The 230,686-nt window shown below is 39.5% G+C and carries 195 protein-coding genes and 5 pseudogenes (2 of these 200 only partly in view); 90 read left to right on the top strand and 110 right to left on the bottom strand.

What is annotated here, in order from left to right; genetic code table 11:
- Position 1 (bottom strand): annotated as a pseudogene (locus tag DBK98_RS14870) (phage integrase SAM-like domain-containing protein) (its annotated part extends 362 nt beyond the left edge of the window); the annotation flags it as partial.
- A gap of 543 nt (positions 2-544) precedes the next feature.
- Between DBK98_RS14870 and DBK98_RS14865 the strand changes: the two are divergent.
- Together DBK98_RS14865 and DBK98_RS14860 are read left to right on the top strand one after the other, a co-directional pair.
- On the top strand, positions 545-1,672 hold the full coding sequence (locus tag DBK98_RS14865; RefSeq protein ID WP_032537145.1) for a GyrI-like domain-containing protein: 1,128 nt from the start codon (positions 545-547) through the stop codon (positions 1,670-1,672).
- Entirely contained in the window at positions 1,669-2,370 is a 702-nt protein-coding gene (locus DBK98_RS14860; protein WP_022012790.1) for an epoxyqueuosine reductase, read from the top strand. Before DBK98_RS14865 ends, DBK98_RS14860 begins: the two co-directional genes overlap by 4 nt.
- A 105-nt stretch (positions 2,371-2,475) precedes the next feature.
- Here the strand turns inward: DBK98_RS14860 and DBK98_RS14855 are convergent, their stop codons facing one another.
- The 3 genes from DBK98_RS14855 to DBK98_RS14845 are packed head-to-tail and all read right to left on the bottom strand — an operon-like array spanning position 2,476 to position 4,116.
- On the bottom strand, positions 2,476-2,997 hold the full coding sequence (locus DBK98_RS14855) for a DapH/DapD/GlmU-related protein (protein WP_005805932.1): 522 nt from the start codon (positions 2,995-2,997) through the stop codon (positions 2,476-2,478).
- 15 nt (positions 2,998-3,012) lie between these two features.
- On the bottom strand, positions 3,013-3,573 hold the full coding sequence (locus DBK98_RS14850) for a flavin reductase family protein (RefSeq protein ID WP_032529950.1): 561 nt from the start codon (positions 3,571-3,573) through the stop codon (positions 3,013-3,015).
- 6 nt (positions 3,574-3,579) lie between these two features.
- The gene (locus DBK98_RS14845) at positions 3,580-4,116 is read right to left on the bottom strand and encodes a flavodoxin (RefSeq protein WP_032537151.1); all 537 of its coding nucleotides are present in this window, start codon (positions 4,114-4,116) and stop codon (positions 3,580-3,582) included.
- Between the two features lie 947 nt (positions 4,117-5,063).
- Here DBK98_RS14845 and DBK98_RS14840 point away from each other — a divergent pair.
- Entirely contained in the window at positions 5,064-5,867 is an 804-nt protein-coding gene (locus DBK98_RS14840) for a phage integrase SAM-like domain and Arm DNA-binding domain-containing protein (protein ID WP_032536691.1), read from the top strand.
- A gap of 528 nt (positions 5,868-6,395) precedes the next feature.
- On the opposite strand, the gene DBK98_RS14835 is transcribed toward DBK98_RS14840, so the two are convergent.
- From DBK98_RS14835 to DBK98_RS14825, 3 genes are read right to left on the bottom strand one after another with little or no spacing between them, the layout of a single operon-like run.
- The gene (locus DBK98_RS14835; protein ID WP_032536681.1) at positions 6,396-8,816 is read right to left on the bottom strand and encodes a TonB-dependent receptor domain-containing protein; all 2,421 of its coding nucleotides are present in this window, start codon (positions 8,814-8,816) and stop codon (positions 6,396-6,398) included.
- A gap of 12 nt (positions 8,817-8,828) precedes the next feature.
- Positions 8,829-9,785 carry a FecR family protein gene (locus DBK98_RS14830; RefSeq protein WP_005807019.1) on the bottom strand — a complete coding sequence of 319 codons (957 nt, stop codon included), beginning with the start codon at positions 9,783-9,785 and terminating at the stop codon, positions 8,829-8,831.
- Positions 9,786-9,791: 6 nt separating this feature from the next.
- Positions 9,792-10,346, bottom strand: a complete 555-nt coding sequence (locus DBK98_RS14825) for an RNA polymerase sigma-70 factor (RefSeq protein ID WP_032536682.1) — start codon at positions 10,344-10,346, stop codon at positions 9,792-9,794.
- A 282-nt stretch (positions 10,347-10,628) separates the two neighbouring features.
- Here DBK98_RS14825 and DBK98_RS14820 point away from each other — a divergent pair, with 282 nt between their 5' ends.
- From DBK98_RS14820 to DBK98_RS14800, 5 genes are all read left to right on the top strand, one after another.
- A complete protein-coding gene (locus DBK98_RS14820) occupies positions 10,629-11,537 on the top strand; it encodes a DUF4249 family protein (protein WP_005807024.1) in 909 nt (302 codons plus the stop codon).
- Complete coding sequence (locus tag DBK98_RS14815) at positions 11,534-13,849, top strand: TonB-dependent receptor (RefSeq protein ID WP_032536683.1); 2,316 nt, start codon at positions 11,534-11,536, stop codon at positions 13,847-13,849. Before DBK98_RS14820 ends, DBK98_RS14815 begins: the two co-directional genes overlap by 4 nt.
- A 24-nt stretch (positions 13,850-13,873) precedes the next feature.
- Complete coding sequence (locus tag DBK98_RS14810; protein ID WP_032536684.1) at positions 13,874-14,536, top strand: hypothetical protein; 663 nt, start codon at positions 13,874-13,876, stop codon at positions 14,534-14,536.
- A 265-nt stretch (positions 14,537-14,801) separates the two neighbouring features.
- Entirely contained in the window at positions 14,802-15,317 is a 516-nt protein-coding gene (locus DBK98_RS14805) for a peroxiredoxin (protein WP_032536685.1), read from the top strand.
- The gene (locus tag DBK98_RS14800) at positions 15,318-17,516 is read left to right on the top strand and encodes a peptidase domain-containing ABC transporter (protein ID WP_032536686.1); all 2,199 of its coding nucleotides are present in this window, start codon (positions 15,318-15,320) and stop codon (positions 17,514-17,516) included.
- Between the two features lie 20 nt (positions 17,517-17,536).
- Here DBK98_RS14800 and DBK98_RS14795 read toward each other — a convergent pair whose 3' ends face one another.
- Entirely contained in the window at positions 17,537-18,175 is a 639-nt protein-coding gene (locus DBK98_RS14795; protein ID WP_032536688.1) for a DUF4858 domain-containing protein, read from the bottom strand.
- 1,292 nt (positions 18,176-19,467) lie between these two features.
- Between DBK98_RS14795 and DBK98_RS14790 the strand changes: the two genes are divergently transcribed.
- The 7 genes from DBK98_RS14790 to DBK98_RS14765 all read left to right on the top strand — a co-directional run bounded on the left by DBK98_RS14790 (position 19,468) and on the right by DBK98_RS14765 (position 27,072).
- The gene (locus DBK98_RS14790) at positions 19,468-19,866 is read left to right on the top strand and encodes a hypothetical protein (RefSeq protein WP_128900061.1); all 399 of its coding nucleotides are present in this window, start codon (positions 19,468-19,470) and stop codon (positions 19,864-19,866) included.
- A gap of 387 nt (positions 19,867-20,253) precedes the next feature.
- Complete coding sequence (locus DBK98_RS14785; RefSeq protein WP_187143814.1) at positions 20,254-23,022, top strand: TrlF family AAA-like ATPase; 2,769 nt, start codon at positions 20,254-20,256, stop codon at positions 23,020-23,022.
- Between the two features lie 180 nt (positions 23,023-23,202).
- Complete coding sequence (locus tag DBK98_RS23320; RefSeq protein ID WP_255504372.1) at positions 23,203-23,538, top strand: SMEK domain-containing protein; 336 nt, start codon at positions 23,203-23,205, stop codon at positions 23,536-23,538.
- Positions 23,539-23,682: 144 nt separating this feature from the next.
- Positions 23,683-24,594 (top strand): hypothetical protein, encoded by a 912-nt coding sequence (locus tag DBK98_RS14780; protein ID WP_255504371.1) that lies wholly within the window; start codon positions 23,683-23,685, stop codon positions 24,592-24,594.
- Positions 24,584-25,993, top strand: coding sequence for a hypothetical protein (locus DBK98_RS14775; RefSeq protein ID WP_033572516.1), 1,410 nt, complete (start codon positions 24,584-24,586; stop codon positions 25,991-25,993). Before DBK98_RS14780 ends, DBK98_RS14775 begins: the two co-directional genes overlap by 11 nt.
- A gap of 568 nt (positions 25,994-26,561) precedes the next feature.
- Positions 26,562-26,765, top strand: coding sequence for a helix-turn-helix domain-containing protein (locus tag DBK98_RS14770; RefSeq protein WP_005807241.1), 204 nt, complete (start codon positions 26,562-26,564; stop codon positions 26,763-26,765).
- A 13-nt stretch (positions 26,766-26,778) separates the two neighbouring features.
- The gene (locus DBK98_RS14765; protein WP_032536649.1) at positions 26,779-27,072 is read left to right on the top strand and encodes a helix-turn-helix domain-containing protein; all 294 of its coding nucleotides are present in this window, start codon (positions 26,779-26,781) and stop codon (positions 27,070-27,072) included.
- A gap of 65 nt (positions 27,073-27,137) precedes the next feature.
- On the opposite strand, the gene DBK98_RS14760 is transcribed toward DBK98_RS14765, so the two are convergent.
- Together DBK98_RS14760 and DBK98_RS14755 are read right to left on the bottom strand one after the other, a co-directional pair.
- Complete coding sequence (locus DBK98_RS14760) at positions 27,138-28,490, bottom strand: site-specific integrase (protein WP_032536648.1); 1,353 nt, start codon at positions 28,488-28,490, stop codon at positions 27,138-27,140.
- A gap of 8 nt (positions 28,491-28,498) precedes the next feature.
- Entirely contained in the window at positions 28,499-29,839 is a 1,341-nt protein-coding gene (locus DBK98_RS14755) for a site-specific integrase (protein WP_032536652.1), read from the bottom strand.
- Between the two features lie 311 nt (positions 29,840-30,150).
- Between DBK98_RS14755 and DBK98_RS14750 the strand changes: the two genes are divergently transcribed.
- Entirely contained in the window at positions 30,151-30,585 is a 435-nt protein-coding gene (locus DBK98_RS14750; RefSeq protein ID WP_050503215.1) for a site-specific integrase, read from the top strand.
- Between the two features lie 228 nt (positions 30,586-30,813).
- On the opposite strand, the gene DBK98_RS14745 is transcribed toward DBK98_RS14750, so the two are convergent.
- The 4 genes from DBK98_RS14745 to DBK98_RS14730 form a co-directional block, all read right to left on the bottom strand.
- The gene (locus DBK98_RS14745) at positions 30,814-34,068 is read right to left on the bottom strand and encodes a CHAT domain-containing protein (RefSeq protein ID WP_032536647.1); all 3,255 of its coding nucleotides are present in this window, start codon (positions 34,066-34,068) and stop codon (positions 30,814-30,816) included.
- On the bottom strand, positions 34,046-34,465 hold the full coding sequence (locus DBK98_RS14740; RefSeq protein ID WP_005805922.1) for a hypothetical protein: 420 nt from the start codon (positions 34,463-34,465) through the stop codon (positions 34,046-34,048). Before DBK98_RS14740 ends, DBK98_RS14745 begins: the two co-directional genes overlap by 23 nt.
- A 124-nt stretch (positions 34,466-34,589) precedes the next feature.
- Positions 34,590-34,871 (bottom strand): helix-turn-helix domain-containing protein, encoded by a 282-nt coding sequence (locus tag DBK98_RS14735; RefSeq protein ID WP_005805920.1) that lies wholly within the window; start codon positions 34,869-34,871, stop codon positions 34,590-34,592.
- Entirely contained in the window at positions 34,855-35,148 is a 294-nt protein-coding gene (locus tag DBK98_RS14730; protein ID WP_005805918.1) for a helix-turn-helix domain-containing protein, read from the bottom strand. The genes DBK98_RS14735 and DBK98_RS14730 overlap by 17 nt, the downstream gene beginning before the upstream one ends.
- Before the next feature lie 357 nt (positions 35,149-35,505).
- Here DBK98_RS14730 and DBK98_RS14725 point away from each other — a divergent pair, with 357 nt between their 5' ends.
- Positions 35,506-36,198 (top strand): hypothetical protein, encoded by a 693-nt coding sequence (locus tag DBK98_RS14725; RefSeq protein WP_005805916.1) that lies wholly within the window; start codon positions 35,506-35,508, stop codon positions 36,196-36,198.
- Positions 36,199-36,542: 344 nt separating this feature from the next.
- Here the strand turns inward: DBK98_RS14725 and DBK98_RS14720 are convergent, their stop codons facing one another.
- Complete coding sequence (locus tag DBK98_RS14720; protein WP_239650949.1) at positions 36,543-38,348, bottom strand: IS1182 family transposase; 1,806 nt, start codon at positions 38,346-38,348, stop codon at positions 36,543-36,545.
- 42 nt (positions 38,349-38,390) lie between these two features.
- Between DBK98_RS14720 and DBK98_RS14715 the strand changes: the two genes are divergently transcribed.
- Positions 38,391-39,449, top strand: coding sequence for a site-specific integrase (locus DBK98_RS14715; RefSeq protein ID WP_032535365.1), 1,059 nt, complete (start codon positions 38,391-38,393; stop codon positions 39,447-39,449).
- A 13-nt stretch (positions 39,450-39,462) separates the two neighbouring features.
- Positions 39,463-40,779, top strand: coding sequence for a site-specific integrase (locus DBK98_RS14710; protein WP_005805912.1), 1,317 nt, complete (start codon positions 39,463-39,465; stop codon positions 40,777-40,779).
- Positions 40,780-40,818: 39 nt separating this feature from the next.
- Here DBK98_RS14710 and DBK98_RS14705 read toward each other — a convergent pair whose 3' ends face one another.
- From DBK98_RS14705 to DBK98_RS14675, 8 genes are all read right to left on the bottom strand, one after another.
- Positions 40,819-41,970, bottom strand: coding sequence for a hypothetical protein (locus tag DBK98_RS14705; protein WP_005805910.1), 1,152 nt, complete (start codon positions 41,968-41,970; stop codon positions 40,819-40,821).
- 332 nt (positions 41,971-42,302) lie between these two features.
- Entirely contained in the window at positions 42,303-42,704 is a 402-nt protein-coding gene (locus DBK98_RS14700; RefSeq protein ID WP_032535364.1) for a hypothetical protein, read from the bottom strand.
- Entirely contained in the window at positions 42,701-43,621 is a 921-nt protein-coding gene (locus tag DBK98_RS14695) for a DUF5712 family protein (RefSeq protein WP_005805905.1), read from the bottom strand. The genes DBK98_RS14700 and DBK98_RS14695 overlap by 4 nt, the downstream gene beginning before the upstream one ends.
- A 4-nt stretch (positions 43,622-43,625) precedes the next feature.
- The gene (locus tag DBK98_RS14690; protein ID WP_005805904.1) at positions 43,626-44,210 is read right to left on the bottom strand and encodes a BfmA/BtgA family mobilization protein; all 585 of its coding nucleotides are present in this window, start codon (positions 44,208-44,210) and stop codon (positions 43,626-43,628) included.
- 254 nt (positions 44,211-44,464) lie between these two features.
- Complete coding sequence (locus DBK98_RS14685) at positions 44,465-44,815, bottom strand: helix-turn-helix domain-containing protein (protein ID WP_005805902.1); 351 nt, start codon at positions 44,813-44,815, stop codon at positions 44,465-44,467.
- A 129-nt stretch (positions 44,816-44,944) separates the two neighbouring features.
- Positions 44,945-45,355 carry an RteC domain-containing protein gene (locus DBK98_RS14680; RefSeq protein WP_232307379.1) on the bottom strand — a complete coding sequence of 137 codons (411 nt, stop codon included), beginning with the start codon at positions 45,353-45,355 and terminating at the stop codon, positions 44,945-44,947.
- A complete protein-coding gene (locus tag DBK98_RS23315) occupies positions 45,318-45,563 on the bottom strand; it encodes a hypothetical protein (RefSeq protein ID WP_005805897.1) in 246 nt (81 codons plus the stop codon). Before DBK98_RS23315 ends, DBK98_RS14680 begins: the two co-directional genes overlap by 38 nt.
- 64 nt (positions 45,564-45,627) lie before the next feature.
- Positions 45,628-46,713 carry an alpha/beta fold hydrolase gene (locus DBK98_RS14675; RefSeq protein ID WP_005805895.1) on the bottom strand — a complete coding sequence of 362 codons (1,086 nt, stop codon included), beginning with the start codon at positions 46,711-46,713 and terminating at the stop codon, positions 45,628-45,630.
- Positions 46,714-46,821: 108 nt separating this feature from the next.
- Here DBK98_RS14675 and DBK98_RS14670 point away from each other — a divergent pair, with 108 nt between their 5' ends.
- Positions 46,822-47,538, top strand: a complete 717-nt coding sequence (locus DBK98_RS14670) for a LuxR C-terminal-related transcriptional regulator (RefSeq protein WP_005805893.1) — start codon at positions 46,822-46,824, stop codon at positions 47,536-47,538.
- A gap of 568 nt (positions 47,539-48,106) precedes the next feature.
- On the opposite strand, the gene DBK98_RS14665 is transcribed toward DBK98_RS14670, so the two are convergent.
- Positions 48,107-51,694 (bottom strand): P-loop NTPase fold protein, encoded by a 3,588-nt coding sequence (locus DBK98_RS14665; RefSeq protein WP_005805888.1) that lies wholly within the window; start codon positions 51,692-51,694, stop codon positions 48,107-48,109.
- Positions 51,695-52,132: 438 nt separating this feature from the next.
- Here DBK98_RS14665 and DBK98_RS14660 point away from each other — a divergent pair, with 438 nt between their 5' ends.
- On the top strand, positions 52,133-53,047 hold the full coding sequence (locus DBK98_RS14660; RefSeq protein ID WP_050503217.1) for a hypothetical protein: 915 nt from the start codon (positions 52,133-52,135) through the stop codon (positions 53,045-53,047).
- 17 nt (positions 53,048-53,064) lie between these two features.
- Here DBK98_RS14660 and DBK98_RS14655 read toward each other — a convergent pair whose 3' ends face one another.
- Entirely contained in the window at positions 53,065-54,276 is a 1,212-nt protein-coding gene (locus tag DBK98_RS14655) for a hypothetical protein (protein ID WP_005805884.1), read from the bottom strand.
- A gap of 404 nt (positions 54,277-54,680) precedes the next feature.
- Here DBK98_RS14655 and DBK98_RS14650 point away from each other — a divergent pair, with 404 nt between their 5' ends.
- The 6 genes from DBK98_RS14650 (at position 54,681) to DBK98_RS14625 (ending at position 57,798) form a co-directional block, all read left to right on the top strand.
- The gene (locus tag DBK98_RS14650; RefSeq protein WP_005805881.1) at positions 54,681-54,902 is read left to right on the top strand and encodes a hypothetical protein; all 222 of its coding nucleotides are present in this window, start codon (positions 54,681-54,683) and stop codon (positions 54,900-54,902) included.
- A gap of 26 nt (positions 54,903-54,928) precedes the next feature.
- Positions 54,929-55,561 carry a hypothetical protein gene (locus tag DBK98_RS14645; RefSeq protein WP_005805879.1) on the top strand — a complete coding sequence of 211 codons (633 nt, stop codon included), beginning with the start codon at positions 54,929-54,931 and terminating at the stop codon, positions 55,559-55,561.
- 67 nt (positions 55,562-55,628) lie between these two features.
- The gene (locus tag DBK98_RS14640) at positions 55,629-55,895 is read left to right on the top strand and encodes an LPD11 domain-containing protein (RefSeq protein ID WP_005805876.1); all 267 of its coding nucleotides are present in this window, start codon (positions 55,629-55,631) and stop codon (positions 55,893-55,895) included.
- A 378-nt stretch (positions 55,896-56,273) separates the two neighbouring features.
- Complete coding sequence (locus DBK98_RS14635) at positions 56,274-56,564, top strand: hypothetical protein (protein ID WP_005805872.1); 291 nt, start codon at positions 56,274-56,276, stop codon at positions 56,562-56,564.
- A gap of 546 nt (positions 56,565-57,110) precedes the next feature.
- Positions 57,111-57,371, top strand: a complete 261-nt coding sequence (locus DBK98_RS14630; RefSeq protein WP_005805868.1) for a hypothetical protein — start codon at positions 57,111-57,113, stop codon at positions 57,369-57,371.
- A 10-nt stretch (positions 57,372-57,381) separates the two neighbouring features.
- The gene (locus DBK98_RS14625; RefSeq protein ID WP_005805866.1) at positions 57,382-57,798 is read left to right on the top strand and encodes a hypothetical protein; all 417 of its coding nucleotides are present in this window, start codon (positions 57,382-57,384) and stop codon (positions 57,796-57,798) included.
- Between the two features lie 141 nt (positions 57,799-57,939).
- Here DBK98_RS14625 and DBK98_RS14620 read toward each other — a convergent pair whose 3' ends face one another.
- Entirely contained in the window at positions 57,940-58,635 is a 696-nt protein-coding gene (locus DBK98_RS14620; RefSeq protein WP_005805864.1) for a hypothetical protein, read from the bottom strand.
- 760 nt (positions 58,636-59,395) lie between these two features.
- Between DBK98_RS14620 and DBK98_RS14615 the strand changes: the two genes are divergently transcribed.
- Complete coding sequence (locus DBK98_RS14615) at positions 59,396-60,013, top strand: GGDEF domain-containing protein (protein WP_157173556.1); 618 nt, start codon at positions 59,396-59,398, stop codon at positions 60,011-60,013.
- 23 nt (positions 60,014-60,036) lie between these two features.
- Positions 60,037-61,176: a radical SAM protein gene (locus DBK98_RS14610; protein WP_032536676.1), complete on the top strand. Its 1,140-nt coding sequence runs from the start codon at positions 60,037-60,039 to the stop codon at positions 61,174-61,176.
- Positions 61,177-61,766: 590 nt separating this feature from the next.
- Here the strand turns inward: DBK98_RS14610 and DBK98_RS14605 are convergent.
- The 6 genes and pseudogenes from DBK98_RS14605 to DBK98_RS14580 form a co-directional block, all read right to left on the bottom strand.
- Positions 61,767-62,135 carry a hypothetical protein gene (locus DBK98_RS14605; RefSeq protein WP_005805856.1) on the bottom strand — a complete coding sequence of 123 codons (369 nt, stop codon included), beginning with the start codon at positions 62,133-62,135 and terminating at the stop codon, positions 61,767-61,769.
- Between the two features lie 114 nt (positions 62,136-62,249).
- Positions 62,250-63,243 (bottom strand): annotated as a pseudogene (locus DBK98_RS14600) (transposase).
- Positions 63,209-63,592 (bottom strand): hypothetical protein, encoded by a 384-nt coding sequence (locus DBK98_RS14595; RefSeq protein WP_005805853.1) that lies wholly within the window; start codon positions 63,590-63,592, stop codon positions 63,209-63,211. The pseudogene DBK98_RS14600 and the gene DBK98_RS14595 overlap by 35 nt, the downstream one beginning before the upstream one ends.
- 100 nt (positions 63,593-63,692) lie before the next feature.
- Entirely contained in the window at positions 63,693-64,289 is a 597-nt protein-coding gene (locus tag DBK98_RS14590) for a hypothetical protein (protein WP_005805851.1), read from the bottom strand.
- A 15-nt stretch (positions 64,290-64,304) separates the two neighbouring features.
- On the bottom strand, positions 64,305-64,883 hold the full coding sequence (locus tag DBK98_RS14585; protein ID WP_005805849.1) for a hypothetical protein: 579 nt from the start codon (positions 64,881-64,883) through the stop codon (positions 64,305-64,307).
- Between the two features lie 3 nt (positions 64,884-64,886).
- Positions 64,887-71,534: a hypothetical protein gene (locus tag DBK98_RS14580; RefSeq protein ID WP_033572486.1), complete on the bottom strand. Its 6,648-nt coding sequence runs from the start codon at positions 71,532-71,534 to the stop codon at positions 64,887-64,889.
- A gap of 1,221 nt (positions 71,535-72,755) precedes the next feature.
- Here DBK98_RS14580 and DBK98_RS14575 point away from each other — a divergent pair.
- From DBK98_RS14575 to DBK98_RS14540, 8 genes are all read left to right on the top strand, one after another.
- The gene (locus DBK98_RS14575) at positions 72,756-72,950 is read left to right on the top strand and encodes a hypothetical protein (RefSeq protein ID WP_005805844.1); all 195 of its coding nucleotides are present in this window, start codon (positions 72,756-72,758) and stop codon (positions 72,948-72,950) included.
- Between the two features lie 62 nt (positions 72,951-73,012).
- Positions 73,013-73,234, top strand: a complete 222-nt coding sequence (locus tag DBK98_RS14570) for a hypothetical protein (protein ID WP_005805842.1) — start codon at positions 73,013-73,015, stop codon at positions 73,232-73,234.
- 8 nt (positions 73,235-73,242) lie between these two features.
- On the top strand, positions 73,243-75,006 hold the full coding sequence (locus tag DBK98_RS14565; protein ID WP_005805840.1) for a ParB/RepB/Spo0J family partition protein: 1,764 nt from the start codon (positions 73,243-73,245) through the stop codon (positions 75,004-75,006).
- 491 nt (positions 75,007-75,497) lie between these two features.
- The gene (locus DBK98_RS14560; RefSeq protein ID WP_005805838.1) at positions 75,498-76,355 is read left to right on the top strand and encodes an RteC domain-containing protein; all 858 of its coding nucleotides are present in this window, start codon (positions 75,498-75,500) and stop codon (positions 76,353-76,355) included.
- Between the two features lie 334 nt (positions 76,356-76,689).
- On the top strand, positions 76,690-77,229 hold the full coding sequence (locus DBK98_RS14555; protein WP_005805836.1) for a dihydrofolate reductase family protein: 540 nt from the start codon (positions 76,690-76,692) through the stop codon (positions 77,227-77,229).
- A gap of 325 nt (positions 77,230-77,554) precedes the next feature.
- Positions 77,555-77,914, top strand: a complete 360-nt coding sequence (locus DBK98_RS14550) for a helix-turn-helix domain-containing protein (RefSeq protein WP_005805834.1) — start codon at positions 77,555-77,557, stop codon at positions 77,912-77,914.
- Positions 77,877-79,949 carry a bifunctional DNA primase/helicase gene (locus DBK98_RS14545; protein ID WP_032536063.1) on the top strand — a complete coding sequence of 691 codons (2,073 nt, stop codon included), beginning with the start codon at positions 77,877-77,879 and terminating at the stop codon, positions 79,947-79,949. The genes DBK98_RS14550 and DBK98_RS14545 overlap by 38 nt, the downstream gene beginning before the upstream one ends.
- A gap of 17 nt (positions 79,950-79,966) precedes the next feature.
- Entirely contained in the window at positions 79,967-80,305 is a 339-nt protein-coding gene (locus tag DBK98_RS14540) for a helix-turn-helix domain-containing protein (protein WP_005805829.1), read from the top strand.
- A 111-nt stretch (positions 80,306-80,416) separates the two neighbouring features.
- Here the strand turns inward: DBK98_RS14540 and DBK98_RS14535 are convergent, their stop codons facing one another.
- The 6 genes from DBK98_RS14535 to DBK98_RS14510 all read right to left on the bottom strand — a co-directional run bounded on the left by DBK98_RS14535 (position 80,417) and on the right by DBK98_RS14510 (position 90,128).
- A complete protein-coding gene (locus tag DBK98_RS14535) occupies positions 80,417-80,968 on the bottom strand; it encodes a hypothetical protein (protein WP_032536077.1) in 552 nt (183 codons plus the stop codon).
- Positions 80,961-81,998, bottom strand: coding sequence for an ATP/GTP-binding protein (locus tag DBK98_RS14530; protein WP_005805825.1), 1,038 nt, complete (start codon positions 81,996-81,998; stop codon positions 80,961-80,963). Before DBK98_RS14530 ends, DBK98_RS14535 begins: the two co-directional genes overlap by 8 nt.
- A 270-nt stretch (positions 81,999-82,268) precedes the next feature.
- Complete coding sequence (locus tag DBK98_RS14525) at positions 82,269-82,811, bottom strand: hypothetical protein (RefSeq protein WP_005805823.1); 543 nt, start codon at positions 82,809-82,811, stop codon at positions 82,269-82,271.
- 59 nt (positions 82,812-82,870) lie between these two features.
- Positions 82,871-83,797 (bottom strand): hypothetical protein, encoded by a 927-nt coding sequence (locus tag DBK98_RS14520; protein ID WP_005805821.1) that lies wholly within the window; start codon positions 83,795-83,797, stop codon positions 82,871-82,873.
- A 24-nt stretch (positions 83,798-83,821) separates the two neighbouring features.
- Entirely contained in the window at positions 83,822-90,001 is a 6,180-nt protein-coding gene (locus DBK98_RS14515; RefSeq protein WP_005805819.1) for an N-6 DNA methylase, read from the bottom strand.
- Positions 89,988-90,128: a hypothetical protein gene (locus tag DBK98_RS14510; RefSeq protein ID WP_005805817.1), complete on the bottom strand. Its 141-nt coding sequence runs from the start codon at positions 90,126-90,128 to the stop codon at positions 89,988-89,990. Before DBK98_RS14510 ends, DBK98_RS14515 begins: the two co-directional genes overlap by 14 nt.
- 444 nt (positions 90,129-90,572) lie before the next feature.
- On the opposite strand from DBK98_RS14510, the gene DBK98_RS14505 reads away from it, so the two are divergent.
- From DBK98_RS14505 to DBK98_RS14495, 3 genes are read left to right on the top strand one after another with little or no spacing between them, the layout of a single operon-like run.
- Positions 90,573-91,328 (top strand): hypothetical protein, encoded by a 756-nt coding sequence (locus tag DBK98_RS14505; RefSeq protein ID WP_005805814.1) that lies wholly within the window; start codon positions 90,573-90,575, stop codon positions 91,326-91,328.
- A complete protein-coding gene (locus DBK98_RS14500) occupies positions 91,318-91,944 on the top strand; it encodes a nucleotidyl transferase AbiEii/AbiGii toxin family protein (RefSeq protein WP_005805811.1) in 627 nt (208 codons plus the stop codon). The genes DBK98_RS14505 and DBK98_RS14500 overlap by 11 nt, the downstream gene beginning before the upstream one ends.
- Entirely contained in the window at positions 91,941-92,309 is a 369-nt protein-coding gene (locus DBK98_RS14495; RefSeq protein WP_005805809.1) for a hypothetical protein, read from the top strand. Before DBK98_RS14500 ends, DBK98_RS14495 begins: the two co-directional genes overlap by 4 nt.
- 137 nt (positions 92,310-92,446) lie before the next feature.
- On the opposite strand, the gene DBK98_RS14490 is transcribed toward DBK98_RS14495, so the two are convergent.
- Both DBK98_RS14490 and DBK98_RS14485 read right to left on the bottom strand, forming a co-directional pair.
- The gene (locus DBK98_RS14490; protein ID WP_005805808.1) at positions 92,447-92,899 is read right to left on the bottom strand and encodes a DUF1896 family protein; all 453 of its coding nucleotides are present in this window, start codon (positions 92,897-92,899) and stop codon (positions 92,447-92,449) included.
- A gap of 261 nt (positions 92,900-93,160) precedes the next feature.
- Positions 93,161-93,895, bottom strand: a complete 735-nt coding sequence (locus tag DBK98_RS14485) for a DUF6088 family protein (RefSeq protein WP_032536075.1) — start codon at positions 93,893-93,895, stop codon at positions 93,161-93,163.
- Between the two features lie 611 nt (positions 93,896-94,506).
- Between DBK98_RS14485 and DBK98_RS14480 the strand changes: the two genes are divergently transcribed.
- Positions 94,507-95,208: a helix-turn-helix transcriptional regulator gene (locus DBK98_RS14480; RefSeq protein WP_005805804.1), complete on the top strand. Its 702-nt coding sequence runs from the start codon at positions 94,507-94,509 to the stop codon at positions 95,206-95,208.
- Positions 95,209-95,234: 26 nt separating this feature from the next.
- On the top strand, positions 95,235-95,651 hold the full coding sequence (locus tag DBK98_RS14475) for a hypothetical protein (protein ID WP_005805800.1): 417 nt from the start codon (positions 95,235-95,237) through the stop codon (positions 95,649-95,651).
- Positions 95,652-95,786: 135 nt separating this feature from the next.
- Here DBK98_RS14475 and DBK98_RS14470 read toward each other — a convergent pair whose 3' ends face one another.
- From DBK98_RS14470 to DBK98_RS14460, 3 genes are read right to left on the bottom strand one after another with little or no spacing between them, the layout of a single operon-like run.
- Positions 95,787-97,880 (bottom strand): type IA DNA topoisomerase, encoded by a 2,094-nt coding sequence (locus DBK98_RS14470; protein WP_032536062.1) that lies wholly within the window; start codon positions 97,878-97,880, stop codon positions 95,787-95,789.
- Between the two features lie 23 nt (positions 97,881-97,903).
- Entirely contained in the window at positions 97,904-98,488 is a 585-nt protein-coding gene (locus tag DBK98_RS14465; RefSeq protein ID WP_005805796.1) for a hypothetical protein, read from the bottom strand.
- 5 nt (positions 98,489-98,493) lie between these two features.
- The gene (locus DBK98_RS14460) at positions 98,494-100,842 is read right to left on the bottom strand and encodes a DUF3945 domain-containing protein (RefSeq protein WP_050503188.1); all 2,349 of its coding nucleotides are present in this window, start codon (positions 100,840-100,842) and stop codon (positions 98,494-98,496) included.
- 880 nt (positions 100,843-101,722) lie between these two features.
- Between DBK98_RS14460 and DBK98_RS14455 the strand changes: the two genes are divergently transcribed.
- The 8 genes from DBK98_RS14455 to DBK98_RS14420 all read left to right on the top strand — a co-directional run bounded on the left by DBK98_RS14455 (position 101,723) and on the right by DBK98_RS14420 (position 109,581).
- Positions 101,723-102,076, top strand: coding sequence for a hypothetical protein (locus DBK98_RS14455; RefSeq protein WP_005805791.1), 354 nt, complete (start codon positions 101,723-101,725; stop codon positions 102,074-102,076).
- A 14-nt stretch (positions 102,077-102,090) separates the two neighbouring features.
- Positions 102,091-102,705 (top strand): hypothetical protein, encoded by a 615-nt coding sequence (locus DBK98_RS14450; protein ID WP_005805788.1) that lies wholly within the window; start codon positions 102,091-102,093, stop codon positions 102,703-102,705.
- A gap of 28 nt (positions 102,706-102,733) precedes the next feature.
- Positions 102,734-103,036, top strand: a complete 303-nt coding sequence (locus DBK98_RS14445; RefSeq protein ID WP_005805782.1) for a hypothetical protein — start codon at positions 102,734-102,736, stop codon at positions 103,034-103,036.
- 437 nt (positions 103,037-103,473) lie between these two features.
- A complete protein-coding gene (locus DBK98_RS14440) occupies positions 103,474-103,788 on the top strand; it encodes a hypothetical protein (protein ID WP_032536059.1) in 315 nt (104 codons plus the stop codon).
- A 45-nt stretch (positions 103,789-103,833) separates the two neighbouring features.
- The gene (locus DBK98_RS14435; RefSeq protein ID WP_005805778.1) at positions 103,834-104,109 is read left to right on the top strand and encodes a hypothetical protein; all 276 of its coding nucleotides are present in this window, start codon (positions 103,834-103,836) and stop codon (positions 104,107-104,109) included.
- Positions 104,110-104,533: 424 nt separating this feature from the next.
- Positions 104,534-105,268: a bacteriophage abortive infection AbiH family protein gene (locus DBK98_RS14430; RefSeq protein ID WP_005805776.1), complete on the top strand. Its 735-nt coding sequence runs from the start codon at positions 104,534-104,536 to the stop codon at positions 105,266-105,268.
- Positions 105,269-106,238: 970 nt separating this feature from the next.
- On the top strand, positions 106,239-108,404 hold the full coding sequence (locus DBK98_RS14425) for an SIR2 family protein (protein ID WP_005805773.1): 2,166 nt from the start codon (positions 106,239-106,241) through the stop codon (positions 108,402-108,404).
- 22 nt (positions 108,405-108,426) lie between these two features.
- Entirely contained in the window at positions 108,427-109,581 is a 1,155-nt protein-coding gene (locus tag DBK98_RS14420) for an FRG domain-containing protein (protein ID WP_005805770.1), read from the top strand.
- A 104-nt stretch (positions 109,582-109,685) separates the two neighbouring features.
- Here the strand turns inward: DBK98_RS14420 and DBK98_RS14415 are convergent, their stop codons facing one another.
- Positions 109,686-110,954, bottom strand: a complete 1,269-nt coding sequence (locus tag DBK98_RS14415; protein WP_005805768.1) for a Y-family DNA polymerase — start codon at positions 110,952-110,954, stop codon at positions 109,686-109,688.
- The gene (locus DBK98_RS14410) at positions 110,938-111,741 is read right to left on the bottom strand and encodes a S24 family peptidase (protein WP_050503187.1); all 804 of its coding nucleotides are present in this window, start codon (positions 111,739-111,741) and stop codon (positions 110,938-110,940) included. The genes DBK98_RS14415 and DBK98_RS14410 overlap by 17 nt, the downstream gene beginning before the upstream one ends.
- A gap of 1,021 nt (positions 111,742-112,762) precedes the next feature.
- Here DBK98_RS14410 and DBK98_RS14405 point away from each other — a divergent pair.
- The 6 genes and pseudogenes from DBK98_RS14405 to DBK98_RS14380 all read left to right on the top strand — a co-directional run bounded on the left by DBK98_RS14405 (position 112,763) and on the right by DBK98_RS14380 (position 116,888).
- A complete protein-coding gene (locus tag DBK98_RS14405) occupies positions 112,763-114,340 on the top strand; it encodes a cell wall metabolism sensor histidine kinase WalK (RefSeq protein ID WP_005805763.1) in 1,578 nt (525 codons plus the stop codon).
- A complete protein-coding gene (locus DBK98_RS14400; RefSeq protein ID WP_005805762.1) occupies positions 114,337-115,032 on the top strand; it encodes a response regulator transcription factor in 696 nt (231 codons plus the stop codon). Before DBK98_RS14405 ends, DBK98_RS14400 begins: the two co-directional genes overlap by 4 nt.
- Positions 115,033-115,041: 9 nt before the next feature.
- Positions 115,042-115,203, top strand: a complete 162-nt coding sequence (locus DBK98_RS14395) for a hypothetical protein (RefSeq protein WP_175413774.1) — start codon at positions 115,042-115,044, stop codon at positions 115,201-115,203.
- Positions 115,172-115,399 (top strand): annotated as a pseudogene (locus DBK98_RS14390) (hypothetical protein); the annotation flags it as partial. The gene DBK98_RS14395 and the pseudogene DBK98_RS14390, both read left to right, overlap by 32 nt.
- Positions 115,400-115,461: 62 nt before the next feature.
- On the top strand, positions 115,462-115,983 hold the full coding sequence (locus DBK98_RS14385) for a hypothetical protein (protein WP_005805756.1): 522 nt from the start codon (positions 115,462-115,464) through the stop codon (positions 115,981-115,983).
- Positions 115,984-115,994: 11 nt separating this feature from the next.
- The gene (locus tag DBK98_RS14380) at positions 115,995-116,888 is read left to right on the top strand and encodes an SDR family oxidoreductase (RefSeq protein WP_032536057.1); all 894 of its coding nucleotides are present in this window, start codon (positions 115,995-115,997) and stop codon (positions 116,886-116,888) included.
- Positions 116,889-117,014: 126 nt separating this feature from the next.
- On the opposite strand, the gene DBK98_RS14375 is transcribed toward DBK98_RS14380, so the two are convergent.
- From DBK98_RS14375 to DBK98_RS14365, 3 genes are read right to left on the bottom strand one after another with little or no spacing between them, the layout of a single operon-like run.
- A complete protein-coding gene (locus DBK98_RS14375) occupies positions 117,015-118,019 on the bottom strand; it encodes an ABC transporter ATP-binding protein (protein WP_032536069.1) in 1,005 nt (334 codons plus the stop codon).
- Positions 118,020-118,023: 4 nt separating this feature from the next.
- The gene (locus DBK98_RS14370) at positions 118,024-119,061 is read right to left on the bottom strand and encodes an iron ABC transporter permease (RefSeq protein ID WP_022012794.1); all 1,038 of its coding nucleotides are present in this window, start codon (positions 119,059-119,061) and stop codon (positions 118,024-118,026) included.
- Positions 119,062-119,069: 8 nt separating this feature from the next.
- Positions 119,070-120,218, bottom strand: coding sequence for an ABC transporter substrate-binding protein (locus DBK98_RS14365; protein ID WP_032529944.1), 1,149 nt, complete (start codon positions 120,216-120,218; stop codon positions 119,070-119,072).
- A 113-nt stretch (positions 120,219-120,331) separates the two neighbouring features.
- Here DBK98_RS14365 and DBK98_RS14360 point away from each other — a divergent pair, with 113 nt between their 5' ends.
- Both DBK98_RS14360 and DBK98_RS14355 read left to right on the top strand, forming a co-directional pair.
- Positions 120,332-121,036, top strand: coding sequence for a precorrin-2 C(20)-methyltransferase (locus DBK98_RS14360; protein WP_005777562.1), 705 nt, complete (start codon positions 120,332-120,334; stop codon positions 121,034-121,036).
- 742 nt (positions 121,037-121,778) lie between these two features.
- On the top strand, positions 121,779-123,524 hold the full coding sequence (locus DBK98_RS14355) for an SGNH/GDSL hydrolase family protein (RefSeq protein ID WP_032536068.1): 1,746 nt from the start codon (positions 121,779-121,781) through the stop codon (positions 123,522-123,524).
- Between the two features lie 43 nt (positions 123,525-123,567).
- Here DBK98_RS14355 and DBK98_RS14350 read toward each other — a convergent pair whose 3' ends face one another.
- From DBK98_RS14350 to DBK98_RS14325, 6 genes are all read right to left on the bottom strand, one after another.
- Complete coding sequence (locus DBK98_RS14350; RefSeq protein ID WP_005805743.1) at positions 123,568-124,242, bottom strand: MarC family protein; 675 nt, start codon at positions 124,240-124,242, stop codon at positions 123,568-123,570.
- Between the two features lie 181 nt (positions 124,243-124,423).
- Positions 124,424-125,761: a HAMP domain-containing sensor histidine kinase gene (locus DBK98_RS14345; protein ID WP_032536056.1), complete on the bottom strand. Its 1,338-nt coding sequence runs from the start codon at positions 125,759-125,761 to the stop codon at positions 124,424-124,426.
- A 17-nt stretch (positions 125,762-125,778) separates the two neighbouring features.
- The gene (locus DBK98_RS14340) at positions 125,779-126,453 is read right to left on the bottom strand and encodes a response regulator transcription factor (RefSeq protein ID WP_005777552.1); all 675 of its coding nucleotides are present in this window, start codon (positions 126,451-126,453) and stop codon (positions 125,779-125,781) included.
- Between the two features lie 33 nt (positions 126,454-126,486).
- Complete coding sequence (locus DBK98_RS14335) at positions 126,487-129,612, bottom strand: efflux RND transporter permease subunit (protein ID WP_032536055.1); 3,126 nt, start codon at positions 129,610-129,612, stop codon at positions 126,487-126,489.
- Between the two features lie 14 nt (positions 129,613-129,626).
- A complete protein-coding gene (locus DBK98_RS14330; protein ID WP_005805737.1) occupies positions 129,627-130,715 on the bottom strand; it encodes an efflux RND transporter periplasmic adaptor subunit in 1,089 nt (362 codons plus the stop codon).
- Between the two features lie 13 nt (positions 130,716-130,728).
- The gene (locus DBK98_RS14325; protein ID WP_005805735.1) at positions 130,729-131,991 is read right to left on the bottom strand and encodes a TolC family protein; all 1,263 of its coding nucleotides are present in this window, start codon (positions 131,989-131,991) and stop codon (positions 130,729-130,731) included.
- A 231-nt stretch (positions 131,992-132,222) separates the two neighbouring features.
- Between DBK98_RS14325 and DBK98_RS14320 the strand changes: the two genes are divergently transcribed.
- On the top strand, positions 132,223-132,579 hold the full coding sequence (locus tag DBK98_RS14320; RefSeq protein ID WP_005777545.1) for a co-chaperone YbbN: 357 nt from the start codon (positions 132,223-132,225) through the stop codon (positions 132,577-132,579).
- A 68-nt stretch (positions 132,580-132,647) separates the two neighbouring features.
- On the opposite strand, the gene DBK98_RS14315 is transcribed toward DBK98_RS14320, so the two are convergent.
- The 11 genes from DBK98_RS14315 to purT all read right to left on the bottom strand — a co-directional run bounded on the left by DBK98_RS14315 (position 132,648) and on the right by purT (position 144,305).
- The gene (locus DBK98_RS14315; protein ID WP_005805732.1) at positions 132,648-135,188 is read right to left on the bottom strand and encodes a helix-turn-helix domain-containing protein; all 2,541 of its coding nucleotides are present in this window, start codon (positions 135,186-135,188) and stop codon (positions 132,648-132,650) included.
- A gap of 159 nt (positions 135,189-135,347) precedes the next feature.
- Positions 135,348-136,220 (bottom strand): F0F1 ATP synthase subunit gamma, encoded by an 873-nt coding sequence (locus DBK98_RS14310; RefSeq protein WP_005805730.1) that lies wholly within the window; start codon positions 136,218-136,220, stop codon positions 135,348-135,350.
- Between the two features lie 18 nt (positions 136,221-136,238).
- Complete coding sequence (gene atpA, locus DBK98_RS14305) at positions 136,239-137,822, bottom strand: F0F1 ATP synthase subunit alpha (RefSeq protein ID WP_005777536.1); 1,584 nt, start codon at positions 137,820-137,822, stop codon at positions 136,239-136,241.
- Between the two features lie 13 nt (positions 137,823-137,835).
- The gene (locus tag DBK98_RS14300; RefSeq protein WP_032536054.1) at positions 137,836-138,396 is read right to left on the bottom strand and encodes a F0F1 ATP synthase subunit delta; all 561 of its coding nucleotides are present in this window, start codon (positions 138,394-138,396) and stop codon (positions 137,836-137,838) included.
- Between the two features lie 6 nt (positions 138,397-138,402).
- Positions 138,403-138,900 (bottom strand): F0F1 ATP synthase subunit B, encoded by a 498-nt coding sequence (atpF, locus tag DBK98_RS14295; RefSeq protein WP_005777532.1) that lies wholly within the window; start codon positions 138,898-138,900, stop codon positions 138,403-138,405.
- A 15-nt stretch (positions 138,901-138,915) separates the two neighbouring features.
- Positions 138,916-139,173, bottom strand: a complete 258-nt coding sequence (gene atpE, locus DBK98_RS14290) for an ATP synthase F0 subunit C (protein ID WP_005777530.1) — start codon at positions 139,171-139,173, stop codon at positions 138,916-138,918.
- Between the two features lie 26 nt (positions 139,174-139,199).
- Complete coding sequence (gene atpB, locus DBK98_RS14285; RefSeq protein ID WP_005805725.1) at positions 139,200-140,351, bottom strand: F0F1 ATP synthase subunit A; 1,152 nt, start codon at positions 140,349-140,351, stop codon at positions 139,200-139,202.
- Positions 140,335-140,763, bottom strand: a complete 429-nt coding sequence (locus DBK98_RS14280) for a hypothetical protein (RefSeq protein ID WP_005777520.1) — start codon at positions 140,761-140,763, stop codon at positions 140,335-140,337. The genes atpB and DBK98_RS14280 overlap by 17 nt, the downstream gene beginning before the upstream one ends.
- A gap of 30 nt (positions 140,764-140,793) precedes the next feature.
- Entirely contained in the window at positions 140,794-141,039 is a 246-nt protein-coding gene (gene atpC, locus DBK98_RS14275; RefSeq protein ID WP_005805723.1) for an ATP synthase F1 subunit epsilon, read from the bottom strand.
- 11 nt (positions 141,040-141,050) lie between these two features.
- The gene (atpD, locus tag DBK98_RS14270; protein WP_005777517.1) at positions 141,051-142,568 is read right to left on the bottom strand and encodes a F0F1 ATP synthase subunit beta; all 1,518 of its coding nucleotides are present in this window, start codon (positions 142,566-142,568) and stop codon (positions 141,051-141,053) included.
- Between the two features lie 570 nt (positions 142,569-143,138).
- Complete coding sequence (gene purT, locus DBK98_RS14265) at positions 143,139-144,305, bottom strand: formate-dependent phosphoribosylglycinamide formyltransferase (RefSeq protein ID WP_032536066.1); 1,167 nt, start codon at positions 144,303-144,305, stop codon at positions 143,139-143,141.
- A gap of 646 nt (positions 144,306-144,951) precedes the next feature.
- On the opposite strand from purT, the gene DBK98_RS14260 reads away from it, so the two are divergent.
- Together DBK98_RS14260 and DBK98_RS14255 are read left to right on the top strand one after the other, a co-directional pair.
- The gene (locus DBK98_RS14260) at positions 144,952-145,197 is read left to right on the top strand and encodes an RNA-binding protein (RefSeq protein WP_005805721.1); all 246 of its coding nucleotides are present in this window, start codon (positions 144,952-144,954) and stop codon (positions 145,195-145,197) included.
- A 124-nt stretch (positions 145,198-145,321) separates the two neighbouring features.
- Positions 145,322-146,899: pseudogene (locus tag DBK98_RS14255) on the top strand (IS1182 family transposase); the annotation flags it as partial.
- A 108-nt stretch (positions 146,900-147,007) separates the two neighbouring features.
- On the opposite strand, the gene DBK98_RS14250 reads toward DBK98_RS14255, so the two are convergent.
- The gene (locus tag DBK98_RS14250; RefSeq protein ID WP_005777505.1) at positions 147,008-148,525 is read right to left on the bottom strand and encodes a DUF4301 family protein; all 1,518 of its coding nucleotides are present in this window, start codon (positions 148,523-148,525) and stop codon (positions 147,008-147,010) included.
- A 107-nt stretch (positions 148,526-148,632) separates the two neighbouring features.
- Between DBK98_RS14250 and DBK98_RS14245 the strand changes: the two genes are divergently transcribed.
- A complete protein-coding gene (locus DBK98_RS14245) occupies positions 148,633-150,846 on the top strand; it encodes a bifunctional (p)ppGpp synthetase/guanosine-3',5'-bis(diphosphate) 3'-pyrophosphohydrolase (protein WP_005805717.1) in 2,214 nt (737 codons plus the stop codon).
- 2 nt (positions 150,847-150,848) lie between these two features.
- Entirely contained in the window at positions 150,849-151,235 is a 387-nt protein-coding gene (locus DBK98_RS14240) for a diacylglycerol kinase family protein (RefSeq protein WP_005820113.1), read from the top strand.
- An 80-nt stretch (positions 151,236-151,315) separates the two neighbouring features.
- Here DBK98_RS14240 and DBK98_RS14235 read toward each other — a convergent pair whose 3' ends face one another.
- From DBK98_RS14235 to DBK98_RS14220, 4 genes are all read right to left on the bottom strand, one after another.
- Positions 151,316-152,482: an MFS transporter gene (locus DBK98_RS14235; protein ID WP_005777500.1), complete on the bottom strand. Its 1,167-nt coding sequence runs from the start codon at positions 152,480-152,482 to the stop codon at positions 151,316-151,318.
- Positions 152,483-152,489: 7 nt separating this feature from the next.
- Complete coding sequence (panB, locus tag DBK98_RS14230; RefSeq protein WP_005777498.1) at positions 152,490-153,311, bottom strand: 3-methyl-2-oxobutanoate hydroxymethyltransferase; 822 nt, start codon at positions 153,309-153,311, stop codon at positions 152,490-152,492.
- 91 nt (positions 153,312-153,402) lie between these two features.
- Positions 153,403-154,131 carry an alpha/beta hydrolase gene (locus DBK98_RS14225; RefSeq protein ID WP_032536053.1) on the bottom strand — a complete coding sequence of 243 codons (729 nt, stop codon included), beginning with the start codon at positions 154,129-154,131 and terminating at the stop codon, positions 153,403-153,405.
- A gap of 14 nt (positions 154,132-154,145) precedes the next feature.
- A complete protein-coding gene (locus DBK98_RS14220; protein ID WP_022011729.1) occupies positions 154,146-155,141 on the bottom strand; it encodes a quinone-dependent dihydroorotate dehydrogenase in 996 nt (331 codons plus the stop codon).
- A gap of 145 nt (positions 155,142-155,286) precedes the next feature.
- Between DBK98_RS14220 and DBK98_RS14215 the strand changes: the two genes are divergently transcribed.
- Both DBK98_RS14215 and DBK98_RS23310 read left to right on the top strand, forming a co-directional pair.
- The gene (locus DBK98_RS14215) at positions 155,287-156,573 is read left to right on the top strand and encodes an IS1380-like element IS613 family transposase (protein ID WP_005805709.1); all 1,287 of its coding nucleotides are present in this window, start codon (positions 155,287-155,289) and stop codon (positions 156,571-156,573) included.
- 12 nt (positions 156,574-156,585) lie between these two features.
- Positions 156,586-156,777, top strand: a complete 192-nt coding sequence (locus DBK98_RS23310) for a hypothetical protein (RefSeq protein ID WP_005805706.1) — start codon at positions 156,586-156,588, stop codon at positions 156,775-156,777.
- A gap of 36 nt (positions 156,778-156,813) precedes the next feature.
- Here DBK98_RS23310 and DBK98_RS14210 read toward each other — a convergent pair whose 3' ends face one another.
- Entirely contained in the window at positions 156,814-157,476 is a 663-nt protein-coding gene (locus DBK98_RS14210; protein WP_080546188.1) for an HAD family phosphatase, read from the bottom strand.
- A 107-nt stretch (positions 157,477-157,583) separates the two neighbouring features.
- On the opposite strand from DBK98_RS14210, the gene DBK98_RS14205 reads away from it, so the two are divergent.
- Entirely contained in the window at positions 157,584-158,948 is a 1,365-nt protein-coding gene (locus tag DBK98_RS14205) for an MATE family efflux transporter (RefSeq protein ID WP_022011727.1), read from the top strand.
- 83 nt (positions 158,949-159,031) lie between these two features.
- Here DBK98_RS14205 and DBK98_RS14200 read toward each other — a convergent pair whose 3' ends face one another.
- From DBK98_RS14200 to DBK98_RS14175, 6 genes are read right to left on the bottom strand one after another with little or no spacing between them, the layout of a single operon-like run.
- Positions 159,032-161,341, bottom strand: coding sequence for an FtsX-like permease family protein (locus tag DBK98_RS14200; RefSeq protein WP_032529937.1), 2,310 nt, complete (start codon positions 161,339-161,341; stop codon positions 159,032-159,034).
- Between the two features lie 11 nt (positions 161,342-161,352).
- Positions 161,353-162,027 carry an ABC transporter ATP-binding protein gene (locus DBK98_RS14195; RefSeq protein WP_032536052.1) on the bottom strand — a complete coding sequence of 225 codons (675 nt, stop codon included), beginning with the start codon at positions 162,025-162,027 and terminating at the stop codon, positions 161,353-161,355.
- Between the two features lie 15 nt (positions 162,028-162,042).
- Complete coding sequence (locus tag DBK98_RS14190) at positions 162,043-164,337, bottom strand: ABC transporter permease (protein ID WP_022011724.1); 2,295 nt, start codon at positions 164,335-164,337, stop codon at positions 162,043-162,045.
- A gap of 23 nt (positions 164,338-164,360) precedes the next feature.
- Positions 164,361-166,670 carry an ABC transporter permease gene (locus tag DBK98_RS14185; RefSeq protein WP_032536051.1) on the bottom strand — a complete coding sequence of 770 codons (2,310 nt, stop codon included), beginning with the start codon at positions 166,668-166,670 and terminating at the stop codon, positions 164,361-164,363.
- 13 nt (positions 166,671-166,683) lie between these two features.
- Positions 166,684-167,358, bottom strand: coding sequence for an ABC transporter ATP-binding protein (locus tag DBK98_RS14180; RefSeq protein ID WP_032536050.1), 675 nt, complete (start codon positions 167,356-167,358; stop codon positions 166,684-166,686).
- Between the two features lie 32 nt (positions 167,359-167,390).
- On the bottom strand, positions 167,391-169,685 hold the full coding sequence (locus tag DBK98_RS14175) for an ABC transporter permease (RefSeq protein WP_032536049.1): 2,295 nt from the start codon (positions 169,683-169,685) through the stop codon (positions 167,391-167,393).
- Positions 169,686-169,936: 251 nt separating this feature from the next.
- Between DBK98_RS14175 and DBK98_RS14170 the strand changes: the two genes are divergently transcribed.
- The 6 genes from DBK98_RS14170 (at position 169,937) to hcp (ending at position 176,748) form a co-directional block, all read left to right on the top strand.
- Positions 169,937-170,746, top strand: a complete 810-nt coding sequence (locus tag DBK98_RS14170; protein ID WP_005805687.1) for a metallophosphoesterase — start codon at positions 169,937-169,939, stop codon at positions 170,744-170,746.
- Positions 170,721-171,431, top strand: a complete 711-nt coding sequence (locus DBK98_RS14165) for a hypothetical protein (RefSeq protein WP_005805685.1) — start codon at positions 170,721-170,723, stop codon at positions 171,429-171,431. The genes DBK98_RS14170 and DBK98_RS14165 overlap by 26 nt, the downstream gene beginning before the upstream one ends.
- Positions 171,432-171,584: 153 nt before the next feature.
- Positions 171,585-172,916 (top strand): sigma-54 dependent transcriptional regulator, encoded by a 1,332-nt coding sequence (locus DBK98_RS14160; protein WP_032536048.1) that lies wholly within the window; start codon positions 171,585-171,587, stop codon positions 172,914-172,916.
- Complete coding sequence (locus DBK98_RS14155; protein WP_032536047.1) at positions 172,913-174,226, top strand: PAS domain-containing sensor histidine kinase; 1,314 nt, start codon at positions 172,913-172,915, stop codon at positions 174,224-174,226. The genes DBK98_RS14160 and DBK98_RS14155 overlap by 4 nt, the downstream gene beginning before the upstream one ends.
- A gap of 118 nt (positions 174,227-174,344) precedes the next feature.
- The gene (locus tag DBK98_RS14150) at positions 174,345-175,010 is read left to right on the top strand and encodes a Crp/Fnr family transcriptional regulator (RefSeq protein ID WP_005805678.1); all 666 of its coding nucleotides are present in this window, start codon (positions 174,345-174,347) and stop codon (positions 175,008-175,010) included.
- 106 nt (positions 175,011-175,116) lie between these two features.
- On the top strand, positions 175,117-176,748 hold the full coding sequence (hcp, locus tag DBK98_RS14145; RefSeq protein WP_032536046.1) for a hydroxylamine reductase: 1,632 nt from the start codon (positions 175,117-175,119) through the stop codon (positions 176,746-176,748).
- Positions 176,749-176,838: 90 nt separating this feature from the next.
- On the opposite strand, the gene DBK98_RS14140 is transcribed toward hcp, so the two are convergent.
- Positions 176,839-178,023, bottom strand: a complete 1,185-nt coding sequence (locus DBK98_RS14140; protein WP_005777463.1) for a uracil-xanthine permease family protein — start codon at positions 178,021-178,023, stop codon at positions 176,839-176,841.
- A gap of 172 nt (positions 178,024-178,195) precedes the next feature.
- Here DBK98_RS14140 and DBK98_RS14135 point away from each other — a divergent pair, with 172 nt between their 5' ends.
- Positions 178,196-179,662, top strand: coding sequence for a potassium/proton antiporter (locus DBK98_RS14135; protein WP_005805674.1), 1,467 nt, complete (start codon positions 178,196-178,198; stop codon positions 179,660-179,662).
- 213 nt (positions 179,663-179,875) lie between these two features.
- Positions 179,876-181,540, top strand: a complete 1,665-nt coding sequence (locus tag DBK98_RS14130) for a long-chain fatty acid--CoA ligase (protein ID WP_005777459.1) — start codon at positions 179,876-179,878, stop codon at positions 181,538-181,540.
- A 5-nt stretch (positions 181,541-181,545) separates the two neighbouring features.
- On the opposite strand, the gene DBK98_RS14125 is transcribed toward DBK98_RS14130, so the two are convergent.
- Both DBK98_RS14125 and DBK98_RS14120 read right to left on the bottom strand, forming a co-directional pair.
- Positions 181,546-181,929, bottom strand: coding sequence for a DUF3037 domain-containing protein (locus DBK98_RS14125; protein WP_005777457.1), 384 nt, complete (start codon positions 181,927-181,929; stop codon positions 181,546-181,548).
- On the bottom strand, positions 181,907-182,689 hold the full coding sequence (locus DBK98_RS14120; RefSeq protein ID WP_005777455.1) for a HipA family kinase: 783 nt from the start codon (positions 182,687-182,689) through the stop codon (positions 181,907-181,909). Before DBK98_RS14120 ends, DBK98_RS14125 begins: the two co-directional genes overlap by 23 nt.
- A gap of 185 nt (positions 182,690-182,874) precedes the next feature.
- On the opposite strand from DBK98_RS14120, the gene DBK98_RS14115 reads away from it, so the two are divergent.
- Positions 182,875-184,449, top strand: a complete 1,575-nt coding sequence (locus DBK98_RS14115; protein WP_032529956.1) for an AAA family ATPase — start codon at positions 182,875-182,877, stop codon at positions 184,447-184,449.
- Positions 184,424-185,794 carry a VWA domain-containing protein gene (locus DBK98_RS14110; RefSeq protein ID WP_032536045.1) on the top strand — a complete coding sequence of 457 codons (1,371 nt, stop codon included), beginning with the start codon at positions 184,424-184,426 and terminating at the stop codon, positions 185,792-185,794. Before DBK98_RS14115 ends, DBK98_RS14110 begins: the two co-directional genes overlap by 26 nt.
- Positions 185,795-186,097: 303 nt before the next feature.
- On the opposite strand, the gene DBK98_RS14105 is transcribed toward DBK98_RS14110, so the two are convergent.
- Positions 186,098-186,949 (bottom strand): AraC family transcriptional regulator, encoded by an 852-nt coding sequence (locus DBK98_RS14105; protein WP_032536044.1) that lies wholly within the window; start codon positions 186,947-186,949, stop codon positions 186,098-186,100.
- Positions 186,950-187,378: 429 nt separating this feature from the next.
- Between DBK98_RS14105 and DBK98_RS23305 the strand changes: the two genes are divergently transcribed.
- Genes DBK98_RS23305 through DBK98_RS14095 form a run of 3 tightly spaced genes read left to right on the top strand, consistent with a single transcriptional unit; the run spans position 187,379 to position 188,500 of the window.
- Complete coding sequence (locus DBK98_RS23305; RefSeq protein WP_234058220.1) at positions 187,379-187,687, top strand: hypothetical protein; 309 nt, start codon at positions 187,379-187,381, stop codon at positions 187,685-187,687.
- A gap of 35 nt (positions 187,688-187,722) precedes the next feature.
- A complete protein-coding gene (locus DBK98_RS23300) occupies positions 187,723-187,932 on the top strand; it encodes a hypothetical protein (protein ID WP_234058219.1) in 210 nt (69 codons plus the stop codon).
- 22 nt (positions 187,933-187,954) lie between these two features.
- Positions 187,955-188,500 (top strand): hypothetical protein, encoded by a 546-nt coding sequence (locus DBK98_RS14095; protein ID WP_032536043.1) that lies wholly within the window; start codon positions 187,955-187,957, stop codon positions 188,498-188,500.
- Here the strand turns inward: DBK98_RS14095 and DBK98_RS14090 are convergent.
- The 3 genes from DBK98_RS14090 to DBK98_RS14080 are packed head-to-tail and all read right to left on the bottom strand — an operon-like array spanning position 188,483 to position 190,059.
- On the bottom strand, positions 188,483-188,971 hold the full coding sequence (locus DBK98_RS14090) for a hypothetical protein (RefSeq protein ID WP_032536042.1): 489 nt from the start codon (positions 188,969-188,971) through the stop codon (positions 188,483-188,485). The genes DBK98_RS14095 and DBK98_RS14090 overlap by 18 nt on opposite strands.
- 6 nt (positions 188,972-188,977) lie before the next feature.
- Positions 188,978-189,511, bottom strand: a complete 534-nt coding sequence (locus DBK98_RS14085) for a hypothetical protein (protein ID WP_032536041.1) — start codon at positions 189,509-189,511, stop codon at positions 188,978-188,980.
- A gap of 35 nt (positions 189,512-189,546) precedes the next feature.
- Complete coding sequence (locus DBK98_RS14080) at positions 189,547-190,059, bottom strand: hypothetical protein (protein ID WP_032529924.1); 513 nt, start codon at positions 190,057-190,059, stop codon at positions 189,547-189,549.
- Positions 190,060-190,236: 177 nt separating this feature from the next.
- On the opposite strand from DBK98_RS14080, the gene DBK98_RS14075 reads away from it, so the two are divergent.
- Positions 190,237-190,458, top strand: a complete 222-nt coding sequence (locus DBK98_RS14075) for a hypothetical protein (protein WP_032529923.1) — start codon at positions 190,237-190,239, stop codon at positions 190,456-190,458.
- Positions 190,459-190,638: 180 nt separating this feature from the next.
- Here the strand turns inward: DBK98_RS14075 and DBK98_RS14070 are convergent, their stop codons facing one another.
- From DBK98_RS14070 to DBK98_RS14010, 13 genes are all read right to left on the bottom strand, one after another.
- On the bottom strand, positions 190,639-191,070 hold the full coding sequence (locus DBK98_RS14070) for a hypothetical protein (protein WP_032536040.1): 432 nt from the start codon (positions 191,068-191,070) through the stop codon (positions 190,639-190,641).
- A 66-nt stretch (positions 191,071-191,136) separates the two neighbouring features.
- Positions 191,137-191,604, bottom strand: a complete 468-nt coding sequence (locus DBK98_RS14065) for a macro domain-containing protein (protein ID WP_032530570.1) — start codon at positions 191,602-191,604, stop codon at positions 191,137-191,139.
- Between the two features lie 82 nt (positions 191,605-191,686).
- Positions 191,687-192,451 carry a DUF4274 domain-containing protein gene (locus tag DBK98_RS14060; protein ID WP_032530568.1) on the bottom strand — a complete coding sequence of 255 codons (765 nt, stop codon included), beginning with the start codon at positions 192,449-192,451 and terminating at the stop codon, positions 191,687-191,689.
- Between the two features lie 80 nt (positions 192,452-192,531).
- Positions 192,532-192,876 carry a hypothetical protein gene (locus DBK98_RS14055; protein WP_032536038.1) on the bottom strand — a complete coding sequence of 115 codons (345 nt, stop codon included), beginning with the start codon at positions 192,874-192,876 and terminating at the stop codon, positions 192,532-192,534.
- A 45-nt stretch (positions 192,877-192,921) separates the two neighbouring features.
- On the bottom strand, positions 192,922-193,479 hold the full coding sequence (locus DBK98_RS14050) for a hypothetical protein (RefSeq protein ID WP_032536037.1): 558 nt from the start codon (positions 193,477-193,479) through the stop codon (positions 192,922-192,924).
- Positions 193,480-193,528: 49 nt separating this feature from the next.
- On the bottom strand, positions 193,529-193,897 hold the full coding sequence (locus DBK98_RS14045; protein ID WP_032532083.1) for a hypothetical protein: 369 nt from the start codon (positions 193,895-193,897) through the stop codon (positions 193,529-193,531).
- 78 nt (positions 193,898-193,975) lie between these two features.
- Positions 193,976-194,329: a hypothetical protein gene (locus DBK98_RS14040; protein WP_032536036.1), complete on the bottom strand. Its 354-nt coding sequence runs from the start codon at positions 194,327-194,329 to the stop codon at positions 193,976-193,978.
- 76 nt (positions 194,330-194,405) lie between these two features.
- Complete coding sequence (locus DBK98_RS14035) at positions 194,406-194,705, bottom strand: hypothetical protein (protein ID WP_032536035.1); 300 nt, start codon at positions 194,703-194,705, stop codon at positions 194,406-194,408.
- A gap of 73 nt (positions 194,706-194,778) precedes the next feature.
- Entirely contained in the window at positions 194,779-195,363 is a 585-nt protein-coding gene (locus DBK98_RS14030) for a hypothetical protein (protein WP_032536034.1), read from the bottom strand.
- Between the two features lie 93 nt (positions 195,364-195,456).
- Positions 195,457-196,596 carry a tyrosine-type recombinase/integrase gene (locus DBK98_RS14025; protein ID WP_234058211.1) on the bottom strand — a complete coding sequence of 380 codons (1,140 nt, stop codon included), beginning with the start codon at positions 196,594-196,596 and terminating at the stop codon, positions 195,457-195,459.
- Positions 196,597-197,221: 625 nt separating this feature from the next.
- Positions 197,222-198,553 carry a RagB/SusD family nutrient uptake outer membrane protein gene (locus DBK98_RS14020; RefSeq protein ID WP_032530208.1) on the bottom strand — a complete coding sequence of 444 codons (1,332 nt, stop codon included), beginning with the start codon at positions 198,551-198,553 and terminating at the stop codon, positions 197,222-197,224.
- Positions 198,554-198,574: 21 nt separating this feature from the next.
- Complete coding sequence (locus DBK98_RS14015; RefSeq protein WP_032530207.1) at positions 198,575-201,880, bottom strand: SusC/RagA family TonB-linked outer membrane protein; 3,306 nt, start codon at positions 201,878-201,880, stop codon at positions 198,575-198,577.
- Positions 201,881-202,010: 130 nt separating this feature from the next.
- On the bottom strand, positions 202,011-204,650 hold the full coding sequence (locus DBK98_RS14010; RefSeq protein WP_032536033.1) for a zinc-dependent metalloprotease: 2,640 nt from the start codon (positions 204,648-204,650) through the stop codon (positions 202,011-202,013).
- A gap of 257 nt (positions 204,651-204,907) precedes the next feature.
- Between DBK98_RS14010 and DBK98_RS14005 the strand changes: the two genes are divergently transcribed.
- Genes DBK98_RS14005 through DBK98_RS13995 form a run of 3 tightly spaced genes read left to right on the top strand, consistent with a single transcriptional unit; the run spans position 204,908 to position 212,552 of the window.
- Positions 204,908-206,485 (top strand): beta-N-acetylhexosaminidase, encoded by a 1,578-nt coding sequence (locus DBK98_RS14005; protein WP_005805604.1) that lies wholly within the window; start codon positions 204,908-204,910, stop codon positions 206,483-206,485.
- Positions 206,486-206,508: 23 nt separating this feature from the next.
- A complete protein-coding gene (locus DBK98_RS14000; RefSeq protein WP_032536031.1) occupies positions 206,509-209,682 on the top strand; it encodes an exodeoxyribonuclease V subunit beta in 3,174 nt (1,057 codons plus the stop codon).
- Entirely contained in the window at positions 209,679-212,552 is a 2,874-nt protein-coding gene (locus DBK98_RS13995) for a PD-(D/E)XK nuclease family protein (protein WP_032536030.1), read from the top strand. Before DBK98_RS14000 ends, DBK98_RS13995 begins: the two co-directional genes overlap by 4 nt.
- A gap of 140 nt (positions 212,553-212,692) precedes the next feature.
- Here the strand turns inward: DBK98_RS13995 and DBK98_RS13990 are convergent, their stop codons facing one another.
- From DBK98_RS13990 to DBK98_RS13980, 3 genes are all read right to left on the bottom strand, one after another.
- Positions 212,693-213,820: a response regulator gene (locus DBK98_RS13990; RefSeq protein ID WP_032536028.1), complete on the bottom strand. Its 1,128-nt coding sequence runs from the start codon at positions 213,818-213,820 to the stop codon at positions 212,693-212,695.
- Between the two features lie 34 nt (positions 213,821-213,854).
- A complete protein-coding gene (locus tag DBK98_RS13985; protein ID WP_005777113.1) occupies positions 213,855-214,793 on the bottom strand; it encodes a UDP-glucuronic acid decarboxylase family protein in 939 nt (312 codons plus the stop codon).
- A 139-nt stretch (positions 214,794-214,932) separates the two neighbouring features.
- Positions 214,933-215,250, bottom strand: coding sequence for a hypothetical protein (locus DBK98_RS13980; protein WP_005805595.1), 318 nt, complete (start codon positions 215,248-215,250; stop codon positions 214,933-214,935).
- A 243-nt stretch (positions 215,251-215,493) separates the two neighbouring features.
- Here DBK98_RS13980 and DBK98_RS13975 point away from each other — a divergent pair, with 243 nt between their 5' ends.
- Both DBK98_RS13975 and DBK98_RS13970 read left to right on the top strand, forming a co-directional pair.
- Positions 215,494-216,453, top strand: coding sequence for a hypothetical protein (locus DBK98_RS13975; RefSeq protein WP_032530215.1), 960 nt, complete (start codon positions 215,494-215,496; stop codon positions 216,451-216,453).
- 248 nt (positions 216,454-216,701) lie between these two features.
- Positions 216,702-217,661, top strand: coding sequence for a hypothetical protein (locus DBK98_RS13970; RefSeq protein WP_032530214.1), 960 nt, complete (start codon positions 216,702-216,704; stop codon positions 217,659-217,661).
- A 114-nt stretch (positions 217,662-217,775) separates the two neighbouring features.
- Here the strand turns inward: DBK98_RS13970 and DBK98_RS13965 are convergent, their stop codons facing one another.
- The 7 genes from DBK98_RS13965 to DBK98_RS13935 all read right to left on the bottom strand — a co-directional run bounded on the left by DBK98_RS13965 (position 217,776) and on the right by DBK98_RS13935 (position 225,008).
- Entirely contained in the window at positions 217,776-218,756 is a 981-nt protein-coding gene (locus DBK98_RS13965) for a FimB/Mfa2 family fimbrial subunit (protein ID WP_005777106.1), read from the bottom strand.
- 33 nt (positions 218,757-218,789) lie between these two features.
- Complete coding sequence (locus DBK98_RS13960) at positions 218,790-220,349, bottom strand: Mfa1 family fimbria major subunit (RefSeq protein WP_005805588.1); 1,560 nt, start codon at positions 220,347-220,349, stop codon at positions 218,790-218,792.
- Between the two features lie 38 nt (positions 220,350-220,387).
- Positions 220,388-221,839, bottom strand: a complete 1,452-nt coding sequence (locus DBK98_RS13955; protein WP_005805586.1) for a DUF3868 domain-containing protein — start codon at positions 221,837-221,839, stop codon at positions 220,388-220,390.
- A 25-nt stretch (positions 221,840-221,864) separates the two neighbouring features.
- Positions 221,865-222,431, bottom strand: a complete 567-nt coding sequence (locus DBK98_RS13950) for a DUF3575 domain-containing protein (protein ID WP_005805584.1) — start codon at positions 222,429-222,431, stop codon at positions 221,865-221,867.
- Positions 222,432-222,769: 338 nt separating this feature from the next.
- Complete coding sequence (locus DBK98_RS13945; RefSeq protein WP_005777096.1) at positions 222,770-223,315, bottom strand: ParB/RepB/Spo0J family partition protein; 546 nt, start codon at positions 223,313-223,315, stop codon at positions 222,770-222,772.
- On the bottom strand, positions 223,312-224,616 hold the full coding sequence (locus DBK98_RS13940) for a DUF3440 domain-containing protein (RefSeq protein WP_022012889.1): 1,305 nt from the start codon (positions 224,614-224,616) through the stop codon (positions 223,312-223,314). Before DBK98_RS13940 ends, DBK98_RS13945 begins: the two co-directional genes overlap by 4 nt.
- Positions 224,613-225,008 (bottom strand): hypothetical protein, encoded by a 396-nt coding sequence (locus DBK98_RS13935; RefSeq protein ID WP_022012888.1) that lies wholly within the window; start codon positions 225,006-225,008, stop codon positions 224,613-224,615. The genes DBK98_RS13940 and DBK98_RS13935 overlap by 4 nt, the downstream gene beginning before the upstream one ends.
- Positions 225,009-225,208: 200 nt before the next feature.
- Here DBK98_RS13935 and DBK98_RS13930 point away from each other — a divergent pair, with 200 nt between their 5' ends.
- Both DBK98_RS13930 and DBK98_RS13925 read left to right on the top strand, forming a co-directional pair.
- Complete coding sequence (locus DBK98_RS13930) at positions 225,209-226,057, top strand: helix-turn-helix transcriptional regulator (protein WP_005805577.1); 849 nt, start codon at positions 225,209-225,211, stop codon at positions 226,055-226,057.
- Positions 226,058-226,075: 18 nt separating this feature from the next.
- Entirely contained in the window at positions 226,076-226,399 is a 324-nt protein-coding gene (locus tag DBK98_RS13925; RefSeq protein WP_005777089.1) for a hypothetical protein, read from the top strand.
- A gap of 107 nt (positions 226,400-226,506) precedes the next feature.
- Here the strand turns inward: DBK98_RS13925 and DBK98_RS13920 are convergent, their stop codons facing one another.
- Positions 226,507-226,974 carry an Lrp/AsnC family transcriptional regulator gene (locus DBK98_RS13920; protein WP_005777087.1) on the bottom strand — a complete coding sequence of 156 codons (468 nt, stop codon included), beginning with the start codon at positions 226,972-226,974 and terminating at the stop codon, positions 226,507-226,509.
- Between the two features lie 156 nt (positions 226,975-227,130).
- Here DBK98_RS13920 and DBK98_RS13915 point away from each other — a divergent pair, with 156 nt between their 5' ends.
- From DBK98_RS13915 to lepB, 3 genes and pseudogenes are all read left to right on the top strand, one after another.
- Entirely contained in the window at positions 227,131-227,568 is a 438-nt protein-coding gene (locus DBK98_RS13915; protein ID WP_005805572.1) for a DUF2000 domain-containing protein, read from the top strand.
- A gap of 1 nt (position 227,569) precedes the next feature.
- Positions 227,570-227,863 (top strand): annotated as a pseudogene (locus DBK98_RS23635) (hypothetical protein); the annotation flags it as partial.
- Positions 227,864-228,151: 288 nt separating this feature from the next.
- Entirely contained in the window at positions 228,152-228,685 is a 534-nt protein-coding gene (gene lepB / locus DBK98_RS13910) for a signal peptidase I (protein WP_032530200.1), read from the top strand.
- Positions 228,686-228,995: 310 nt separating this feature from the next.
- On the opposite strand, the gene DBK98_RS13905 is transcribed toward lepB, so the two are convergent.
- Together DBK98_RS13905 and DBK98_RS13900 are read right to left on the bottom strand one after the other, a co-directional pair.
- On the bottom strand, positions 228,996-230,570 hold the full coding sequence (locus tag DBK98_RS13905; RefSeq protein WP_032536704.1) for an arylsulfatase: 1,575 nt from the start codon (positions 230,568-230,570) through the stop codon (positions 228,996-228,998).
- A gap of 62 nt (positions 230,571-230,632) precedes the next feature.
- Positions 230,633-230,686, bottom strand: partial view of a glycoside hydrolase family 2 TIM barrel-domain containing protein gene (locus DBK98_RS13900; protein ID WP_032536705.1) — the 3' end only. Its footprint extends 2,634 nt past the window's final position; the window shows 54 of its 2,688 coding nt (coding positions 2,635-2,688); its start codon lies off the right edge, out of view; the stop codon is at positions 230,633-230,635.

Below are 230,686 nucleotides of genomic sequence, written 5' to 3'. Positions count from 1 at the left end.
TAATACTCTGATTTTTAGTTCCGCATCGCGCGTATGTCCTGAAACAGGCACGACGACGGGAAAGTTTTGGGATGCAAAGTAAAGAATGTGAGGGAGTGATAAAGAACACAAAAGGGGAAATAAAAGAACCCGGCAAATATTCAATTTCAGGCGTAGGCTGTATAATTTATCTATTCCGGATGTCCAGGTTGGACACCGAAATAACCACCAACTTTATCCGCCGCTGTTCTTTCACTTATCACGATAAAACGATCTGTTTTTGCTTCTTCTCCTAACACAGAGATAAGAGCAAGTTTGGTTAAGTGATGCAAGGGAAAATCAATAATGCTAATTTATAGTTAAGGGGTACCCTCAAATTATTAAATAGAATCCTAACAGAAAGAAATTTTACACTAATGAAAATATAATCACCCATTTCTATATGTAAAGTATTGAATCTATAATTATATTAAGGCATTCCCTATTTTCTTTTAAAAGAAGACTACTTATGGTAACCTTTAGCACAATCTATTGATTAACTTTGCACCCAAAGAACAAGAAATATATGAAAATCAATGCTGAAACAAAATATTGCCAAACGTGTGGAATCCCATTAGACATAGATTATACCAATCTTAAGGCAAACCAAAATGTGGAGTATTGCGACTATTGTTTGCACAACGGGGTTAAACTCTATGATTTCTCAATGGATTATCTCATTTATCTTTGGGGGCTTTTCCCCGAAGAATATTATAAAGAGACAGGAGTCAATCTCACTTCGGAAGAATTGAGAGCGGAAATGTCCAAACGGCTTCCGAATATCAAGAGGTGGAAACAAAAGATCAATATGGCTCATGTGCAATATGATTTGATTATAAGAGTTCAGGAGTATATCAACCGCCATTTGTTTGACGACCTTGATTCCGACAAGCTATCGCATGTTGCAGGTATCTCCAAATATTATTTTCGCAGGCTTTTCAAAGCAGTTTGTGACGAAAATATGGGAATGTACATTCAACGACTGAGATTAGAGTACATTGCATTTAAGTTAATAACAACTGATATAAGTGTCCCGAAACTTCTCGGGCAAATCAATTATCAGAACAAGCATACACTTTCGAGGGCATTCAAGAGTTATTTCAATTGTTCCATTCCGGAATTTCGCAAAAAGCATTCAAACGTCAATCCTGAAAGAAAGAATCCGATACGAATTGAACCAAGTATTGAAAAAATATCTGGTATCCGAATCGCATACTTGAAATTGGAAAGAACAAATAATGTCATCCATAGCTTCTCTGTTTTGTGGAAGCAGTTGCTACAATTTTCCGAAAAATATGAATTGTCTTCAAAAGGATGTAAATACATAAGTTTGACTCTCGATTATCCGTATATCACGCCAGAAGAACAAAGCCGTTTTATGATTGGGGTAATATTGCCCAAATCATTTGAAACGCCGAAAGGCTTTGGCGTTTATGAGATTCATGCGGGAGAATATGCAATCTTTCGTTTCAAAGGGTTTTATCATGAACTGAATAAGGTGTACCGCCATATTTACCTTGACTGGTTGCCGACAAGCGATTATACCCTGCGAGAACAGCTCACCTTTGAGACTTACATCAACACTCCCGAAAAAACTCCGGCTTCGGAGCTTATAACAGATATTTATATCCCTATTACAAAAAAAGAAACATGAAATACTTAAACCAAGAGATAGAAAACGAATTAAAAAATCAAGGAGCAGAACTGATTCGCTTTGTCGGCATATCACATTTGGATGAAAAGCAAAACAGACAACTCCCGACCGCCATCGTTTTTGCACTTCCGCTAACCGCAGAATATGCTAAAATGGTATTTAATATTCCCGACTACGTACAAGCACGGATAGCGGATAATTACAATTTCGATGATGATGAATATTCGCAAACCGAACATAAGGCGGGAGAAATAGCAGACGAATTAGCCAAGTTCATTACCGGGAAGGGCTATAAAGCCATATCGCAATCCGATACAGGATTAGTGGCTGATGGCGTATTCAATTTTGAAACAAAAGAATCAATATTGCCCCATAAAACCGTTGCACTACTTGGCGGATTAGGGTGGATTGGAAAAAACAACCTGCTAATTACCCCTGAATATGGCGCAGCACAATGTCTCGGCACGGTTTTGACTGATACTCCACTGGAAACGGTATTGCATGAACCCTTATCTCCAAAATGCGGAAATTGCATTACTTGCGTCAATATCTGCGAGAAAAAGGTCCTTAAAGGTAAAGTTTGGAGTAGATCTGTTTCAAGAGATGAAATCGTTAACATACATGGATGTAGTACCTGTTTGAAATGCCTTGTGCATTGTCCCAGAACACAAACATATATAAAGAGGAAGATTGTCTGAATCTCCACAAGTAACAAACGAGAGTTCACAAGAATAAAAACGGAAGAGAAATCAATCCCTTCCGTTTTCATTCTTATATTTTTCCATAACCAATAATCGAAAAATCTAAATCCTTCGAATTACCCTGGCGGGGTTACCTGCCACAATCGTGTTCGGTTCTACATCACTGGTCACAACACTGCCCGCTCCTACAACACTATTCTCACCGATTGTAACTCCCGGAAGGATCGTAGCCCCTGCTCCTATCCATGCCCTGCTACAAATATGTACCGGTCTACAAGTAATAATCGAGCGATTGTCAAGATCATGATTATTCGATATCAGTTGTACGTTGGCAGCTATCTGAGCATCATCGTCAATCGTAATACCACCGGCAGACATCATCAGGCAACCATTCATAATAATGACATGGCGGCCAATCTTCACCTCATGGGGACGAACGACAGTAAGCGGAGTATTCACACGACTGCCTTCCCCCATATCCGGAAAAAGACGATGAAGCAGCTCATCATATTCGTCCGTCATCGGCATAGTATGGTTCAGGCGGAATACCAATTGTGCCTGTTCTTTCGCCAAAGCAAGTTCCGCCTCACTCTGGTGTGCGCAGTCTATTCTTATTTCTTTCATATATAATGCTACTCCTTATTTCAATCTCTTCCCATCCGAAAAGGCGTTACCTACCTTTTTACCCACTTCCAGGTAATCGTTATTGAACGGATCGAATATAATAGGAGACACTTTGGATACATCCACCTTACCATTTTCGTCGAGAACACGTTCATCTACACTTACGTTTATTATCTCACCACGCAAAATGCAGGTTTCAGGATTATAATCCTTCAACTTACATTCCAGCACTACGGATAATTCGTCGATCAACGGTGCATCTACAAACTTCGAACGAGTAGCATGGAAACCTGCACGAGCAAATTTATCCGAAACCTTATTACCGGAAACAATACCCACGTAATCACAGGCAACCACCTGTCCGACCTCCGCCATACTCACGGTAAAAGCCTTACGCTTCAGTATATTGGCAGTCGTTTTATGTCCCTCACTAATACAAATACTAATTTCATGCATCTCGCTGATACCACCCCAAGCCGCATTCATAGCATTGGGAGTACCATTTTCATCATAAGCAGCGATAATAAACACCGGCTGCGGATAAGTAAAGGGCTTTGCCCCAAAATTCTTTCTCATAACAATTTATTTTTTAGTCCATTTCTTAATATCTTCTTTCGTCGCACCATTCAGAAGTTGACCCTTCTGCCATTTCATATCAGGATAGGTTTCCTGCAACTCTTTTTCCGCATTAGAAATACTACTGCTACCCGATGTAGCAAACGGAATAATCATTTTACCTGCAAAATCACCGCTTTCAATAAAAGTATTGATGATTCTCGGAACTGAATTCCACCAAATAGGGAAACCAATATAAATGATATCGTAATCTGCAAGATTCTCCGGTTTAGATTTTAATGCAGGGCGTGATTTAGCATTTGACATCTCCACACTGCTACGTGAAGACTTGTCATGCCAATCCAAATCAGCAGTGACATATTCCTTTTCAGGTTGTATCTCGTAGAGCGTACCACCTGTAACTTCTACAATCAACTTCGCTGCTTTTTCCGTCGTTCCTGTTGCCGAAAAATAAGCCACCAATGTTTTATTACTCTGTTCCTGTGCATTTATAGTGATACATAACATCATGATCACTGCCATAATCATACTTTTAATCTTCATTGCCATTTATAGTTTTAGTCTCTATTATCATGGTACAAAATTACAAAATAGTACCCATCATAAAGGTATATAAATCACTGATTATCTAACCAAAATCACTGATAAAAGAAAAAACGAAGGACGAGCTTAAATCTATATCTGGGTTACCGGTAACTTCAATGATGCGAAAAGTCTTTTAGATTTAGAAATAGTATGTGTAAGAGGCTATGTCGAAACTCTTTTCACCACAGAGTATCACAGAGTTTTTTACTAATAATCAGTAACTTAAAAACACCTCTGTGTTACTCTGTGTCCTCTGTGGTGAGTGATGACACCCTCTTACACATAAGTTATACATTCATTATCAATACATTAAGAAATCGACATATTAGCTATCTTTTGAAACTCAGTATATATGCAGACAAAAACAGACAAATTCTCAATTTTATATATTTCCAATCCAAGTTATCGAAGTAACAAACAAATATTTTATCTTTGCCTGAAAGAGAGTTCTTTGAAGATTGATGCAGAATAATGAAATTGACCTCAAAAATCAACCGTTACCTAATTCACTATTCATTTTTCTTTGACTTCACGAATATCCTGCTAATCAGGCTATTTCGTCACTGTAGTTTTTGACTTTAGTGTTATTTAGTCTTATCGCCCGCTACCATACAAAACAAAGAAAAACAAGGTAATAATACCGATAACAGATTGAATAACAACATCATGTGTCAATTGTTGGATTTTTAGGGAGATAGGCTTTACAGGTCAAAAACAAGCCTTTTGAAGACAAGTTAGAGTTACCAATTCGTTACCTATTCCCAAATAAATCGTTACCGGTAACTATTCAATAATAAATTGTGTATCAATCATTTACAAGGGCAACATTTCATAGTACTGCTTCATTTTTCATAGAGATCATCTGAAAAGAAAGCATTAATTTTATCACCTAAAAAGATGTTCTTATGGAAGAGAAAAAATCGACATTCAAAGTGCTATTCTATTTAAAGAAGAATGCACCTAAAAAAGACGGAACAGTACCCATTATGATTCGTATTACTGTTAATGGAGTAGACAAAACAAGAAGCGCAAAGATAAGCGTACATCCCGATCGTTGGGATAAGGTAAAGATGAGAGTAACAGGGAGAGATGCCTACGCTACGAAAATCAACAGTACGTTAGATCTTTGGGAACGTAATATTGGAGCTAAATACGATACGCTGTTCCATTATGAAGGATATGTTACCGCAGAGAAAGTGGATAATGCAGTTATGGGAACGGATATTAAGAAGATGACCCTCTTAACATTGTTCAAACAACACAATGATGAATTTAAGTTGAAAGTCGGAAAGACCAGAGCCGAAAGTACCCATCGCATGTATTGTGATGTGTACAATCATGTCTCTAACTTTCTGAAACTGAAATATAACATATCAGATATTCCGCTAGTTGAATTAAAAGAAAGCTTTATTAAAAACTTCGACTTTTATTTACGCTGTGAAAAGAATTTCAGAGCCAACACTGTACGTCTCTATATGGTTCCACTGAAAAGAATTTCAGCAATGGCACATGACTACAATATCATAGCCATTGATCCATTCAAGCACTTTGTAGCAGAAAAAGAAAGTGTGGATATAGGATATCTAACAATGGATGAAGTTGAAGCAATGATTTCGGTAGAATTACCGACTAATTTATTAGAAATTATCAGAGATATGTTTATTTTCTGCTGTTTTACATTTGTTGCACTAATAAATATTACTCTGTAAATCAAAAACTTACTCTTTGTTTTTTGATTAATAGGTAACGGTTTAGAAACCACCCTTCTGCATCGTTCTGCCTTGTTTTCAGTCTATCAAATAGCTCATTAGGTTGATGCAAAGGTATAAAACATTCTCTGAAATACAAGTAATTAAACTGTTTTAAGTAATTTAGACTATTCGTTAACTTGAAAAATAGAATAAATCTTTTAATTTGTAAAAAGATTTGTATGGCTATTTGATAAAAAGGCAGTTACATACTTTCCACTAACAAAAACACCTATCATTATCTAGGCGTTTCCTACTTTCTATTCAATTAACCAAAAGTTACTGATTACTATTGTATTGATCTGCATTGGATAGAGAACGTTATAATATTTTTTTGCAATACATCATGCAATAATAACCCATAAATTCCAAACTCAGGTCTATTTAGTTATTAAAGAAACAAATATCAGACCCAAGTAGAGAGAACTGAAACATTCTTAATTAAAACCCTTACTGGAACAGAGTGTTTTCAGTATTAATGTAAGATGTTTAAAAAGACAATATGATTCCACCATAAGGAATGCAATCTTGTCCTAAATTTACTTTATAAAAATTAGAAATCTCCTCTTTAATAGGATTACCCAATATATTATGAATTCCCAAACGAAGTGTTAACTTGTTTCCGGAACGAGGAAAATATTTGACATAGGTATAACCTATATCAAATTTGTAACTGAATGGATATCTTTTTGTATACAATTCATCCATCGAGGCCAAAGGCTCTTTGGGAATATTCACAATTACACGTCCGCTATGTAATTGTGTGCCAATCGAGAAAGCAGAAGCCTCTGTCAATCTATAAGATATGGTAGAGTTAAAGACATGGGGAATATCATATAATGATGGTATGTTGTGTCCTTTCCTAAAACCAGTATATGACTCAAGACTTTTGGACCATGTATAGGCTGCCTGCACTGATATCTTCTCCCAGCCTTTGAAAAAAGATAGTTTCAGGCCATAGCTTTCACCTCTACCTTCCAAAAGAAAGTTTTTCCAGTTCTCACTTGAATAATATGCTTCAGGATTTACAAATAGGATTTTATCCCGTTGTTTGTAATATATGGATGCATTTGTATATCCTCCATTTAAATAGTGCTTCCACCCCAGCTCTGTATGCACAGAAGTTTGGGGTTTAAATTGATTGATGCTTGGCATACGAAGATCCGTCGGAAAATCCATACCGTAAAATCGAAAATAATGATAAAATTGTGCCATCCGTGATATGTCCAGACTAACTACATCTCTTCCCCAATTATACGCCATGGAAAATCTTGGCTGGAGATTCGAATAATGCTTACCACCTTTGGGCATGTATATAACTGTATTTATTCCTATTTGAATATTCCATTTAGAAGACAGACTGAATTTATTTTCATAATATGCGGATATTTGATTTATATCTGATTTTTCAGTTCGCTGGTCATCATTAATATTACTAAAAACAGAATGAGTTCCCTTAATCCCATAAGCCATCAAAACTTTATTATTGAAGTGGCAATTAAAAGAGGAGTTGAAAGAAACTTCTTTTATACCTGCAGTAACATAAGGATCTGCCTCAAAACCGAGAATATCTGCATGCGCTTTATTGGTATAATGAGTGTAAGCCACTTGGGTTGTATTAAAAAGCTTCTCTCCTAACTGACAAGATAACTTTAAAGCATACATTCCATTAGCCCAATGGATTATTTTATCTTTCTTTCCTTCCGGAATAGGAGAATAATATTCATCAATGGTATGATAGGTGCTGATTTGCATGGAAGTTTTTGCAGATATATCCCAATGCAATTTGGTATAGATATCGTAAAAAGTATAATTTGCACGCTTACTGGCAGGAATAGCTTTGTCCAGGAACTCCATCCAACTACGACGCCCACTAACCATATATGAAGCTTTTTCCTTTTTAATAGGACCTTCAAGCATTGCGGCTACTGAAGGAATGTCGAGAGACAAGCTTCTCGAATGTTTCTTTTTATTGCCTTCTTTTATTTTGATATCCAGTATTGAGGATAGTTTGCCTTCATATCGGGCGGGAAAGTAACTGCTATATAAGTTTACATTCTTTATTACACTACCATTGAAAACCGGAAGCATATAATTTATATGGCTGTTATGGTAAATGGGCACACCATCTAACAAAATTAAATTTTCCTCACTGCCTCCTCCATTAACATTGATATCAGCACCAGAACGAGACATGATAACTCCGGGGAAGACCTTCATTTCAGACAAAACATCTAAATTACTATAAGATAACATATTCGGTGGTGAAGATGTACTGAGTTCATTGGCAGAACTCCGTTGAGGTGAAATGACCACCTCGCCCAATTCAAGCATCATAGGTTTTAAAAAGATGTCTATTCTTTGATTACAGATTAGAGTCACTATCTTCACTGATTTTAAATACCCCAAATAGTTTGTTTCAATATTATAGGTCCCTTCGGGAAGAGCAGTAGAGAAAAAACCGGAATCATTAGTGATACAACTCGAAACAATAATGCCATTTTTCTTAAAGAACAATACAGCCCCGTATAATTTTTCCAAAGTCTCTGTCTCTCTAACCACTCCGTTGAGCTGATAGATATTTTTTCGGTCTACGGTGATAATTATCTTACGAGGATTTGCAACTACAATAGTTGTTTTGTAATCAGACAGGATATTAGTCAGTAACTCTTTTATTTTAATGTTTTTCTGGCTGAAATAGCAAATCTTATTTATATCTATCATTCCCTCATTGTAAGACAGGATTATGTCTTTTTTTTTAATCAATGAGAAACATGCTGAGATCGTAGCAGAGGAAAATGGAAGACTAATAACCTCTTCCATTATACTTCCTTTATCTTTATCCTGTGCCATGACATTAAAACAAAAGATCCAGAAAAACAATATGTAGGCTACAGCTTTTGCTTTCATTAAACTTGTTACTTATCTTTCAGTATAAAACACAAAATGCCGGTCTGAAACCTTATTATATTTCAAATGGCACAAAGAAGACAACTCGTTCAGAACTTCATCTATGCTATTTTCAAAGAATGCTGTAGTTATCATATTCCCTTCAGGAATATCCCTCAATTCGATAGTAACATTATAAGATTTTTCTATCTCTTTAATTACTTCCTTTAAAGGTGTTCTATTAAAACTAAGACTTATTACAGGATGCCCCAACTCGAAAATAGCGATATTCAATATGGTATCTCTGCATAGAGTATTGTTCTTTGTTAGAAATGCTTTTTGATTGCGCTTTAAGATTTCGTCCTGATCATAAGCACTAACTTTAACAACCCCATCTTTTACAAAAACAGCAGACTGGTCAGAAATGGTAGCGTCAATCAGAAAAGATGTTCCCAGTACCTCTACACTAACATCCGGAATTTGCACCAAAAAAGGATGAAGCGTGTCCCTTTTTACCTGAAAGAAAGCTTTGCCAACAAGCACAACATCCCTCGTGTTTTTCTTAAAACAGTATTCTAAAGTAGATTTTGGGAAAAGATTCACTGAAGACCCATCAGGTAAAATCACATCTACGACTTGCGTATCACTACCTTTATATCTAATAACTTCTTCTTTCTGTAGGAACCAAAAAGATAACCCTAATAGTAGCAAAAAAGAAGCTGCAACCATAGTTATTTTAACAACCATAGCCTTAAACGCAGACTTTGGATGTGATTCCAGTTTTGCATCTATCCGCTGCCAGGCCATAGAAGTGTTGACATTAATGATCGGTTCTGAGCTATCAAACTGTTTAATTAACCCAGCTAGCTTACTATACTCAGCATTATTCTCTTTTTTCCATTCTTGAAACTGCTCTTTCTCCAAAGAAGTCATTTCCTCTCCTGCAAAAAACTTCGCTATAAGTTCATTTATGTTTTCCGGGGTTTTCATAAGCGTCTAATTAAGAATAATATCAGATAAAACTAAAAATAAAATTAGTGTATATGGATGTGAAGCAACATAATCACGCAATAACCGGATAGCTTTCCCCATTTGGTTTTCAACTGTTTTTTCAGAAATATTAAGTTCCTCTGCTATTTCCCGATATTTCATCCCATGCAACTTATTCATCCTGAATACAAGCGAGCACTTAGTAGGCAAGACACCCAAAAGATGTTCTATTTTCTCAGAACTTGCCACCCCTTCTTCTTCACATTCCTCAGTCAATGAACATACTTTTTGGGAAACCGGTTCATCGGCTATCGAAAGTACTTCAAAAGTCTGTTTCCTCAAAAATGAAATACAATTGTTTCTGATAGAAACTTTAAGATATGGAACTAATTCACTCTCAGGTAATAAATCCTTCTTATTCTGCCAGACACTTAACATGGTATCCTGAACAATGTCTTCGCTCGTTTCCTTATCTAACAGGTATCTATATGCGATATTACATAACACAGGATAATATTTTTCAAAACTTCTTTTAAACTCTTCCTTTCTTTTGTCTACCATATATCATTGTATTATAACATCTTATAGCACTTCTTCTGAATGTTTTTTAGCTATTAACCATAGGCATAGAGACTTTTATGATTTGCAAAAGTACATAGATTTTAATGGCTTGCTAGATATTATCTACACACTTAAAGTTTAATAACGATCCTTCGTTTTTTTTAGGCCGCCCTCAAAAGTAATTTGCCAAAATCACTAACAGAGTCACCGCTTTAACACTTATTAATAGGGGATTCGAATTATAAGTGCGTTCTAATAACAAACGACTAATTAAATAGCAGAATGAAAAAGGCATTATCAGAAGCAACACATTTTCTATTACTTTGTTTGTTAGTAAGTGCATGCACGATTGATTATGACGTAGATATTCCTTCGTCATCAATTAATAAATTAGTGCTAAGTGCCTGTCTGGAAACAGAAAGTCCAATAATCTGCAAGTTCTATACATGTAAATCAAACGATAAATATGATCCTGCAAAAGAGGTAAATGTAACTCTTAAAGAAGACGGGCAAATTATTTATCAGGGAATAATCAATCAAGGAGAATTAAAGTTGGATTATCTGCCTAAAGCTGGAAAGAAATATACTATTTTAGCTCAAAGTGATGGGTTTATGGAAATTTCCGCTGAAACAAAAATTCCACCTCTTCTTACATGTAAACCTGGGTTCGATCAGGAGAAATCGATGGTGACATTATCAGACTTTTCTGAGAAGCATAATGGCAATAGTTTGTGGATTACGGCTTCTTCATTACATGAACAAGACATAACTGTTCAATATCAAGAGTTATATAGCTATAACAGGTTAATTGACAATGTGAATAGAGAAGAAGGTAGCTATGTAAACAACAATATCGCAATTACTGGATTTTACAAAAGCTTCATAAGAATAAAAAAAACGAATGTTCCTTTGTTGGATGAACTACAGTTCGTGCCATTTTATGAACAAAAAGTATCGGAAAAAATGACTGGGATTGAAATCGATATCATCAATGCTAGTAACGAATACGATCAATATTGTCGTACTTATTATCAGGCGTTGTCAATCCCAAGCAGCGGAGACTTATCAGGTATGTTTTTTCAACCTTCTACAGTCTATAGTAATGTAAATAATGGATTGGGAATCTTTGCAGGTAGATCTGTGACGAAATACCTGTTTTCAATTACTAATCAATCAGACAATAAACAATGAAAACTAAATATTTAAATTTACTTTGCTTGCTAATAATTAACGTGTCTGTCTTAGCACAGACTCGGAAACAAACGATTAATGGAATTATCAAGGATAGCCAAAATGGAGAAAGTATACCTTACGCAACAATCATATCCGGAGAATATTTTACAACTTCAAATAGTGAAGGTTATTTCTCTATACCCACTAAAATACAATTCCCATTTAAGCTTGAAATATCTTACATTGGGTATGAAACCTGTCATGTCATGATAGAGGCATCCAAGCAAGATAGCACAATCGTTATTGAATTACAACCAGACATCATAAATTTGCCAGAGGTAATAATTCGTCAAAAAGAACAGTTACTCAAGCAGAAAAGTCTTGGTAATGTCCAATTGGATATGGGAAAACTAAATCAAAGTCCCTTATTTCTCGGAATTAATGATCCAATTAAACTAATACAATTTTTGCCAGGTGTATCCGGAGGTATGGAAGGAAGTTCACAACTGAATATCCGGGGAGGTAATAGTGACCAGACGTTATTCTTAATGGACGGCTTGCCTATTTATAATCAGAATCATGCATATGGTTTCATCTCTTTTATTAATCCGGATGCAGTTAAAAGCATAGAGCTATATAAAAGCGGAGTCCCAAGTATGTATGGAGATAAACTATCCGGTTTTGTAAATCTCATGCTAAAAGATGGTAATGTAAAACAACATCACCAATCATTATCTATAGGTCCTATTATGGGAAGTTTTACTTTAGAAGGTCCTATAAAAAAGAATAAAGTCAGCTACTTACTTACAGCCAGACGATCGTTGATAGATTTGCTTTATTTAGGAGCATCTGCAATAGGTGGAGTAAACGCTTCAGGAGTTCCAGTTGCTTCTTTCTATGACATAAATGGAAAAATAGCATGGAATATGACCAATAACAGCAAACTTTCATTACAAGTATATAATGGATATGACGATATGTTCAATAAAACTAAAGAAGAAAGTTTCACCCAAGACAAACTCAATAACAAATATGGACAAGGCTGGGGAACATTTAGCTCTTCTTTGAAATATGCTGTATCGCTTCGCTCGAAACTTTATTTGTCAACGTCCTTATATTATACGAACCTGAATAAGTTTGATTATTCCAATCAAAAGATAACATTTAATAACCAAAAAGCCATACATAAATTCAAGAACTACTCTAAAATGTACGAATTTGGTTTACGTACTAATTTAGAACAATATATTACCACGAACAATACATTACAGTATGGTATAAACTTATCATCGCAAGAGTATCAACCGGAGCAATACAGTATTAAAAGCGCAGATACAAATTTAAAATACGGTGCAGGCTCATATAGGTTATGGACCGCTTCTGTCTACGTTTACAATGAATTTAAAAAGAATGGTTGGATACTTGGAACAGGATTACGTTCTTCACTATACAATAACACAGATAGAAGTGTATTTACGCTTGAGCCGCGAATTAATCTGACTAAATTCTTAGGAAGGGCAGATAAATTGATGTTAGCATATGACAGGACATCTCAACCCACTCATTCCATTTACGAAACGAACTATAATATGCAAAGTGACTTTTGGGTACCATTTAAAGAAAAAAATGTGCCAACTGCTGATCAACTATCTTTGGGATGGAAAAATTTTGCTTTGACAAACTGGGAGCTCTCAATAGAAGCGTATTACAGAAAAATGAAAAATTTAATCCGGATAAACAATTTAGAAAACTATTTGGATGCCGGTATTGATTACAGTAAAGGAACGGGAGATGCCTATGGAATGGAATTCATGGTGCAATATAACAAAAATCGTTTTTCTGGTTGGTTTTCATACACTATATCTAAATCAGAGCGCAAATTTGAAGGTAAAAAATATCCTTTTAAATATGATTCCCCCAACCAGATTAATTTATTTCTTAGCCTGACGACCAAAAAGACAGCAACTAAAACACAGCGCTTGTCAATGAATTTACAGTATAAGACTGGGTATCCTTATGCTGTATCCAATGTGTCATACCCCAGCATAGGTTTGCCTATGTTCCCTAATGGATATCCGGATATAAATACGTCAATTGTGAAATATATCCCACAAGAGCCCAATACTCGCCTTAAAGACTATTTCAGAATAGACCTCAACTATACCATGGAAAAGAAGTTGAAACATGGTTCTCGAATTTGGCAATTTTCCCTATTAAATGTAACCGGGCATAAAAACCCATATAGCATTTATCGAAACAATAGTGGACAGTATAAGGCATTTGTACTTATACCATTTATGCCGTCATTCTCTTATACAAGATATTTTTAATAAACATATAACCAAATAAAACTTATGAAATATATAACATTTAATAGGTATATCAATACAAAATTATGGATTCTATTCATAATCAATATCGCAATCTATATCATATCATTAACTCTTGAATTAAAGTTTATTTATTCAGATAGCTTCTATTATCAGGAATTAGGCCACAAACTGGGCAGTGAAGAAGCATTTTTAAAAGAAATGAGTGTGCAAAGAGGAATGGACATATATAATTATTTGTGGATACCAGTGCATATTTTAATATCATGTAGTCTGATTGCTCTATGTTTATTTATTGGCTTTAACATAGCAAATATTAGATTGAATATTAAAAACTGTATCAGGTTTTCTTTAGCTGGAATCATTGTGTTTTCAATTAATTATTTAATATCCGTCATCCTGAAAATATTTGGTATTGTTCAATATAACTATAATACAGTTGATGATATATACTCCTACCAGTCTGTCAATGTATTGTTTATCGGGAAAAAATTACCGGCATGGGCATTTAAGCTGTTGGGACAAATAAATATAACGGAAGTTGTATTCGTTTTATTTCTATCACTCCTCATCAGCCGGTATTTTAAGTTTAAGTACCCAGCCATCTTGTTAAAAACGAGTTTAATATATGGAGGAGGGTTAATTATATATGGAATATTGTCCGCTTTTGCAGACATTATATTATAATCAATTTACTAATTTAATTTTTTTATTATGAAAAAGATTTCAAATGAAACATTATCACAGGTTACAGGTGGTAAATTTTGGGGCTCAAGAGTAGAATGCCGTGTGCAGGCAAATGGTCATTGCATGTGTCGCAAAGTCTATTACCGCTTTGGAATTAGAAGTTACGGCGGATGGTGGCCGGCAAATCCCAGCCAGTGTTAACAATGTAAATTAACCTAAAGAGGTCAGCTCTAAGAACTGGCCTCTTTTCTAAAAAGCTATTTCTATGATTATGCGCACAATCTGTACTTTCGTATGTTTAGTGATGTTAATAATCACAGGCATATCTTTCATATTTATAATTAACCCGAAAAGGACCAAACAAATACAATCCAGTTTTGATTTAGAGCAACCTATCAAGGATATCAACGGACAGAATATACAGGAGAATTTGAATCTTCAAAAAAACACGATAGTGCTCTTTTTAAATTCTGATTGCGATTTTTGCAAACAGGAGATTGACTTTATAGATAAAAATATAGATATCTTTAAATCAAAATATAATTTACTGATTGTGTCTTTCGAGAATCGAGATAAATTGAAAATATTTGAGAATCTGACAAAAATAGATAACAACTCCCCCTTTATTATTATTTCTGATCCGGATTTTGATCTGATTAATAAATATGAAATAACCGAGTTCCCTAGCCTTTTTTTGTTTACCCCTGACGGAAAAGAAAGGTTATCACACAGAGGGATAGCCCTCGATACATTAGAAGAACTTTTAAAACAGACATTTTAAATGAAATATAATTTTAAGAAAATCCAAGACGCATTTGTTTTTCAGAAGACACAAAACTCCTGTGGTATTGCCTGCCTATGCTCAATAATGAATTACTTTCAAAAGGATATAGACGAGGTACATCTCACTTATTTAAGTGGTACAACGCAAAATGGAGCTACACTTTTAGGACTGAAAGAAGCAGCAAATCAGATCGGATTAGCATCCGAAGGCTATGAGGGGAATTTATGCGACCTCAAATCCTGTGAATTACCGGCAATTCTACATGTTGTCAATGAATATGGTTTCACACATTTCGTCGTTTGTTATGGGTTTGACTACACATCAGGTCATTTCATTATCAGTGACCCGGCAATCGGAATAAAGCAATATACAGAGGAAGAATTGGATGATATATGGAAGTCTAAAATCTTACTTACTGTTGGAACATTAGATATTGATACGCTATCTACTAAAAATTTAAAGAAGAACAACCTCAAAACCTATTTGCTTCCTTTAATAAAATCAGATGCTAGAATTTTGCTCCTTAGTCTCATTCTAAGTTGTATGACAGCATTGATTAGTTTGGCTACTGCTGTTTTTGTACAAGCCCTTGTCGATACGATATTGCCACAAAAGAATATAAAGCTTTTAATGCTTTATATATTGATATATGGCATGGTCGTCTTACTCTCACAACTTGCATCATATGCAAACTCCCGTTTTATCATCACGCAAAATATTTTATTTAACGTACGAATCATTAGGATGCTGTTGAAAAAGATTTTCCAATTACCTAAATCATTCTTTTCGATGATTAAAACCGGAGAAATTATCTCCAGAATAAATGACACAGAAAAAATTCAGGGCTCCATTATACTACTGGTTAATTCGATATTTATAGAACTGCTAATTATGTCTTTCTCCATCTTAATCTTATTCTATTATGATTGGAGTATCGCTTTGACAACAGCATTCAGTATTCCTTTCCTGGCTGTTTTTTCATATCTGTATAGTAAGAAAATCAATCTCCACCAAAAAAAACTCATGAATGAATATGCAGCCTTAGAAACCTATTCTATAGACATGATCTCTGGAATGACATGCATAAAATCATATCAGAAAGAACATGTGTTTTTTAGAAGGTTACTATTTTTCTATAAGAATACACAAAAAAGAGGCAGAGACCTAAAGGTAGCCAACGCTAATTTTGACTTGTATATTGGTACATTGAGTAGCATATTTTCAATCATGGCAATTATGTTGAGCTCGTATTATGTAACCATAGGCCGGATTCAACTGGGAGTTTTATTTGCTATAGTAACAATATCAACCATGATCATTCAAGCATCAATAAAAATCTCTTCCTACATAGTAGATATACAGGAAGCCAGGGTTGCATTTGAACGTTCTGCCTTTATTTTGAATACCATAACAGAGAAGGAGCTTATAAAAGAAGGAAACACTGCTGTACATATGTGTTCTCAAAATGAACTTGAATGTCGCAATGTATCATTCAGATATCCTGGACAAATGACATTATTAGAAAATCTGAATATAAAGGTAGGAACAGGGAATTTCATTTCTATTTTTGGTAGTGTCGGTTCGGGGAAGACAACCCTCACCGACTTATTACAAAGAAATTATGTACCTTATTCGGGAGAAATCTTGTTTCAGGGAACAGATATTAAAAACTACCAGTTATCACAATGGCGTTCATACCTTGGAGTCGTATCGCAATACACTAAAATATTTATAGGGACTGTGGCGGATAATATCACAATGTTTAAATCGGTTTCTATTGAGGATGTTTCAATATTTTGTAAAGAATTAGGGTTAGAGCAATTTTTGCAAGACGATAATCTAAACCTGTATAACATGTTGGATGAAAACGGGAATAATCTCTCAGGAGGACAAAGACAATTAATTGGCATTGCCAGAGCGTTATATAAATCACCGGAAATTCTAATAATAGACGAACCGACAGCTTCTATGGACAAAGTAAATGAAATGCAAGTTTTAAGCCTCCTGCAAAGACTGAAAAATAGAATGGCCATATTAATGATTACCCATAAGCCGGAAATTGCCCGAATGACAGATTGCATATACGTTCTGGACAAAAACACTTTCTTGCAACACGGAGATCATCATACCTTAATGCAATCTACTAATTTGTATAGTAGAGCATATGAAGCGTTGTTTTATGGAACAACACAGTAATAGGGAGAAATTTAGTACCATTAAAAACTAAAACGTATGCCAGAATTCCAGACCCATTCCCAGCGTTTATAAATAATGTTATACTGATATTCAATTCCGGTTTTTAACTGTAACTTTCTATTAATATTATAAGAAAAGCCTGTGCCGATATAATATTGAGTAGCCGTAGTCGGCAATACTACAGTCCGTTTTTTATCAATGGTATAACCGCTATAAATATGATACTCTAAGCGATTTGTAAGCCCTACGTGGGTATCAGTATGTCGTTTTATCAATACCCGGGAATCTCCTGTATCCAACTGAGAGTTTATAAATAACTGCTTATTGCTAAACAGATGGATTTTCATTGAGAGTGAATCTTGCCATATATTTAATCCATTAATTTTAAAAGTCGATTTGGGATATTTCCCTGTAAAAATATCAGGTTTGTACATTTGAAAATCTTCAATAGGCAAAATTGCAGAGTGAGAATTTAGCAGACGCTTTTCAGGAAGGAACGCTTTGCCAAGTTCATTTAATGCCTCTTTGTTTATTTGGATTTCAGTTTTTCCTTCCAACATTTTCTTTAATTTCAAAGAATCATTTGGTGTCCACACATCTTGTCCCTGCATAACCAAAGGCAGAAATAAAAGAGATATGACGAGTAATATGAGTTTCATTAAATCCTATCAAAAGCTGAAATCTATTAATAATCCGTTATATTTCTTATCCTTTACACTATGAGTGGATAAGTTTCTCTAAAACGTTATAATTATAACGTGAACATTCAATATATCCCCTACATACTTTCTTGATATTTAATATAAATAAACCCAAATTCACAAGAGTTTACCGTTAAAACCATTCAAAACATGTAGTAAACTTATCAATCCTATAGGCATCTACTCATCATACCCACTCCACTCTTCGTCAATAGGTATATGTTTTTCTCCCTTTTTTAAACTCATCCATATATAGCCTGCTTTACATTAGAATTTCAAAGTCTAGAATTCCTCCGTTTTTGAAAAGTCCTATTATTTTCCAAACCATTAAGGGATTAGGTCTTTATGCGAATAAACTTCTATTTTAGCCTTTTTCTATCTGAAGTAATGATATTACTGGATATAGTTTTTTGTACAACGAAAAAAAATAATTGACCAAATCGATCTCTTTTGAGAAATCTGTTGCCACTGAAGAAACAGTTCGGCTTATTGGGAACCCGCCTTTTATTTGCAAATCGTTTTTCAAAAATAGTCTTTAAATTTTCTTTACGTGAGAAAATAGGTATCTGCCATGGCGATTTCTTGATATCGAACAGCAACATATCGTTGGAATAACCACCCACGGTTCAATACTGGGAACCTCTATTTTTAGAGTATTTATTGTTTTCTGATAATGTAGATATAATTTATCTGTAAAATTAACCTATCTAGGCTTTTTCTCCAATACCGACAATAAGGTATTTTTGTTCAGGTATACGCTCCTTCTTTTATTTCATGCCGACTCCGGAGTTCTATATCTTGGAACGGTTGGCAGCGGAATATGCCGTTAAACCATTCCGTTTTCGTTAAACGAAAACACAACTTGCTGTCCCCTCTACGGGGACAACGTTTTTAAGTAGAACTGTAGACTGCTCCACTTGGTGCTTTCTTTTCAAGGTTTTTCTGATGTGTGTCCGTACTTTTCAATAGATGGTGCAGTTTTGTCGAGAGCTTGATGCCGAAAATAGACTGAAATAGCTGGAAATAATTCTGATTCTGTAGATAATAAGCTGTAATCTAACTGATATTTGGATAATTATGTAATTAGATAAACAGATATTTGTGTATTCAGGTATTTGGATTATTGTGTAATTGGATAAATAGATATTTGTGTATTTAGATATTTGGATAATTGTGTAATTGGATTTATTAATGGACAGTTCATTTTAGTAAACTACTATGATGGGCAACTTTGTTTTACTACTGATGGAATGAATTGGACTACAAAAAAGCCGATATCAAGTTCATATTTTTATGATATTGCTTATGGAAATGGGAAATATGTAGTAGTCGGTTATCAAAGTTATATCGCTGTTTTAACGAATGATTTCAAAGTTGAATCATACAAATGGATTAAAGATACTATTGATGACTGCTGGAAAAGTATAATATTGGGCAACGGAAAATTTGCGGTTGTCGGTGATAGATACGGTAGAACTAGTTCATCGGCTGATGGTATAAACTGGACACCAGTAAAACAAGAAAGTGGTATTGGAGTCACATATGGCAATGGAAAATATGTTTCAGTTGGTAATGGAAGTATTTCAGTATCAGCTGATGGAGAATATTGGAAGCGCGCAACGATACAAAATGGTAGTAGTTATAATTGAACTTCTGTTACTTATAAGAACGGGAAGTTTATAGTGGTAGGTCATGAATATGTTAGTTATAACAATTACATGGGTTATACTATAATATCTGCGGATGGTGAGAATTGGAAAATGCTGGAACAACTAAAAGATGAATCGGGCAAAGTAGTTACAGCAAATCTCAATGGCGTTTGCGCTATGCCATAATTCAAAAGATATATCAAAACTTTAGTAGGGCATGCAGGGAAACTGGCATACCCTATATTGGTTTAATGAGATGTTGGCTATTATAAATTGCAATTCTGAAGGTGAAAAATAAATTATCATTTCTCATTGTATTTCATAGAATGGAGCGATATTTTATTTAATTTTGTAAATTGAAGAATTGTAATTAAAAATATAATAGAGATGAATACACGAGGCTCCGAATGGAGAAAATGGGATTTGCATGTGCATACTCCTGCATCATTATGTTCTGAATATGGAGGAGATAACGACGAAATATGGGAACAATTTATTCAAAGAATAGAAAATCTGCCATCTGATATTAAAGTATTAGGTATTAATGATTACCTGTTTTTAGATGGGTATGAGAAAGTACTTAAATATAAAAAAGATGGACGAATTCCTAACATAGAATTACTATTACCTGTTATAGAATTTAGGCTTAAGGAATTTGTAGGAAGTAAGGAACTTGGTCGAATTAATTATCACATTATATTTGCTGATGAAAGCTTGTTAAGCCCACAAGATATACAATACCATTTTTTACAAGGACTTCGTAGTAAAGCAAATCTTTCAGCTGACATTCCAAATGGATGTACATGGGGAGGTATAATTACGAGAGATACATTAATAGATTTAGGCAAACATATTAGTGCTTCCATACCTAAAGAAAAAAGAAAAGGAGATCTTAGTCCATTAGAAATAGGTTTTAATAACTTAAATTTCGAGTTGTCAAAGATAGAAAACCTATTAGGCGAAGGAAGTGACCCCAACAAATATCTAGAAGGCAAATATTTTAAAGCAATAGGAAAAGCTGAATGGGAGGATTTCCGTTGGGATGGTTCTATATCAGATAAAAAGACAATTATAAATAATGCGCATTTTGTTTTTACAGCTTCTCCGACTGTAGAACAAGCTAATAAAGGAAAAGACTCACTAATAACGCAAAATGTAAATGGGAGATTATTACATTGTAGTGATGCTCATAAATTTGCCCAAGACACAAATAAAACATCTCCTAAGGAGTTGGGGCACTGTTATACTTGGATAAAATCAGATACAACTTTTGAAGGATTAAAACAAACTATATTTGAGCCAGAACGTATAAAAATACATAGTAGTAAGCCTGAAGATAAGGAAAAATACCGAGTAATAGATTCTATAAAATTATCGTCTGACACTTTTTGGAATCAAACAATTCATTTGAATCCTAATTTAAATGTAATTATAGGAGGACGCTCAACTGGTAAATCGACATTGCTAAAAAGTATTGCTTTGGTAACTAATCCTAATAATACAGAATTGGATTCGCTAGAATGTGACTTTGTGAAAGAACATTTAGATAACGTTGAAGTTTTATGGGCTGACGGTGCAAATACACCTCGTGATATAGACTTCTTCCGTCAAAACTATATGCATGAGATTGCAAAAGATAAAGAACAAACTGATAATTTGATACTACGTATTTTAAAAGATAAATCCATTTACTCTATTTGGCAAGATTATCAAATATTCTGTTCAAATAATAAAGCTGAAATACAATCTTTAATAAATAAGGTTTTTGATACAAAAAAACAGATAAATAATAAGTTAATAAATTTGAATGAAAAAGGCGATAAAGAAGGTATTAGTAAAGAAATCAATGATTTAAATCAAAAAATATCAAGTATAAAATCGCAACTCGATATTTCACCAGAAGAGATGAAATTGTATGAGGATATTATGAAACTTATTACAGATAATGCGAATAAGATAAAAACTGTAAATTGTTATATGGAGGAATTGAATAAGCTAAAAGTTTTCCCTTTTATAAACTCTTCATTTGATACTCAATTAGTTTCTTTATCATCTTATCTAAAAGTGGCTCTTAAGATAAAAATTCAAGATTGCCAACATGACTGTCTTGAAAATATAAAAAGTGAGATAGATAAATACATTAAAGAGTTATTACAAGATGTGTACAGTTTAAACTCTTCTATTGAAAAGGCAAAGCAGAATTCGCTATTTGTCAAAGGTCAAGATGTGAGTTCAAAAAACAAAGAATATAAAGAACTGATACAAAAAGTTGAGAAGGAGCAGGTTAAGCTCCAGACTATAACCAATGAATTGGTTATTATAGATAATCTAAATACTGTTTTAGAACTATTGAAATGCGATTTATTAGTAAAACATATTTCATATAAAAATAAAGGGATTGAAGTTGTTGCTATATTAAAGATAAAACATGAAGGTATTGAAATAAAATCAAATCTTATTTATGATAATAAACGTTTGCAACTTTTTCTTGAAAACCGATTGAATTTAAGAGGATGGGAACGTCAGTCGTATATCCAAAATATGTGGCAAAATTACTCGAAAGATACAAGTAATATATCTATGATTTTTTTAAATGATGTTCTATCTGATAATATTGACTACAAGGCATCAAATCGAGATGAGAATGTTCTATCTGAATTTCTTTCTGAAAATTGGTTTAATATCTCTTTTGATTTAATATACGAGGGGGATTCATTTGTGAGTATGTCACAAGGTAAACAAGCTTTTGTTATATTGAAATTGTTATTGGAATTTAGCGATAAAACATGCCCAATATTAATAGACCAACCAGAAGATAGTTTAGATAATAGAGCTATATATAAAGATTTAGTCAAATATTTAAGAAAAAAGAAGATTGAACGACAAATAATCATTGTTACTCATAATCCAAATGTCGTTGTTGGAGCTGATTCCGAATTGATAATTATAGCAAATCAACATGGTAAAGATTCTCCCAATCAAAATCATATAAAGTTCCAATATAAATCAGGAAGTCTTGAAAATACGGCTGCTCTAATAGATACTAAAGAGTGTATTCTAGATAAACAAGGCATAAGAGAACATGTTTGTGAAATTTTAGAAGGTGGAAAAGAAGCTTTTGAGAAAAGAGAACGCAAGTATGGATTTGTCATTTAAGTTATACATTGCCATAACAATCTTCACATTAAAGATTGTTATGGTTTAAATCAACTATTCATTATACTCAATCGTTGGTACAATAAAGTATATAGTTGCGTGATTCAATTTTCAAAGAGAAATAATTCATCTAATCAAAGTTTTGCTTAACTTTGGATGTATCAAATAATGACTCATTATATGCGTAAGAAAGAAGAAATAGAAAAAATTGCAGAATTATTTGCGAGATTTCGAGCAGAAGTAGAAAATCTAAATAGTTTAAATCTGTATGACATTAATATCCATGCGGAGAATGTAATCATTCCCATTCTAAACATTGTATATGGATTAAATCTAGTCAATATAAATAATGAAGTGAAAAATTCTTCTGCAATAGATTTAGTTGATACGGACAATAGAATAGCAATTCAAGTTACATCTACTGCTACTGGAGAGAAAATAAAGCATACAATAGATGAATTTATAAAAAAGGAAGGCGTTTTGAAGAATACGATAATTTGCTTATATATATTATAACCGAGAAGCAGAAAAAAATATTCAGATAGTACTTTCGCTATAGCTCATAATAATGAATTAGAATTCTCAGAGAAACATATTTTAGATTATAGTGATATTCTTAAGGAAGTAAACTCTTGGATTAATATTAGCAAAATAGATTCTTTGTTACAATTGTTAAAAGAAGAGTTTTGCGAAGAAGAAATGAATAGGAGAAAGTATTTGTTAGAAAATAAGGAAACCATAAAAACAGACATATTATTTCCTAACATCCTTCAAATAGTATTACCTCAAAAGATTTATATGGGCATCACAGGAATAGATCGTGATGAAATAATCACGCAATCCTGGAGTACTCCATATAAACTTAAAAAGAAAGCTCCCATGGGGAAAGTACTCAGTAAAGCATTTGAATTATTAAAAATCCCATATAGCAGGGATTGGTTTACTTTTGAAGATAAAATCATATCTTTTAAACCTTTAGATAACAGAGATGAGCCATTAAATAAATTAATAGAAATAGGTACTGTTGAAGAATATTCAATAAATGAATTTGCAGATATTAGTTTAAAATATGAAGAAGCACTACTTCATTTGATCAATCGGTCTATAGAAGAGTTGGCTTCTTACAAAAACATACAGTGGGTAGGCAAAGACAGGTTCTTTAGATTCAAACCTATAGGGGTGCCAAGAGAACGGAAAATAACTTGGAAAAATAAGAAAACTGCAACACGAACTGTAGTTGCAGAGATATGGAATAACGAAAAAAAACAAATTCTATATTTTAGACAGCTTTCATTTAGAATCCAATCTTTTAGATCTGATGAAAAGTGGTTTATTAGCATAACACCTGGATGGTCTTTCACCTATGATGGTTATTCGAGCTGTAAGCAAGAAAGTCAATTAATTGCTCAGAAAAAGAACTTGGAAACAAATTCTGCTGTATATCAACATTTTATGTTTATATCATTTTGTCTTTCCAATAAATTAGAAGATAATGAATCTGAATATAAATACATATCATTCTCTTCACCTTTTGATTTAAAACTTAATTATACCCCTCAACATGGATATTAAATTATTAGAAGAGCCTTTATTGCAATTCGGTAAAGGAGAGTATATCTGCCCACGAACAGGTATATATAAGTATAATGTATCTGACATTAACGACATAAGACCAGATAAAATAGTTATCGGATTTATTGGACTTAGTGAAAGCATAAACATTGCTATTAGTTGGATAAAAAAGTGCCGTAATCATATTGAGTCAAAAAAAAGCAAACAACCCAATCTTTTTACAAACTTACCAGGTTTTAATGAAACTATTGCTTTTAGAAGTGAAGTAGTTTATGATGAATCGTATATACGTAAAATCAACAACTCTGCACTTGACCAAATAAAGAGAGAAGCCAATGATATTGATCAGCTAATTATTAAAACAGTGGATCTTTATTTGGCAGAAATACATTTTCTAGCAAATAATAAAAAACCAGATGTTATTTTATGTGTATTAGATGAATCTCTAACTAAAATAATATATGGAACTAAAACAATTGAAATTGATGATGATTTTAATGAAGAAGATCCAGTAGAAATTGAGGTAAATTTCAGAAGATTACTTAAAGCTAAAGCTATGGAATATAACATTCCAATTCAAATATTTAGGGATAGAATCGCCAAGCCTTCTTCAGAAATGCAAGATGAAGCGAGCATAGCATGGAACTTTTATACTGCATTATACTACAAAGCAGGTGGCATCCCTTGGTCTTTGAAAAAAGAAAGTAGTAATATAACCTGTTTTGCTGGAATAAGTTTCTACCGTACACGAGATAAGAAAACTATTCAGACAAGTGTAGCTCAAATTTTCAATGAGCACGGTAACGGAGTTATATTAAGAGGTACACCTGTAAAAGAAGATAAAAAAGATAGACAGCCACATTTAACAGAGGTACAAGCATATAATCTTTTAAAAGAATCTTTAAGTGAATATTATAATGCGATTAAAATTTTTCCTCAACGGCTTGTTATCCACAAAAGTTCTAACTATTCAGAGGAAGAAATCGATGGATTTAAGCGAGTCGCTTCTGATATGAATATCAATTCTATAGACTTAGTAACGATCATGCCTACTAACTTCAGGTTATATAGAGATAATGACTATCCACCACTAAGGGGGACTATGTTCAGCCTTGATAAATGTCGTCATTTTTTGTATACTAGAGGATATGTTGAGTATTATGGGACGTATCCTGGTAAGTACATTCCTAATCCAATAGAAGTAAGACTATTTTCTTTTGATGAGTCCCCAGAACAGATATGCAAAGAAATATTATCTCTCACAAAAATGAATTGGAACAATACACAATTTGATAGAAAATTCCCAATCACAATTGAGTGCAGCCGGAATGTTGGAGAAATATTAAAATATGTACCCACAGACCTGAAGCCACAAATTAAATATAGCTTTTACATGTGATTCTTTTCTTTATAAAGTAACCTTTTATGATTTATTAAAAAGCATGAATAAAAAGAAATTTATCAGTAAATAATTGGGGATATCTAATTGATTAAATCGACAATATTTTCTGTAAAGATATTATTATTAATTATACAGAATTTCTCTTCGACATAATATAGGTATAATAAACAGAAATATAGGGAGTCGTGTTTCCCGACTCCTTATATTTCTGAGAAAGATAATTGAAAAGAAAAAGATAGATACTGAATAAAACGACTTAGGATCTGATAAGACGTCATAATTAATTAGAAATCCATAATATATTACTTCCTATATTATCTAAAAATTGACTTGACATGACTATTCATGACTATTATGGACAAAAGAATGGATTACTTGTATTATCCATGTTTCTCTTTTATTTTTGTTCAAGATTCATATATAATTTGATAAAAAGTAGAAAAACATGGAAGTATATTACATTGAAGCCGAGATCTTTGAAAACATCATGGACCGGATTGAGAATTTATCCACTCATGTGGATCACCTTTGTAAGAAGACAGAAGAGAAAAAGCTCGGTGAATGAATGGATAACCAGGATGTCTGCCTACGTCTTAACATCTCCCCACGAACTTTACAGACTCTCCGGGATACCGGAAAGTTGGCATACTCGCAAATCCAGCATAAAATCTACTACAAAGCGGAGGATGTAGAGAAACTGGTGACTTATGTCGGCCTAAAACGCAAGGAGAAAATATTGAGAGAAAAAAGAAAAACGGTTAACTTATAAAATCAGACAGACAATGGACGACATTATAACCAAAAGCAATGAACGTGTAGCCGGTTTCTTCCGCACACTGAACGAGATGCAGGTGAAAATAGAAAAAATAATAGACAACAGTCGTCCTCCACTTGGAGGAGAAAAGTTTCTAACTGACAAGGAGCTTTCCGGGTTGTTGAAAATCAGTCGCAGATGCCTACAGGATTATCGCAATCAGGGACGTATACCTTATATTCAGTTAGGTGGTAAAATCTTGTATAAAGCATCGGATATTGAAAAGCTATTGGAAGATAATTATCATAAGGCTTTGGAATAACAGAACGGGGACAGCCTTCACTGGTTGTCCCCCGTTTTTTGTCCTGTCTCTTTCTTCTTTCATGGCTACATCGCCTTGCCGGATGTCCGGTTATCATCTTTGTCTTCTTCCTCTTTCCAGCCGTTGTAACGTCCGCATTGGTAAACTCTCGGCGTCATTTTATCATCAGGCAGACTGTATTGATTCTTTGTCGTATCCGCAAGTCTGAGCAGATCCCGGTTGACCTTCTGGTTGGTTATTTCGGCATAGATTTGTGTTGTACGAATAGAGGAATGCCCCATCATCCTGCTGATGGTTTCAATGGGTACACCATTACCGAGGCAAATGAGCGTGGCAAAACTATGCCTGGCCATGTAGAAGGTCAGATGACATCCCAGTTTGCATTGTTCTTCTATCATCTTCAGGCTGCGGCACAAACTGCTGGTTGCCGGTACGAAGAAAAGTTTTCCGTCCTTTCCCTCTCCCTTGTATTTGTCGATAATGCGACTTGGAATATCGAGTAACTTGATATGGCATTCCGCCTTCGTTTTCTGACGTTCTATGTGAATCCATCTCGAACCGTCCGGTTCCGTGACGATATTCTCGGAAGTGAGGTTGGCAAGGTCAGCCCTGCCAAGTCCGGTAAACGTCGAGAACACGAACAGGTCACGTGCATGGCATAGCCGGTAAGTAGGTAACTCCACACCCGTCAGTTTGGCAAACTGTTCTCCGGTGAGATAACGATGGTTCACCGGAACGGATTCCAGCTTGTAACCGGCGAACGGATCACGCTTAATGGTTCGTTGCTTTACCGCACGACGGGCGATTTTGTGCAGGAAAATTAAGTAGTCGTTCAGTGAGACGGTTTTTAACCGGAGTACCGTGGAGAGGTAGAACTTGAAATCCTCGATCAGCTGCATGTCAAGCTGACGGAGCGGAATATCCTCTATTCCATATTTATATTGTAGGAAATTGGCGAGGTGCTTACGCCCGGTGAGATACCTTACATAAGAATGATGCGTCCGGTCCGTGTCCACCCGTCTGGCATACTCTTCATTGTGCTCATCAAACAGGGCAAGCAGGGTTTCTTTTGTCTGCGCCTTGCCGGTAAGGACATTCTTGATAAGCTCTGCGGATACGTATCCTATTTCTTCCACCTTTTCGTTATAGGCTTTCTTTGCCTTCTCTTCCAGTCCGTCCAGATGAATATTCAGTTTCCTTACCTCGTCCTTTGCTTCGGGAGGAAGGTTCTCCAGCCGTTTACCTCCCGACATGGCTCTGCCGGTTTCAGGATTCCACAAGTCCGGTTCGATCTCCAGTCCGGTGGTGTACTGGGTCATCTTCCCGTCAATGGTCACTCTTCCCATGATGGGGCATCTGCCGTTCTTCTTTGTTTTCTGGCGGTTGATGTAAAATAACAGTTTGAATGTACTACGCATAGGTCATATTATTTATCGGTTATTATTGTTCTTTTTTCACTCTTGGTCATTGGCCTTTTACTCGGGCGGTATTTCCGTCTGCTCACGTCTTTCAGAATGTGGGAGGGTTCGGAGTCGATTCCCTGCAAGGTGAATTTGTCCTCTATATTAAAACTTAATGCGGTCACGTCACGGTCTATCTTTTCCTGCGTGATTTTCGCATACCGCTGTGTCGTGGAAATATTGCGATGTCCCATTATCTTGCTGACCGTTTCAATAGGCACTCCCTGGGAGATACAGACCACGCTGGCAAATGTGTGCCGGGCCTGATGGAAGCAAAGGTTGCGGTCTATGCCGCATTGTTTGGCGATTTTCTTCAGGTGGGGATTGAAGCTCGTGTTATGCAACATCGGGAACAGTTTCCCATCCGGTGCCATTCCTTTATACTTTTCTATAATAGTGATGGCAATATCCAGCAGACGCACATTTTCGGGCGTACCTGTTTTCTGGCGTTTCGTTTCGATCCACAGACTGCCGTCATCGGCCTTGACTATATTAGATTCTCGCAGGTTGCACATGTCGCAGTAGCAGATTCCGGTGAACGCTGAAAAAAGAAACATATCACGGGTAAAGTTCCGGTTGGGCGTGTCGAATGTGGTCGTCATTAACTTTTCCAGTTCTTCACGGGTGAGGTAAAGTTGCTTCTGTTTCGGTTTCAGGGGAGTGAATTCCTTGAAAGGATTAAAAGAAAGGATGCCACGATATACCGCTGTCTGTACGATGTGCTTCAGACGTTGTACATGTCCGATGGAACTGCCGGTCTGCATCCCCTTGTCAATACGGAGGTAAAGCTCGAACGATTCGATAAACGATCCGTCCAGTGCTTTTACCGGAATATCGGACACTTTGTATTTGTCCGTAATGTATCCGGCGACATGGTGATAGGTGTTCTTGTATTGGTAGAAACTGTTTTCTTTCCGGTTCACGCCCACACGCAAGGCATATTCCTCATTGTGCTCCCGGAATAATCCCAGCAGGGTGGCTTGTGCCGTAGCGATTCCTTGAAATGTGTTTTTAATTTCCTCAGCGGTGATGTCGGCCTTCATATCCAACAGCTCGTTATACCGTTGGCGTAGAAGGAGCAGCATCTTCTCAATCTCACGGTTGGTGTAGACCGCTACTTTACTCTTGCCGGTGCAACGCTGTGAGGTGGCATTCCATAGGTTTGGATTCACTTTGAACTTGCATGCGAATTGTGCGACGGAGTTCGTTTTTCCTTTGACGGTGATACGCCCCATCAGGGGGCATAACCCTTCCGCATCCTGCCCGTTTCGTTTCAGGTAGAGCAGCACCTTGAATTCTGTTTTCATACTCTTCATTTTAGTTGCAATAATACTCCTAATTGGCTTTTGACCGGATATGAAAACTTGGGCGAAACGTTGCAACGGAACCCGGGCAAGTCGGAACCGCTGTTCCTGTCTGTCTTTCGGGCTATGTTTCTTCATTCTTCCGCAGTCTGTTAAGCATTGATATTCAGCGTTTATCCTCGTCTAAAATAGGTAACGACTTGGTAGCTGAACCGCTTCTATATTTTGCCTTTTTCCCTCTTTCGCTAAAGATGCGATATTGAGCAAATCTATTATAATTCAACGGTTTACGTTTCACTTGCTGCGGTTGTTACTTGGATGCGATTGGGGTGGTTTGTTGTTTTACAGGCGTTTCGCATACTGATTTAAAAATCCTCACTAAGCAAAATATACAAGATTTTTTTGATGGAAATAGTTGGCTAATATATAGGCGAAGAAAGACCCATATAAAATCAAGTATACCATTATTAGAGATCCCGAAGAAACTACTGGAAAAATATCGTGATTATCAAATTGGAGATCGTATTTTTCCTGTTCCTGAATATGATCCGTGTAATAATCTTATAAAAATCATCGCAGGGTTTGCTCGTATAAATAAACACCTGACGTTCCACATGAGTCGTCATACATTTGCCACGATGATGTTATCAAAAGGTGTTCCTATAGAAACAGTCAGTCATATGTTAGGGCATTCCAACATTACTACAACACAAATATACGCAAGGGTCACCAATCAAAAAAATAGGTGATGACATGTATAAGCTATCCGGGATATTGCACGATTTTGAGAAATCGTTAGTCGATAAAATCTAAAAATGAAGTCCGTTAGAGAATCATCTTTCTAACGGACTTTTTTAATGACAAGGCATTAATCCAATGCACTCTCCTACTCCTTATATAATTTCCTCTCAAATAAATGATTCTTTGTAAATGCCTTGCCAAATGGCTGAATATGTGGCAAAATTGCAGCTACAAAATTAGAATGCAGAGCCTTGAAGTATAAATGCAGCCCAAAGACTTGTTTGTTTCTTTATATTTCTAACATCGATCATCGCTTGTTGAAGAGCAGTAATCTTATTGCTGCCAGTTTTAAGATATTGGTAAAAATGAACAAAGAAAATCTCTGTTGCTTCGTCATCAACAGGCCACAAGCTTGAAATGACACTTCTGGCGCCAGCCATTAGCAAAGCGCTGGATAGTCCTAACTGTTCCTCTCCTGAATAGACTTTATATTTACCTGTTTCACATGCACTTAAAATGGCAAGCTCTATGTTTAATTTCAAATCAATAATATCTTTTGCCCTGATCACCATTCCTTGACTTAGCTTAAGTGCAGATTGGAAACCATTATCTTCTCTATAGTAGCCATGACCTGTAAAATGAAACATCGAAGCTGACACAAGTTTTTCAATAAACATTTCCTTTGAAACATTTCCAGTCAGAGCCTCTACATGAAACATTTCAGCTAGTTTTTTAGCTTCCTGGTCAGCAAAATGTAAATCTCCTGTAGGATTTCCAATGATATTGACTTTTGAAAACATATATTTTTCATTACCATCACTATTCTTTCTGAACTGTATGTAGTCCCAACTTTGTATGCTTGAATTATAAAAAACCGGATTACGCATAATCAAGGGTTCTCCCTCTAATATTAAAGCATGGAGAGGCAAATTATGAATAATACCATGAGGAATAAAGCAAATAATATCATTAGGCATAGTATAGCTGGCCAATGGCTCAATAAGTACACTACTCTTTACGAAGAATTCTTCATCTGCTTCAGATATGTTCCTGAACCCCTCCAATTCTTTTTTCAGGGAATTTGCAGATAAAGGGATTATCGTTCTAAATGGACGTTCCCATATAGATGATACAGCAAGTAGATGAATAGAATCACATACTACAAAGTAATATATAAAAAACAACTTCTGATTACTATTGAGCCTATTCTCCTCATTAACTATTTTTCTTTGTAATGTTACATAGTCAGGTAGTATTTTCAATTTGCTTTGGGCATATTTTCTTAATTTGGGAATGCCCAACATTTCCTTGTACAAAGAATTGAGTTGCCTTTGTATTTCTCTGGACTTGACAATAGAGATGTGGCTTCCGGATATCTCCTTTATTTCATTTTCCTCCCTAATAAGCGGATGCATGGAAGAAGGCAACGACATATTGTTTGATAGGATAGAACTCAGAGATCTTGAATAGGATTTCTCAATCCATAAGATACATTCTTCCCATTTTTGCTCAATATAGTAAAAATTGAAACCCTGCTCCAACAACTGCCTGGCATCTCTATACAACGATATAGAAGCTACAATCCATTCACTATTTTCTTTTGGGCGGATTTTTGTAAACAGGAGTGTATAGCTTTCCAGTGTTTCGTTCAATAAATTCTCCGTTTTTATGGCAAACTCCTTTTGTGCATCTGGGTCAACTAAATTATACTTTAGGATCTCACTATGACAAACAAACAAAAGAAAATTAAGTCTCCAGACAAAATCGAACAATTCACTATCAGATAAGATTCGAATACCTTTTTCCAGGATATAGATCGCTTCATTATAAAATTGAATGTCCCTGTTTTGCCTTGCTATAGTTATGAGTAATCCACTCAAATAGTGCATATTCTGGGCATACAGACGCAGACAGCCTGCATTCATAAAATACTCTTCTGCCTTCTTGTAACAATTATAAGTCTCCGCTATATTATGATTCAGGCATGCTAAACCATAGTATTGGTAGTATTGCCCTTTCAATATATTCCGGTTTGGCAAGAAAACGATGCTATCTAATTGGGATTGGATGATTTGGAAATTATCAACGATTACAGGATCAGACAACAAATTCACTGACGGGTCTTTAACCTTTTGAATATCTTCAGTCAAGAAGTAAAGCCGACACTGCAATTCATCCTCTAAATAGCCTGTTGCATGATATAGTTCAATAGCCATTAACCAATGTTGGTTTCGGGGAGTATTCTCTGCCAATGCTTTGAATTTATAATATTGAGCTAACAGGACACTCTTTTTTAATGGGTATAGCCTCTCTATCTCCGCCTCTATCAGATTAAGCAGTCTCCTACTCACCCCCAGTTTGATACCGCTATTCATCATCATACATATAATTCCGGCCCTTGTATTCTCACATATAGAACCTTCCAGATATTCGCTTGCCAACGTCATTGCCTGCTCGTAGTCCCCACTGGCATAAATTTTATGGAGAGTCTCTAATAGTTCTGTTTCTTTTTTATAAGGAAAATCTAAAAAATCAACATCTATTTTATTTGCCTGCTTGAATTCATACAGCAGAGTTGTCTGGGAATTATTTTCCAGACATGCGATTGCTTGTTTATAAAGTGAATCAGCCTGTTTGTAATATCCCAAATGAATAAACTCTTTTATCGAACTGGTAATCCATGTAATACCTTCCATGCTTTCCAATTCAAGCAGGTGAGAGCCATATTTGCTCTCAATAAAGGCTTTACCAGCCACATATCCAGCTTTGGAGCAGAACTCCAGCACTTCCTTCAGTTCGACTGGTAATTGGTTCTTCGGCAACATTGATGTTTCTGGATATTGAACTCTCAATAAAGGTATGATACTTGCCAAATAGACCGGAATAATATCTAAAAGGGAATCCGGCGTATCTATCCAATGTTGATAGCTTTTCACCAATTCACACGCCTTGATAGCATCCGGACAAGGATAGTTATAACTATCGTTCACTAACGCAGCCAGAAAATCAAAAGAATGCTCTTTATCTATTACAAAGAACTTTTCCAAAAGCTGTTTCCCGATTTCTATGTGTTCTTTTTTATCTTCGGCATTCAATATACCCCACGTAAGCATCGCGCTACGGATTTTGTACTTGACTTCATCAGCAAAACACATAAATTCATCATTCGGAAAATCCTTCTGGGCATTATCACAAAGCTCAATAATGCGATTAGCCTTCTCTATAGAATATCCACATAGTAAAAAGTCTATCTCATTCTCGATGAGCGTGGCTTTAGCCGAATAGATAGGAGAACCAGAATTTCGCAACTTCTGCAAGCTCTTTTCCGCTTCTTTCCAATTCCCCATAGTACAAAAGGCATGTACGGATAATAAACTGATTTCGGGAGTTATATCCTGATCGGATAAAGATTTATAGTAATCAGAATATCCGCTTAAGTCACCCTTACGGTATAAATTCCGTAATGAATCAAATATCAAACTCATCATCATCGTCTTTATCGCTCAATAAAGAGATTTGTTTGATGATTGAGGATTTCCCCAGTGAATCGACCCATTTCTGCATATCCTTTGCAGAACCCTCCCCGTCGATCTTGATAGTACTGGTATCTGTTTTTATAGTGATGGTACCTTTTAGTTTGTTTATTTTACTGATACTGACGAAAGCTTTAATCAAGGCTACAATAACAGCAGATGAAGCAGAAATAATAGCTATTATAATAGCCGGATCATCCAATACTCCCCGCTTGTTTTCTTTCTCATCAACTTTGACTTTTTCTATAGCAATTTCTTGCTTCAGGCTTTCACAAATTTCCTGAATTTCAGTAAAGGACAGGAGTTCACTGGCTATTTGAACCTTCTGAATAAGGGCCTTATCACTTGTTTCCATGCTTTATATATTAGGTTTAATCAAAAGTAATAAAAAAATCTGTATCTACTATTTTTTTACACACCAAATTCCTTACCGCTTCTATATTTTAAGACTTCAGCATCACCCCTCAGATTTTTCCACTTTATCCATTATAGTTATCTTCCAGTACCCGCATAATATCAGACTCCTTATATATGATTTTTCCAGGTAACTGTATAAATGGAATAAATCCATCATCCCGGTACTGCTGCAATGTCCTTCTTGATATATGCAGCACCTTGCAAACCTCTTCATGGTCCATATATATTTCTCCGTTCATCGTTGGCCTACAAGTCTGGGAGATGCTCTCTATTCCTTTTTTCAACCGCTGGATAACCGAGAATAACTGTTGCACGACCTCATGGTCTTTAGTCATTAATTCCATCTTTGTTTTTTGTTAAGTTTTTCAATAATAACTCCACATCACTCAATTTGAAATAACTTTTCCTGTTAATACGGGAATGCGGTAAGATTCCCTGGTCCTTATAGTTTTGCAGTGTTCGTTTGCTGATATTCAGCATCAAACATACATTCTCATGATCCAGCCACTGAGCATGTTCCGGTTTAAACTTTCGCAATAAATCTTCAGACATTAAGATCACGTTATCAACTTCCTGCTGAAGATCATCAAATGTATTTTTCTCTATTGTTACGACTTCCATAATACGATTATTTTTGTTTCCGGAGTAAATGTATGCAGATATATAATTCTATCCATCAATCCTTTACCATCCCTGTTTGTATTTGCCTACATTTGCGTTTATATGCTTGGTCAGGTTCTAAATAGTAATACGACAATACTGTTCCAGTTACTTTCGACCTTATGGTGATTTATAATAATACAGTTTTTGGATATATTCAATTCTACAAAATGGAAATGTATAACTTGTCCACCCTTCATTTTACACTGTTTACTATTTGGCTGAATTTGTCTCATTCCCGTCCGGTTTTGTCTGTATCGGAATTATGCAGTTTCGGGAGAACAACCTTAACTTTGTATCCGACAAAATCTATCAAATATGAATGGTGATTTAAGAGTTTCGTTCAAGTCTGTTCCGGCTACAAAAGACCGGCATAGTGTTTACGTTCGCATGACGGCTAGTGTTAACGGCACGCGCTTTCGTATGGCTATTCCATCTGGTTTCAAGGAAAAACTGTCCTTGTCATCCACCTTGTTTCGTATTTATAAAGAGGCACTATTACAGAACAAACTTATCACGGCCCAAGAACTAAAAAAGCAGTTCATGGCTGCACCCCCTTCGTTATTATATGACACCATACACCGATCCAACGCTTCCGTTCTTCTCAATATTGGTAAAACAATATCTTATGAACAATATCAATTCCAGCTAAGAACTATAAAATCTATCCCCATATTCTGCCAGCTAACCTATGGAATACCGGAAATATCTATATCAGCACTACCTGATACATTTTTAGACCAGTTAGAAGAATTCTTCTCTAATCATTCGACAGAGAAGCACCGAAGCCGAGGACAAGTACAGTTGATCCGTACCATCTTATTGAAAGAGCACCGAAAAGGCAAAATCAGACTATCCGAACCTTTAAAGCAGCAACTGATTCTACATAACACTTCGGAAGAACTCACACCGAAAGATGTGCTTCGCCTCCAGGAGATCCATCTTCCTTACCACTATGCAGCCATAAGGGATATTTTCTTATTTAGTTGTTACACCGACTTATTACAGTAGAAGCAAGAAAGAGAGAATTAGGGTAATTGATTGAATGATAGAAATGTACGTCTTTTAGTGTCTTTGGGTGTCCGATAGTGAAATTGCAGGAAAAAGCAGATTTATGCAAACTTTCCATTTCTAAATCGTTACCCATTGTAATGAGAGAAAAGCACAGCAAACCAATGACCTTGAACGTCTGGTTACAGCACTGTTTGTCTGCTTGTTACATTGTTCAAATAACTCACAGAGAAAGTAATTTTACGAACTTAAAATGTGAGCGTTATGAACAACGAACTGAAAGTGTCCTTTTACCTCAAACGGGAAGGAAGTACAGAAAGAACAGAAGTAAACCCCGATACTGTTTATCCGGTTATCGGAAAAATCATTATTGGCAACTCTATCGCCCAATTCAGTGCCAAACTGAAAATCGAAGAACGGCTTTGGAGTGTTAAATCTGGTCGGGCTACCGGAAAAAGTCGTGTAGCCATTGAACTCAACAGAGGGTGTCCGAAAAGGGTACCCTCTAACTTTTTTCTTTTTTTGTGATTTATCCAACAACTTATAAAAATGCCCCTCATGAAACTCAATTTTCTCCCTTTATCAGTCTTATAATCCTTTCCATCCCTCCCTTTCTTAGCCTTTTTCTGCTTGCAGATCATTTTTCCGATGTTAAATGCAATAGCCAATATTCCAAAGTCCATGACAATCTTCTCCAAGCCTTTATGCCTGAACCTCTTGTACTCTTTATTCCATTTTATTTGCCCGAAGACCGCTTCCACCTCCACCGGTCTTTTGCTCCTATGTTCAAGCCCTTTTGATGAAGTGAGTTTCTCACGTGCCAGTTGCTTGTACCGCCTTAATTTATGATTCACCTTGATCTCCCTGTTTCCTCTCCCTTTGTGACATTTATTTTGTAGGGGACATCCCTGACAGTTCTTAGCACGGTAAACACTTATTTCACTTTCATATCCATTATCATTGACAGCCTTTATCGTGTAGGCAAATTTCATATACTGTCCCATCGGACATACAAAGTAATCTTCCGGTTCGTTATAATACAAATTATCTTGTTTGGAGATGTCACATTTCCATTTTTTTGTTTGTTCCATATGAAAATAATTATATTTCACATAAGCGCTTATACCGAAGCGTTCCATAAACTCATAATTTTCCTCACTTCCATATCCGGCATCCGCACAAACCTCTTTCATGAACCGGCAGTATCTCATCCGGCCATACAATAGAAATGAAATCAACGTCAACGTATCACCCGGATTGTGATAGAAAGCATAGTTTGTTATGAACTGGTTTTCCGTGGATATCTGTAGATTATATCCCGGTTTAAGCTGACCGTTCCTCATGTGGTCTTCTTTCATGCGCATAAAAGTCGCATCAGGATCTGTTTTGGAATAGCTGTTTCTTTCCCCCATTATTTCCAAGTGTTTCTCATATTCCTGCAGCTTAGGTAAGTACTCCTCATTAAGCTTTTTAATCTGACGAAGTTCACGTTTATTGCGGTTCTCCAGATTAATGGCATCTATTTTTTCTTTCAGAGCATGGCTGTCAATAGGAAGAGTTGATTCTCCAGGAGCGGTGTTGTCACCGAGAATACCCTCATCAATTTGAGAAAGTATACATTGAATCTTATTTTCCAGACGATCCTTATACTTTTCCACACTTTTGCGCCAGACGAAAGTATAACGGTTGGCTGCCGACTCCATCTTGGTCCCGTCGATATATTGTTTTTCCAGGCTGATATATCCCAACTCAACAAGCATGAGCACAATCTGAGTGAACAAACTGTGGATACAACTCTTCAAACGCTTGCTGCGGAAATCATTGATGGTACGGAAGTCGGGAGTGGACTTGCCCGAAAGCCACATGTAAAGGATGTTCTCCTGAAGTAGACGTGCTATCTTACGACAAGAGTACACATTGTTCAGGTAGGCGAAGAACAACACTTTCAAAAGCATGCGGGGATAATAAGCAGGACAACCACCACCCTTATAAGTAGATAACAACGGACTGATGTCAAGCTTATCAACAATCTGGTTGACAAGCCGGACCGGAGCATCCGAAGAAATATTTTCATCAAGACGGCAAGGAAATAAGGAATCCATACCTTGAGAATACTCCTTAAATTGTATATTTGCACTATCGATTAACATGCTCTAAGATAAACATTTTAGAGCAAATTAAAAAGTCCGAGCTTGGGAAAGTTCGGACTTTTACATAAAAAAAGAGGGTACCCTTTTCGGACACCCTCCATACACACGCATTACAAGGTTATTTTAGAGCGTACCGGAACAGTTACAGCCCAAGAAGTTAAGAACGCATTTCAAGGGATTGCAACCGCACAGAAAACACTGCTCGTTCTCTTTGGCGAAATGATGCAGGACTTCCAAACACGTATCGGAATAGACCGTTCCCAAGCCACCTATCACAAATATGTTACCATCAGAAAACAAGTCAAACGTTTTCTGAAAGTCAAGTATAATGTTCAGGATATACCCCTGAACCAGTTAGACCTGACCTTTATCGAAGCGTTCGATTTTCATTTGAGAGTGGAAAGGAAAATGACGGATGAAACAGTTTCGGGTACTATGTTGGTGCTTTTCAAAGTCGTACGTATCGCCCTGCATCGGAAATTGATTATCAATCCTCCTTTCTTTGGCTATAAGTTAAAGAAGCCCGATTTCAAGATACGTTCGCTCACAAAAGAAGAGTTTCAAAGGCTTATATCTACTCCGATAGAATCCAAAAGCCAATGCTTTATTCGTGATATGTTCGTATTCGCGGCTTTTACGGGACTTCCTTACATTGACCTAAAGCAACTTACGTGGAAAGAGATTATTACCGAAGAAGATGGTAGTCTGTGGATTTCCACTGACAGACAGAAAACCGGAACACCGTTTAATGTTAAGTTGTTGGATATACCCGTACTGATTATAGAGAAATACAAAGGACTGGCAAAAGGAGAAAACGTATTTCCCATGTTAGGACCGGGACGTATTAATTTTGCGCTGAAAATTATCGCTAAACTCTGCAATATCACAACCAAACTAAGCTTCCATGTCGGGCGGCATGTTTTCGCTTCCGAATTATGCCTTTCGCAAGGCGTACCCATTGAAAGTGTCAGCCGGATGATGGGGCACAAGAATATTCAGACTACCCAACGTTACGCACGTGTCAATAATGAGAAGATAGGCAATGATATGAAATTGCTATCTCTCCGTATCTCTGATAAATATACTTATGTCGAACAATAAATTCCATATAACAATGAAAACAAATAGAAGCACTTTCGCTATATTATTCTACCCGAACACCAGTAAAACCAAGAAATCAGGAGCTTGCCCGATAGTCGGGCGTATCACTGTGGATGGAAAGAACACCACATTCAGCACCGGATTGGAAATAATGCCCGACAATTGGGATAATCAAACAGGGGCAGCAAAGGGACAATCTAAGGAATTAATATCTATCAATAAGCAAATAGAAAAGCTTCACAAAGAAATATCTTCCCATTATAACAATATGGTGAATAACAATGGTTACGTTACTGCCGAAGCTCTCAAAAATGCGTTACGTGGTATCGGTATAAACCGTAATACCTTGATGCAGGAGTTTGCCGAACTGTTGGATGAAAAACGGAAAAGTATCGGAATACGGATAACCGAAAGTACATTTCCTGTATATATCAATGCCTACCGCCACATGAAAGAGTTTCTTCAAGAAAGACATAATCTTTCCGATTTGCCTTTTGGAAAGATTGATACTCCATTTGTAGAGAGCTATTTCCATTATCTGAAAATTGATTTGAAAATGACACCCCGAACAGTTAAAACTAATATGAATCCATTTCGTCAAGTTGTTGTAAGGGCTTGTAATAAAGGAGTATTACATCAGAACCCATTCTTTGATTTTGTCCCTGAACGGGTAATTCCTAAACGTCCGTGGCTCTCTAATGATGAGATACAACGAATGATGGAAGCCAAGCTCAAACTTGCCACATGGCGTTTTACCCGTGATATGTTTATTTTTTCGACCTTCACAGGAATTGCAATCATTGATTTACGAAATCTGAAACATTCCAATATTCAGGAAATGGAAGACGGTAGCCAATGGATAATTCTCGACAGGCAAAAGACCGGAACAACTTCGTATATCCCACTGCTGGATATTCCTAAACGTATTCTTGAACGATACAGAAGTACGGATTTTGCTGGAATAGGTGGGAAAGTTTTTAAATTTCAAACCCATGTGAATATGAATTGGCAACTGAAACGTATTGCCAAAGCTGCCGATATAGATAAACGGCTGACATTCCACATGTCAAGATTTACTTTCGCTACAACGGTCTGCTTGACACAAGGTGTTCCTATTGAGAGCCTTAGCCAAATGATGGGACACCTCTCGATAAAGACTACTCAAATTTATGCGGAAGTTACCCGTACCAAAATCAATGAGGATATGACCAACCTTGCGGAACGGATTGAGGGTAAATATGAATTATCTGAAAATGATAGTAAAATCTACAAACAGGGTAGACGAAACAGAAGGTTTCCTGAAAGGGAAATCAATGAGAACAATTTCTAAATGATTATCGGGAAAGTAAAATGCTTTTCCGATAATCATTTAGATTAGCCAATCTTTAGAAATTTCAAGTATATTACCTATATCATCGCCTGTATTGTCGATTATTTTCCCTTTATTTACATAGTTGAATTTCAATCCTATTTTATTGAAATCCATTTTATTCTCGGAAAGGGGATGTTCATAGAGCCAATAATTAGCAACAGGAACATTATGTGGATATACTTTGGATACCAAAACGCCAGTAAGATTTTTAAGTCGAGCACCTTTCTCATCACAAAACACTCCATCTAATTGTCGTATCCATTTTTCGTCTTTGCTTTCCGGATTTGTCGACCATGATAATGCTAATGTCCCCCAAATAGCATTATCAACGTCTATTTTTCCCGATGTTCTAATGTCTAACGAATTTAAGCATATAATAAATGGTTTATCCAACTTTCCGTACCTTTTAGCCTTTTTCTCAATAGAATTCTTGAGAGATTCTTCGCCTCCTCCCCAAAACGCTTCTGCTGGATATATACCTATCGGAAGCACCTTTTCCTCTCTTGCCGAAAGACTTACAGGGATAGGGCTTACTATAATATGAACATCCCTATTCTTATATTCTATCTTCGGGAAATTTTCAATGCCATTTTTTTCTAATTCTTCACTTAATATGTCAGGGTCTATTCTCTTTAATTCTTCCTCTATATATTTTATCATCCTTTTTGTACTTGGTTGTTTCTGAGTGAGAAAACAAAGGTGTTCAATATTTAAAAGGAAATCTTTTGTGTTTAACTTATTTAGATTATCATATAGCTCATTTCTTTTTCGCTCAAAAGCTTCCTGTTCCATAGTTTTGCTCTTAACAACCTTTGCTTCAACATAGAATTCTAAATTATTTTTAGATATTAGAAAATCTGGTTTCTTGGGCGAAGAAGCTAAATCGGGATGAATGGTAATATTATATCCTAATTTACAAAATAGTTCATATAAGAATAATTCATAAAATGAAGAATCAAAATCTTTTTTAAATCGACTCTTTAGCTCTTTTTTTTCTTCTTCAGGATAATTATAGAACCATCTCTCTAAAGTATCTCTCACTTTTGACATATCAGCTCGTGCGCTGTTATTATAATACTCGTAAGTATTATAATTGTGTTTTGCAAATTCGAGACATGTTCTTTCAAATGAATCAAATAAACTATTCATATATTTTTCTTTTTTGGAGTAAAGATATAAATTTCAATGTTTTTTCAAGCAAAAGGAAATGATTTTTTAGTTGGTTTCAAAAGATGGAGTATAACGAATGGGAATGGGTGTATCTGATGCAAACACTCAATCATAAAATATATTTTTTCCTTTTTTTCTCTGATACACATTCATTATATGGAAAGAATAAATAAGTCAACACTTTTTAGAAATTTACTCTTTTTCGGGACGAAAAAGGAAGAAATTTCTAAAAACCCGTAGGGCTCGGTGTTGCCGTTTTATTCTTGGAATATACCTTTGTGTTCAGAGAAATAAAGGATTAATTAAGATTATTACATTGAAAAATAAGATATTAGATTGGCTACGGATATTGCATAACTCTCGCCATCGATGGAGTAAAAGCCTAACTTCTTGGCAAATGTACTGCTTTTGATGTTGGCACACTCAATGCCGATATAATTGAAACTATATTTCCGGGCTACTCCGGTCAAAAACCAAAGAAAGTGTGTTCCGTGTCCTATCCGCTCTTTACTGAAACCTAATCGGGCAATAATCAGGCAATCAGGCGGAAATTGGCTTTCAATTCGCCTGATACGCAAATACAAATCTACTCGAGTATTCCTACGGGTGGTGGTGATGTTATCCACTGTTAGCCGTACAAGCGATTTCCGATATTTGAAACGCTCCATCAGGTAGCAATCTATATCGGCTCTTAGTTCCTCGTATTCAATCATCGTCTTATCCCTTTCTTCTTTTTCTTTTTACGTTTCTGTGCCTGTAAATCTTCTGCCTGTGTAGCATCGTAATTGTTGCCATCTCCCAATGAAAAGATAGACAGCAGAGAATCACTGCTACTATTATTTTCTTGATTATGAGAATGTTTGTTATCTGCTTTGCTATCAAGATTGCAAGAAATCATGTTTTCTTTTTCACCGGATTGGAATGTTTCTTTTTTATTTTCGCCAGTAAAGTTTTGTTCTTGCAATTCAAGTTGTTCAGATATAGAAGCGTTCTTCATCGTATTGCGGTAATCAAATGATTCGGATTGTTGGCGGTTGTAGCCGAATAACTTATCAAAGCCCTGTTCTGCCTGTTGGAATAGGTTTACACGGTCAAAACCACCCATTACCGTCCCCTTCTTGGTGTTCTTGTGGTTGGTAAGCGGTGATAGCTTCTTTTTGTTGGATTGGTCTTTACGGCTGATAATCAAATGGCAGTGCATATTTAGCTCGTTGTCGGAACGGTTGCGGTCGAAATGGATTTTACCATAAAACTTTATATCCGCTTCGGATAATCCTTTGTTGAAGTTCTTGGCATACTCAGGAATAAACACTTCCCGAATATACCGCTTCATGGCTTCCGCTTTCTCCTGCTCAGTGTTTCCCATTGCTTGAAGCTCACTTTCCGATGGGCTGACATGGATAGCGAAAAACTTAGCATCTGTTTTCAGCAATTGCCCGATATTGGTATCTATATCCTTAATCACCTTTGATTTGTAGATATTATCATCCGATAGGTTGAAAAAGCCATCGGTATAGATACCCTTTTCCATACGTTCTAAATCTTCATGCTCACAATAATTTGCTAATTGTCGACTACTCCCTGCATTGTTGTATGTTCCTTTTGATGGTGAGGCAAAATCTATGTGCATGGCTCTATGTGTTTATCAGATTGGTAATTTCTGCTTTTAGGCTCTCTTTCCGTTTACTATCCATTACACCGCAAGCGGACAGTTCCGAATAAAGTTGTATAAGTTGAAGTAACTTCTTATAGTCCCGTTGGTGTATCTGATACAAGGCGGTGAGTTGTTTCCCCTGCTGATTGATTACATCAGCGTGTTTCCCGAACTGCTCACTAACTTTTTGTAAGACTGCTGTTTGCTTCTCCCTACTGGATTCCAGTTGTGAGAGGATAAGCGTTTCTAATGTTTTGCCAATGGTATCAAAACGAACTGCAATAGAATTGGCGGTTCGCATCATCGGATTGAGTTGTTCTTCCTCGTAGTGTCGGATGAAGCGGATTATATCGTCCTGCCGTTTGTTTAACTTCGCCAGTTCCGATTTTACGGATTCCGGTGCTTCGGACGGGTTGATACACGCTTTATCAATATAGACAAATGCCAGCCTGACTATTTCCCCTTTTTTCAGCGAATAGCGTTTGCAGAGTTTATCTATCAACTTACCCGTCTGTCGGTCTATCCCGATGGTGGTAAGTGTGGATATATTATTAGTCTTATCCATGATTATAACTTTTTTATAAAGAAAGTAAGATTCATTCAGTTGATTATGAGTGATATACGTTTTTGGTTAATAATCACTGTTATAAACGGTTACGAATGTAACCTCTTAAAGCCGAAGGCTTTACCCCGCAGGGCAAGAGGGAAGAACAGGACTTGTCCAGTTCCCTCTTGCTTCATTTAGCGAAGTGAGCAGAGCCACAGGGCGAGGCAATTTCTGCTAAATGGGGAGCGGTGGCTTTTCTTCAGGCGGTGATATTAGCCACCTTGTTTTGCTTCGGTTTGCTTATCGAGTTGGTTCTCCTTTTTGAATCGCTCGTAGGTCTTACAATCGGCATTTTCCTGTACAAATGCATGAATGTCAGCAGCGCGATAATAGGTCTTATGGCTTATCGTAAAATAAGGAAGTTTGCCACTTGCCCGATACCGTTGAAGGGTTCGGAAAGATACTTTCAGCAGGAAAGCTAAATCCTGATTATCCAATATCTTGTCGTTGGGGTCTAATACCTTGTCAGTATTGATTAGTGATTTCAGGTCTTGCCCGATTTCGGAGAGTTTCTTTGATAGTCGTTCCATCCACTTGTCGAAGTTTTCATTGTCTATATACATTTTGCTTCATTTTTTAGTTCAACATTATTGTTTTCAATCGATTGATGAAGCAAAGGTCGGCAAATGGGTGCAAATAAGTTAGGGGAATACCACTGGTACTCCCCTATAAATAGTTGGTAAGTTGTTGATTTACATATATCCTTTATTCTTACTTTCTTCGGCAATGGCTTTGCGAAGTATATCTAAAAACCCGGTTACTTTGGATGGCTTACGCTTAATAACACTCTCATGCTTCTTGTGAATGTCACCCAGTTTGATATTAAAGAGGTACTCAAACGCTCGACCGATTTCTGTAAGTGGTGATTCTGTTCCGTTGTGGGTAACTACTCGTTTAGATAAGAACAGTCCGCTCACCATCTCCATAATTTCAATAAGGTAGGTTTCGTCTGTGAGATAAAGCGGTGAGAGTGGAAATTTAGTCTTCCGGTTTTGGAACTGAACCGGATATTTGATTCGCATATTAAGTATGCGAATTTCTGTATTTACAAGTTCTATTGCTTCGTCAATAAGCAATAACAAGGCATTTTTCCCCCTGCCCAAATTGCACACGATGCGATTTGAGCCTGTTAAGTCCAAAGGAGAAATAGCGTAGTAACACGCTATAATTCTGTTCGTTCATACTAAAATTAGCTAAATGATTAGCTAATTCTTCCATAGCTTCTGCCAATTCTGATACAGAAACTTTACGCTGCGAGCATTCCAATAATAATCGGAAAAATCTCTGTTTGAGCAAATTATCCGTAAGCATAAAATTTTAAAGGTAAATATGATATGTTTTTATTATAGCGTACCTATGAATGAAAAGCATTTCATTATTTGGTCTGTTCTAATATTTTTAGCATTGTGAGTGAAAATTTTACTATTTCATCTATATTGGGAGAGTGTGCCGAGTTCTCAAATGAAATAAATTCTTTGTGTGGAGCATTGACAATTTCGAAATACTCTTGGGCTAACGCATGTGATACCGTTTGGTCATACTTGCCATGTAGAAAATAGACAGGCAGGTTAAATGATAATGATGATTTAAAAAGATTATCAGCGAACAGATAAGGAAAGAGATGTTTTGTGTGAAATTTAGAACCGCATCCAAAATTGATTTTTTCTAAAATAGTATATCCTTTAAACTTGAAAACATCACTTACTAACTTTGACATTGAAGATTTTCCTCGCAATGTCCCAACCCCGTATTTTTCTAAAAGCTCAGACCTTATAGAAACCAGATAATCATAGTTTGGGAAGTCCTCCGTATTACGGTCAAACTTTCTCAGTTCTTTTTCAGATTTAGTATCTCCAATAGCAGATGCATGTTGAAGTAAATAGTCATAAGCCAAACGTTCCGACTCTAATTGATTTGTTATTTGACTTATGGCTATGTATGCAGTATATTCATCCGGATACTTTTCTATAGTCTTAATTCCGAGGTAAGTTCCCCATGAGTGAGCCACCAAATATATTTTGTTTTTTCCAAAACGTAGTTGAAGGTATTTTGTCATTTTACAAACATCATCAACCATCTGTTCGATAGTTAAATTATCCAAATTGATTGATTTGTTGTATGACATCCCTACATATCGCTGTTCCCAATAACATATAGTAAAATACTTTTCTAATCTTTCCTCACTCTCACGTGGAAGAATAAAAGGTAATTCAGGAACACCTCCATGTAAATACAATATTATTGGATTTTCTAAATTTTCACCACGAATGAAAAAGCCCTGCGAAACTCCATTAATATCCACTTTTCCTTTTTCAGAGATAGAATTAATAATATTTTCACCTGCTTTATCAAGTAAAGGAGGTAGATTTCCTGAACTTTGTGTTATTATGGTTACTACAGAGCGACCACTTAAAAGTGTATTTTTAAAAACACTTGCTATTGTTTTCCCAATCTTTTTCATTTTCTTATTTTTGAGGATTAAAAAATATTCTGTTTATTTTTGTACAAAGTTAGTATCATCTGTTAAGTCAGGCAATTACTAATTTTAGCTATATTAAAATATGCAACCATGAATGCAGAAAAAAAACAAAAGATATGGGAAGCTCATAAAAGGCATATTGAGCTGCTTGCTAAAGTAAATAATAGTTATGTGTTTGTTGTAGAACAACATGTAAAGTACCTTTATTTGTCAGATAGTTATATTCGTTTTTTTGGATATAACCCAGGTGCATTAGAATTTCAGAATAATGAAGAAATCTACTTCGAATCCCGCATACATCCAGAAGATTTAATTGCATTAAGCAATACACAGGAGAGATTATTTGAGTATTTGCAAACAACTCAAGCAAATAAGATTTTAGAATATAAGCTTGTTTATGAGTTTAGAGTTCTAAATTCATACAATAAATATGTTCGTATCGTCAGCCAACATCAAGTATTAGAGTTAGATGAAAATGGTAATCCTTGGCTTATAATGGGTATTGCTGATCTATCCCCTAATACAGTACCGTTAGATAACATCAAGATTCAAGTAGTGAATTTTATCACTGGCGAAACCCTGCCTTTAAATAAATTTGAGGAAAAAGAACTGATTGAATTTACCCCAAGAGAAAAAGAAATATTACTTTTAATAAAATCAGGTATGCTTAGCAAGGAAATTTCAAATCGGTTGTCTGTAAGTATTCATACGGTAAATAAACACCGTCAAAATATAATGCAAAAAATGAATGCTGACAACATAATTGAAGCCATTGAATATGCAAGAAAACTTGGATTATTGGATTAGGTATTATGAAATTTGAGAGTCTGACAAGATAAATATGTGAAAATTGTATAAGCTAAAAAATTAATGTTTATCTTTGTCACAGAGTTATTTGATAATGATGTAAGCCAAAGCAGGCGAAAGAATTTCGCTCGTTTCTATGTCGTTACCCGTTGTACTCTTTCCTTTCTTTAATTATCTGTATTTCAACGGATAAGTTTTAAATCTTCTATTGCTATACGGGTTTGAATTATGCTTCAATCAGGCAACTGACATGTCGCCAACTACGAACAATGTCGGACGGTTCTTTATGGCTGTTTCTGAAAGACAAACAGATTCCCCTACCCGACTTGTCGAGAAAAATATCTAATAAGTTATCAAAGATCAGTAACAGTCAGTTACTTTTCAACAAAATACCTACGATACAATATATCAATCAAGTCCTCCATATCATTGCTTTAAAAAGCAAAATATGTACAAACATCACATTCAAATTGGCAAGTAAATATTACCTTTCCCAGCAATCAGTGATAAAATCAGAAAAATGAAACCTAAATATTCTTCTCCCATTTTTTCCTAAAAAACACAATTATCATAACATTCTCTTGTTAACTTTTAACCCTTTATCAGTTTCACTTACGGTTGAAATATAGCTAACATTTTTAAGTACCTCAAGCAGTTTCGAGTTGTAACTGGTATTTTCAAGAATAGGATGTTTTTGATCATGTTTCGCAATATCCGCATAAGGAGAAGGTAATTGACATAATAAACTTTCAATAAGGTCCATATCATCACTACAGTTCTCTATGACGTAAGTAACGACAGCAACCCGGTCGTTGATGTTATGAGATATCCGCAAAATCGTTTTAAGAATATTCTCATTCAAATCTATCCGTACCTTTGTCAGAAGAGAACAAATCTCTGTTGCCAAATCGCTATTATCCTTTATTGTATCAAGATTCAACGCTGATACAATTTGAGACTTCTCATGAATCGCAAAAGCACTCGATTTCAAAAGGCATATCGCAAGATTTGCCGTATATTTGAAAGTTTCTACTTCCTGTAAAAAATCATTCTTATGGCTAATCAGGTATTTTGCCATTATTGGTGCCTTATGTGAAAATAATGCAAGTGTATTTTCATACGTATATTCAATTCTATTTTTATCAATTAGAAAATCAACTCGTTCAGATTCAAGATTAGAGAGAGAATCACCATCGTCAATTGTATTATCAAACGAATTAAATAACTTCTTGAATGTATCTATATTCAATTTATTTGAAACCAAGAGTAAATTAAACAACAGATATTTGACCTCTATCGAATCAACACATTCTAAATATCCTAAATCATCTCCATAATGTTCAATGTATGATATCAGATTCTCTGGAACAGATTTTCCAGAGGAACAGAAATATGACGCAACATTCTCCCAGGTTGGCTTTACCAGGAAAAGCTTAACAGCCATATCTCTAAAACTTTCTGTTATGTCCTCTATATTTTCTATTCGATTACGTTGATTTGTCAGATAATTGATCTTATCCTCTTCATCTATATTTTCATTATTCAAAATGAACGAGAGAGAGTCCTCCTCTTCATCATTAACTGTGTCGGAGAACTGCTCCAGGCAGTAATCAATGTTATTCTCTATATACAAGATGAAAGCATTGTTTCCCGTTCCTTTTATGCGTGACAAATTAAGATTACCGGCATTGACATCATCACTTTTATTCAAATAGTTTGTTATAATGCACAGATTCTCCTTATTCGGTAAATAGAAATTATTGGCAATTATAAAATCCAATAGCTCACGGGAATCCGTATTTAGGATAACATATCTTTGTTCCTTTGAGAGTCGTTTTATCTGCTCCAGTCCGATTACCTCTATATGATCCGTCAAGAAAGAATAATTGTCATTTAGCCATTCTTTTTGTTCATCAAGTAAATTAGCGGCATCACAGAATCTAAGCCAACCTTCTATAAGGACTGTACGTCCTACAGTATCACCGTATTCGATGATTGTCGTCCAACTATCTTTTATGCTCCATTCTATAAAACACTTGAATAGACTTCTGGCATATTTACTGTTCTGATAGTACTGAATCATAAAATCTAAAGGAACATCTGCTCGTTCAATCCGTTTCACAAACAACTCGTATTTCTCCTGGAAAGCAGGTTTCTGACAAGAAGATATTAGAAAATCAGCCAAATCATTATTCAGAACGCAATCATGATTGAATACATACAATGGAACCTTCTTGGCAAAGTTTTCGACTTTATCAATATGGGCTTGATAATCTCCTTTTATCGTCTGTTTCATGGCCAGCAGCAAATCCCTGTCATTCTGTGACACCATATCCGGATAGAAATAAGAGATATAATCATAGTATTCCTCATCAATATACCCCCGACGTATAAAGACATTCATCAACGGCTCTAATTGGATTCGAGTAAAATCTTCACACTGAGTAAAATCAAATGCAGAAAGTAACTGTGATAACTTTAACGATTTGATACGTCTTTCCTTATATATTATATCTTTCCGTTCTTTTATAATTTCTTTAGGAAAATCTTCAATAGCCTTTTTCCGTTCCCAGTAAGACTTACAGATAGATTCCGGTATATTTAAAACGCGTCTACCATTTAGGTGATTATAATCTTCATATACATACTCAATTTCTTTCAACGATAATATATTTTCAAAGATTGTCTCATTATCTATAATCACCTGAATATCAGCCTGGTTATCGTTTATCATTATTGATTTAGGATATCGATACATTTCCTTTATAATCTGATATGCTATTATACTTCTTAAGTCTCTTTTAGAAAGATGGGCATTTTCAGTATGTAGCTTAATTTTTTCTTCCAAGGCTTTTTTCTGATTATCAAGTGTCCGTTGGGCATATGCTACAAATTTACTTTTTGATGAAATACATTGATATACTTTTTCTTCACGATTATGTAACAACGCAAAGTCTCTTGGGAAATAGTTCTTATAAACAATCATTGCTAAAAGTTTTGTCGGATTCAACGATATTTTTCCGGCAACACAAAGTCGTTTACGATATTGCTGGTATTCATTAGCAATATTGCGTAACAGACGCATATCGTTAATAAAAAAAGCAATCTCTTCCAAATCATCATCCGGTATATCTTCATATCCTCGTATGCGGAGTTCCTCTTTGAGCTTATCTTTTGAATTTGAGGGATTTATCACAGGAATAACAGTAGATATATAATCAAAAAATTTAGCTCTTTGTGAATCCTTGAATACATCATCTTTAACTGCATAAATAAAAGTGATATGTCGTCCGATTTCTTTGGAGTCATTAATCAGTTGATTCAACTCTCTAAGTTTAAGATATATGTCTGACGTATTAAAACGATCGAGATCCTCAATAATTAATACATCGTAATTCGTGACCTGAAAAAAATAAATGATTTCGTCCAGATGTTTGTTGAATATGGATGTTTCTTTTTGTAACTCAACTTCTCCATCTTTCAGATTGAGTTTGCTAAGTTTATAGCCGCAATAGGTCAGAAGCGCCTTCCGTACGCAGATAAACAAACAGGCAAGCATATATAAGACACTAATTATATCAAATATTGTATTGATAGTCACACCCCAATCAAAAACCTTATACATCGCATCTACCCGTAACCACGTAGGTTCAAACGCAATAAGGTAAGCAATAAAGAATCCGACAATGCCCAAAGTCCATTTGCATAACTTCCCTTTTTCAAAGTGAAAAATTCTTCTGAATCGGGAGTTTGGTAGGTTCTCATACTTCTCACGATATATCAGTTGTTGAAGTATGCTGTACTCGATCAAGCGGTTTAGCTTCTCGACTTCTTCTTTCTGCTTCTTATCCCCATCAGGAATATCATATGACTCCAATGTTGCCAAAGATATCTGCAAATAATGAGGATTCGGATAATGTTTCTGTAAAGTAAATAGCACTGAACTTTTTCCAGAGCCATAAGGCCCGGTCAAAGCTATATTACGTAAATTACTATCTGATTTAAGTTTATCCCCTATTTCCTTAACGGGAAGAAATTGCGGCTCTTTCTCATCTATAATCGTGGGCATCATTGTCTGTTGCTGGACATTAATGTCAGTAGAATCTTGCTGTGTAATTCTATTTGTCTTATTCTTAAAAATACTAGGTATATTCATGCTGTCTAACTACTTTATATATGCAAAATTACAATATATTTTCGGAGCAGAGAAATGTATGCATATATTAAATTACTTCATTTCAAAAGATAGAATAGCATATACATATCACCCCAAAAACGACTTTTCCATTTTTAGTAAAAAAGACTAATAATAATGTCCGAGGATAATAATATCACCCCAATAGATCCATTTAGAAATTTTGTCGCAGAGAAAGAGTCCATTGACAGAGGCTATTAACAACGACACAACATATCATCACATTCTTTTAAAAAGCAGTATACGCACCCTTTTCACATTCAAATCAGGACGTAAATACTATCTTTTCCACCGGAAAGAACAAAAACCCAGAAACATGAAAACCTGAACACACATTTCCCGTATGCAGAATTTATCATATCTTTGCCCCCCAAAATAGCAACCTTAGATTTATCAAATATGAATAAATTCGTTTTCCAGTGCTCAATTTCGACTGACCAATTGAACTTGATAAAAGATTTCTCTGATAAAATGCAAATTAACGGCGATGCAGTCGTACAGTTCGATGAACGCGGACAATTTTATTTCCTATGTTCTAAGGAGAGTGATCTTCAACAGCACTATACTGATGATAACGGTTGGTTAATTACTTACAGTTATCCATTTAACAGTGAGTTGATCATTGGCCAGGGCTTACATGAAAATACCACCTATGCCGGTTATCTGCATACATTTGAGGACAAGGATAAAGTAAGGATGTGGAATGATATTTTAGATTTCGCCTTTCGCAGTGACTTTCATCGAGTGTTCTTTCCTATGGAGAACTATTTCAAGGGTTTTCTGAAGTTGGACGACAGCCTTTGTTTCTATCTTTATGATTATGTACCTGTTTCACGTAACCTCAAAGCAAGTACGGATCTAAAGAAAACGACCAATTTGCTTTTTCGCATGAAAGAAGGCCACGTAGTTCCCCTCACCGCCAAACTCTTTTCATTGGCTATGAGCCGCATTTACGCCATCACCGGCAAGAAGGATAACTCTATTTTAATCCCGATCCCTGCATCCACCCGTGAAAAGCACATGCAACGGTTCTCTTACTTCTGTCATCTGCTGTCCGAAAGGACGGGCATCAAAAATGGCTACAACGCCATCCAGATTGAATCCGACCGGCAAGAACTGAAAGGAGCCCGCAATGTTGACAAAATTTTCAATCTAAAATTCAATCCATCACTATTCTGTGACAAGCAGGTCATACTCATCGACGACGTACTGAATTCCGGTACCGGCTTTATTCAGATCAAAAGAAAACTTATGGATTTGGGAGCAAGATCAGTCATTGGAGTTTTCCTGGTAAAAACGATACAGGAAGAATAAGCTTTATTCCAGCATAATTATATCTTTCTTTTTTGGGGAGTCATGTTTGTTTTCTGTAATTTCCTCATAGGTTTCTCTACTTGTTCCTTTGTTTGTTTCTGCACAGGACGACATAACAATTGCTTATGTTTTTTGTCGAAAGTAATCACACAGTTATCGTGTACCTGATAGTCTGTATGTACATTTTTTACGATCAGCGGTTTGCCATTATACAGATCTTTCATTTGCTCAACTGTATAATCACTGGATTTTGTTGCATTTTCCAGTGTTCTGAAGAGTGAGTAAATATTACTTCCGCTACGTACAGCCATCGGTACTCTGGCAGGCTCAAACGCATCTTTGAAGCGTATGGCAACTTCCAGGCAAATCTCCGGAGTACAGTTCTTCGGAGGGATATAACAAAAAGATTTCCAGCTATGCTTTGCCGCTTTAAGATAAAGTTCCGGTGTCAGCATATCCTTTCTTACATTTCTTAATAAAGAAAAGGAACCGGAAACTTCTACCGCCTTTTCTATACGTTCCTTTGTCTGAAGATGTACCGGTATAACATTCAGACTTTGCCCCACTACTTTTGATACCAGATAGTCTACGATTTCATCATTCATCACTTCCGGACGAATATATCCGGCTTTATCCAATATTTCGATCGGTTTATCCAATGGCATTTTTTTAAGTTCTTCAAGACAAACCTCTGCAAAAGGAATCTCCTTTATCAGGGTTGAAAGTCCGTTTTGCCATTTCCTCTCCGTCTGTATGGCTAAGCGACACATCTCCGGTGTCTTTACATAGTCAGGAATCAATGCCAGGTTTTCTCCGTCTTTTAGAACAGCATGCCAGCATTTTTGTGGAGTACGTTCAAAATCACATAAATCACCAAAATATTTCTTCTTTTGTTCGTCTCTGTGAACTTCCTCCTTATATTTTTCCAGAAGATCGGAATAATGCGCTATAGGTAAAAGCTTGCCGGGTTCAAGCTCCCATTTTTTGAGTTGGAGATGGTCCAGCAGGACTTCCCGTTTATAGATATAATTATTATGAATCACCACATGCGGGAGCTTCATGTTTTCTTCCGTCATCCATTCCACCCCCTCTTTACCGGCAGGTACTAATCCCATATTGAGTAATTGCTTCTTTGCCTGGTCGATATTATCGTTTATCAAGAGAATAAACGACGATGGATAACACCGCAAAAAGTCTTTTCCGGACTGTATTTTTATATCATTTTCCATAACTGCCATCTCTTTATTTATATTGCTTTTCAAAGATAGCCGACAAGAAAGCACAAATATGTTTCACCTGAATCATTTGATACTTTTTGCAGTCGTTTGCTATACATTTCCACCCATTATTCATCAACCAGATTTATTTAATTGATTGGAAAAAATTCTTTACTGCCTGGTAAAACATCGTCGAAGGTATATCTGTATCGGTTACTGTTCAATAATTATTTTAAAATCTCCAGACCTCCCTTCGGGTGCTAGTATTTAAAAATAATTCTTGACCTGTATCCGCTACAGACCTTCTTATTGCCGATGTTCTTCCCAGTCAGTTAAGGGAAATTTTAATGGTTCGGGGAAGAGCGACAAGCGGTATTCCGCTAAAGAGTCAAGTACAATAACTTAAAAAAAAGAAGATGAACAAATTCATGATTTCAAAATTCAAGAGTGTTTGCCAGGAAACAGGCAAGGTTATTTCAAAAGGTGAATACATACTGTATGATACAGCCAGTCGGAAAGCGTACAGCTCCCAATCTAAAAAATACAAGTCAGAACAGGAATGTGTACAGACCGCAGCTTACATACAGGCACAGGAAGATGCCTATTTTGATAATTTTTGTAACAAGTACGGAATATAGATCATAACCCATTAAAAAGAAACATTATGAAAACAATTTATTTACAAAGACAAGGTAGCAGCAATAGTTACAATACCAATAACTGTATTAACAGCCAATTAGGGTTCTACATCGGGATACAGCCGATAACAAATGATAAATATCATGCATCGATCGTATCACGGTACAATCCAAAAGAAGATGGAGAACAAAGGAAGAGAATAGAGATTGAAGTGGTTGCTCCATCATTGCCGGATGTATTCAGACGTATAGAGAAAGAAATCCAAAAGGAATTATCCGAGGATATTATCATAGCCGACACGATAGAAATGTACTGCCATGACAACTATTGCTATTTTAAGGTTGAAGATAAATATTTGGCTGTATGCTTCTATGAAAAATCAACCGAAACAATAAGGCTATATCCCGAAAATTATTGTCTTGTTTCTTTCAAACACAAAGGCACAAAGGATTATCTGCAAATGGACAGTGCAACGTTGAAATTTCTTCCTATCCTTGAAGAACAGGCCGCAGAACATGAGAAAGAAAAGAATTGGACTTGCCACCAAGATAAATCTGAAGATTTCCTCCGGGAACGCTTCGCATGGCTAATCGGAGAAAGTATTAAGAAGGAAAATAATAATGTGAAATTCTGCATTGTGGATTCTCTGATTAGATAAACCCTCCCAAAGGCTGATGTAACAGTCAGCCTACTATAACAAATTGTATAAACGAACATATTTTTCAATGAATAAAATGACAAAAAACAATATAGCAATGATAAACAGAGAACCGGGGTTCAGATATCGTCTTTTAAGCCGGTTACAGAGCGATTGTGATTATTATTTAGGCAACGGCAACAGGTGTAAAAAACACCTGTGGGCCGGTGATGAGCAAGAGCAAATCAACCTAATGATAGAACTGCACAACAGTTTCGGACCGGATAAGAAGCCGGAGTGGTTAACAATGGATGAAATTTTAGAATACCGTAACAAGATGGTGGCTACCACCTAAAGAAGAAATAAACAAGAAAGAACTATTATCACGAATTGAATGGATGCTTTCCTATAATGACGAGGGAGATGCGGGGGTATATTCTTTTAGTAACAATCCGGAAATATTAAAGATTACCTCCAAAACTTATGTGAAATGTTTGAAAGGTGGAACAGTTGAGTTCTTTCTTTCAGCTCCGAAACAAATTTGTCACCGCCTCTATGAATTATATCGCTCCGACTATAGAATAACTACGGTAACAACATATTCATACAAACTATCGCTTTATAATTTGAGCGCTAAAGAGCTTACCATGATATACATAGCGATGAAGCCTTATTGCAAGCATAACGGGAAGCTTATTTATAAATAAATAATCAAATAAAATCAATAACAGATATGAAGACTATAACAATTGGAGAGATAGCACGGATAGCAAGCGGGATTAACTGCAAAATTATCAGTAACGGGAAAGTACATTTCCACCAAATGCGGGATTATAATACTGAAACAAAAACGTTTGCGAAGAAAGATATGACTGATCTAAATAAAAATGCAGTATCCCACCTTTTACAGAAAAAAGACCTGCTAATTACGGCTAAGGGGGCAAAATTTTATTGCGCAATCTATAATTGTTCCGGAAAGAAGGCCGTAGCTTCAAGTGCTTTTTTTTGTAGTGAGAATTTTTGATAAAAGAATAACCCCGGAGTATTTGTCCTGGTTTCTTAACCAACCCGAAATAAGCCAAACACTCATTCAATGGAAAACAAACTATTTTATCTTAAACAAAGACGCAATAGCTTCACTATCCATACCTCTGTTAGACAGGACTACCCAGGACAATATCCTTACTTTATACAAAGAGCAGAAAGAAGCGGTAAAATTACAAGAGAAAATCTTTAAAGAGTCACAATCAAATATTTTAGCACTAATCCGAAACGAAAGCTGATCAGTATTTGTAACGAATACCTTTCGCTTTCAGAAAGTAAACCATTATTTATCAACTTACTAAAGTTTAAAATGAACATGAAACTAAAAAAATCAAACTCATCCTGCATCATGGTATTATTTGGGGTTCTGTTGTTTTCTCACTGACTTACCCATCAACTTGGGTACATAGTAGTAATATCTTCCTCCGTTTTCTGCCGACATGCCTGAGTGCAATCGGTGCAACTTTGGCCATATCGGATATAGTTAAATATAGAAAAAGTAGAAACAAAAACAAATAATCAGATTATGGAAGTAATAATAGAGTCTATCCTTTGCCGGTGGAACGAAGATGTAACAGAGGCATTTTTCAAACTATTGAATGTATGTCTTTTATCTTGTGGTGAGACAAACTTGCGCAAGGCAATAACTGAACTGAGAGAAACAGATCCCAGCATTGATAAAAACTTTGCTTTTGGCTATGGAGCGGCCCATCTTTGGGTACACCAACGTCCCAATGACAGTCCCAAACAACAGTTACCCAATAGATTAATAATCGTTCGTTTTTAAATATCAAGTTATGAAAATTACAAGAAACAACAATCAAGAGATAGAAATTAAATATGTAAAGGTTGAACTTCCTATCCGTTATGGTGAAGAAGATATGCCCAAAGATTTTCCGCTCCGATACGAGGTCCCAACTGATGAAAGCGGATACGACTGGTGGAAAGCCACCATTGAGATCGACACCGGAAAGATACTTGAATGGCCTTTAGGGAAGGTCGGCAAGTTCTACATTAAGGTTTGTGACGAAGGTTCTTATTTTTTATTGGACGAAAGCCGGAATATAATAGCTGCCATTGAGATCAATTATGTCCCGAATAGGTTACTACCACCGAGAGACGGTTACGGAGATTATGTAACTTTTAAAATCCAAGCTAATGGCGTAATTTCTAATTGGTACAAAAACCCATTATTAACGGATTTTCTCGATTGAGTAAGTTCCCGGACTGATATGGCAATCGGTCCGGGAACATGTTGTCCACTATTATACAGCAGATTTATAGAAAAAAGTCCCCAAAGGAAACTTCAAAAGTTTCCTTTGGGGACTTAATAATAAACGGCTACAAGAATTTAATTAATGAAGGCCAGCCGCTATTATATTAAAGGTTCGGGGTGAACCTGTATTTTTAGTGAATACCCTTTTGTCTCCCATGACTTGTATTTTTAACTCCGAGGTGTAACTTTGCTGGTTTGCTCCAAGACTAACCCGTATCCCGTTACCTCCTTGTGCGGCAGCCACCTGGCTCATCGCATTTTGTATTACGGAGAAAGTACAATTATAAGTATCCATTATTTGCTGGGATATACTTAACGGAAGAATAAAGGTTATGCCCGAGAATGTACTTCTCAACTCCGTTGGTGCTGCTGGCGGATTGGTTGGAAGATTCGTATAACGGAATCCCATAAACTGGAATAAAGCCTGCGCATTTGCATCATTAAATCGAAGGGAACGAGTATCAGAGAAACTATTAAAAATAGACTGCAACAAGATTACTGTTGTTTCGGTTTTATAATACACAATCCCCGCATAACCATCAGATAGTACCGCATACCCTTTATAATACAGGTTATCATCCATTCTGACGGCATTCGCCAAATCATTTTTTTCCACACTCGTCAGTTTACTAAAGGTCGTCACTTCAGTTTTTCCGGCTCTGGTAGAGATCTCGTTTTCACTTTGGTCGTTATGGCCAATTCCATCATTAAAATATCCATCATTACAGGACATGCACACAAGTGCCACGAATAAAAACAAAGCTAACTTTCTCATAATATTGATATTTAAAAGTGAATAATTATAAATGCAAAGTTAGCTGTCAAAAGTAAATTAATGACATTTTATCCGTTAATTTAGTACAACGCTCGTTATACCTTAAAATCAATAAAAAGCCATTTTAGCAGTATTTGATAATTAAAATTAAGTCTATAGCATAATATAAATTTCTTTATATACAATGTTCATTCTACTTACAAACACGCTAAAATAGATATGTTAAACATTCTAAATCAAAAACCATTATTAATATTTTTGTATTCATTTATCCTTCTTCCCAATAAATAGATCAATATGATTCAGAGTTTTTCTTGGTGCTTATAGTTGAGTTTAAACATAACTAGAACGTATTTAGAAAATGGATAGAACGACTATAATTTTACCCGTTAATTCGATGAATTTAGTTACTACATCCATATCAAGAGTGATTTAGCTACAGAGATTGAGGCTAGTTTGCTGTGAGTATGGAAATTCACAGGAAATAAGCTCTGGTAATAAGTGGATTTTTTGTTTTGACTCAATTCAGTCAGAATAGTATTCAAATATGTACAATTATTCAGCGAAATAGATATTTTGAACTTATATTCCTGTTTTTCCTTGGTTAATCAATTTCTTTTCAATAAATTTCCAACGCATTTGTATAACCTGCAAAATAAGTAACGATAGAAGTTTGTACATAATGAAAATAAAAAAGGTTGATGGAAGTAAGTAACTGTTTCTAAATTTAATGTTCACACTTAAAGCCATTGAAATTACTATGTTAACAACAGAATATGTATCAAAATACCAATTTAAATATGGAGTATCCTTATTTATAGATCTAATATTATGCATTTTTTTTATATTTTGTAACAAAACGGTTTCTCTTCTTGCGCTAATCCTTGTTTTCTTGTTACTTAAAATCGTATTGTGTCGGATCTCTATAAGACAGGAACGAAACAGAGAGTATAGAGATCTTTTGACTGGATTATATAACCGTAACTATCTAGTTAATAAATACCTGAAAGGTACAGAAAGTAAAAAAGCCACCTCCTTAGTAGTTCTTGATATTGATGATTTTTCACAGATAAATTCAGAGAAAGGATATAAATATGCTGATAGAATCTTATATCAGGTTGCAGAAATTATGTCCAATGTTTTTAAGGATGACTATATTTTTAGATTTGGCGGAGATGAGTTCGTTATAATGGGGTGTTCTGAGGTGGGTATATATGCCAATAAGGTCGAAGAACTAAAAAAGAAGTTAGCATCTAAGAATGTAAAGATCAGTGGTCTGCATACGTCTCTTACCAGTAGCAGCAGCAAGGGGGATCTGATCTACATGGTAATTGATAAAATGATAAAGAAAAAGAAGGAAGAGAAAAATTTTTTATAAAAATATTATTACAATATAATATTATGTGGGCAAACAAGAAACAACAGATAGAAGCATTATCTCAAAAATACAATTACTCAATATTTGAGGTATTTTTGGTGGAAATTCAGCGGCATGGAGTAAATCTAAAAAATTATAAGGAATGTAACATCTTACCTAAAGAATTGAAAAGAGAATATAAACATTCTACTTTGATTGTACAGGCTAATTCTTTTACTTTTACTCTTTCCGATCCATATAATGAGGTAAATCCGGACAATTGTTACAAAACGCCCTATTCTGTAGAATATAAAACTGGATTTTTAAATCTTTTCTATAATAATGAACGGATTGATATTTTCAAAACTTTTCGTTTGATAGCTATTATAGGAATGGCATCTGACTATTACTATCCTTTCAAAAAAGAAGATGGTTCGCCTATCAGGGAATATATGGTGTTCAATCCATATAAAAATTGTGCAAATAGGTGCAAAGGGTGCAGTAGACTCTCTTTTTTCAAAAATAATGACTATAAGAAAACTACCGTAGATGTATTGGAGAAAATAAAACAGGAAACTTCCCTTACGGAGGTAAAATTTGTTAATTTGATCACAGGGACAGTTTCCAGTCCTGACGATAATTTAAGTTTGTTTAGATATGTAATTGGCAAATTTAGGGAAAATGGGTATATCAACAGTTTTGGGGTTTATACGAGCCATATATTTAATGTAGAGCAATTGAGAGTCCTAAAAGAGGATGGAGTTGTGATGTTTACCTATACAACAGATATTCTGACGAACGAGGGTAGAAAAAGAATATTAAGTAATACTAGAGATAAAATAAGACAAGGCGAAGATAGTATACTTGATTACATTGTGACTCTAAAAGGACTATTTGCTTATGTCAACATGAACTTGATACTTGGCTACGATAAAAGGTTACATTTAATGAATATGTTGAGAAGAGTGAAAGAAACAGGTATTGGTGTCAACCATTATATTCCTCGAATATATCTGAGTGAACAAGACCATTTATTATCGAATGATGCAAAGGAACTGGAGTATTTCTTGGAGTTATCATCCTTTATTGAGCGAGATATAAATAAAAACTCTCAAAATACAATGCAACATTTTTTTGAAAAGAACTTGGCTATTCCTAAATTTCAGAATAGATTTCGTTCGTAATTATTAGTTAATAGAAAAAACATTATGAATATTCCGAAAGCTAAAACTCTTGAATCTAACTGTGTAAAGCGAATAAACAGAAGATTTAGGTCCCCCAAATATGATATGTTAGAAATTTCTTTATGGGGAAGCTGGCAAAATTATATCAATATAGTGATTTGCCTGTTAGCTTGGAAGATTCTTAACAATTAAAATGGATGATATTGTTTTTCTTATTAATCAATTAAAAAGCGACCTGGAAATAAAATATAGTAAATACAAATCTTTGATTGTGAGGGTCCAAAACTGATAGAAAAGCATGCTCTGTTTGATATTGATAAAGAATACTACAAAGATCTATATGAATTTGGAGTTCCAAGCATGCGAATGGTTGATAGTAGTTTCGTTATTGACTTTCCTCCTATTTTGATGATAAAAGATTGTCGAAAGTATTGGCACTATACAAAATGATGGACAGTGCCAAAGTATTTCATCCCCTGTAATCGCCCAAATATTTTCTTTACAAAATATCCATATTTCCCCCTTGGAGCGCTAGTATTTTGTGAAAACATTAGTTCTTGGTAAGTCCCGATAACTTGAAAGCTGCAGGATTACTTAACATCCACAAAAAGCACAAATATATAATTTCCAGAACCTGTCTTTCCATTGATAAGAAGTTTCTGTGCCCTTCCGGTGAAGTTACAATCAAATAAGGAAAATAGCAATTCTTTGGTTAATTTACGATCAAGCGGGCTGATAATATCCTCAAGCAGCAAGGTGTTATATCTCAGCTCGCTTGTCTTCAGGTACATTTCAGTACGTATACGGTCACGATACTCTTTTTCAGTCTCTACCAGTTTAGCCCCGAAATTACCCGAAAGCATATCCTGTACCGGAAGTTGCAGAATAACCTTGTAGGCTTCGGACCTCCCCTTGTGTTTGACGCATTCCAGCTGGATGATTGTCTTTTGATTGTTCATGGTTCTATTTTTAGTTATAATTAGATGCACCCCGAACATTATCGTCATTAATCGGGTATATACTGACTATCATAGGAGCAGTACATATTAAGGCGCATGGTAATAACCCTGTGTTTAAGCATAGATATTGCAGAGGCGGAATATGAAGAACTTGGTATCGTTGACGCCGTGCAGTTTGGCTCTGAAAGCCTTGATTTTTGAGTTTATTGATTCGGCAGAGGCGTTGGTAGAGCGGTTGTTAAAGAAGTTGAGTATTTCGTCAGAGTGTTGGTAGAGTGTAGCGGCTATGGTGTTGAATGATTTGAAGCCGGAGTCTGCGACTCGATTGTACCAACGGGCGAGATTCAGACGTGCGCTGTCTTTGGTTGATTGTTTGTTGAATATGACCCTGAGGTTTTGCGATAGCCAATAAGCCTGTTTCAAATCAGGGTAGAGATCGAACAGTATTCTGGCGCGTGTCCGTTGGGTGTCAGTCCAATTTTCAGGTGATTTGAATAAGACATAGCGCCCTCTTGCCAACAGTTCTTTGAGCGTATCTCCATTCTCTATACGTTCCGCTGTATATTTTCGCCCTTCAAGTTTCGCAGCCTCTCTGGCTATCTGTTTCGGCATTGATGGCCTCCCAGCGGTGCTTTATGCGTATTTCCTGGACTGCATCCAAAGCAAGCCTCTGCACATGAAACCTGTCGATTACCCGCGATGCCCGCGGAAAAGCCATACGGCAGATTTTATGCATGCTGTCGGACAAGTCAAGCGTTATCTCGGTGACTTTATTGCGTAGCTCGCTTTTTATTTGACGCAAGGCATGTATGACGGTATCGGCTTCCGTGCCGAGTACTATGGCTACAATGGAGTTCTCTCGACCGTGAGCCTCCTTATTAGTCACGATTGTATATAGCTCTCCGCGACTCAAAGAGGTTTCGTCGATACTCAGATGCGGCCCAATGTTTTGCGGAAATACCCGCCATCGTTCGGCATGAAGCCCCTCTGCCGTGTCTTTCCATTGCCAGTAACCGCTCAGATGACGCTTATACTGGCGTTCAAACAGGTCTCCGTCTATATCGAAAAAACATTCAAGAGAGCGGCCCGTAATCGGGTATTTGTCCAAGCATATCTTTTAAAAAAGCCGCAAACTCTTTCGAGAAGCGGGTACCTTCGGCCACTAAATCCCAGCGTCTGCTGACGCTTTTACCCGTCTCAACCTCAATCCACCGGCGACGCTTTACATGAAACGACATCTTACGCCCTCTGACCGGATAATCCCTAACGATGCTCTCTTCATAGAAACCGTTAGACCGAAGCTGTCCTGACTCGTAACCGAAAACCCCATTATTCCGTTCCTCCAAGGTTACGTCAAGCCTTTCTGTGGTTTTATCTACCTTGACCACCTCAAAGTATTCAATCATTTCTTCAGGCAGAAGACATTCAGCCAGCTCTATATAAGCATTCTTTTCCATCGCACTGCGTTTAGTGATCAAAGATAAGTGTTTTACTACATATACACAGGGTTATTACCATGCGCCCATATTAATGCACCCTCATAATTATGTTTCTTAACTATTGCTTATTAGTTTGTCCTATTTCACCTACTTCCTCAACCGAAAAATCTGTATTTTCCGGCAATGAATGGGAATGGTTTAGTATAAATTCATGTTGTTGGTCTATTTCTCTATTAAGCTTATTTATTGAATCAGATAGTTGCTCAATTTTATCTTCAGAATCTACTTTTCCATGTTTAATATCAAAAAAGGAGAAAATCAAAGATAAAATACTGAAAAATATTGTAACTCCCAACGCTACACGAGCAATCAACATTGAATGGTTGTTATCACATTGTTGTTTTCTATATACCAGTTGATTATACTGGCTTTGGAGTTTTGTTAAATGGATTTGAGTATTTTCTACATACGCATATGCAATATTTTTCTTTTCCTCAGTTTTTTCGCTAAGATATTCACGATAAAATTCGTGATATTTGGTTGAGAATTTTTCGATAAGACTATCATATTGTTCTATGCTATCTTCCAATCTTTTATCATCGCTACTTTTTTTTAACTCTTTGTATGAATTGGATAGCAATTTGGATTGGGCAATCAAATTGCTTTGTCCATCTTTTCCCTGATATTCTTCTGACAATGTACTTAATTTATTCATATATATAATTTCATTTTAGGGTTGTTCCGGCCATGGTAAATGTTCTGAATCTGGATCAACTGCATACCTATTCACTTTGGCAATCAAATTAGTTTTAAATTCTTCGCCTTCTTCAATAATAGTCTTGGCATCAATTATCTCCCAAGTAGCTTGGGGCACTTTCAGTAAGTCGGTAATTGTATGCTGTGGGTTGGTGTCCCTTATTGTACTTATTCTATTTGAACAGGTTTCATAATGTATGGTAGTGAATATAACAGGAGTCGTATGTTTTTTTGCTTTGATAAAGTTATTAAAAAAAACTTCTCCTGTTATACTTCCCCTGCCTTTAGTATTTTGTTTTAATTCAAAATCAATTATGTATAATGAAATCTTTCCATCTCCGTACGAAGCTAATTTTTTTTCAAATTCTTCTTTATGTTTTTTATATTCACTATTTGAATCATCCATTGAAAGTTGTATCATAGACCGGAACACACGAAACTCTTTAACATTATTTATCTCCGGAAATACTCTATATAATCCGGTAGTTAATAACATACTTTTAATTGCTTGAAAGTGCCCATACACATCTTCTATTATTACAATATTTTTCATGACTTAATTGAATTTTAAAGGAATAAATACTGAGAACCATTCACCTTTTGTCTCTACATATAGATTGTGAACATTCTTTGCTTTTTTCAATACATTATAAACCAAATTTAATCCGCTGTTCTTATTTTTTCTAAGTTTCTGCATAAAATAGTCGGATGATTCTTCTTTTTCACTATAGTTGTTGGAAATCACGAGATATGGCATATCCTGATTTTCTTTATCTGTTTTGAAATCAATCACTATTTTTAGTCGTGACTCTTTTGTAATTTCAGAATAGAATTCCGTGAGAATATGCTTTCTTATATTATAGATTATTTCAAAAACTATTTCTTCAAAAATGTTTTCCTGGGGAAATTGTACTCTCAAATTTAATTTATGATTTGGAATATTGTTGATAAATTCTACAAGTTCATCGACTTCATCTTCGTTGTCAATAACATCTGTTGAGTCACTATAAAAATTGATTATTAGCTTATATTTTTTTTCAAACTTATCTGCGATTTCCTTTAAGCTATATTCTGTACATTGAACTTCTTTTATTTGTAATAGATCTATTTTATAAGTCAAATGCAATATCGCCATTTTAAGATATTTTTTGTTAATATCATCTTCTACATTTTGCAAATATTTATTTATTGATTTCCTGTAAGTGCTAAGCCCATGCTTTAAACTTACCCTATAATCTTTCTCATTTACTTCTTCAATATATGCTTTATATGCATCAGTTACATATTTTCTTTTTAAATAAGTACTGATTTCATTACGAAGTATATGTGCATACCTTATATTACAGATACTACTGAAGTTACGCGGACATTTCTCGTCCTCGTTTATTTCCTGATCATCATAGAAAATGAATACGGCTTCGCCTTCTAATTTTTCATCTTCTTTATGATAGCTTGATATGCGAATAAATAATATCTGTTTTGCATTTGTCTTATCTATCTGCTTTATATCGGAATATTGGGATATATTAATAGGTATTTCATCCTGGCCTACCCACTCGTTTCCTTTTTTAGTTATATAATAATTAGTCCATGTATACGTTTCGCCATCACTTTCTTTGAGGTAGTTTTTTCCGTTCAAAAATTTGATAGTAAAACTATCTAATGGTATATCTTCAAAACTATTAGCAAGGCTTTCATCTCCGGTTTTTCCAATTACAATATAGTTGTTTTTTTCTAGAATCGAATCTAAGTCTTGGTATTTATATAAGAGGAATGCTCCGCCCCATTTTTCTTTTTCTGTACCTATGGTAGTGCCAACTATTTGGGACAAGTCTTCCACAAGTTCATCTTCCTGAAAAGGATTCTTTTCTTCTGATTTATTTTTATTTCCCTGTTCTTTAATTTTTTTTTCTAATTTTTTTCTGAGATCATATACTTTCTGAAGTCTTTGTATTTCGTGTCTTCCTGCAAAGTCGATAAAGTCAAAGGATCTTTCGTCATTTTCAGTAATGACGTTTTTTCCCTTGTCCCGAATTGTCGAATAGGTTTCTTCTTCTTTATAATTTTTAATTGTTTGGTGTATAATATTTGTATTCTCGAGAATTACTAATTCGAGGAATGAGGTATCTTGGTTTTTTGCTTTACTGAATACTTCCCTGAGATTTTTCTCCAATTGGATACTGCGTTGTTCATTATTGTGGAGGGAACGTATAATATGAGCTGCACAAAATATTTTAAAATTTTCAAACGAATAGCGCATCTTGAACTTAAATTTATTGTATAGCGTTTTGTTATGGGTTTGTTCTTCGGAATGTGAAGTATCAATGTCAAATACAAGGCCTAACTGATTGCTGGGTTTTGTTTTTTCTTCTATTTTTTCAAGATTTATTTCTCTAAAGGCTATAACGAGTTTATTGATAGCTTCAAGGAAATCTTTATGCAACAAATAAGCTATATTTAGAGAACTTGCGTATTTTACAAGCACTCGCAGGTAGTTTACGGTATCGATATAGGTGTCTATCTCCTTTGCTGTCTCCAGTTTATCCGGGTTTTCTGCTTTTTGTAATATGCGGAAATCTGTATGACTACGATTTTTATCTTCTACTTCGTCTTCTAGTGATAATATTGCTTTTGTGGCAGCAATTAAGTCGTTGAGTATCCAATAGAATACTGAGATTAATACTCCTCGATGTTTTTTAAAAGACTGTTCAGAGAGTACCTTTATAAGGTTTGCTTTAAATTTAAAGTCATTTACTACTTTTTCTGAATAAAGTTCCTGTGTCTCTTTCTTTTTTAGATTTAGCTGTTTATTTTCTACAATATATTGGCGTAATGCATTAGTGAAAGCATTAAAATTGAGATATTTGTCTTCATTATTTTTATCGGGCATTTCCTTTTCGTACAGCCGACTTATGGATTGTGCTTCGGATTTACTCTCATCGTATGCTACGAATGGACTTTGTATGTTACCTGTAGCTATGAGCGTCGGTATTTCCATTTCACCAACGGTTTTTTTTTCAGCCTGTGCTTTTGCATAATTATCTTCATACTGGGCGAATCCCTCGTTCAGAAAGTTAATAAGTACGGTTTTTAGTGTTGTACTGCGGTATTTTTTTTTCTTATAGTGCAAGTCTTCTTCCGTTAAATTATCTTTTTTAACGGTATGATAGTATGGTAACTCTTTTAATGCAAAGTACTGTTTGATGCAATCTAATGATACCCGGTCTATCAGTGCTTCATATTTCTTCTTTTCTTCGCACAAAGGGCATGGTATTATAATACTTTCAGACACCTTGAAGTCCACAAATGAGTAAATACTTTCGACGTTTTCTCCATCATTGTTTTTTGCAAGGCATTCCACAATAGTATGATGACTGTTAAAGTCCATACGGTTAATCATGCAGAATACTCCGTTGATACGCTTTTTCCTGTCTGGAGTTTCTGATTTATTCTGAGCATCTTTTATAATGCTGTCAAGCGATAAGAATTGCTTACCGCTTAGCATGGAGTTATCTACAAAGTATATCCTATCTGCTTTCGCAATGGTACTTTTGAAGAATTTATCAAAATTGAGGTAATGGTCGCTGTTTTTGTCGAAGCGTAGTACCTCTGCCTTGTCTCCGAAAATTTCTCGATTGATTAGGTTAATAAATCCTCCATTTTCGCCTTTATCGGGAGCTATAATTAGGATATTGGCTTGAGAAAATGTTTTCTCAACTTCTTTTTTAATATCTTCTCTTGCCCATGTTTCTATGCGGCTTTTATTCTTATTGATGAAATCAAAATAATGGAGATAGTAATTATAATGCTTATTGTCTCCGCTATAGTGTACCCAATGTACATTACTAATGATTGCAGACTTAGTAGGCGCTTTGGTAGCATCGCCATCTTTATCGAGAAGAAAATAGGGCTTATAGGAGAGCTTATTGGGCTGATACCATTGGGGGGCGCTAAAAATAAGAGACGGGGTAACGGAAACTTTATCAGTAACGAACAGCGGACGTTCTTGTACGGGATCTGCCGGAAAGCAATGCTTGCAGTTTCCGGGCTGCCGCCACTTGGACTTTATATAGAGTGTAAAGTGATTCCGACGTTCTTCGTTTTCTTTTCTATTTCTTGTTGTTATAATCTTCTCAGTTGTATCAAATTTTTTCCAGCATTTGTCTATTGCACTGAAATCCATTCCTGAGTCTTCATCTCCTTTATTATTTTCTTTGTTGAGAAAATGCTTTTCTATATCCTGTATATCAAAGGGTTTATCATTATCATTACCTTCTGTGCCGTTACCATCACCTACTACTACAATGGTGTAGAAAGGGCTGAGGAATGTAAAGCGGTCTTTGTGATATTTTGCTTTTTCTTCTATTATCTCTTGCTCTTTTTTATTTGAGTTTTCAATCTCTTTTATTTTATTTTCTGACACAATTTCATAAAATGCATTTTCTATTCTCAGACAGGTGGTAAGCGTAGATGAAATGGGCACAACAATTATAAGATTTTCTCGGGTCTTCTTGTCTTTTCTTGTCTGAAAATTATGTATATAGTCGGAGAATGATATGTTGATGGTATCTTCTACAATAACATTTTCTATTTCTATCTTGCCCTTAAGGTGCGGATATTGTTCTATAAAGAACTGTATAAAACCACTCGCGCGACTGACGAGCAACTCTGAGTACCGTCCGTAGCCAATAAGTGTGTAATAGTCGTTTTCTTCACATTCTTGCGGCTGGTTGATTTTTTTATTTAGCTGTCTGAGAATGTCTCTTGCCAGGAGGAAGGCAAAAACGGATGCATTTCTGCTTTGTTGAAACATTTTTTTGCCATAAATAAAATCGTCAAGATGGAGTTTTGAACTGATTTTGAGGTGCGTTTCGTGCCAGTTGTATCCGCGCTTGTTCTCATCATTATCGTCAATAGAATCATTGAGCTCGTCCGTTACCCGTTTTTCGAACAGGGTAATTCCTCCCTCTGTGTAGGGTACTAGAGTGTGTATTTGTTCAAAGAATTTTTCACTATAGTTCGGTGTATTGGCATCGGTGGCGCTTGTTGTTTCTTGCCAGTAAGGAAGACAGAAGTCTTCTACAAAACTAAAAGGTGTTCCCTTTTCTTTAAGACTATAATTTATCTGTATGCAGTTTTCTTGGCTGCTTCCTGAAAGGAGCGCAAACTCGGCTTCGTCAGTAAGTATAACGATGTCTATTATAGAAGGTTTCCGCCTAAAATCATTAAGTAATTCTTTTGCAAGCCATTTTGAGGCATTACCTAATACGATAATTTCTATTCCTGGCAGTGGTTGGTTGATTGCCCGTGATACGGAACTGAGGTCTTCGCTACCGTCGAGATATATAACAATCATCCGTGTGGTTTCTGTGATGGTTTTCCACGTATTTTGTATAGAGTATATCTCCCTGTCACTAAGTTCTGCCAGCTTGTATTTTTGTTTATCGGGCAGTGGTAATAACTTTAGTGGCAATAAGGACTCGAGTGTTGTTTTGTCGATGGCTTTTTCGGGCTCGCTCCTGGATCTATTCTGGAGTTGTACCATTGGCTTTTCGTTATATTTTTTTATCGGAAGTATCACGTTATAGGCTGTCCCAAAAGGATTTTGTGAGTTTTTTATTGTTGGTTCCGTACAGTTTTCGGGGTCGGGGTATGCAAAGCTGATAGTTTGAGAGACTTTGAGGGCAGAGCTTGTCTGTAAACTGAAAATACCGTCTCCGTTTGTAACAAAGCGGGTAAAGATGGAGAGTCCACGGCTATTTTGCGCAGCATGTTTTTGTCTTTCGAGCATGGGCTCAATACTAGTATTATAGTACATATCGAATAGCAACTTTGTTTCTGCCTCTTTATTGTTATTGCATTGCTGTAGTTTTTTCGATATGGTTTCGAAGTCTTTTTTCCTGATCTCCTCTGTTATTATATCTGTTCTCCACTCTGACCGAAGCATATTTTCGAGTGAAGTTTCAAGTATCCCTTTTTCACCTCTGTCAATGACTGATATGTCAAGGTATCGCTTTTCTTTTTCTGCAAATTGAAGGTTTTGTGTCTTACTCTTGTAATTATCCCATAATCCAGCATTTTCCGATTCGTTCTTAATATGTGATAATGATTCCTGAGACAGAGTTTTGACCGTAATTATCCCGCTTTGGTACTGGGTATGATCTACAATATTCTTGGCGAGTTCGTATATACCTTTATATATCTCATCGACAGTGTTGAATTGTTCCTTTAAGAATGTGACGTATTTTTCAAAGTTCTTCTCTTCGGCTATCAGAGTCTTATTTTGGGTTTTATCTGATGCCTCCGGATTATTTGCTTGATGTATTTTTATATAGTTTTCCCTGACAAATTCAGCGTTGAGTAGGGGTAAGAGTATAAGCGAAAAATAAACAGGCCTGCTCTGTATATCGTTCAAGATGCTTTTTTGAATATAGGTAAAATAAGGTGTATGGTGGTAATTATCGGATTTGTATTTGCTGCTGTCATACAGGCAGTGTATATTGTCGAGCAGCTTATAAAAGTGTGTTATGAGGTAAAGCTCTCTGCTTTCATGTTTTATCTCTAACTTCTCTATATGTTTTTTATAGAATTGTTTGTATGTACATTTTCCAATCCTATAAATATTATTGTTATAGCTGAGTAATTCTTTTGTTGTCTTTTTAAAATAGTAATCAAAATTTTCTTTGTTTATTACTACTAACGGCAGGTACTTTTCAGAGATTTCTGCTTTTTTTACGGTAGAGGTATTGTCTTTGCCATATTGCTTGATATCATCATCCAGATAACTGCAATAAGTAAAAAAATCAAGGTTCTCTTGCGAAAGTAGTCCAGAGGTGGAGAGGTGAAGAAATTCAAATGCCGAACCGTTATATGCATGACCAAGGATTACAAAATTACACTGTAAGCCTTGATTAAACAAATAGAGGGTGGATATAAAGGTAGATATGAATCTTTCAAAGTTTTGGGGCAGTATTATATAGATGTGGCTACCATGGTAATTATTTTGATTTATCCAGTTGTAGAGATGTAGGAACCGAGTATTTTCAGCATCACCTATTACAGTGGTTGTTATATTGATCAGAAACTCGGTGTTTTCCTGATTGGCATGTATTTTTAAAGATGTATCATTGGTCTTGAATACGGATTGCAATGATAATGCAATTGGAATAGTCTTTTTCAGACCTGTTATAGTTGTGTATTTCATATCGTTACTTAAGTTTATCCTTTTTATTATTTAGTAATACTCTCTGTTCTTACATCTGTTATATTTATGTTTTTTATTTTATCAAATCTACTTTTATGTTGTACATAATCTTACTTCTCCCAAAAATAGATTTTTTTTTTTGTTTTTCATCTTTTTACTTAAAAAATTATTATTGTCATATGAATTTTATAGCCATTTTCTTGAAAATGTCATTATTCAAGGGAAAATTAGTCTTTATTTTCCATTCCCAACTTTTCTTTTATAAAATCTCAAAGGAAAGAAGGAGGGGGATAGTTGGCTCTCAAATGATGTAATTCCATATTATATACTTCTTGTTAATAATAGTTTTACAAATAATAAATAAAATCAGAACTGGCAAAAATAGTATCACTATTTATCAGATAGTTTTATGGAAAAGTTTGAATTTTATTTAAGTTATTCAAGTTTAGAAAGTTGAACTATCAAGTTTTAATCTTCAAATATCACACACATGAGAGAGTTCATCAAAATATCTTCATCAGTTAGGGCAAATAGATTTGCTATAGCTATGACAACACCTCAAATCACTCCCCATATTCTTTCGGTGATCTAGAGCTACAAAAATCCATTGGTTGCTTCCTCAAATATTTTTCCTATTGTCGTAGTCATTTCCCTCAAAACGACACTTTATACAACCATTCTCACCGATTTTTATCATTCCCAGATAATCGCATGGTATATGCCAGTAACGGATAAACTTGATGATTGCTCCATAATCAAACCAGCTATTTGCCAGATCATTGCGAAAATGGAGACCTTTGCTAATACTACAATCTGTATGAATTTAAAATTTCAAGCGTACAAATGGTTAGTGGCTGCCTTATTGAGTATAAATCTTATATTTAGAATTTTTATACCAGGTTATTCAAACATACATTTTTATATTGCTTCTCATATTTACCTCCCTTTCACAATGGAATATTTCTATAGTTGGATCTAATTACAAAATTCCCACAGAAATCGGTTGATAAAACATTGTCGAAGGTATTTCATCCCCTGTAACCGCTCAACTATTTTTCATAAAATCTCCAGACCTCCCCTTTGGGGTGCTAGTATTTTATGAAAAATAGTCGCTCTTGTTACCGGAGATGACCTTCTGATTGCCAATGTTCTTCTCAACCGATTTCCAAGAGGAAATTTTAATGGTTGGGGGAGAGCGATAAACGATATAAACAAAAAGATATGGAAAAAAGAACATTCAGACACACGCATTTGCAGAACTTGACCTGTGAGATTGTCGAACCTACCAACAAAGGGTACAAAGTGTTACAAACAGAAGTATTTGCCGGTCGGAGGAAGCCTAAAACAATAACGGCCTACTACTATGACGCAGATTTCAAAGAAGGTGGTCTTTGGAAAGAAATAAAAGCCGAATAACAATCCACCAAATCCAGTAATAACCAAATAGGCAGAGCAATCTGTCTAATAAAACTTTTGATATGTTAGAAGAAATCAAACAAAATGGTATAACCATTCTTCATAGCACGGATGCAGTCTCTATCCCTGTTATATTCAACAACCTTACAGGAAAGAACTTCCAGGGTAACGAATACCATGACTATATTAAGTATGTGGCTATTGAGTCTATGGGATTCACATTCGGGAAGATACAGCTATACAGAGACGGAGAACAGATAGAAGAAAGTGTAATAAGAAAATAATAAATAACATGGAAACAACAAATATCATTCAGCAAATCAACTTATCAGATATTCAGACAAGTAACTTTATAAATCACCGAAAAAGATTTTCAGAAAACGAACTGATGGAACTTGCCGACAGCATAAAAAGGAATGGAGTTTTACAAGCTATTCTGCTTCGTCCTTCCGCCGATAGTGGTTATGAGATCATTTTTGGAGAGAGACGATATAAGGCTGCATTTTTAGCCGGATTAAATGCCATTCCTGCCGTTGTCCGGGAAATCAGCGATGAAGAAGCAATGGAGATCGCCTGGGTTGAAAATGTGAAAAGGCAGGATATCACCCCACTTGAAGAAGCGGACTTTTATCAGAAGCTCTTGGCGACCGGTAGATATGATATAGCTTCTTTATGTACCCAATTGGGAAAAAACGAGGCTTATATCCGCATCCGACTGAAACTCAATAGTTTGATAATAGAGTTTAAGGAATTATTAGAGAATGAAGTTTTAAATATCGGCACTGCTTTTGAACTGGCTAAATACACAGAGGTTCAGCAGGAAAATACATATAACGATCACTATAAAGAAGAAAACAGTATGCAAAGTTGGAGAGGATTTCCGACAAAGGAAATTATCACCCGTCTAAAAAATGTTTTGACATGCAAATTGGATAGCTACAATTTTGATAAGACAGACTGTTATAGATGTTCCAGCAATACCAATAACCAATCCCTTTTCCCTATCGAGGGAGAGTGCGGAAGCTGTTCAAACCTTGCTTGTCTTAAAATTAAAAATACACGTTTTTTAGTAGATCGGGCAAAGGCGATTACAGGTTCAAATCCTCATTTGCAAATCTGTCGGCAACACTATCAATTCAACGAGGAAGCAGTAAACCAGTTGGAAACAGAAGGATATACGGTTACACCAACCGATTATCTTCCTCAATATCCGATAGCACCGGTTCAACCCCTTCCCGAAGATTACGAGAATACTGATGATTATAACGCAGACCTAAACGAGTATAATACCGAGTATGACGAATATAAAGGATCTATTGACAGAGACGGAAACACTCATATTGTTGAATATGACGAGGTATTCAGCTTAATTTTACATGAAGGAGAAGAATTACAAGAAGTATTGGTCGCACATATCTGGAGAACGTTCGATGGATTCATTTGGAAAAGTAAAGAGCTTTACGAGCAAAACTATCCCCATCATGTTTTTATTGATATGATAAATGCAATAATGGCAAAAAAGAGTAAAGGGAAGGCAAAAAAGAATATTTCAAAATCAGCAGGTATTAAATGTGCTCATTTTAATTATCTGGGAATGTTTAATATGATTGCAGGGGCACATGTTCTTCCATTAATATTTAATAATACATGTTGGTCATGGCAATATATATCCGAATCATTCTTAGCCGCAGGTATAAGAGGATATGTTGGTACAATATGGGCTGTAAATAATGAAGTTGCTAAAAATGTAGCTGAAACATTTTATGACAACTTATTTCAAACTACAGTTCTTGACGCATTACAAAAATCGCTATCTCATACAAAAGGACAGAAAGATGAGAATATTTATATGTACTGGGGAGTACATTTTACTAAATTAAATAAAGGGGTATCAATAGACAATACTCGGCAAACTATCGCAGGCCTACTTATGAAATCCTACAGTTCTTGGACACACAACTTTAATAAAACCAATAACAAGGACATTAAAGAGAATATAAGAAGAATAATGAACTTTATATCCAATTTACTATTCAAAGACTTTAGAAAAGAATGAGCTACTCTCAGATTCCCTTTTCTTAATTTTCGTAAACAATAACTATTTATACTTTGTAAAAGCGGAGGGGTGGACATTACAAGATATATCTGTTAGGATTAAGTGATTCTAGTTTTGTTACCCCTCTTTATCATTTTCCGAATAATAATATTAGGTATAACATCAGATATATGTATAGCTTCTACTTACATTTTAACACATGATAAATATATGTTTCTCAACATATTTACATAACCAATCGATTCAGCTATAACAATTTATCCCGTTTAAAATTCCATCTACATGATAGGGATAAAATGATTTCCATTTTATCTCATTTAGCTGCATGCAGCTAATAACCGATCGATATCGCACCCGGCAACGGTATAACGCATAGTGTATTCTTACGGAAAATAATATTAAATTTATAATTGGGCATTCGCAAAAAAACGAAAAAACAAGTCTCATAATATCTGAACAAAAATCTTTTTGTTAACATAAATTCGATTTTGATGGATAATAAACTAATTGCTTACTATTCTTCCGCAATGCAGCGCGTCACTAAGCAAATCTCCGAATTTGACCTGAACCGGGACAATCTTATTCATGATTCACGAACCATGATTACCTTCCTTAAAGAAGAGCTCACTCAGCTTAAACAATTCCTCTTCACTTATACCTTTGAAAATGAAATGGAAGAAATAGATTTTTTCAAGTGTAAGAAACCCGCCATGTTGAGCTGGCTCATTTACTTCAACAAAATCTACTGGATCGAAACCAATGCTCCTTCGTTCAATGAAGAAATCCGTAGGGATTATTATCTCAGCCAGCTTCAACCGCTAAAAGAAGCATTTGAGAAAGATGCCATTTTCTACCAGTACTATCGCTCCGGTGCGACGCATTGCGACACCTACTATTTCCTTCGTGGACAATCCGATGTGAATATCTATACCGAATCATTCTTCTTCGATTATGATATCAGCTTCTCTACTTTCTACGATTACAAGATCGCCTGTCTGCTTGCCAACGAGAAACTCTTCACCTTCCTCTGCAATCGGTTGAAGAGTCGCAGCACCACCCATAATGCACAGGAAGAGATCAATCGGTTGCTCGGAGCAAAATACCAATGGACGGAAAGTATTGCCGCATTGGTACAATTGATCTATGCGCTCCATGTGGTCGGTTGTATCAACAATGGCAGGACGGAAATAAAAGAGTTGGCCGCATTATTTTCCACTGTGTTCAATGTCGATCTCGGAGATTTTTACCACTCCTTCATCGCACTCAAAAACAAAAAAGGTAATCCGACCGCATTTCTTGACAGCCTTGTCCGACGATTGAAGGAATATATGCAAAGAGATGAAGACTGAAAGCAATGAAATTCGTCCGGCACTTTGATTATTCATCATTAATCCATACCTTTACGTCAAAATAAGGAGAAAGAACATAGATGGAGGCTGACGAATGCTCCCTCCTTGTCTAAATATATAACATAACGTTTGCAGAAGATCTCATATAGAAAACTGGCGCTTTCAATAATGATAAGATATTCAGCGTACGTCTGTGCTATACATCGTATAGCGTGGATTTGCCTGTATATCATTGGGTATGCCAGTACCTCTATATGTGCAGCGTAAGTTCCACGCTTTTTTGCTTTATATCATTTTCAAAGGGAAGGACTATTTACTTAAAATTACTACGATCATGAAAACAATCCGACTTCTTACGTTCTCCAGTCTGGACGGATATCCGGTATATCCTGCTCCCGACAATATTATGTACCTCAGGAACTTCAACCTCAAATCCCACCTGCTGCAAGGAGAAGGGCCGCTTATCATTTCAGGTGAGGACTATGCCGAAATTTTCCAGCGGAATGCCGGTTGGCCGGTCACTGAGATCCAAACGTATGTCATCTCCTCTTCCGATATGAATGTCACTCCCGAAGCTCCGGTCATATTCATTACTGAAAATCCCGTACGGACTTTACACAAATTAAAACATGAAAATTCTTCCGGTTGCATATTCGTTATTACTTCCGGTATAGGAACCGGTATTATTTCTTTCCTGTTAAAAAACAAACTGCTCGACGAAATACACCTTATCACACTCCCCATCGTACTTGGCAGTGAAAGCAAGGCTTCTGGATTGTTTGATAACGTTCCTTATTCTAAGTGGAAACTGTCTTCCTCGACAGCGCATCCTTCGGGGGTACTCGAAACCTTTTATCGCCGGATACAGTCTTGAAATAAACTTCGGAGTACTTCCTGGCATGTATCAGCCTTCTTTTATTCCTCATTCTTTTTTATGTACGTTGGCTATACATTACATACAATCGCTTTTACTCAAAACGACCGGTTCTTTACCGGTTCGTATGACATTTTACGATAACGCTCTTTATTTTAACATACTGATTATAAGAAATATACAATACATCATTTACTTCTTCTCTTCAAAAATAAATCTTCTATACATTGCATGCAACGTATAAAAGATATATATTTCAATACCCCACCTTTGCCTCCGGAATTAAAATATAGTAACTATTAATCATTTGATACTACTTAAAAAAATGGAAGTAATAACTATCGAGAGCAAAGCTTGGCAAGAGCTCGCCGGACGGATCGGTTTGATTTCGGATTACATTCTCAGCCGGGAAAATGATGTAGAAAAAGAAAATGAGATGTGGGTGGATAACAATGACGTCAGTCTTTACCTGCACGTCAGTCTGCGCACGCTTCAACGACTCAGGGCATCGGGGGAAGTCAACTATTCCACCATTCGCGGCAAGCACTATTACAAAGTCGGCGAAATCCGCCGCATGTTGGAAGAGAAACTGATCAAATCCAATAGTGAGTACCTCAAAGATTTAGTAACCAACAGTCGAATGACCCATGCTGGAAAAAGAAGAAATACTAAAAAGGACAAATAACGGACTGGACGTATTTCGTCATTACATATCCGGGAGTTTGCGTATCGGCCGTAACTTTCTCAATCCGTTGTACAAGGATAGCAAGGCCTCCTGCAATGTTTACTTCAATCGGAAGACAGGTACATATTACATGAAAGATTTTGGTAACCCCTCTTACAGCGGTGACTGTTTCTTTCTCGTAGCCTCTCTTAAAGGACTGGATAATAACAATGCTTCGGATTTTGTTACCGTACTTCAGGCCATTAACCGTGAAATGAATTTGAATATCAGCACGGATACCGCCTCTAAAGGAACCTCCGATACCGGAAGTACCTGGCTTTTGGTACCGAAAGGGCCGCCCGAAGCCCTTCAGGAAAAGAAGTCATCCAAGCCCCGTCCCTACAGTTTTACCCAACAGTCCATGACAGATCCCGAATTGCAGTATTGGGCCAGATCGGGGATTGGCCCGCACGTCTTGCGGCAATACTCTGTCATTTCTCTCAGAGATTACAAGAGCGAGAACAAGGACGGCCAGCCTTTCCATTTGCAGTCATCAGCGGCCGAACCTATGTTCGGCTATCAGCACAAGACTTGCATAAAGGTTTACCGGCCGTTCTCCAAACTACGTTTCCTGTATGGCCATAGTGGAGAGCTGTGCGAGAATTACGTCTTCGGGCTTGAACAACTTCCCGCAAAAGGTGATCTGTTATTCATTGCCGCCGGAGAGAAAGACGTGCTCACCCTGGCCGCACATGGTTTCTCCGCTATCTGCTTCAATTCAGAGTCATGTAACATTGATGAAGACATCATTCACCGTCTTTCTTTCAGGTTTAAGCACATCATGTTACTTTACGATGTGGACAAGGCCGGAATGGAAAATTCCGTCACCCAGGAGACACGCCTCTCGGGGTACGGAGTCAGGCGTATCATCCTGCCGCTTCCCGGAACAAAAGAACAGAAGGATACCACCGATTATTTCTCACTGGGTCATACCCGTTCTGACCTGCTGCAATTGTTTCTTAAACATCTTGACATCTTATATAATTCAACTATGTCAGCACTCAAATCATGTGAAATAGATTTCCGCAATCCCCCTCCTATCGCCCGGATGATTGTATCTGCCGGGGAAGTTCCACTCGGGACCGAAGGCAATTTGCTTTGTATCACCGGTGGCGAAGGAACAGGAAAGAGCAACTATGTTGCGGCCCTGATCGCCGGTTCGATCCGTCCCGAAAATGCCTCGGTAGATACTCTCGGAGTTGACGTCGCGGAGAATACGGAGAACAAAGTCGTTCTCCTTTACGATACCGAACAGTCCGAGGTCCAACTTTTCAAGAACGTTTCCAAACTCCTCAAAAGAGCCGATTTGAAAGACAAGCCGGACGAGCTTCGTGCGTTCTGTTTGACTGGAATGTCCCGCAAAGAGCGCTTACAGGCCATCGTCCAGAGCATGGACAAGTTTTATTACCAGTATGGTGGCATCCAGGTAGTAGTTATCGACGGCATCGCAGATCTTGTAAAGAGTGCCAATGACGAGGCCGAGAGTGTTGCCGTGATAGACGAACTGTACCGGCTGGCGGGTATTTACAAGACCTGCATTATCACCGTACTGCATTTTATTCCGAACGGGTTGAAATTGCGCGGACATCTGGGCTCCGAGCTTCAGCGCAAGGCAGCCGCCATTCTTAGTATTGAGAAAGATACCACCGATCCGGGCATCTCCGTTGTCAAGGCGCTCAAAGTCCGTGACGGTAGCCCGCTCGATGTACCGTTAATGCAGTTCGCCTGGGACAAGGAACGTGCCATGCACGTCTATCACGGGGAAAAGCCCCGGGAAGAGAAGGAGAAGCGCAAAGAGAAAGAGTTGCAGAACGTCGCCGCTGAAATCTTCACCCACCAGCAATTCATTACCTATATCGACCTTTGCGAACAGATCCAGTCCATAATGGACGTAAAAGAGCGCACCGCAAAGAGTTATATCAAATATATGCGTGAAAAAGAGGTCATCATCCGTGATCCCTCCAATAGTACCTATTTTATAATCAATCATCAATAAAGAAATCGCCAAAGAGTATGATATACAGTTTAACACGTGAAGAGTTCATCGCCTGGATGGAACGGATTATGGATCGTTTCGATCAGATTAATTCCAGATTGGAAAGGAAGGAGAAGTTAAAGAATTGCCTGGACGGAGACGTCCTGATGGACAATCAGGACGTTTGCCTGCTTCTAAAGATCAGCATACGTTCACTCCAGTATTACCGTTCGAGCGGTAAATTGCCTTTTTCCAAGATCTCGGGGAAAGTCTATTACAAGTCATCCGACGTGCATGAGTTCATCCGCAAATCCTTCGAAGAAGATTCCGGTACCGGCCATAAGCGGGCATCTTCCGAGGACGGGCTTGAAAAATAAGAATGACTGTTCTTAACTGATAGCGCCACGATCCCTACCGGAACCGTGGCGCATTTTTATGAGTCACTTATGAATACAAGTTTATTTCCAATTCACGAATACAGAACCACCTTAGGCAAAGGTAATATCTGTTTCCGGTAGAATCCCGTTTGCTGTATCGACAGAATTAATTGAAATCTTTGCCGCATGCAGCCAGGACAGTTTATGTTTTAATTTCTGTTGCCAGACACTCATTTTAGTTTTTCGCTCATTCTCATTCATTTCATCGAACTCTATCCATGCTATAACAACGACTTTCTCCGCATCATTGAGCAATATCTCATTGATTCGGGTGAAAAAGTCCTTTTCGTTCGTAGAAAAACGGGCCGCATTCGTTGCCCCTGCGATGGTATCCCTGACCTTAACGGCTATCCTTCGCATAAGCTCCTCCCCTCCGGCTTTCAGGACTTCTTTAGTTTCAGGATCACTGGTATGTCCCCTGTAATTTTTCACCTCTACAAAATACAATTTCTTGTCCTTGTAGATTCCCAGGAAATCAACGGCCTTAGTTGGCTTGACAACATTACTAATCTTTCCATGAGCCACATGTTCATCGTATTTTACGACACTCCATCCCGCTCCTTTAAAATCAAAATTTAGATTGCTTTCCTGAAATTTACTCATAGTCATTGATGAATGTTTGCTCTAAATCATAATAAGCGGCATATTCCTCCAAGATAGGATTATTAGTTATTTCAGCTAAAGTATCACCTTCTTCCACGACGATTTTTCCCTCCTCTTTATTCAAACTGAAGAATTTTACGAAGGCCTTCGTATGCTCCTTATATTCCGAATGTAAAGACAGTGTATGTGTCAACAGATAGTCATGTGTAGCAATAAAAATCTGTAAACCGCACTGTTCAAGAGTCAGGATAAATTTTGCGACAATCTTTATCAGGGCCGGATTCAGGTTAGACTCCGGTTCATCCCAGAACAAGATTGTCTTTTCATTTATTTCTCCGTTTAAGATAAGATACAATATGGATGCCAGCTTGCGCAATCCCTCTGCCACCAGATGGGCTTCCATATTTCTGCCTTCCGTTTGTATATAAAAACGTCCGTTCATTTGCAGTACCTTAAATCCCAATTCTTTTTCCAATAGCTCAACAGCGGGATTCAGCGGATTTTCTTTGTTATCCTTTAGTACGGGAAGAGACAGCGAATGGGCCAACTTGATATACGTTTGGTCAAAAGATATCTCTCTTTTATTGGTTAATCCGATAAATCCTTCAAATAGAGAAAACATCTCACGAGGCGGTATATAAATAAATTGCTTTTCTTCCCATTTATTATCCACATCCAGTTTGACAGTCGTTTTTGAAGAGGTGGCAAAACTATAAGCCAAGCTCTTGCCCTCGATAGCAACGTTTACACTTGCCCTTCCGGATGCAGCGTTTTTATAGACCAGATTTCCTAAAGTATCCGGTTTGAAATAAGCCACTAAATCCTCTGCGATTATGTACTCGAATTGTTCTTTCGAGGCTGATTGCTTAGACAAAAAGTCATGCCTTGCCTGCAAACTTGCAGCCAAACTTTTCAATATATGTGTTTTGCCCGTTCCGTTTTTACCAATAAGGACGTTCACGCCTTTTCCGAATTGAAAGGAGTTCTCAACGAAACTGGTGAAATTATTCAATAATAGGCTATCAATCATTTTGTTCATTCATTTTTCAATGTTCTACAAAGATAGTCTAAAACTATAAAAAGAGCAAAAACTTACCCTCTGATTTTCAAAATCCTCCTTTGATTTGTTGCTTTCCACACTGGAACATAAGGAATGAATGAACAAAAAGCCATAAATTATTCATCCTCGTAAGATAAGTTCCAAGCATTTTTGTCGAAATAAATTCTTTTTTGCATCCCGACACACACTAAAAGGTGAAAAATCCTTGTAACGTCATCGCCTCGACTATAACCATTGTTCCTAAATCTTTCTCCTATTGGCAGTACGTTCATCCCGCTGTTGCTTCGAATGGGGTCTCCGGCTATCTCCGGAGCAATCATGAAAATGCACCTTACCTTTCATTCGATCTTTATATGCTTGTTTTTCCTGGAGCAGATGTTTCTTATCAATAGCCGGGCAAATAGGTTCCGGTCCGCCTGTATTGAACTGTTTGCCATCTACTATTTTCCCCTTCCGTTCCAGTTCTTTCTGTTTGGCGGCATTCATGTCGCTATAACTTCTGACTAACGGTTTTAGCATACGCCCCGCTATTTTGAACATCGTATTGATTATTTTTCTGACAAGTCCGAATAATCCGATATGCTTTCGTTTTTGCGCCTTAGCCTGCCTCTCGAATGGTTCTGGCATTTCTTGCCCCAGACCTTTGAAGAGATCCGCCAAATCACTCAGGATTCCTCCTAAGAATCGTCTCACCCTTTTAAGCAACGACGGACGTTTCACCTTTTCCTGATTCACTTCAGGTTGCTTTTCCTCTTTTTTCTCTGTTTTCACATTCTCTTCCATACTACTTTATTTTATAATTATCCATTAACAAAACCTGCCATCCTCAAACAAGGAAGCAGCTACCGGTTATCCGTTTTTTCTAAATATGTTCCGCACCTGAATCCCTTACGTGGAGAAAAATCCTCAAAATCACAGGATTTGAACAGGCAGACTTTATTCACCCAATGCGCCAGATCCTTTTCATACCCCGAGGGCGTGCGTTTGTTTCCAAAATCCCGGTAAGGTTGGACGAACGGCATAATACCTAATTCCTTCAGTACCTTTATCCGGTATAAATCCTGTTCCATCGTTGAATTAAATCCTACCAGCACATAACAGCATATCTTGTAGGGTTTGATATATTTAATAACCTCTTTTAATTTCTCTCTCAGGTCAATTTTCGGTAAATCCCAGGCAATATGAATCCTTTTCTTCAGTTTCAGTTTACTTAGGTAAAATGCCTGTTCCTCGTCCATGATCCGTATATCCACTCCATGAAGATTCACCGGTTGTGCCTGCTTTTTAAGATATTCGACCGCAGACCTCCAATCCGGATTGGCGAAAAAATTATTATCCAGCACTTCGATCCACTCACCGTGCGGATTTAGTTCCACCGGGATAGCAGGACGAATACCGCCCTCCTTTTCGTGTACCAGGCAGAACGGGCAATGACGGATGCAGCCCCTTGAAAAGAATTGCAGACTGTACCGGTACTGCGGATATATCGAATAATCCATCCTGACGGACTCCTCTATCTCGGAAGGCAACCGGCTTCCAATGTCATATCCCGTACCTCCTTTTACGAGCTGGTCTGCCCGGAGCCCATCGTAATCGTATTCAGGGGTAAAAGTGAATACCTTACTTGCATATACCGTATCATAAGATTCCGGTAAAGGACTGGCCCATTCCACCGGAATACCTTTATTCTGGTAATATCCCGCAATTTTCAACAGGGCAAAATTGGGAAAATGATGCCCGTCCACACTTATGATTCCTATCTTATTCATTTGTTATCATTTTTAACTATGTTATCAAAATTTCCTGTTCAAAGCCCCTTTTATCGAAAATCCGCGAACCTCTTCGATGGTCTTTGTCGGAATGTTATTTTTCGGTTCCGAGAGCAGTTTGCCAATCGATTCCAGCGCCTTGTCTTTCGCGTCCTCATTATCTTTACCTGTCAGGGCAGGAACAGAAGTTCTGTTTGGGGATAAATCACCCTTAGATTGTTCCGGCTGTTTATCATCTGCCGACTTTATCCCCAAAAGATCCGTATCGAGTCTCTTTAGTTCTTCCTTTAGTTCCATCAATTTATCGCTCTTTCCCCAGGTAGTATCGGCCATTTGCCGGAACAGGGGAATATCCTTTTCTATATCCTGCTTTTTTTCATTTTCCCCCTCAATCAAACCGGGAATTTTTTCAATGGCACTAATAAAATTACGTGCGGCGGTAAGTGGCTCGGTAGCCATATTACCGTTATTATAAGTATAATAGATATCACCGCTGCCCTCGACAAAGAATCGGTTATGCTTATAATCGAAACCATCCTTTTGTGACGCTTCCGTCTTTACCATCAAGTTAAATCCGTACAGTGTTCCGATCTGTTGGTACTCTCCGCCGGTTTCAGCCTTTTTATCTATTTCATTCAACTTTTCCCCGACAATTTTAGGGTTACTGCTTTCCAGTCCGTATAAACGGACCGGATTCTTATGGTAACCTTCATCGTTCATCTCGACGACAGACGTAAATTTGTTCCAGTCATTTTTAAGGGCCTTGATCCGTTCCTCATATTGTTCCACTTTGGATACCGAATCGCGTAGCTTTACCTGTGCCTCATTGACACTGCGATTGAATATCTTTTTCTCACTTTCGAGCACCACGACTTTTTTCTCCAGTTTGGCTTTATCCAGTAACCTCGTATCACCCGAAAGAATAGCGACGTATTCATTATAATTCATACCGCCCTCGTCATCCATTCCTCCCTCGTCGATTCTTCGGCTACCGCAAGTGTTGCGCATGATCTGGCTGATAATAGTCTGTTTGTGATGGAGCAGATTAAATTTGTAACTGTCCAGGGTACGTTGTACGGCATAAATGAGTACGTCCACTTTATTATCGGCATGAAGTTTGGCGACCCAGTTACCTTTTCTCACGCCCCGCCCATCCCGTTGGTCCAGGTCGGAAGGTCGCCAGGGACAATCCAGATGATGAATCGCCACACATCTCTGTTGTGCGTTCACCCCCGTCCCCAGCGTTTCTGTGGAACCTATCAGGACACGGATTTCACCCTCATTCATAGCCTTGAAAATCGCTTTTCGATGGTCTGCCGACTTTACTTCCTGAATGAATCGGATCTCATCTCCGGGAATACCATATTTATTTTCAAGTACTGTTTTAAGTTCCGAGCAGGGAGTCCATTCGCCCGGCTTATAAGTGCCCAGATCCGAAAATACGAACTGGGTTCCCTTATGTTCGTCATAGCGGTGATAATACTCCGCTATTTTAGCAGCACAATGATTGACTTTATTGTCCGGATGGCCGTCGAACTGGTCGAAATCGAGTATTCTCATATCCAGTGACATCTTCCTTGCATAGTCGGTAGCAAGTAACATGATCGCTTTTTCCTCTTTCTCGGTCAATGTTTCTTTTCCTAATCCCAGGACACTGACATCCCTTTCTTTGGCAAACGTCATCAGCTTCTTGGTAAATTCCTCCTGATCGGGAGTTGGAGGGATATCATGGAAGATCACATTCTTTTCCGGACGGTCGATACCAATCTCTGCCGCCGTACGGAAATCCGAAAAGGCGGTAAGCATCAATGCGAGTTCCGGTATCTTGATAAAACTCCTGAATCTCTCCTTGGGCTTTATCTCATTCGTCACCGAGTACTCATAGTCGATACTCTTCTCCGCAAACACCGCAGCCCACGCATCGAATGTGCCCAGCCCCATCTCCTCCAGTTTTTTCGGAATAAGATATTTGAAGAGCAGGTACAACTCCGTCAGCGAATTGGATATGACTGTGCCCGAATAGAAAGAGGCTCCCAGATCCCTGCTGGAACGTTCCTGAATACTTCTCAGGGCGAGTAACATATTTAGTGCCCGTTGACTCCCTTGGGGATTCCCCAGTCCGGCGACTCGTTCGTGCCGTGTGGTAAATGTCAAATTTTTAAATCGGTGACTCTCGTCTACGAATAAATGATCTACCCCCATCCGCTCAAAATCAACCACATCATCTGTCCGGATCTCCATGTCATGGACGATTTCTTTTAGTTTGGCTTCAAGGTTCGCTTTACGTTTCTCGACTCCTCTTCTCATATCATTGGAGACGTCGCCCCCCTGTTGGTCTATAACCTGAAGGTTCTGCTCTACGTCTTCGAGTTCCTGGTTGAGTATTTTTTCTTGTATTTCAAGCGATTGAGGTATCTTACCGAATTGTTCATGCGTTAAAACGATAGCATCCCATTCGTTATTTTTCATTTCATTTAAAAACCTTATACGCTTTTCCGGAGTGAAGTCCTCTTTTCCCGGATAGAGAACCCGTGCGTGCGGATAAGCGGTACAGAAAGTCTCCGCTATATCATGGATATTGGCTTTCAGCCCGGTCAGTATCGGTTTATTGATCAGTTTGAGGCGCTTCATCTCATAGGCCGAACAGCACATAATGAGTGTTTTACCACCACCCACCTCATGTCCGATAATTCCTCCGCCATTCACAATTTGCATCCAAACCGCATCCTTCTGGCTCGGATACAGGCCGGGAATATCCAGCCCTTGCAGGTCCAGTCCTGGAAAATTCAGATGCGAACCGTCATATACGGGTCGGCAGGTATTGTTGAATTTCCGGTTGTACATATCCGTGATCCTCTCTTTGAATTCAGGCGATTGCGCTTGCATCCATTCATAGAAGCCGTCCCTTATTTCATCAATTTTACTATTCGCCAGTTGGATCGCCTCTATATCCTTCACCTTTACCTTTTCATCTCCAATTCCCACTTCTTTCATGATATTGGGCGATGTATTATGCAAGGCGTGCCTCATTAGGTTTATACCGTCGAAAACCCTGCCGGACTGAGCTTTTACCGAGAAACGTTGCCGGATTTGGGCATTCCGTCTCGATTCGGTTTTTATCACATACTCATCACCGCTTGACAGGTAGTTGATAGTGGTTTTAGAATCGAATAGCCAGGATGCGTATTCACTATAGATATTTGTCGGAATCCAGCGCTCTCCGAAATTAAAATCCAAATCTGAAAAAGAGATCCGCTCGGGAGCGGCCTTACGAAGTGCGTCCAGCGCCCCACTGATCTCTTTATTATCCGGATCGGCCGCCAGCAATTCTTCTACCATCTCCGCCTTGGAAACAACATTACCCGAAAGGAACCTTTCAGCTATCTCATAATCTCTAATAAGTGGATTGTAATAGACACGTCCTTCCAGTTCTTTCAGTATATCCTCTTTCCCCAGATCGGTAAGTGAAGAGATATAATCGATATCAAAAACACCGCATTTGTTCAAGCAGGCAGCCATTGCCTCATGTACATCATCCGTATGCGATAGTTCATAATCACAGATCGCTACCGGATGATCGAAAATATCCGCTTTAACGGCATTGCCATCCACAAAGCGTTCCAGTGCTAGGATCTCCGCCCCATGACGGTCCATACGGATAAGTCCGTTATTTTTAGAACTGTTTACCTCCCCGTATTCATTCTTGAAGGTATCATATAGTCCGTTAAGCATTTCCCTCAATGCCGGATTAGGCTTTTGTGTCCTGGCTTCATTGTCATACAGATGACAATAGGTATCTCTCATCTCGATATACATCGAAGCTTTCCGTAGTTGCCTGTCGGACAACTCCAAAGGATGGAATTGGGCAGACAGCGCACTCGTTCCGGACAGATACCCGATCTCGTCTCCGTCTGCAATCAGGGCCCCCTCTTTATAGTGACTTTTATAATCTCCTGTCAGTGGCCGTCCGTTTTTACGGGAACGTCCCTTCTTGATATCCGCCTCTGTAAATATATCCTTACCGTTATTCACTTTTCTTTCTCTCGGCTTACCGCTACGGGGCCTTTCCCCCATAAGAGTACGGCCGGTTCCTTCATCGGATTGTTGGCTGAAAAGATCCGGCTCAGCTTCGTTTCTTTGCATATCATCTTCAAGACTCCGTACTTCAGTATCATGTTGGGGAGGAGCCACCGGTTCATCAGTATCACGGATTACAGGATTTACCGTATCATGAACTTCTAAATTATTATCAGAATGAACGGCACCTGACGGACTATCCTGAGATGACACAATTTGCACCGTACTTTCGCTTTCGTCCTTTTGAAGGGTGATCGGTTCGGGAGTGGCGGGTTTTGCCTCCGTCACCTCGGTTGCATCCGGTTTGTTAACCACCGGACCGTTAGATGGCGGGAACAAGTTTTTCTCTGCCGGTTTTCTTTCTGTTTTCCTCGACTTTTTCCCCCTTTGCGATTTTATTTGTGACCGTTCTTCCTGGTCCATACCGAACAGGTCATAAAGAGAAAGGACAGGTGCGCCCGAATTGGGAGTCGGCACTTTTTGCCCTCCTACCCTTTCTTGTACTGGCTCATTGGTAACAGGTTCATTGGAAGCCGGCTCGCTGAAGACAGGCTCATTAGGAACAGACGCATGAGGTACGGAAGCATTCGGAACAGGTTCGTCAGGAAACAAAGAAGCGCTTACCCCATTCATCTTGTTTTCGACAGGCTGTTTCTGTTCTGCCCCGACTTTATCCGGCACGGCATTTTCTACCTCTTTCTCCGGAAATAACATAGCCGCCTTAACAGGATCGTTTACCGGCTTTTCGGGAATGCTCCCTTCCTCTGGCGCAGTCTCTATGACAGGAGACACCTTTGGCGTATCCGAGGAGTCATTCAACTTTTCGAGTGCTTTTTGCAGTACTTCCTCCTGCACGCTTTCGGGTGAAAGAGCATTTGCTTCGGTTTCGACTTTCCGTTCTTCACTATACGAGGCAACTTCCTGAACCTCCTTATGAGTCATTTCCGGACGCTTGTCTGCTCTGAAGGACTCATAAAGTTGCTTATCCAGGTTTGCGTGAAGGTCAGCTTTCAGCATCCTTTTCAAGTCACTGGCAATTCCTTCTATGCCTCCACTATGCAGATAGACCATTCCAGGTTTACCGTACTGATCCTTATCGGCTTTCGATTCCGTACAGATAACACTTGCCGTTTGCTTCATGTATTCGTTAGTTGGAATGTTTCCGTTTTGCCGGACGGCATTTAAGAACGATTCTTCCGGTGCCGTCAGTTTCCCCTCTTTATTGGAGTTTTTCTGAAGTACGATAAGGTCACTGCCCACGCTTGTTCCCGCATGATCCGTAAACAGGTTATTCGGTAACCGGATAGCTGAGACGAGGTTGGAATTTTCCATCAGGTATCGGCGTACCCCGGCATTAGACGGAGTATTCATAACCGCCTGCGAAGTAATGAAAGCCAGAATACCGCCCTCTCGCAACGTATCCAGTCCTTTGGCAAAAAAATAATTATGGATATTCCGGGCAGTTTCCCGTTTCAGGGTATTCTTACTGCTGACGAACTCCGGATCAAAAGCCGCGACATCCCCGAAAGGAATATTACTGCTTACAACATCAAAACGCCCGTTATAATAGGGATCGATCGTTTCAAACGCTTCAACATTAATCTTTTCTTTCGGATATAAATGCTGAAGTATTTTTCCGGTCATCAGATCTTTTTCAAATCCGACAACCTCCATATCATTTCCTTCGGAGGTAGCTTTAAAGGCAGAGATAAACTCCCCCATTCCCGAACAAGGATCGAGGAACCGGTCAGGCGTGACTCCGTTTTCACGCAAAGTATCAGCAATAGTCTCCACAACGGGAGAAGGAGTATAAAAAGCGGTTAGAATAGAATTTTTTATCCCATTCATATACTTCTTATACTCTTTTTCGTTTTCTGTATTCTTACGGACCACCTGGTGCAGCTCCACCACAGGCTGGAACAGTTCCATATCCGAAGGAGTCCAGGATAAAGCGTCTTCTACCGTTTGTATCGGATTGAGAACGCACTTCAAAGCGCCGAACCCGACATATCTCCGAAGAATATCCATTTCATCGGACGTCGGTTTACGGTTTTCTTTATCAAGTAAGAATGCTGTTTTTATTGCTTCAATGTTATCTCTTAAATGTGCCTTTCTATTGAAGGCCATTTACCGCAGAATTTGGTGAATACCAGAGTACAGGCATAATTTCGGTGAAGTCCGGCATCCATACCCGACAGACAATGCAGTCGTCAGAAACATTACCGGAGAATTCCATCATTTTTCTTGTTCGCATATTTTTTTGGATTTAGTGGTACAAATAATCGCCACTAAAGTAAGGCATCCATCTTGTAACTAATGAATTACAACACTCTATCGGCATCTTTTGCCACTATTTACTGCGCTTTGCGCTTTACTTCTGCTTCGGATAGATTTAATGACAAAAAGAGAATATATTGTTCAGTGTCATACTTCCTTTTTCTATTAAATGTATTGCAGCCTATATTGCTTTTCTCCATACAGCATCTCTTTCATTTATTAGGATTGAAGATAGATTTGATTGCTTCCGGCCATGCCGGGGGCTAAATAGTCTCATAAACGTAATTTTAATGCGTATAATCATCTCTTTCCCTTCTTTTATCGGTTCCTTTCAATGGCTGAATTATAAAGAAGATAAATAAATTACTTAGAATTATATTCAATCATCACTATTTTACTATCTTTGCATAAAATATTAAGTATGGATATAATTCAGTCATATAAGCAAATAGCACGTTATCGGTTACATAACGACTATGGGATACCGAAAGACAGTACGATAAAATCCCGTTTTTACAATTGGAAAAAGCAGGGGATATTGTCACATGTCCGTAAGGGGGTATATCTGCCTTCCGACCTCCAGGATAAATTCCGTATAGCGTGCAATGCGGTTGAAGACGGTTGTCTGGTTTACCATTCCGCATTGGAGTATTATTTGTTGCAGACACAGGAATTCAATTGGTTATATATTCATAGTTCCTCCAATTTTCGTACCTTTACCTACCGGAACGAATCATATATGTACAAGCCGGTCAAATTCTTGTACCGTCCGGTAGTTATTGGCGAAGGTGAACCATATCCTGTTCGGGTGACGTCCCTGAGCCAGACCATCATTGATTGTCTGTATAATATCAATCTGGCGGGGGGATTGGAGGAGTTGTTGTATGCGTTGGCGGAGCTTGATCCGAATGAAATCCATGAGAAGGATCTGCTTTATTGCTTAAAGGCTTATGGGAGTAAGAGCTTATACCAACGGACGGGATTTGTGTTGTCGCATTTTAAAGAAGCACTATCTCTGTCAGACGACTTCTTTGAGACTTGCAAATCCGGTATGGCACAGAGTATAAGCTATCTTGTCAATCCCTATCACTGTGATTCGTTTTCCAAAGAATGGAATCTTTGCATTCCGAAAAATATAATGAAGCAGATCCAAAAGGATAATTATTATGAAATTTGAATATAGCAAGGCTGAAATAGAAAGGGTGGCGCGTGAGCAGAATTACACGGTCAACAATGTGGAGAAGATTTTAAGATTGTCTTTCATTTTGAATGATTTGAATGTCATGCCCGAGTTCAAGGGCAAACTGCTATTGAAGGGGGGGACCGCCATCAATCTGATAGCCTTTGACAAGCTACCCAGGCTATCAGTCGATCTTGACCTGGATTTTGCCGAGAACCTGTCAAAAGAAAGAATGCAGGAGGAACGGGAAAAGATCAATCGTCCTTTGGATAAATATTGCCAGGAAAATGGATATCTCAAATCCGGGCGCTGTTCATTTTCATTGGATTCATTCTCATTATTCTATACTACGGCAACCGGCAGTCGTGATAAACTAAAGCTGGATATTAATTATCATAACCGTTGCCATATTCTTGAAGGGGAGGTCAGCGAGATTCCATTCCCATTTTCCATGAGAGATGGTGTTTTGACCGTGGCTCATGTAGCTGTGACGGAACTGTTTGCCGGCAAGATAAAGGCTTTTTACGAGCGGTACAAGCCAGGGACATTTATGACATATACAGTCTTGCAAAATCCGGCATACTATCATCTCAAGAAGAGCGAAATCTTTTGAGGCAATGTATCGTATTTTATAGCACATTAGGTAATATTGAACATCCGGAACTGCTGGAACAGGATGTCAGCCACATTTTAGACATGCCCTTTCAGGATATAAAGACACAGCTCTTGCCCATGCTTCATATCAACGCCGGCAAGTACCCTAAAGATGAGATCAATCGTATTGTGATAGAGTACCTTTCTTCCCTTTTGAAACTGGAAGAAGCAGAGAAGCAATATATTAATGAGTTTTATAAAGGAAACTATAATCCCTTCTTATTATTTAATGACAAAACTGCCACTACATTACTTGCTCATCCGGTTGCTTTAAGGACACAATTACAAATCAAAGAAATAAAAGAAAAAATAAGCGAGAACTAACCTACAAAATTTAATATGCGAAAGCAGGAGCTTTGCGCATAAAACATAAAAAGAGGAAGTACCTCCACACATGGGAGACACATCCTCTTTTCTCTTTTCAGCCACTGTACTATTTATTCTCTTACAACGGTTTACCTTTAAAGATCAATACCATTATCTTCAATGTAAGTTACTATCCGGCCGGTTATCTCCGTGTACAGAGCATCATATTCAGGACTGTCCTCAAAATTTTCATGAAGTTCATACTTGGCAAATACATCTTCACAGACCGGCATCATCTTCAGCGCAAACGGTCGGAACTGCTCTTCTTCGAGTTCTTTCGTAAATTCCTCGGTTAATACGGCGAATATCGTATCGAATTTAGAAAAGCCTAATCCCGCATAAAGAGTGCGGTTTGCTTCTGCGGACGCATCCAGATAATTACTCCCGCTGCGGACAGCATCTTCAAATGCTTCGGCGGCTTCTTGTGATCGGTTGGAAATAAACTCTTCATCATCCAGAAATTCCGGATAACTACTTTTAAGCATGCTTATCAGGTTAAGCCTGTAATAATTCAGATCTTCTGTTCTTTCTTCTTCTTTTTCTGTCATAACATTTGGATTTAGTGGTAAATTAATCTATTATTTAGAAGAGTATCTTTTTTAGTGTAAAGGCATCCGGTGTCCCCACCAGATGCCACCACTAAATCTCAAATTCATTTATGAACAAGTCAATTCTGAATAGAAATTCAGTGGTAAAGATACATCTTTTATTTAATCATCATTTAATATCACAATCAAAAACTTAAAAAGAGCACCATTTTACTCTTTGTTTCTATGGCTATCGTTAAAATACCCGTTTCATCACTCAGCTCACAGTATCCTCCATTTTTTGATGGTAGGTAGTACTGTTTCATCAATTCCCAGCGAGTAGGAAGTAACTGGATTCAAGCTGTCGTATAATGGCTTAGCCTGTTCCATGCCCCATAGTTTTTCAATCATCGCTCCGGTCAGAGCCCGTGTTCCCGGGTTATAATTCATTGCCAGTCCTATCAAACGATCCCTTTCGCTGTCAGGTAAGTCTTTCAATAGATACAATAAACGTTCGCACGATCTGTTTACATTAGCGTCCGGTATCTCCTTTATCATCCTGATAACATCGAGTAGTTGAAGCAGCGGAATCGTCTCCTCGGTTATTTCATTAACCTGCTGTACAAATATCACACAATAGATTCCCCTTCGTATTTTTACCTTTCGCTTATTCGTCGCTATCTGAATTACATTAGGCACTTGCGTTGTCAAAGCATATTTATTAAAGAGGACATAACCGGTCATATATCCGATTCTCCTCCCGTCCTTAACCAGCAAATCCTTCAAAATCTCCTCACGGCTTGGTTCTAATTCTCCGAATACGGACTTCTTCGGCTTATAGAACTTTCCTTTAGAAAACTTCTTCAGCTCTCCTTCCCGAACCATCTTGTTCAGAGCCTTGACAGCACATTCCGCAAAGCAGGGTGGCAAGTCGAGATCCCGCAATGTAAAAATCCAATCGGAATCAAAATTTCCGACCTTATTTCTTACTTCCCTACTAACAGTCCATGCAGCCATTTCAATCTTCTTTTCCGCAAAGATATTAAAATTTCCTGTTTTTATTCCAAAAAACTGGAATTTTTTTATCCGATTATAAATCACAATTCAAATATTATTCATATTATCAGCTATTTACTATGCCAAATTACGCAGAATATTCTATTTCCACTGAGTTCGACAATTACCTGGCGTATCTTCTTCTGACTATAGCGTCAATTTACTTTCCGGTTCCCAAAATGAAAGATAAAGTATGTCCCTGAAAAGAGTCTCTCATTGACTTATTCTCTTTTCTTATTATTCCTATGATTCATTTCAAGAAATTATTTTCATCGAACTAATAATAAAATGAAAGGGAGGAGAAATAAACAACACAAAACAACAATACATAACATTTTATTAAATTCCTATTATACAATATATTATATGCAAATAAAAACAAATACATAACATTTTAAATGTTATTTTATTGATAAAATGTTTGTTTTACGAATATTCTGTTTATCTTTGCACCGTCGTCAGAGGACGAAGTGACAAGTATCTGATTACAGATGCCTATTTTACTTTTAAATACGTGTATCAATCAGAGCGTCGCTCAATAGGAATTATTAATAAGAAAAAGAAATTTTAAAATGACAATAAAAGAAATTTTAAAAAACAAAGGTAAATCAGTTAAAGAATTGGCCGATCAATTACATATCCATCCTAATTCTCTTAGCCGAATTATCAACGGTGCTCCAACCAAAAAAAGCACATTGGAAAGCATAGCGAAAGAATTGGGAGTATCTGTGGATGATCTGACAAATGAGCCTAACAATATTTTAAGGCTACTGGATAGCGACGAAATGCGTATCGTTAAAATCATAACGATTGTAGCACCTACCCCATACGGGAAACAAGAGATCGGATATTTCATGTATGAACGCCCCCTTACCGCAAATTATAAGTTTACAGAAAGCGAAGCACCTTCATCCTTTGTTGAAGAGTATCCACGTCAACGAGACTACCCTCATGACGAATTGGACAAGATGATACTTAGAATAATCCAGACCGAATATCCGGAATCCAAACTCCAGAACAAATTCGTATCCTTCAATTTGGATTTAGAACATATTAAACAATTACAGGATCGTCCATCCAAAGAACTTAAAATATGGCTGACTCCAAATCCGACAGAGATAGAATCAGGAAGGACATATTACAAATATGAGAAAATATTTAATTTCTACACGAACTTCAGTGAGTCATTAGTAAGACAACTTTTTGTGTCTTCGTACTCCCTGGCCCAGGAAAAGAGGATGAATGAGCAACTCAATACAATGACTGCTCTATAATTAACAATATAATAATAGATAAAAGTATGAAACAAACAAGAATCATATGCTTAAAAGGCCGACATAACTGCGGCAAGACCACTACTCTTAATTATTTGATCGACCTTCTGGAAGTTCGAATCAATGGAGGAACTATGCCAACACCACATAAGGGAGATAGGCGAAAAGTATTCATTTACAAAGGTCTTATAATTGGGATCTCCACCTACGGAGATACCGAAAATATTCTCACACAAAACTGTAAATTCTTCGAAGATAACGCTTGCGATATTGCCTTTTCTGCCTGCCTTACTCGCGGTAAAACCTGCGCCGTATTAGATCATTTCGCTGCAAATAATCCCGGAAGTACAGTTACTTCCGTAAAGAAGATTATAGAAACGAATGCGAACATGCGATCGCAGAAAAACCTTAATCAGGCAACAGATTTACTGAATATGATTTGATAAGGTGGGCAGTCTAAACATTCAACTCGTTAGACTGCCCTTTTTTTATCCACATGGAATAACGACCAATACGAATAAGACAAGTCGTTTGCATTTACAAAGAGTCCGCACTTTCGTTCATTACGCTAAATCCTATTATTTCCTTTTTCTATTGTTCGGAAAAATAAAAGTAACTTTATATTGTTCATCAAACCCCAACGCCGCATCAAAGAGTTTCCCCTTTACGTTCTTGAACCCCTTTATCACTTCCGTTTTACCTTTCGTCACCAATGATGTAATTTGCTTATCCGTTAGCTGCTTGCCGCTTCGCTCACGAAAAACCGTCAGTCCACAATCCGGATCACTGCATTTGGCAACTTTATTGTAGAGCAAAATTCTTCCTTTCCCACATTTCGGGCAAGGGATATTCTCGCCGGATGCAATCGCCAGTTGGCTACTTAGTAATTCAGTTGTAATCTGGGTCGTATATACCTCTATCCCTTTATGGAAAGTAATTGCATCCATCTCACCGCTCTCAATTTTGGTAAGTGCATTCTCCCAGCTACCGGTCATCTGTATATCGGTTATCTTTTTGTCTTTTACAATATCATATACCGCCAGCCCTTTTTCGGTCGGCACCAGGTTTTTCTTTTCACGGACAATATATCCGCGCGAAAACAACGTTTCAATAATAGCGGCACGGGTAGCGGGAGTACCGATCCCGACATCTTTCATGGCGGCCCGCTCCTCCTCATTTTCCAGCTCTTTACCTGCGGTTTCCATAGCAGATAAAAGAGAACTTTCCGTATGTAACGGTTTGGGCTTGGTTTGTTTCTCCACATTATCACAGCTATTCGCAACCAGGGCTTCTCCCTCTTCCAGTTCCGGCAAGACGGTATTATCCTCTCCTTCCTCCTCTGAATTAAGTACGGATCTCCATCCGGAAAATTTAATAACAGAACCTCTTACTGAAAACAGAATACCTTCACTGTCCAACTTGACCGAAGTAACCTCTTTTATACATTTCTGTGAAAAAGCTTCCAGCATGCGTCCGGCAACCAATTCATAAATGGCACATTCATCGGAAGAAAGCTCACCCGGCAAAATTTCCGTAATGATGAGTGCATGATGGTCAGTCACTTTCGCATCATTAACCGGACGGTGGTTCAAAGAAGAAGTGTCCATTGCAGCTGCATAAGCCGCAAATCTGGGATATCGTGCCAACAACGCTATACGTTCCGGCATTTCTTCGAATACATCTTCCGAGATATAACGACTTCCGGTTCTCGGATAGCTTAGTACTTTCTTTTCATACAGGGTTTGCGCAAGAGTTAGTGTCTTGTCCGCCGAGAAGTTCAATTTCGTATTCGCCTCCTTTTGCAGCGCAGTCAGGTCATATAATAAAGGAGGTTCTTGATTAACCGTCTTCCGTTCCAGTTCGCTAACAGTTACTTTTCCGGATTGCATAACTTTTTGACCGGCAAGATCCGCCTTCGTCTTGTCACTGAACTTCTCTACGGACTGTGCGGAAAACGATATTTCTCCTTTGTCGGTTACCAGTTTCAGTTGCCAGTACTTCTCCGGTACGAAGTTCTTATTCTCCAGCATCCGTTTGCATATCATAGCCAGTGTCGGAGTCTGTACCCTCCCGAGTGAGAACACTCCGCTACCGGCGGATATGGTCAGAGCTTGCGAAGCGTTAATGCCGATCAGCCAGTCAGCCTCCGAACGGGCACGGGCAGAGAAATACAGGTTATCATACTTATCTCCTGGTTGCAACTTTTGGAAACCTTCTTTAATGGCCCGTTCGGTAAGTGAACTTATCCATAGTCTCTCACAGGGCTTATTGCATCCAATATATTCGTACAGATAGCGGTGAATAAGCTCGCCTTCTCTTCCGGCATCAGTGGCGACAATTATCTTATTGCACTTCTCAAATAACCCTTTAATGATTTTAATCTGTTTAAGCACTCCCGGATCGGATTTATACTCCTTGCCCGACTTAATCTGGCGAGGTATCAATTTGAACTGTTCAGGTAATATCGGCAGATTCTCTTTTCGGAATCCCGCAATTCCATATTCTTCCGGAAAAGCCAGTCCTACCAAATGACCGAACGCCCAAGTAACGGCATAACCGTTACCTTGAAGATATCCGTCTTCTTTGTTATTTGCTCCCAGTATCGTCGCAATTTCACGGGCAACACTGGGCTTTTCAGCAATCACTACTTTATCAAAATTTTCTGTTTTCATTCTATTCTTATCTAATTATTAAATCAACCGCATGTTACCGACTTACTTAGCCGCTGCCTTTCATCTTGCAAAGCCAACATCTCACGGTAGAAACCATAGCTTCTATGTTCATCCAAGTCTGTTTGCAGTATTCGATTGACGATATAGCGTTTCTTTATCCCCATATTACTCTCCGTTCTTTCTATTCCGGTAGTGCTGCACACCGCATCGAATGAATATACTCCGAACTCAATGGCAAAATACAATCCTCGAAAATCCAGATCCTTCACCGTGGGAAACTCCCCCTCCATTATCCAGGGCACGAAGATATTGTTCGTGAACTCTTCCGAAGGATCTTCCGGCAAAAGAGGGAGCTGTGACACATCCGGAAAGTCATACCTTAAAATTCTGTATGGCGGAATATACAAATCCGAACGTGTATGCTTCAGATGATATCTCACATACTGTTCGAACGCATAATCCGTCTCATTACTCTTATGAGCCAATGTACCCAATACCCAGCAATAATCGATCACTTTGTTCTCAGCCGTCATTACGGTGAAAAAAGAGAGGGTCTCCCGGAAATAAAAGAAATCTACGATTTTACGCAGTAGCCTTTTCACATTCATATCAATTACAATTTAGGACCTCTTTTCTTTTTAGGAGCCGGCTTATTTTCATTATTATCATTCGATTGCTTATTCTTATTTTTCTTCTCCTGTTTCTGTTCTGCCTGTGCTTCCGTAGGGGCCACCTGGCCGGTTTGAAGAGGTTTGTCAATATGTTTGGTAGCTTCATTGGTCTTACCTTCCGAGTTTACGGCAACCTGGGTTTGGTAATCCGCGGCAGGTTTTACTTTCTCTTGTTCCAATGCAGCTTTATACTCACTTTCAAACATGTGCCTAAATCCCGCTTCCGGTTTCCATGTTATATATCCCACATAAGGTTCTCCATTTTTATCCGTTTTACCGGAAATTTTGATTGTACCCCCGTTAGCAAGTTCATTTTGGGCACTTTCGGGCAACTTATGATTGCGATAGGCTCCTGGAACCTTATTCATATCTTCTGTTGCATTTGCCTGAGTTTGTTCTTGTTTCTTTTGAGGTTGGTTTGCGACCTGCTCGACTTCTCCTAACGCCAATCTCTTATGATATTCTGTCGGGAACATAAAGTCCGGCTTATTTTTCTGGAAGTTCCAAACCATATATCCCTGATAAGGCTTATTGGTATTCTTACCAATCAAATCCGACACATAGATCGTACCACCCTCAAACAGCGTTTTTTTCTCTTCCGAAGTATAAATATGGTCCTTGTATTTATTAGGTAAATCAGCCTCAGACTTCATGGCCTCTTTAGGGGCAGCAGGAGTTGGTGTGATAGGTTCCCCGTCATAGGCCGGTATCTTCCCCGCTTTCAGGGCTTCCTCATACTTATTGGCCATCACGAAATTGGGTTTTCCCTTCTCCATATCCCAGGCAAGGAAACCATCATAAGAAGTACCGCTTTTCGCTACGATTCCCGACAGATATACACTCCCACCCTGTTCCAGCTTTTTATGTTGCTCATCAGTTATTTCTTTACCTCGGAACTCGTGCGGTATATCATTTTTATGCAATTCCTTATGCGCTTCAATAGCCAGTTTTCCACGATCTTCGAATAAATATTCCACATAGCGTTTCTCTGCGTTAAATTGTACCGGGCAATCAAATGGTTCTCCTTTTTTGGATATCATCCCTTCCAAATAGACAGCCTTACCTTGACTAAGTTCTGCCTTTTGTTCATTAGTGAGCTTCAGATTACCTATTTCATCAGGTACTCTGATTTTTTCGGCTGGACAAGCAACAAAACCATTTGTCAGATGATCCACACTGATTATAGAGGGTACAATTTCTCCTGTGTTCGGATGAACAAGATCGACAATACGACCCATATTCTTTGTCTGTGCCAGATTTTTCGCATCGTCATCAGAGAATTCATGTCCCATAAATGGGAAATGGAACTCCGGTTTCCGTTTCACTCCCTCGATTGCCATATAGATCGTACCATCCTTACGTTCACGAAGGCTGAGTCTCGCATCACTATTAAGCACAGCACCACCCAGATGAACCGAAACATAGTGTAGCCCCGGAGATTTATACCCCTGTAACAACGTATCGAGCACATTGGCTTTGACTAATTTATCTTTTGTCAGGCCAAAAGCTTTAACCGAATCCCAGTCTATTTTATCCGGATCAAAACGATACTGTTTCGCTTCGGGCTGTGATTGTTCTGCCGTACCTTGCGGATTTACTTCCGGGGTTACAGTCTGTTTTGTAGAGTTATTACTTGCAGGACTCTGTTCGGCCTGCTTTGTTGCTGAAGCGTTAGGTCCCTCGACCTGTTCATTCTTCTTCTCTGGATTATTCTTTTCTTGTTCCATCTTTTCTAATATTTCTTTAATTAGTTCGGGAGTTATTTCATGCTTTTTCATTACTTTGGTAATCGCCTCTTCTGGATTATCCTTATGTCTCTGGAAGAGCTTACTGATTAGACCGGATATCTTGTCCGGTACTTTGAAGAATTTGACCCGTGTAGGGTCTTTTGCCTGACTAATGAAATTCGACAGGAAATTGGATAGTACATCTCCGCCACGATCCAATTTCAGAAAATCATTATTATGTTCTTCAGTAGCCGGGACAGTTTCAAGATTGCCGTCCTTATCGACACCCTTGACGGCTCTGACCTCATTTTTTTCCTGATCGAGTACAAGAAGAATATCAGACATCTCATCGCTTCTGTCGTCAAGTTCTGCCTGATTGAACAAGTCATTTAGTTCTTCTTCGGAATAAACATGTTCCTCTGATTGTTCCCGATTTTCCTCCGGAGGAGAAAATTCTTCCGGAGATTGCTGCTTCGCATCCGGCTTTTCTGTTCCCTGGTCAGGGTTTGCAGCCTGCTGCGTGCTTTCTTGCACATTAACCTCTTCTAATTTTTCATCATCCATAACATTTGCATTTTATCGTTAGTAATAATTTCCGGCTAAATTACAATTGTTATCTTTGTTATATATTGATTATCAGAGCGTTTGATATTCTATGCGCTTACTTGCATTAGTTTGCGTTACAACGATGATTTATGTAGAGTCGGGAGATTAAAAAAGTGGATTGATTATAGAAAACGGATGATCATATAGTAACAAAAAAGGTGAAACACGCCTGTTCCACCTCACAATTATGGGGTACATACTATCTCACGACAGGTACGAAGGTATCCCAAACACAAACAAAACAAACAATAATTAATACCTGGTTGGGGCTAAAACACTACTGTTTCTTGTAATCAATAAAAGCCCCCATCCTAAGGCTTCCGCCAACCTTGTTACAACAAAGCGCATCAGACCTTTACGGACAGAGGCAAATATCTGGTTAAGGCATAGTTATAATATAGTGCGATTGCTAAGTTCTGGTTCATGAGTTTTATTGTTTACGAAATCTTGTTTACTTTGATTGCAAAGGAAGCCAATTCGTATGTAATTCAGTTATCCGATTTCCTCAAACACTTTCCCTTTTTCCCTATTTTGCTTTATTAACTATTAATGAGTAACCATTTACTTTCCTGATTTCATTTGAAATCAAAATTTCATAAAGAAACTATTTGGCAAAACATTGTCGAAGGTATATCAGTCCCATTTACTGCTCTAATTATTTTTATAAATCTCCAGACCTCCCTTTCAGGGTGCTAGTATTTAAAAAAATAATTAGATCTGTAACTGTGACTGACCTTCTGATTGCCAATGTTGTTCCCAAACAGTTCCCTAAAGGGAATTTTATTAGGGGGGGGCGACAAGCGATATTAAAGAATGTATAACATCAAAAGATAAGACAATGAAAAGGAGTTTTGTATTAGTAAGAAATATGGATGCCGTTATCAGAAATATGATAGCCGCCAATCAGTGGAATAATACTTCTTACGAAGTAACCCTAAATCAATCGGTCACCCACCTATTGAACGACCCGTATCTAACGCCGGATATTGATCTATTAGAAATCAAAGACTTATTCAACAAGCACTTATTGAAGATAATATCCAATCCGGATATATGGATAAAAAGAATGAATGAGTACTATACAATCAATAGTTCTTTATCACTCAAAGAGATAGAAAAGCAGGAACAAATCGTTTTAAAAAGCCGGCTTTACCTTAGTTACATTTTCACAAGTATTTATCACCAAATATAAAAATCAAAAGAATTATGGGAAATCTCATTTATATCAGAATATTACAGCACGATACAGAGGATCAAATCCGCATAGGCAACTCCTACCCGATCAATGACCTGGATAAAGCAGAAGAGAATATCGTCGCTTTATACGAGAAAGATACAGCCTGGTGTGGCGGATTTGAAGCGGCTTGTAAGCAATATTACAAACACATAGCAATCATTGATGCCGGCACATTGGAAGTTATCCGATCTATTTATGGAAAAAAGAAAGAGTATGTTTTCATCATCGAAAACAGTCAAAGAGAAGTCATAGGTACAATAACAATACAGGCAGAAAGTCTGCCTTCACACATTACCATTTGTCAATCGGTGCGTGAAAAGTTCCCGTTGGCAGCCACCTATAAGCTTCAGAGTGACTATAACATACTGCAAGATCCATGTCCGGTAGAAGATCCCAAGAGTATAAGCGGATGTTCACCGGAAGAAGCATCAAAACGTTCCTTCATCGCAGGATCAAAATATATGAAAGAGAAAGCCATCGAAGCATTCAAAAAAGATTGTCCTTGTTGGTCGAGATTTGAAAAAGGCAAAAAATGCGATGAATGTTCCTGGCTAAAAGATTTTAGAAATTCACTTGACCATTAATTAATCCAATATAAATAAAATTATTCACATGAGAAAAGAACTTATTTATCTGAAACGTCGTTTTAAACGTCTATCCAAAGTTGATAGATGCATGTTAACATTTGATTTTTTGACAGTGACTATAAATCTATTGTGCTGTGTCATTACCCATAATATTCTGTATTTCTACATTGCTTCATGGATAGGAGCATGTATGGGTAGTCACATTTATTATCAGAAGAGAATCCGTCTTTATTCCATCGGTTATTATTATACCGGTAAAATAATTGGAATGAATGCGGCCTATAAATATCATCAGAATAAAAACAGTAACAAAATATTCATGAACTAACAAAATGAATAAGATACAAGAACGGAGTAATGAAAATCAATGAATATATAATTATGACTACAAAAAACAAAACCTACCCCTCTCCGGCCTTATTTTGGAGATGCGTAACATCATCCACAACAATGGCCGTTTCTGTTTTTCAGATTTTGCCCGCGATATTGAAATCTTAATATCCATGCAGGAAAAGATGAATGATTTCATTCAATATTGGGCAATACGAGAAAACGGTACAAAAATAGCTGATTATAGCCATGAAGTAAAGATTTGGGCACAAAGTTGTAAATGCCAGGGGATATACAAGATCACATTTGAGAATGGCTTTTATTCATTTGAGAGGATTAACATATAATCCGGTAGTCCCTTCGGGCTACCACAATAAAATAAAGGAAGACAATATGAACAATTGAATATATTTTTTTAACTAGTAACAATAAAATATGAAAGCAATGAATTTTTTAAGTACAAAAATCTTATTAGCGATTTATAATAAGCTCAGTGATATAAGTGTAAATATTGACGATATATTAATGAAAAAGTGTATGAAACTTATACAACCCTTGATAGAGCAAGATGAATTTGAAAAGGCAAAGATGGAGATAAACAAGTTCTTTGGCCCCCAATCAGAAGTATCGGTAGCCAAGAATTTATGTATTTTCCAATTAGTTAACGCTTTTGATAAGTATAAAGAAAAGCAAAATTTAGGGCAATGCGATAATAATCAAACTGAAAAACACCGGAGAGATACTGTTTAAAATGAAACAGCATCATAAAGCATAAGGAGAAACAAAATTAGAATTATGGCAACAAAAGAGAAACTAATCAAGGTCGTATTCCAAAAATACAAAAATGGAGAGGTCATAGCCCTTTTTCCTGAAATGCCCTGGAACACCCACAACTATACAACAACCTCATATATGCACTTAGGGCAACATGGAGATGCTGATTACTCGGGAGTAATAGCCGATACCGTGCCCGCTAATTTCGAGGAATATCAGTCTTTGTTTAGGGAATTACAAAATATAGGCTATCAGAAATTACGAATTATCAAACGATCCCGACCGATATATCGCTAACTTTTGATATAGACGTATCGGTAAATCGTAACAAAGCCATAGCAGGATGGCAAATTTATCTTATTGCATATACTTACCTGTGGAATTTTAAGTGAAATAAAGAACTAAAGGAAGAAAGGGATTCCAATAAAAAAAGGAACTGTCTATCGCTCATTATTGTTAGACAGTTCCAAATACATAGACATAGAGATTAATTAAAACAACTGTGTCATCCAATTTATTCATTAGCAAATTCCATGTTACTTTCCTGTTTCTCCCAAGCAACGCTTCCTGATTTAGGCATCACTGACATAATTGATGGAGAATATAGAGAGATCATTCAACCCCAATAAAGCTTTGGGCGTAATAAAAAACCTGCATATTAAAAAAAACATTATATTAGCAGTCTTTATTCACAAGTATTATTTGTCAACGATCATAAGAAATGAAAAAACTATATATCATTGGAAACGGCTTTGATTTATATCATGGTCTTCCGTCTTCTTACTACAGTTTCAGAGATTATGTGAAAATACATGATCCTGAATTATTCGATCGTATTGAGATGTATCTCTACCCAACAAGTAATTCTCCAGAAGCCAATCTTGATTTATGGAAAAACTTCGAAGAGTCCCTTGGTAATTTGGATGATGATAAATTAAGGGATTTTGCCAGAAATTATTTAGTTGAATACGGTGATGATGATTGGAGCGAAGATTATAATTTCACTTACCAGCGTTCTCTTAGTGAGATCACAGATAGTCTCAATATACAGTTACGTGACCTTCTAAGGAGCTGGATTCAAGATGTTGACAAGGTCCTTCCCAATAAAAATAGAATACCTTTAGACAAAGATGCCAAATATCTATCCTTTAATTATACGCATACTTTGGAAAACCTATATGAACTATCTAAAGACATACTTCATATTCACGGCTTAGTAAGTGACGAAAACTCTCAGTTAACACTTGGTCACAGCCAAGAACCTAAACCTCGACGTACGGAAGAAGATATCAAAAACAGCATGAGTGCAGAGAGTTACGAGGAATATAAGGAAGAACGTGCCGGGGATGATCCCAGGATTTATGAGGGTGAAGATATTATCGGGGAATATTGGGAAAATTCATATAAAAACACGTCAAAGATTATTTCCGAAAATCAGTTTTTTTCGATGATTTAAAAGATATAGAAGAAGTCCATGTTATAGGATTGTCATTTTCTCCTATTGATTTAGATTACCTGCATGAAGTCTGTCGTCAAACGCCTAATGCCAAGTGGTACGTTAGTTTTCATACTCTTAAAGAAAAAGAAGAATTCAGGGAAGTACTTATCAACATTTTAGGGGTCAAGGAGAATAATATTCAACTATTTCATCTATAACCAAGACCAGTTATCGCATTGATGTTTTATGCCTACAATGTGAACATTGTTCTTTTGAGCAACATAAATACTTTATTAGGTATTGTACTGGTTGTGGAAAATAGTTGCAAATTATTTTCCTATATCAAAAAGCTATTTTTCTAAACTATGATTGATTGGGGTACAGTTGTACCCCAATCTGTAACCATTTAATTTTTTACGATCATGATATAGCTTGCTGTAAGATCTGATAAACAATTTATCTCTTCTATGTGAAAACATAGAGCAGAGGGATAATTATGTTTAATTTTAAATCAGATCAAAATGAAAGCAAGAGATCTTTTACGTGTTTGTTACCAGGTTGTATATACCGCTATTTGTATTATACTTCTTGTGGATTTAATTTGTGGCGTCAAATTCATATCAATGAATGCCATAAGTTTTGTAGGGAATTTCCTAAGTATTACACCCAATCTTATAAAAGGCGGGATTGTATTACTGGGAAGAATATTAAATAAAATAATCTAAATCAAAAAGCCGGAAACAATTAATGTTTCCGGCTTTTTGATTTCTGTCATGTGTAAGGCTCAACAATTCGACAGTTACTGACTAAATTAGAACTATTTCTAATCGAAAAAGTATTTCACATTCATCATCCTCTTTCTTCAAAAAATTGTATATTTGCTGAATATGAAAAAACATTTGTTGATGATGTGATTCGTTACAGAATGAGTTTAATAACATTAGAGACGAGTGGTAGATATTGTTTTCCTGACAAGCACAAATAAATTATGAAAAAAAATGTAATATTGGCGGGAGCCGGTGTATCATTAGACCCACCAGCAAATTTCCCGATAGCCATAAGAATCATAAACCAACTTAAACAAGTGATTTGGCCTAATCATATTGAACTTCCCAAGAATGATATTCGAGATGGTGACATTAATAAGTTGGAAGGAGATTTTATTCGTTTTGAACAACTCATAGACACTTTGTCGACCTATGATCCCGAATTGACGGTACTTGATGCCGTCGGTTACTATCAGACCCCAAATTTGAATCATTTCAATTTAGCCCAAGCCGCTATAATGGGAGATTATGTTATTACCCCCAATTTCGACTCTCTGATAGAACAGGCTATTTTGAAACTAAACTATATTCCGAAGAGTATATGTACAGAAAATGATTTCAACGAATATACCCCCAACAAGGAAGCCGTGCCTGTATTCAAGATTCACGGGAGCTTTTTCAAGTACACCGGTCACAGGGATGAATATGAGATCAAGAAAGAGACAATGCAGGCTTCCTTGACATCGATCGCTGCCCGAAATTCCTTGTTTAGTTTGAGCGAAGAGAAATTCCACCTATTAAAAAAAGCCATTGCGGAATCCGATAAGCTGATAATCGTTGGATATTCAGGCTCTGATGATTTTGACATCATTCCTAGTCTGATTGATATTCGTCCAAGTCATGTGGTTTGGATAGAACACGAAATGAACGCACCAAAAGATCATGTAACCCTTGAGGACAAGAGTGAAGAAGTTCTGTCATCCATACAAAAAATGGCTGGTGTTTTACCTGGAAAGGAAAATTTCTTAAAGCATCTGGCGGACTTCGGTTCTACGATTGAATATTACCGCTTGAATACCGCTGCTTATTTATCTGCTTTATTTGGACAGAAAGAACTACCGGATGAACCTGCTCCTACATTGACCTTAAACTTCGAACAACATATTAAAAGTTGGGGAAATAAACTTTCCATCGAAATGAAGAAGGATATGGTTGCAAGGCTTTACTATGACCTTAGTATGTATCAGGAAGTTTTAGATATTTGGGGAGACATTGAACCTACCTCCCCTATGTACATAGAATCCCTTTTTTCTTGCGCCAAATGTCTGGACCAGTTGTCAAGATATAAAGAGAGTGCAATGATAATCGATCAACTATTGCAATTGGACAATATCATGAAACATCCTTTATACCCCCTGCTACTGGAAAAGAAAGCATATGTGAATTCTAAATTTGGCGAGAAGGAATCAAATCGCTTAAGTAATCAAGAAATTGAAGCCTTATTTTTAAAAGCCATTGACATCCAAGAGGGTAACAATTCCAATTGTTTTAGTTTTTATAATAATTATGGACTCTTTTTACGGGATAGAAATCGGATAAGTGAAGCTGAAAAATATTACGATCTTGCCTTGAAGCAAGCATACGAAAAAGGTAATCTAAAATATATTACTTGGATTATGAATAATCAGGCGACCTTATTATTCGATAAGGGAAACTTTAACCAGGCATTGGCTATCGGCAACGAAGGATTTGCACTGTCAAAGAAGATTGGAGACTACCGACAAGCAGGGGTGTTTGAGAATTTACTGGCAAATATTTGTTTCATTAACGGACAAATAGAAGATTCAATCCAATATTGTAAAATCAGTATTCAACGTGATATAGTCCTGGGAAATGAACCAGACTCTTCGGTAAACTGGTTGTTACTTGGTGAATGTTACTTTGAAATAGAAGAATATAGTGAAGCCAGGAAATGTTATGACAAATCGTTACTTTGTTTCGATAATTCAGCAGATAAAGATTTCCTTTATGAACTTCGTTTCCTAAGATTGCTTTTGTTCTTGACTATTGGCTCATTTGAGAACGCATGGGAGGAATGTAACCAAATGGAGGATAACTCTTTCGACTTAAGAGAAACTCTATTCCACACACTGGCAAAAGGCATTATGACTCCATCTTATAATTTCGATGAAGTTTTGAATAGATTACAGGAAGATTTGAATGAGATTTATGTATATATCAATATGGTATATTATTTATCCTTATTAGAAATTCCAATTGAACAAATTGGAAAGAAACATATATATTATGCGTCTGACAAATTTATGGAACTTAAGAACTGGAATAGGTATAATCGCCTTCTAGCTTGGAATAAAAATAAAAAATAGAGAATATAAATACTTTATGGATATGATGTATTACGATTATTATCGAGATGATTTTGATATCTCAGAATGTCAACATCCTCTTCAGCCGGATTACAATTATATGATAAAAAAACTCAAAGAGTACAATATTTCAGAAGCAGAGGTGAAACTATTGTATTCTTCGGGGTATTACTGTTTGGAAAACATAGATATGATTGTAGACCGCTTTTATTTTGGCAGCCAACTTATTTATGACGGTGTGTCAGGATTTCATTTCTCTGAAATATCAAGATTATTATCAGAACCAAGATCAAGGGTATGGGTAAAGCATGCTGGTTCTCTTTCTGAAGTATTGTCTATTATAGAGAAATACCCCGAACAACATGGTACTTTATTTCGAGGACAAATTGATAATTATTTGATAAATAGAGAAATCAACAATCCTTTTTTTACCATACCCGGACTTGGAGAAGTTTCCCTTCTACCCTCTCTATGGAGGATTGTCAAAGAGAACCTCCCCAGTACTTATATTTCATATATTCCGATGAAGTTGCTTGAATGGTCATTAATATTTAGTCAGCAATTTGATTGGCAGAACATCCGTGAACAAATAGAGCGAATAAAGAAGACAGAAGGTCATTATCCTTCACTTACAGAATTGGAGGAGTGTAATGATGAATCATTAAAAGAATATGGGAAGATGGCTGTAGATCTCATGTATGGCCATAATACATATTACGCTGACACATTATCCACCTTATTGCAACATTATGGACTCTATACTCCACTACTCGATCTGACTGAAGATCTCAATGTTGCCCTATTTTTCAGTACACACAAATTTAATAGCAGGAATACTTCTTATGAGTTTATCGGCAATAATTCAGGGAAATCGGTCTTGTATCTAATTGAATATGATCCGGACAATATGAAAAAGTTTGAAGATAGGGAAAATTTAATCCAAACTTTTAAACCTTTAAGACCTATTCTCCAAAAATGTGTCATTTGTAAAAGTGATCCATTTTGTATTAATTTGCCGGCTATGTTTTTGAAAGGAATTATATATCTGGACTTTAAAATTTCTGAAAACATTTCAGGAATCAAACCTGAAGATATTTTCCCAAATGAGACAAAGGATCTTTTTTTATCCTACATTTCAAGAGATTCGCTTATCGGGAAACATGTAACCCGTTTCTAACAAAAGCACTCAATTGCAATCTGGATTTAAGAGGTTTAACCACGCATTGGTAATGTCTGCCACGTTGGTACATTCTACAATGGCAAATTCATCATGCCCATGTTCTATCTACAGTTAATAGATAAAATCTCGCTTATATTAGTTGTATAGCATTGTGACAAATTGTTTTGCCTCAAATGCCATTTTGCAGCTTTATCATTTCCTTGTGCAGCTATACGAACCCCATGCTTGTACTTTTCGTTAATCCGGTCAATGGCCTGCATCAGCATGTCGGATTTTCCTGTGTCATTTGCTTTAAAGAGGTTCAATTGGACACGATTCTGATCAGCAATCTCCATGATAATTACCCCTGCCTTTTTATATTGAAACCCCGGACGAAATACTTTCTTTAGCCCAAGTTGTGCATAATGAATAATCTCTCTTGTATCAGAAGAAGGAATGGGTAGTTTGACAATGATGCTCTTTGCATATTGGGGCTGGTCAGTCCGGAAGTGATTGGTATGTATAAATACCATTATCGAAACAGCTACCGACCTTTGTTGTCTTAACTTGCGGGCACAACTGCCGGCATAATTAGCAATAGCTTCTGCCACGACTTCATATTGGGAAGTCATCTCACCGAAAGACCGGCTGGTGCAAATTTGTTTTCGTGAAGAAGGCATAAGTTCCATATCAAAACACGGTTCGCCCAACAATTCCCAATAAGTACGTTCTCCCATGACGGTCATGTTTTTACGTACCCATTTGACCGGCATACGTATAAAGTCATATGCCGTTCTTACTCCATGTCTTTCCAGTTTGGCTGCCTGACGTTTCCCTATTCCCCAAACATCCGATATATCGAATAACTTCAATGCTTTCTCACGTTTGGCACAACTGTCAATAATACAAACGCTTCGGTAACCAGGATACTTTTTCGCAAACTTATTTGCCATTTTAGCAAGGTTTTTTGTCTCACCAATTCCTAAAGAGACAGGAATACCGGTTCCTCGTCTAACTGTTCTTACGATTGTTTCCCCATATTCATAAAGATTATAGTTTTGAAATCCTTTAAAAGAAAGAAAACTTTCATCGATCGAATATATTTCATATTCTTCAACGAAATGTCCGAGTAATGTCATTACTCGATTAGAAATATCTCCATATAAAGCATAATTTGAAGAATACACTGCTATGTTATGTTTTTCGATCAGTTCCTGACTCTCGTACAAGCTTTGTCCCATTTTAATACCAAGTTCTTTCACTTCATTTGATCTGGCAACAATGCAGCCGTCATTGTTCGATAAAACAACAACCGGACGATTATTTAGAGAAGGATTGAACAGACGTTCACAACTCACATAAAAATTATTTCCGTCAACCAGCCCTACCATTTAGTCTCCTGTAATGAAATTGCTTAATATTTGAAACAACAATTCCCCAAACAAGAAAATCATCTTCCTCTGATAATTTAATTGGGGAATAGGCCGGATTGGAAGGTAAAAGCCATGCACTATCATTTTCAACCTTAACTCTCTTCAAGGTGAACTCACCATTGATGTAGCAAGCTGCCAAACATTGGTCATAAGGGGTAATAGATTTGTCAATAATCAAAAGATTACCGTCTTCGATGCCATCTTCAATCATAGAATCTCCAACTGCAACAGTCACAAAGGTTGTCGATGAATTCTTGAATAGAAGCTGGTCGAAGTCAATCTTTCCAACGATCTGTTTTTGTACAAAAGAAGGCAGACCTGGATATTCACCAGTCAATACAGGCAGTGACTCAATGTTATGATGAAAATGTTCCTTATAGGTTTTGATGTTGGCTGTTACTACTCCCAATACTATCAAATTGTTTTTATCATTATTCCTAATCTTCCTGATTAAAAATTCACCATCTTTGATATAAGCGATAATATCATTATCATTGGGGAGGAGCGATTGGTCAATAACCAAAAGGTTCCCTTCTTCAATATTCTCATCAGACATTCCTCTTTCAGCGACAATGACAAAGGTATTATTGGGTTTTGGAGCAATAACCCTGTTCATATCAATGCTTTCCTGCAAATAGTCCTGCGCTGGATTTGGAAATCCCGCTTTGATTCCATCTGCAATGAATAGAATTTCGCTAACGTGCAACTCCTGCACGCCATATATATTTATTTCCTTTTTTCTCATTAGTGATCTCCTGTCACAAAGATAAGAGCAAGTTTGGTTAAGTGATGCAAGGGAAAATCAATAATGCTAATTTATAGTTAAGTGGTACCCTTAAATTATTAAATAGAGCCATAACAGAAAGAAAGTTTGCACTAACGAAACACTCAATTCCTGATAATGTCAAGCTCATATAGGACAAAGTAATATAATCTGTAAAGTTTTTCTAGGACAAGATAAAAGCTAGGTGCAAGGTGCAACTCTATATCTATATATAGGTTGCACCTTGCACCTAAGCAAATAATTGACTATCAATACGATTGCTTTAATAATTAAATTTTCATTTATGAAACTCTCTACATATACGGACAAATCCGGTCAAACCATAATAACTTAGGGGTCTAGTTTAGACTTCTTCTACAACTATATTGAGATATAAAATGGCCTCTACTATTCCTTCTATAAACATCAGCAAAACAAAGCAGTACAGCGAAGCATATTCAAACAATAGATTCGTTATCTATTCAAAATACATATTATGTAATATTCTAGTTTATAGACAAATATACTTATGTATCATTTTTTAAACTGATAACACTCTAATTACACAAAAAAGTTATATCTTTGCAAATAGAGAGCTCTTTGAAAAACAAAGCAAGACCATGAAATGATTCCTAAAAATAAAATCGTTACTTACTCGTTACCTATTTTTTGTTCGAGTTTCATAAATATCATTCTATCAAAACATTAGAGACACTGTCTAGTACTCATTCGGGTTATCTACTGTTATTGATACAAATGAGAAAAATGAAGCGAAACAAAGACGATAAAGAGTTAACAACCTAATAATAAGCCAATTATTACGTTTAATAACGAAAGCAACAGGCATAAATTTATTTTTAGATTAAAATCGTTACTAACTCGTTACCTACTTTTTTTCAGTGTCTATAGGTATCTGTGTAACAGACTGTTAATTTCACTTTTCTGTGTTATTTAGTCTTATCAGATGTGATAATCCAGAAAGTTTACTATTATCTTTGTTTGCATGAAACTCCCCATAAAACATATTGCCATACTCGTAATAGCCTCTTTGATAGCTATTTTTGCCTACCAGACATATTGGTTGGTCAGCATGTACCATACCATGAAAACAGACATGGAGCATTCCATTACCGAGGCTATGCGCACATGTGATTATAATGAAATGATGTTACGCATAGAATGCATGCGCCGTGATGACAAAGATCATGGTGAGATCTCTGTCTCTGCCGGGTACAATGATGAAGGTGGAACACTGGTTCGCAGCAGCACTACAGTTCATAAAGAGAAGGTTCCCAAAGGTATGGATGTACAACAGGACACCATTCTTAGAACCGAAAAAAAACTGGACACCCTGATCGTAGTCCGTAATGATCAGAGGGAAATAAAAGTAATCCCCCAGGACTCTACTTCGCAGGAAGTGAAAGCTGCCATGCTACAAACGAAAGGTGGTCTGGACCTATTATTGAAAGATCAGAGTAGCATGCTCGAACTGGCTACTTATTTTCAAAGGGGATTACATTCGGGACTTGACATAATCATGGATCCCGACTTTCAGTCCTACGACAGCCTGCTGACACTAAACCTGCAAGAAAGGGGAATAACACTTCCATATCGGATAGAATATCTGCGTTTCAGCCACACTCTCGATTCTACTCAGTTTTTTACCGATACCTTGGGAGTTGCCGGTACAGCGGACTACATCCCCGGACCGGATGCACATACTTACGACTATACTTTCGACATCCATTCACACTCGCTCTACCGCCTCCGGATGGATTCTGTAGCCGGAGTTATTGTCCGGCAGATGGCTGGTATACTTATTACTTCATTTATCATCTTGTTGATATTAGGATTCTCTTTCTGGTACTTGATCCGTACATTGCTGAAACAGAAAACACTGGAAGAAATGAAAAGTGATTTCACCAACAACATCACGCATGAATTAAAGACCCCTATAGCTGTGGCATATGCCGCCAACGACGCATTGCTAAACTTCGGACAAGCTGATGAGAAAGAAAAGCGAGACAGATATCTAAATATCAGCCAGGAGCAACTGCAAAGACTCAGTGGGCTGGTCGAACAGATACTAACGATGAGTATGGAACAGCGTAAGGCTTTCCGACTCCGCCCGGAAGAGATAACTCTTATCCCTTTGCTCGAAACATTAGCAGAGCAACACCGACTCAAAGCAAAGAAACCCGTCAGCATTGACTATAAAACAGAACCAGAAGATCTTACGGTATTTGCCGACCGGACTCATTTCAGCAATATTCTGAGTAATCTGATAGACAATGCCGTGAAATACTCACCAGAGAAAGCCGTTATCCATATCCGCTGTCGTGAAACAGAAGTTAACGGAAAAGTAGAAATCTCAGTCACCGATGAGGGAATAGGTATCGCACAAGAGAAACAAAAACATATATTCGACAAATTTTACCGTGTACCGACCGGAAATCTCCATAACGTAAAAGGATACGGTCTGGGACTCTACTATGTGAAAACAATGATTGAGAAGCATGGAGGCACAGTTTGTGTAGAAAGCGAACCTGGACACGGTAGTACATTCACCATTATGTTATGAAAGAGAAAATTAAAGTATTATTAGTGGAAGACGAACTGACCCTCGCCATGATTATCAAGGATACACTTGAAGAGAATGACTTCACCCTCACCATTGCTGCCAACGGTGAAGAGGGATTGCGTATGTTTTTCGACATACGTCCGGATGTACTGGTAGCCGACGTGATGATGCCACGTATGGATGGCTTTGAGATGGTAAGACGTATCCGCCAGACCGATAAACAGACCCCGGTACTTTTCCTGACAGCCCGTTCGGCCATCAATGACGTAGTAGAAGGTTTTGAATTGGGCGCCAATGATTACCTGAAAAAGCCATTCGGAATGCAGGAACTGATCATCCGTATTAAAGCATTGGTAGGTAAGGCATTCAGTTTTGCAGAAGAAAAGAAAATAACCACACGGTTTGAGATAGGCAACTATTTGTTCGATACCCTTGCACAAACACTGACACATGCCGGATTGAAACAAGAGCTCTCCCATCGGGAAACAGAAATTCTAAAACGGCTTTGCGAAAATCAGAATCAGGTAGTCAACACACAGAATGTACTACTCGACCTTTGGGGAGACGATAGCTTTTTCAATTCACGGAGCTTACATGTTTTCATCACTAAACTCCGACATAAATTATCGGCTGACGAACGTATACGCATCGTAAATGTCAGAGGAATCGGATACAAATTGATATTAAACTAAAAAAACAGCATGATAACCCCAAAGATATACAGCACATTTATACTGGCAATCATGTCTACGATAGCCTTTGCACAAACGGAACAACCGCAAGACAGCGTCACAGGTTATCGCAGGACTGTGCCCGAAATCCGTCAGGAATTACTTGAACGTATTCGGGCAATATTCACTTAATGGCCAACGTAACTCTAAAATGGGCTATATGGTTACCGATCTCTATATGCAAAGCCATTTCGGAGGTACACTCGACTACATGTTCAATGATAAATTCGGTATTACCGGGGGAGCTGTCCATGAATTTAATCCAATAAAAGGGCACTGGGAAACCACCCCTGTTTTCGGTCCCGTAATTCATCTAAAAAAGAAATAAAGGATTCACGGCAAGCTGATTATTTTCATATCTTTGCGACACTAAAGATAAACCCAACGGATATGAAGAAGCTGATATTCTTTTTGCTGCTGTTACTGAGTACGGCCTCACTTTCTGCACAGTCGGAATTACCGTCCGACAGCATCCGGCATTTGCCCTCTACCGTCAAACAATACGGAGACTTCCTGATCGACATGGGACTGTTTATGGCAGCTCCTCCCAAACTACCGGAATATAAATTCGAGCTGCCCGATGCGAGCAAAGATTATAGCCGAATATTCAGTCTAAATCCCGACATTATAATGACACAAGGGTTATCCAATGTATTCACGCCCTCTCTTTCATACGGATTTGGTGGTTTCTTCTCGTCTCCACAACAACTCCAGATGGGATCGTTTAAACTGAAAAACGGCATGCGCCTGAATACATACGGAGAATATAATGCCAAAGGCCAGAAGGTGCCTAACCATGGTGCCATGCCATGGGAAAAGAATAACTTCAAAGGTGCTTTTGAAATGAAATCTTCCGATGGTAATTTCGGTATCCGCATCGAGGTTCAACAAGGACGCTACTATCCATATTAAAAAAGAAAGAAATGAAAAACATACTGATTATCGGTGCAAACGGATTTACGGGTCGCCGGATACTGAACGATTTGTCGGCTAAACCTATCTACAATGTCACCGGATGTTCTTTAAGAGATGATATCTGCCCCGGAAAGGGTTACCGTTTTGTACGTACAGACATTCGGGACACAGATGCCGTACAAAGGTTATTCAATGAATCCCAACCGGACATTGTAATCAATACTTCTGCCCTTTCGGTGCCGGATTATTGTGAAACTCACCATGCAGAAGCTGAAGCCACGAATGTAACGGCTGTTGAAACCATTTCACATGCCTGTGAACAGTATGGCAGCCGTTTCATCCATCTGTCAACTGATTTTGTATTTGATGGTAAAAGCAATCAACTCTACAAAGAAGAAGATGAAGCCTCTCCGGTCAATTATTACGGAGTTACGAAACTGAAAGCTGAAAAAGTGGTGGCTGATTGCTGCAGCAATTATGCAATAGTGCGTGTAGTTGTTGTTTATGGAAAGGCTCTCACGGGGCAGCATGGCAACATTCTTCAGTTAGTTGCCAACCGGTTGAGAAAAGGAGAAACAATTCGTGTTGTATCCGACCAATGGCGTACACCGACTTTTGTAGGAGATATTTCGGAAGGAGTAGAAAAACTGATGTTTCACCCCTCCAACGGAATCTATCACATTTGCGGGAATGAATGTCTCACGATTGCCGAAATCGCCTACCGGGTAGCCGATTTTCTGAAACTGGACCGTTCTTTGATTGAGCCCGTCACTACCGAAGAAATGCAAGAGGCTACTCCCCGTCCCCGCTTTAGCGGATTGAGCATTGAAAAAGCTAAAACTGAAATCGGATACAACCCACACACATTGGAAGAAGGAATGGCAGCCTGCTTGTCTGAATAGTATCGACACTTATATTTTTTCACCACAGAGGAGACACAGAGGGCACAGAGTTTTAATGTTCTTATTTGACGTATTCGCAAAATCAGATATTAATCCTCCGTGCCCTCTGTGGTGAAAAAGCGGGCTTCATCCTAACTTCTCCAACAATTCTTCAATACTCCCCACCATCACCACTTCTCCTTCCTGCAGATGCATAATGAATCCATTACCCTCTTTCAAATCACCGGTTTCGATATAAATATCGGACTCGATGTTACGATTTGCCAGAATTCCATTACGCTGCAAGGCTTTACGTACCATGGCATATTTCTGTCCGTGCCCTACCAGACGTATTCGTGATGTATATTCATTATCTACCCGGAACAAACCGGTCTCCAGATCGAATACAATACCTTTACGAGCGAAGAAACTACTCAATTTACCACTTAGGGAAAGATCCTCGGGAGTGCCGATAGTCACTCCATTCATCTTATCCATCAGCCATATTTTATCGGCAATCTGTAAAGCCAACTCTAAGTCGTGGGTAGAAAGGAAAATCGTTTTGTTGGTCTGCCGGCTCAATTGGTGGAGCAATTGCATCATCTCCACTTTACTGGGAAAGTCGAGAAAGGCTGTCGGTTCATCCAGAAAAATCACCGGGGTTTCTTGTGCCAGTGCTTTGGCAATCATTGCTTTCTGGCGCTCACCATCACTCAGGGTATGTACCATGCGGTGCGCCAGATTCTCAATCTTTACCAGAGCAATAGAACGTTCAACCACCTCTTTGTCTTCTCCACGAAGTGTCCCCCAAAAACCGGTATACGGACTCCGACCTAAACCTACAAGCTCGTGTACCGTCATATTGCGTATGTCACATTTCTCGGTGAGCACCACACTAATCACAGTCGACAACTCCTTGTCGGTATACGCATCGATTTCCTTACCCACAATCTCTATCTTGCCTCCCAGTTTAGACTGAAAAGCCGAAAGCGTACGCAACAAAGTAGACTTCCCCACTCCATTGGCGCCCAGTAAGCAAGTCAATTCTCCACAGTTAATGCCGGCATTGATGCGGTCGGCCACCACTTTGACATCGGTCTTACCCAGATAGCCTATCGAAAGATTCTCTATATGAATGGTCTTCTGCTTCATATCTTTATTCACTTAATTCACTTTTACGTTTACGGAACAACACAGATGCCACGACCGGCGCACCGACCAATGCTGTCACGGAGTTGACAGGAAGTGCCCCCTCGAACCCCGGCATACGGGCCACCAGATTACACACCAAAGCCAGTGACGCCCCCGCCAGCAAAGTAGCCGGCATCAGGATGCGGTGATCCGAAGTGTGAAAGATGGCACGGCAAAGGTGGGGAACCGCCAAACCGATAAACATGATCGGACCACAATAAGCCGTCACAATGGCGACAAGCACTCCCGAACAAGAGATTACCAACAGCCGGGCACGCTTTATGTTCAATCCCAGGTTACGGGCATATCCATCGCCAAGCAACATCAGGTTCATGGTTTTAATCAACAAGAAAGAGAGCGGAATCAGTACGACCATAATGCAGACAAACAAAGTCATCTGATCTCCGGAGACACGGGCAAAACTTCCCAGTCCCCAGATCACATAGGCACGGATATCTTCTTCCACACTAAAATATTTGAGTACACCGATGATAGCACTTGCCACATACCCAATCATCACACCGATTATCAACAGTGTGACGTTCCCTTTCACTTTTTGCGACACATATACAATAAGTGCCATAACCGACAAGGCTCCGATAACAGCCGCTAACGAAAGTGCCACTTCACCCATATATCCCAGTTTGCTAAGTGCCACACCTCCCAACGCACCGGACAGCAATACGACAAAGGCTACCCCCAGACTGGCACCGGAACTGATTCCAAGTACGGAAGGTCCCGCCAGCGGATTACGGAATACGGTTTGCATCTGCAAACCACTGATGGAAAGCCCAGCACCGGCCACTAAAGCTGTCAGGGCCTGTGGCACACGTGATTTCCAGATTATATTCTGCCAGATAATGGACTCATCTGTCCCTCCCCAAAGTATGTTCCATACCGAACCGATAGGGATGGAAACCGAACCCAAAAGAAGGTTCAACAGGAAAAAGATAAAAATAGATGCCGCTATAAGCAACATAAGAGGTACTGTCGGTCGTTTCATCAGGCAGATCAATTGAGGCGTTCGTAATAAACAGGAGTATAATCGGGCAACAAATCCGGATGAAAAGCTTTAATCAAATCCTCCAGTACAACTTCCGGCTGGGTAGGCATACTTTCATAAAACGGCTTCTCCCGCATATTGCAATAAATCACCCCTTTATCACGGAAAGCCCGGAAATCGGCATATCTCGGATCTTCGCTTTTCAGTGCATCATAAGAAAAGGCTCCGTCGAAACTATTGACGATGCGCCAATAATCGGCATTCTCTGCCTGGCTATACACCGTTTCAAAATCGAGCGTGACACCTCCTGAACGGGGATCGTCTTTCAAGAAATAGTCGGCTCCTGCGTCACGGAAAAGTTGTGCCAGAAAACTCTTACCTCCTACAGCATACCAGTTGCCTCCCCGGATTTCTCCACTGAAAACTACCGGACGCTTTTCTACATGGGCAACCCGCTCTTTCAGTTCGTTATAATGCTTTTCAATAGCCGCAAACTTCCGGTTGGCCGCTTCTTCTTCACCTATAAAAAGTCCGATAAACTTAATCCACTCGGCCTGCCCCAACGGAGTCATCTCTTTGTAACCCAGATGCGGAACCAGCGGAATACCTACTTCACGCATGGCATCGTATCCGCCTCGTTTGAATGGTGAGATGAAAATGACATCGGGATTTACACTCATGATTACTTCGTTATCGAAATTCCCCTCAATACCTATCTTAGCTGTTTTCCCTTGCTTCAGACGTTCGTTCATCTCTTTGTTGAAAAGATGGCGGGTGCTCGTAATACCTACCACATGACTTAAAGCATCCAGTTTAATGAAATTTGATAACTGCAAGGAGGTCATACAGATAACACTTTTAACAGGCGTTTCTATGACCGTATAGTCAGCAGGAATATTTTCGGATTTCACGCCTCTGGGTACAAGCGCATAATGAAAAGACTCGCTGCCTTCCTTCTGAGGATCACTGATATCGACCAAACGGCACGTAGGTGTATAAGTCACTCTGAATCCTTTGGCATAAACAGGTGTGATACGGATGGAAGAAGTATCGGCCGCCTCACAGGTTACAGTTGTTACGTTCTGGTTGTTCTTCGGACGGCAACCGGCAAAAGAAATACAGGCCAGCAGTGCGCATCCAATCAGGAATTGTTTCATCGGTATTCGTCTTTTAATTCAGATTATAGCGGTCAAAGATACTTAATAATTCTTGTTTCATAGGGATATTTTCCTCACTTTTGCAGAACATTAAGATGATAAACCGATAGCAAATGACAACATCACACCCCATACGTTTCGTATCTTTAGGACCGGGTGAACCGGACCTGATAACGCTGAAAGGATTCAAAGCCCTGCAAACGGCCGACTGTATCTTTTGTCCTGCCACCATGACCCGCGACGGGAAATCTTCGTCACGGGCACTTTCCATCTTGGACACTCTCGGATTCTCGGACACCGTACAATGTTTTCGGCTTCCAATGGACAAAGATCGGACACAAGCTCTAAAAGCCTACGAAGCTGTATACGAAAGCAGCAAAACACTCCGTGCGGAAGGAAAAAACATTGTAATTGTGGCGGAAGGAGATGCAGGTCTCTACTCTTCCATCCATTATATTTACGACAAGTTGCGGGAAGACGGTATCCCTGTAGAACAGATTGCAGGTATTCCCGCTTTTATAGCTTCCGGAGCAATGGCAGGCATGCACATCGTCAGCCGGGAAGAACGGCTGATTATACTACCCGGACTTGTCACAACCAAAGAGCTGGAAAATTACCTGAAGCAACAAACCGTAGTGGTCATTATGAAGCTCTCGCAATGTGTAGAAGAAGTACACCAATGCATAAACAGCCATCCGGAATATCAGTATCACTATTTTGAGAATGTAGGAACAGAGAAGGAATACTACTCTTGCTCCAACGAAGAACTCCGTGAGAAGAGATTCCCCTATTTTTCAGTAATGATTATCAGGTTCTAACCGGACTTTATCCGGTGAAGGTCTTGAACTACCTATAGACGAGTTGTGTACCCCGGCATATACCGGTTGTACAACTCGTCATGGACCGGTTGTGTAACTCGCACGGATCTTTCATACCCTGCCTTCCTCTCATGCAAAAAGCGCGTTTCGATCTTCCATCTTCCACCTTTTAGAGTGCATATCGTTGATTGTGAGATGTATAGATTGGTGGAAGATGCGGTTTTTATGCCATTTATCTTCCACCCCCATCTTCCATCTTCCACCCGCTGTTTTAGGGGACATTTCAATAGTAACGATTTGGAAAACAAATGGATATGTCCAATTTCTTATCCGTTTATCTCTCTAAAAGCATTTCATTTCCCTTACTCTCTTTAGTGCAAATGGTCGGATCTTTATCTCAGCCCGGGCATGCGGGCTCATCGGCCCGGGTATGCGGGCTCATCAGCCCGGGTATGCGGGCTCGTCAGCCCAGGTACGCGGGCTGGGATAAAGAGTTGTATGACAATGGTTAATCTACTACACTTCTCCGGTAATAGTCGGCCGGATTCTTTCTTAAAAAAGAAACAACGAAGCGCTGTTTCCACATCGCTGTGTGCGAATGGAAGGTTTTGTGGGGAGGGACAAGGGAGGAAGACGGTTGTTAGATGAAAAAGCCGTGTGTAACTCGTCTATTATTGGTCAGGACGATTGCATATTTGAGATGGAATAATTACCTTTACATGCCCCTAATACGATGATGATTATGAAAACAACCAAACTCCAACTTTCCCTTTTAGCCCTTTTCCTGGGATGTGTTTCTCTGCAAGCACAATACAAATGGGCAAATCCATTAAACCAAGATATCCATGTGGTGCGCGGACAAGCATGGCAGAGCGAATTAAAAGATTCATATGCCCGACTGCCTCTACGGGCCCGGGATAAAGTGCACAAGCCTTTATGGGATTTGGCGCAGCAAAGTGCAGGACTGTCTGTTGCGTTCCGTTCCAATGCACCGGAAATAAAGATTCGTTATGTGGTGAAAGGCGGACTCTCTATGCCACACATGCCGGCAACCGGAGTTTCGGGTGTAGACTTATACGCTACGGACAACAACGGACGGGAACGATGGTGTGCCGGACGATACTCCATGGGTGACACGATAACCTACAGTTTCAGCGGACTTTCATATGCAGCCAAATCCGGTAACGGGTTCGAATATCAATCATTTTTGCCGTTATACAATAAAGTATCGTGGATGGAAATAGGAGTTCCTGCCGATGCCTCTTTCCGTTTTCTACCGGTCTCACAAGAAAAACCACTGGTTATATACGGTACTTCTATTGCACAAGGAGCTTGCGCTTCCCGCCCGGGCATGGCATGGGGAAATATTTTAAACCGGAAATTGGGACATCCGGTCATCAATCTTGGTTTCTCCGGCAATGGAAAGCTGGAAGAAGCGCTCTTTGATCTATTGTCTGAAATTGATGCGCAATTGTATATCATCGATTGCATGCCCAATCTGTCGGGAAAGAAAGAATCCGCCGTTGTATACGAGCGCACTCTGAAAGGAGTGAAAAAGCTGCGTGAAAAGAGCCGGACCCCTATCTTGCTGGTAGAACACGACGGTTATAGTAACGAATATAGTTCCGAAAGTGCGGAAGAATCTTATCGTGTAGCCAATGCAGAACTGCGCAAGGCATATGAAACGTTACAAAAAGAGCAGGTTCCGGCTGTATACTATCTGACCAAGGAAGAGATCGGTATCCCGATGGATGCCATGGTAGATGGTGTTCACTCCACCGACCTGGGTATGCAACAATACGCTGACAGCTACCAGAAGAAAATACGTGAAATTTTGCGTGAAGACAATCAAGGACCTGCTTCGTGCATCCCATGCAAGCAACAAAGAGATCCGTATGATTGGTACGGCCGTCACGAAGAAATCTTGAAACTGAACAAACAAAGTGCTCCTGAAATAGTGATGATCGGCAACTCGATAACACACTTCTGGGGAGGCGAACCCATCGCGCATAACCAGTTTGGCAAAGAATCCTGGGAGAAATTATTCAAAGGGAGAAGTGTACGCAACCTCGGATTCGGCTGGGACAAAACAGAGAATGTACTATGGCGCATCTATCACGGAGAACTGGACGGTTTCCAGGCTCGCAATATATTTCTGCTGATAGGTACCAATAATCTGTCATTCAACAGTGATGAAGAAATTATAGAAGGTATCTGCCGGATCGCAAAAGCCATTCATGAACGTCAGCCGCAGGCAAAACTCTGTATCATGGGCATCCTGCCAAGAAAAGGGATGGAAGCCCGCATTGCCGGAATCGATGCGGAATTACAAAAACAACTGGCAGGCAAAGACTGTACTTACATTGACCTTGCTCCGCAACTGACGCAAAAAGACGGATCGATAGACTCTTCTCTGTTCCGTGACGGACTGCATCCGAATGCAGAAGGATACAAACGGATCGCAAAGGTGCTGAAAGGGTATCTATAAGCAGAGATCCGGTTGCTGATAAATACATATCAACCTTTCATCATTACAAGATATTCAGATGAAAGATCTGAGATATACCTGTTACCGAAATCTGTATGCCGATGCAAAATGTAAAAAAGGCTACGAGCTTATTTATAATCTGATTGCCTACAGGCCCGAGTTTCTGAATAATCCTCTGCCCCTGTGAGAGGAAAACATACAGTATCGCAGCCATACAGATGATGACAAGTGCGATAACAAAATAGTTGATTCCGGTCTGCAGTAGTTTCCCTTTGACACTGGCAGAGGCCATCAAAGTGAATATGACAGATATACTGCCGGGACCGATGCTGATGGGGAATGTGATGGGGTAAAATATCTTCTGTTCTATATTCTTCCATTTAAAGCTATCCAGATTCTGGTTAGACTCTCCCTTATCAGAAGAACCGGAATCGGCAAGCAATTCCATTGCCGTTTTACAAATCAGTATGCCGCCTCCAAGCTGAATCACAGGAATGGCCAGACCGAAAATCAACAAAAACAGATGCCCTATCACCAAAGTACCGACACCGATCATTATAAAGTTGAAAATCAGCTTCTGAATGGCAGTCTTTCGCTGTTTTGGGTCCAGGTCTGTAAAAAAGCCATTTACAACAAAACCGTTTCCCAAAGGGTTTACTACGGGAAACAAAGCCATAAAGGAGGATGAAAATATGATTAGCAGATTACTCAACGACATAGTTCTTGCTTTTTAAAACACTTTATTAAGAATGCAACACTCATCTACAAACACAGATTGCCTCTTATTGATGTTATAAATGTAAGAAACATCTTCTTATTGTGATATTTTAACAGTCCGTCATATACGTGCCAAAGCATATGCTAACGTACGTACCCCACTTAGAAATCCGGATGATGCGTCACCCGAAAATGACCTTCACTTCCGTCCCCTTCCCTTCCTCGGAAGCAATCTCTATTTTTCCTCCGTAAACAGAAAATATTTTCGCTGAAAGGCTGAGTCCAACCCCCTGACCTGTATATTCTCTCGTATTACTTCCCCGGTAGAACGACTGGAAGATATGTTCTATCTCGTCCTTGGGAATTCCGATTCCGGAGTCCCCGACCGCTATTCCCCATCGTTCCCCCTCTTTGTAAAGCCGCACAATCACCTCTTCTTGCGAATACTTGCAGGCATTGTCTATAATGTTCTGCAAGGCTATCTTAAACAAATAGGGATTTGCATCGACCACAGCACTCTTTACGCCCTCCTCCGGATATTGCAACCGGAGGCGGGGAACAGCAGTACTCATCTCCTGTAATAAGTCTGCCAGATAAATCTTTTCGACGTTGTTTTTCCGGATATCCTCTTCCTGCCTCGACAAAAACATCAAATGCCTGATCAAGTTAGAGAGACGTTTGCTTTCCCCGGCAATTCGTTGAAGGGCTTCGACATATTCCTCCGTGCTACGCTCCTTTAACAAACTGATTTCACACTCACCCTGAATGGCGGTAATGGGATTATTCAATTCGTGGGAAGCATGGCTGACAAACGATTTTTCTGCTTTGAACGCAGTGTCGATACGGTCGAGCATACTGTTTAATGCTTCTATCAAATGATCCAGTTCATCTTTATTGCCGGTAGTCTTCAGTCGGCGGTTCAGGCTATTGCCCCGTATCCGCTGCAGCTGCAATAAAATATGTTGTAAGGGGATTAGTATTCTCGTAGAATAAAGTTGCCCCATGAAGAAGATCAATACTGAACTGCTGAGTATCAGGAAGGTAGATAATACCAGCAAATGTTCCTGTATTTTAACCCCATAGCCATTATGCGACATTACGATTACGATAAAGTTTCCCTCATTGTCAGGATAGTACAAAGCAGCTCCCAGCATATCTTTATGGACAAAAGATACCGATGACATCTCCTTTGAATCAAGGAGCAGTTTTTGTTGCCCGGCAGAAAGATATTTATTCAACGTATCACGTACCACGACGTCACTGTCCATATTCAGCAAAATCTCTTTGGCCTCCGGCAACAGTTCATCATACTTCCGTTGAATGGCCAGATAGCTTTGTTCGTCCACCTCATCCCGTTCCCAATGTTTCTGGGCAGTCAGAAAAGCTTTTTCCCGAAGATACGACTGATACAATCCGTCGATATACCTCGAACTGAAGAGATAAAACACTCCAATGACGATCATGGTGGTCAACACTGTTATCAACGTATAAAAGAGGGCAATCTTACGTCCGATTTTCATAGTCAGGTGTTTTTTAGTCAGGCATACATGATATATCCGGAACCAACTACAGTATGAATCAGTTTCTTACTAAAGTCTTTATCAATCTTACCACGAAGGTAGTTTACGTATACATCCACTACATTGGTATTCGTATCAAAATTCTTATCCCATACATCTCTCAATAATGTCAGGCGCGAAAGCACCAATCCCTGATGGGTCATAAAATATTCCAGTAAACGGTATTCCTTGACGGTGAGGTCTATCTCCGCTTCTCCACGTCTGGCACGGCGGCTGTTACAGTTAAGCACCAAATCATCACATACCAACTGCCGGGCGGAATCTTCTCTTCCTCTACGCAGGATGGCCTTGATCCGGGCTTCCAGTTCCTGAAAGCTGAAAGGCTTCACCAAGTAGTCGTCAGCTCCCGCATCCAATCCTTTTACGATATCCTCCGTCGTACCCAGCGCAGTCAACATAATCACCGGAACCAGATAACCATACTGACGGCGATAGAGACGGCAAAGCTCCAAGCCATTCATTCCGGGCATAATAATATCTATGATCAGCAGATCGAATACTTCCTGCCGGATCAGTTCCCATCCGGAATTACCGTCATTGGCAACTGACACTGTATGTCCGAACTCCTTCAGTCCCCGTTCTATGAACGAAGCTATATTCACTTCATCTTCTACCAATAATATCTTTGCCATAACTTTTGAGTTTTAAAGTGACAAATATACGGTTTACACTCGTCTTTGCCGCAGCTTTCCATCTTTATCAAACAAAGTTTTACCATAAATAGCCTCTACAATCAGCGGAAAAATAAAAAGCGTAAAGAAAGTATCACACAATACGCCACCGATAATAACAATGGCAAGCGGACGCTGCGACTCGGAGCCGATACCATGGCTCATGGCTACCGGCATCAGTCCGATAGCAGCCATAGTAGCCGTCATCACAACCGGCCGGACCCGCGAATGAACCGTACTCTTCACTGCTTCGGCCAAAGACATGTGCGAATGCACATTCGACTTAATACCCGAAATCATAATCACTCCGTTCTGAATGCAGATGCCGAACAAGGCTATAAAACCGATCCCGGCAGAAATTGAGAAGTTGAAGTGAGTGATCAACAGGGCAATGATACCGCCGGCCGCCGCAAATGGGACATTCAACAATACCAGTCCTGCATCCCGGGCATTGGAAAACAGGATGAAGAGGATAACGAATATAATGGCAATACTGACGGGAACAACCTGTGCAAGGCGTTTGCTGGCACGTTGCTGATTCTCAAAATCTCCGGTCCATTTCAGTGTATATCCGTCCGGAAGATGTACCGAAGCTTCCACTTTCTTTTGTGCTTCGGCAACGGCAGACCCCATGGCACGACCACGTACAGAGAACTTAACAGCACAAAAACGGGTATGGCTGTCACGGAATATAAGCAATGGTCCTGTAATGGTCCGGATATCTGCCAATTCCTTGATCGGGATCATCGCACCATCCATCGCTGGTACCAGAATCTTACCTATCTGCTCTTCGTTCTGGCGGAACTCTTCATTATAACGAACCATGATATTGAACTTACGCTCGTCTTCATAGAGCAATGAAGCAGATTTACCTCCGATGGCCATCTCAATAATAGATTGTACATTTTCTTTCGATACACCATAACGGGCAAGCTGTTTTTCGTTCAACTCGATGCGAAGTTCCGGCTGACCTATATTCCGGATCACTCCCAGATCTTCAATACCCGCTACGGTTCCCAACACTTTGTTTATCTGTACAGCCAGTTTCTCTGCCTCATATAAATCCTTCCCGAAAACCTTAACGGCAATAGAACCTTTTACACCCGAAGCGGCTTCCTCCACGTTGTCAGTAATCGGTTGTGAGAAATTGAAATCGGTACCGGGATAGAGAGCAAGGGCAGATTGCATTTTTTCAATCAACTGTTCTTTACTGAGTCCGCTCTCCCACTCTTTCTCCGGATAAATATCAACATGAAATTCCACATTGTAAAAACCGGTAGCATCAGTCCCATCATTCGGGCGCCCGGTTTGCGAGAGCACCTGCTTTACTTCGGGAAAAGCCAACAGCTCTCTACGCATTCTGTTGGCAAGTGAAACTGACTCATCCAGAGAAATGCTTTGCGGAAGGGTAGCACGAATATAGATGGCTCCTTCATTCAACTGCGGCAGAAACTCCATCCCCAGAAAAGAGTAAAGAAACAGCCCGGCTCCTCCGACCAAAGAAGCTAATCCGATGGACAGCTTACGATGAGCATGAAAAATGGCAAATAAGGCCGAACTTTTCTCTCTAATAAAACTCACCAAAAAATTACTTTTCTCACTCACATTTTTCCTTAACAGGATGGATGACATGACCGGAACCAGGGTCAAAGTAAAAATCAAGGCCCCCAGTAAAGCAAACCCCAATGTATAAGCCAAAGGAGAAAACATTTTCCCTTCCACCTTTTGAAACGAGAATATGGGGATTAACGCCGTAATAATAATCAGCTTGGAGAAAAAGACCGCTTTGGCCTTTTCTTTGGCAGTATTCCGGATCAGCCCCATCTTCGACATCCGGTTGAAAACGGGCATCCCCACTTCTCTCGCTTTCCGATCGAGAGCAACGAATATACCTTCTACCATCACTACGGCCCCGTCTATTATGATCCCAAAGTCAATGGCTCCCATAGAAAGCAGATTGGCGGACATCCCCATTACATGCAAGCAGATAAAAGCAAACAACAGGGATAAAGGGATAATGACAGCTACCACTACCGTTGTCCGCCAGTCCGCCATAAAGATGAATACAATGAAAGTTACCAATAGTATGCCTTCCACCAGATTGTGCGTTACTGTATGTACAGCAAGATCCACCAGGTCTTCCCGATCATAAAAAGGTACAATCTTTACATCCGTCGGTAAGATGCTTTCGTTCAATTCATCTATTTTCATCTTCAGCCCGGATATCACTTCACCCGGGTTCTCTCCCTTGCGCATCACTACAATACCTTCCACGACATCATCCTCGTCCATTCGCCCTACCTGTCCCAGACGAGGTAAACAAGATTCACGGACATCAGCCAGATTCCTCACCAGAATGGGAGTACCATTGATATTTTTCACTACAATGTTCCGCAACTCCTCCAAATCGTTAATCAGCCCTATACCTCTTACGACATAAGCCTGGGAGCTTTTGGTTATTACATCTCCGCCCACATTAATATTACTCTTCGAAATAGCATCATAAAGTTCCAGCGAGGTGATGCCATAATTGATTAACTGGTTTGGGTTGACACTTACTTCACAGGTTTTTACTTCACCACCGAAACTGACAATATCCGCCACACCCGATACGGCACGCAGATTGCGATCGATCACCCAATCCTGAATCGTTTTCAGTTCGCGTACACTCCGTTTGTCACTTCGCAGGGTATAGCGGTAAATCTCTCCTGTAGGTCCGTAGAGAGGCTGCACCTCAGGAGTTACTCCTTCCGGCAGATCGGCATCATTCAATAAATTATATACCTGTTGACGAGCAACAAAATCATCCACATGATCCTCAAACAGCACATTGATGACTGACAACCCAAACAAGGTTGTCGAACGGATATCTGTCTTCTTCTGTACCGAATTCATGGCTATCTCCACCGGAATCGTAATAAACTTCTCTACCTCTTCGGCACTGCGTCCCGGCCACTGGGTAATGATGGTCACTTTCGTATTCGTCACATCGGGAAATGCATCGATCGGAGTGTGTCTGAATGAAACCACACCGGCGATGATGGCAATCACCGTACAAAAAAAGACGAAAAACTTATTCTTCAACGAAAAAGCCACAATATTGTCTATAAACTTATGCATAGTTTTTTTCGCTTTTAGTCTGCATTCAAAGCATTGTAGACCAATAATACATTTTGATTCAACACTCTGTCACCTTCTGAAAGTCCGGAACGGACATAACATTCCTTACTCAGCTGTTTGTAAACATCAATCTCCTTAATCGATAAACGGTGGTCCGTAGCCACTGCCACAACATAGTTTTTCCCTCCTTCGAATATCAGGGCATGTGCATCGATCCGGGGCATTTGTTTCCCGGACGACTTACACTCCACACCGACATTGGTAAACATACCCGGCTTCAGCAAGTAATCTTCATTACACAATTTAATGCGCACATTCATCGTCTTACTTTCGGTATCCAGCATGTGATAGACTTTATCGATACTTCCGGAAAAGACCTTATCGGGATAAGCCAAGGTAGTGATATGTACGGGTGCTCCTTCAACTACTCTGCTAATATCACTTTCATAAACATCTGCCATCACCCATACATTTTCCAGGCCGGAAACAGTGAATATCTCCTCACTCTGATCGGAGCGGAGTTGCATGTCTTTACTCACCTTTTTGTCTACAATAAAACCGGAAACCGGAGATTTGATTTCGTAAAATGATCGACCGCTGAAATGGTTGATGGAAAAGATTTCTTTGATGCGGTTCTCTTCCGCCTCTGCATTAGCCAATTCCTGTCGCACCTGCAATACGTCTTTATCAGACGCCAAGCCTGAATCGAACATATCCTGAGTGGCATCCATATTTCTACGGGCAATGATAACCTGCTGGTTTGCTTCCTTCATTTGTTTCTCGTAGTCAGCCACTTCACCGCTACGGATCACCGCAAGTATATCTCCTTTTCGTACGTAATCCCCTACTTCGGCATGAAGCTCCGCCACAGTACCGCCAAACATAGGATAAATGTGCGCTACCTGCTCCTGATTGAAAGTCACACGCCCGTTTAGAACCAGTTCATCCGTCACATCATGCAGATGTACCGTATCGACAGAGACTATTTTCAGTAAACTATCTGTCAGACATAAATTTGTATGCACCTCAGATTGCTTCATCTTTGATGAACAACCTCCCAACCCCAGAATCAATATACATGGAAAGTATTTTGTCCAATTCATAAATTATATGGATTTAATTATTAAAGACATGTTGCCCGACTACTGCATTCAGATTCTCAATGCCGAGAAATACGTTTTTCTTTATATCATAAAGCTGAATGCAGGTCTCTTTATAGCTATCGTAAAAATCGATAAACTCTAAAAGACTGATATTACGTTTGATAAAGTTTTCATTGGCTCCGGCTATCAGTTTCTCAAAGTTATGTTCCAATCCCCTATCTACTGACCGATAAAGCCTGAACGCTTTATCTAAGGCAGTATAGGCAGCATACAGTTCTGTCTCAGCTTTACTGCGAATATATTCCTGCTCCCGGCCTGCCTTCAGGAGATTGAAGCGTGCCATCTTGATATTCCCTTGGTTACGGTTAAAGATAGGAACAGACATACTAAACCCGATAGCGAAATAATTATTAATAAAATTACCTTGACGATCATAGTTACCTTTCACTGAAAATTCAGGAAAGGCCAACGATTTCTGTAATTTCAGATCGGCTTGCGAAGCAATGATATTACTACGTGCCATCTTTTGGTCAGGCCTCACGGATACCATCTCTTGTAAACCGGCATAAGACAATCCATTTATGGTCAGACGTTTAAGCGAACCTTCATCTACTATTGGCTCAGTGCGAAAATCAATGGGCAAGTTCAATAATAAATTCAACTCTCCCCGCCGTGATAGATAATGGCTCTCACATTCGCTCATATCCTTTTTCAAGGAGAACAGCATTGACTCGAGACGGGTCATCTCCATTAAAGAAACATTCCCCTTCACATGCTGTTCCTTAATTCCTGCCAACAAATGTTCAAGCGAACTGACCTCTTTATCATAAACCGATAATGACTTTGACAGATAGTAAACTTCGATAAAAGCTTCCCCAAGCTCCTGACGTAAAGTCCGCATTACCTCCTCAAACTGATAGCCGGCAATTTCCCGGTTTATTTTCTCCAACCGTATTTGCTTATTCCGTTGTCCGGCAAGACGGATCACCTGTTCTATCTCTACAACAGATTCACCGCTCTTACCAAAATCAAAATAAGTGCCATTAAGCCGGTTGTAAACATTTTGTTCGAATGAGATCACCGGGTTATCAAATAATCGAGCTTGAAGCAACCTGGCTTGTGCCATATCTATATTGTAGCGTTCGGCCAATAGGGATAAATTACATTTCAGGAAACGTTGCTCGGCCTCTTTCAGCGTCAAGCTCCCGGAGGGTTGCTGTGCTCCGGCAATTCCGAAAAATCCAAGAAAAAAGAGAATAAAAAACTTTCTGGTCATAGTCCTTGTTATTTTGATGACAAAAGTACAATTCACACTTCACGCAGACCGTTTGAAAGCAATTATAAGATACTCAGATGAGATTAGAAAGTTATTAGAAAGCGGAAAAAGCAGGACAAGGAAGAATTGCTAATACAATAGGAGAAATAGCTATCTGCCAATAACTCCGATCTTCCTATCTTTGCAACATCAAAGAAACAAACAAGTAGTAACCCTTTAAAAAATAGAAATATGAAAGTCATCGATTTAACCAAAGAAAGTTTTGTAGAAAAAGTTGCAGATTATCAAGGATATCCGAAAGAATGGAAGTTTAAAGGCAACAAGCCCTGCCTGGTAGATTTTCATGCTCCCTGGTGTGTATATTGCAAAGCACTGTCACCCATACTGGATCAACTGGCTGTAGAATATAATGGTAAAATAGATATTTATAAAGTGGATGTAGATCAGGAACCGGAATTGGAAGCGGCTTTTGCCATTCGTACAATCCCTAATCTGCTGCTTTGTCCTGTTGGAGGAGAACCGACCATGAAATTAGGAACCATGAATAAAACGCAACTAAAAGCGTTAATAGAAGAGGCACTATTATAATTTACCTGACTAAGCATTGGGTACGTCAGTCAACCACGGTAAAACGTAAGCTGACTGACGTACAAATCTTATGATTCTTTTTTTCCGGCAGCAAGTACCAGCCTTATATCTGCATATGAAACCTCATCACCCAAAGCAGCTTTAATTGCCGTAAGTCCTTTGTCACTTCCATTAGCTTGCACATAACGGGTAATTTTCATAATCTTTTCTTTCGGAACGAGCTGCTCTATCTTAACTGCTCCCAAGCGTACATAATGCTCCAGATGTCCGGCTATAGTCCCTGAAACCAACTCACGTTCCTTGGCTATCTCTTCGATATTTTTCCCCTGCCTGAAAAGACGATAGGTTATCTCTTTGGTGTCAAGTTTTGGCTCCTTCACGGGTTTATTTTCTTTTAGAGGCTTTGGCTCTTTCTGTTCCTTAGTTTCTTTTTTGAGGGTCAATGTTATTGCAGGCATTGGTGGACGTTCTATTCCCTGTTCCTTTACATACCGGCTCACCATTTCAAGCAAAACATCGCCGTACTTTTCGGCACCACGCTTCCCAAAATATGGAATACGCACTAACGAAGCCGTATCACAGGGCAATAAATTCACAATGCCCAGTATTGCTTTCTGTTGTATAACAGTGTAAACAGGAAGATTAGCTTTCGAAGCTTCTGAATTTCTCCATGCAATCAACTGTTTATACAGTTCCGGATGTAGGATATCGGTAGGAACTTCTATTTTTTCAGCAGTTCGGGGTTTACGTTCCGATCTTCCGGACGAGGATGTACTTTCTCCTCCGGAAACGGATAAGGTCAGGACAGCCTTATGTTTTAGAAAAGCTGATACGGTAAAACCTTCTTTTTCGGTATAATAGAGTGTTCCCAGCTTCACATGGAGTGTCGTCTTCAATGTATCTAACGCTTCGGAAAATTTCTTTTTCAGTTCTTTATTATCCGTTTCTACCTTTGTAGAAACCATCAGTGGGTTTAACAAATCCTCCAGGTGTTTACGGAAATAATGGGCACCGGCCACAATTCGTTCATTCAGTTTCGGATTTGCGTCATAGTCCTCCACCTCCATCAACAGAGTCGAATATTGCAACTTGAAAGTATCGGCAACCTTCATTATCTGAGCTTTATACAGATCGATCGTTTCTTTATACCGTTCCAGCAACTTTGGATAGAGTCGGTATAAGTGTTCATCGAGCAGACGCAGAACACGTGCGAAATGTTGCTCAAGAGGATGAAAATCGAATTGTTCACATAGCAACTCGTAGAAATAATGTTGACGCAGCAGAGCCAGCTTATGCTTATCAGGGGTCAGTTCTCCGGCATTACGGGTGAATTCGTCAATCGTGTCGTCACTGATAATAGACTCTCTCCTTAAAGGAGAACTGAGTACCAGTCCCTGAAGAGATTTACAACGACTCAGCGCAACATAAACCTGCCCATGAGCAAAAGAAGCGTTTGCATCAATGATGGCACGTTCAAAAGTCAAACCCTGACTTTTATGGATCGTTATAGCCCATGCCAAACGAATAGGATACTGCCGGAAAGTACCTTCAACCTCTTCCGTTATCTCTTTCGTCTGCGGATTCAGACTGTATTTACTATTTGTCCATTCTTCCGTTTCAAGTAAAAAGTCCTGCGATTCTCCATTTCCTTTCACCCGGATGCCATCTTTACCAACAGCCGTAACCAAACCGATCATTCCATTATAATATCGATGTTCCCCAGAAGAGTCGTTTTTAATAAACATAATCTGAGCCCCTTCCTTGACAGTGAGCATTTCATCCGCCGGATAAGCCGATTCCGGGAAAGTACCTTCTACCCTCGCCTGAAAGCTGAAAGCCCTGCCGGAAAGAGAAAGCAGCTGTCTGTCATTATATTGCTGGGCCTGATAATTATGTGTCGTCAGCCGGATGTACCCTTCTTCTTCTCTCGGACGAAACTCCGGAAGATAACGTTTATTCAATTCTTCCAGCACAGATTCGTCGGCCTCTTTGTCTCTGATTTTATTTAATAATCCGACAAAAGCCGTATCGCTCTGCCGATAGACTTTCTTCAACTCTATAGTGATATATTCAGTCTCTTTCAGTGAATGACTGCCAAAGAAAAATGCCGTGTCATAATAAGAGGTCAACAAATTCCAGTCTTCTTCCTTTACTACCGGAGCCAACTGCTGTAAATCGCCTATCATCAGAAGTTGAACACCTCCAAAAGGTTTCGAACGATCCCGATAACGACGCAACACTGAATCCACCGCATCAAGTTGATCGGCACGTACCATACTGATTTCATCGATCACCAACAGATCCATGCTGCGGATGATATTGATTTTTTCTTTCCCGAATTTATGGAAGCTTTGTTGGGCAGAATTGAATGTACTCTCCGGAATATAAGGCGCAAAGTTTAATTGGAAAAAAGAGTGTATGGTGACACCTCCGGCATTAATGGCAGCAATCCCCGTAGGAGCGACCACTACCATGCGTTTGGGAGTTAATTCCTTTAACCGACGAAGGAAGGTTGTTTTTCCGGTTCCGGCCTTTCCTGTCAGAAACAGATGGGTACCGGTATTTTCAATGACTTGCCAGGCTAATTCTAATTCGTGATTTTCTTCCATGAAATAATACTTTGCTACAAAGTTATAGCAAAAGAAAGAAGAAACCAATATAATAATAAGTTATTTTGCCACAGAAGACACAAAGGCTACGGACGATGATTGGTTGTCAGTTTCTTCATTGATAACAACTCCGCAACCTTTGTGCCCCCTGTGGAAAGTTTAAGCCATACTACCGCCCACAATATCAAGCAACTCGTTTGTAATGGCTTGCTGGCGGGTTTTATTATACTGCTTTGTCAGTTCCTGAATCAGTTCATTGGCATTATCCGTTGCTATTTGCATAGCTAAAGTACGTGCGGCATGTTCGGATGCATTAGAGTCGAGAGCAGCCGTAAAGATCTTTTGACTCAAAACCTGCGGAATCAGATCTGCTATCAACTGGGCTGCGGAAGGTTCTATGATATAGTCATTTACCATTCCGGTTTTCCCGTCTTCATTATGAACGGCAGACAGATCAATCGGCAAGTATCTTTCACGCAACAGCTCCTGTATTCCCATCGATCTGAAATGATGATAAATCAACTCCACCCGGTCAATGTTCTTTTCCAGAAAAAGTTCCATCAACAATCTGGCCAACGCAGCAGCTTCATCGTACGAAGGCTTATCTGCCAGTCTCTGATAGCTCCCTTGAGGAAAAAATCCTAATTTTTTCACAGCTTCCTCTATTTTCTTGCCAACCGGATAGATCAGGATATTATCCTGCCCCAGCTCACGATATTCTCCAACCGTCTGCAAAAACATCTTTAGTACGTTCGCATTGAAAGCACCACATAAAGAGCTGTTGGAAGAGAAAGCTACAATAGCAATACGCTTGACAGGGCGTTCCGCACAGAATGGAGACTCTACCGGAAGGTCAGCACTCAGAAAGTTGGTCAATATCTTATTCAGTTTCCTCTGATAAGGCAGCATGTTTTCAATGGCTCCCTGTGCCTTGTGTAACTTGGCAGAAGCCACCATCTTCATTGCTGAAGTGATTTTTCGGGTACTCTGTACCGAATTTATTCTGGTTTTTACTTCTTTTAGTGAAGCCATAGTCTTTATGGTTTATAATTAACTAAACTGTTTCGCAACCATCGTTGCTGTTTCCTCAATCGCTTTCGTTACTTCATCATTGATTACTCCTGTCTTCAATACGTCCAGTACATCCGACTGATGATCGAGAGCGAGTGTATTGAGAAATGCCGCCTCAAAGTCTTCTACCTTATCCAGTGGAACATTTCTCAGCAATCCGTTTATACCACAATAGAGAATCGCAATCTGCTTCTCTACCGGCATCGGAGAATATTGAGGTTGAACCAATAAACGGGCATTCTTTTGTCCTTTGTCAATGGTCAGTGCGGTAACCGGATCCATGTCTCCGCTAAATTTGGAGAATGCTTCCAGTTCACGATATTGCGCCTGGTCTATTTTTAACGTACCGGCCACTTTTTTCATAGCCTTAATCTGAGCATTACCTCCCACACGGGAAACTGAGATACCGACATTGATAGCCGGACGGTTACCCTGATTGAATAAATCCGTATCAAGGAAAATCTGACCGTCTGTGATGGAAATCACATTAGTCGGAATATAGGCAGAAACGTCTCCGGCCTGTGTTTCGATAATAGGCAATGCCGTCAGTGAACCTCCGCCTTTCACTTTTCCTTTCAGACTCTCGGGCAAGTCGTTCATTTCACGAGCCACCTCTTCCTGATTGATAATCTTGGCTGCACGTTCCAGCAAACGGGAATGCAAATAGAAGATATCACCCGGATAAGCTTCACGACCGGAAGGACGACGGAGAATCAAAGATACTTCACGATAAGATACCGCCTGTTTGGACAAGTCATCATAAACCACCAACGCATGACGACCGGTATCACGGAAATACTCACCGATAGCAGCCCCTGCAAACGGAGCGAAATATTGAAGTGCAGCAGGATCTCCGGCTGTGGCAGCTACTACAATAGTGTAATCCATCGCACCATATTGGCGTAAAGTATTCACAATAGAAGCCACTGTAGATCCTTTCTGTCCGATAGCTACATAAATGCAATATACCGGATCGCCCGCTTCGTAATTACTACGCTGGTTTATTATCGTATCAATGGCTATCGATGTTTTTCCCGTCTGCCGGTCACCGATAATCAACTCACGCTGTCCACGACCGATAGGAATCATTGCATCAACTGCTTTCAGACCTGTTTGCAACGGCTGATTTACCGGCTGACGATAGATTACCCCCGGAGCTTTACGCTCCAAAGGCATTTCATAGAGTTCACCGCCGATCAATCCTTTTCCGTCCAACGGTTCTCCCAACGGATCGATAACGCGTCCTAACATACTTTCTCCCACACGGATAGAAGCGATTCGTTTGGTACGTTTCACTGTGAAACCTTCCTTGATCTTATCCGTAGGTCCGAGCAAGACGGCACCCACATTATCTTCTTCCAGGTTCATAACAATGGCCTTGATACCATTATCAAACTCAAGCAGTTCGTTGGCCTCGGCATTGCGCAGACCGTAAATACGTACCACACCATCACTCACCTGCAGCACCGTACCGATTTCATCAAGCTGCACCTTGGTCTCGATTCCTTCAAGCTGTTGGCGCAGAATCTCAGATACTTCGCTTACTCTTATATTTTCAGACATAATTTTTCACTAATTATACAATTCTTCGATTCTTATCAATGAACTGTTGTTTCACTTTCTTCAACTGTGTAGCGATACTGGCATCAAGTCGGTAATCGTTAATATCGAAAACAAAGCCACCTTCTATAGAAGGGTCGACCACTGTTTCCAACTCCATATATGCATGCAAAATATGTGCAGCAGTTTGTCGGATACGCTCTTCAGTAGCCTTATCTACCGGGACAGCAGTGATCAGTTTACCTACACCAATATGCTTCTTCTTCCGGTAAAGATCCAGATACATCAGACTCATGAATTGCAGATAAGTCTCCCTTCTCTCCTTGAGTACCAGACGGACAAAACGAATAAACTCTTCACTCGGTTTATTGTCTCCATCGGCTGCCGTACAGATCAGACTGAACTTTTCGTCAACAGAAACAATGGGATTATCAAGTACGGCACAAAATCCCTTCACTGTACGGAAACTGTGTGCCAACGTGACAAGTTCATGATATAGCCTGTCTTCCGCTCCTCTCTCTTCCGCATAAGCCATCAGAGCTTTCGCATACCGCATTGAAATTATTCCGACTTCCATTTTCTCTTAGTTCTTCGTTAATACTTCATCAAGCATACGGTCTATCATTCCCATCTGCTCTTGTTTATCAGCCAGATTCTTACGAATAACTTTCTCAGCTATATCCACAGATAGAAGAGCTACCTGACGACGAATATCGCGTATGGCTTCTTCCTTTTCAATCTGAATCTGTCGTTTCACTTCGTCCAGTTCTTTCTGGGCAGCTATTTCAGCTTGTTTGCGGGCCTCGTAAATAATTTTCTCACGTTCCTGCATAGCCTCTTTCATGATACGTCCCTGTTCCTTATTAGCGGCAGCCACAATAGCTTCGCCCTCCTCTTTCAGTCGTGACAACTGGGCGTTTGCTTCTCTGGCTACCTCCAATGATTCGTCAATATAGGTTTTACGGCCTTCCACCATCTTAATGATGACGGGGAAGCCGTATTTAGCCAATACCGCGAATACAATTCCAAAAGAAAGGAGCATCCAGAATATCAGGCCACTATCGGGTAGTAACAATGACATAATCTTCTTTGTTTATTATAAGAAAAGTACTAACAGACAAACAACCAATGCCAACAATGCCACACCTTCTACCAAAGCAGCAGCAATAATCATATTCATACGAATATCTCCCGATGCCTCCGGTTGACGTGCAATACCTTCCATGGCCGAGCCACCAATCTTACCAATACCGATACCTGCTCCGATAACAGCTAAACCAGCTCCGAGGGCAGCTCCCAATTTACTCAATCCTACTCCTGCAGCAGCAGCTTGCAATAATACTGATAGTAACATAATTTTCAGTTTTAAAATGGTTTATATTATTCTTTTACTTCTTCTTTTTTACCGCCTTCCTGAGCCAGTCCGATAAATACAGCCGATAACATTGTAAACACATAGGCCTGAATAAAGGCAACCAACACTTCGAGCAAATTCATAAAGATGTTGAACAGCACCGAAGCCACCGTAAGCGAACCGTTAATGGCAGGCCCCATACTTGCCGATATAAATATCAAACAGGTAAGAACCAACATAGCCATGTGTCCGGACAACATATTGGCAAACAAACGGATCATCAATGCGAACGGTTTCGTAAATACACCGAAAAATTCGATAAATGGCATCATGGGTATAGGCACTTTCAGCCACCAGGGAACATCGGGCCAGAAAACATCTTTCCAGTAGTGTTTCGTCCCGAATATATTAACGATGACAAATGTAAATAAAGCCAATACCAGCGTTATAGCGATATTTCCGGTCACATTCGCTCCTCCCGGGAAAATCGGTATCAGTCCCATGATGTTATTGATGAAAATAAAGAAAAAGGCTGTCAACAAATAAGGAGCGAACTTTTTATAGTTAGGCCCTACACAACTCTTAATCACATCATCATGGATCATCATAATAAACATCTCCATAAAACCGACAAATCCGCCAGGGGCATAAGCCCCCTGTTCACGCTTACGATACCAATGCGCCACACTAAGGATGATTATTAATAAGATAGCACTATTGATAAATAGAGATAAAGTAACCTTAGTAATAGAAATATCCCATGGTCGAACCTCTTCTCCCGCCGCATTACGTTCTACAATTTTGCCTTCGTACCTGCTTCCGGCAGGAGCGATATAGAATCCTTCGTATTTACCGTCATTCTCTTCAAGGCGCGATGACAAAAAAGCATGCCAACCTGAAGTTTCGCTATATACGATAATCGGCAATGGAATACAGATAGAGGTTTTTCCTATATTTGTGATGTGCCATTCGTAGGAGTCGCCGATATGACCGAATACAATGCCTTTTACATCTACCTGATTTGCCTCCTGATTGATTGTGTCTTTCCCCACAATAATCTCTTGCTGTAAAGCAGTGGCGGTATCGCCCTCCACAGGCTCTTGTGCAGAGACCATAACAGGCAACATACCTCCTATCAGGATCAACATTCCGGTAACTATGTTACGCAACTGTTTCATATTTTTTTGATTTCTTTTTTAGTTTCTGATTCCATTCGAAAACGAAGAAAAACCAGCTTTCATATATAAGGTAGCCCAGATAGAATGCCAGAAATGTCAGCAGAAATTCCACAGCAGAATCGGGCACAGCCACACAGTAAATTATCAACAGAAAGACTGATATAATCATCTTCAGGACCTTTGCTACCAAAAAAAGCATCACCATCTTGTCCGGTGCATGACGCCTGCAGGCATCAAACATATAAATGTAAAATACACCGAATATATAAAAGTATACCGGTATCAACGGATAACCTCCGAAATAGTGTCCGGGCTCAAGATAATGCAAAACCAAAGCTCCCAACCCACCTCCGACAAGAGTCAAAATGGTAAGATAACTCAGGAAATTGCGTTTTGTAATGCTCATATTCATAGTAAAAACAGGTTCTTGTGTGGATCAAGGTCAGGATACACAAACGGAAGCTTCTCCGTTACTTAGCTCCACAAAACCGCTGTGAATATCCAACGTATGCTCTTCGCCATCCGTTGTCGTGTAACTGACTGTTCCTTCTTGCAGAGAAGAGACAATCGGCGCATGCTGCGCCAAAATGGAAAATACTCCACTGGTTCCCGGAAGAGTAACACTCTTCACTTCACCATCAAATACCTCCTTTTCCGGCGATACAATATTCAAATGCAGTTCTTTCATGATTCCTTATTTTATTTATTGGCTTGCTCAAGCAGCTTCTTACCCTTTTCAATAGCTTCTTCTATCGTACCTACATTTAAGAATGCCGGTTCGGGCAGATAATCCACTTCACCGTCCAAAATCATCTTAAACCCTTTGATGGTGTCTTCAATAGAGACCATTGCTCCCGGCACACCGGTAAACTGTTCGGCTACAGTAAACGGCTGAGACAGGAAACGTTGTACCCTGCGCGCACGGTTCACAACCAAACGATCGGCATCGGACAGTTCCTCCATACCCAAGATGGAAATGATATCCTGCAATTCCTTGTTTCGTTGCAGAATCTGCTTCACACGCTGAGCCACATCATAATGCTCTTGCCCCACAATATGTGGGTCAAGGATACGAGAAGTAGATTCCAACGGGTCTACAGCCGGATAAATTCCGAGTTCAGTGATTTTTCGACTCAATACAGTTGTTGCATCCAAGTGAGTAAAAGTGGTTGCCGGTGCAGGGTCGGTCAAGTCGTCAGCCGGCACATATACAGCCTGCACCGAAGTGATGGAGCCCGTCTTGGTTGAAGTGATTCGCTCTTGCATAGCACCCATTTCCGTAGCTAATGTAGGTTGATAACCTACAGCAGAAGGCATACGTCCTAACAAAGCTGAGACCTCGGATCCTGCCTGAGTAAAACGGAAAATATTATCAATGAAAAACAAGATATCCCTGGCACCCGACTTGGCCCCCATATCCCGGAAAGATTCGGCAACAGTCAGTCCCGACAGCGCAACCGAAGCACGTGCACCGGGAGGTTCATTCATTTGTCCGAACACCAATGTAGCCTGCGATTTCTCTACTTCGTTATAATCTACTTTCGAAAGGTCCCAGTGTCCTTTTTCCATACTTTCTTTAAAAGCCTCTCCATAACGGATTACACCCGATTCAATCATTTCACGAAGCAAGTCATTACCTTCACGGGTACGTTCTCCTACCCCGGCAAATACGGAAAAACCATTATGCTTCTTTGCAATGTTATTGATGAGTTCCATAATAAGTACCGTCTTACCTACTCCGGCACCACCAAACAGACCAATTTTACCTCCTTTTGAATAAGGTTCAAGCAGGTCGATCACCTTTATTCCGGTGAACAACACTTCCTGTACGGTGGTTAAATCTTCAAATTTTGGGGGATCACGGTGAATGGAATAGGCACCCTCACGATTGAGTTCTTTCATTCCGTCAATAGAATCGCCGACTACGTTCATCAAACGTCCTTTGATTTGTTCACCTACCGGCATTGTGATAGGACCTCCTGTAGGAAATACCTTCATCCCGCGTTGTAAGCCGTCGGTACTGTCCATGGCCACGGTACGAACAGTATTTTCACCAATGTGTTGTTGTACTTCTACAATCAGCTTTTTGCCGTTGTGCCTTTTTATCTCCAATGCGTCGTGGATACTTGGCAATATCAAGTCCGATTCTGTACCTTCAAAATACACATCGACCACAGGGCCAATTACCTGAGAGATATGTCCTATAATCTGTGACATAAGCAATCTTTTTATATATTATTCTTCTAATACTCTAAAGCGTTATAGCATGGTAAGTCGCGTTTTTACCAGTTTCACTATTAACATAACGTTCGATATTCGGTTTTGTTCACACAGATAGTTAAACAAACAACTTCGCAAATGTAGAAACTTTTTTTTCCCGTTGTACCATTTTTCTATATTTTCTCTTTAGATAACATTCATTAAACTTACAGCAGCGTGAAAATGAACATTATTAGTGCCCTTTTTACTGTTATACAAAGCATGTTCAGGCAAATAGGCACTGTTCTCAATCTAACAAGGCGACCTATCGAGTTTTCAAGTACCTATAGTGTTTTCAGTCAATTAGTCAAATGTTAGATAGTACAACATGCAACGAGTTTTATATTGATAAAAGAGAGTTGTGTTTGAGGGTCATTTTTCGGTCTCTGCAGACTTAACCGGGCAGAGTATTAACAATTGCAAAAGAGCAGAAAAAGACAGAGGCATAGACTAATAAAAAGACAGGTCTCTGCCACTTCTTAAGCGACAAAGACCTGTTATTGGATTTTCAGAAAGAAACCTCCGTATTTAATATACTTCTACTTTATCAGCTATTCGTTTTGCCTTATCACGCAAAGCATCCAGATCAGAACCGTTCGGAGCATAACAGAGTACTACCCCCATACGGCGATTCACACGTGTATATGGCTTACCAAATATACGCAGATAGGTGTCCTCTTCTATGGTAACTTCCTCCATGCCTCTATACTGCGGACGTTCCTGGCTGGCAATCGGTGAAAGAATAACAGCACTCGCTCCTATTCTCTCCTGCTTTATACCCGGAATGGGTAATCCTAATACGGCACGTAAGTGAAGTTCAAATTCATTCAGGTTTTGTGTTCCCGCCAATGTTACCATTCCTGTATCGTGCGGACGCGGAGACAGTTCTGAGAAGTAAACCCCATTTTCATGACTCAGGAAGAATTCAACTCCCCATAATCCGGCACCGGTCAATGCGCAGGTTACTTTTTCAGCCATCTCTTCCGCTTCCTTCAGATGTGCCGGGTCAATGTGTGCGGGCTGAAAACTTTCACGATAGTCTCCTCCCTTCTGTACATGTCCGATAGGTGGACAAAATAGTGTCGGACCATTCTTCTGAGTTACCGTGAGCAAAGTTATTTCACTATCGAATTTGATAAACTCTTCAATAATCAGTTCACGAATATCTCCGCGGCTGCCGCTACAACCATACTCCCAGGCATGCTCCAACTCAGCAGCACTTTTTACCAACGACTGCCCTTTGCCCGATGATGACATTAAAGGCTTCACAACACAGGGAAAACCTATCTTCGCAGCAGCTTCCTTCAATTCCTCCAACGATTTGGCATAATAGTATTTCGCAGTTTTCAGCCCCAATTCCTTAGCGGCCAAATCACGGATGGCTTTGCGGTTCATGGTATAATTCACTGCACGGGCACTCGGCACTACCTGAATGCCTTCCTTCTCGAAATCGTATAAACGTTCCGTGCGGATGGCTTCAATTTCGGGGACGATAATATCCGGCCGGTGTTTCTTTACAATACGCTCCAGTTCTTCACCGTTCAGCATATCGAAAACTTCATATTCATCGGCTACCTGCATAGCAGGTGCTCCGGCATACGAATCACAAGCAATGGTGTATTGACCTTTACGTTGAGCAGAAATTACAAACTCCTTTCCCAGTTCGCCCGATCCGAGTAAAAGTATTTTCTTCATGATTGAATATTTTAAGATATAATGACGCAAAAATACTACTTTTCTTCCAATAAATCCCGAACGAGCTACTAAATGATTGCAATAAAGGAAAGAAAAAGGGAACAGTATAAAAAATGATTAACAAGTAAAAGGTCTGCAAAACATATTCAAGAGAAAACTCTCCTCCTAAAAGAAGAATGGAGTATTTCCACTTCATAGAACATCACTGATTTTCAACCACTTAAAGCACACATAGAAAGGGATTATACGAAGTTAATATCGTATATGCAGGAAGTTAACTTCTCGACTTTACGATATTAACTTCGTATAATTACGTTATTAACATCGTATACAACAGGATGTTAACTTCATAAACGGCATAAAATAATTTCTAATATAGAGACAAATACAAGAATGGGTGGCCAAAACAAAGTGTTAATTATTGGTCTAATTACACAAAAAAGAATATTTAAAAGGATGAAAAGAACCAAATATAGCATATTATCCGGAATTAATGCCTTACTTTGCAAAACCAAACAACAAGAGGTTTTTATTGGTCTAACTCTCACATGTATTTCCTCAATGTTCGCATTGAGAACTTTCATTTCTGATTTACACTTCCTAAAGCTTTATTGTTATTTTATTAATTTTTTATTTTTGTATATTTATGAATATGTACATTGGAAATCTTAGCTATAATGTTAAGGAGTCAGATTTGAGACAAGTTATGGAAGAGTATGGAACAGTAGAATCAGTAAAACTGATCACAGATCGCGAAACAAGAAGATCTAAAGGTTTTGCTTTTGTTGAAATGCCGGAATCTTCAGAAGCCAGCAATGCCATTAAAGAATTGAACGGAGCAGAATATGCCGGTCGTCCGATGGTAGTAAAAGAAGCTTTACCAAGAAACTGATCTGATAAGCAATAGAATAAGAGAAAGAGGGTGTCCGAAAAGGGTACCCTCTTTTTTTATGTAAAAGTCCGAACTTTCCCAAGCTCGGACTTTTTAATTTGCTCTAAAATGTTTATCTTAGAGCATGTTAATCGATAGTGCAAATATACAATTTAAGGAGTATTCTCAAGGTATGGATTCCTTATTTCCTTGCCGTCTTGATGAAAATATTTCTTCGGATGCTCCGGTCCGGCTTGTCAACCAGATTGTTGATAAGCTTGACATCAGTCCGTTGTTATCTACTTATAAGGGTGGTGGTTGTCCTGCTTATTATCCCCGCATGCTTTTGAAAGTGTTGTTCTTCGCCTACCTGAACAATGTGTACTCTTGTCGTAAGATAGCACGTCTACTTCAGGAGAACATCCTTTACATGTGGCTTTCGGGCAAGTCCACTCCCGACTTCCGTACCATCAATGATTTCCGCAGCAAGCGTTTGAAGAGTTGTATCCACAGTTTGTTCACTCAGATTGTGCTCATGCTTGTTGAGTTGGGATATATCAGCCTGGAAAAACAATATATCGACGGGACCAAGATGGAGTCGGCAGCCAACCGTTATACTTTCGTCTGGCGCAAAAGTGTGGAAAAGTATAAGGATCGTCTGGAAAATAAGATTCAATGTATACTTTCTCAAATTGATGAGGGTATTCTCGGTGACAACACCGCTCCTGGAGAATCAACTCTTCCTATTGACAGCCATGCTCTGAAAGAAAAAATAGATGCCATTAATCTGGAGAACCGCAATAAACGTGAACTTCGTCAGATTAAAAAGCTTAATGAGGAGTACTTACCTAAGCTGCAGGAATATGAGAAACACTTGGAAATAATGGGGGAAAGAAACAGCTATTCCAAAACAGATCCTGATGCGACTTTTATGCGCATGAAAGAAGACCACATGAGGAACGGTCAGCTTAAACCGGGATATAATCTACAGATATCCACGGAAAACCAGTTCATAACAAACTATGCTTTCTATCACAATCCGGGTGATACGTTGACGTTGATTTCATTTCTATTGTATGGCCGGATGAGATACTGCCGGTTCATGAAAGAGGTTTGTGCGGATGCCGGATATGGAAGTGAGGAAAATTATGAGTTTATGGAACGCTTCGGTATAAGCGCTTATGTGAAATATAATTATTTTCATATGGAACAAACAAAAAAATGGAAATGTGACATCTCCAAACAAGATAATTTGTATTATAACGAACCGGAAGATTACTTTGTATGTCCGATGGGACAGTATATGAAATTTGCCTACACGATAAAGGCTGTCAATGATAATGGATATGAAAGTGAAATAAGTGTTTACCGTGCTAAGAACTGTCAGGGATGTCCCCTACAAAATAAATGTCACAAAGGGAGAGGAAACAGGGAGATCAAGGTGAATCATAAATTAAGGCGGTACAAGCAACTGGCACGTGAGAAACTCACTTCATCAAAAGGGCTTGAACATAGGAGCAAAAGACCGGTGGAGGTGGAAGCGGTCTTCGGGCAAATAAAATGGAATAAAGAGTACAAGAGGTTCAGGCATAAAGGCTTGGAGAAGATTGTCATGGACTTTGGAATATTGGCTATTGCATTTAACATCGGAAAAATGATCTGCAAGCAGAAAAAGGCTAAGAAAGGGAGGGATGGAAAGGATTATAAGACTGATAAAGGGAGAAAATTGAGTTTCATGAGGGGCATTTTTATAAGTTGTTGGATAAATCACAAAAAAAGAAAAAAGTTAGAGGGTACCCTTTTCGGACACCCTCTTTTATTTCTCCCTCGACTATTGGTGTTGTTCACGCAACAGATCATTTACCGTCTTCACCGGATTAAATGTAGAAAGCGGAACTTCCACAAATACCGTACTCCAATCACTCATGGCACCATTCCACAAGCCGGGAAGCTCAAGAGCTTTCAAGTCTTTACCACTCTTCGACTTATAAGATATGAAGCCTGTGGCTTTATCCACGTATCTTACCAGATCAAACTTATGTCCTTTGTAATCACGTACCGCACAAACCAAATCTACCGGATTGAAGTGGGTACCTTTCTCAAACATTTCTTTAGCTTCCGGATTATTCATATCGATCTGTGAACTTTCAAGGATTTGCAATGAAATCGTTCCGTCACTGTTATAAGCAAGGAACGGACCGCCACCCGGTTCACCCACATTCTTCACCATACCACAAACACGCATCGGGCGGTTCAATTTATTCTTCAGATAGATGACCAATTCAGCATCTTCCAGATCCTTCGTTTCTGGATTCTTGCAGAAAAGTTTCTTCTGCACAAATTGCAGAATATCCATTACCTGTTCGTGTGTGTAGCGGCCGCTATCCAAAAGTTCCAGATATTCAAAAGCCTGCTTCTGGAGGGATACAAGTACACCGGCAATCAATTTCTTATAAAGCACCGTATCACCTTTTAATCTGTCCGGAACGACATTGTCTATATTCTTAATAAAAATCACATCCGCATCCAAATCGTTCAGGTTCTCAATCAGTGCTCCATGACCACCGGGGCGGAACAAAAGCTTGCCATTATCGCGGAAAGGCTGGTTTTCCATATCAGCGGCAATCGTATCGGTACTTGGTTTCTGCTCGGAAAAACTAATATTATAATCTACTCCATAACGTTTGGCAAAGGCATCGGCTTTTTCGGCTACCAATGATTTAAAGAGTTCACGATGTTCGGTTGAAACAGTAAAGTGGACATTCACCTTTCCGCTTTTACCGGCAGCGTACATAGCACCCTCCGCCAAATGTTCTTCAAGCGGAGTACGTGAGCCTTCTTCGTACTTATGGAACTTGAGCAAACCTTTCGGAAGTGCACCATAGTTTAATCCCGCTACGTTCAGCAATCCTGAAACAACTGCCTTGTAGTCACCATCTGCAATCAAACCGGGAATATCTTTACCTTCTATCCTCATACAGGCAGTATTCAGATCATCATAGAAAGCAAATTTCTCAATTGAGGCAAAGAACGTTTGTTCGAACTTTGTAGTCGGCTCAGCATAGTCAGCATCCAGAAATTCAAAAAGATTTTTGAACATACGGCTGGCAGCACCCGAAGCGGGTACAAACTTTACAATCGTTTTGTCAGAATTGGTATAAGCATCCCAGGCTGCGAGATAAGCTTTCTGTTCTTCGGCATCGGGAGCCAGAATACCTTTTTCTACAGATGCGGCAGCATCTAATTTCAAATAAGGAAAGCCTTTTTGGAAACAAGTCAACTGTTCAGCGATTTGTACTTCCGAAATGCCTTTTTGGGCAAGCAATTCTTTGTCTTCAGGTGTTATCATACTATCTAATTTTATTAATTCATGCCCAAAAATACAAAAAAAGGAAGAGGACACCCTACAAAACCCGGAAAAAAACTATCTTTACCGACGATAAATTTGAGCTGCTTATGGAAAGAGATGAATTCTTTACGAAAGAAGAGAGAGAATTATTGTTCTCACTATACAAAAAACTACTGCGCCTCACCGGAGAAACCTTACAAAAAGGAGACTGCAGAAAGCTGAAAAAGCACCTTATCGACTCCACACAGAACAATGCGATGCAAAGGGACAGTTTTGGTCTGAATCCTGTCATCAAAGATATGCAGACTGCTGTAATCGTAGCCGAAGAAATCGGTATGAAACGGGCATCTATTCTGGGTATCATGTTACACACACCGGTGCGTTGTCACTCGTATACAATAGAATATATTCAACAGGAGTATGGCGAAGATGTAGCTGGAATTATCCGGGGACTCATTAAGATTAATGACCTTTACGATAAGAGTCCGACTATCGAATCGGAAAATTTCCGTAACCTGTTGTTGTCTTTTGCCGAAGACATGCGTGTGATCCTGATCATGATCGCCGACCGTGTAAACGTGATGCGGCAAATAAAGGATGCCGAGAATGACGAGGCCCGCAGACGAGTGGCTAATGAAGCCGCCTATCTGTACGCTCCGTTGGCTCACAAACTGGGATTGTATAAACTGAAATCGGAGCTGGAAGATTTGTCATTGAAGTACACCGAACATGACATTTATTACCACATCAAAGAGAAACTGAACGAGACGAAAAAGTCACGTGACCGTTATATTGCCAACTTCATCGCTCCGATACAACGGAAACTGGAGGAAGCGGGACTGCATTTTCACATGAAAGGACGCACCAAATCCATTCATTCCATCTATCAGAAAATGAAGAAACAGAAATGCCAGTTCGAAAACGTGTATGACTTGTTTGCCATACGTATCATTCTGGAATCCCAGTTCGAAAAAGAAAAGCAGGAATGCTGGCAGGCTTACTCCATTGTGACGGATATGTATCAACCTAATCCGAAACGTCTGCGTGACTGGCTGTCGGTTCCCAAAAGCAATGGTTACGAATCATTGCACATCACTGTAATGGGGCCGGAAGGAAAATGGGTCGAAGTGCAAATCCGTACGGAACGTATGGACGAGATAGCCGAGCGCGGACTGGCCGCACATTGGAGATACAAAGGCGTGAAAGGTGAAAGCGGGTTGGACGAATGGCTGACTTCAATACGCGAAGCATTGGAGAATACAGAAAACGACCTAGAAATGATGGATCAGTTTAAACTGGATCTGTATGAAGACGAGGTATTTGTGTTTACGCCGAAAGGAGACCTCTTCAAACTGGCAAAAGGAGCTACGGTACTCGATTTCGCTTTCCACATTCACAGCAAATTGGGGTGTAAGTGCATCGGTGCAAAGGTGAACGGTAAAAATGTACAGCTGAGACAAAAGTTGAATAGCGGAGATCAGGTAGAGATTATGACATCGAACACACAGACTCCGAAACAGGACTGGCTGAACATTGTCACTACCTCAAAAGCCCGTACGAAGATCCGCCAGGCCCTGAAGGAAATGGTAGCACGCCAGCACGATTTCGCCAAAGAAACATTGGAACGGAAATTCAAAAACCGGAAGATGGAATATGACGAAGCAGTAATGATGCGTCTGATCAAACGCCTGGGATTCAAGAATGTGACAGAGTTTTATCAGAATATTGCCGACGAAGTGCTTGACGTGAACGACATTCTGGATAAATACATCGAACAACAGAAACGGGACGGTGAACGTGATGAAGTGATCTACCGCAGTGCCGAAGAATACAACCTGCAAAACCAGATAGACGAAACCACTGTCACTAAAGAGGATGTACTCGTCATTGACCAAAACCTGAAAGGACTGGACTTCAAGTTGGCCAAATGTTGCAACCCCATATATGGAGACGACGTATTCGGATTTGTCACTGTATCCGGAGGTATCAAGATTCACCGCAACGACTGCCCCAATGCGGGACAGATGCGCGAACGTTTCGGATACCGTATTGTCAAAGCACGCTGGGCCGGAAAATCGGAAGGTACTCAATATCCGATCACACTCCGTGTAGTGGGTCATGATGACATCGGTATTGTGACCAATATCACCTCTATCATATCAAAAGAGAATGGCATCTCACTGCGTTCCATTGGAATTGATTCGAACGACGGACTCTTCTCGGGCACGCTGACCATTATGGTGAGTGACACCGGACGACTGGAGGCACTGATTAAAAAGCTACGCACAGTGAAAGGTGTAAAACAGGTTAGCAGAAACTGAGAATGGAAAAATTCAGTATAAAAAAAAGGATACAAAGCTTCGGATATGCCTGGAAAGGCATTCGGAGTTTTGTAAGCAAAGAGCATAATGCCTGGATACACTGTGTGGCAATCATCACAGTAACAATCGCCGGATTTTACTTCGGTATCACCCGGAACGAATGGATAGCCATCATACTTTGTTTCGGAATGGTACTGGCAGCGGAGGGATTCAATACAGCTATAGAAAGATTAGTCAACCTCGTATCCCCGGAACACAATCCGATTGCAGGTGATGTGAAAGATATTGCGGCAGGTGCAGTGCTGATATGTGCCATAGTTGCCGCCATCATAGGAGTCATTATCTTCATGCCTTATATGCTTGCGGTTTTATTGTGCAACATGGGATAGACAATAAAAACGAACTCCGTAGTTTTGCGACAATTCATCACCAAACTACGGAGTCTGTTTTTCAGATATACATATATCGTTTATCTCACCTTCTTCCTTTTAAAATAAGGATATGTAATCAGGACAAAGAAAGCCAGAGCCACGATTGCCGCCAACAATCCTACCCGACAAACCACATGTTCATTAGCTGTGAGATGTAAGTGACAGGCAGATGCAATACCTAAGCCGACTCCAAGTTCCCATGCAAGTAAATGAGTCGTATTGGCCGTGCCACGCTGGCAATGTTGAGACAGCTTGACAAACATCATCAAGAATTCCGGAGTAACCAATCCAAGTCCTAATCCCATCAATATCGCTGCCGGGACATTCCAACCGGTTTCAGGAGAAAACAACAAAGCCATCGCTCCGATCATAGTTATCAACCCGGTGACTATCTGCAGCCATATCTTGTTATCATAACGGAAAAACAGTCTCACCACCATTACTGACAAGAGAAAACCGACTCCGGCCAAAGCAAAGAAAGGTATCAGTTCACCTCCTACCGGCACATCACTTGGCGCACCGGCAAGCACAGGAAGCAACAATCCGGGCACAAAAGCGATCAACATCAGGTTAAATGCCGGAATAAATCCACGGGGAAGCAGAAAACGGTCCATCGAACAAACCTTCATCCCTATTGGTGCACGGAAAGGCACATATACCCTCGACACAAACAGCATTCCCAAGGCTCCCGATGCGACAGAAACATATAACAGAGTTTCAAAGCCATGTGTCCGGAATAAAAACACTCCTAACGCTGTCCCTATAATCATCCCCAGACGTGCTGCCCAAGAAAAGACTACATTGCCGGCACTGCGAAAAGTGGAATTGGTGACATCAATGGCCAATGTAATGCCTGCCGTAGCAGCCATTCCAAAGGAGATTCCCTGTACCAAGCAAAGCAACAACAGATGTGTGGCACTTTGCACAAGTGTGTAACCGGCAGTCGCCGCTACCATTATCCCAAACGAAAGCATACATATATATTTTCGCTTGTAGACATCGACCAGATACGCATGAAACGGGCCGATAAAAAACATGGCAAGCGTAAAAAGTATATATATTCCCCCCGTCTGACTGACTGGCACGCCCAAACGTGAAGCCATCACTACCGGAAGCACAGGGTACAACAGGTACAGGGATATGAACAACAATAAATTAGCAAGGCATATCCGCATAAAATGCAATGTCCATAATTTAGTTGCCATACGACAATTAATATTGTTCTTTCTCGTTCGGGAAGTCGCAGTTCTTTACGTCCGAAACATAGTGGCTGATTGCATCAGTCATCACCGTATAGAGGTCGGCATAACGACGAAGGAAACGGGGACGGAAACCATTGTTCATACCCAACATGTCCTGAATAACCAATACCTGTCCGTCTACATCGCCACCGGCACCAATGCCGATAACCGGAATAGTCAGTTCGCTTGCAACGCGGGCAGCCAATGCTGCGGGAATTTTCTCAAGCACAAGCCCGAAACATCCGGCTTCTTCAAGCAGATGTGCATCACGAATCAGCTTCTCTGCTTCTGCATCATCTTTGGCACGAACGGTATATGTACCGTATTTATTGATAGATTGCGGCATCAGTCCGAGATGTCCCATCACCGGAATACCGGCACTCAGGATACGCTTCACAGTGTCGAGAATCTCTTCGCCGCCTTCCAGTTTCAAAGCATCAGCGTGGCTCTCTTTCATAATACGGATAGCCGAAGCAAGCCCTTCCATCTCATTTCCCTGATAAGAACCAAAAGGCATGTCAACTACTACCATTGCACGCTTCACACCGCGCACAACCGATTTACCATGATAAATCATTTGATCGAGAGTAATAGGAAGTGTAGTTACATTGCCTGCCATCACATTTGATGCAGAATCGCCTACAAGGATAACATCGATACCGGCACCGTCTACAATCTGCGCCATAGTATAGTCATACGAAGTAAGCATAGATATTTTTTCGCCTCTTTGCTTCATTTCGATCAGGCGATGAGTCGTCACTTTTCTTGTGTCATCTGATATATAACCAGCCATATCCAATCTTTTTAAATTAAAAATCGGGCGCAAAGGTATAACTTTTAATTCATACCATACAAGTAAAAGCGAATAAATTAGCGCATCCGCATTAAAAGGTCAGCAACCATTTTTGCAGTTCATCAGTCCATAACTTCTTATATATGAAGCTATCACGAAATCCGAAGCTATGTCCGCCTTCCGGATAAATATGCAGTCCGGCAGAAACCCCATGTTTCAATAATGCTGTATAATAGACAATACTGTTGAGAGGAGATACCGCCTGATCATCCTCAGCCAAAACAATGAATGTACGAGGAGTATCGGCTGTGACATGAAGTTCAAGAGATAATGTCTCTTTCAGACTTTCCGGAATAGTTTCTCCCAACATACGTCCGCGTGAAGGCAAATGGGTCAGTCGGTCGTTCATGCTGATAACAGGATAAAGCAATACCTGAAAGTCGGGGCGGTCGGTCCCGGTATAAAGAGTTGCGGCAGTAGCAGCAATATAGCCTCCGATAGAAGCTCCCATAACACCCAGTTGATGGATTCCCCACTCTGCCGACTGGCGGCGGATCAGGCGAATCGCTTCACGAATATCTTCACGAATCACTTCAACATCACCATGAGGCATGCGATAATTCAGTACGGCATATGTGATACCCAGATTATTAAACCATACGGCAAAATCGCGACCTTCATGATCTGAAGCTACTTGATTGAATCCGCCACCGGGACACATAATAATGGCTTTACCTCCTGGCTTACGAGCCGGATAAACCCAAAGAGTAGCCGAAAAAGCATCTTTTCCTAATGAATATTCAATAAAACTCTGTTCCATAACTTTATTCCTTATTATTTAATTTCCTGAATCATCTTTTTCACTATGCCCGGCCCTTCGTAAATAAACGAAGAATAGATTTGTATCAGATTGGCCCCCGCATCCAACATTCGACGGGCATCGGGGGGAGTAATAATTCCGCCTGCCCCTACTATCAAAAGGCTTTTTCCGGCATGGGCACGCAAATAGCCGACGGCTTTTAATGACTTCTCCCCTATCCCGCGTCCACTGACTCCACCGGCTCCGATCTTCTGCAATTGTGCAGGCGAATAACCTTTTAAACAAGTACGCTCCATGGTAGGTCCGGTAGCTATCACCCCATCTACCCGGTACAGACGAGTACAGTCGATCACATCATCCATTCCTTCTTCTGTTATATCGGCAGGAAGTTTGAGAAGTACCGGAACATGTATATTCTGTTCCAGACGAAAAGCAGCCAGCGTTTTGAGTACCCGCTTCATCAGAGTAATCTCCACCGATCCCCAATTAAGCGTGAAATAGCCGGCATAAGGATATAACTCTTTGTATAAATGCAAAAAGTCTGCCACAGCTTGTTCGCCTTCCGAAGAGGGATTCTTATTGATATTTACACCTAAAACATATGAACCGTGTTTCTGTTCAAGACGGCGTTTAATAATATCCAATCCGGGATTATTGAAACCTGTACGGGAAATTAAAGATTCACACTGAGGTAAGCGAAAAATACGGGGACGGGGATTTCCATCCTGGGCATCGGGAGTGACAGTACCGACTTCAATAAATCCGAAACCATAATCGGCCAATTCATCAAAAACCTCGGCACCTTTATCGAAACCGGCCGACAGGCCGATACGGTTTCGGAAAGTAAGATGGTTCCATATCAACTGTTTGTCGGAACAAGTATAGAGATGACGCATCCAGCATTTGCACCATGGCAAATGCCGGTAACATTTGAGGAAGGAAACCAACAAGGTGTGTACCTTTTCGGGTTCCATCAGAAATAAAACAGGGCGAATCGTTTGCTTATACATGATTTTCTCCTTAATTCCGCAACACTATTATAAAATATTTTTTTTAAGTACCTGAGCAACAAAAAGTTGCTCAGGATTTTGCCATGTCAGAGGATTCACTTAACTTAGTGTTGCAAAAAAATAATCAAACAAAACCTCATCAGGCATGGCAAAAATACAAATAAAATCCGAGAAGCTCACTCCTTTTGGAGGAATATTTTCAATCATGGAGCAATTTGACTCCACATTGTCATCTGTAATCGACTCGACACTCGGTCTAAGGTGTAGCTCGTTCGGTTATCAGTACAGTGAAATCGTCCGTTCCCTCATGAGTATCTACTTCTGTGGTGGCTCATGCATTGAGGATGTCACTACTCATTTGATGAACCATCTCTCGCTCCATCCGACACTTCGTACTTGTAGTTCTGATACTATCCTCAGAGCGATAAAGGAACTGACGCAAGGAAACATCTCATACACATCAGATACGGGTAAGAACTACGATTTCAACACGGCTGACACACTCAATACCTTACTGCTCAATTGTATGTTTGCATCCGGCCAACTGAAAGAGGGCGAGATGTATGATGTTGATTTCGACCATCAGTTCATAGAGACTGAGAAGTATGATGCAAAGCCTACATACAAGAAGTTCCTTGGTTATCGCCCTGGCGTGGCGGTTATTGACGACTTGATTGTTGGCATTGAGAATAGCGATGGTAACACCAACGTTCGTTTTCATCAGAAGGACACGCTGAAGAGATTCTTTGAGAGATTTGAGCAGAACGGACTTACAATCAATCGTTTCAGAGCTGATTGTGGATCATGTTCCGAGGAAATCGTGGAGGAAATAGAGAAACACAGCAAATCCTTCTATATCCGCGCAAACCGCTGCAGTTCGCTCTACAATGACATCTTTGCTCTTAGAGGCTGGAAGACTGAGGAAATCAATGGCATTGAGTTCGAATTGAACTCTATTCTTGTTGAGAAGTGGAAGGGTAAAGCATACCGACTTGTGATTCAAAGACAGAAACGGATGGACGGTGTGCTGGATCTTTGGGAAGGAGAATACACATACCGTTGTATCCTGACTAACGACTATGAATCTTCCACAAGAGAAATTGTCGAGTTCTATAACCTTCGTGGAGGAAAGGAACGTATCTTCGATGATATGAACAATGGTTTCGGGTGGGACAGATTGCCCAAATCCTTCATGGCAGAGAACACTGTGTTCCTTCTTCTTACGGCACTTATCCGTAATTTCTACAAGGCCATTATCCACAGACTTGACGTAAAGAGGTTCGGACTCAATGCAACAAGTCGCATAAAAGCGTTTGTCTTCAGGTTTGTCTCTGTACCAGCCAAGTGGATCAGAACATCAAGGCGGTATGTGCTGAATATCTATACCTGTAATAATGCTTACGCAGATATTTTTCAGACTGATTTTGGATAACGCCTACAACTTATGGGTATGATACTGCGTATTGCCTCAAGTCGCATAGTGGGGCAAGGGGATATTGTGGGCAGAAGTGGGTATTTCAGCCTCAATTTATCTGCTAATTCAGTGATGAGAGGACGTTTAGACGCAAGAAGGACGCTGAAGAGCTTAGTTGCGGATTTGAGGTTTCTCTCTTTTTTTAATACCATGCAAAGCTAAGGGATTCTTCCCTGAGATACTATTCAATCTTTCTTATCAGATATAACGTGAAGTTATAGTCAGCAGCTTTTCGTAAGTCATTCCTTTGAAATCGTCTATCACATAGTCTGCCTTATCAGCAATAGCTTCGCGTGGATTTGTAGTTGCCAATCCGACAACAGTGGCACCGGATGCTCTGCCGGCCTGTAAACCATGAAATGAATCTTCGAACACATAGGAATCTTTTGAATCGGAACCGAAAATCGTCATTCCCAATAAGAAACATTCCGGATCGGGTTTAGAACGTTTAAAACGCTCAGCGGTCAATATTTCATCAAAAAGGGATTTAAACTCGGGATGTGCACGATAAACATTCTCCATTTTAGCTGTATTGGAACTGGTGACCAAGGCTATTTTTACACCATGCTGACGCAGATCTGCTATAAACTCAACTATTCCGGGAACATAGTCATAACTCATTTCTATTTCAAAACGATTCAATGCCTCGGTTATGTCCCTTTGTTTCTCCGGTTCTCCCGCAAAGTATTTATCATAAATCTGTACCAGCGTCTGACCTTTAACCTTGGAACCGAAGTTTTCATCGTTTACGTACTTTTGTCCCATTTCATTCCAGAAAACAGTATATTGTCCTTCTGTATCGACAATTACACCATCACAATCGAATAATGCGGTAATCTTCTTTGTTGTATCCATAAACATTCTTTTACCTGTTTGTTAAACTCTGTGGGCAAAGTTCAGAATAATCATCGAATCAGGCAAATTATTTGTACCTTTGCCGCACTTAAAAATATGTAACGCTTCACTATATGGCACAACAAACCGATCCTCGTATACTGGGCACAGAACCTATTGGCAAACTTCTGTTACAATACTCCATCCCGGCCATCATCGGAATGACTATTACGTCACTTTATAATATCATCGACAGCATTTTCATCGGGCACGGTGTCGGTCCCATGGCTATCTCCGGACTGGCTATCACTTTTCCGCTAATGAATCTGGTCGTGGCCTTCTGCGTGCTGATCTCTGCAGGTGGTGCCACCATCTCCTCCATACGCCTGGGGCAAAAAGACATCAAGGGAGCAACCGATGTTTTGGGAAATACATTAATGCTTTGCCTGACGAATGCAGTGCTGTTCGGCGGACTGGCTTATCTGTTTCTGGACCCGATATTGTTTTTCTTCGGTGCCAGTAGCGGCACACTTCCCTATGCCCGCGATTTTATGCAGGTAATTCTTCTGGGAACTCCCATCACCTATACCATGATCGGACTTAACAACGTGATGCGTGCCACCGGATATCCGAGAAAGGCAATGCTGACATCATTGGTGACGGTTATTGCCAATGTTATCATCGCCCCTGTCTTCATTTTCCATTTCGGTTGGGGAATTCGGGGAGCTGCCATGGCCACAGTCCTGTCACAGTTTATCGGAATGATATGGGTAGTAAGCCACTTCCGTAACAAAGAGAGTTTCGTTCACTTTATGCCGGGCTTCTGGAAGATGAAGAAACGCATCATCGGCAGCATTTTCTCTATAGGAATGTCTCCCTTCGCCATGAATGTCACGGCATGTATCATCGTCATCCTCATTAATAATAGTTTGCAAAAATACGGTGGTGATATGGCTATCGGTGCCTACGGTATCATTAACCGACTACTGATGCTGTATGTGATGGTAGTTATGGGATTAACAATGGGAATGCAACCCATCGTCGGATACAATTATGGTGCACAGAAGATTGACCGCGTGAAACATACGCTCCGTCTGGGTATCATCGTCGGTGTATTGATTACGAGCAGCGGCTTCGTTATCTGTGAACTTTTTCCGCATACAGTTTCGGCTATCTTTACCGACAGCGATGAACTGATTGACATGGCATCGTCCGGACTACGCATTTGCACGCTGATGTTCCCGTTCGTAGGTGCACAAATCGTTATATCAAACTTCTTCCAGAGTATAGGGATGGCTAAGATCAGTATCTTCCTGTCACTCTCACGCCAGTTAGTATACCTGCTTCCGGGATTACTTTTGCTTCCCCCTTTATACGGTGTAAAGGGAGTATGGATCAGCATGCCTGTCTCTGACGGATTGGCTTTCATAACAGCGGTAGTGATTTTGATGGTATATATTAAAAAGGTAAAAGAGAAAGCATCCGGACAGAGCCTCTAACCCTATGAAACAGAGGCTTGGTATAGATACGACAGAGGCTCAGTTTCAGTGAAACCGAGCCTCTGTCGTATAGTCTTGAAACATTACTCAGATTTAATGCTGTTCACCGGATTTTCGTTGGCCACTTTCCATGCCCGTAGCATTACGCTGACAACAATCAACAGCAACACAACCAATGCAATGCTGAGGTACAACCAGGCACTGGGGACAATGGCATCGCTAAACTGCTCAAGCCATTTACCACCGACAAACCAGGCTGCTGCTGCACCCAATAGTACAGCAGGCAAGGCTGTCCAGAAAATATCTCTTGAAAGAAGTTGCAAAACATCTCCGGCCTCAGCCCCATTTACTTTACGGATCGCAATCTCTTTACTACGACGACTGACTTCATCGTTAGTATAGCCGAAAAGTCCCATCAAGGTAATCAGCAGGATGGAAATAGAAGCAATGATTACCGAATCGCGGAAACGACGAATCGCTTCGTATTGCTGATCGATTATTTCCTGCAAAGGGATAAACACAATATCCTTCGTAGTAAACAGTTCTCCCATCTTTTGATTGAGAGCTTTCAAATTTTGATCGAATGGTTCTTTCAAACGTACATGGGGAGCTCCGGAAGCAAAAGGACTGCTGATATACATCACTATATCCTGAGGAGTATATGCACTTCGTATCGGAAAATCCTTTGCGACTCCCACAACAGGAAGAGAAGTCCCGATATTGACCTGTTTACCTACCGCACTGTCTTCCCAATGCATCTTCCGCACAAATTCTTCATTTACAATAGCCTGTTTGGGAGAATCAAAATTTTTACCATCAATAAGCTGAACTCCCATCATTGACAAAAAGTGGTAATCGCACATTGAAGTATGTGCATCGAAAAGCAACTTTCCTGTACTGTTGTAGACACTGAAACCACTATAGTAATCGGAAATAGGAAACCAGGCAAAAGCAACATCTTCTACCATCGGCAAACGACGTATATCAGAACGGGCATTATCAACTTCGTCATCGCTGAAGTAACACCTCGCAACAGCTATCCGTTCAGGATTATAATTCAACTCACGATTCATCACACTATAGTATTGAAGCAATACGACTGCCAATAAACCAAAGACAAAAGGTACTCCGGCAAACTGAACAAAAAGTAACGGGCGCTTCCAGGTTGTCTTCCGTTCGGTATAACGACGAAAAACCTGACTCACCGGAATAGACGAAAACATATATCCGGGTATCACTCCTGCCACGAAGAAAACAACTGCTATCACAAGCAAAGGCACCCATAAGGTCTCCCAAGTGAAAAGTGCACCGACCGAGGCGTTCAGCGTATCCTGAATCAGTTCCCTAAGATTCAGAATCAACAGGCCGACCAATACGAGTGCAGACAATATAATAAACATGGTTTCCCATAAAAACATACCGAATATGTTACCATCACTGGCCCCACTGCATTTATGGACTCCCACTGCTTTTGCACGACGTGCCAATGACGATACGGAAATCAAGACATAGTTCAAAGCAGCTATCAATAAAATGGCAAAAGCAAGAACCGACATGATAAGCACCATTTTTCGAACCTCCGGCTGACTACTGTGGTACTCAGATATAGGTTGAAAAGAATACTCTTCAGAAAAACCATCCTTCCCCTGCGGAAGATACTTTTTCTGCATTTCCGGTAACCGTCCGGCAACCCTCTCAGGAGCTTCCGTATCATTATGGAAACGAACCACCCCCATGTAACTGATATCATATCCCCAACCGGCACGATCCTCTCCCATCCGCTTATACAAAGTAGCAAACGATACGATTACATCATATTTCAGGTCTGTATTCTCCGGCTGATCGGCAAATACTCCCCGTACAGTGACCGGATAGTTCTTTTCCCATAACATGGTTTGCCCGATAGGGTCTGCATCACCAAAGACACGTCGTGCCAATGATTCATTAATGAAAATAGCGTCGGGAGCCACTAAATCAGCTTTGTTCCCTTTCAGCACTTCTACCCCCATAGTTGGGAGGAAGTGATCGTCTGCATAAATAGTCTGCTGTTGATCAAAACGTTCGTTTCCTTTAAAAAATATTTGCTGACCAACATTACGCAGCACAGTAGCCTCTTCCACCTCATCAGGAAAGTTCTCCCGGATAGCAGCAGGCATTGCACCATAAATATAAGGACTTGGCTTCTCCTGCTTTCCTTCATAGGAGTAAGAAGCCTGTATCAGAAACAGGTTTCTTGACTCCGGATAAAAATGGTCATAACTCAGTTCAAACGCGACCCGGGCAAACAGTAGAAGTCCGACAAACAGTCCCAAAGTTAACGAAATAATCTTAATGACATTTGAACTGCGTCCACGGACTAAGGTCCGAATGGTATAATATATGTGTCTTAGCATATTGATCTTTATTAAGCCTTTACACTTGCCACCACGCTACCGTCAAACAGATGCACCGTGCGATGGGCAAATGAAGCATCATGTTGGGAGTGGGTCACCATAATAATTGTTGTTCCCTCTTTATTCAATTCGGTCAACAGATTCATTACCTCCGCACCATTCTTGGAATCAAGGTTACCCGTCGGTTCGTCAGCAAGAATCAATTTCGGGTTAGTCACAACTGCACGGGCTATAGCCACGCGTTGTTGTTGTCCACCGGAGAGTTGCTGTGGGAAATGCTTGGCACGATGACTAATATTCATCCGGCGCAGCATATCTTCTACCATCTGACGCCGTTCAGAAGATTTTATACCCAAATAAGTGAGAGGAAGTTCCACATTTTCGTAAACATTCAGTTCATCTATCAAATTGAAACTCTGGAAAACAAAGCCCAGTTTACCCTTACGTACCCGTGTACGCTCCTTCTCCTGAAGACCGGCTACCTCCTGGCCCATCAGCTGATAAGAACCTTCTGTCGGGTTATCAAGTAATCCCAAAATATTGAGCAACGTAGACTTGCCGCAACCGGAAGGTCCCATAATGGCAACAAACTCGCCCTCCTCTATATCCAGGCTCACATGGTTTAACGCTACGGTTTCTACTTCAGAAGTACGAAAGACTTTACTAATGTCACTAATCTGTATCATAATTTATTTTATTTGTTATTCACTCTTAATACTATTCACCGGATTTTCATTGGCGATGTGCCAGGATTTCCAAATAATGCATATAATGATAAAAGCCAGTAGGCAAATAGCTATTGCTACATACCAGCCTATACTTATACATACCGTATCCCGAAATTGGCTTATCCATATTTGACTTACTAAGTAAGCTCCATATGTACCGATAGCAATTGAAGGAATAGCTACCCAGAAGATATCTTTAGATAACAAAAGCAAAACAGAACTTACTTCGGCGCCATTTATCTTACGAATAGCTATCTCTTTACCACGTCTGCGAACTTCATCATTCGTATACCCGATCAATCCCATCAAAGTGATAAACAGAATCGTTATAAAAGCCAATATAGTAGTATCACGAAATATCATTGTAGGACGATAGCCCCTTTCCAAATCCCGCTCCAAAGAGGTGAACTCTATTTCTTCTTGTGGATATATCTTTTTCATTTCATTATTCAACATACGCAGATTATCTGCAAAAGGTTCTTTAAGACGTACATGCATATTTACTAAATTAGTCCCCCATTCAATTTCTATGGGTTCATAGTCAGGTGGAAGCGTACCAAAACAGCAAGGAGCGAGTATTCCTACCACTGTTCCTCGATTAGGGATTATTTCACCAACGCCACTACCTGTCCAACCCATCTTTTCTACATAGGGTTGATTGACCAGAAACTGCCTTTCGCCAGTGAGGTTTTGCCCGGCCTTAAGCCGAAGCCCCATAAGTGGGACAAAATCTTTGTCAAATATACCACAACGGGGAGTAAAAAGAGCATTCCCGTTCTCATCAGTCACCTGTCGGTTCCCAAGCCACATCATACCTCCCTCAGCAGTGGCTACCCCTTCTACATAAGGCAACGATTTCAAATTATTACGTGCATTATCCGGCTCAGCAAACTTATGCCAACAAGATGCTATACGTTCCGGTCGATACCCCATATCTCTATTTGTAATATAATGGAACTGAAAAAAAGTCACACACATCAATCCAAAAATAAAAGCTACTCCTGCAAATTCTATAAATAGAAGTGTCCGCTTCCAACCCATATTCCCTTTAGTGTAATGATGGAAAACCTGCGTTACCGGAATTGAAGAGAAAACTTTTCCCGGCAATACACCTCCAATAATAAACAAAAAGGCAACTACCGACAATGGAGCCCATAGATTGTGCCAAGTGAAAAGAGATGATAACGACACTCCCGCCAATTCTTCAATTTTTTCCTGGAACTGGAATAAAAGTACTACCATGAAAAGCAGAGAGATCCCTATAATCAAAGCTGTTTCATATATAAACATCGAAAGTATAGCCCTATCAGACGCACCATTACACTTGTGAACACCGATTCCTTTTGCCCGCTGAGAAAGTGAAGAAATAGAAATAAGTACATAGTTCATAGTGGCGGCAAAAAGAATGGCAAATCCTAATAAAGACATTATTAAAATTGTCTTCCGCACATTAGATTGCTCCAAATGAATAGTACGTAAAGGTACTACAAACATATGTAAATGCAGATTCATTTCAGGAGGAATGTGCTTTGCAATCACCTTATCAATACCGGCATTGATAGCATCAGCGCTTCTTTCTCCGTCTTTTAAGCGGATAAAAGCATTATAATTACCACCACTCGTCCAACCCGAACGTCCCCAACCATATTTATTATGGCTGGCAAAAGAAAGAACCATTTCGTGACGTTCCAGCGATACATTATCCGGAAGATCGGCATAAACTCCTCTCACCAAAGCTTCAACTTGAGTGCCCCAAACCATCAGATGTAAGGTTTTTCCTATAGGATCCTCTTCACCAAATACTTCTCGTGCAACAGACTGTGACAAAAAAACCACATCTGGGTTGGTCAAATCATTCGGATTGCCATTAATAACTTCTATCCCCATGGTACGAAAATAAAGAGAGTCAGATAAAATGAAAGACCGATTCAACTTTCGGTTGCCTATCTTTAAAGTAGTTCCGAAAGACAAACTCGAAAAAGCTGCACTTTCTACCTCTTCCGGAAATTCCTCAGCAATGGTAGAGGCTACCGGAATCAATGTATATACTCCGGCATTCCCTTTAATCACTCCATTCTCAACCCACTCCGTTTTTACGATGTAAAGATCATCCACATCCTGAAAAAAGTTATCATAACTAAGCTCAAAAGCAACTCGAGAGAATAAAATAATAGAAACTAATAACCCCAATGTCAGAGATATTACTTTAATGACATTACTTCCGCGTCCGCGAATCAATGTCAGAATGGTATAATAGAATTGTTTCATCGTTTTTACATATTAAATCATCACTATTCATTTTTTATGCTATTCACCGGATTCTCATCAGCAATATGCCAAGATTTGCCAGTGACACTTCCTACAATCAATAACGATATTAATAAAAGAAGCAAAAGAAAATGCCATGCGCTGAGACTAATTTGATCGGTAAATTGCTCCAACCATTTGTTTCCAACGACATAGGCCAATACAATCCCAATAAAAATGGATGGTAAAGCAATCCAGAAAATATTCTGATTCAAAAGATTAACAATATCCCACGACTTAGCCCCATTCACCTTACGGATGGCAATTTCTTTACTGCGGCGTTGCACTTCATCATTCACAAACCCCAATAACCCCATCAATACGATCACTAAAATCGCAACAGAAGCCACAACCACGGTATTACGAAAACGGCGCACTTCCTGATATTGATTATCGACCTCTTGACGGGCAGATCGGAATTGAATATCTTCCGTAGGAAATGTTTCCTTCATCAAAGCAGTGATTTTCGAAAGATTCTCTGTAAATGGTTCTTTCAAAATCAGATTCCGTTTATTAGCTTCCCATCTCCTTTCCAAATTGTTTACCAATGCCACAGGAACTTGTGGCTGATATGCGCTTTGCGCCACATAATTTTTAAGTACCCCAACCACAGTACCCCACTCATAGTTAGCTTCCATCAATTTCTGACCTATAGGCGAATCAACCCATCCAATTTGCCGTACCAATTCTTCATTTACCAATACTTCACCATCCTGACGGACATTACGTCCCTGCAAAATCTGTAATCCTAAATTCGGAACATAATGCTCGTCTATAAATTCGACACGCCCCATGAAACGTTTTCCATTAATATCAGTAAAAGATTGCCTCATATGCCCATCATAAATAAATGAAGCACTATTACAAGATGTCTCAATAAAAGGTAATCCTCGGAGAATGCCATCTATTTTATCCATCGAATCAAATGGTCCCCACCCTATAACTAAATTATCTACTCTATAGCCCATATTCCGACTCATAACCTGATTATACTGTAAAAGGATAATCATTAATAATCCCAATATGAAAGCAACTCCTGCAAATTGCACAAACAACAATGGGTATTTCCAAGAAACACGGTATCCAGTAAAACGATGAAAAACTTGTGTCACAGGAATTGAAGAGAAAAGTTTTCCCGGTAACAAACCAATCAGTAAAAACAATAAAATGATTACTAATGCAGGTACCCATAGAGTACGCCATGCAAATAGTGTCGCCAATGAAGCACCAAACAAGTCTTCTATTTCCAGTTTAAAACAAAGTAAAAGGACTATGACAAATAAAAGAGAAATTAAAATCAATAATGCCGATTCCCATAAAAACATACAATATATATGTCCAGTTGATGCTCCACTGCATTTATGTACTCCTACTGATTTGGCCCGCTGTGGCAAAGAAGAAATTGAAATAAGTACATTATTCATTCCAGCAATCAGCAAAATAATAAATCCGAGAATCGATAGGATATTCACAATCTTACGTGATTCTTTTTTTTGCAAATGAAATTGAGAAGGAGTTATAAACGAAAATTCTTCAGACCAGTCTTTAGTATACTGCATATATTTTTTCATCATTTCAGGCATACGTGCCGTCACCTTCTCTACATCTTCCGAATGGCGAAAACGAACCATACATATATAGCTGATATCACCCCGCCATCCACCACGTTCATCTCTAAATCTTTTTGCACGAGTCACAAATGAATAGACCCCATCAAAACGAAATTCAGCGTTCTCAGGAATATCTTCAAAAACGCCCCGAACTGTTAATGGATAATCAATGTTAATCATTACTGTCTTTCCAATGGGGTTAGCATCAGCAAAAAGACTTCGGGCAAGAGAACGAGACACAAACAATGCATCCACATTGTCCAACTCAGACACATTGCCGGAAAGTACTTTAATGCCCAAAGTGGAAAAGACATGGCTTCGAGAAGTAGCCAGTATTACATCTTTTTTTTTCTCGCCTTCATGATAAAGTGAACTACGACTAAACAAATCAATCAAAGTTGCATCTTCCACTTCATCAGGAAAATTTTCACGAATTGCCACCGGAAGTTTTCCGTAATTATCATAAACGGGCTCTTTCTTCTCACCCTGCGAAACAACTGTGCGTAAAGTCAGAAAAAGTTTTTCCGACTCTTGATAATAGCTATCGTAGTTTAACTCAAATGCTACGCGGGAAAAAAGCAATATTCCAACAAATAGTCCCAAAGTCAGTGAAACAATCTTGATGATATTGTTTCCCCGTCCTCGCAGTAATGTCTGAATGGTATAATATATATGTCTTAGCATATTGTGATCTTTATTAAGCCTTTACACTTGCCACCACGCTACCGTCAAACAGATGCACCGTGCGATGGGCAAACGAAGCATCATGTTGGGAGTGGGTCACCATAATAATTGTTGTTCCCTCTTTATTCAATTCGGTCAACAAATTCATTACCTCCGAACCATTCTTAGAATCGAGATTTCCCGTAGGTTCGTCAGCAAGGATCAATTTCGGATTAGTTACTACCGCACGGGCAATGGCTACACGCTGTTGCTGTCCTCCGGAAAGTTGCTGCGGGAAATGCTTGGCACGATGACTAATATTCATCCGGCGCAGCATATTCTCTACCATCTGACGCCGTTCAGAAGATTTTATACCCAAATAAGTGAGAGGAAGTTCCACATTTTCGTAAACATTCAGTTCATCTATCAAATTGAAACTCTGGAAAACAAAGCCCAGTTTACCCTTACGTACCCGTGTACGCTCCTTCTCCTGAAGACCGGCTACCTCCTGCCCCATCAGCTGATAAGAACCTTCTGTCGGGTTATCAAGTAATCCCAAAATATTGAGTAACGTAGACTTGCCGCAACCGGAAGGTCCCATAATGGCAACAAACTCGCCCTCCTCTATATCCAGGCTCACATGGTTTAACGCTACGGTTTCTACTTCAGAAGTACGAAAAACTTTACTAAGATCATTAATTTGTATCATAATCCTTTTTATTTTAATCGGTTTATTTTTGTTTATTCATTCTTTATACTCTTTACAGGATTCTCGTTGGCTATGTGCCAGGATTTTATCATCACACTAATCACAATTACAGCCATTATAGCCAAAGCAATCAGTACAAACCAATACACCTTCAAATGAATCTGTTCGGTAAATTGTCCCAACCAATGAATACCCATAAAATAGGCTCCTGTAGCACCTAACAATACGGCTGGCAGAGCTACCCAAATGACCTCCTTGGAAAGTAATTTTAATATATTGGAAGCTTCGGCACCATTCACCTTACGAATAGCTATTTCTTTGCTATGACGACGTACTTCATCATTAGTATATCCTATCAGTCCCATCAGTGAAATCAGCAAGATAACAATAAAAGCCAATATCACGGCATTGCGAAAGCGAAGTACGCTTAAATATTGGTTATCAATGGTTTTCTGTAATGATATAAATACAATATCTTCAGTAGGATACATTTCTCTTATTGTTTTATTAAGCAGACGAAGATTTTCCTCGTAAGGTGCCTTGAGCCGGACGTGATAACAATCATTCACATCCTGTTGCCCCATAAATACCACCGGTTTTAATTCATTATAATAACTGCTTACCGGAAAGTCTTCCATCACTCCCACAACTGTAAAATCCTCATATCTCATGCCCACAGCCCCATCAGTCCAATGGATAGACTTTACAAACTTTTCATTTACCAGAACCTGATTGGGACCATCCAAATTCTTCCCTTCTTTAATACGAATCCCCATAAACGGAGCATAATTATATGAACAAACATTCAGACGGGCTGTGAATACAATAGTTCCGTTATCATCAGCAACAGGCTGACCGCTATAACCGGAAGTTATGTTTGACCAACAGACTGCAACATCTTTTACCATTGATAAACGACGGAGATTATCCAAAGCAGATTCCGGATCATCAAAGCTGTGATAAGTGAAAGCCACTCCGTCAGCATTATACCCTAAAGGTTTGGTTGTAATCCGATTGTACTGTATAAGAACCACGCACAATACACCAAAAATAAAAGTCATCCCGGTAAACTGTACAAAAAGCAGAGACCGTTTCCAACCTCTCCTCCCTTCAGTATAACGTCGGAACACCTGAGTGACAGGAATAGAGGAAAATAGATATCCGGGAATGATACCGGCAAATAAAAACAGAACCAGAATAACACAAACAGGTACCCAGAGAGTTCTCCATGCAAAAAGAGAACTTAAAGAAGCGGAAGCAATATCCTCTATTTGCTCATCAAAATTTAAAACCAAGCTACCGACCAATATCAAAGATACCAAAATGATAATGCTTGTCTCCCAAAGAAACATCGAAAAGATGTTTTTGCTACTGGCTCCACTGCATTTATGTACACCTATCGCTTTGGCACGACTTGCGAGTGACGAAACAGAAATCAAAACATAATTCATTGCAGCTATAAAAAGGATAACAAATCCCAATAAGGACATAATCATTATCATTTTATGTACAACGGGAGTCTCTGCGTAAACTTCACGGATCGGTTGAAGTGAATAGCGCATTCCAAAGCCGTCATTTTCAAGATCGAACGGCAAGTACTTTTCAATCACCTTATCTATCCGAGAGTTCACTTTCTCCAAACTTCCGGTCTCTTTCAGGCGAATATACCCTTCGAAACTATCGCCACAAGTCCAGCTGACACATTCCCACTCATATTTTATGATGGTAGCAAAAGATATTACCACATCATGGCGTAAAGAACTATTCTCCGGAATATCCGCATAGACACCTTTAACAGTCATGGGAAAGGAACGCTTATAAAGTAGTACTTTCCCTATCGGATCTTCATTGCCAAATGCTTTTCGTGCAAAACTCTCGGAAATGAACATGGTTTCCGGATTACCCAGCTCATGCGGGTTACCTTTTAGGACCTCAATACCCATCGTCCGAAAAAAAAGAGAATCGGCAAGAATGACCTTAGGCTCCAAACGAGTATTTCCATTGAACAAAGTATTACTACGACTTTGCACACGCACCACTGTAGCCGACTCAATATCTTCGGGAAAGTTTTCACTAATAGCAGCCGGAACAGGAGCCATCACTGTCGGGTAAGGACCTTTCTTTTCACCATCCTTATAATGCACTGTAACATTGACGGCACATAATTTATCAGCCTCGTAATAATGGTTGTCAAAACTCAATTCAAAAGTAACACGTGCAAAAAGCAGTATCCCCATAAATAATCCCAAGGTCAACGAAATAATTTTAGCCAAATTTAAGCCCCGCCTATTAAGAAGAGTCCGGAAAGTATAGTAAAGTTGTCTCATATCTCTGTCTGTATATTATTATTTTAGAAAAACAGAAGTAACTCAATAATTATAAAGTTATTTATCTATTATAAAGCAGAAAGCGTGCCAAGAGGATTTATCTATTGACAATCAAACCATTGCATTTCACCATCTTCATTCTACCTGTCTAATTCTTAGACACTGCTGTCTATTTATTAGACAACAATATTTGCTTATCAAGAAGAAAACTCTATCTTTGCATCGAGTTTTCAATTCAAAAAAAATAGTTTATGGATAAGAAAAAAGGAATAATCGGAATCTTTCTCTCTTGCCTGTTACTTACCGGTTGCGACATGATAGACTACCATCCCTACGATGTCAAAATCAAAGGCGAAAGAGATATTAATAACAAAAATATCGAGAAGATAGAAGCCAAATGTCTGAATAAGACCACTATCCGCTTTATAGCTATGGGTGACTCGCAACGATGGTATGACGAGACAGTAGACTTCGTAAATGCCGTAAATAAACGAAACGACATCGACTTTGTAGTGCATGGAGGAGATCTGAGCGATTTCGGACTAACAGACGAATTTCTATGGCAAAGAGATATCATGAACAAACTAAATGTGCCGTATGTCGCTTTGATTGGTAATCATGACTGTTTGGGAACAGGAGAAGAAGCATTCAGGAAGATATTTGGAGATACTAATTTTTCATTTATCGCAGGAAGAGTAAAGTTTGTATGCCTCAATACGAATGCAATGGAATATGATTACTCGGATCCGATTCCGGATTTCAATTTTATCGAAGCGGAATTGACAGAACGTTCGGACGAGTTTGACAAGACGGTATTTTGCATGCATGCCCGCCCTTTGTGCGATCAGTTTAATAACAATGTAGCCAAGATCTTTCAAATGTATATACGTCAATTTCCAGCCCTGCAATTCTGTACTGTAGCCCATGAGCATCGTATCAGTGCTTCGGATGTATTTGAGGACGGAGTAATGTATTACGGCAGCAATTGTATGAAAAACCGCAGTTATTTAGTATTCACCATAAAACCTGAAGGATATGATTATGAAGTGGTTGAATTTTAAATCTACTCTTTATACTGTATTGGCACTGTTCTTGTTTTGTCCGGAAGACGCTTTGGCACAGGCAGACAAAAGTGATGAAGAAGAAACCAAAGATACTGTTCTGGTCTCCAAATCGGAGCCCAGCAAATATGATAAACGCATCCACCGTTTCCGGAAAGGATGGAACTCTTTGATACCGACTCACAATAAAATACAGTTTGCCGGAAATATGGGCATGTTCTCTTTCGGAACCGGATGGGATTACGGACGGAGGGATCAGTGGGAAACCGACCTTTTTCTGGGATTTATTCCCAAACATGACTCACATCGCACGAAACTGACTATGACCCTCAAGCAAAACTATATGCCTTGGAGTCTTGAGTTGGGGAAAGGCTTTTCTACGGAACCTCTGTCATGCGGGCTCTACTTTAATACGGTATTCGGACACGAGTTCTGGGTAAAAGAACCCAGCCGCTATCCGGAAGGGTACTATGGCTTCTCTTCCAAAATCCGTACCCACATCTTTTTGGGACAACGGTTAACCTATAACATAGATAAAGACCGTCGTTTCTTTACCAAGTCTGTCACACTCTTTTATGAATTGAGTACTTGCGACTTGCTGCTGATAAGCCGTGCCACAAACCGTTACTTACGGGCACGTGACTATTTAAGCCTATCTTTCGGATTAAAATTCCAGTGGCTATAATGACATAAACAAAAGATAAAATTTTATCTCCCCTCTTTCTCCTGTCAGGAGGGGAGATAATAAGATATTTCCCGGATTTAGATTCATTTTGATCCTCTGTAATAGAGAATTGTTATTAACTTTGCCGCTAACAATTAAATTTCAATCTTCTAAATGGGAACCATTATCATTGTCGACGATAACAAAGGAGTACTGACAGCAGTGCAGCTATTACTGAAAAATCATTTTTCGAAAGCCATCACCCTCTCTTCACCAGTCAGCTTGTCATCTGTTCTGAGAGAAGAAAATCCGGAAGTCGTCTTATTGGACATGAATTTCACTTCCGGCATCAACAACGGCAACGAGGGCCTATTCTGGTTGCACGAAATCAAACGCCAATACCCCAATCTCCCGGTAGTACTTTTCACCGCATACGCCGATATTGATTTAGCTGTACGAGGTATCAAAGAAGGCGCTACCGACTTTATCGTAAAGCCATGGGATAACCAAAAGTTAGTCGAGACTCTGCTAAACGCTGCTTCACAGGCCAAAGAAGGCAAAAAGAAGAACCAAAAGAAAGAAAATCCTTCTATAGCTGCCATGTACTGGGGTGAAAGCAGTGCTATGCAACAACTTCGCATGCTGGTAGAAAAAGTAGCTACAACCAATGCCAACATATTGATTACGGGAGAAAACGGCACCGGAAAAGAAATGCTCGCCCGGGAGATTCACGCCCTGTCATCCCGTTATAAAGAAACGATGGTCTCCGTAGACATGGGGGCAATTACCGAGTCTTTATTCGAAAGCGAGCTTTTCGGACATGTGAAAGGTTCTTTTACCGATGCACATGCCGACCGCACGGGTAAATTTGAAGCAGCCAACCATAGTTCTCTCTTTCTTGACGAAATCGGGAACCTCCCCTACCACCTGCAAGCCAAACTGTTGACAGCCATCCAACAAAGAAGTATCGTACGGGTAGGTAGTAACGAACCTGTTCCTGTAGATATCCGGCTGATTTGTGCTACCAACCGGAATCTACAGGGAATGGTTGATAAAGGAGAGTTCCGCGAAGACTTACTTTACCGTATCAACACCATTCATGTAGAGATTCCGCCTTTGCGTAATCGCAGGGAAGATATTGTCCCACTGGCCGAACGCTTCATTACACGTTTCTGTAAACAATACGACAAAGCTCCCATCAGCCTGACTGCATCTGCTTGTGAAAAGCTGACCGCACACTCCTGGTACGGTAACATCCGGGAACTGGAACATGCCATCGAAAAAGCAGTCATCATCTGTGACGGCAATTCGATACCTGCCGAAATGTTTCAATTGGTACAAAAAACAGAAATACAGCAAACCGAAGCTTCCACACTTGAGGAGATGGAAAAAGCCATGATCCGGAAGGCATTGGATAAATGCGGAGGCAACCTTTCGGCAGTAGCTTCCCAATTGGGAATCACCCGCCAGACACTATACAATAAGATGAAAAAGTTCGGCTTATGAAGACTCACATCAGACTACTTACCGAACGATATTGGTTCCGCCTCGGAGTGAGCCTCTGTTTTGCCATAACAGCGGCTCTGTTTTACTCAAACAGAGACTTCGTTTGGATGATATTGAGCCTCTGTTTTTTAATCTTCAGCATCTGGTGGCAATTATCTCTATACCGCATCCATACCAAGCGGGTTCTTTTCATGATCGATGCGCTTGAGAACAACGACAATGCCATTCACTTCCCGGAAGAAAAAACCACACCCGAAACCCGGGACATCAATCGTGCACTGAACCGGGTGGGACACATATTATATAATGTAAAATCGGAAACGGCACAACAAGAGAAGTACTATGAACTTATTCTTGACTGTATAAACACAGGAGTATTAGTGCTCAACGATAATGGAGCCATCTATCAAAAAAATAACGAAGCACTCCGTCTGTTAGGATTGAATGTACTTACTCACATCCGCCAACTGAGTAAAGTAGATGTGACATTGATGCAAAAGGTGGAATTCTGCCGTACCGGAGAAAAACTACAGATTACTTTTAATAATGAACGGGGCACAGTCAATCTTTCCATTCGCGTATCGGATATTACAATACGCAAAGAACATTTACGCATCCTCGCCCTCAGCGACATCAACAGCGAATTGGACGAAAAGGAAATTGATTCGTGGATACGCCTGACGCGTGTATTGACTCACGAAATAATGAATTCGGTAACTCCCATCACTTCACTGAGCGATACCCTGCTCTCACTTTCCGATACCCATGACGAAGAAATACGCAGTGGTCTCCAGACCATCAGCACTACAGGGAAAGGGTTATTAGCTTTTGTAGAGTCTTATCGACGTTTTACCCGTATCCCCACTCCCGAACCATCTTTGTTTTATGTAAAAGCCTTCATCGATCGCATGGTAGAACTGGCACGGCATCAGAACACTTGCAAAAACATCACGTTTCATACAGATATTTCTCCTGCCGACTTAATTGTTTATGCCGATGAAAATCTAATCTCACAGGTTGTCATCAATCTGCTCAAAAATGCAATTCAAGCTATTGGTACACAAGCTGACGGAAAAATAGAAATCAGTGCCCGCTGTAACGATTCGGAAGAGGTACTGATAGAAATCAAGAACAATGGTCCCGTCATTCCCCCGGAAATAGCAGACCATATCTTCATCCCATTCTTTACGACCAAAGAGGGAGGTAGCGGCATCGGACTTAGTATCTCTCGCCAGATCATGCGTCTGTCCGGAGGAAGCATCACCTTATTACCGGGTAAAGAAACTAAATTTGTGCTGAAATTTAAGTAAAACCATTGTTTCCAAAATGCGATATCAGTATTATTAGCAACGCAATAGCAACAGTTACCGGCAAACAATGAGAAAAGATTCCTGTTATTAATAATATATCAATTCAATCTTTAAAGCCATGACCTATCTTGCTAACAACCCTTTATTCCACGGAATTTCGCCCGAAACGCTATCCCGTGATTTTGACGGAATCGTTTCTCACCTCCGTATGTTCCGCAAAGGTGACATTCTTGCCAGACAAGGTGACGTATGCAACCGGCTGATGATATTGCTAAAGGGCAGTGTCCGGGGAGAAATGATCGATTATTCGGGCAGACTGATTAAAGTAGAGGATATTACTGCCCCTCGTGCGATAGCCCCACTTTTCTTGTTTGGTGCCGACAATCGTTACCCGGTAGAGGTCACAGCAAACGAAGCTACTGAGATTTTTGAAATTCCTAAAGAAAGTGTACTGAAGCTATTCCGGAGAAATGAGAGATTCTTAGAAAACTATATGAACCTTTCGGCCAATTATGCCCGGACACTTGCCGACAAACTATTTTTTATGTCTTTCAAGACGATCCGGCAAAAACTGGCCTCGTACCTGCTCCGGATTTCAAAGCAGCAGGAGGGAAATCCTATACTACTCGATCGCTCACAGCAAGAATTGGCCGATTATTTCGGAGTGTCACGCCCCTCACTGGCACGCGAACTGGCACACATGCAGGATGATGGCCTGATCAGAACAGACCGGAAATTAGTGCACATCCTGAGAAAAGAAGATTTAATGCAGTTGATACAATAAAATCTCCAATCTTTTTTCTATTGTTTGTAACATTGGTTACAGAACTACCTCAAATCCTCCACCTATCTTTGCCTTCAATTAAGAAACCAATTAATACGTAAGAATTATGAGTATGTTCTGTTATCAGTGTCAGGAAACCGCAAAAGGTACAGGCTGTATCCTTAGCGGAGTATGCGGGAAAACTCCCGAAGTAGCCAATATGCAAGACCTCTTGCTTTTTGTTGTACGCGGAATCGCAGTCTACAACGAGGCATTACGCAAAGAAGGACGTTCTTCTGCCCAGGCAGATAAGTTCATCTTCGATGCCTTGTTTGTCACTATTACAAACGCCAATTTTGACAAACGGGCCATTATTGAAAAAATAAAGAAGGGCCTCGAACTTAAAAAAGATTTAGGTAGTCAGGTTACTATCGAGTCCGTCCCCGATGAATGTACCTGGTATGGCGATGAATCAGAGTTTGAAGAAAAAGCCCAAACTGTAGGCGTACTTCGCACTCCGAACGAAGACATCCGTTCACTGAAAGAACTGGTTCACTATGGCATTAAAGGTATGGCGGCATATGTAGAACATGCCTATAACTTAGGATACGAAAACCCGGAAATATTTGCTTTTATGCAACACGCACTGGCAGAACTGACCCGCGAAGATATTACGGTAGATGAACTGATAGCCCTCACACTCACTACCGGAAATTATGGGGTACAGGCAATGGCCCAGCTTGATACTGCCAACACCAATCATTACGGAAATCCGGAAATATCTGAAGTGAATATTGGCGTCCGGAACAATCCGGGTATCCTTGTCAGCGGGCATGACCTGAAAGATATAGAAGAATTGCTACAGCAAACAGAAGGTACCGGTATAGACATTTATACCCACAGTGAAATGCTGCCGGCACATTATTATCCCCGGCTGAAGCAATACAAGCATTTAGTAGGAAATTACGGCAATGCCTGGTGGAAGCAAAAAGAGGAATTTGAGAGTTTCAACGGTCCCATCCTCTTCACTACCAATTGCATCGTTCCACCACGCCCGAATGCCACTTATAAAGATCGGATTTACACAACGGGAGCTACCGGTTTGGAAGGTGCTATCCACATCCCCGAACGTAAAAACGGAAAGCCCAAAGACTTCTCTATCATCATTGAACATGCACGACGTTGCCAACCACCGGTAGCAATAGAAAACGGTACGATTGTAGGCGGATTCGCCCATGCCCAAGTAATCGCATTGGCCGATAAGGTGGTAGAAGCAGTAAAAAGCGGTGCTATCCGTAAGTTCTTCGTCATGGCCGGATGTGACGGCCGAATGAAAAGTCGCAGTTATTACACAGAGTTTGCAGAGAAACTTCCGGCAGATACAGTGATCCTGACAGCAGGATGTGCCAAGTATCGATATAATAAGCTGCCTTTAGGAGACATCAACGGCATTCCCCGAGTACTGGATGCCGGACAGTGTAATGACAGTTATTCGCTCGCTATCATCGCCATGAAATTGCAGGAAGTATTCGGACTAAAAGATATCAATGATCTGCCAATCGTTTATAACATTGCGTGGTATGAACAAAAAGCCGTTATTGTTCTGCTGGCTTTGTTAGCACTTGGAGTGAAAAAGATTCATTTGGGACCGACACTTCCTGCATTCTTATCACCTAACGTAAAACAGGTACTGATCGATAACTTCGGAATCGGAGGTATCAGCACAGCGGATGAAGATATTGCAAAGTTCCTGGCATGATATGAACGGTAAATGATGAACAGTAAACGATAAACGGAGGACTCTTGCCTATGGCACACAACCGGTTTATCGTTTACCCTTCATCGTTTATCACTCTTCTCTCGGGAGCACCAGGTTCAACCCTACTCCTACCAATGCAGCGAGACCGATTCCTGACAATGAAAACTCACCCCATGTCAACACGGCTCCACCTATGCCTATTGTCAAGGTCAGAGAAACAATTATGATATTGCGCGTCCGGCTCAAGTCAATGCAATTATTGACAAGATTGGCAATTCCCGCACAAGCAATCGTACCGAAAAGAAGCAGCATGATTCCTCCCAATACAGCCGAAGGGATAGACTTTAGCAAAGCACTGACTTTGCCGATCACTGAAAACAGGATTGCCGTGACCGCCGCAATTCGTATTACCTGAGGATTTGTCACCTTGGTAAGTGACATCGCTCCGGTTACTTCCGAATATGTAGTCACAGGAGGACCTCCCAACAAGCCTGCACAAAGACAGGCCAAACCATCTCCCAAGAGCGTTCGATGCAATCCGGGATCTTTCACATAGTCCTTTCCGGTTACAGTATTTACTACATACACATCACCGATATGTTCTATCACCGGAGCAATCGCTACCGGCATCATAAACAAAATAGGCTCCCAGGAGAACTTAGGAAATACAAACTGCGGAAAGCCCAACCATGCTGCATCTCTCACTCCCGACAGGTCGACATCATAAAAGACCAATGCGGCAACATACCCCACGATAATTCCGCAAAAGATAGGTATTAGCTTCAATAGTCCTTTAGCACGGATAGATACAACCACGGCAGTCAGTAATGAAAGCAATGCAAGAGTCCAGTTTTCTTTTGCCATATTGACTCCGGTTCCGGCAAGTGAAAGCCCGATCAAAATAATTACCGGACCAATAACCACCGGAGGGAACAGGCGTTCAATCAGTCTGATTCCCTGCCATTTGACCAAAGCACTCATGACAAAGTATACCAATGCAACCCCCACCATTCCGGAAAGCGTGCCGGCGAGTCCGTATAATTCGGTTGCTTTAATAATGGGAGCAATAAACGCAAAGCTGCTGCCCAGGAAGATAGGAACTTTCCCCTTTGTTACCAAATGAAAAAGAAGTGTACCGATACCGGCCGTAAATAAGGCTGTAGAGGGGTCAAGTCCGACCAATAAAGGTACGAGAACAGTAGCGCCAAAAGCCACAAAAAGAAACTGTACTCCTACCACGCCCTTACGTAAAGGAGAAAGATGATTTGAATCCATATAGATATAGAATGATATTATTTTGGCTGCAAAAATAACATTTTTAAACTATTTTACGGCAATTTGGGACATAAATACATCCAAAGAGGATTTCTATTTGTTACATAATTTAAGTAACTTCGCACAGTGAAATGTAAAATAACAAATTAATAACCTTCAGCACTTATTGCTTATGATATTTACCGCAGAAAACATTCTACTCATTGGTTCTATCTTACTATTCGTTAGCATTGTTGTCGGAAAAACCGGCTATCGTTTCGGAGTACCCGCTTTATTATTATTTCTTCTCGTAGGCATGTTTTTCGGAAGCGACGGTCTGGGACTGCAGTTCCACAACGCTAAAGTCGCTCAATTTATAGGTATGGTAGCCCTTAGCGTCATCTTGTTTTCCGGTGGTATGGATACTAAGTTCAAAGAAATCCGTCCCATCCTGTCACCGGGAATTGTACTCTCTACTGTAGGAGTACTCCTCACAGCTCTTTTCACCGGTTTGTTCATTTGGTATCTTTCCGGAATGGGTTGGACGAATATCCATTTCCCGCTGATTACTTCCCTACTGCTTGCATCGACCATGTCGTCCACCGATTCTGCCTCCGTGTTCGCTATCCTCCGTTCACAGAAGATGAATCTGAAACATAATCTGCGTCCCATGCTTGAACTGGAAAGCGGAAGCAACGACCCGATGGCTTATATGCTGACCATTGTCCTGATACAGTTCATCCAATCGGATGGTATGGGTACAGGCACCATTATCGGCTCATTCATCATCCAGTTCCTGGTAGGCGCAGCCGCCGGATATATACTGGGAAAGCTGGCAATACTGATCCTTAATAAAATAAATATCGATAACCAGTCACTTTATCCCATTCTGTTATTGTCATTTGTATTCTTTACTTTTGCCATCACCGACCTACTCCGCGGTAACGGATATTTGGCTGTATACATTGCCGGTATGATGGTAGGTAACCATAAAATAACCTTTCGGAAAGAAATTGCAACGTTTATGGACGGACTTACATGGTTATTCCAAATCATTATGTTCCTCATGCTGGGACTACTTGTCAATCCGCACGAAATGCTTGAAGTTGCTGTTGTAGCATTACTTATCGGAGTATTCATGATCGTTATCGGGCGTCCTTTAAGTGTATTTCTTTGTCTGTTGCCTTTCCGAAAAATCACTTTGAAATCGCGTTTATTCGTTTCGTGGGTAGGTCTGCGGGGAGCTGTGCCTATCATTTTTGCAACCTATCCGGTAGTAGCCAATGTAGAAGGATCGAATATGATTTTCAATATTGTATTTTTCATCACGATTGTTTCGCTGATTGTGCAAGGAACAAGCGTATCGTTTGTAGCACGCTTATTGCATCTGTCTACTCCTCTTGAAAAAACTGGAAATGAATTTGGTGTCGAACTTCCCGAAGAAATAGATACCGACCTCTCGGACATGACCATCACTTCGGAAATATTGAGTGAAGCCGATACGCTGAAAGATATGAACCTGCCTAAAGGAACTTTGGTAATGATCGTAAAACGCGGAGATGAATTCCTGATTCCTAATGGCACACTAAAACTGCACGTAGGGGACAAATTATTGCTGATCTCAGAAAAAAATAAAAAGGAAATGGCTGAGAGTGAATAAAAGCTCATAACGAAGTACACAGAGAACACGGAGATTATATATCACCCTGATATCATAAGACGTGTCTCTGTGACTTTTATCGGCTTAATAATAGACAAATAAAGCTCTCCCATCCTCCGTTAATTTAACGTAAAACTTTACGAAAGAATTCGGTTTCCGTTAATAGAATATTAATTTTGCGCAGTTTTAAACTGAATGTGCAAAAATTACAAAATGGAACAAGAACAACGGTTCATTGGTTATATTGAACAGAGCATCATAAACAACTGGGATGCAAACGCCCTGACAGACTACAAAGGAATCACCCTTCAATATAAGGATGTAGCCCGGAAAATAGCCAAATTTCACATCATATTAGAAATGGCCGGCATTCAGCCGGGAGATAAAATAGCTGTCTGTGGACGTAATAGTGCCCACTGGGCTGTAACCTTTTTGGCTACTGTGACCTATGGTGCAGTAATTGTTCCTATCTTACACGAATTTAAGGCTGACAATATTCACAATATCGTCAATCACTCCGAAGCAAAATTGCTTTTTGTAGGTGAGCAGGTGTGGGAAAACCTTAATGAGGACCGGATGCCGCTACTTGAAGGCATATCTTCCTTAACTGATTTTGCCCCACTTGTGTCGCGCAACAATAAACTGACGTATGCACATGAACACCGTAATGAAATATACGGGCAACGATATCCCAGAAATTTCCGCCCGGAACATATCTCCTACCGTAAAGAAATGCCGGAAGAACTGGCTGTCATAAATTATACGTCGGGAACAACCGGCTATTCCAAAGGAGTTATGCTTCCATACCGGAGTTTGTGGTCAAACATCGCCTATTGTCATGAGATGCTTCCGGTAAAACCGGGAGATCATATCGTCTCCATGCTCCCTATGGGACATGTGTTCGGCATGGTCTACGACTTCCTTTACGGATTCTCTGCCGGCGCCCATCTCTACTTTCTGACGCGTATGCCGTCTCCTAAGATCATTGCACAGTCATTTGCGGAAATCAAGCCGAGAGTGATCTCTTGTGTGCCGTTGATTGTTGAAAAGATTATTAAAAAAGATATTCTCCCCAAACTGGACAATAAAATAGGTAAATTGCTGTTGAAGGTCCCCATTGTTAATGATAAAATAAAAGCCGCTGCCCGACAGGCCGCTATGGAGATCTTCGGGGGAAATTTCGATGAGATTATTATCGGAGGAGCTCCATTCAATGCAGAAGTGGAAGCCTTCCTTAAACAAATAGGATTTCCATACACCATTGCTTATGGCATGACAGAATGTGGGCCCATTATCTGTTCAAGTCGCTGGGAAACCTTGAAACAGGCTTCGTGCGGAAAAGCAACCAGCCGTATGGAAGTGAAAATCGACTCCCCTGATCCGAAAAGCATTGCCGGAGAAATCATTTGTAAGGGTATGAACCTAATGTTGGGGTACTACAAAAATCCGGAAGCGACTTCACAAATCATCGATGTAAACGGATGGCTCCATACCGGAGACTTAGCCACAATGGATTCGGAGGGGTATGTCACAGTACGTGGACGAAGTAAAAACATGTTACTAACTTCAAGCGGACAGAACATTTATCCGGAAGAAATAGAAAGTAAATTCAACAACATGCCTTATGTATCCGAATCATTAGTCCTGCTCCAGAAAGATAAACTTGTGGCATTAATCTACCCTGATTTCGATGATGCCTTTGCACATGGACTATCACAAACAGATATTGAAAGGATGATGGAAACCAACCGGATTGAACTCAATCAGCAATTACCCTCTTATTGCCAGATTACTAAAATAAAGATTCACTTCGAAGAATTTGAGAAAACTGCGAAGAAGAGCATCAAACGATTTATGTATCAGGAGGCAAAAGGATAAAAGCATTAAAGTACCAATTCCCGGAACAATCGCTCCAATGTCTCCTCCAGATCATCGGAGTAACCCACATGAGGTCTTGAAGTTTGAATACACGAACTCCGGTGTGCAGTCAACCATCGAAAACGTTCCGGGATTTCCAATTGGGCAATAGCTCCTCCTGTACGGCAACCGGCACAAATTTTGCTAAAAGCCTCCAGATGTTCACGGAAAGAATCAATATCAAGTTCCGGTGCAAATAGCCTCAGCCTTTTTTCATTGATATCATAACGCATCCTGATAAAGCATGCTTGTTTGGAAAACAGGATAACTCCAACATTGATAAACTCCTCACGTTCCACTTTCGGAACAATCCGGATAACGGCGTATTCATAAATATGCTTCTCTGGCATGTTTTGCTTCTTTTACAAACGTTTCAGAATGTTCTATCCTTTCTATAAGAAATTGGTAATAGATATCACGGATATCTTGGGGAGTTTCATTTTTGTCACGCCACTCCACCCAGTCATCCGGAATCAAATTTACGATCTCACGAATCTTCTCCGATGTCAGTAATACCCGAAATTCGGCATCCACCTCCTCCAACTTATCGGCTTGCGGCAATAGAGCATGATCTTTAATCTGAGTAAAAGGACTCATTGCATGTTTGTGCCAATTGACCCATGAATGCTGAAAAAAGAGAGAGGCACCATGATCTATCAGCCACAACTCTTTATGCCACATAAGCATATTGGTATTTTTCGTGGTACGGTCCACATTAGTCAATAACGCATCCAGCCATACAACCTGTGACGCCAGTTTGCCGTCGATCTCAGTAACAACCGGATCGAATGGTAAAGCGCCTGAAAGAAAATGCAAACCCAGATTCAATCCCCGGCTTCCCTGCAATAAGTCCTGTATCTCTTCGTCGCCTTCCGAACGTCCGAAAGCTTCATCTAAATTCAAAAAGACCAACTCCGGCAGACGAAAACCCAACATCCGTGCAATCTCACCACCAATCAATTCTGCTATCAGTGCTTTAGTTCCGTGCCCTGCACCCCGAAACTTAACAACATATTTAAAACCATCATCAGCTTCGGCCAGCGCCGGTAGAGAACCACCCTCACGCAGCGGCATGATGTAACGAGTGACATCGACTGTACGCAACTCCATAATTCAAACTCCTTCCTGTATACTGTTACAGGTGATAAAGATACAATAATGTTTCCATTTCACCAACTTCTGTTTATAACACTCCATACGAATATATGTTTATACAAGCCGTTGACATACAAAAATACAACTATGCCTCAATTTGGCAGAAAAATCCCTTATTTTTGCACAAAATTCAAAAGTACATGAAAACAGTAAAATCACATATTACCCAATTATTGTATGCCATGAACGAGGGAATCTTTGAGAAAGAACATCCCATCGCATTATCACTTTTATCAGCCATTTCCGGAGAAAGCATTTTCTTCCTCGGACCTCCGGGAGTCGCCAAAAGCCTTATCGCAAGACGATTGAAACTGGCATTCGACAGAAGCACTTCCTTTGAATACCTGATGTCCCGTTTCAGTACCCCCGATGAAATATTCGGTCCGGTATCCATCTCTAAGCTGAAAGACGAGGATAAATATGAACGTATTATCGAAGGCTACCTTCCATCGGCAACGATCGTATTTCTGGATGAAATATGGAAAGCCGGACCAAGCATACAAAACTCATTGCTGACAGTCATCAATGAGAAAATATACCGCAACGGACAATATACGATCCGGTTGCCATTGAAAGGATTAATAGCAGCTTCTAACGAACTGCCCGCTCAGGGAGAAGGTTTAGAAGCTCTGTGGGATCGTTTCCTAATACGCTGTTTCGTAGGGAACATCGAACAGGAATTCGCTTTCGACCGGATGATAGCCTCAGTAAATGATGCTGAACCGGTAATTCCATCCGGACTTTCCATTACAGAAGAGCAATACAGGGACTGGCGAACTCAAATCAACCAAGTCAATATACATTATACCATCTTTGAATTAATTCACTCCATCAAACGGCAGATAGAAAAATATAACATACAGAAAGAAGAAATCCCCCACTCTGTTCTTTATGTTTCTGACCGCCGATGGAAAAAAATCGTATCCTTACTCAGAACTTCTGCTTTTCTGAACGGAGCAGATACCATTCGCTTCTCCGACTGTACGCTATTACTACATTGCCTGTGGAACGAGGTGGAACAAATCCCGGTTGTCGAACAAATAGTTTCGGCCGCACTCCGCGAGTGCATCGACCACTATCTTTGTGGTGAACGAATTTTAGAACAGAAATTGAACAGTATCCGGGAAAACATGAAATCAGAACACAGCCTGAGAGAAATAAAAGATCCTGCATTACAGATTGTAGATACTTTCTATCATCAGATTGAAAGATATCCTGTAGCAGGCAATTTATTGATTTTTGCTTCCGACTACCAAGGTTTAAGGAAAGATACTCAAAAATTGTTTTATATCCAGAGAGATAAGTATCGTCCTGTAAATTGGATATTAAAGGTATATGACTATGTCCGCAATCGCAATGTATCCCAATCAGCCGTCGTCTCACTTAAAAAAGGCACTCGCTCTGTATTCATCAATAATCAAGAGCACCCATTAACCTGTAATACAGGATATGACATTGATATTCCGGAAGAGACATATCAACCTTTTGAATTTCGGTTTCAGGAGTTGATTGACCTATGCCACAACCGCGAAAATGACTTAAAGCGCATAACTGACATCGAATTACAATATTGCAAGGAACATTTATTTATGGACGATAAACAACGCAGTATGATTAAACGAGTATTAAACAGCCAGAAAGAAATGCTGGACATCTGCCAGAATGAAATCCGGGAAATAGCATATACACATGGATTGGAAAATAAGGAATATTAGGCTGCAAGAACTTAGAGACATCTATCTGGAAAAGCTGGAAAAGGTAACTTACCAACTATACGAGTCACATCTTCGGAATGATATTATCAAGCAAGAGGAACTTGATGAAGAAATCAAGTCTTATTATCAACACACTCAACCCTCCCTGCAGGAATTTTATTCACATTATGCTGCGCAATGGGAACATTTTTACGAAAGTCGTGAACTTACGGACACCGCTTTTTTGCATTTTCTTGAGAATTCAGCCTATCCGTTACAAATGAAATACAACCGCGGTGACTTAAATATTCAATACTATATCAGCCGATTTCATACACTTAAAAAACGGTCGAAAGAGTGGAAAAACCTTCGAAATCTTTTTTTCGGCAAATGGCATCACCTGTTAGCTAATAATGAATATAATTATCAGACAGAACGTATCGACGGACTTTGTGAGAACTTCTACCAACTACAGAAAAGTATAGCCGATCAGCTGCCCCAACGTGGTAGCATCCGCTTAATGTGGTTATTAAGGGGTCACAAAGAACTGGCTAAACAACTTTTCCATTACGACGAAATAGCAAAAACTCACCCGGCTATTCGGGAACTGGCAGAAATTCTCGGAAAACAACATCAAGGTAAGGAGAAAAAATTCCGTATGATTGCAGGCATACACCAGGAACAGATCATTACGCCTGCTGCCCAAAGCGATATAAGAGGAATATGTGAAGGCAATGATTTAAACAGCCTCTTACCCATAGAGTATTGTTATCTTTCAGATCCAGTCTTACAATCTCTTTTCTTCGAACGATTCAGCAAGAAGAAGTTACAGATGATAGACTATGAATCAAAAGAACAACACCGCATAAAAGATGTAAAGGTACAGGGAAAAGATATTGTAGAAGAACAATCAGGACCATTTATTATCTGTGTGGATACTTCAGGATCTATGAGTGGAGAAAGAGAAGAGTTTGTCAAATCGGCCATTCTTGCCATTGCCGAACTCACAGAACAACAAGATCGAAAATGCTATCTTATCAGCTTTTCCGACGACATAGCCTGCATTGAGATAGAACGTTTAAGCCAAAATATACAGGAATTAGCAGATTTTCTTTGTCAAAGTTTTCATGGAGGCACTGATTTAACCCCTGCACTTCTTCACGCTATACATATTTTAAGAACTAAATCTTATCGGAATGCTGATCTGGTAATGATGTCCGACTTCGAAATGTCTCCTTTAAATGACGAGCTTTCGGAAGAAATAAAGAAAATCAAGCAACACAATACCTACATATATGCTCTTTCTGTACAAAAACAATGTGAAAAAACTTATTTAGATATCTGCGATAGATTCTGGTTTATTTAAATTATGTTATAAAGCATGCTTTTTTTCTTGGATAGTTTGCAGATTAATTTATCGTGCGTATATTTGCAATGTGTTTTTCATAGTATTAGATTTTAAGGTTAACAAAGGTTGGAGTACGGCGGTACTCCTTTTTTTATTTATATATTCTCAAAGCACAAATCCTATTAAATATCCAATCAAACAGGTCAGCATCTTACTCACAAAACGGTAAAACAGTTTTTGAGTAAAAAGTCTCTAAAGTAAGGTTATAACCCCATTGTTCAGGTACCAAGCCGTTCCTATATCCACGACATCCCACTATCTTTAATCAACGAACTTCTGTTCATCCATGAATCCTTCCCTTATTTGGGTGGGTGTAGCGTTCAGGTTACGCCTGCAAAAGTCCCAGAAATAGTTGCTCGACTCAAACCCGCAATCACCCGCAATCTCTTTCATGGGAAGGTTGGTATGGGTGAGCAGCGTTACTACACGCTTTGCTTTTTGCTCCATCATCCATTTGCGGGGAGCAGCCCCGAACTCCTCTTTGAAACGACGTTCAAAAGTATTCACCGCACATCCGCATTTCTCCGCCAGTTCCCTGACGGTCTTTGCTGTAGGGAAGGCAGCCATCACTTTGTCACGAAAAGAATATTCTTTCAAGTGTGGCAAGTACTTTTCCGCCACTTGCAGATCCGCTTCGCTGAATACGGGAATATTCCCTTTTCGGTACTCCTTTACCCTATCACGGCGACAAGATAGCAGGTAGCCCGTTAGTTCGTTGTACAATCCGTTCAGGTGCGGATAATCCTCATTATCATTGATGGCAGCCTGCATCCGGCATAAGAACAATATCCCGTCATGGTCTTTCTTTTTGATATATACTTTCATTGTATCCAATAAATATCCCAAAGAATCGTTGTCGTTATGATAAGCAGCCAATATCAGGTAAGCCGGTTCTTCCTGTGTTTTTAATGAAGGGCAAGGGCAATGTTCCTTCAACAGTTTCACCAGACAGGGCATATTATCCTCGTCCCGGGACAATCTTTCCAATGCCATCCACGTTACCGGATTCTTCACATCCGTCTGCCACACAGCGACCTGTACCTTTTTCATCCACTCCTGTAACCCTGTTTGTCGAGCTTCATCCATCAAAATCTGACCCAAAGTTTTTCCCATACTTTCTATTTTAAATGGAAAAGTTATATGAACTTTATTTCATTCTGTTTAGCTGATCTTTTCCAACCGCATCCCATGTACTGGTTCTTATCGCCCTTTTTCTCATCTATTAACAGGGGCAGCGGTTCCGATTCCGGGCTACACATCTTATACGTCCAATAAACTGATTCCCCAAAATAAAACATGTCGTACTGCATTTTATTCAGTTGCTTTCATATTACTTTACTCTGCTTGTTATAAATGCCGTGCAGCCTGCTGTTTATTATTATCAAATATATGCGAAAGGTGTATAATACCAGTGCCCATCCTGTTTATTAACGTCAGTTTAACACGTTAAAGATAAAAACAAGCTCCGGTCATAATCTTTTCCCGATTGAAATTTGCCCTTTCCCTGCCATATCCGTAACTTTGTAAATCAAAGAATCCGATATGAATCAGGAATTATTAAAGCGCACGCTAAAGAACCGCCGCATAGAGCTGACGAATCAGGAGAAAAAGGATTACTATCCTAAAGAACCTCTTTTTATGCTTCTGTTTACTTCTGTCGCTTTACTGTTTTGCCTTCTGATGGCAAAGATTAAGGGTGAAACGATAGAACCGGAATCTGTATGGTTTGTCGTATTGTTTCCGGTTGTTTTCGCTGCGGTTGGTTACATTACCTATCGGAATAAGAAGAACACGCTCAAACTGCATTACATCAGTACGGCACTCACCCCCAAGAGCAACAAAAAGTCCTGATACGGCTGGCTAAGGAAAATCAGTGGAAAATAATATTGTACAACAAACAGCAATTCGTAGCCGATGACATTTGTATGCGCTGGCGTGTGCGTATAACCGTCATTTTCGGGAATCCGCATATAGCTTACAATAGCCGATGCAATCCCACTCGCCGTTGGCACGCTTCCGGTGGCAGGAATTGTGATAACCGGGAAGCAATCCGTCAAGCTATCGAAAGAGAATGGACAACCAAAAACAAGAACTAAAAGGTACGGTATAAACAACAATATGATAGAGTACATGAACATTCCGGCTTTGGTCTGTGTCTCCCTGTTAGGTGCGGGAGCCCTTGCCATGATAGTAGGCTCGCTATTGAAAATGCAATGGGCTACGGAGGGGAAAAAGACTTCGCTATTCACTTATCTTTTATGCCTGATTGCAATGGCAGGTTCCGGCTGGACATGGTATGATAGCATACACAAAGCCCGCGCGTTGGCAAAAGGCAACCGATACACTTTAGCCACTTATGAAAAAGTGTCGGGTGTCATTAAAGGGGGGCACAAGGTACGCCAGTTCGGTTTTTATGTGGATGGGGTGAAATATAATACTACGACGACATACCCCAAATTTTTGGGTGTCAGCAATCCTTTGCGCATCATAGTGAGGTATGCCGTCAGCAACCCTGAATACAATAAGGCTTTCGGGGACGAGTTTGTCCCCACATGGGTACTGTCCCCACCGAAAAAAGGTTGGAAACAATACCCGCCTGCTATTCATTGGGAAGGTGCTGTGCTGGATTCTGTTTATATGCAATCATTACAGGGTAATAATTAATCCGATGACGGTAAGTGCCGTATATACGCAGTTGATATAAAATGCAGCCATCAACAGCCGGGGGATATATTCCGACTTTCTGAATAAAGAGGCAGGCTGGATGATTAGCAAAGTAATAAAAAGAACAATGCTAAAGCCGACCTGGCTCATCAGCAACCATTGCGGATATTCCGTTATGACAGCCGCAGACCATGCTTGGAGCAAAGGAGTTATATTTTGCAGAAATACGTGAGCCGCAAAATATCCCAAAGAAGAAACGGCTTCTTTCCTCTGCCGTAGAAGCGCATTGATAGTATAAACGCCTATTCCGGCTTGTCCCAGCAGTATGGATAACTGGAAAAAGTCGAAAATCCAATAGATGGGATTGCTGGTAGTGCCATCGTTGGCAAAATAATCATAGAAACAGAGTGAGGACACGCAACTTATTGCGACCAATCCTGCACAGATAAATGAAATGATTCTTTTATTCATTGTCTTTCATTTTTTCAGATGCTTTTCCAATGCAATATACACTTCTTTCCGGTAACTGACAAAGATAGTTTTATCTGTTTGGGACGAATCTTTCTTTTTCCCGTCATAGTGCGGAATATTGGATAAAAACAGGCTATACGAGAAAATTATGTTCTCCTCTATTTTACGGGAAGGTTTGAATGACTTGGCAGGTATATAAGAATAAATACCCTCTTTACAACGGTAGGGCTTATACATTTGCACAACTCCCCACGAGTTTATCTCATCCACCCGGATGCTTCTTTTCCCGAACAGGCTTCGTGCTTCTATTCTATCCTCACAAAGTAAAATCTTACTGGGTAGTGCCCAACAGATTAACAGGATAGACAAAGATATGGGCAACAGGAAAATAAAGAGGACTTTATTCTCACTTAAATTGGCTACACATAAAAAGTAGATCATAAATGCACTGAATATACTGCATATTACGACTCCTGCCCAAACAAACTTATTTGTAGGGTAAATCCAGAATGTCTTTTTCCCGGAATCCTTATCTCTCATTTTATCATTATTCTTTTATATTCTCCTTATGCCCTCTAAGGCACTATATCGTAAATGGTCTGATCGTTATTCTTGAAAATGGTTTGTTCAATCAATTTTCCGACATGAACGATGCTGTCAATATCCGCATTGACTTTCAGGCTTAGAACCGGAGCATATTTCACATGATCGTAATCTATGGGCGTGTTGTTATAGGTCGTTTCGATAATTGGGTAATTATGCTCTTTGGCAAACTGCTTTAATGTATCCAGATAGGGAAGCTGGTCTTTGCTCATGGCTTCAAAATCAATGTAGAACTTTCCGTTATCCTGCATGAAATAGATACAATCCACACCATTGGCACAGATACCCGTAAAATCATATTCCGTTCGTCCTGCCTGTACGTTTTTCAGCACGCCCGGCAACTTATCCATTGTAATCTGTGCGGCTACCGGAATATAAGGATTTATACTCTCACTCTGCGTAGCTCGCTTGTTTCCATATCCACATCCCAGTAAACTCAGAATAGAGGCAAGTATTCCCATCGTTATTATTTTAAAGTGTTTCATATTCAAATTACTTTTATGATTTCATCTATTTCATTGAAATAGACTGCAAATATACGTTATGTGCTTCAATCCTATACTCTGATTTTTATCATATATATTCTGATAACGTCTGGTGGCTAATCGACCATCAGGGCGATTCATCCGCTTGTTTTCTGTATTATTTTATTTCTAAACAATATGTATGACGCCAATAAACAAAGTAAAAATGGTATTGTAGTATCATACAAGCACATTGTTCCAGAAAATAAAATCATCAAAATAGGAATAAGAAAAAATGATAGGGAACTAAACAGTATGCTGTTTCTAACTCTTGCAAAGCAGTTCAAGAACAAAGTGATTGCTCCGGTAGATAATGCCAAAATTCCCAAAATTGACCAAGCCAATGCCATGCCTCTATAAGAAACATCCATATCTGGTACAGGATTTATATTTTGAGTCTTTAGCCAAAGAATACCCGTGGTACACAATAGACTAATACATAGTATTCCAAACCATATTTTCAATAAGAGTTTGATTATATAGTATTTCTGTTTCATTTTTCGTTTATTTATTATCAAGTTAATGTCCGGTGGCAGCATTTTAATTCAAGCTATCTTTCATCATTATTCGTAGTTGTTTTTGTGTAGGTAATGTTTTCCACCCTTTATCTGGCGCTTTTAGAGTAAACCAAAATGGTACGCTGTCTAATATAAGATGTCGGTCGGGGGCTTTGGCTAAGAATGTTACAAAGTAACGGGTTCCGATTGGAGTGTTTTTACTCTCGGCAAATGATATAAAAAAACTTCCTTCATATAAAGTCTTATTATATATAAATTCATATTTTGCACTTTGCCCTCTATAAGCAGAACCGTATTTAACAAGAGTTACGATAGAATATATACCATCCTTTCTTATATTGTTGTTTCTAATTGTTGAGACAGCATACAATAGAATGAATACTACAATAGGGATTATAAATTTTAAAATCTTGGTTTGCTTAATCATATTTATTGCTATTCTATATACTTTCATTTTTTTACTCTGTTGATAATGGGTTGCAGCTTGCCGCCGTTAGTCGGAACAGGTGCATGTTATAAGCTAAATTTCGTATTCAATCTTGTAATCTTCATATACATTGAATACCGTTTCACAATCAGATAAAATACTTTCAAGTAAAGGTTTGACTTCACTATTCCAATCCAACTTACCCAAACCAGCACCTATTTTCGGGAGCGACACAGTTTTGATACCTCTGCTTTCGCACACTTTTTTCAAGCGTTTCAAACCTTTATTCAGATAGGTAAGTTCCGCATGATACATATCGGGTTGTGTAGCGATGTAAATTATACCCGGAGAGAAACCTTTGATTTCTCCTATGAACACATCGCCAGCTTGAAACTTAGTGTTTCGTGTGTACTTCTTAAAGAGCTTTTGGATTTCAGGGAATTGACTTGACAGCTTAAAGGCAAGCCCAGTCCCTAATCCTTCTTGTGAGCCAATAGCTACACCTTGTGCTATGTACTCATCTTTACTCTGTAATATATCTCCCGAAATGTATTTTATCATATTGTTTCCGTTTTTCTGTTGCTTATAATGGTTTGTAAATAGCTGACCGTTAGGGCTGCTCATTCATATGTTATTGTCATTGTTATACAGGTTTCATCATTATTTCTGGAATTTTCCACACAGCTTTTAAATTATTCCGTTCATGTTTATATTCAATTATTTCGGGATAATTCTTTTGGTAGATTTCAGATATTAACTCATTGCGAATACTATCACTGACAATAGGTTCAAATCGCCAAAATAGCATAAAAGCTATACCTTTATCACACAATGGATGCCTTAAAACATGAAAGACTGTATCTATATTACCAAGAGTGGGAAGATAGCAAGCTATACCATATAAATCCATTGTTGAAGAACAAGAATCTATCTGTTTGTTCAGATATTCTCCAAACCAAGACCTTACTTCCGTTTCATCATAAATACTATATGGCTCTTCTCCGTTAACGTCTTTATACATGAAATCGGGAATAGTAAAAACATTGTATCTGTCATTTATCGGATTATAATGTATATCAGTTTTGAGATAAAATCCATTATTATAATTGGTGATGATTACTTTTATAAGCTGGAATACAGCTATATCTTCATATATTCGGGTGGTATTCCACTTATAAATAGTGAAGTCTTGAGGTTGTGCCTGCCAAAAAATCATTAAAGCAGTGGCTTCGCTACATATAGCTTGCTCCACAATCCAAACTAATATTGGTATGTGAATATCCCAATTCACCACATTTGCCAGATAGTGCAGTTCGTCAGGTTGTGTTAATATAGACAAACCGTTTAAGTCAATATCCGGATTCTCAACAATGCAGTCATCTATATATTGTTTTACTTCATCTTTCATATTTTATTCATATTGACAATAATATCCGATAGCGTTCCGCTTTTCAGTCGGTAATGCTGTTTGTTATCGCGATTATTATACTATAAAATCAATTTGCCTGTTACCTCTCGCATTTTATCACAATAATCTGAAATTTCATCTTTTATATCGTTGTAATTTATAATAGAACATAGGTCATTTGGCGCTAAATGCCAATAAAAGCAACATAGAATATATTCAAACCTATCAATTATACCAGCCGCTATTTTTTTGTAATATTCAGTTCTACCATTGCTTATGTAATAGTTTGCCATTTTATTAACATTAACGATAAGCAATTGAAACTTCTCTCTATCAAAAAAATTCTTCTCATGAAATTGGTATAAGAATGTTGTTTCAATATTAGCTTCAATTTCTTCTATCAATAATTTTTCTAATTCTTCCATTTTTATAATTTTATTTGTCGCGATAATGTTTGACAGCGTGCAGCCTTAGGCGGTTTGCTGTTTGTTATCAGTCTTTAACTTCATTGCTTTTAAAATTATTTCAAGTATCTCTATTGGTGCAGCATCGTTATCATTAAAAGCATCAGTTCTTATATTAAAACTTTTAGGTAAATTCAAATTTTTCTCTAATAAAGGAAAATAGTACACACAGTTTAAAGGAATCCAAAACCATGCTTTGACCCATTCTTTAGGATATGGCATATCTTCATAGAGTTCAGGATAAGGTTCATATTTAGGTTCACATATTCTTTGAATGATTTCAAATAATTCCTGTTCTAATAAAGGTGTTACAAGTGTTGGAGGCTCTGATAAACAAAATCGAAAAGCGAGTTCTTCTGTTCCATCACCTTCCCAATGTTCAAATAAATCATTTTCAGTAATATGTTTACCTGTTAGTATTGAAAGCTGCTGAATAATTTCTACACACTTTTCCTTATCCTCAATATTGCAAGCATTGTCGTATTTATCAATCAAGTCCAATACTTGTGGATAAATTTGTTTGGCTTTAATAATATTACATTCTATTTCATCTCTTAATTTCATAATATTTTCAGTTAATTCCTGACTGCTAATGGGATTCAACTAACTGCGTTTAGCAGTTTAGGTGATTGTTATGTGCCTCATTGTCTTCTTCTATTTGCATAAGAAATATTTCCTGCAAATCTCCACTTATTATTTTACCATTCAAGGTTAATTCAAAAAATCCTTCTTGGTTGGCAAAAGATGATACGTTATCCAATTTGGCAGAAACATTAGATAATGTATCAGTCATGATTAAACGGACAAAAGATTTTAGCTCTTGCCGTTGTTTTTCATTCAAATGACTATATAATTCTTTGCTATCATTCCATCGCTCATCACCACCGCTCACCGGAAATGTATTTAGAGTGTTAAAATAGCGATTATATAAGTCATTCAATATTTCTCTTTTCAATGAATTAACAAATTCTGAATCATTCATATTTTTCCATTTTTAAGTTGCACATAATGTTTGGCAGCGTTCCGCTTTGTTCAGTCGGTTTGCTGTTTGTTAGCATCATCAGAAATCCATAAACGTATCATTTTCCATATAATAGTTCAACGCATCAATATAGTCATTAATTGATGCAGTTTCTTTTTGATCAAATACGGACATCAATACATCTTCAAATTGTTGCCCGTAATAAAATAAATCCAAAGACTTATCTCTTACAAAATCTGGATATACTTCCTCATCATTATCATCTATCGTAGGATATAGTTCCAAATAGCATAATTGATTTGGTTGGACTATACCCTCATTGGAGTATAAGCAATAGTTAGAGTCAGTGAAGCCATTATTAGCTATATTTTTAGAAACTATTTCGATAATTTCTTGTAAACGATATGGTTTTCTTAATTCTAATTCTTTCATAATTTCAATTTTATATGATGCTAATGTCTGGTGGCTAACCGACTATTAAGTAGGTTGAGCCGCTTGTTATCAGTATTTACTTAGTTAATTTCATTAGAATTTTTGAAGCGGATAGCTTTTCGTAATCGAATAAATCTTTCTCCAAATTACAATTATTCATTGTATTCAAAGCCGCTTCTAAATGAAATCTTGATTTATCGAAGTCGTTCAAGCCGAAATACAATTCACCTAATACACAGTTAGAACGAATAAAAGATAAATCATCTTTTTCTTCTTGTGATGTTTTTATGACTTCCTGCAAGATTTCCATAGCACGTTCCATCTTTCCACAATCTAAAAGTCGTATTGCTTTATAAAATTCTAATTTCGTTTCCATTATTGTTTTACTGATAATGGGATGCAGCTTGCCGCCGTCAGGCGGTACAGGTGCTTGTTAGGCGATTATTTAATCACGATTTACCAAAGTCATACTTTTTAGGATTATGAATTGAATTAACAAGCAAAGAAGCACTTTGGGCAATATCGCTATTCGTTGACTTTGCTAAATCTTCAAACAAAGAAATATTCTGTTGAATTAAATCTATTGTACTTCTCTGCATGAAATTTCGGTCTATGGATTTGAATGTTTTTATGTAATCGGCATCCATTATTCCGTCAAAATCTCTGTCAAAGAGTTTTGATTTAATTTTTTCATATTTCATCAGATTGCCTTTGGTCGGATTATAATTGGTTGCAATATCGACCTGCATATTATAATTTGCAGCTTCAAAAAGCACATTTATGTTTTGTAATAATATGTCTTGATGCGATTTGTTTTCCATAAGTAAACAGATATAGAATTTAAGTCCCCAAGGGGTAATTCTATATAGCGTATCCTGACATTCAAGCCTATCAATCACGTATTGATAATCCGACATTTCAGCAGTATCGTTGAACATCTTTACAAAGATGCCTTTTAAGCCGATTGAATTGGTTTCATATACCGTGGCAAATCTATTCCACGGAAAATTGTTCATGCACTTTAAGAAATCCATAACCTAATATTTTTTTGTTTTACTATTTTGCGCCTAACGTTATGCTAACAGCGGTCATTTAATGTTTCGCTGTTATTTTCTCTAAGTATTTTATTAAATCTCTTCTTCTAAAATATCGTCCAACGGACTTTTAATTTTGCTTTTGTAAGTGTCTGCAATATGGACGTACATCTCGGTGGTTTCAATATTTTCATGCCCCAACAGTTCTTTTATGATTTTCAAGTCTGTTCCTTGTTCTATCAAATGTGTAGCGAACGAATGGCGGAACAAGTGGGGATATACTCTTTTTGTTATTCCTGCTTCATGGGCTATCTCTTTCAGTTTTTTGGAAACGATACTTTCAGAGAATTGTACTGCGGCTTCACGTTCAAAAAGCCACTTTTCCGGCTGATATGCTATCCTATATTCTTCCAGTTTATTGATAAACGGTTTGGATAGCAGCGTATATCGGTCTTTCTTCCCTTTTCCCTGTCGCACATGTATCAGTGAACGGGAAATGTTTATATCATCCGGTTTTAAATTCAGCAATTCACTGATACGAAGCCCTGCCGAGTACAACAGCGAATACATGCAATAAAACCGCAAATCTTCTTTAGCTACTGTTAGAAAGTCTTTCACTTCTTCCTTGCTCAATACATCCGGCAATGTCTTCTCACGTTTTGCACGGTTTACCTTGTAGCAGTGACGTTCGTTGCCCAGCACCTTTTCATAATAGAACTTGATCGCGTTGATACGTTGGTTCTGTTGGCAGGAAGAGATATTTTTCTTGTCTATCAGATGAAGCAGGTAGGCATTAATTTCGTCCGGCGAAATCCTTTTCAGGTTGCTTCCGGCAAAATACTGTTGAAAATCTCCGATATAGGTAGTATATACCCGTATTGTATGATTGCTGTAACGCATCTGTTTCAGCTTTTCCCAAAAGCCCGCAGGCAGTTCCGAGCGGATGGTCTTTTCTTTCTCCGGTTTATTTGTAGTGTCTGTTACTTTGGAATAGTCAATAAATGCAAGATTCACATAACGGTCGAAGAAGTCTGCCAAAACAAAGTCTTCTGCCGGCAGGTATGCCTTGTCACTTTCAAACAGCACACCCTTCTCCTTTGACAACAATAGCCTTGCAGCATCGTTATTTCCGAAAGCTACCTCAATATACCTTCTCCTTCTCCGTATGGAGCGGGAGAGAATCATGCGTTCTTTTTTCCGGTATGTTTTTATATTCTTTATTTCGTCAGGCATAATGTCTGTGTTATATGGCTTCTTATTTACTAAATGACGATATTGGGCAAATTTACGCTATTTCCTTCTATTCTCTATTCTGATTTTTATCACATACATTCTGATAATTCATCAATATCAGTATTATGACCTCTAAAAATACGGTTTTGTCTAATCACCCACAAAGGAATCTGTTAGTTTTTTCCTATATCCTATAAAATATAACAATACGGCTCCTCGTTTCGGAAGAATTCCCAATTAACAATGTTAATGCTATTCTTAAAGTATTCCATTCTTGAATAGAAAGAATAAATCTTTTGCACTTAAAAGACTTCTTCTTTATCATCAAAAGCCTTGCTTTAACACTGTGTTAAAACAAAGCTTTGACCGACAAGCAACAAAGCATTCTAATCATCTAATTTGCAGATATATAAATAAAATACTCAATTTGTATCCCCTGAATTCCGTTCATACATTCTGAAAGGAGATAATTACTTTTCTGACAAGTAAAGTTTCATTCTAAATCAATACTAACGTAAGCTATTTATTAGGGCACAGCGATAAATTACAAATAAAAAAAGCCGCAAAATCTTTTTATAGACTCTGCGGCTTGGGTTGTGTGTGCTTTTTTAGATCTTCATGTGTATTAGTTGGCTAATCCCGGATTGGCAGCAATAGCATCTTTCGGAATAGGAATCGTATAGCGTGGATCATCCTGTTCCAATATATAGGTTTCGCCTTGGAGGACTTTCACAATCCGTGGACGCGTAGTACGACGAAGGTCAAACCAGCGATGTCCCTCAAAAGCAAGTTCACGGGCACGTTCATTCAATATTTCACCAATCAAAGCATCTTTATCCATTGTATTCACAGCATTCTTTTTCTCAACATAAGCTACGGGAGTGTAACGTTTCTGCATCAGTTCCAAAAGACGTGTACGTGCCTGCGGCAATTTGTCCAGACGCGCAGCAGCCTCGGCTGCATTGAGATAAAGTTCACCTACACGGAAAGTACAGGAGTAATCTCTTTTCCCTCCTTTAGAACTCTTTCGATTTCCATTTTCATCGGGAGCAGCAAAATAGGCAGCCAATCTCCTGTCACCTTCCTGATAAATAGTAAGAAAAGAGGCAGGAGCCCATGCGGCGTTATTGACTACTGAACTCATAACTTGCTCCAATGCCGTTATGGTTTCAACTGATTCAAAATGATTAGGCAGGACAAAGGAGGCTTCGTTCATATCAACAAGAACAGATTTTTTTGCTAATACTGCTTCGGCAGATTCCAGACATTTCTGCCACTCACCCATATATAGGCTGACACGGGACTGCAATGCATCTACTGCCAAAACGCTGAACCGATAAGAGAAAACTGTTTCCCATTCTTCTTTGTTTATCAGTTCACGAGCCCGTTCGATATCTGACAAAATAGAAATATAAACTTCTTCTACAGTATTGCGTCCTAATGTCTTTTCAATATCCGTATCCAACTTCAAAGGTACTGACTTTGAACTTAAGGCTCCGGGCTTAGTATATGGCTGACCATGTAAGTTTACCAAAACAAAATGCATATAAGCACGAAGTAGATAGGCCTCCCCCACCAGCTGGTTCACTACTTCAGGAGTGCCCTCTGTAATTTCTTTTTCATTCTCGATCAACTGGTTAGCTATAAAAAGTACATTATAGAAATTGGACCAGGTAAACTGACTCGTCCCCGGAAACGGAGAAACATCATTCCAACGTTCGATGTCTCCGAATGAATTCCGGTCGTATTCATTATCATTCACCATCATCTCGTCCGAACGAAAACAAGCTTGTCCGCGGTCCTTCGGTACATTCAGATAAGCACGCGCCAATAAAGCGCGATACTCTTCAGCAGTTTGGGGGATCACGCTTCCCACCGGTTTTATGTCCAGATAACTATCACAGGCAGATAGCATCAACAGACAACTCAATAAAGTCAAAACATATATTTTTTTCATCTTCTTTTTTCTGCTTAATGATTAAAAATTTAAATTCAAGCTAAACGTTACTGATTTAGGAATGGGCGGTGCATACGGATTGTACATTGATTCCGGATCGAGAAAATTTTTGTAGCTTGAACCAAATACAAGTAGATTACGTCCTTCAATAGCTACCGAAGCTGCCCCCATTCCCAAAGCTTTGGTCATTTTCTCCGGTAAACGATAACCTAAACGCAGATTCTGCAAACGGAAATAATTCAGCTTCTTCACCCAAATATCCAGATGCCGATATATATCACTCTTTTGATCATACCAATAATACTCATCAGCACGTTTTTCACTGGTAATCAATGCCGGTAAATGTCCGTCGGTGTTTTCCGGAGTCCAACGATCCAAAATGTCACGATTCACATTCTGTCCCCGATCAAAATTGATAGAGTTATAGGAAGGGGTCGTACGTACATATCCTCCTAAATTAAAGGATAAATTCGCTGTCAACTCCCAGTTTTTATAACTGAATGTATTGATCAGACCACCGGTATAAGGAGTATCTTCCGAACCCATATATGAATAAAATCCACGTTCTTCTGCCGGAGTTACATCCGAACTAACCGTAAAACCTAATCCATAAGGATCCTGTAAGCGATACAGTTCTTTCAAAGTAACCTTCTTCCCTTCTTTATCATAGAACAGAGGATAACCATCCGCATCCAATCCGGCAGTCTTTATCGCAAAAATAGCACTGACCGGATATCCTTCACGCCCCGGAGTAGTCTGAGCCTCCGGAATAGCTTCCTGCAATACCTTGTTGTTATTGTAGGCAAAGTTGAAGTTCGTATACCATGAGAAATTTTTGGTAGCAACGTTTCGTGTGGAAAGAGATACTTCCACACCTTTATTGGTCATACTCGCCCAATTGACACTGGTCGAAACAAAACCGGTTTCAAGAGGCAACATTTGTCTTCCGATCAGATCTGTACCTTTACGATAGTAATAATCCACACTCAGGTTAATTGCCTGATTGAGTACCGAGAAATCAAACCCAACATTCACGGATTGAGTTTTCTCCCAACGAAGTTTCTTGTTCGGAGCCGAGTTTATATCGATCATATGTTCGGATCCACCCGGTAAAATATTGTCTACCACATATTTGCCCAACAAGAAAGGAGAAGTGTTTTTATCTATATTTCCCTGAATACCATATGAAGCACGGAATGCAAGATTATCCATCCACTTTCTGGCTCCCTGCATAAAAGGTTCATTCGATAACCGCCATAATCCACTTATTGAATACAGAGGAAGATAACGGTACTTCTTATCGACACCAAATAAATCCGAACCGTCAAAACGGATGCTTCCTCCGAATGTATAACGGTTCATCAACGAATAGGAAGCTGTGGAGAAGAAAGAAACATAAGCATTCTCTTTATACGTTTTCTTATGGAGTGGAAATTGTTTGGCACGATCTTCGTCCGGAAAGATAACCGGCTTCGTAGTCAACGTCTGTCTGTCGAAACCATATCCCGCGGAAAAGAGTGTCTCATACCAGGTTTTACGCAATTCAGTACCCACCATTATTTCCAGTTCATGAATATCATTGAAGCTATCCCGATATTCTCCCATTGCCTTCCAGGTAATCTGAGAATTCGTGTTTTCATATGCTTTGTGCACGCCTCCGTCCGGTATGAAGTATTTGTTGCTTTGAGAAGCAGAATCCCAATATTTACTGTTCTTACGGGTTAAACGCATTGAGAAACTTTCCTGGTCGGCAATCTGTTCTTTTGAGGCCTTATCTAATTGCAACCCAAGCTGGGTAGTAAACTTCAGCTTATCATTGAATCTCAGTTCAGCATCGAAAATAGATGAAATCGCATTAATTGTCTCTTCGTTCGATGTATTTTTACGTTCCTCAAAAATATTAAAACCTAAATCTGTATCAGAAGTATTTTGTACATCGAAATCGTACACGTAATTTCCATTTGCGTCGAAAGGCTGATAATATGGATTGGCCTTGCGTGAATAGTAAACCGGATTCACTAATCCGTACGTATCTGTCAGGTAAGTTTTGTTATTACGACGGTTGGCAAACAAAGAAGCACCGAACTTTAACATGCGGTTGACTTTATACGAAGTCTTCGCTACAATATTCAAACGATCCAACCCAACACCTTTTACGTTACCGTTTTCTTTATAATATCCGATAGAGGTATAATAGGTTACACGTTCGTTACCTCCCGAAAGGCTCAAACTATACTCCTGATTAAAAGCATCACGAAAGAGAATATCATTCCAATCGGTTTCAGTATCCCGTAACCGGTTGATATCGGCTTGCGCTTCAGAAGTCAATGCTCCCCAGCCCCCGTTTTTGTATGCATCGGTCAGACCGTAGCCGGAAATGATTTTAGAGACTCCACCCTTATTATTCCCATAGGCAAAATTAGAACGGAGCAGTTCAAGTTCCAGATCTACTTTCTCCTGAGAGTTCAACAGATTCAAACGCTTGGAACTCAGTGTAGGCATATAAGTAAACTTTGAAGAAAAGTTAATCACCGGCTTCCCTACTTTTCCTTTTTTAGTAGTTATCACAATCACACCATTTGCAGCGCGAGCCCCGTAAATGGCAGTAGCAGCCGCATCCTTCAGTACGGTAATATTTTCAATATCCGCAGGATTCAATCCGGCAATAGACGACTGTTGTATATTAGAAATATCATTCAAGATCTCTGGCTGAGGTACATCCGTACCTTCCAATGGAATACCATCCAGAACCCACAACGGATCCTGAGTTCCATTTAATGACGAAGTTCCACGAATACGTATTTTTGCCGGTGCACCGGGTGCACCGGAAGTAGAGGTTACGGAAAGTCCGGCAATTTGTCCGGCCAATGCCTGATCGATACTTTTTACAGCACCAATAGTTTCATCCGAAATGTTCAGCTTCCCAACGGCAGCTGTCAGTTTACGACGTTCTACAGTTTGATAACCGGTCACTACTACTGCATCAAGCATTTGTGCCGATGGAGAAAGAGTTATTTCATATTGATTCTTCCCGGGAACAAGCTTAATTTCCTGCACATCATATCCTACATAACTACAGAATAGACGAGTTACTCCCTCGGGTACTGAAATATTGAATTTACCATTTATGTCGGTAATCACTCCTGTCATTGTCGGAGAGTTGCCGTCTTTTGACAGATCCTCTGCCTTTATATAGACAGAAGCACCTATCAACGGCATATTATCTTCCGATGAGATCACCACTCCTTGAACTTGCCTGTCGGCGGCAAATGCAGAAGTCAATGCTCCGACAAAAGACAATAAAAGAATAAAAACGTGTCTTTTCATTTGTTACATCCTATAAAATTAATACTCATTTTGAAAACTGTCTTTTATTTATATAAATACACAAAGCCCCTCGCTCAGCAAATAAAATCGTTGAGTGTTTGTCAGAGGGAACTTTGTGTTTTTGGTGTATTTACTTAGAAATGCCTAACGCAGTGTTGATACGCAAAATTAAATCTTTATAATGATATTTGGTGGCTACATCCGATGTACCCAGACGGCTCTGGAGCAAATCTTTAATGCGGAGCAGCTCTCCCCGTTTCACTGAAATGGCATCGGAAATACGATTTATCTGAGAACCATAAAAATTCAGTTCACGGCGTGCCCCCATACGGTCGGCGTATGCCGAACGATGTGCATGATCGTCACAACTGCAAAGCGGTGCCTGATGATCGAACAAGAAATGGTTATCGGTCAACTTTTTGTTCACCTTCACTCCTTCGCTTTCGGCAGCAGCAGTAATCAATGCATCTACAAAGCCTTTTTGCAAATTGCGGGTCATCACATCGGGTAAGCCGCCACGCTCGGTTACGGCAAAAATCCCCTTATGCAGACCATCCATCATTTCCACGGCTGTGAAAGCCTTTCTGCCGTTTACAGACTCATTCTCAAACATACGCATCAGGCGATTATTTGATAGCAAGTCCCAAAAGATATAGGACTGTGCATTTTTCAACACTTGAGTCGGTGCATTCTCCACTACTCCTAAAGGTGTATTTCTGAGCAGATAAGTATATTGTGCAACCTCCGGATCGAACAACCACTTAGGATAACACAATACTTCATCGAGCAAAAACTTCAAAGCAGCCTGCTGCTTCTCTTTTTCCACAAACGTATAAGTCTTCTCGCCATCACCTACGGTTGTATTCTCAATATAGATACCCCCGATATTTGCCATCACATGATAGAGATAATTATTCCATTGATTGATAACTGCGTAATACAAACGTGACGCCTCTTCGTATGTTTGCCCTTTCTCCCCGGTAGTGGTCCACTGGATTATTTGAGGAACAATACGCTTCAAATTGGCAATACCATACTGCGAAGAACGGATGGGGTCATCACCAAGATCCTCGTTCTGCGCACGAGGGTCAACGGCATCCCGGGGATCCTGTGCCTCGCTATACTTGTAAAGCCGATCGGTATGTTTTGCCAGAAAATCCTGCAACAATCCTTTTTCTTCTTCCGGAGTCTGTTTGCCATACCAACGGTAACCATATTCTATGGCAAAAATATCATAAGGTCCGATATGAGGTGACAAAGCTTTCACACCGTCACCGGGCTGTGCCACATAATTAAAGCGGGCATAGTCCATTATGGATGATGAAGTAGAATTCATCCGGTCGGTAAAAGCTTTCGAACGAAGAGAGTCGGTAGGAAAAGCCCAAGAACCCATCATATTATGACGTAACCCGAGTGAATGCCCTACTTCATGGCAAGCGACAAAACGCATAGCATCCCCCATCAGACTATCCGGCAGTGTTACGCCGCGAGCTTCGGGACGAACCACACCGGTTTGTACCGTAATCCACTCCTGAAGCATTGAAAGCACATTATGCCACCACATTATATCAGCCTCAAGTATTTCCCCCGAACGCGGATCAAGAATAGAGGGTCCCATCGCATTTGCCTTGGTAGATGCGGCATATGTCAATACAGAGTAGTTTACATCATCCATATCCACCTCCATATCATCGGTAATATCTTTGGCTATAATGGCATTCTTAAATCCGGCACGCTCAAAAGCTACCTGCCAGTCTTCAATTCCCTGTTTGATATACTTCCTCCACCGATAAGGCGTAGAGTTTTCTATATAAAATACAATGGGCTTATGGGGCTCTACCAGTTCACCGCGCAGATATGCTTCCCTGTCCTCAGGCTTTGGTTCAAGACGCCAGCGGGTAATGAATTGTTTTTTATTCACCCGTTGTTGACCATCACTGAAGTTAGTCAGAGGATTAGTAAAATACCCCACGCGAGGATTATCCAGACGTCCGGTCATCGGCACTTCGGGAAGCAACAGGATAGACGAACTTACCTCCACTGTCACGTAGATAGTAGTAGTCCCTTCTGTGACACGTGTAGTGAGTTCTGAAGTTGCCACTACATTATTATCGAAAGACTTAATGGATAAAATTCTCGATAAGTTCTTTATAGCCGATGTTCCCAGATTAATATTGGTAAATACGTTATTAATACTTGTCTCCGTACCATCATATATATCGTTTACCTTAATCAACATGCTGGTAGAGTCATTATTATATGCCTCTATCTTGAAACCGGCTATTAACGGAGATATATAGTTGTCCTTCACCGATTGGCTGATAGCATCTTCGGATGGAGAAAGAGGCAAAGGCCGACTTTGACGGATTAATAATTTATTAGCCGGCTTGTCCAGTTCCAAACGGATCATTTGGTTCTCATAGTTAGTTCCGCGGTTCACTCCGGCCTCATTCAGTTCCGAAGGTACTCGTTGCAGTTTATTTACTACCAGCATATCACGTCCCAACAAAGTGGCGGGAATCTCAAAGTAGTAATCATTCTTCTTCCGGAACACATTGAACATACCGCGATGAGCGACACTATCGCTTCCCGTCAGTTTCTCATACTCATTCTCAACTTTGACGCTGTCTTGGGGATTACTCTTCTTTTTCTTTTTCGAGAACCATCCCATTTCAGAAATAGCGGGAGGTTCAACACGCATAGCAGCGACAGGCTCGCACAAAAATGAACCGGTGGCCACAGTGGTCAGTAGGATTGTTTTTAGTCTCATGTTAAATCTAATTAGCACTTAACCTTATTCTACGCTATGGAATAAGGGGGCGCAAAGGTAACAAAATAGCCCATAATACCTAATAAGAATGATACATTTTGACTTTTTTTCTCTATTTCATGAGTAAATATCACATTTTTATGCAAGTTTTCGATTAAAAAGAAAGTTCAGTTCTCCCCTCTTTCTGTGCTGAAGTGTCCGTTTTCTCGTACAATAATCGTATATTTGCCGCGAAACTAATTAAATAAATTAATCCCATGAAAAACTATTTAGGACTGATTTTCCTTCTTTTTGCCTTTACGGCAATTGCACAAAACAATCGTTCGGCCCTGTTGCCTATGCCCAATCATATAGAGCAACTGCAAAGTAAACCTTTTAGCCTGACAGGCAAAAATATCTCTATTCATCCAGAGCAACCGGAACTTAAGTTTGCGGCTACCACCCTGCAAGCCATCCTGAAAGATCGGATGCAAATAAATATCCCTCTTTCCGGTTCACGGCAATCAGCCATCCGGTTAACTATTGATCCGCAACTAAACGGGAAAGAACATTATAAACTCAAAATAGATCAGAAAGGAATTACCATTAGCGGAGCCAGTGCAGCAGCTGTCTTCTATGGGGTAATGACGGTTGATCAAATACTTTTAGGAGATGTATGTACCACCAATCGGAAAGAAATGGCTGCAGTCAGCATTGATGACGCTCCACGCTTTGAATATCGGGCTTTAATGCTCGATCCTGCCCGGCATTTTTTGCCGGTAGAAGATGTAAAATTCTACATTGACCAAATGGTACGATACAAATACAATGTGCTTCAACTCCACCTGACAGATGATCAGGGATGGAGAATGGAGATCAAAAAGCACCCGAAGCTTACAGCCGGACAACCTTTTTATACTCAGGAAGAACTAACCGATCTGATTCATTATGCAGCTGAACGCCATATTGAAATAATCCCGGAACTGGACATTCCCGGGCATACGGTTGCTGTATTAGCCGCTTATCCGGAATTGGGATGTACACATACCGATACCATTGAAAAGAATGTGGGTAAAACAGTAGATTTAATGCTTTGCGCCAATAATGAAAAGGTATACACGGTATACAAAGACATTATTGACGAAGTAAGTGCTCTCTTCCCTTCACGCTATATCCATTTGGGAGGCGACGAGGCAGTAATAGAAAAAAACTGGACCAAATGCGAACGCTGCCAAAAGATGATGAAAGAACTGAAATATGAAAAAGCATCTCAGTTAATGATTCCTTTCTTCGACCGAATGCTCAGTTTTGTACGGGCAGATGGAAAACAGCCGATCCTTTGGTGCGAACTGGATAATATTCGTATGCCTGCCAATGACTATCTGTTTCCTTACCCCAAAGATGTGACACTCGTAAGCTGGAGATACGGATTGACACCTACTTGCCAGGAGCTGACCCGACAGCACGGCAACCCTCTGATCATGGCACCGGGAGAATTTGCATATCTCGATTATCCCCAGTTTAAAGGTGATCTTCCGGAATTCAACAATTGGGGAATGCCTGTCACAACGCTCGAAACTTGTTATCAATTTGACCCGGGATACGGAAGACCTGCATCCGAACAAGCACATATTCTGGGCGTAATGGGAACGCTTTGGGGAGAAGCAATAAAAGATATCAACCGGGTAACGTACATGACCTATCCTCGCGGACTGGCATTGGCAGAAGCCGGATGGACCCAAATGGAACATCGCAGCTGGGACTCTTTCAAAGAACGGTTATATCCGAACCTGACCAATTTAATGAAAAACGGTGTTTCAGTGCGCGTGCCGTTTGAAATAGTAAAAAGAAAATAATTATTATCCAACATAAACTGTGAATGAGCGAACTTATTGTCTATAAAGCCTCTGCCGGTTCCGGGAAAACATTCACCCTGGCCGCTGAGTATATCAAGTTGCTAATACAAAACCCGCGTGCCTACCGCCAGATATTGGCAGTGACTTTCACCAATAAAGCTACTGCCGAAATGAAGGAACGTATTCTCAGTCAGCTATATGGAATACATATAGCTGACCCGGACTCGGATGCGTACTTAAAACGCATCATCGCTGAGACAGGCCGTTCGGAAGATGAAATACGAAAAACAGCTGGCATAGCTTTGAGCTACATGCTCCATGATTACAGCCGGTTTCGTGTCGAAACCATCGATTCCTTTTTCCAATCCGTCATGCGTAATCTGGCCCGCGAACTTGAGCTGAGTCCCAACCTGAATATCGAGCTGAATAATATTGAAGTATTAAGTGATGCCGTAGACAGTATGATTGAAAAATTGGGCCCTAATTCACCGGTATTGGCATGGCTACTTGATTACATAAACGAACGCATTGCTGATGACAAACGCTGGAATGTTTCGGATGAGATTAAAAATTTCGGACGCAATATTTTTGATGAAGGGTATATTGAAAAAGGTGACGGTCTCCGTCAACGTCTTCGCGACCCGAATGTAATCCGCGAGTATCGCAAGACATTAAAAGAGATGGAAACAGCCGCTCTTGAACAAATGAAAGATTTCGCTCAGCAGTTTGAAAATGTACTTTCCAGCCAATCGCTAAAGCCAACTGATTTAAAAAACGGTGCTAAAGGGATAGGAAGCTACTTTAATAAGCTCAGGAATGGTATATTAGGGGACGAAATAGCGAATACAACCGTAGTAAAATGTCTGGAGGACGAAACAAACTGGGCTGCCAAAACTTCCAGATACTATACTGACATCATCGTATTAGCCTCCTCCATCTTAATGCCGCTTCTGCAAGATGCTGAGCAACATCGCTCACGCAATAACCGGATTGTAAACAGTTGCCGGCTCTCAATGCAACATTTAAACAAAGTACAACTATTGGCTAATATTGATGAAGAGGTACGTCAACTAAATCGTGAAAACAATCGCTTTCTCCTTTCAGACACCAATGCTCTGCTCCATCAACTGGTAAAAGACGGAGACTCTTCTTTTGTGTTTGAGAAAATCGGAACAAACATCCGTAATGTGATGATTGACGAATTTCAGGATACCAGCCGGATGCAATGGGATAACTTTAAACTGTTGCTTCTTGAAGGCCTCTCACAAGGAGCGGACAGCTTGATCGTTGGTGACGTCAAGCAATCTATATATCGCTGGCGAAACGGTGATTGGGGCATCCTGAACGGATTGAACAAACGCCTTGGATACTTTTCCATCCGTACAGAAACACTGAAGACCAACCGACGAAGTGAAACCAACATCATACGGTTCAACAACAGTATCTTTACGGCTGCTGTAGATTATCTGAACGAAATACACAATAAGCAATTGGGAAGCATTTGTGAGCCTTTAATTAATGCATATGCTGATGTGGAGCAAGAATCCCCCCGGAACGAACAAAAAGGATACGTTAAAGTCGAGTTTCTCGAATCAGATGAAAAACACGATTATACCGAACAAACCCTTATCAGCCTCGGAACGGAAGTAGAACATCTGATACAATCGGGTATAAAGCTGAACGATATCGCCATTTTGGTAAGAAAGAATAAAAGTATCCCCCGCATTGCCGATTACTTTGACAAACAACTGCATTATAAGGTTGTGTCTGACGAAGCCTTCCGGCTCGACGCTTCACTTGCCATCTGCATGATGCTGGATGCCCTGCGCTATCTTTCCGATCCGGAAAATCGGATTGTAAAAGCTCAACTTGCAACTAACTATCAGTTACAAGTACTTCATACCGAAAACAATCTTAATTCACTGCTCTTCCATAAGGCTGAAGAACTATTGCCTTCTGCTTTTCTGGAAAGGATGGCAGAACTCCGTCTGATGCCTCTCTACGAACTACTGGAAGAACTTTTCAACCTCTTTGAGCTGCACCGCATCAAGCAGCAGGATGCTTATTTATTTGCTTTCTTTGATGCAGTGACCGATTATCTTCAAAGCCACTCTTCAGATACGGACAGCTTTATCCGATACTGGAACGAAACTTTATCTGGTAAAACAATACCAAGCGGTGAAGTAGAAGGCATACGTATCTTCTCCATCCATAAGTCCAAAGGGTTGGAATTTCATACAGTACTTCTCCCCTTCTGCGACTGGAAAATGGAAAATGAAACAAATAATCAACTCGTTTGGTGCGTACCCCAAGAGTCTCCTTTCAACGAGTTAGATATTGTACCGGTAAACTATTCTTCTGCGATGGCAGAATCGGTATACCGGAATGACTACTTGCACGAGCGCTTGCAACTTTGGGTAGACAACCTGAACCTGCTCTATGTAGCATTTACCCGTGCGGGCAAGAACCTGATTATCTGGAGTCGGAAAGGACAAAGAAACACAATGTCTGAGTTATTGGCCGGAGCATTACCGCAAGCAGCCTGTAAGTTGGAGCAAGAATGGGACGAGGAGCAAGTATATGAGTTTGGTGACCTCTGCCCGTCCGAAGATGAAAAAATGGTCGATTCAGGCAACAAGCTTACACGCAAACCCAAGAAACTTCCGGTTAGCATGGAATCCATGCATCCGGATATTGAGTTCCGGCAATCAAACCGTTCAGCCGATTTCATAAAAGGACTTTCTGAAGAAGAATCGGATGACCGCTTCATAAATCATGGACAATTATTGCATACACTGTTTTCTGCCATTGAAACGAAAGAAGATATAGAATCTGCCATCCAAAAACTGGTATTCGAAGGTGTTATCGGCAGCAAAGAGACAGAAGGGGAAATACGTACTTTGACCATGAAAGCCTTCTCTCTGCCTGAAGTACAGGAATGGTATTCCGGCGAGTGGAAATTGTTTAACGAATGCGCCATCATCTACAAAGATAAAGGAGTATTGCAAACCAGGCGCCCTGACCGAGTGATGATGAAAGACGGGCAAGTCGTCGTAGTGGATTTTAAGTTTGGTAAAGAAAATAAGAAGTACAACAAACAGGTGAAAGGATACATGCAACTCCTCTCCCGAATGGGATATAAAAACATCACAGGCTATCTGTGGTATGTGGAAGAAGAAATAATTGAAAAAGTATGAAAACATTTCTCCAGTTGGTCGCACAGGACCTCTATAGCAAGATAGGGAACGATCTGTCACGTACAGCTATCGTTTTCCCAAATAAACGTGCCAGCCTGTTCTTTAACGAGCATTTAGCCAACCAATCCGATCAACCACTTTGGTCACCTGCTTATGTAAGCATCAGCGAACTGTTCCAACAGCTTTCAGTCTTGAAGTTAGGAGATCCGATTCGTCTGGTATGTGAACTCTACAAGGTATTCCGTGAAGAAACGAAAAGCGAAGAATCACTTGACGATTTCTACTTCTGGGGTGAGCTACTGATAAGCGACTTCGATGACGTGGACAAAAATATGGTTGATGCCGACAAGCTATTTACCAATCTTCAGGACCTGAAAAACGTCATGGACGATTACAACTTTCTCGACGAAGAGCAAGAACAAGCGATCCAACAGTTTTTCCTGAATTTCTCTATTGAAAAGCGAACACTGTTAAAGGAGAAATTTATCTCACTTTGGGATAAATTGGGTAATATATATCGTCAGTACCGAAGGAATCTGGAAGAATCAGGACTTGCATATGAAGGTATGCTCTACCGGAACGTCATTGAACACCTTGAGCCTGAATCATTGAAGTACGATCGTTACGTATTTGTCGGCTTCAATGTACTGAACAAAGTAGAGACCCACTTCTTCCGGCAATTGCAGAGTACGGGAAAGGCCCTGTTCTATTGGGACTACGATGTATTTTATACTCAACTTCCTTCACAACACAAACAACGCCACGAAGCCGGAGAATTTATAAATCGTAATCTCAAACTGTTCCCCAACGAGCTTCCGGCCGAATTGTTTGATGAATTGAGAAAACCCAAGAAGGTCCGTTTTATCTCTTCACCCACCGAAAACGCTCAGGCCCGTTATCTGCCCGAATGGATCAGGAAGAACCTGAGTAGTGAAGAAAAAGAAAATGCTGTCGTTCTATGTAATGAAGCCTTACTCCTTCCTGTCTTGCATTCCATCCCGGAAGAAGTAAGGAACGTTAATATCACCATGGGATTTCCACTGGCACAAACACCGGTATATAGCTTTATCAATGCCATACTCGAACTGCAAACCAGCGGATACCGTACAGAATCAGGAAGATACACTTATGAGGCCGTACAAACTATATTAAAACATCCGTATACCCGTCGTCTTTCGGACAATGCCGAACCATTGCAACGGGAACTCACTAAAACCAACCGCTTTTATCCTTTTCCTTCCGAATTAAAGAAAGACAGGTTTCTGGATTTATTATTCACTCCCCGTAATGGCATTCGGGAGCTCTGTATTTACATAACGGAATTACTGAAAGAGGTATCTATTCTATACCGTCATGAGCAGGAGAATGATGATATTTTCAACCAACTGTACCGTGAATCTCTTTTTAAGAGTTTCACTCTGGTAAACAGGTTACTCAACTTGATTGACAACGGTGAACTGCAAGTGCGTATAGAAACTCTGAAACGCCTGCTGAACAAAATATTAAATGCCGCCAATATCCCCTTCCATGGTGAACCGGCCATAGGAATGCAGATAATGGGAGTTTTGGAAACACGCAATCTTGATTTTCGTAATCTGCTCCTCCTCTCGCTTAATGAAGGACAGTTACCTAAATCGGGAGGCGAATCATCGTTTATTCCATATAACCTACGTAAGGCTTTCGGCATGACTACCATTGAACACAAGAATGCAGTTTATGCCTATTATTTCTATCGCCTGATCCAGCGGGCAGAAAATATCACCCTGATGTATAACACTTCATCGGATGGACTAAACCGGGGAGAATGGTCACGCTTTATGCTACAGTTCCTGATCGAATGGTCACATGAAATCAGCCGTGAATATCTGGAAGCAGGCCAATCACCACAAAACAGCCGGGACATCCGTATCACAAAAACACCGGAAATCATTGATCGTTTATACCAGACCTACGATTTCTCACATAACGCCGATGCCTTGATGCTTTCTCCATCTGCACTGAATACATATCTCGACTGTCGACTGAAGTTTTATTTCCGTTACGTGGCACGTCTCAAGGCCCCCGATGAGGTCAGTGCAGAGATTGATTCCGCTCTGTTCGGAACTATCTTCCACCGTTCGGCTCAATTAGCCTATCTGGACCTGACAGCCCACAAGCAAGAAATACACAAAGAAGATATTGAACGTTTGTTGCGCGATAATGTCCGTCTGCAAAATTATGTCGATACAGCCTTCAAAGAAGAATTTTTTCACGTTCCTCTTGACGAAAAGCCCGAGTATAACGGAGTACAGTTAATAAACTCAAAGGTTATCACTTCCTATCTCCGCCAGTTGTTACGTAACGATCTGCAATATGCTCCTTTCCGAATGATAGGTATGGAACAGAAAGTAACGGAAGATATCCAGATAGAAGGCCCCAAAGGAATGTTATCATTAAAGATCGGAGGTACGATTGACCGTATGGATAGTAAAGAAGGTACACTTCGGATTGTGGACTACAAAACCGGAGGAAGCCCCAAAGTGCCGGCGAATGTGGAGCAACTATTCACACCTGCCGAAGGGCGTCCCAACTATATTTTCCAAACCTTCCTTTATGCCGCCATCATGGCACGCCAACAAACATTAAAGGTGGCTCCTTCTCTATTATATATCCATCGGGCAGCTTCCGAAAGCTACTCTCCTGTAATTGAAATGGGAGAAGCACGCAAACCCAAACTACCTGTCGATGATTTTTCTGTTTATGAAAAAGAGTTCCGCGAACGACTATTGGCACTACTTGAGGAAATATACAACGACCAAGAGGAGTTCACCCAAACCGAGGATCTAAAGAAATGCGAATATTGCGATTTTAAAGCTATGTGTAAACGATAAAAAGCTCCCACTGGTATAATCACACGAATGAATCAGACAAAATAAAATGGTGCAGACTTATTTTTAGAAATATAGTCTGCACCATTTTTATCTACTTGAATAGTCTGATTCTCAAACGATCCACCCAAACTGCTGAAGCCTTATTTTTTCAGTGGAATAGAAAAATAGAAAGTTGAGCCTTCACCCTTAACAGAAGTAAACCACAACTTACCTCCATTCTTCACTACGAAATCCTGGCACAACAGCAAACCAAGTCCCGAACCTTCTTCATTATTAGTCCCGAAAGTACTGAAGTGTGTATCGGTGTGCAATAGTTTCTTCTGACTTTCTTCATCAATACCACATCCGCTATCCTTCACACTAACGATTGACATTCCATCCATATCTTCTAGTTTTATAAGGATCTCAGAACCTTCATTACTGAATTTGATAGCATTGCTTATTAAATTGCGTATAACTGTTTTTATCATATCAATATCAGCATATACAGCCTGATGTTCCGGTGCTTCAATACGCAAATGAATATTCTTCAAACCGGCCACCATTGAGAAAATCTCTCCAACTCCCTCCACAACTTCAACCATGTCAATATCCTGATATACAACTTTAAGTTTACCTATCTGACTTTTTGTCCACTTCAACAAGTTGTCCAACAGAGAAAATACATCTTCAGTAGTCTGATTAGCCATGGTCAGCAGTTCGTACATGTCTTCACCTATTTTTTCTTTGGGCAAACTCAAGATCAGCATATTAAGTACCATCTTAATAGATCCCATAGGCGAACGAAGATCATGAGCTATAACCGAATAGAGCTTATCACGCCCGATAATAGTCTTTTTAAGCTCCTCCGTTTTAGCTTCAATAATACGTTTGGCTGCTACTAAAGAAATTTGGTGTGTGACACGGATTATCAACTCTTCCTTATTAAAAGGTTTAGATATAAAGTCATTGCCACCTACCTGAAAACCTTTCACTATATCGGCAGTGCTATTCAGTGCTGTCAAAAAGATAATTGGAATATGAGCTGCTTCGGGATCAGCCTTTAATTTCTGAGAGACTTCAAAACCGCTCATGTCCGGCATCATCACATCCAACAATATCAAATCCGGATTCTCTTTTTTCACTTGATCCAGTGCCTGGATTCCATTACAGGCTGTCACTATGTTAAACTTCTCATTGGTCAACAATACTTTCAGCAAAAGGACATTTGACATTACATCGTCTACAATGAGAATTTTATATTCCGAGGGATTAATTTCCATATTCATCTTTATGTAGCTTTAATCTTGAGTTCTTATTTTATTATAACGTGTACTTCTTTTTAAAATAATCAATCATACGATCCAGACCTTCATCCAACAAAATTGTAGGCTGCCATCCCAGCTTTTCCTGTGCCAAACTAATATCAGGCTTACGCTGTTGAGGATCGTCATGAGGCAAAGGTTTGAAAGTTATCTTTGACTTCGACCCGGTTTTCCGGATAATCATCTCTGCCAACTGAAGCATGGAAAATTCATTGGGATTACCAAGATTTATAGGTCCCGTAAAATCATCATCCGTATTCATCATCCGAATCATACCTTCGACCAAGTCATCTATATACTGAAAGCTACGGGTTTGCTCACCGGTCCCATAGATAGTTATATCATCGTTCTTCAACGCCTGAATGACGAAATTAGAAACCACTCTCCCATCATGGGGCAGCATCCGTGGACCGTATGTATTGAAAATACGAACAATTTTAATACGTACGTTATTCTGGCGGTGATAATCCATAAAAAGGGTCTCAGAGCAGCGTTTCCCTTCATCATAACAAGAACGGATACCTATCGGATTGACATTTCCCCAATAAGATTCCGGTTGCGGATGTACCTCCGGATCACCATATACTTCACTGGTCGAAGCCTGCAGAATTTTAGCATTAAGCCTTCTGGCTAATCCTAACATATTGATAGCTCCCATCACCGATGTTTTAATGGTCTGAATAGCGTCGTACTGATAATGTATGGGAGAAGCCGGACAGGCAAGATTGTATATTTCGTCTACTTCAGCACTATATGGGAATGTTATATCATGACGTACCACTTCAAAATGGTGATTATCCATTAAATGGATAATATTTTCTTTTGATCCGGTAAAAAAATTATCCAGACAAATGACGTCGTGTCCCTCGTTGATTAGCCGAGTACAGAGATGTGAGCCAATAAACCCGGCACCTCCGCTAACTAAGATTCTTTTCATGTAATTATTTTATAATGACAGAGGGCAAACGTGCGCCCTCTATCATTTAGATCTGCACAAATGTAAACGATTTGATTAAAATATGCAAGTTTTCCGAACACATATTTTTAATAAAAAGCCGCCAATTCTAAAAATTCATTTATACTCCGAACGTGCTGCGCCAGCTTTCAAATTCCGCTTTTTTTTCTTCCGGAATGCTGATTTCCATTTCATCTGCTCGACCCGTCTGTACCAATGTGTGTTCAACAAACTTCTCAATCATGGCATTACTCAGCATAACACACTTCAGTACAATCTCATATGCATGATAAATACGATCAAAAGCATTGAACTGCGAATACAAAAAACAAAGATGACGCGCCGAATTATCGTGTGCACTCCAACAATCTCCTTCCTTATACAAAAAAATACGGCTTTTATTGTCTATTTCTCTAAATAATACTTTTTCTAAATCCATAATAATCATTTTTAGGGGTTTAACATAAAAACGGAACTTCCGACTCGGTGTATACAAAGCTACATCAGGATCAGAAGATATTCGTGACCGATAGAATGTTTCTGTTTCAGAAATGCTTTCTCTCTATCTACATTAAGCGGTATCAACTCACTTATTATGCAAATAGAGGCTGCAAATGAAAAAATAGTTGCGAATACCGAAACAAGCCAGGGTGCAAATATGTTAAACAAAGAAACAAAGGCTATGATAATAAACGAATTAAATACAGGCTTAATAGAAGCCGCAAAAGAAAAAGTTCCGGCCGGAGCCAATCTGGCAAATACATTGATGGATATCTTATATATAGGTAAAGAAGCTATCTATCGCCGCCTGCGTGGAGAAGTACCATTTACACTGGCAGAAGCTGCTGTCATTTCAAGAAAATTAGGAATATCGCTCGACAAAATGATTGGTGTGAGTTTCAGCAATAACGCAGTATTCGATCTTAATGTAGTACACCATAGTAACACATTCGAGACTTACCATGACATCCTCACAAGATATGTCAATGCATTCGACAGTATCCGTGAAGACCCTACAACAGAAATGGCAACGTCATCGAATATTTTGCCTCAGGCACTATATCTCAAGCATGATATTCTTTCGAAATTCCGTTTGTTTAAGTGGATGTATCAGAACGAAAATATCAGATGTAAACACTTTGACGAACTGGAGATTCCACACAAAATATATGATGCCCAAAAAGACTTCGTCAACATGACACAGCAGATGAGAACTACAGATTACATCTGGGATAATACCGTTTTTGAACATGTTGTGAGAGACATACAGTTCTTCTCGGAAATCCATCTGATATCTGAAAAAGATAAAGAAATGATAAAAGATGATTTACTACTTCTGACGGAAGAATTGGAGGAACTCGCCGGGAAAGGTAAATACGAAACCGGCAATGATGTACGCATCTATATTTCGAATATTAAGTTTGACGCCACTTACAGTTATGTGGCAACCAGCAACAGTCACATCAGCATGATACGTATATATTCTATCAATGCCATTACTACCCAGGATGACGGCATGTTCCGCAGTTTGAAAGAATGGGTGCAATCACTCAAGAAATTCTCAACACAAATATCCGAAAGCGGAGAGATGCAACGTATACGCTTCTTTAAAGAACAGCGTGAAATAATAAACACCCTGTAACTTTCTTAAAACGAAAAACGAAACAATTGGGGAGAATAGTGACAATTATCGAAAACAGGTGGCATTGCCATCTGTTTTTTTTCATTCCCAACCTGTCTTTCCGACAATTATTTCCCAATCAGAAATACCCTCTTTTTTCCACACATGATATGCCACACAAAAGTTCGGGTTACTTACTCTATATTTGTATATGCCACAAGCTATTACAATTATTACAATATTATTAATCAATAACCCAAATGGCAGTTATGAAAAATTATATCGTTAACGAGCTTATTGCAGCAATGAAAGAGCGGATTCCCCGGGGAATAAATCTGGCTAACTATCTGACAGATGCGCTATGCATGGGAAAAGAAGCTGTATACCGAAGATTACGGGGAGAAGTAGCCTTCACTTTCGACGAGGTTGCACTGGTTTCATGTAAACTGGGGATATCAATCGACCAGATTATTGGGAACCACCAGTCAAACCGGGTGACTTTCGACCTGAACTTACTGCATTCACCCGATCCCCTGGAGAGTTATTATGAAATTATAGAGCGTTATCTTCGCATCTTCAATTATGTAAAGGACGACAGTAGTACGAAGATATATACGGCTTCCAATGTGATCCCTTTTACTCTTTATTCTTCGTATGAATACCTATCGAAGTTCCGTTTATGCAGATGGATTTATCAGAACGGGAAAATACGTACTCCTAACAACTTGTCGGGTATGCAAATACCCGTCAAAGCGGTAAATGCCCACAAGTTATTGAGTGAAGCAGTTAAGGCGTGCAGAAAGACTTGTTTCATATGGGATAGTAACGTATTCTACTCGTTCGTGAAAGAAATGAAATACTTTGCCGGATTAAATCTGATCTCGGAAACAGACCTGATGCATTTAAAAAACGAACTGGTACTGCTGCTGCATGAATTGGAACAAATATCCGCAAAAGGAGAATTCGGTAACGGAAACAAAGTGGCCATTTACTTATCGAATATCGACTTTGAGGCAACCTATAGCTATATAGAAAAGAAAGATTTCCAGATCAGTCTCCTCCGGGTATATTCCATTAATTCGATGGATTCTCAGAGCCCACGAATTTGCGGGATACAAAAAGATTGGATACAATCGTTAAAAAGGCACTCTACACTGATCTCAGAGAGCGGAGAGGCACAAAGAATCAGCTTTCTTGAACAGCAAAAAAGTTTTATCGACACATTATAAGCTTACCCGACGAAGATATGCATAAAAAAGATGGCTACGCCCTTTAGTATATAGGGTGTAGCCATCCCGACGTTTGGGTGTAGCCATCCGCCCCAGATGGCTACACCCTCCCACCTAAACTCCATCGACCTCTTGTTTCCGAATCAACCAACCGTTGATCTGCACATCCACACTAATATAGTTTCCATTGCTATCCATGCCCTTAAAGAACAAAATGATACCATGCTTATCAGCACGATCCAGATATTCCTGCAGAGGTAAATCAGAATATTGCTGAAGCCTCAACGCGTTGAGATACTTATTCAGAGAGATGTCAAGAATCACATTGCCCGATGGCTTATGTGTAATAACCAATCTGTTTTCTTTGTCAGTCATCAGTCGCAATGTGTTCAGTTCGGCTATAGCTCCGGTTTCAGAATCGTTTTCGGTATGGTAAGTAGTATATTCTACTTTCTCGTCCGTTTCATCTCCCAAAAGGCCGTTTTCATGATCGTACCTTCCATTGGGTGAAACGATCCGAAAATCATAATCATCCACATCAATGTTGCTATCATCAAGCATTTGCATGATAATGCGAAATTTTTTCGTATTTTTCAGCAACGAGACAGTAGTGACATCATTATTATATTGCGGAGACACTTCTGCCTGCTTGCCATGCCATAGCAGATGGAGTTCCCTATCGACCACTCCCCCACCACTCCGGGTTTTCAAGTTATTGACGCTGACCTCCAGATCCGCCAGTGTAGATACTCCGGGAGTGAGTGCAACCTTATCATACGACTCGCCGTACAATCCGGACCAAGCAACAAAAATATACTTCTTGCCTGCCATGGATTGAGGTAAAGTCATCAGATAATCCGGTGCAAAAGCACCGGATTTTTCTTCAAGTTCTGTCACAAATACGCCTTTTTCATCGAATACATACAAGTTCATCTTGGTTGCCTGCTTATGAAACAGGTCTATGTATTCCAGGTTGTAGTCGTATACAAAGCGGACATAAGAGTTGCAATCTTCATCCATCCCGTCTCTGACGCAGGAAGCACATAGCAGAAGGCAGCAACATGCAACCTGTATGTATCCGATAAATCTGTTCATAGCTACTTCAGTTTAGTTTAAATAAGAAAGAATTTATAAAAGTTCCTCTACATTCTGATTACGGATATACCACCGCATAATGTTGACATCTGCCGAGATCCAAGAGGTATCTTCATCATCCGGATCTGTTCCCGGAGGATTGATCACCGGCTGTCCCGGACCAATAATCTTATTGATGCTAAGTTGGTAAACGTTATTACGCACTACGCCATAACGTCCATATCCCATCAGTACGGGTACCATATTATTGGAGAAATGGCGAATCAGGACAGTATAATAGCACACTCCTTCATAGTAGAAATTAAGGCCACCCACCGAAAATGAAGCCGTAGGCGAGTTAAACGCATTCGGATTCCATGCCAGTACATCGTTGATAGCCTGTTCCAATCCGGCGTCACGCAATTCCTGAGGAATCAGGTTCCTGTCATTCACCATGTCTCTCATGGCTTCTACTCTGATAGCATTACCTTTGAAATAGTAGAAGCTGATGCCACCACTGTTACGAGTTGCCACCGATCCAAAGCCATTCGGTGTATAAGTACCACTGATCACTACGCGGGTAGTAACGTCATGGCGCTGTTCAACAGCTTCCATTGTATTTTCCAGAGTATAATCATAATCATCAAAATCCTTCGTCAACTCCGGAGTTCCGGACAGGTATTCAAATTGCCCGGCAGGATTTCCACCATTCCATGCACTGAATCCGGTAAAGTTCGGGTCCTCGGCATATCGTTCTTCCCTGTATCCGCTATTGAGCTGTTCCATTTCGCCCGGCACACCACCCGAATTAGCGATAAAAGTCATTTTACGCATCCAATAAGTATACTGGTTGGTTACATCCAGCCCCCATTTCAAATTATCAATCCGGTCTCCGTGCGGCACTACTTCAGGCACCCCACTAACAACCACTTTTGCTACTGCACGCTCTACTTCTACCCTCACCGGATTTTCCTCAGCCATCCGCTGATTATCCTTCAGCTCTACTTCAGGAACAAAAATAAGATCCTGATGATTGGTCATATAAAAGTTATTGTCTGCGGCAATACCATAAGGCTGTATCAACGACTCTTTTGTCATGTTGGCAGCACGTGATAAATAACTTCTGGGATTTCCTTGTTCGGTTATTTCCAGTAATTCGCCGGGAGGATTGATCAGAATAAGCAATTCATAGTCCTGCTTCACCACTTCACGCCCCACCGTCACAAAACGGCTCACTGTAGGAGTAGCCGAAGGCACGTCTTCTCCTCTGACTACATCTCCTCCGGTAAATTCATTCACTCCATCAGTAGATACATTCAGGTCCCAAGAGTATCGCACCGTATTATTCTTGGTTTCATACAGCACCATGCGTACATGATTTACCACCTGTTCTTCTGTACGTCCCGAGGTTGTCGGGTCGACTGCCACCCGGGTACCGGCCAACGAACCGGTAGATAAGCGCATGGAGAGAAACGCTTTCTCCGTTGGTTCCGGCACTTCTTTACCGGGACTGCCGCCAGGGTCAAAATTCTCTTCATCGCTACAAGATACCATCATCATCATTCCGGCTCCGATTGCGAGGCCGAACATTAGTTTTTTCCATTCTACTTTCATAGTTCTACAATTGTTTAATTAATAAATACATTTATTGGTCACTCCTGGGTTTTTAGCCAAGCCGCTAACTGCCCCATATTGTATACTGCCGTTTGTATACCGGCATTTATTGCTTTCTCCAGATATTCTCCTCCTTTCCCATATTCCTGTTTCATCAGGTAGGCCACTCCTAAATTATTCCACGCTTCGGGCATATCCAGCTTTTGGAGACGAATAATAGCAGCATCTACAGCACCCTTCTCCAATTCGAGTGCCGCCGTATTAAGCTGTGCTATCGGATCATCGGGATAAATACGAGCAGCTATGTCGAACACTTCTTTAAACTCCTTGCTATCCTTGGGATAGGTATCGGCTACAAGAAACATCTCATTCAGACTGAGATACCGGGGTTTTGTTTTAATCAGTTCTTTTGCTTCATCTACATTGAAAGCACGTGCCACATAGGCAATGGTATATTCGTTACGACGCAAAGGCGGATAATAGTCTTGCAATAGCATTCGGTAGGTAACGCCCCCATTCAAAGCCTGCAACCGATTCTTTCGCCGGGTAATATCAGTCTCCCCATCGATAAGAGCGAGTATAACCTCTTTATCATTCAGGCGAGAAGCTGCGACTTCATTACGCAGACCTGTCCAGTCTTCTCCCTTCCAATCAACGGTTAACAAAGACCTGTCAACTCCCCCACGATTCCGCAAATAACCGACCAACGCCAATGCCCGATTTTCCGACAACTTCATGTTACGATTGTAATTGCCCTCAGGTGATGCATAGCCTGTAACCTTAAATTCCGTTACAGTCAGGTTGGAGTCATTATGTATCTCATGGACAATCCGATCTACTTCACCAAGTACATTGGCATTATTCTTATAATTGCGTAACAAAACGTGTTTATCTACTTCGAAATTCAGACGGGCCGTATACGTCTCGCTACGTTGCTTCAACGGTTCCACCGGTGGAGTTACATAGCTCAATTCATACCGGGGCGTAAACACTTCGTCAAATACCGATGTCATGACAATATGCTCATCCCGCCCGACAGCACAATCGGCACAACCGGTCACTTTTTCATGGAAAACAAATCTTGACTGCCGCATCCATTCATCATATGGTAACCTGAGATGGATATCCACCATCTGGGGCATTCCGTTTTTCCGTTTTTCGACAAGCATAGGAAGCGTATCAAAATCAGCAGAGCCAAAAGCCAAAGCTCGTTTCAGGGCCCGATATCGCTTGGGGCCGGCAATCACTACAGGAGCAAACTGTTTCTGTTCCCCGCCTCCGGCAGATTGCAGAATCGGTGTAAGTACAACCATTTGCTGACTACCCAACTTCACGGTTTCCAAATCAAGGGATACATCCAGATTCAACTCCCCTCCCTTCCGGACTACATGATGCTGTCCAAAAACGATATGACCTTGATAAGTATTTTGCGCTTGAATACCCATGCTATAAAGGACAAAACCCAATATCAGAAAATAAAACCTTTTCATATCTTTCATTTTAAAAAAATTCAACTTAGCGAATAAAATAGACTAAAGAGAGAGCTGCTTTAGTAGGACCTACATAATTTTTATGTCCACTCTTTATTTTAGGGCTACAGTTCACACAACGATATTTATCGTATACCCAATGAGCATATCCCACTCCGACCGAGGCTTCCAGGTTCCAACGCTTACTCAGCACCCACTGATGTCCCACACTGACGCCTCCTCCATAGAAATACCCTTCATAACGATGATCTTTGAGTGAAGGAAACATCTTAAAAGGCAAATGGATACCGGCCACGCTAAATTCACCCCCATGCAGGTGTAGTCCCCAGAAGGTCCCATTGAAACGTTCGCAGGTCCAGTAACGAAATTCCGGCTGTACCAGCCAATGCTTGAAACGCTTATTACCTCCAAACGTAAACGGATTGTAACCGCCATACAGATCGAGTGTGGTTTTCTTGCCCAGCCCTATCTCCAATGCCAGATTCGGTGTAGTGGTAGCATCATACAGAAGGTTGTTTTTCAGAGCGACATGCTGTGCACTTATGGCTACTGAAATCGATATTGCGGCTCCAAACAGAATTAGCTTTTTCATACTCGTTTCTTCTATTATATATACTGACTAAAAAACTTGCTCAAAATGAACATGACAAATATCGCGGAATTGTATCATTCCGGGAATTGTATTCATTTCTCTTATAGAAGAAAAAAGAATAATAAAAATTCTAATAATGAGGCTTTAACGAAAGGAAGTTGCTAAATGTAAAAAAGGGAGGGGAAAGTTCTGCGTAGTTTCGCTTTCCGCAAACAAAACAGCAGTATGTTGCGATCCGGGCAAAAAGAAGGGGCAAAAAAACAGGCATAGATTCTACACAGAATATGCCCGTCAACGATGGGATATATGCTTGTAAAATCTATGCCTGCAAGATTAATTTAACGGGCAGGCTTCTTATCAACATTTCCCGGCTGGTCCTCTTCAGGAATACTAAAGTCGCGGTTGGCAAACAGATCAGCCAGACCCGATATTTGCTTTAAGCGCAACAACTCATCCCGATCCATACCAATATTCTTCATTATCCATTGGTCGGACATGCCTGCTTTATCCAGTTCGGCAACAATGTGACACATCAATTCTATATTGTGTGTACCCCGGGCACGATTATGGCGGATAGTGGAACTCATACGATTGGAAAGATCTTTGTCGATCACCACTACAGGCAACATCCCATTTTCTCTCTGAAAGATACGTTTGGAGGTCTTCAGCACAGAATAACGATGGAAACCATCGACAAGGATATAAATATCCTTCTCCTTATCATAATAACAAACGCAAGGCATAGTGAACCCATCCTCCCAGATAGAAAGTTCAAGGAGCTTCATTTCCGGAGGAGCCACTATATTGGGATTGTAATCATTGGCCTGTACTTTTTCAACCGGAACCGCAATTACATTATATACCGGACTTTTCTTTATACTCATTGCAATATGTTTTTATATTGTTCGATTACTTGATTTCGTTTACTCATCTCCTCTTTCGTCGGAGAGAATCCCATATACTTGCAAGCATGATCATTTTTCAAGATACAGATACACATACGCTTGTAAGTGGGAATTTCCCTGAATTCCGGAATATCGACATCATCCTGATATTCCATACGAACCGGTTTCTTGTTCGTTTTATAGTTGGAGCTATCCATAACGATAATAGGCACTTTTGCCGCATTCAGTCTACGAATTGTTTCGTCACTCAGACATCCTCCTTTTGTACGCCAAAACTGAACGCTGACCTGCAACTTACGAAGATATCCGTTTCGGGTTCGATCGGGTAAAGTGGAAAGCAGGAAATACATAAATTCCCGCCAGGTATATCCTTCCGGAAGTTTGATGGACTGCCATCCCATCGCATGAGTTCCTCCATACATACTCGTAAAATTGACCCCATTGACACGGCCTATCATTTTCCCCCATGTATTCGGATCAATAGCACGATAAAGTGCCAGACTCTCTTGCGCCTCACCTATGAACGGACTGGCTACACGCTGACGCTCCAGATTAACCCCTGCCCAGTAATAATAATCATATAGTTTATTGTAATCCCACTTAAATTTCCCGTTAGCTGTCCATACGTCCGTTGTCTTCCAGTCATATATAGGGTATGCATTAAAGATGTCGTTTCCCACCTTTGAGGTCCATCGATAGCGATGATACATCTGATATTTACGATTGAGATAGATACAACGCCAACGGTTGAAACTTTCTTGTGTACGGATACCAATCAGGCAACAAGTACGCACGGCATCCTTTTTAGTATGCAGCCAAGAAGCAAAACGCATCTGGAACTCATAGTCCCACATCTGTATATTATAAAAAGGAAAGTCTTCCTTCGTCATGGCATTCTCAGGCATCGGACGTACCCACAATTCCTTTTTGCTGTCCTCCCACGGACGCCAGAAAGACTGATACATGGATGTACAGGTTGCTACCCGGAACGGTACACAGACACGGTATACTTCCAGAATATCCTTATTGTCCTCCAACATACGGGCAATGTAATCGATTGTCATTTTATATTGTATCTCATAATCCATATGGAAAACCCCGAGTTTTATTTTCAGGTTATTCTTACGGATATAATCAATACATAAACTCAATAACACCCCGCTGTCTTTACCCCCCGAAAAGGAAAGATAGACATTATCAAACTCATTGAAAATGATACGCAAACGTTCCTGCGCTAACTCATATACATTTTTAGGAGTAGTTGCTGTTTTAGTCATCATTCATCTTTTTGCATTTTTACATAACGTTTCCATGCCTTCTCTACTATAAACCCATGTTTTTCAAACACTGCCTGATGCTCGACCATGACAACGGCACACAACCGTACTTCCGAGCCGATTGCCTCCAAGGTGGTGGTAATTAATGAAGAAAGTATTTCACGGTTATCATCACAGACATAATAGTTATTGATAACACAACCGCTTCTCCTCCGCTCCACCGGCATGAAGCCAACAACAGACTTTTTATCTACAGCAATGAACCACACATAGTGTTCAGTCGTTTTAAAAGGATAATTATTATTTGCACTCAAAACATCCGGATTCATCACTAACGGAGCTATAAGTTGGTATAAGCGTTTTTCTGTTCCTTGCACTTGTATTGTTTGTATCATGGTATCAAAGCCCTTTTGGTATATAATCTATGCAAATGGCAAAAATAGATAAAAAATGAAAGCAAAATGCAGATATAACTATAAAAAACCAAAAAGAAAAAAGATGGCACGATTATAAAACATTGTGTCTTTTTAATATAAAACTTCCCGCTTTCCTTTTTTGTTCTTATATAATTATTAAAATAAGAAATAGCTTGACTATGAAATTATTACATATAAAACGACACACCACTTGCCTCAATTATGTATCTGATTACAACATATGCTTTATTCACCAAAGACTCTTTTCAGGAGGCGATTTTAAAGTAGATAATCATCATCACTCGTGCATTTTATTTCTTTTAAAAGGAGAACTCCTGACATCTTGCAGTGAGTTCCACAATCAACAAGTTGCTGAAGGAAACATGATTCTCTTTCCCCAAAACGACCCGAATAAAAGCAAGAGCATGACAGAGACAGAATTTGTATTGCTATTCTTTGACAACCAGATAAATCTTTATAATAAGACGTCTATCGAATCGCTTACCATTCACTCTGAATACGAAAATACTTATTTCTACTCCTTACCTATCTATCCCCCATTGCGACATGTGTTGGACAGTATTTGCTACTATCTAAAACAGAAGGTTCAGTGTAGCCATATACACGAATTAAAACAAAAAGAGGTATTCATGGCATTCGGAACATTCTACAACCAGACAGAAATGGCACATTTCCTGATGCCTATCATAGGACGAGATCTAAACTTCAAGAGTTTCGTACTCGCAAATTACAGACAAGTACGAAACATCAAACAGTTTGCACAACTATATCATTGCTCCGAACGTTCTTTCAACCGTAAATTTAAAAGTTGTTTTCATGATACTCCCTATAATTGGATTCTCACCCAAAAAACACGCCACATCAAAGGGCAATTAGCTAATCGCGATATACCCATCAGTGAGATAGCCCGAACTTTTCACTTTGCCTCACCCTCACATTTCACCACCTATTGCAAAAAAAAGCTTGGAATCACTCCAAGTGAATTCAGAGAAAAAATTGCAGAATAAGAAGTCCTGACCCGAAAAATGGAAAAAATAGAATTTGTATTGCGACGGGAACAAAATAACAGAAATGGCATTTATCTGAACTACGTCAACGGCTACTGGTATACTTATGAATGGTCGGCTTTCTTGTTATGTATGCTCTTCCCGGAAATCGAAGTAAGAAAACTCTTTGGAGTGCAGCCTGAAGAGAGTTACGCCATAGCACGAGTAAAAAAAACAATTATAAAAAAGCTTGAAAAAAAATATCCGACATCCGTGATGGATGACTCCATCAAAATTTTGCTTCCTCCTTTCAACGAAGATGAAAATATCTTCCTGAATTGGAAAGCATTACTCCCTCCGTAAAATCGACTATCACAGCATCTCACTAAGAAAGGCACTGCAGAACCGTACATTGGATATTCAAATATTAGGGGAAAATTCTTATTTTATAGTTAGTCCCCCCTTATAAATCATTTATCGATATTTAATACGGTTGTATGTTTAATTTCACTCAAAACAAATGAGCTCTGCATTTTAATGATACCGTGTACCTTAGTCAGTTTCTCAAAAACAAATTGATTATAAGCATCCAAATCTTTTAAAACTACTTTAATGAAGAAGTCGTAAATACCACCGGTAGAATAACATTCCATGATTTCATCTATATTCTTTATCTCTTCTTGAAAACGTTTAATATGTTCGTCATCATGAACTGCCAGAGAGACATTACAAAAGACAATTAACGGCAGTCCTATCTTCTTATTATCTACCAAAGCAACATACCCTTTTATATAGCCATCATTTTCCAGCCGTTTGATGCGTTCGTATATCGGAGTTTTGGAAATATGAAGCTTCTCGGAAAGCTCCTTAGTGTTTACCTTAGCGTCTTTCTGTAATACCTGAAGTATTTCAATGTCGGTTTTGTCTAATTGCCCCATAGTCTTTTTTCCTATTTTAAATGGTTTAAGTTCTCCTTTTCAGGAAAATAGAATAGAAAAACAAGCGAATATAGGAATAATATCGTATTTTAAGCCGACATATAGGAAAATAATCCATTATAGATAACTTTGCAAGCACAAAAGCAATATAAATATATGGAAACAAAGAATCTTTCAAGTGCCACACACAAATGTGTTTTAGTGATTGATAACGCCCAACCTACGGGCATAGTAGCTAACATTGCCAGTGTCTTGTCCATGACACTTGGGTGTAAAGTCAATAACATTGTGAGTCATGATGTATACGATAAACAAGGCGAAAAACATTTAGGCATAACCCAACTCCCAATTCCTATACTTGGAGCTTCGCAAGAAAAGATAAAAGAAATCCGTAAGCTCTTCAATTCTTTAAAAATAGAAGAGCTGGTATTAGTCGATTTTTCTACTATTGCTCAACAATCCAAAACTTATGATGAATACGAACGGGAAATGTATAGTGCCAATGAAGCAGACCTGCACTACATTGGCATTGGAATTTGTGCCGAGAAGAAAATTATAAATAAAGTAACCGGCTGTTTAAGCCTGATCAGATAAAATGTATAAAAGTAAGAATATACTATACCCTATTATCGCTCTATTGACGGTTGTTATATGGGATACCATTTTTGTTTCTACCAAAGTATTAATCAATGAAGGATTATCATCGGTAGAGATTTTATTATACCATTTTATTTTAGCTTATTCATGTATATGGATAATATTACACGGAAAACTTTGGGCTAATTGCCCGAAGGATGAATTACTTCTTTTCCTTGCAGGATTATGCGGAGGTTCTCTGTATTTTATTGCAGAGAACACAGTTTTGGGAATAACACCGGCTTCCAATGTATGCCCGGAACATTGCAACACAACAGAAAGAATCAGAATCATTTGAAAAAAACACAATAGTCCAAGCTATTTGGCATATTCTACTATGCCATAAAAAACAATCGTTATATTTGCTTACCAAACAGGCATCCAATTTGGATATACGTTCGTTGGTCGATGTTGAAACATTCGAAGGAATATTGAATTTTCAATACAAATTAAATCTTAAAACATTATATAAAGATTACATAAAAGCTATTGAATATTATCTAAACCATGACGAATTCCTGAATAAATAAAAGTTGAACTTATGAGAAAGAGATTGTATTCACTTGTCGTACCATTGATATTGGTAGCATGTAGTCAAAAAGTTGAATTGGGTAGTACCGGAATGTATCCGAACTATCAAGTTGGTGAAGTGGTTAGTCTTATTCCGGTAGACTCCCTGACTTATGGAGATGTGATCGCATATTATGCATATATACCCGGCTTTCAGGAGAGGGCATTTAAACGAATTGTCGGACTGCCTGGTGACACTATCCGTTTTCAGGATCAGCAATGTATCATTAACGGCAAGAAGTGCGAATGGGAATTTATACGAAAGCTTTTCTATGAAGATGATGAATGTGAAGAGTATTGCGAACGTCTGCCCAACGGCATAAAGGTAAACATCTGTAAAAGCGTTGTACCCATAGATTCGACAACGGCTACCACGTCTGCGATTGTTGTTCCGGCGGGCAGCTACTTCGTTGCAGGGGATTACAGAAGTGGCTCAATTGACAGCCGTTCGCAAGGATGCATAGCTGCGGATTCAATTATCGGTAAAAGTGCAAAAAGAAAATGAATATCTGAGGATATCCCCGATTTATCATACCACAAAACAATGAATAGCAAGAACTTCAAATAGGTTAAAGTTGATATCACTCAAGCGCAACGAATTTTATAATTACCTAAAGCCCATTGTTCAACGATACAGATGAACTAAAAGAGGGTGTGTCGAAACTCACCACAGAGGACACAGAGTAACATAGAGTAATTTTTAAGTTATTGATTATCAACATTCTTATTCTGTGATAATCTGTGTAATCTGTGGTAAAAAGAGTTTTGACACAGCCCCGGATATATACAGATCCTATTGAAACATAGAACATTTACTATTTCGCTTCTCTTCCGCTTTGATCCGGGTTTCGCTCTATATAGTATTTGATTCTTTCGGACCAGGGTTTATCTTCAAGTGGAAACACATTAGAGCGTTCCGCCCATTTATTCCACTTAGCCTCCAGCTTTTTCACTTCTTTCGGATATTGAGCGGACAGATCTTTTGTCTCAAATGGATCCGTCTTTAAATCAATTAGTTCCCATGGTTCATTCCGGCTGCCACGTACCAGTTTCCAATGATCGGAAATAATAGCGCATGAACCTTGGTGTTCAAAGTATAATTCTCTGGGCTTTATTTTTTTCCCATTAATTGAAGGAAGTAAGCTTTTACCTGGCAAATTCTCTTTGAAATCCGAAGGATAAGTGGCTGTGGCAAGATCTATACAAGTAGGCAGTATATCAATAATATGAGCCGGTTGTCTGCAAATCTGACCTCTCATCTTATTTTTTTCAGCATCTCCATAGGATAAGATAAAAGGTGTACTTGTACCTCCCTGAAAACATTGTGACTTATAACTTCTATAAGGGGTGTTGCTCAAGTCAGCCATAAGTTGTCCCAGATATCCGCCTTCTTTTGTTGCGCCATTATCACTTAAAAAGATAAATACGGTATTATCCAGCATCCCTTTTTGCCTGATTGTTTCCACCAATTCACCAATTCCGCTATCCACGATTTCAATCATAGCAGCATAAGTAGCCATATCGGTAATCCATTGTTCCTGTTGTTTTCGTGTGAGTGTTTCCCAAGAAGGACGTTTTCCACCAAACTCTTTTTGGAAGACGGGATAATCCATTTCGTCCGGAATGAACTTCAACTTCTTTAATCTCTCGAAACGCTGCTTGCGTAACACGTCATATCCCACCTTATACCGGTCCCTGCATTTTTGCACTTGGGCAGCAGGGGCCTGAAGAGGCAAGTGAGGAGCATAATGAGCCACGTACATAAACATCGGTCTGCCTGCAGGATGTTGTTTGACAAAACTTACTGCCGAATCGGTGATGGCAGTGGTGTAATAATAATCATCGGGGAATTCGGTAATTCGGGTCAGATTGCTGTATACCGGAGTCGGTTTATAATAACTTCCGCCTCCGCTCAGGCAACCGTAATATTTATCAAAACCTCGCTGGGCCGGATAGCTGCCGTTAGGATCATCAAAAGCCCCATCCACTGTAACATGCCATTTTCCGCTCATATATGTACTATAACTATTCGCTTTCATCACTTCAGCAATGGTAGGAATGTTTTTCGTAATCTGTCCTCTGTATCCGGGACGATGTTCATCTACTGCCGTCATCCATCCCATGCCGACTTCATGCTGGTAATGTCCTGTCAGCAAAGCAGCGCGGCTGGGACAGCTTCTTCCTGTATTCTTGAACAGACTGAAGCGAACACCGTTTTCGGCAAGACTGTCGATGTTGGGGGTCTGGATTTCACTTCCGTAACAACCCAGGTCGGAAAAGCCCATGTCGTCACATAAAATCAATACAATGTTAGGAGGAGTATTTGTCTGGCCCTTTATACAGGTGAGCCCGGCTCCTAACAAGAATGAAGTATACAATACTCTGTTCATATGATTATAATTTAAAATTGAAATAAATATGTGTTTATTCTATCCACAGCAAGCCGGGGTGATTATTCAAAGTCACTCTGCTGTTTTTCTACCTCTTTTAGTTTCAGGCGGCTTAA

It is taken from the genome of Bacteroides sp. PHL 2737, assembly GCF_004115325.2.
GTDB classification, from domain to species: domain Bacteria; phylum Bacteroidota; class Bacteroidia; order Bacteroidales; family Bacteroidaceae; genus Bacteroides; species Bacteroides hominis.
This window is presented reverse-complemented; position numbering and strand designations above follow the sequence as displayed.

Excerpts from the sequence above, each read along its gene's own strand:
- DBK98_RS14865 (WP_032537145.1), top strand. The coding sequence starts at position 545 with ATGAAAATCAATGCTGAAACAAAATATTGCCAAACGTGTGGAATCCCA.
- DBK98_RS14860 (WP_022012790.1), top strand. The coding sequence starts at position 1,669 with ATGAAATACTTAAACCAAGAGATAGAAAACGAATTAAAAAATCAAGGA.
- DBK98_RS14855 (WP_005805932.1), bottom strand. The coding sequence starts at position 2,997 with ATGAAAGAAATAAGAATAGACTGCGCACACCAGAGTGAGGCGGAACTT.
- DBK98_RS14850 (WP_032529950.1), bottom strand. The coding sequence starts at position 3,573 with ATGAGAAAGAATTTTGGGGCAAAGCCCTTTACTTATCCGCAGCCGGTG.
- DBK98_RS14845 (WP_032537151.1), bottom strand. The coding sequence starts at position 4,116 with ATGAAGATTAAAAGTATGATTATGGCAGTGATCATGATGTTATGTATC.
- DBK98_RS14840 (WP_032536691.1), top strand. The coding sequence starts at position 5,064 with ATGGAAGAGAAAAAATCGACATTCAAAGTGCTATTCTATTTAAAGAAG.
- DBK98_RS14835 (WP_032536681.1), bottom strand. The coding sequence starts at position 8,816 with ATGAAAGCAAAAGCTGTAGCCTACATATTGTTTTTCTGGATCTTTTGT.
- DBK98_RS14830 (WP_005807019.1), bottom strand. The coding sequence starts at position 9,785 with ATGAAAACCCCGGAAAACATAAATGAACTTATAGCGAAGTTTTTTGCA.
- DBK98_RS14825 (WP_032536682.1), bottom strand. The coding sequence starts at position 10,346 with ATGGTAGACAAAAGAAAGGAAGAGTTTAAAAGAAGTTTTGAAAAATAT.
- DBK98_RS14820 (WP_005807024.1), top strand. The coding sequence starts at position 10,629 with ATGAAAAAGGCATTATCAGAAGCAACACATTTTCTATTACTTTGTTTG.
- DBK98_RS14815 (WP_032536683.1), top strand. The coding sequence starts at position 11,534 with ATGAAAACTAAATATTTAAATTTACTTTGCTTGCTAATAATTAACGTG.
- DBK98_RS14810 (WP_032536684.1), top strand. The coding sequence starts at position 13,874 with ATGAAATATATAACATTTAATAGGTATATCAATACAAAATTATGGATT.
- DBK98_RS14805 (WP_032536685.1), top strand. The coding sequence starts at position 14,802 with ATGATTATGCGCACAATCTGTACTTTCGTATGTTTAGTGATGTTAATA.
- DBK98_RS14800 (WP_032536686.1), top strand. The coding sequence starts at position 15,318 with ATGAAATATAATTTTAAGAAAATCCAAGACGCATTTGTTTTTCAGAAG.
- DBK98_RS14795 (WP_032536688.1), bottom strand. The coding sequence starts at position 18,175 with ATGAAACTCATATTACTCGTCATATCTCTTTTATTTCTGCCTTTGGTT.
- DBK98_RS14790 (WP_128900061.1), top strand. The coding sequence starts at position 19,468 with ATGAATTGGACTACAAAAAAGCCGATATCAAGTTCATATTTTTATGAT.
- DBK98_RS14785 (WP_187143814.1), top strand. The coding sequence starts at position 20,254 with ATGAATACACGAGGCTCCGAATGGAGAAAATGGGATTTGCATGTGCAT.
- DBK98_RS23320 (WP_255504372.1), top strand. The coding sequence starts at position 23,203 with ATGCGTAAGAAAGAAGAAATAGAAAAAATTGCAGAATTATTTGCGAGA.
- DBK98_RS14775 (WP_033572516.1), top strand. The coding sequence starts at position 24,584 with ATGGATATTAAATTATTAGAAGAGCCTTTATTGCAATTCGGTAAAGGA.
- DBK98_RS14770 (WP_005807241.1), top strand. The coding sequence starts at position 26,562 with ATGGATAACCAGGATGTCTGCCTACGTCTTAACATCTCCCCACGAACT.
- DBK98_RS14765 (WP_032536649.1), top strand. The coding sequence starts at position 26,779 with ATGGACGACATTATAACCAAAAGCAATGAACGTGTAGCCGGTTTCTTC.
- DBK98_RS14760 (WP_032536648.1), bottom strand. The coding sequence starts at position 28,490 with ATGCGTAGTACATTCAAACTGTTATTTTACATCAACCGCCAGAAAACA.
- DBK98_RS14755 (WP_032536652.1), bottom strand. The coding sequence starts at position 29,839 with ATGAAAACAGAATTCAAGGTGCTGCTCTACCTGAAACGAAACGGGCAG.
- DBK98_RS14745 (WP_032536647.1), bottom strand. The coding sequence starts at position 34,068 with ATGATGATGAGTTTGATATTTGATTCATTACGGAATTTATACCGTAAG.
- DBK98_RS14740 (WP_005805922.1), bottom strand. The coding sequence starts at position 34,465 with ATGGAAACAAGTGATAAGGCCCTTATTCAGAAGGTTCAAATAGCCAGT.
- DBK98_RS14735 (WP_005805920.1), bottom strand. The coding sequence starts at position 34,871 with ATGGAATTAATGACTAAAGACCATGAGGTCGTGCAACAGTTATTCTCG.
- DBK98_RS14730 (WP_005805918.1), bottom strand. The coding sequence starts at position 35,148 with ATGGAAGTCGTAACAATAGAGAAAAATACATTTGATGATCTTCAGCAG.
- DBK98_RS14725 (WP_005805916.1), top strand. The coding sequence starts at position 35,506 with ATGAATGGTGATTTAAGAGTTTCGTTCAAGTCTGTTCCGGCTACAAAA.
- DBK98_RS14720 (WP_239650949.1), bottom strand. The coding sequence starts at position 38,348 with ATGTTAATCGATAGTGCAAATATACAATTTAAGGAGTATTCTCAAGGT.
- DBK98_RS14710 (WP_005805912.1), top strand. The coding sequence starts at position 39,463 with ATGAAAACAAATAGAAGCACTTTCGCTATATTATTCTACCCGAACACC.
- DBK98_RS14705 (WP_005805910.1), bottom strand. The coding sequence starts at position 41,970 with ATGAATAGTTTATTTGATTCATTTGAAAGAACATGTCTCGAATTTGCA.
- DBK98_RS14700 (WP_032535364.1), bottom strand. The coding sequence starts at position 42,704 with ATGATTGAATACGAGGAACTAAGAGCCGATATAGATTGCTACCTGATG.
- DBK98_RS14695 (WP_005805905.1), bottom strand. The coding sequence starts at position 43,621 with ATGCACATAGATTTTGCCTCACCATCAAAAGGAACATACAACAATGCA.
- DBK98_RS14690 (WP_005805904.1), bottom strand. The coding sequence starts at position 44,210 with ATGGATAAGACTAATAATATATCCACACTTACCACCATCGGGATAGAC.
- DBK98_RS14685 (WP_005805902.1), bottom strand. The coding sequence starts at position 44,815 with ATGTATATAGACAATGAAAACTTCGACAAGTGGATGGAACGACTATCA.
- DBK98_RS23315 (WP_005805897.1), bottom strand. The coding sequence starts at position 45,563 with ATGCTTACGGATAATTTGCTCAAACAGAGATTTTTCCGATTATTATTG.
- DBK98_RS14675 (WP_005805895.1), bottom strand. The coding sequence starts at position 46,713 with ATGAAAAAGATTGGGAAAACAATAGCAAGTGTTTTTAAAAATACACTT.
- DBK98_RS14670 (WP_005805893.1), top strand. The coding sequence starts at position 46,822 with ATGAATGCAGAAAAAAAACAAAAGATATGGGAAGCTCATAAAAGGCAT.
- DBK98_RS14665 (WP_005805888.1), bottom strand. The coding sequence starts at position 51,694 with ATGAATATACCTAGTATTTTTAAGAATAAGACAAATAGAATTACACAG.
- DBK98_RS14660 (WP_050503217.1), top strand. The coding sequence starts at position 52,133 with ATGAATAAATTCGTTTTCCAGTGCTCAATTTCGACTGACCAATTGAAC.
- DBK98_RS14655 (WP_005805884.1), bottom strand. The coding sequence starts at position 54,276 with ATGGAAAATGATATAAAAATACAGTCCGGAAAAGACTTTTTGCGGTGT.
- DBK98_RS14650 (WP_005805881.1), top strand. The coding sequence starts at position 54,681 with ATGAACAAATTCATGATTTCAAAATTCAAGAGTGTTTGCCAGGAAACA.
- DBK98_RS14645 (WP_005805879.1), top strand. The coding sequence starts at position 54,929 with ATGAAAACAATTTATTTACAAAGACAAGGTAGCAGCAATAGTTACAAT.
- DBK98_RS14640 (WP_005805876.1), top strand. The coding sequence starts at position 55,629 with ATGAATAAAATGACAAAAAACAATATAGCAATGATAAACAGAGAACCG.
- DBK98_RS14635 (WP_005805872.1), top strand. The coding sequence starts at position 56,274 with ATGAAGACTATAACAATTGGAGAGATAGCACGGATAGCAAGCGGGATT.
- DBK98_RS14630 (WP_005805868.1), top strand. The coding sequence starts at position 57,111 with ATGGAAGTAATAATAGAGTCTATCCTTTGCCGGTGGAACGAAGATGTA.
- DBK98_RS14625 (WP_005805866.1), top strand. The coding sequence starts at position 57,382 with ATGAAAATTACAAGAAACAACAATCAAGAGATAGAAATTAAATATGTA.
- DBK98_RS14620 (WP_005805864.1), bottom strand. The coding sequence starts at position 58,635 with ATGAGAAAGTTAGCTTTGTTTTTATTCGTGGCACTTGTGTGCATGTCC.
- DBK98_RS14615 (WP_157173556.1), top strand. The coding sequence starts at position 59,396 with ATGTTAACAACAGAATATGTATCAAAATACCAATTTAAATATGGAGTA.
- DBK98_RS14610 (WP_032536676.1), top strand. The coding sequence starts at position 60,037 with ATGTGGGCAAACAAGAAACAACAGATAGAAGCATTATCTCAAAAATAC.
- DBK98_RS14605 (WP_005805856.1), bottom strand. The coding sequence starts at position 62,135 with ATGAACAATCAAAAGACAATCATCCAGCTGGAATGCGTCAAACACAAG.
- DBK98_RS14595 (WP_005805853.1), bottom strand. The coding sequence starts at position 63,592 with ATGGAAAAGAATGCTTATATAGAGCTGGCTGAATGTCTTCTGCCTGAA.
- DBK98_RS14590 (WP_005805851.1), bottom strand. The coding sequence starts at position 64,289 with ATGAATAAATTAAGTACATTGTCAGAAGAATATCAGGGAAAAGATGGA.
- DBK98_RS14585 (WP_005805849.1), bottom strand. The coding sequence starts at position 64,883 with ATGAAAAATATTGTAATAATAGAAGATGTGTATGGGCACTTTCAAGCA.
- DBK98_RS14580 (WP_033572486.1), bottom strand. The coding sequence starts at position 71,534 with ATGAAATACACAACTATAACAGGTCTGAAAAAGACTATTCCAATTGCA.
- DBK98_RS14575 (WP_005805844.1), top strand. The coding sequence starts at position 72,756 with ATGGAAAAAAGAACATTCAGACACACGCATTTGCAGAACTTGACCTGT.
- DBK98_RS14570 (WP_005805842.1), top strand. The coding sequence starts at position 73,013 with ATGTTAGAAGAAATCAAACAAAATGGTATAACCATTCTTCATAGCACG.
- DBK98_RS14565 (WP_005805840.1), top strand. The coding sequence starts at position 73,243 with ATGGAAACAACAAATATCATTCAGCAAATCAACTTATCAGATATTCAG.
- DBK98_RS14560 (WP_005805838.1), top strand. The coding sequence starts at position 75,498 with ATGGATAATAAACTAATTGCTTACTATTCTTCCGCAATGCAGCGCGTC.
- DBK98_RS14555 (WP_005805836.1), top strand. The coding sequence starts at position 76,690 with ATGAAAACAATCCGACTTCTTACGTTCTCCAGTCTGGACGGATATCCG.
- DBK98_RS14550 (WP_005805834.1), top strand. The coding sequence starts at position 77,555 with ATGGAAGTAATAACTATCGAGAGCAAAGCTTGGCAAGAGCTCGCCGGA.
- DBK98_RS14545 (WP_032536063.1), top strand. The coding sequence starts at position 77,877 with ATGCTGGAAAAAGAAGAAATACTAAAAAGGACAAATAACGGACTGGAC.
- DBK98_RS14540 (WP_005805829.1), top strand. The coding sequence starts at position 79,967 with ATGATATACAGTTTAACACGTGAAGAGTTCATCGCCTGGATGGAACGG.
- DBK98_RS14535 (WP_032536077.1), bottom strand. The coding sequence starts at position 80,968 with ATGAGTAAATTTCAGGAAAGCAATCTAAATTTTGATTTTAAAGGAGCG.
- DBK98_RS14530 (WP_005805825.1), bottom strand. The coding sequence starts at position 81,998 with ATGATTGATAGCCTATTATTGAATAATTTCACCAGTTTCGTTGAGAAC.
- DBK98_RS14525 (WP_005805823.1), bottom strand. The coding sequence starts at position 82,811 with ATGGAAGAGAATGTGAAAACAGAGAAAAAAGAGGAAAAGCAACCTGAA.
- DBK98_RS14520 (WP_005805821.1), bottom strand. The coding sequence starts at position 83,797 with ATGAATAAGATAGGAATCATAAGTGTGGACGGGCATCATTTTCCCAAT.
- DBK98_RS14515 (WP_005805819.1), bottom strand. The coding sequence starts at position 90,001 with ATGGCCTTCAATAGAAAGGCACATTTAAGAGATAACATTGAAGCAATA.
- DBK98_RS14510 (WP_005805817.1), bottom strand. The coding sequence starts at position 90,128 with ATGCGAACAAGAAAAATGATGGAATTCTCCGGTAATGTTTCTGACGAC.
- DBK98_RS14505 (WP_005805814.1), top strand. The coding sequence starts at position 90,573 with ATGGATATAATTCAGTCATATAAGCAAATAGCACGTTATCGGTTACAT.
- DBK98_RS14500 (WP_005805811.1), top strand. The coding sequence starts at position 91,318 with ATGAAATTTGAATATAGCAAGGCTGAAATAGAAAGGGTGGCGCGTGAG.
- DBK98_RS14490 (WP_005805808.1), bottom strand. The coding sequence starts at position 92,899 with ATGACAGAAAAAGAAGAAGAAAGAACAGAAGATCTGAATTATTACAGG.
- DBK98_RS14485 (WP_032536075.1), bottom strand. The coding sequence starts at position 93,895 with ATGGCTGCATGGACTGTTAGTAGGGAAGTAAGAAATAAGGTCGGAAAT.
- DBK98_RS14480 (WP_005805804.1), top strand. The coding sequence starts at position 94,507 with ATGACAATAAAAGAAATTTTAAAAAACAAAGGTAAATCAGTTAAAGAA.
- DBK98_RS14475 (WP_005805800.1), top strand. The coding sequence starts at position 95,235 with ATGAAACAAACAAGAATCATATGCTTAAAAGGCCGACATAACTGCGGC.
- DBK98_RS14470 (WP_032536062.1), bottom strand. The coding sequence starts at position 97,880 with ATGAAAACAGAAAATTTTGATAAAGTAGTGATTGCTGAAAAGCCCAGT.
- DBK98_RS14465 (WP_005805796.1), bottom strand. The coding sequence starts at position 98,488 with ATGAATGTGAAAAGGCTACTGCGTAAAATCGTAGATTTCTTTTATTTC.
- DBK98_RS14460 (WP_050503188.1), bottom strand. The coding sequence starts at position 100,842 with ATGGATGATGAAAAATTAGAAGAGGTTAATGTGCAAGAAAGCACGCAG.
- DBK98_RS14455 (WP_005805791.1), top strand. The coding sequence starts at position 101,723 with ATGAAAAGGAGTTTTGTATTAGTAAGAAATATGGATGCCGTTATCAGA.
- DBK98_RS14450 (WP_005805788.1), top strand. The coding sequence starts at position 102,091 with ATGGGAAATCTCATTTATATCAGAATATTACAGCACGATACAGAGGAT.
- DBK98_RS14445 (WP_005805782.1), top strand. The coding sequence starts at position 102,734 with ATGAGAAAAGAACTTATTTATCTGAAACGTCGTTTTAAACGTCTATCC.
- DBK98_RS14440 (WP_032536059.1), top strand. The coding sequence starts at position 103,474 with ATGAAAGCAATGAATTTTTTAAGTACAAAAATCTTATTAGCGATTTAT.
- DBK98_RS14435 (WP_005805778.1), top strand. The coding sequence starts at position 103,834 with ATGGCAACAAAAGAGAAACTAATCAAGGTCGTATTCCAAAAATACAAA.
- DBK98_RS14430 (WP_005805776.1), top strand. The coding sequence starts at position 104,534 with ATGAAAAAACTATATATCATTGGAAACGGCTTTGATTTATATCATGGT.
- DBK98_RS14425 (WP_005805773.1), top strand. The coding sequence starts at position 106,239 with ATGAAAAAAAATGTAATATTGGCGGGAGCCGGTGTATCATTAGACCCA.
- DBK98_RS14420 (WP_005805770.1), top strand. The coding sequence starts at position 108,427 with ATGATGTATTACGATTATTATCGAGATGATTTTGATATCTCAGAATGT.
- DBK98_RS14415 (WP_005805768.1), bottom strand. The coding sequence starts at position 110,954 with ATGGTAGGGCTGGTTGACGGAAATAATTTTTATGTGAGTTGTGAACGT.
- DBK98_RS14410 (WP_050503187.1), bottom strand. The coding sequence starts at position 111,741 with ATGAGAAAAAAGGAAATAAATATATATGGCGTGCAGGAGTTGCACGTT.
- DBK98_RS14405 (WP_005805763.1), top strand. The coding sequence starts at position 112,763 with ATGAAACTCCCCATAAAACATATTGCCATACTCGTAATAGCCTCTTTG.
- DBK98_RS14400 (WP_005805762.1), top strand. The coding sequence starts at position 114,337 with ATGAAAGAGAAAATTAAAGTATTATTAGTGGAAGACGAACTGACCCTC.
- DBK98_RS14395 (WP_175413774.1), top strand. The coding sequence starts at position 115,042 with ATGATAACCCCAAAGATATACAGCACATTTATACTGGCAATCATGTCT.
- DBK98_RS14385 (WP_005805756.1), top strand. The coding sequence starts at position 115,462 with ATGAAGAAGCTGATATTCTTTTTGCTGCTGTTACTGAGTACGGCCTCA.
- DBK98_RS14380 (WP_032536057.1), top strand. The coding sequence starts at position 115,995 with ATGAAAAACATACTGATTATCGGTGCAAACGGATTTACGGGTCGCCGG.
- DBK98_RS14375 (WP_032536069.1), bottom strand. The coding sequence starts at position 118,019 with ATGAAGCAGAAGACCATTCATATAGAGAATCTTTCGATAGGCTATCTG.
- DBK98_RS14370 (WP_022012794.1), bottom strand. The coding sequence starts at position 119,061 with ATGAAACGACCGACAGTACCTCTTATGTTGCTTATAGCGGCATCTATT.
- DBK98_RS14365 (WP_032529944.1), bottom strand. The coding sequence starts at position 120,218 with ATGAAACAATTCCTGATTGGATGCGCACTGCTGGCCTGTATTTCTTTT.
- DBK98_RS14360 (WP_005777562.1), top strand. The coding sequence starts at position 120,332 with ATGACAACATCACACCCCATACGTTTCGTATCTTTAGGACCGGGTGAA.
- DBK98_RS14355 (WP_032536068.1), top strand. The coding sequence starts at position 121,779 with ATGAAAACAACCAAACTCCAACTTTCCCTTTTAGCCCTTTTCCTGGGA.
- DBK98_RS14350 (WP_005805743.1), bottom strand. The coding sequence starts at position 124,242 with ATGTCGTTGAGTAATCTGCTAATCATATTTTCATCCTCCTTTATGGCT.
- DBK98_RS14345 (WP_032536056.1), bottom strand. The coding sequence starts at position 125,761 with ATGAAAATCGGACGTAAGATTGCCCTCTTTTATACGTTGATAACAGTG.
- DBK98_RS14340 (WP_005777552.1), bottom strand. The coding sequence starts at position 126,453 with ATGGCAAAGATATTATTGGTAGAAGATGAAGTGAATATAGCTTCGTTC.
- DBK98_RS14335 (WP_032536055.1), bottom strand. The coding sequence starts at position 129,612 with ATGCATAAGTTTATAGACAATATTGTGGCTTTTTCGTTGAAGAATAAG.
- DBK98_RS14330 (WP_005805737.1), bottom strand. The coding sequence starts at position 130,715 with ATGAATTGGACAAAATACTTTCCATGTATATTGATTCTGGGGTTGGGA.
- DBK98_RS14325 (WP_005805735.1), bottom strand. The coding sequence starts at position 131,991 with ATGACCAGAAAGTTTTTTATTCTCTTTTTTCTTGGATTTTTCGGAATT.
- DBK98_RS14320 (WP_005777545.1), top strand. The coding sequence starts at position 132,223 with ATGAAAGTCATCGATTTAACCAAAGAAAGTTTTGTAGAAAAAGTTGCA.
- DBK98_RS14315 (WP_005805732.1), bottom strand. The coding sequence starts at position 135,188 with ATGGAAGAAAATCACGAATTAGAATTAGCCTGGCAAGTCATTGAAAAT.
- DBK98_RS14310 (WP_005805730.1), bottom strand. The coding sequence starts at position 136,220 with ATGGCTTCACTAAAAGAAGTAAAAACCAGAATAAATTCGGTACAGAGT.
- atpA (WP_005777536.1), bottom strand. The coding sequence starts at position 137,822 with ATGTCTGAAAATATAAGAGTAAGCGAAGTATCTGAGATTCTGCGCCAA.
- DBK98_RS14300 (WP_032536054.1), bottom strand. The coding sequence starts at position 138,396 with ATGGAAGTCGGAATAATTTCAATGCGGTATGCGAAAGCTCTGATGGCT.
- atpF (WP_005777532.1), bottom strand. The coding sequence starts at position 138,900 with ATGTCATTGTTACTACCCGATAGTGGCCTGATATTCTGGATGCTCCTT.
- atpE (WP_005777530.1), bottom strand. The coding sequence starts at position 139,173 with ATGTTACTATCAGTATTATTGCAAGCTGCTGCTGCAGGAGTAGGATTG.
- atpB (WP_005805725.1), bottom strand. The coding sequence starts at position 140,351 with ATGAAACAGTTGCGTAACATAGTTACCGGAATGTTGATCCTGATAGGA.
- DBK98_RS14280 (WP_005777520.1), bottom strand. The coding sequence starts at position 140,763 with ATGAATATGAGCATTACAAAACGCAATTTCCTGAGTTATCTTACCATT.
- atpC (WP_005805723.1), bottom strand. The coding sequence starts at position 141,039 with ATGAAAGAACTGCATTTGAATATTGTATCGCCGGAAAAGGAGGTATTT.
- atpD (WP_005777517.1), bottom strand. The coding sequence starts at position 142,568 with ATGTCACAGATTATAGGACATATCTCTCAGGTAATTGGCCCTGTGGTC.
- purT (WP_032536066.1), bottom strand. The coding sequence starts at position 144,305 with ATGAAGAAAATACTTTTACTCGGATCGGGCGAACTGGGAAAGGAGTTT.
- DBK98_RS14260 (WP_005805721.1), top strand. The coding sequence starts at position 144,952 with ATGAATATGTACATTGGAAATCTTAGCTATAATGTTAAGGAGTCAGAT.
- DBK98_RS14250 (WP_005777505.1), bottom strand. The coding sequence starts at position 148,525 with ATGATAACACCTGAAGACAAAGAATTGCTTGCCCAAAAAGGCATTTCG.
- DBK98_RS14245 (WP_005805717.1), top strand. The coding sequence starts at position 148,633 with ATGGAAAGAGATGAATTCTTTACGAAAGAAGAGAGAGAATTATTGTTC.
- DBK98_RS14240 (WP_005820113.1), top strand. The coding sequence starts at position 150,849 with ATGGAAAAATTCAGTATAAAAAAAAGGATACAAAGCTTCGGATATGCC.
- DBK98_RS14235 (WP_005777500.1), bottom strand. The coding sequence starts at position 152,482 with ATGGCAACTAAATTATGGACATTGCATTTTATGCGGATATGCCTTGCT.
- panB (WP_005777498.1), bottom strand. The coding sequence starts at position 153,311 with ATGGCTGGTTATATATCAGATGACACAAGAAAAGTGACGACTCATCGC.
- DBK98_RS14225 (WP_032536053.1), bottom strand. The coding sequence starts at position 154,131 with ATGGAACAGAGTTTTATTGAATATTCATTAGGAAAAGATGCTTTTTCG.
- DBK98_RS14220 (WP_022011729.1), bottom strand. The coding sequence starts at position 155,141 with ATGTATAAGCAAACGATTCGCCCTGTTTTATTTCTGATGGAACCCGAA.
- DBK98_RS14215 (WP_005805709.1), top strand. The coding sequence starts at position 155,287 with ATGGCAAAAATACAAATAAAATCCGAGAAGCTCACTCCTTTTGGAGGA.
- DBK98_RS23310 (WP_005805706.1), top strand. The coding sequence starts at position 156,586 with ATGGGTATGATACTGCGTATTGCCTCAAGTCGCATAGTGGGGCAAGGG.
- DBK98_RS14210 (WP_080546188.1), bottom strand. The coding sequence starts at position 157,476 with ATGTTTATGGATACAACAAAGAAGATTACCGCATTATTCGATTGTGAT.
- DBK98_RS14205 (WP_022011727.1), top strand. The coding sequence starts at position 157,584 with ATGGCACAACAAACCGATCCTCGTATACTGGGCACAGAACCTATTGGC.
- DBK98_RS14200 (WP_032529937.1), bottom strand. The coding sequence starts at position 161,341 with ATGCTAAGACACATATATTATACCATTCGGACCTTAGTCCGTGGACGC.
- DBK98_RS14195 (WP_032536052.1), bottom strand. The coding sequence starts at position 162,027 with ATGATACAGATTAGTGACATTAGTAAAGTCTTTCGTACTTCTGAAGTA.
- DBK98_RS14190 (WP_022011724.1), bottom strand. The coding sequence starts at position 164,337 with ATGAAACAATTCTATTATACCATTCTGACATTGATTCGCGGACGCGGA.
- DBK98_RS14185 (WP_032536051.1), bottom strand. The coding sequence starts at position 166,670 with ATGCTAAGACATATATATTATACCATTCAGACATTACTGCGAGGACGG.
- DBK98_RS14180 (WP_032536050.1), bottom strand. The coding sequence starts at position 167,358 with ATGATACAAATTAATGATCTTAGTAAAGTTTTTCGTACTTCTGAAGTA.
- DBK98_RS14175 (WP_032536049.1), bottom strand. The coding sequence starts at position 169,685 with ATGAGACAACTTTACTATACTTTCCGGACTCTTCTTAATAGGCGGGGC.
- DBK98_RS14170 (WP_005805687.1), top strand. The coding sequence starts at position 169,937 with ATGGATAAGAAAAAAGGAATAATCGGAATCTTTCTCTCTTGCCTGTTA.
- DBK98_RS14165 (WP_005805685.1), top strand. The coding sequence starts at position 170,721 with ATGATTATGAAGTGGTTGAATTTTAAATCTACTCTTTATACTGTATTG.
- DBK98_RS14160 (WP_032536048.1), top strand. The coding sequence starts at position 171,585 with ATGGGAACCATTATCATTGTCGACGATAACAAAGGAGTACTGACAGCA.
- DBK98_RS14155 (WP_032536047.1), top strand. The coding sequence starts at position 172,913 with ATGAAGACTCACATCAGACTACTTACCGAACGATATTGGTTCCGCCTC.
- DBK98_RS14150 (WP_005805678.1), top strand. The coding sequence starts at position 174,345 with ATGACCTATCTTGCTAACAACCCTTTATTCCACGGAATTTCGCCCGAA.
- hcp (WP_032536046.1), top strand. The coding sequence starts at position 175,117 with ATGAGTATGTTCTGTTATCAGTGTCAGGAAACCGCAAAAGGTACAGGC.
- DBK98_RS14140 (WP_005777463.1), bottom strand. The coding sequence starts at position 178,023 with ATGGATTCAAATCATCTTTCTCCTTTACGTAAGGGCGTGGTAGGAGTA.
- DBK98_RS14135 (WP_005805674.1), top strand. The coding sequence starts at position 178,196 with ATGATATTTACCGCAGAAAACATTCTACTCATTGGTTCTATCTTACTA.
- DBK98_RS14130 (WP_005777459.1), top strand. The coding sequence starts at position 179,876 with ATGGAACAAGAACAACGGTTCATTGGTTATATTGAACAGAGCATCATA.
- DBK98_RS14125 (WP_005777457.1), bottom strand. The coding sequence starts at position 181,929 with ATGCCAGAGAAGCATATTTATGAATACGCCGTTATCCGGATTGTTCCG.
- DBK98_RS14120 (WP_005777455.1), bottom strand. The coding sequence starts at position 182,689 with ATGGAGTTGCGTACAGTCGATGTCACTCGTTACATCATGCCGCTGCGT.
- DBK98_RS14115 (WP_032529956.1), top strand. The coding sequence starts at position 182,875 with ATGAAAACAGTAAAATCACATATTACCCAATTATTGTATGCCATGAAC.
- DBK98_RS14110 (WP_032536045.1), top strand. The coding sequence starts at position 184,424 with ATGGATTGGAAAATAAGGAATATTAGGCTGCAAGAACTTAGAGACATC.
- DBK98_RS14105 (WP_032536044.1), bottom strand. The coding sequence starts at position 186,949 with ATGGGAAAAACTTTGGGTCAGATTTTGATGGATGAAGCTCGACAAACA.
- DBK98_RS23305 (WP_234058220.1), top strand. The coding sequence starts at position 187,379 with ATGAATCAGGAATTATTAAAGCGCACGCTAAAGAACCGCCGCATAGAG.
- DBK98_RS14095 (WP_032536043.1), top strand. The coding sequence starts at position 187,955 with ATGATAGAGTACATGAACATTCCGGCTTTGGTCTGTGTCTCCCTGTTA.
- DBK98_RS14090 (WP_032536042.1), bottom strand. The coding sequence starts at position 188,971 with ATGAATAAAAGAATCATTTCATTTATCTGTGCAGGATTGGTCGCAATA.
- DBK98_RS14085 (WP_032536041.1), bottom strand. The coding sequence starts at position 189,511 with ATGAGAGATAAGGATTCCGGGAAAAAGACATTCTGGATTTACCCTACA.
- DBK98_RS14080 (WP_032529924.1), bottom strand. The coding sequence starts at position 190,059 with ATGAAACACTTTAAAATAATAACGATGGGAATACTTGCCTCTATTCTG.
- DBK98_RS14075 (WP_032529923.1), top strand. The coding sequence starts at position 190,237 with ATGTATGACGCCAATAAACAAAGTAAAAATGGTATTGTAGTATCATAC.
- DBK98_RS14070 (WP_032536040.1), bottom strand. The coding sequence starts at position 191,070 with ATGAAAGTATATAGAATAGCAATAAATATGATTAAGCAAACCAAGATT.
- DBK98_RS14065 (WP_032530570.1), bottom strand. The coding sequence starts at position 191,604 with ATGATAAAATACATTTCGGGAGATATATTACAGAGTAAAGATGAGTAC.
- DBK98_RS14060 (WP_032530568.1), bottom strand. The coding sequence starts at position 192,451 with ATGAAAGATGAAGTAAAACAATATATAGATGACTGCATTGTTGAGAAT.
- DBK98_RS14055 (WP_032536038.1), bottom strand. The coding sequence starts at position 192,876 with ATGGAAGAATTAGAAAAATTATTGATAGAAGAAATTGAAGCTAATATT.
- DBK98_RS14050 (WP_032536037.1), bottom strand. The coding sequence starts at position 193,479 with ATGAAATTAAGAGATGAAATAGAATGTAATATTATTAAAGCCAAACAA.
- DBK98_RS14045 (WP_032532083.1), bottom strand. The coding sequence starts at position 193,897 with ATGAATGATTCAGAATTTGTTAATTCATTGAAAAGAGAAATATTGAAT.
- DBK98_RS14040 (WP_032536036.1), bottom strand. The coding sequence starts at position 194,329 with ATGAAAGAATTAGAATTAAGAAAACCATATCGTTTACAAGAAATTATC.
- DBK98_RS14035 (WP_032536035.1), bottom strand. The coding sequence starts at position 194,705 with ATGGAAACGAAATTAGAATTTTATAAAGCAATACGACTTTTAGATTGT.
- DBK98_RS14030 (WP_032536034.1), bottom strand. The coding sequence starts at position 195,363 with ATGGATTTCTTAAAGTGCATGAACAATTTTCCGTGGAATAGATTTGCC.
- DBK98_RS14025 (WP_234058211.1), bottom strand. The coding sequence starts at position 196,596 with ATGCCTGACGAAATAAAGAATATAAAAACATACCGGAAAAAAGAACGC.
- DBK98_RS14020 (WP_032530208.1), bottom strand. The coding sequence starts at position 198,553 with ATGAAAAAAATATATGTTTTGACTTTATTGAGTTGTCTGTTGATGCTA.
- DBK98_RS14015 (WP_032530207.1), bottom strand. The coding sequence starts at position 201,880 with ATGAAAAGACACGTTTTTATTCTTTTATTGTCTTTTGTCGGAGCATTG.
- DBK98_RS14010 (WP_032536033.1), bottom strand. The coding sequence starts at position 204,650 with ATGAGACTAAAAACAATCCTACTGACCACTGTGGCCACCGGTTCATTT.
- DBK98_RS14005 (WP_005805604.1), top strand. The coding sequence starts at position 204,908 with ATGAAAAACTATTTAGGACTGATTTTCCTTCTTTTTGCCTTTACGGCA.
- DBK98_RS14000 (WP_032536031.1), top strand. The coding sequence starts at position 206,509 with ATGAGCGAACTTATTGTCTATAAAGCCTCTGCCGGTTCCGGGAAAACA.
- DBK98_RS13995 (WP_032536030.1), top strand. The coding sequence starts at position 209,679 with ATGAAAACATTTCTCCAGTTGGTCGCACAGGACCTCTATAGCAAGATA.
- DBK98_RS13990 (WP_032536028.1), bottom strand. The coding sequence starts at position 213,820 with ATGAATATGGAAATTAATCCCTCGGAATATAAAATTCTCATTGTAGAC.
- DBK98_RS13985 (WP_005777113.1), bottom strand. The coding sequence starts at position 214,793 with ATGAAAAGAATCTTAGTTAGCGGAGGTGCCGGGTTTATTGGCTCACAT.
- DBK98_RS13980 (WP_005805595.1), bottom strand. The coding sequence starts at position 215,250 with ATGGATTTAGAAAAAGTATTATTTAGAGAAATAGACAATAAAAGCCGT.
- DBK98_RS13975 (WP_032530215.1), top strand. The coding sequence starts at position 215,494 with ATGATAATAAACGAATTAAATACAGGCTTAATAGAAGCCGCAAAAGAA.
- DBK98_RS13970 (WP_032530214.1), top strand. The coding sequence starts at position 216,702 with ATGAAAAATTATATCGTTAACGAGCTTATTGCAGCAATGAAAGAGCGG.
- DBK98_RS13965 (WP_005777106.1), bottom strand. The coding sequence starts at position 218,756 with ATGAACAGATTTATCGGATACATACAGGTTGCATGTTGCTGCCTTCTG.
- DBK98_RS13960 (WP_005805588.1), bottom strand. The coding sequence starts at position 220,349 with ATGAAAGTAGAATGGAAAAAACTAATGTTCGGCCTCGCAATCGGAGCC.
- DBK98_RS13955 (WP_005805586.1), bottom strand. The coding sequence starts at position 221,839 with ATGAAAAGGTTTTATTTTCTGATATTGGGTTTTGTCCTTTATAGCATG.
- DBK98_RS13950 (WP_005805584.1), bottom strand. The coding sequence starts at position 222,431 with ATGAAAAAGCTAATTCTGTTTGGAGCCGCAATATCGATTTCAGTAGCC.
- DBK98_RS13945 (WP_005777096.1), bottom strand. The coding sequence starts at position 223,315 with ATGAGTATAAAGAAAAGTCCGGTATATAATGTAATTGCGGTTCCGGTT.
- DBK98_RS13940 (WP_022012889.1), bottom strand. The coding sequence starts at position 224,616 with ATGATGACTAAAACAGCAACTACTCCTAAAAATGTATATGAGTTAGCG.
- DBK98_RS13935 (WP_022012888.1), bottom strand. The coding sequence starts at position 225,008 with ATGATACAAACAATACAAGTGCAAGGAACAGAAAAACGCTTATACCAA.
- DBK98_RS13930 (WP_005805577.1), top strand. The coding sequence starts at position 225,209 with ATGAAATTATTACATATAAAACGACACACCACTTGCCTCAATTATGTA.
- DBK98_RS13925 (WP_005777089.1), top strand. The coding sequence starts at position 226,076 with ATGGAAAAAATAGAATTTGTATTGCGACGGGAACAAAATAACAGAAAT.
- DBK98_RS13920 (WP_005777087.1), bottom strand. The coding sequence starts at position 226,974 with ATGGGGCAATTAGACAAAACCGACATTGAAATACTTCAGGTATTACAG.
- DBK98_RS13915 (WP_005805572.1), top strand. The coding sequence starts at position 227,131 with ATGGAAACAAAGAATCTTTCAAGTGCCACACACAAATGTGTTTTAGTG.
- lepB (WP_032530200.1), top strand. The coding sequence starts at position 228,152 with ATGAGAAAGAGATTGTATTCACTTGTCGTACCATTGATATTGGTAGCA.
- DBK98_RS13905 (WP_032536704.1), bottom strand. The coding sequence starts at position 230,570 with ATGAACAGAGTATTGTATACTTCATTCTTGTTAGGAGCCGGGCTCACC.